Source organism: Pseudomonas sp. R1-7 (genome assembly GCF_051132105.1).
Taxonomy (GTDB): domain Bacteria; phylum Pseudomonadota; class Gammaproteobacteria; order Pseudomonadales; family Pseudomonadaceae; genus Aquipseudomonas.
Genome location: NZ_CP071661.1, coordinates 57,672 through 288,357 on the forward strand (window position 1 = coordinate 57,672; position 230,686 = coordinate 288,357).

Consider the following 230,686-nt stretch of genomic DNA (forward strand, 5'->3'; position numbering starts at 1 on the left):
GCTCGGGCCGAGCCAGGGGCGTGAACACAGACATGGTTAAAACTGCCAGTACGGGCGCCCTTCAGCGGGCGCCGGTTGAAGTCGAGAGCGGTATTACCACTCAAAGATTTTCCACGAAGGGATCAGCATATCCGGCTGGTCCGAACGGATGAAGTTTGCATCGGTGCCGTCGGCACGTACCAGGAAATAAGGCTTGCCGTTTTTGGGCGTGACCTTGATCGCGTACAAAAAGCCGTTTTGCCGATATTCCTGGATCGTTTTATCCCCTTCAGTGCGAATGGTGACATCCGGGTCCGCCGAGGGGGCGTCGTCCGCCGCCATGACGGCTATCGGAGTGAATGCAAACAAGCCAGCCAGTAACAGGCGATTTAGTGTACGCATGATAACCTTGTCCCTTTGTCGTCAACGGTCCCGCTATTCTAGCCCCGGACCCGCCGAAAAGGTTGATCCTGCTCATGAGCCAAGCCCCCCTCGTCCTGGTGGACGGTTCTTCTTATCTGTACCGCGCCTTTCACGCGCTGCCACCGCTGACCACGTCCAAAGGCCTGCCGACCGGTGCGGTCAAGGGCGTATTGAACATGCTCAAGAGCTTGCGCAAGCAGTATCCGGACAGTCCGTTCGCCGTGGTTTTCGACGCCAAGGGCGGGACGTTTCGCGATGCGCTGTACGCTGAATACAAGGCCAACCGCCCAAGCATGCCGGACGACATGCGCGTGCAGATCGAACCGTTGCATGCCAGCGTCAAGGCCCTGGGTTTCCCGCTGCTGTGCGTGGACAACGTCGAAGCCGATGACGTAATTGGCACCCTGGCCCGCAGCAGCGCCGCGGCCGACCGTCCGGTGGTGATCTCCACTGGCGACAAGGACATGGCGCAGTTGGTCGACGGGCACATTACCTTGGTCAACACCATGACCGGTAGTTCGCTGGATGTGGCTGGCGTGAAGGAGAAGTTTGGCGTCGCTCCGGAGCAGATCATCGATTACCTGGCCTTGATGGGCGATTCGTCCGACAACATCCCGGGCGTGCCGGGCATTGGACCGAAGACCGCTTCCGGCCTGCTGGTGGGCGTCAACGGCGGCCTGACCGAGCTGTACGCGCAACTGGACATCGTCGCCACTTTGCCGATCCGTGGCGCCAAGACCCTGGCCGCCAAGCTCGAAGAGCACAAGGAGATGGCGTTCCTCTCCTATGAACTGGCGACCATCAAGACCGACGTGCCGTTGGATGTCGGTCTCGACGACCTGCAAATGGGTACGCCCGATCACGAGAAACTGGCCGAGCTGTACACGCTGCTGGAGTTCAAGAGCTGGTTCGAAGAGAACCAGCGGGACGCCAAGCGTGCCGGCCAGGAGATTGTCGAAGTCGCTGAGGAGCAGCCTGGCGCTGCCGAGGCCAAGTACGAGGTCATCCTCGATCAGGTGCGCTTCGACGCGTGGCTGGCGAAATTGGACCAGGCACCGCTCTTCTCCTTCGTCACCGAAACCAACGGCAGCGACGCCCAACATTCGCAACTGGTGGGACTTTCCTTCGCCGTCGCTCCTTTCGAGGCGGCCTACATTCCGTTGACCCACTCCTACATGGGCGTGCCGGAGCAGTTGGATCGCGACACGGTACTCAAGACGCTCAAGCCCTTGTTGGAAAACCCGGACAAGCTCAAGGTCGGCCAGCACGCCAAGTTCGAAACCAACATCCTGGCCAACTGCGCCATCGGTGGCGACCAAAACAACGGCATCATGGTCCAGGGCATTGCCTTCGACACCATGCTCGAATCCTACGTGCTGGATTCCACCGCGACCCGCCACGACATGGACAGCCTGGCGCTCAAGTACCTGGGCCAAAGCAAGACCGATTTCCAAGACATCGCCGGCAAAGGGGTCAAGCAACTGACCTTCGACCAGATCTCCCTGGAACTGGCCGGCCCTTATGCCGCCGAAGACGCCGACGTGACCTTCCGCCTGCACCGGGCCTTGCAGGAAAAGCTGGCCGCCACGCCGAGCCTGGGCACGGTGCTCAACGACATTGAAATGCCATTGATGCCCGTCCTGGCGCGTATCGAGCGCCAAGGTGCGCTGGTCGATGCCAACCTGCTGGGCGTACAAAGTGTTGAGTTGGGCGAGAAACTGGTAGCGCTGGAGCGAGAGGCGTTTGCCATTGCCGGGGAAGAATTCAACCTCGGCTCGCCGAAGCAATTGGGCGTGATCCTGTACGAAAAGCTCGGCTTGCCGGTGCTCAGCAAAACCGCCAAGGGCCAGGCATCCACCGCCGAAGCGGTGCTCGCCGAACTGGCAGAGCAGGATTACCCGCTGCCCAAGGTATTGATGCAGTACCGCTCGTTGAGCAAGCTCAAGAGCACCTACACCGATCGCCTGCCGGAACAGATCAACAGCCGCACCGGCCGCGTCCATACCAATTACCAGCAAGCCGTCGCTGCGACCGGGCGCCTGTCGTCCATCGATCCGAACCTGCAGAACATTCCGATTCGCACGGCCGAAGGCCGACGCATCCGCCAGGCCTTCGTCGCGCCGAAAGGCTACAAGTTGCTGGCGGCGGACTACTCGCAAATCGAGTTGCGGATCATGGCGCACCTGGCCAAGGACGAAGGGCTGCTCCATGCCTTCCGCAACGACCTGGATGTGCACCGGGCCACGGCGGCGGAGGTGTTCGGCGTTGATCTGGACGCCGTAACCAACGACCAGCGCCGCAGCGCCAAGGCGATCAACTTCGGCTTGATCTACGGCATGAGCGCGTTCGGCCTGGCCAAGCAGATCGGTGTCGATCGCAAGCAGTCCCAGGCATACATCGACCGTTACTTCGCCCGTTATCCCGGTGTGCTGGAATACATGGAGCGCACCCGCGCCCAGGCGGCCGAGCAAGGTTACGTCGAAACCATTTTCGGTCGCCGGTTGTACCTGCCAGACATCAACGCGAAGAACCCGGCCCTGCGCAAAGGCGCCGAGCGCACCGCCATCAACGCGCCGATGCAAGGCACAGCGGCCGACATTATCAAGAAAGCCATGGTTGCCGTGGACCGCTGGCTGACCACGTCAGGGCTGGATGCGAAAGTCATCCTGCAAGTTCATGACGAACTGGTGCTGGAAGTGCGTGAAGATCTGGTCGAGCAGGTGAGTGCGGAAATCCGCCAGCATATGAGCGCGGCCGCCACGCTGGACGTGCCGCTGCTGGTGGAAGTGGGCGTAGGTAATAACTGGGACGAAGCGCACTGATCACGAATCCCTTAGGTCGCTTGTGGCGAGGGAGCAAGGAAGTCACCGCAATGCCGGCGATGGCTTCGTTAGCTCAGAAGATTCCTACAGTTATTTCCAAAAATAATCTGAACTAAACCCGTGAATTGCTACTCAGAGATTCTGAATGGCTGGTGAAGCCCTTCAATGCTCCTATGTTGTGTTAAGTGTTGGCAGATATCTGGACCCCGCCCTAGCGGTCCGGAACTTGGACCCCGAACTTCCCCCTCCCCATACGAAGTCCGGGGTTTTTTTTGCCTGGGATTTGGCTATTCAGCCGCCTCGCTGCCCTTGTCTGCCAGTTCCATCCAGTCGGCCAATACCGTGTAGGCCTCTTCCAGCCCCATGCGCTTGGGGGCCGAGAACAGCTGGATGGTGATCGTGTCTCCCCAACCCTTGCGGATCTCGGACTGCACTTTGAGCAGGGTATTTTTCGCTGCGCCGTAGGTGAGCTTGTCGGCCTTGGTCAGCAGGATATGCATCGGCATGCCACTGGCGACCGCCCAATCAAGCATCAACAGATCGAAGTCAGTCATCGGATGGCGAATATCCATCATCAGGATCAGCCCCTTCAAACTCTCGCGGCTGCCCAGGTAGGCTTCCAGATGGCGCTGCCAGTGTTGCTTGAGCGGGATCGGCACCTTGGCATAGCCGTAGCCGGGCAGGTCGACCAAACGCCGTTCATCGTCTAGCTTGAAGAAGTTCAAGAGCTGCGTGCGACCTGGCGTTTTCGATGTGCGCGCCAGGCTTGCATGGGTCAATGTGTTGAGCGCGCTGGATTTACCGGCGTTGGAACGCCCGGCAAAGGCCACTTCGAAACCTTCGTCGTCTGGGCATTGATCGACTTTGGCAGCGCTGAGCATGAAGGTGGACTGTTGGCACAGGCCGAGGATGGGGTTCTTCAGTTGCATGGGATTTCCGATGTGGGCGGCGTCGGGAATGGACGCGGCAAGCTGTGTCGTTTCCGTTTCAGTGACGCCAGTATATAATGCCGCAGATTTTGTGTGCGCTTTGTCCCAGCGTAGGATGAAGTTCACGGGAGCGACCGACCGAAATTGCGCATTAGAACGCAGCTCGTTCCCAACCCTGAAAAGGTCGTTTTATGACGAAATGGCTGCTAGCTGCCGGTGTCTTGATGCCGCTTTACAGCGCTCAGGCTACACAGGATCCGGAAGCTGTGTACAACCGTGTTTGTGGCGCCTGTCATTCCGGCCAACTCCCCATGGCGCCCCGCAAGGGCGATCAGGAAGCTTGGACGCCGAGGTTGGCGAAAGGTATGGAGACGCTGGTGCAACACGTGACCCAGGGTTTCAAGGCGATGCCGCCGCGTGGTTTGTGCATGGACTGCAGTGCCGAGGATTACCGAGCCATCATCCAGTGGATGAGCGAGTAAACCCGGTCCATAACTCTTTAACCCTTAGCCGTAGTTGGATTAGCTGATGAACAAACTGATCGTGAGTCTGCTGTTGACCTTGGGGATATCCGGCGTAGCCCACGCCGCTGGCGACGCCGCTGCCGGTCAGGCGAAAGCGGCCGTATGCGGGGCCTGCCACGGCCCGGATGGCAATAGCATGGCGCCCAACTTTCCGAAACTGGCGGGCCAGGGCGAGCGTTATCTGGTCAAGCAGTTGAAGGAAATCAAGGACGGCAAGCGTGTCGTGCTGGAAATGACTGGCCTGCTGACCAACCTGAACGATCAGGACCTGGCGGACATCGCGGCCTATTTCGCCAGCCAGAAAGGCAGCGTCGGCGCCGCCGATCCGAAACTCGTGGCTCGCGGTGAAGCGCTGTTCCGCGGCGGCAACCTGGAAAAAGGCTTGCCTGCCTGCACTGGCTGCCACTCGCCTGACGGCAAGGGTAACGCCGCCGCAGGCTTCCCACACCTGGGCGGCCAGCATGCCCAGTACATCACCAAGCAGCTGACCGATTTCCGCAAGGAAGAAGGCGGTCGCGCCAACGATGGCGATGCGATGACCATGCGCACCATCGCACGCAAGCTGAGCGACGAAGATATCGCGGCCGTTTCCAGCTACATCCAGGGCCTGCACTAAGGCCGTTGCAGGGGGGCGCCTCTTGCAACGTTAACGCTCGATTAATCTGTCGATGCGAGCATCAAAAGGGTGGCTTTGGCCGCCCTTTTTTGTGGCCGCTGCCGTTACACTAGAGAACTTGAACCCGCGACGGTCTGTCTTAGAAGCAAGTCTCGCGAGGCCCCCTCATTGTCCAGGAGTAAAGCATGCGTAATCTGATCATCAGCGCCGCGCTCGTCGCCGCCAGCCTGTTCGGCATGACTGCCCAAGCGGCTGAAAAGCCCGCCGCACCTTATGCCGAGCTGTCCAACCCCGTTCCGGTGGCCGTGCCTGGCAAGATCGAAGTCGTGGAGCTGTTCTGGTACGGCTGCCCGCATTGCTACGCATTCGAACCGGTGATCAATCCATGGGTTGAAAAGCTGCCATCGGACGTGAATTTCGTGCGCATTCCCGCTATGTTCGGCGGTCCTTGGGACGCCCACGGCCAGATGTTCCTGACGCTGGAATCCATGGGCGTCGAGCACAAGGTTCACGCAGCGGTGTTCAATGCGATCCAGAAAGAAAAGAAACGCCTGACCGATCCTGAAGAGATGGCTGAGTTCCTCGCCACCCAAGGCGTCGACAAGGACAAGTTCCTGGCCACTTTCAATTCTTTCGCCATCAAGGGTCAGATCGTCAAGGCCAAGGAGTTGGCAAAGAAATACGAAATCACCGGCGTACCGACCATGGTTGTCAATGGCAAGTACCGTTTTGACATCGGCTCCGCCGGCGGCGCGAATGAAGCGCTGCAACTGGCCGACCAACTGGTTGCCAAAGAGCGAGCGGCCACCAAGGCCGCTGCCAACTAAGCGGGCTCACGGCCATGGCCCGCTGGAGTACCGAGCGCATCGTTGGCCTGCATGAACCGCGGGTCAACGAGCATCATGTCGCCTCCACGGGCCTGCCGGCGGACAGTCGCCTGCGGTTGCTCAGTTTCAACATCCAGGTCGGCATCAGCACCGAGCGCTACCGGCACTACCTGACCCGAGGCTGGCAGCATCTGCTGCCCCATACAGGGCGAGCCGGAAACCTGCAAAAGATCGGCGACCTGCTCAAAGACTTCGATCTGGTTGCCTTGCAAGAAGCCGACGGCGGAAGCCTGCGTTCCGGCTACGTCAATCAGGTCGAACATCTCGCCCAGCTGGGCGCCTTTCCTTATTGGTATCAACAGCTCAATCGCAACCTCGGTCGCCTTGGCCAGCACAGCAACGGCGTGCTGAGTCGCCTGCGGCCCTGGGCGATCGAAGATCATCCGCTACCCGGTCCCAAGGGGCGTGGCGCTATCCTGGCGCGTTTCGGCGAAGGCCCGGACGCGCTGGTCGTGGTGATGATGCACCTGGCCCTCGGCGCTCGCACCCGAACGATGCAGCTGGCGTATATCCGTGAGCTGATCGGTGGCTACAAGCACCAGGTTCTGATGGGCGACATGAACACCCACGCCAATGACCTGCTTCAAACCTCGCCATTGCGCGACCTTGGCCTTCTCGCTCCGCAGCTCGAAGCCACGTTTCCCAGTTGGCGCCCCCAGCGCTGCCTGGACCATATCCTGTTGAGCCCGACCTTGACCCTCGAACGCGTAGAGGTATTGGCCCAGCCTATTTCCGATCACCTGCCGGTCGCGGTCGAAATACGTCTGCCGGGTTCGCTCACGGCCGACGCATTCCCCGCGCTGAGTCCTGCCCCTTGCGGATCCGATGAATGAGCGACGACGCCGAACGCTGGAGAGAGAAATACCTCAAGAGCATCGAAAAGCAGGAAAAGCTTGAGCGTCGCTGGGACGCTCGGCTCGACTTGCTGCGTCGGGGGCTGGTGCGCAGCACGCTTGCCGCCGAGGGCACCGACCGGGCGGTAGACCAGTGCATGAAAGAGATGCGCGAAGTGGTGCGCACCGACGACATGGACGCTGCCCTCGCCGCCCTGCTGCCGCGCCTGGAGAAAGCCGTACTCGATTCCGAGCAGCGTCGCGAGACGCGGGTCGAGCAAATGAGCGCCGCGTTGACGGCCTTGGTTGCCCAGCTGCAATCCTTGCCGCTGCCCAAGGACGTCAGCCGGCCCTTGAAGAAGTTCTCCAAGCAATTGGAAGCCCGGGTCGGCCAGGCGCGGGAAATCCCCTTGTTGCTCAGCGAATTGAGTGGTTTGCAGGGCAAGGCGCTGAGCGCGCTGGATACGCCGGATGAGCCGAGCCGCCCCGGCCTGCTGCAGCGGTTGTTCGGTGGTCACGGTCACGATGAGGCGGCACCCCAGCCTCCCCCATCGTCGGAGCCAGTCCAGCCGAGTCCGACGCCTGGAACAGATGCAACTGCGCTGACGCCGGCGCCGCCCGCAGCCGAGACGGTTTCCATCCCGCCCGCACCCGCACCCGCACCCGCACCCGCACCGAAAGCAGAGCGAGACCACGCGCCCGACATATCTGAAGCCGAGCCGGTCGAGCCCACTGAGCCAGCAGACGAACCAAAAGACGAACCTGCGCCGGAGCCCGTGACGCCGCCGGTCGCAGCCGTGGTTCAGTCGCCCGTCGAACCGCCGCCCCCGCTCCTTGATGAGCGCGCAGAACCAACAACCGCGTTCGAGAACCCGGACGAGCTAGTGCCTGAGGCACCCATCCCGGTCCTCGACGAGCTGCCGCTTGCTGCCGCCGAATCCAGCGAACCCGCCGAGCTCCTCGCAGCCGATTCCGATGTGGCTCACTATGCCCTGCCCGACTCACCAGAGCCTTCCTACAGTTCGGTCGCCAGGCATATCGAAGACACGCTGCTGGGCTTGCTTGGCGACCTGACGCTGCCCGAGCGTCATCGGCCCCAGGCGGAAGCCATGCGCGAACGTCTGCGCAACGGTTTGAACTGGTACGAATTGCTGCCCATCCTCGACGATCTGGCAGTACTGATGTTGGCAATCACCGACAGCGGCCAGCATGAGTTCGAAGCTTATCTGCAGCGGCTCAATGATCGCCTGGAGTCATTCCAAAGCACGTTGCAAGCGGCCAGTGATGACCATGCCGACAATCTGTCGGCCTCCAGGGAGATGGACTCCCAGATACGCGAACAAGTGGACGGCCTGCAGAGCAGCGTGCAGCAAGCCGATGATCTGGAAGGCCTCAAGCAAGTGCTGGAGAACCATCTGGAGGGTCTGCTTGGCACGATGGATGAGCATCGCAAGCAGCGTGATCAGCGCGAGAAAGAAGTCTCGGTTCGTCTCAAGAGCCTGGCCGAGCGCGTTGCGTTGATGGAGCAGGACGCGCTGATAGTGCGTGAGAATCTGGAAGAACAGCGTCAGAAAGCCTTGATTGATCCTTTGACAGGCCTGCCGAACCGCGCTGCCTGGACCGAGCGCCTCGAACAGGAACTTGAGCAATGGCAGCGGCATGGCAACAGCTTGTTGATCGCCATGCTCGACCTGGATCACTTTAAGCGGATCAATGACAACTACGGGCACCTCGCCGGCGACCGCGTGCTGAAGCTCATTGCCTCCGTGCTGCGCAAGCGGATCCGTGGCAGTGACTTCATCGCCCGCTTTGGTGGCGAAGAGTTCGTCTTGCTGGTTCCTGATACGCCTCTTGCGGCCGGCGCGAAACTGGCCGAAGCCCTGCGCGCGGCCATCGAAGCGTGTCCGTTCCATTTCAAGGGCGAGCCGGTGACGGTAACGGTGTCGATGGGCATGACGGCCTTCAAACCGGGGGAGCGCAGCGAATTGGTGCTCAAAAGGGCCGATGAGGCGCTTTATCGAGCCAAAGATGCGGGCCGTAACCGAGTGGAGTTCGGCTGAACAATTGTTCCATTTTGTTTAACGGCATCGGATCATTTCCGGGTGATACGTTACACTGTTGCATTATTTTCCTGTGTGCCTGTTCTTCACCATGAAATTTCTCCCGCTCGTTGTTTCGTTGTTGGTCCTGGCCGGTTGCGCGAGCGGCCCCCGGCTGGATACCAGCCATCCGTCGGTCAACCACGACAGCCGTGTCCAGTTCGTCGTGGTGCACTACACCTCGGCTTCCCTCGAGCGCTCCCTGTCGTTACTGACCCATGGCGAAGTCAGCGCTCATTACCTGATAGGCGACGATAAGGCCGCGACCATTTATAAGCTGGTGGACGAAAACCGGCGCGCCTGGCACGCCGGCGAAAGTGAATGGCAAGGCCGGACCTGGCTCAATTCCAGCTCCATCGGGATCGAGATCGTCAATCCGGGCTATGTAGATACGCCCACCGGCCGCCTCTGGTACCCCTACAGCGAAGCCCAGGTGCAAGCTTTGATTGCCTTGCTCAAGGACATCACCCGACGTAACGCGATCAACCCGGCCAACATCATCGGCCATAGCGACATCGCACCCAATCGCAAGCTGGATCCCGGCCCGTTGTTTCCCTGGAAGCGACTGGCGCAGGCAGGCCTTGGTGTCTGGCCGGACGAACGCGCGGTCGCGCTACAGCAGGTTGCCTACGCCGCTCAGTTGCCGAGCGCCAGTTGGTTCCAGGCAGAGCTGGCCCGCCTCGGCTACCCGACGCCTCGCACTGGCGAATGGGACGTAGCCACCCACCAGGTGCTCGCTGCCTTCCAGATGCGTTATCGGCCGACCCGGTTCGACGGCGCGCCAGACGCGCAAAGCGCGGCGATTTTGCGGGTGCTTAATCAGACAAAATAATGACGCTCGTCTGACTAATAGCGCCAAATCCAAAACAGAAGCTATAACTCATTGGTAACTTTCGGATTACTGATGATGACGGCTGCCCGCGAAACGCTGCAGAGTTGGCTGCATCGCCCTATTTTCCTGGCGATGACGGCGGCTGCCCTCAGTACTGTGTTGTTGCTGGCGGGCAGTCTGTTTGTGGTGATGCAACAAATCCAGCAGCGTGAAAGCGAGCAGATGAACGCCCAAGGCGAGCGCTTCCTGCTACGCCTGGAACAACTGTTTGGACAACTGCGCGAGAGCCTCGATGATTTGCAGGCTCAACCGCTGCGTGGTTGTAGCGATGACATGATCGCCACCTTGCAGCAGGTGAGCTTCAATTACCGCTTCGTCTACGAGGCGGCTTATATCGACAGCACCGGCATGTGCTCCAACCGTCCGCGCCAGAGCGGCTTGTCCTTGGCGCGAGTGCCTGACTTGCGGGGGCCGGCCTACAGCTACTGGCTCAACACCACCACGGAGCCCGATGAAAATCGCGCCGCGTTGATGTTGGGGCGCGGAAATTTTCGGGTGGCAACGTCTCGCGGCCATCTGACCGATGTGGTCGACTTGCCGCCGGGCAGCAGCTTGCTGGTGGTCCTCGATGACGGTGAGCGGGCGATTCCGGTTCTTGGCACTGAGCAACGCTGGCCACCGGCCGAGCCCTGGCCGCCGAAAAGCCGAAACGCTTTGCAGGTCACGAAAAATCGGCTGATCTACCGGATGCCAACCGACAGTCCTGAATACCAACTGGTGCTGATCGCACCTCGCAGCGACCTGCGAATTCCGGCCAATGCCTGGTGGATGCTGCCCATCAGCCTGATGCTCGGGCTGGGCATCGGCTTTCAGGTCTTTCTTCTCGCGCGCCAGCGCCAATCGATGGATGCCGAGTTGCACGGTGCCATCCGACGCGGTGAGCTACAGGTGCTCTATCAACCGATTTTCGACTTGCACAGCCGCAACTGCGTGGGCGCCGAAGCCCTGCTGCGCTGGCGCCGGCCGGACGGCACGCTGACCAGCCCGGATCTGTTCATTCCGATGGCGGAAGACACCGGGCAGATCCGTCAGATCACCGATTTTGTGCTGCAGCGATTGTTCGATCAGTTGGGTCAGCTATTGCGCGCCAATCCACACCTCTATATTTCCGTGAACCTGGCGGCATGCGACGTGATGGTGCCGCGCATTGGCGATGTGATTGCCCGGCTGTTGGCGATGCATCGCGTATCGGCACACCAGATCGCTTTCGAAGTCACCGAGCGTGGCTTGGTCGACGTGCTGGTGGCTCGCGATAACCTGCAATCGTTGCGCGATGTGGGGCACCAGGTGCTGATCGATGACTTCGGCACCGGCTATTGCAGCCTGGCTTACCTGCAAACGCTGCCGGTGGATTGCCTGAAAATCGACAAGGCCTTCATCGACGCGCTGGGGCACGACGCCGCCAGCAGCGGCGTGGCCCCGCATATCATCCGCATGGCCCACGCCCTTGAACTCAAGGTCATTGCTGAAGGTATCGAGCATGAGGCCCAGGCGTCTTACCTGAGCAGCGAGGGCGTGAAGTTCGGTCAGGGGTGGCTGTTTGCCCACGCGCTCAGTGCGGTGCAGCTCATCGAATTGATCACCCGCGGGCGACGTCTGGTCGGACGACGCGTTGATGACGAGGCGTGACGGGCACTTACACCGTCAAGGCCATGTAGAACTGAGTGCCCTGCCCTGGCCTGGAATACACACCCATGCGCCCACCGTGGAGCTGGACGATCTCTTTGCACAGCGCCAGGCCAAGGCCGGCGCCGCCCTTTTTGCGGCCGACCTGGACGAAGGGCTCGAAAATCCGCCCCTGCTGGCCGTAGGCAATCCCCTCGCCGTTGTCTTCGACGCTGATGATCACCCGCTCGCCGTGGCGTCGAGCCTGCAAGCGGATCTGGCCATCATCGTTGGTGTGACGCATCGCATTATCGATGAGGTTGTCCAACACCCGATCCAGCTGCGCGGCATCGGCGTGAAGGCGCGGCAACGGACCCTGGAGCTCGACGAGTAATTCGATACCTTTCGCTTGCGCCTGGCCGGCAAAGCGCATCCTCGCGGCCTCCAACAATTCTTCGATGGAGCAAGGTGCCAAAGTGAGTTTCTGCAGGCCGTTCTGGTAACGGGAGAAGTTGAGCAAGTCATTGATGAGCTGCATCAACCGCTGCATTTCTTCATTGACGGTATTGAGCAGGTCCGCCTCACGGGACTCCTCGGGAAAGTGCATGCGCTCCTGGAGCAGGCCGAAGGCCATGTGCATGCCCGTCACAGGGGTGCGCAACTCATGAGACGCCCGCAGGACGAATTCACTGCGCACCCGTTCGAAGGCGCGTTGCTCGGTGACGTCATGCAGCACCATCACCGCGCCGAGAATCTGGCCTTGGGTGTGGATGACCGGCGTCAGGCTGTAGGTGAGCACGCGTGACTCGCCATCCACCTCGATGCTCAAGTCGTCTGGCGCTCGCTCCTGTGTGCCGCCGCGCAGGACCAATTGCAACTCGTCGTCCAGCTCGATACGTCCAAGCGCCTCGCCGAGCCCCTGCCCCAAGCGCTCCTGATCCCAGCCCAGCTGACGTTGGGCCACGGGATTGAGGTGCTCGAGCCGACCTTGGCGATCAATCATAAGCAAGCCATCGTCGATGCTGTCGAGTACCGCTTGCAGGCGTTGCTGGCCGGCGAGCAGCTCATCGACATTGGTCGCCTGATGTTCGCGCAACGCCTGGGCCATGATGCCGAAACGGCGGGTCAGCAGGTTCAGTTCCGCCGCCGAGGAGATCGGCAGGGTCACCTCGAAATTGCCTTGGCCGATATCGTCCGCCGCCGCTGCCAACGCCTCGATCGGCGCGCCGAAGCGCCGGGCTATGCCGTGGGCCGTGACGAAGCCGATGATCAGCACCGCCAGCCCCACCAGCCCCAGCAGGCCGGAAATGAGTAGGGCACGCTCGCGGGCACGGTCCTGGGTGTCGCTGATTTTGTTCAGGGCATGGCGATAGCCCTCGATCAGTCCACTGCGCAATACATTGAATTTTTCAGTGAGCGCCTGGATACCCGCCAGCTGTTTGGGTTGCTGGCGAGAATCGTCAAAGGCCTCGAGGAAGCTGATGTAATCGGATTTGGCACGGCTGAAGCTGGTGGTGGATGGGTCATCCAACGCCTGTTCATGAGCGATACCTTCATCCAGCAACTCGAAATACTGGCGTTTTGATTCTTCCAGCGCCGCCAGGTTGGGGTTTTCATCCAGCATGATCATCAACTGGTCGCCCAGTGTCTGACGTAGCTTGAGGCCTAGGTCCAACAGCACGAAGTTGTCGCGAACGGATTGTTCCTGGGTGTTGGCCATTTGCATCACGCTGACCAACCCCAGCAGAAGCCCTAGCAGCGCCACCGTGATCAGCGCGGAAATGCTGAGGAACAACCGTGTGCGCAGCTTCATCGCCAGTTTCATAAGGTACCGCTCACAGGTTGTATTGCTTGCGTTTGCGATACAGCGTGGACGCGTCGATGCCCAGGGTCTTGGCGGCTTGGTCGAGGGTGTCGGCAGTGGCCAGCACTGCGCCGATATGCGCTTTCTCCAACTCGTCGAGACTCAGCGCGGCACCGATTCGCGGAGCGTTGTTGACCGGTTGCTCGGCCATGCCCAGATGGCTGATTTCGACCTTCTCCTGGGGACAGATGATGCTGGCGCGCTCGATCACGTTGCGCAGCTCGCGAATGTTGCCCGGCCAGCGGTAGCCTAGCAGCGCTTCGCGGGCCTCATCGCTGAATCCCCGTGCCGGACGGGCGTACTCCTTGACGAAGCGCGCCAGGAACCGGTCGGCCAGGGTCAGGATGTCCTCGGCGCGTTCGCGCAAGGGCGGCAGGTGCAGGGTAATGACGTTCAGACGGTACAACAGGTCTTCACGGAAACGTCCGTCGCGCACCATGTCCTCAAGATTGAGGTTGGTCGCCGCGAGAATCCGGACATCGGCGCGACGCGTGACGGGGTCGCCGACGCGCTCGTATTCCTTGTCCTGGATAAAGCGCAGCAATTTTGGCTGCAGTGCGAGGGGAAAATCGCCGATCTCGTCGAGAAACAACGTTCCGCCATCCGCTTGGTTGACTCGCCCCAAGGTACTTTCGCTGGCGCCGGTAAACGCACCGCGGCTGTGACCGAACAACTCGCTTTCCATTAGTTCGGTAGTCAACGACGGGCAGTTAATGGTGACGCAGGATTTTTTCGCGCGTTTGCTCCAGCCATGGATCGCCCGCGCCAGTTCGCCCTTGCCGGTGCCGGACTCGCCCAGAATCAGGATGTTGGCGTCGGTGCTGGCGACCTGCCGAGCTGTTTCAAGCACCACTTTCATCGCCGGGCTGTGGGAGTCGAGGCCGTCCTTCGGCTTGCGCATCTCGCCTTCCAAGGCTTCGAGCCTGGCGGACAGTTGGCGTACCTCCAGTTGCTTGGCGGTCGCGAGGCGCAGTTGGTCGGGGCTGCACGGCTTGACCAGATAATCAGCCGCGCCGGCCTGGATCGCATCGACGGCCGTATCCACGGCGGAGTGGGCAGTCACGATGACCACTCGCATCCAGGGTGCCTGGATTCGCATCTGTCCCAAGACGTCGAGACCGTTGTCCTCGCCCAGGCGCAGGTCCAGGAAACACAAGTCGAATACCTGGCGTTGCAGCAAGGCTTCGGCCTGTGCAGCACTGTTGGCGGTGGCGACGCTATAGCCTTCGTCTTCGAGGCAGTAACGGAAGGTACGCAGGATGGCGGACTCATCGTCTACCAGCAGAATGCGGCCTTGATGCTCGGTGGCGGATTCCATCTTTCCTACGCTCCTTAATGAATGATGATGATTAGTGTCAGAAAAATCGGGCAAGTTGCATGGTCCATTCTGATCGAATATTACCCACCGAATCGGAATCTGTGGACCTCGATCGTCTAAAAGACTGATTTCCAGTCATTTTTTCAGCTCCTCCGGTTCCAGCGGTTCGGCTCGCTCATTCCGACAGCCATTTGCGACTCGCAATTCAAAAAAGAAATCGACCGAGCGACCCTCTTCCAATTCGTGCATTACGCACGACGCGCGTCTGGCCCATCGTGCAGGATGCGCTCCGCGGCTTCTTCGGCAAGCTCATAACATGCTGATTTTAAAGGGTTTTATAGGTCCTGTATTTCTGGCATGCCGGCTGCAATGTTCTGGGCAACGTGGCGTTTAAGGCGCCTCAACCAGATCACCGCTAGGGTGGGGAGGAGTTTCAGGATGAACCGTCAATGTGCCGCCCAATTTCGCATTTCCCGTTTGCATATCCAGCAGGGGCTGTGGGCTTTTGTCGCACTGCTGATCACGCTTGTAGCAGGTCAGCAATTGATGCTCTGGCATGAAAGCCAGAAACCGGAAGCGCCACTGGTCTCTACCTACCGTGCCCCGCAAACCCATTTCAGTGCCGCCAGCACGTTGGCGCAGGAATCCGCTTCGATGCGAATGATGGAAGTCGACCAGGCGCAGCCCCTCTCCGAGATGCCTCGGGAAGAGCGCTGGGTGTTCTGACCGGTCGTCCGTTGCGCCGGAACCATCATTGCCAGACCCCTAACTAAATAGAAAAGCGTAAGGAGAATCACCATGTTGAGCTGGGCTATTACCTTCCTGATCATTGCCATCATTGCTGCGGTATTGGGCTTCGGTGGTATCGCAGGCACCGCCACGGGCATCGCCAAGATTCTCTTTGTCGTGTTCCTGGTGATGTTTATCGCATCGTTCTTCTTTGGCCGTCGCGGCCGAGGTTGATCATGAGCGTGACACTTAAAGGACTGGCCGCCGCCCTGCTGTTGGGCGGCAGTGCCATGGCAATGGCTGCCAATGACGGTCAAATGCGGGTCAACCAATTGCTGCAGTCAGACCCTCAATATCGCGAGACCTGGCAGCAGGTCGTCAAGAAAGAAGAGCGTCTTCCCGAGTGGGTGATGAACCTGACGGGCGAGGCAGAACAAATGAACGCGGTCGAGGAGGACGGCGACCAGTATCTGGTCGGGCCGCTGTGCGAGACCCAGGCGACCTGCAAGAGCAAACGCCTGTTCGTGGCTTTCAGCTTCGACAAAGACGAAGCCTACGCCCTGTTGGTGGAAGTCCCTGCCGGGCTGCCGTCCGACAAATCGCCGACCCGTCACGCGGACTACCGCTTTCTCGGCAACCCCGATGAAGGTATGCAAGAACTGTTAATGGAACAGCTCAAGAAAGATCCTAACTGGTACTGATTTCTTGAAGCGGGAAAAGCAACGCTGCTTTTCTCCCTGCGAAGCCCGAGGAGGGCGTAAGCATGACCAGGGGGCTGGGACGTTCTGACCATCAAGCGTCGGAGTGACCTACGGGCAAAAGGGTTGCCTGCGAAAGGGCCGGGTCAGGTAAAAGCTGCGACGCAAGTTCGCAAAGTCGTGAAGGCTTGGCGAACTTGCGTAGAGCTTATCCCCAGGCTAGAGCGGTTTGCTGTTTCTTTTGCCTGAACCCAACAGGCGCTGCGGCATATTGTCCCGTTCCCCAAGCAATGCTGTTCGAATGCCGACCGTATATCGGAGAATAGGCGCACGGTTTCGCTTTTAATCGATGCGCTTCAACTCGATCCTTTCATCGCCTCCCAAGCTATCCAGATAACGCCCGGCTACGCTGAAATGGCCGGTTGACGGCGTTTATGCCTGATGAAGTGTCGCTTTTGAACCGATTGGGACGTCCGTTTCACATCGTTGATCTCATGCCGATTCGGCATAGGGTAGGCGTTTACGGCATTAGACGATCCCCCCTTGCATCGCAATAGTTGCGCCTTTTTTCGCCTGCCAGTGAGCTGCCTTGGGCGCCCGGGTGACCTTATACGGGGGCAGCAGCGTGAATCCGAATCGCCTTTGGCGGTCCGTTGATGCTGCTGTCCGAGTCAAACTGAAGTAAGGGTAATGATATGAAGAAGGCAAGACTAAGCCTCGCCTGGCAGATCCTCATCGGTCTGGTGCTCGGGATTGCAATCGGCGCGCTGCTCAACCATTTCAGTGCCGAGAAGGCCTGGTGGATCAGTAACGTGCTGCAACCGGCAGGCGATATCTTTATCCGTCTGATCAAGATGATCGTGATTCCTATCGTGATCTCCTCGCTGATCGTGGGCATTGCCGGCGTGGGCGATGCCAAGAAGCTGGGGCGAATCGGCTTCAAGACCATCGTCTATTTCGAAATCGTCACCACCATTGCCATCGTCGTCGGCCTGCTGCTGGCCAATTTCTTCCAGCCGGGCAGCGGCATCGATATGAGCACCCTGGGTACCGTGGATATTTCCAAGTACCAGGCCACGGCGGCCGAGGTCCAGCATGAGCATGCGTTCATCCAGACGATCCTCAACCTGATCCCGTCGAACATTTTCGCAGCCGTCGCTCGCGGCGAGATGCTGCCGATCATCTTCTTCTCCGTGCTGTTCGGGCTTGGTTTGTCCAGCCTGCAATCGGACCTGCGCGATCCCCTGGTCAAGATGTTCCAGGGCGTGTCGGAAAGCATGTTCAAAGTCACCCACATGATCATGAACTACGCCCCTATTGGTGTGTTCGCCCTGATCGCTGTGACGGTCGCCAACTTCGGTTTCGCTTCGCTGCTGCCGCTGGCGAAGCTGGTGATCCTGGTTTACGTCGCCATCGCCTTCTTCGCTTTCGTGGTGCTGGGCCTGATCGCGCGCCTGTTCGGCTTCTCGGTGATCAAGCTGATGCGCATCTTCAAGGATGAGCTGGTGCTGGCCTACTCCACCGCGAGCTCCGAAACGGTGTTGCCGCGCGTTATCGAAAAGATGGAAGCGTACGGGGCGCCGAAGGCCATTTGCAGTTTCGTCGTGCCTACCGGGTACTCGTTCAACCTTGATGGTTCGACGCTGTACCAGAGCATCGCGGCAATTTTCATCGCGCAGCTCTATGGCATCGACCTGTCCATCGGCCAACAACTGATGCTGGTACTGACCTTGATGGTGACCTCCAAGGGCATCGCCGGCGTGCCGGGCGTCTCCTTCGTGGTGTTGCTGGCGACCTTGGGCAGCGTTGGCATTCCTTTGGAAGGGCTGGCGTTCATTGCCGGTGTCGACCGCATCATGGACATGGCCCGTACCGCGCTCAATGTCATCGGTAATGCCCTGGCCGTACTGGTCATCTCCCGTTGGGAAGGCATGTACGACGATGCCAAGGGCCAGCGCTACTGGAACTCCCTGCCGCACTGGCGCAGCAAGGAGCCGCTGCCGGCAGGGGAAACTTCCAGCCGTTGATCTTCTTGGCAATGCCAACCAAACCCCGGAGAAATCCGGGGTTTGTCGTTTTGGCCAGCCCCGCTATCATTCGCCGCATCTTCCGGGGGACTTAACCGATGCTCAATGGCCTGTGGCTTGGCTTCTTTATCGTGGCAGCCGTGTCGGCGCTGGCGCAGTGGCTGGTCGGCGGCAACGCCGGGATCTTCGCGGCCATGGTGGAAAGCATTTTTGCCATGGCCAAGCTGTCCGTCGAAGTCATGGTCCTGCTGTTCGGCACCCTGACCCTTTGGCTGGGTTTCCTGCGCATCGCCGAAAAAGCCGGCATCGTCGATTGGCTCGCCAAGGCCCTTGGCCCGCTGTTCCTGCGCTTGATGCCGGAAGTCCCGGCCGGTCACCCGGCGATTGGCCTGATCACCCTCAACTTCGCGGCCAACGGCCTGGGCCTGGACAACGCCGCCACGCCCATCGGTCTCAAGGCCATGCGCGCCCTGCAGGACTTGAATCCCAGCCCGACCATCGCCAGCAACGCGCAGATTCTGTTCCTGGTGCTCAATGCGTCGTCGCTGACCCTGCTGCCGGTGACCATCTTCATGTACCGCGCCCAGCAAGGCGCGCCGGACCCGACCCTGGTGTTCCTGCCGATTCTGCTTGCCACCAGTGCTTCGACGTTGATGGGGCTGTTGTCCGTGGCATTCATGCAGCGTCTGCGGCTGTGGGATCCGGTGGTGCTGGCTTATCTGGTGCCGGGCGCACTGGCGCTGGGCGGCTTCATGGCGCTGTTGGCCACGCTCTCGGCGACGGCGCTGGCGGGGCTGTCGTCGATCCTCGGCAACCTGACCCTGTTTGGCCTGATCATCCTGTTCCTGGTGGTGGGCGCGCTGCGCAAGGTCAAGGTCTATGAAACCTTCGTCGAAGGCGCCAAGGAAGGGTTCGACGTTGCCAAGAACCTGCTGCCATACCTGGTAGCGATGTTGTGTGCCGTCGGGGTACTGCGGGCTTCCGGAGCGCTCGATTTCGGCCTGGACGGCATTCGGCACGTGGCGCAGTGGGCCGGCTGGGACACTCGCTTCGTCGATGCGTTGCCCACCGCCATGGTCAAGCCGTTCTCCGGCAGCGCCGCCCGGGCGATGCTCATCGAAACCATGAAGACCTCGGGCGTAGACAGTTTTCCAGCCCTGGTGGCTGCGACGGTCCAGGGCAGCACCGAAACCACGTTCTATGTGCTGGCGGTCTATTTCGGCGCGGTGGGCATCCAGCGCGCGCGCCATGCGGTGGGCTGCGCCCTGCTGGCCGAGCTGGCCGGTGTGGTGGCGGCGATCGGGGTTTGCTACTGGTTCTTTGGCTGATCTGCTCGCGACAGAGTCTGGCGACCCTTATTCCGTCACCTTGAACCGCAGCACTCCGATCATCTGGCCGTTCTCGGTCAGGACCCGCACTTGCCATTTGCCCGTCGGGTCGGCTGGGAAGTTCTGCTTGTGAGTCCAGGCGCGATAGCCTTCCTTGCGCCCGCCATGAATGTCCAGGGCGATGCGGTCCACTTCTTTGCCGTTGAATTGCCAGACGTGATAGATCCGCTCATCCAGGCCACGCGGCGCATTGATGGCGGTGTAGGCGTACAGGCCATTGCCGCGAATCTGGGCGGCGCTGACTTCCTTGAGGCTGGCCCCCGGTGTGCGATCTTCCACTTGGGTGCTGATTGCCACCTCAGTCATCCAGAGCGTGGCGGGGGGCACCCAGGAGCGCAGCACCCAACCGGTAGCGCCTATGCCCAGGGTGATGCACAAAATGGCGAGTGCGTTGCGTACGGTACGGATCGGAAAGATCGAGGCCAGGCTCGGGAATGACAACAGCATGGCGATGCCCAGTGCCAACTTGAAGCTCTGGTCGGTGGTCAGGTGCAGTATCACCGGCAGTGCGGTCAGCAAGGCGGCGAACAGCGTCAGCGTGTGCAGCGCCAGAAAGGCCCAGCGCCGCGGCGCCAGCCATTTGTAGTACAGCGGATCGGTGATCGAGACCAGGGCCGCCGCCGCGAGCAGGCCTGTGAAAATAAACTGGCTGCTATTCCAAGTGGTAGTGATGAAGAAAAACGGCAGGACAAAAAACAGGCTTTCCTGGTGAATCATCTGCGTGGCGTAGCGCAACAGCGGCTGGGGAATTTCCCGTTTGAAAATCCGCGTGAACAACCGGGTCAGACTGTTCTCCAGCATCAGCCAGAGCCAGCTCACCAGCATCATGATGGCGATCCAGGTCGCCAGGCCTTGCTGGCGATCCACCAGAATGAAACTGCCGACCCCGGAAATGAAACCGCCGAGTGCGATAACCCCTGGGTAGCGCTTCATCAGTTCAAGGATGCGCTGGATAAAATGAGTCAGGTTCGGCATTCGGCAGTTTCACACTAAGACGTAGGAAATATCCCCGACAGAGTACCACTGTGGGTTCATTCCGGGTCCCGCCGAGACCGACGACGCGCCAGCCATATCAACAGCACCAGCAGCAACGCCACTGACCCGCCGAGGGTCCAGACCAGTTCGTCGTCACCGAGCAGCGGCTTCTCGATGCGCAAATAACCGGGGTCCTTCAGCAGCTCGCGCAAAGCCTGGTTGGCCTGCTCCAGGCTCACTGCCTGCAGGCGTGCGGCCGGGTTGGCGAAGCGGCCATCCTCGTAATCGCCCAGGGCGCCCCAGTAATAGTCGGCCAGTGCGCTGTTGCCTTGGACGGCCCAGGACTGGTGGGCGATGGCGGCGCGCTTTATCCGCACGAAACTTTCAGGATCCAGGCCGTCCCTGAGCAAGGTGTTGCGCAGCCTCTCCAGCGCCTCCTCCGCTTGGGGCAGGTCCTCGCGGGCCAGGTCGGCGTTGAGGCTCAGGAAACCGACGCCGCCGAAGACTTCTCGCTCCACCCACGGGCCGTAGGACAGCCCGTCAGCCAGGCGTAGTTGCCGGTAGAGTGCCCAATCGAGGTAGTCCTTGAGCAGATCGAAGGTTTCATCGTGTTGTTCCTCCAGCACAGGCTCCGGAAACAGCCAGTGAAGCTTGGCGCTGTTGCCGACCAGTCCACGAATCAGGTTGCGCTTGGTGACCGCGCTGTAGCGAATTTGCGCCAGCGGCTCGTGGACGCTGGGTTCGACCGGTTCGAGCTCGCCATAGGCACGTTCCAGATAGGCCGGCAGCAGCCGATCGAGTTCGCCGACGACGATCAGGGTCATGTTGTTGGGGGCATACCAGGCCTTGCGCACCTGTTCCAACTGGGCGACGGTAAAGCGCTCGACCTCGGCCCGCTCCGCACAACGCAAGCCCAGCTCCACGGCCAATTGGTTGCTGGCCTTGTGGCCGAGGTCCTGGCGGTCGAGCCAGCGTTGCAGATGGGTATAGTGGCCACCGTCCTCGCGCTCGACGACCCGTTTGGCCGCTTCCAGGTTCTTTTCGTCGATGCGGGTACGGGTCAATAACGCCAGTAACAGATCGAGGATCTTGCGTTGATTGCGCGCTGGCGCCTCGATGACGAACGTCGTGTCGGCGTTGCTGGTGAAGGCGTTCCATTCGCCACCCAGCGCTTGCATGCGCTCTTCCAGGCCGCCTTCGCCCGTACTGTCGACCCCGCTGAACAGCACGTGCTCGAGCAGGTGCGGCAGTTCCTTGTCGGCGCAGCTGAAGTCGTCAAGGCCCACGCCGACCACCAGCCGAATCGCCACGTGTCCACGTTCAGTGCCGGGCTTGAGCAACACCTGCATGCCATTGGGCAACAGGTAGCCTTCGACTTGGAAACGGTCCTGGGCAAAGAGGGGTAGGGAACCGAACAAAAGCAGGGCGAGTAGCAGACAACGCATGGCGGGCTTCCTGGCGGCTTATGAGATCCATGGTCCGGGCCAATCTTGTTGACTGGCCAAGACGCCAGTCGTTCAAGGCGAGTGGGTGATGTCTGAAATTTCGTCAGCGGCCAGCGCGCCGATCTCAGCCGTTTCCAGCACCACGTAGGCGCTGCCGCAAAACAACGAATTCAAGCGCCGCATGTCGGCGATAAGCTCCAGGTGCAGGGAGCTGGTCTCCAGGCTCTGCACGACTTTGCGCTGCAGGCGGCTGACATGGGCATGGGCCATCCGCCGCTCCTGCGCGCGGAAACGCCGTTTCTCGCGCAGCAACTGGCGGGCGCTTTCCCGGTCGGCGCTGAGGAAGACCGACAACCCCAAGCGAAGGTTGGCGGTCAGGTGGCTGTGCAGCCCCGCCAGTTCTTCCAGGCCCACGTCAGAGAACGAGCGGCGTTGCGAGGTTTTCTGCTGCTGGACCTTGCGCAACATGCGCTCGATGAGATCACTGGCCAGCTTGAGGTTGATCGCCAGCTCGATGATCTCCGCCCAGCGACGACTGTCCTGTTCGCTGAGGTCTTCACGGGGCATTTGCGCCATGTAGAGCTTGATGGCGCTGCACAGCGCTTCGACGTCGTCACTCATGCTGCGCACCTGCTGGGTAATCGCCGTTTGCTCGCCCCGCAGCACGCCGAGCATGGCTTCGAGCATGTTTTCGATCAGGTCGCCGATGCGCAGGGTTTCCCGGGCGGCGTTCGCCAGCGCCAGGCTTGGGGTGGCGAGGGCGGCAGGGTCCAGGTGCCGGGGCGTGGCCGTCCCGTTGGTTTCCGGACGCTCCGGCAGCAACCATGCACAAAGCCTGGCCATGGGGCCGACGCTGGGCAACAGCACCAGGCAGCGCACCGTGTTGTAGAGCAAATGAAAGCCGATGACGGTTTCCTGTGGGCTGAAATCCAGGCTGTCCAGCCAGCCCACCAGTGGATCGAGCACCGGGATGATCAGCAGCAGGCCGATCAGCTTGTACAGCAGGCTGCCCAGCGCCACCTGGCGTCCGGCGGCGTTCTGCATGCTGGTACTGAGGAACGCGAGCACACCGCTGCCGATGTTGGCGCCGATCACCAGGCCGATGGCCACGGGCAAGCTGATCACCGCAGCGCCGGCGAGTGTCGCGGTCAACAACACGGCCGCCAGGCTGGAATAGGAAATCATCGCGAACAGCGCACCCACCAACGCATCGAGCAGGATGTCGCCGGTCAGCGAGGCGAAAATCACCTTCACGCCCTGGGCCTGGGTGATCGGCGCAGCGGCCTCGACGATCAATTGCAATGCCAGGATGATCAGGCCCAGGCCAATGGCGACCCGGCCCATCTGGCCGAGGCGGGTCTGTTTGCGCGAGAGGAAAAAGATCACCCCGAGGAAAATCAGCAGCGGCGACAGCCACGACAGGTCCAGGGTCAGCACCCGGGCCATCAGCGCGGTGCCAACGTCGGCGCCCAGCATGGTCGCCAGGGCCGGGGTCAGCGCCATCAGGCCCTGGCCGACGAAGGAGGTGACGAGCATGGCCGTGGCGTTGCTGCTCTGGACCATGGCCGTGACCATGATGCCGGCGATGAACGCCAGCCAGCGCTTGGACATATTCTGGCCGATGACATGGCGCAGGTTGGTGCCGTAGACCCGCAGGATGCCGGTTCGGACGATATGCGTGCCCCAGATCAGCAAGGCCACGGCGGAGAGTAGATTCAGCAGGGTCAGCATGAGAAGCCCCCTGTTAGCGTCCCAAAGGGACAAATTGACGGTGCCACATCGTTTTACTTCTTGTACTTAAGCTGTAGTTGGCGAACGGTTCGGGCGCCAGCATTGCACAGCTAAAGAAGCGATTGAAACAAAACTGTCATGAAAAAAATTCCTCGAAAGCACCCAAACCCCTGTGGGAGCGAGCTTGCTCGCGATAGCGGCCTTACAGCCAAAAAAGATGTTGCATGTCATGGCCTCATCGCGAGCAAGCTCGCTCCCACAGGTATTGCATCCGGCCGGTTTTCTGCGGGCATGAAAAAGGGGCTCCCAAGAGCCCCTTCGTTCATTGCCCTACATCATTACTGACCCGGCATGTCCCGGCGCAGTTTCACCGGATCCTGCTGTTTGCGCTTGCGTGCGATCGCGGTGCGCATCTTGATATTGATCGCTTCCACCGCCAGCGAGAACGCCATGGCGAAGTAGACGTAGCCTTTTGGCACGTGTACGTCGAACGACTCGGCGATCAGCACGGTACCAACCACCAACAGGAACGACAGCGCCAGCATCTTCAGCGACGGGTGCTTGTCGATGAACGTGCTGATGGTGCCCGAGGCCAGCATCATCACCAGTACGGCGACGATGATTGCCGCGACCATGACCGGTACATGGGAGACCATGCCGACAGCGGTGATGACCGAGTCCAGGGAGAACACGATGTCGATGATCGCGATCTGGATGATGGTGTAGATGAAATTGCCGCCCTTGCCCGAAGGCGCGTCGTTGCTTTCATCTTCGCCTTCCAGCGCGTGGTACATCTCCTGGGAGCTTTTCCACAGCAGGAACAGGCCACCGAAGAACAGGATCAAGTCACGACCGGAAATGCCCTGGCCGAACACTTCGAACAAATCGGCGGTCAGTCGCATGACCCAGGTGATGGACAGCAGCAACAGGATCCGCGTGATCATCGCCAGCGCCAGGCCGAAAATCCGGGTGCGCGCCTGCATATGCTTGGGCATGCGGCTGACCAGGATCGAGATCATGATGATGTTATCGATGCCCAGGACAATTTCCAGGGCGGTCAAGGTAAAGAAGGCAACCCATATTTCCGGGTTGGTCAGCCATTCCATGTGAGTTCCTTTGAGCGAGTGTTAGGCCGCGCCGCGCCTCCGGTTACCCGAGAGGGGCGACGCAGCGGGCGTTGCTTTTATAGAGTGCTGAACAGCGGAAAAATCCCCATCAGCAAGGCGGCGAACATTATGCACAGGCAAACCAGTACTGCCCACTTCAAGGTGAAGCGCTGGTGGTCGCCGAAGTCGATTCCGGCCAGGGCTACCAGCAGGTAAGTCGACGGAACCAGCGGACTCAGCAGGTGGACGGGCTGGCCGACGATCGAAGCACGGGCCATTTCAACGCCGGTGATGCCGTAGTGGCTAGCCGCTTCGGCCAGAACTGGTAACACCCCGTAATAAAATGCATCGTTCGACATGAAGAAAGTGAATGGCATGCTCACCAGCGCGGTGATGACCGCCAGGTAAGGACCGAGGAAGTCCGGGATCACTGCCAACAGGCTCTTGGACATGGCGTCTACCATGCCGGTGCCGGACAGGATGCCGGTGAAGATCCCCGCCGCGAAAATCAGCCCGACCACCGCCAGAACGCTGCCGGCGTGGGCCGCGACGCGGTCCTTTTGCTGTTGCAGGCACGGGTAGTTGACGATCATCGCGATACTGAACGCCACCATGAACAGCACCGGCATCGGCAACAGGCCGGCGATCAGGGTGCACATCAGGGCCAGGGTCAGCGCGCCGTTAAACCAGATCAGCTTCGGACGGCGGGCGTCCGGAAACTGGGAAACGCTGATTTCGCTGTGGTCCATCTCATCACCGGCCAAATGCAATTCACCCAGGCGCGCACGCTCACGTTTGCCGTACATGTAGGCAATCGCCAGGATCGCCACGACGCCGGCCAACATGGCGGGAATCATCGGCACGAAGATGTCGGACGGATCCACATGCAGCGCGCTGGCCGCCCGGGCGGTTGGCCCGCCCCAGGGGGTCATGTTCATCACGCCGCCGGCGAGGATGATCAGACCGGCCATGATCCGTGGGCTCATGCCGATGCGGCTGTAGAGCGGGAGCATCGCGGCCACGCAGATCATATAAGTGGTCGCGCCGTCACCATCAAGGGAAACGACGAGCGCCAGGACGGCGGTACCGACCGAAACTTTCAAGGGATCGCCCTTGACCAGCTTGAGGATCTTGCGCACGGCCGGGTCGAACAGGCCGGAGTCGATCATCAAGGCAAAATACAGAATCGCAAACATCAGCATCACCCCGGTCGGGGCGAGCTTGGTGATGCCTTCGAGCATCATCGGGCCGATCTTCGGCGCAAAACCACCGAACAGGGCGAACAGGATCGGGATGATGATCAAGGCGATCAGCGCGGACAGGCGCTTGGTCATGATCAGGAACATGAACGTGATAACCATGGCGAAGCCAAGGAAAGTCAGCATGGGAAATACTCCAGGCGTGGCGCGGCTATGAAAGGCGAACCGGACAGGTCAGCGCGAGATGCAGAGCACGGGACGGACGAATGGAGAGGGCGCAACGGGGTGCAGAGCAGCGGACATCAGAATCACCATTGTTGTTGTTAAAAAGGCCGCACGAGCATCAGGAAGGCTCGTGGTAGGCCACCGGTCTGTTGCCGGTAGGTGGGGCGATCCTAATCGCGCAAGCTTTCAGCAGCCTTTCGCTGCCGCAATGGCTGATGATTGGCCAAGCTCCCTCGCCACAAAAGCAGTCAGGTTTTTGCTCTGAACCCCGAAAGATCCAACGGCCGCACCGCGCCCATCCAGATCGCATGGTCGGTGTGGTCCGCCAGGTCATCCCCGGTGTCGGGATGAAGAAAAATCACCAGCCCTTTGCGGTTCAGGGCCAGCCACGGCAAGACCACGCCGATGTACTGCGGGTCGAATGCCAGTTGGCAGCTCCAGTCCGGGTGTGGACCGACCGGGCGTTCATGCATCCGCCCCATTTTCAGCGCAAACAATTGCGCTGCCTGCTCACATAACGCCCGAGCCTGGTCGAGGGTATCGGCATCGAAATAGACGTGGGCGTGATAGCCCTTGATCCGTTGCATTGGTCACTCCTGGAAAGATCAGCGAACCCTCTCGGTTTACCGTGTGTCAGAGCCTTTACACGCGGGAAAAAAGGAAAGCCAGCCATGAAAAACGCCGAAACCCCGGTTATCAAAGTGGTGCTCTATGGTGCCATGAGCAGCCTCGGCAGTGCGTTGATGGCTGAACTGCTGCGGCGCCAGCATGAAATCATCGCCATTCTGGATGATCTTACGGCCCTCGCGCCGCGCCCGGGCTTGCGGGCCAAGACCGGCGATCTCTTCGATCCGGAACGGGTCAAGCAGAGCGTCGCGGGCGCCAGCGCCGTGGTGTGTCTGTTGAACGCACCGGGCTTGCCGATGAACAGCGAGCAAGTGGAGCGCACGCTGATCCCCGGCCCGGTGGAACAGGTCCTGGCGGTGGATGCGCTGATTGCCGGCATGCAGGCGGTGAACATTTCCCGGCTGTTCCTGGTGGGCAATTTCGCTGTGCTGGAAGAGGAGACGGACGATGATTTGCAGCGCCACGCCGCCGAAGAAATCCTCGATGCCCTGAAAAACAGCGCCTTGCAATGGACGCTCATCAATGCGCCCTATGCCGTACAGGGGCTGGGCATCGAGCATTTCAGCCATGTCAGCACCAGCCTGGAGCCGGGCATGGCCGAATCATTGGAGCGCTTGAGTCGCGTGGCGGTCGGCATCGCTGATGAGCTGCGCCTGAACCTGCACGTGGGCCAACACGTGAATTTCGTGCCCGCCGTTTAGTGCCCCCCGTGGCGAGGGAGCTTGCTCCCGCTGGGCCGCAGAGCGGCCCCAGACTCAAACAGCAATCGACGGCAGCGGCAATCCAGTCAGCGACTCCGCACTATTGGCCTGTTCCTCCATCAACCAATCCACGAACAATTTGATCAACACCCCACGACGTTTACGCTGGGGCAACACCACGTAATACCCCAGCCGCGACAGCACTGTTTCGGCGATCGGACGACACAACAATCCCTGCGCCAATAAGTTATCCACAAGGTGCCGCCAACCGATGGCAACGCCTTGGCCGCCGATTGCCGCCTGGATAAGCAGGGTGTAGTTGTCGAAACGCAATTGCCCTGGCGCCGGCGGCGACGTGATGCCCAGTTCACGGAACACGCCGCTCCAGTCGAACCAGGCGCTGCTATTGCCGCCGCGCAAATGCAGCAAGGGAAATTCCGCAAGGTCATGGGCGGGCAAGGGCAGGGTACGTTCGCCGAGCAACAGCGGGCTACAGACCGGAAACACTTCTTCGCTGAAAAGCCAACGACTTTCGCCCTGCTTGAAGCGACCGTCGCCAAACAAGACTGCAACGTCAATATCGGTGCGCAGCATGTTGTGGTTGCGTTCGCTGGTCACCAGGCTCACGTCCACCTGCGGATTGGCGGCATGAAACCGATGCAGGCGAGGCATCAGCCAATAGGCGGCAAAGGCGAAGTCCGTCGCCACTTGCAGCACCTCGTGCTGGTGCTGGGCGGTGATCGCAGTCAGGCCAGCATCGATGCTCTGTAAACCAGCCTGGACTTGCTCGAAAAGGATGGCGCCGGCCTCGGTCAATTCGATGCCGCGATAGATACGGTCAAACAACCGCGTGCCCAGCTGTTCTTCCAACCGTTTGATCTGCTGGCTGATGGCCGGTTGCGTGGTGCCCAGCTCAATCGCGGCCGCCGTAAAGCTCTGCTGGCGAGCCGCTGATTCGAAGGCGCGGAACAGGTCCAGCGACAAATCACCCAAGGCGTCATACATAAGCTGTGCTTATCCTAGTCATTGTTTCGCATGGGCTTTACCCCGAAAGGCATGGACTACATGCTCAATCGCAGCACTATCGCATAACTGCCCACTATGGAATGCCGCGAATACATGAAGCGCAAGAACATTCTTTTCATCATGGCCGATCAAATGGCCGCGCCAATGTTGCCGATCTATGGTCCGTCGCCCATCAAGTTGCCGAACCTGTCACGCCTGGCCGACCAGGGCGTGGTGTTCGATGCCGCGTATTGCAACAGCCCGCTCTGCGCGCCGTCACGCTTCACGCTGGTGAGTGGTCAGCTGCCGAGCAAGATCGGCGCCTACGACAACGCGGCGGATTTCCCTGGGGACGTTCCGACCTATGCCCACTATCTGCGCCGCCTCGGCTACCGTACGGCGCTGTCCGGCAAGATGCATTTTTGCGGGCCCGACCAGCTGCACGGCTACGAAGAACGCCTGACCAGTGATATTTATCCGGCGGACTACGGCTGGGCCGTGAACTGGGACGAGCCGGATGTGCGGCCGAGCTGGTATCACAACATGTCGTCGGTGTTGCAGGCCGGACCGTGCGTGCGCACCAACCAGCTGGACTTCGATGAAGAGGTGGTGTTCAAGGCCCAGCAATACCTGTTCGACCACATCCGCGAGGACGGCGACCAGCCGTTTTGCCTGACGGTGTCGATGACGCACCCACACGATCCGTACACGATTCCCAAGGCGTTCTGGGATTTGTACGACGACAACGACATCCCGTTGCCACAGACACCGGCGCAAACCGAACTCGATCCACATTCCCAACGGCTGCTCAAAGTCTATGATCTCTGGGACAAGCCGCTGCCTGTGGATAAGATTCGCGACGCCCGCCGCGCGTACTTCGGGGCATGCAGCTACATCGACAGCAACGTCGGCAAGTTGCTGCAGACCTTGGAGGACACTGGGTTGATCGATGACACCATCATTGTTTTCTCCGGCGATCATGGAGACATGCTCGGCGAAAAGGGGCTCTGGTACAAAATGCATTGGTTCGAAATGGCTGCGCGGGTGCCGCTGCTGATCAGCGCACCGGGGCAGTTCGCCAGCGCCCGTGTTGGCGCGGCCGTGTCCACCGCCGACCTGTTGCCGACCCTGGTCGAGCTGGCCGGAGGCACGCTGGAGCCAGGTTTGCCACTGGATGGCCGTTCGCTGGTGCCGCACCTGCAAGGGCAGGGCGGGCATGACGAAGTCTTTGGCGAGTACATGGCCGAAGGCACCATCAGCCCGTTGATGATGATTCGTCGCGGCCAGTGGAAATTCATCTACAGCGAGGATGATCCTTGTCTGTTGTTCGATGTGCGCAACGATCCCAAGGAAATGGAAAACCTCAGCCAGTCTCCCGAGCACCAAGCGCTGCTAGCCGACTTCCTCGCCGAAGCGCGTGCCAAATGGGACATTCCAACCATTCATCAACAGGTGCTCGCCAGCCAGCGCCGGCGCCGTTTTGTTGCCCAAGCGCTGACCCTGGGCAAGCTCAAGAGCTGGGATCACCAGCCGTTCGTAGACGCCAGCCAGCAATACATGCGCAACCACATCGACCTGGACGATCTGGAGCGCAAGGCCCGTTATCCACAACCCTGCCAATAAACCAATAACGTAAGGGGAAGCACATGCAAAAGTTATCCACAGCACTGGCCGCCGGGCTGTTGGCGTTGAGCAGTGTGTCGGCGTGGGCCGAACAAAGTTGCGAGACGGTGAAGATGGCTGATCCGGGCTGGAGCGATATTGCCGCCACCAACGCCATCACAGGTTTCCTGCTGGAAGGCATGGGCTACAAGGCCAAGGTCGACACCCTCGCGGTGCCGATCACCTTCGGTGGCCTCAAGGATGGCCAAGTGGATGTGTTCCTGGGTAACTGGATGCCGGCGCAGCAAGGTTTCTATGACAAGTTCGTGGCCAATGGCGACGTCACGCAACTGGCCAAGAACCTGGACGGCACCGAATTCACCCTGGCCGTTCCCGACTATGTCTGGGATGCGGGTGTGCATAACTTCGCCGACCTGAACAAATTCGCGGACAAGTTCGACAAGAAAATCTACGGCATCGGGTCCGGCGCGCCGGCCAACCTCTCTCTGAAGGAAATCATCAAGACCAATGATTTCGGCATGGGCGAGTGGAAGCTGGTGGAGTCCAGCGAGCAGGCGATGTTGGCGGAGGTCTCCCGTGCGGTGAAAAAACAGAAGTTCGTGACCTTCCTCGGCTGGACCCCGCACCCGATGAACGTGCAGCTCAAGATGCATTACCTCAAGGGCGGCGAGAAATATTTCGGTGATACCGGCAGCGTGTACACCCTGACGCGCAAAGGTTATGCACAGGCCTGCCCGAACGTTGGCAAGCTGCTGACCAACCTGAGCTTCACCCAGGAAATGGAAAACAGCATCATGGCGGAGGTGGTGAACAAAAAAGTCAGCAACGCCGAAGCGGCCAAGGCCTGGATCAAGGCCAACCCGGCGGTGCTGGATAAATGGCTGGACGGCGTGAAGACGCTGGATGGCAAGGATGCGTTGGCGGCGGTGAAGGCCAAGCTCTGACAATCATGCTGGCTCCCGTGCTCTCCCAGAGTGACGCGGAGCCATTGTGGCGAGGGGATAAATCCCCTCGCCACAGGGAGAACGGAGCCTTGTCCTGATACCCTTGCTCGCAAACCCCATCCCTTGAGGCCCCATGGCAATTCCCATGCGCCATTCACTCTTTCCCTTCCTGAGCTGGCTGCCCCGACAGACACGCGCCAGTGTTGGTCGTGACCTGATCGTTGGCCTCAGCGGTGCGATCCTGGCGCTGCCGCAGTCCATTGCCTACGCGCTGATTGCCGGACTTCCGCCCGAGTACGGACTGTACGCGGCGATCGTGCCGGTGTTGATCGCTTGCCTATGGGGTTCGTCGTGGCATTTGATCTGCGGTCCTACGGCGGCGATCTCCATCGTCCTGTATGCCACTGTCAGTCCCCTTGCCGTGCCTGCCACCCAGGACTACATCACGCTGATCCTGTTGCTGACAGTCTTGGCCGGTATTTTCCAGTGGCTGCTTGGATTGCTGCGGTTCGGTGCGCTGGTCAATTTCGTTTCACACTCGGTGGTGCTGGGTTTCACCCTGGGCGCGGCGGTGGTCATCGCCCTGGGGCAGTTGCCAAATCTGCTGGGCCTCGACCTGCCGAACGAAGCCACGGCGTTGAAGAGTCTGCTGATGCTCGCCGGTCATATCGAGGCTGTGGATAAACCTTCGCTGCTGCTGGGTTTGGGGACGCTGGTTGTGGGCATCGTGCTCAAACGCTTGCTGCCGCGCTGGCCAAGCCTGTTGATAACTTTGGGCATCAGCAGTCTGGTGGCCTGGGCCTGGCCCGCGATGTTCGGGCATGTGGCGCTGGTCAGCGCCTTTGTCGGGCGCCTGCCGCCATTCACACCGCTGCCGCTGGATTTGGAATTGATCCTGCGTCTGCTGCCCGGTGCCGTTGCGGTGGGCATGCTGGGGCTGGTGACCAGCCTGTCCATTGCCCGCTCGCTGTCGGTCCGCTCCGGGCAATTGCTTGATGCAAATCAGGAAGTCAGGGCGCAAGGGCTTTCGAATATCGTTGGAGGATTTTTCGCCGGCTCATTGTCAGCCGGTTCCTTCACCCGTTCCGGTCTCAGCTATGAGGCCGGGGCTTGCTCGCCCCTGGCCGGGGTCTTCTCGGCGCTGTGGGTGGCACTGTTTGCCGTGGCCGGCGCGAAACTCATCGCGCACATTCCGATTCCGGCCATGGCCGGCAGTATCCTGCTGATCGCCTGGGGCCTGGTGGACCATCGGGGCATTCGGGCGCTGTACCGGGTAAGTCGCTCCGAATTCCTGGTCATGGGCCTGACCTGCCTGGCCACGCTGCTGCTGGAACTGCAAACCGCGATCTACGCCGGCGTACTCGCTTCGCTGTTTTTCTACCTCAAGCGCACCTCCCAGCCGCGGGTGCACCATAGTCGCGAAGGCGAGGCGGACATCCTGCGGGTGGGCGGCTCGATCTTTTTCGGCGCCAGTCATTACTTGCAGGTGCGTTTGCAGCGGATGCAGGCGCAGCGGGTGGTGATCGACGCCCAGCAGATCAACTTCATCGATTATTCCGGCGTGGAAATGCTTCACCAGGAAGCCCGGCGGTTGCGCAGCCAGGGGCGTAGCCTGACCTTGCGCGGGGCAAGGCCGCAGGTGGTGGAGGAGTTGTTGAAGCTGGAAGGATCGCACAAATGCCCGATCCGGTTTGAAGCCTAGAGCGCGAGCTGGCGGCGCAACTCCGCAAGGACTGGCGCCGTATCCGGGCGTACCCCACGCCACAGGTAGAACGCTTCGCCGGCTTGTTCGGCCAGCATGCCCAGGCCATCCATCGCTACCGCCGCGCCGTGTTCCTTGGCCCAACGGCAAAACGACGTGGGTTCCTTGCTGTACATCATGTCGTAGCAAACCGTCTTGCCGGGCTCGATCAAACTGGCAGCAATCGGTGGCACATCCCCTGAAAGGCTCGCGGACGTGGCGTTGATGATCAGGTCCACCGGCTCCTGCAACCAATCGAAACCACTGGCCGAAACCGGGCCCAGGTCGGCGAACAACTCCGCCAGCAGCTCGGCCTTTTCCACCGTTCGATTGGCGATGATCACCGAAGCCGGCGCCTCGGCGAGCAGGGGTTCCAAGGCGCCACGCACCGCGCCGCCGGCCCCCAGCAAGAGGATGCGCTTGCCCTTGAGGCTGAACCCGGCGTTGACGGTCAGGTCCCGCACCAGCCCGGCGCCGTCGGTGTTGTCACCCAGGAGGCGGCCGTCGGCCAGCTTGCTCAAGGTGTTCACCGCGCCGGCCCGCTGCGCCCGCTCTGTCAGCTGATCAGCCAGGCGGAAAGCATCTTCTTTAAACGGCACGGTGACGTTCGCCCCACGGCCCTCGCGGAAAAATGCCTGCGCGCAACCGGCAAAATCATCCAAAGGGGCGAGCAGCGTGCCGTAGTCCAATGCCTGGCCGGTCTGCTCGGCAAACAGGCGATGGATCAACGGCGACTTGCTGTGGCCGATCGGGTTACCCATTACAACGTAGCGGTCCATGGATAATCCCCGTTCAGGCTGTAGCCAGCCAATCGCGATCCTGCAGGAAATACTCGGTCAACCTCGCCTCTTCGCTGCCCGGCTCGGCTTTCCAGTCATAGCTCCAGCGCACTTGGGGCGGCAGGGACATCAGGATCGATTCGGTACGCCCGCCTGATTGCAGGCCGAACAGCGTGCCGCGGTCATAGACCAGGTTGAATTCCACGTAGCGCCCACGGCGGAACTCCTGGAATTCCCGTTGCTTGGCCGTGAACGGGTCGTGCTTGCGACGCCGCACGATAGGCAGGTAGGCATCGATGTAGGCGTCGCCGATCGCGCGCATGAAGGCGAAGCTGGTGTCGAAATCCCACGCGTTCAGGTCGTCGAAAAACAGCCCGCCGATGCCTCGGGGCTCGTTGCGATGCTTGATGTGGAAATAGCTGTCGCACCAGGCCTTGTAGCGAGAATAGACATCCGGGCCGAACGGCTCGCAGGCTTGCTGGGCGATGCGGTGCCAATGCACGCAGTCTTCTTCCACGCCGTAATAAGGCGTCAGGTCGAAGCCGCCGCCAAACCACCAGACCGGCTCTTCGCCTTCTTTTTCGGCAATGAAAAAGCGCACGTTGGCGTGGGACGTCGGCACGTGGGGATTGTGCGGGTGGATCACCAGCGACACGCCCAAGGCTTCAAAGCCGCGCCCGGCCAGTTCCGGCCGATGGGCGCTGGCCGAAGGTGGGAGACCGCTGCCGAAGACGTGGGAAAAGTTGACGCCGCCCTTTTCGATCACCGTGCCGTTTTCGATCACTCGCGTGCGACCGCCACCGCCGGCGGGCCGGGTCCAGGCGTCCTCGACGAAGCGAGTGCCGCCGTCCTCGGCTTCCAGGGCTGCGCAAATGCGGTCTTGCAGGTCCAGCAGATAGGCTTTCACGGCCTCGGTGCGAGTAGTCATGACATCACCTTGATCAGGGCTACGCTGCGCGGCGTACACAGGCCGCCGGCAAAATGGGCGCACAGGATAACACCGCATCCGCCCACACCACAGTTGACGAAGATCAAGCATAGGAGTCCGATAGCAGGCTTGGTAAAAGTCCCACGATAAGGAGAAAGTGAAGATGGCCAAACGCATCCAGTTCAGCGCCCACGGTGGACCCGAAGTGCTCGAGTACGTGGAATACCAACCAGCCGAGCCCGGTCCGCAACAGGTCCGCGTCAGCAACAAGGCGATCGGCCTGAACTTCATCGACACCTATTACCGCAGTGGTCTTTATCCGCCACCGGCCCTGCCGTCGGGGCTTGGTGCCGAAGGCGCGGGTGTGGTCGAAGCCGTTGGTTCGCAGGTAACGCGCTTCAAGGTCGGTGACCGCGTGGCCTATGGCAGTGGCCCGCTAGGGGCCTACAGCGATGTGCACGTGCTGCCCGAAGCCAACCTGGTTCACTTGCCCGAAGCCATCAGCTTCGAACAGGCAGCCGGGGTAATGCTCAAGGGCCTGACCGTGCAATACCTGCTGCGCCAGACCTACGAGCTCAAGGGCGGCGAAACCATCCTGTTCCATGCCGCCGCCGGTGGCGTGGGCTCGTTGGCCTGCCAGTGGGCCAAGGCCTTGGGCGTAAAGCTGATCGGCACCGTCAGCTCGGCGGAAAAAGCCGCCATCGCCAAATCCCACGGCGCCTGGGAAGTCATCGACTACAGCAAGGAAAACGTCGCACAGCGCGTGTTGGAATTGACTGACGGCAAGAAAGTCCCGGTGGTGTACGACGGCGTCGGCAAGGACACCTGGCTGACGTCTTTGGATTGCGCGGCACCCCGTGGCCTGGTGGTGAGCTTCGGCAATGCCTCCGGTGCGGTGGATGGCGTAAACCTGGGCATTCTTTCGGCCAAGGGCTCGCTGTACGTCACCCGCCCGACGCTGGCGACCTACGCCAACAACGCCGAGAACCTGCAGCGCATGGCCGATGAACTGTTCGGAATGATCGCCAGCGGCAAGCTCACGGTGGACATCAACCAGCGATTCGCGCTGTCGGATGCAGCCAAGGCGCATACCGAGTTGTCGGCGCGGCGGACGACCGGGTCGACCATTCTCCTGCCTTGATCCAGAGGTCGCTAAAGAATCTGTGGGAGCGAGCTTGCTCGCGATAGCGGTGGATCAGCCAACATCAATGTCAGCTGACCTGACGCTATCGCGAGCAAGCTCGCTCCCACAGGGGATGGTGTGCTGACAAGAAGTCAATCCGGCCGCACGACCTTGCCGGTAGCCAGATCACGAATCACGCTCGGGTTCTTGCGCCCGCCCAGGTTACCGCCCAGGACCAGATCGAGCTGGCCGCGGAAATACTGTTCGACGCGAATCCGCGTGCGCGCCGCCGGCCGGCCTTGTGGGTTGGCTGAGGTGGACACCAGCGGGCCGACCAACGAGCACAAATCACGAACGATCGGATGATCGCTGACCCGCAGCGCGACAGTGTCATGCACGCCGGTGATCCATTCGGGCAGCAGGTCCTGGTGCGGCACCAGCCAGGTGTTGGGCCCCGGCCAGGTGCTGGCCATGCGGTCCATCCAGGTTTCGGGGAAATCCTCGAACAAGAAGTCGAACTGGCGAATGTTGTCAGCCACCAGTATCAAGCCCTTGTCGGGCCGTCGGGACTTGATCGCCAGCAGACGCTCCACCGCGTCTTCGTTCCACGGATCGCAACCCAGGCCCCAGACCGCTTCGGTTGGATAGGCAATCACCGCCCCGGCGCGAATTTCTCGCGCGGCTTCTTGCACACGCCAACTGTTGACCATGAAACATTCTCCGCAACGCAATTAAGGCTGTGGGCAGTTTACCGATCTTCCCCATAAAACCTAGCGTGCGAACCAACGTCCGTTGTCACAAATGGCGCGTCCCTCCATTTCCAGCTCGGTCAGCGCCGCCAGCACTTTGGGCAAACCCCAACCACTGGCGTCGGCCAACGCCTCGCTGCTCAGCGGCGCGGCATGCAGCAGGCGCAGCAGCGGGTGGGTCACAGGCACAGGCTCGGAGGCCAGCGGCAATCGCTGCCAACCCCGCAGCGCTTCGAGGATGTGCTCGACGGTTTCCACCAGCGCCGCGCCGTCACGGATCAGCTGATGACAGCCTCGGGCCCCTGGATGATGGATCGACCCTGGAATGGCATACACCTCGCGGCCCTGTTCCGCCGCCAGCCGCGCGGTGATCAGCGAACCACTGGCGACACTGGCCTCTACCACCAGCACGCCAAGGGACAAGCCACTGATGATTCGGTTGCGACGCGGAAAGTTGCTGGCGTGGGGCGCGGCATCCAGCGGAAATTCCGAGACCACCGCGCTGCCCTGGGCAATCATCGCGTCTGCCAGCCGACGATTGCGCTGTGGATAAAAATTTTCCAGGCCGGTGCCGAGCACGCCGACGGTTTGCCCTCCGACATCCAGCGCGGCTTGATGCGCGGCGGCGTCGATGCCCAACGCCAGGCCACTGGTGATGACAAATCCGGCGCCGGCCAGGCTTCGGGAAAATGCCGCCGCGGTGTCCATGCCCGGTCGCGATGCCCGGCGACTTCCGACCATCGCCAGCTGCGGTTTTTCCAGGATCAAGGGGTCGCCAGCGACAAACAGCAGCGGCGGTGGATCACTGATCTGTGCGAGCAGCGCAGGGTATTCAGGCTGGTCCCACATCAGTAAATGCTGGGCCGGGCCGTCTAGCCAGGCCATTGCGTGGGCGGCGCCGTCGCGTATCTCCGGGGCGCGTCGGGCCTCGGCGCATGTGGCCGGCAACCCCAGCGCTCGCCATGCGCTGGCCGGCGCGCTGATGGCTTTGGAGGCCGAGCCAAAGGCCTCCATCAGGGTCATGAAACGTTTAGGTCCCACGTCTGGCAAGCGATGCAAGCGCAGACGGGCCTCCAGTTCCGCAGGCGGAACCGAAGCAGATTCAGGCATTGGCATGGGATCAATCCTTGATCGTTATAGCCCCGTTGAAACGGGAACAAGCTGTGGATAACTCTGTTGGTAACTTGTGAGACCCGTTACGGATTGCGCACCTTGTCAAGGATCGCCAGCGACCGCGAGGCATACAGCACCAAGCCATAGCTGAGCTTGTCGTAAGTGCGGAACACCATCAGCAGGCCGGCACGTTCATCGGGGATTTTTACCGGCTCGCCGGTGATGCGGTCGCGCACGGTTTCGCCGGTTTTCATCACCGCCAGCACATTGCCTTCCACCAGCCCGTCGCGCCGCCCCTTGTTCAGGGTGACCACGTCCATCGCGCCGATCTGCGTCACGCCACGGGGAACATCGAGGATCAGCCCCTGGATGTCCGTTTTCGGCGCGCTGGGCATGAACGTCGAATTGATGGAACGCTCTTCGCCGCTGAACAGGCGATCACCCAGGCGCACTTCCTGGGTGGTGCGTTGCAGGGCCAGGGTGGTGACGTCGCCCTCGGTGGCGACGATTTCACCGCTGCCGATGTCATCGGCGTTGATACCCAGAAATTCCTTGGTCTCGGGATCGGTGTAGACCTTGCCCTGGCGGAAGATGCCGTAGGCCGGCTGGCTCGTGTCGAAGTTGCCACGGGCGAAGATCGTGTCGCCGGTGCCGCTGAGCACGCGTTCGGCATCGCCTGCCACGACGTAGGGCGCCTTGTTGAAATCTTCTGCCGTGTCGACGATGCGGTTGCTCAGCAAAAAGCTGTTGATGGCTTGCAGCGGAATGCTCGGGATCGCATCGGCTACCGGTGAACTGCGAATGCGCGGCGACAGCTTGATGGTGCCCCGCGAGGCGCCGCGATTGAGGGTCAGGCGTGGCTGGCCGTTGACGTAGACCAGCGACAGCGTGTCGCCCGGATAGATCAGGTTGGGGTTTTCGATCTGCGGATTGGCCTGCCACAGCTCCGGCCATTTCCACGGCTCGCGCAGGTATTTACCGGAAATGTCCCACAGCGTGTCCCCCGTCACCACCGTGTATTGCTGGGGAAAACCTTCCCGAAGTTGCACTTGCCCATGCGCGATACCGGCCGAAGCCAGGAGCAGCAGGGCGAGTAGTGATTTCCTCATGCGGTGAATCCCTTTATTATGTGCGTTCGCGTAAAACGCCAGAGCCCCCGTGGCTCGCTCTGTTCAAGAGCAACGTTTTACAACGGTAGCCTGCATCCCAAGACACGCCAGGCGAGCCACCCGACTTTACTTCACACGTGCATTTATCAAGCTTATGGCCATTTTGAACATTCTCGAATTTCCGGACCCGCGCCTGCGCACTATCGCCAAACCGGTGGCCGTAGTGGACGACGAAGTGCGTCAGCTGGTCGATGACATGTTTGAAACAATGTATGAGGCGCCAGGCATCGGCCTCGCCGCGACCCAGGTCAACGTGCACAAGCGTATCGTCGTCATGGACCTCTCCGAAGACCGCAGCGAGCCCCGGGTGTTCATCAACCCCGAGTTCGAAACCCTCACCGACGAGATGGAGCAGTACCAGGAAGGCTGCCTTTCGGTGCCGGGCTTCTACGAAAACGTCGACCGCCCGCAAAAGGTCAAGATCAAGGCCCTGGACCGTGACGGCCAGCCCTATGAGCTGATCGCCGAAGGTCTGCTGGCGGTGTGCATCCAGCACGAATGCGACCACCTCAACGGCAAGTTGTTCGTCGATTACCTGTCTAATCTCAAGCGTGACCGGATCAAGAAAAAACTGGAAAAGATCCATCGCCAGAACGCTTGATGCCCTTCTTCAAAGGCTTGCCGCGGCAAGCCTTTTTCTTTTTGCGACTGCTTTGTAATTGAGAGTTTTCCATGACTGAGCCACTGCGCATCGTCTTTGCCGGCACTCCCGAATTTGCCGCCGAACACCTCAAGGCCCTGCTGGCCAGCCCCCATGAAATCGTCGCGGTCTACACCCAGCCGGACCGTCCGGCCGGTCGCGGGCAAAAACTGATGCCCAGCCCGGTGAAGCAATTGGCCCTGGAAAACGGCCTGCCAGTCCTGCAGCCACCGACCCTGCGCGACGCCCAGGCCCAGGCCGAACTGGCGGCGCTGAAGCCGGACTTGATGGTGGTGGTCGCCTACGGCCTGATCCTGCCGCAAGTGGTGCTCGATATCCCGCGTCTGGGTTGCATCAACAGCCACGCCTCGCTGCTGCCGCGTTGGCGCGGTGCCGCGCCGATCCAGCGCGCCGTGGAAGCGGGCGATGCCGAGAGCGGCGTGACCGTGATGCGCATGGAAGCCGGCCTGGACACCGGGCCGATGCTGCTCAAGGCCAGCACCCGCATCAGCGCCGACGACACCGGCGGCAGCTTGCACGACCGCCTCGCGCTGATCGGCCCGCCAGCTGTGGTCGAGGCCATCTCCGGCCTGGCCGCCGGCACCCTGCAAGGCGAAGTGCAGGACGACAGCCTCGCCACCTACGCCCACAAACTGAACAAGGACGAAGCCCGCATCGACTGGAGCCGCCCGGCCGTCGAACTGGAGCGCCTGGTGCGGGCCTTCAACCCTTGGCCGATCTGCCACAGCACCTTGAACGGTGAAGCCTTGAAGGTTTTGGCTGCGGACTTGGCCGAAGGGAAGGGCGCACCGGGAGAAATCCTCAGCGCCAGCAAGGACGGCCTCATCGTCGCCTGCGGCGATCAGGCACTCTGTCTGACCCGCATGCAACTGCCCGGCGGCAAGGCGCTGAACTTCAGCGACCTGTTCAACAGCCGCCGTGAGAAATTTGCCGTCGGCACCGTTCTCGGCCAAGCGGCGGACGCCTCATGAACCCGCGTCTGGCCGCCGCCAAGGCACTTGCCGCCGTCCTCAGCGGCAAAGCCTCCCTCAACAGTTCTCTGCCGACTCAACTGGACAAGGTGGAAGACCGTGATCGCGGCTTCACCCAAGACCTGGCGTTCGGCACCGCCCGTTGGCAGCCGCGGCTGTCGGCCCTCGCGGCCAAGCTGCTGCAAAAGCCGTTCAAGGCCGCCGATGCCGACGTCGAGGCGCTGCTGCTGGTGGGGCTCTATCAACTGCTCTACACCCGCGTCCCGGCCCACGCCGCCATCGGCGAAACCGTGGGCTGCGCCGACAAGCTGAAGAAGCCCTGGGCCAAGGCCCTGATCAATGCCGTGTTGCGCCGTGCCCAGCGGGAAAGCGAAACCCTGCTGGCCGAGCTGGAGCACGACCCGGTAGTCCGCACGGCGCACCCGCGCTGGTTGCAGAAATCCCTCAAGGCGTTCTGGCCCGAGCAATGGGAAGCCATCTGCGCCGCCAACAATGCCCACCCGCCGATGATCCTGCGGGTCAATCGCCGTCACCATACCCGCGACGCCTACCTGGCGTTGCTGGGCGAGGCGGGCATCCCGGCCATCCCGTGCCCGTACAGCCGCGACGGCATCGTCCTGGAAACCCCGGGCGATGTGCGTGCCTTGCCGGGCTTCGCCGAGGGCTGGATCAGCGTCCAGGACGAAGCCGCCCAACTGGCCGCCGACCTGCTGGAGCTGGCGCCCGGCCAACGGGTGCTGGACGCCTGCTGCGCCCCGGGTGGCAAAACCTGTCACATTCTTGAGGCCGAGCCGAAACTGGCCGGCGTCGTAGCCGTGGACTTGGAAGCCAAGCGCCTGGTGCGAGTGAAAGAAAACCTCGAACGCCTGGGCCTGGAGGCCGAGCTGATCGCCGCCGATGGCCGCGACACCGCGACCTGGTGGGACGGCAAACCGTTCCAGCGCATCCTCCTCGACGCGCCATGCTCGGCCACTGGCGTGATCCGCCGCCATCCGGACATCAAGCTCACCCGCCAGCCGGACGACATCGCTGCATTGGCCGTGTTGCAAGGCGAACTGCTCGATGCCATGTGGTCGACCCTGGACGTGGGCGGCATGCTGCTCTACGCCACCTGCTCGACCTTGCCGACCGAGAATACCGAAGTGATCGAAGCATTCCTCGCCCGCACCCCGGGCGCCCGGGAGCTGGACATCGCCACCCAGGCCGGCCTCAAGCAGCCCCACGGCCGCCAGTTGCTGGCCCAGGAAGGCGGGCACGATGGGTTCTATTACGCCAAATTGATCAAAATCGCCGCCGCACGCGGTTAAAACCGATTCGATAGGAGTGAATGGATGAAAATCATCATCCTGGGTGCAGGGCAGGTCGGCGGTTCGCTGGCGGAACACCTGGCCAGCGAGGCCAACGACATCACCGTGGTCGACACCGACAGCGAACGCCTGCGCGACCTCGGCGACCGCCTCGACATTCGCACCGTGCAAGGTCGTGGCTCACTGCCAACCGTGCTGCGCCAGGCCGGCGCCGACGACGCCGACATGCTGGTGGCGGTGACCAACAGCGACGAAACCAACATGGTCGCCTGCCAAGTCGCCCACACGCTGTTCCACACCCCGACCAAAATCGCCCGGGTGCGCGAAGCGTCCTACCTGACCCGCGCCGACCTCTTCGACAACGAAGCGATCCCGGTGGACGTGCTGATCAGCCCCGAACAGGTGGTGACCAACTACATCAAGCGCCTGATCGAGCACCCCGGTGCGTTGCAGGTGATCGACTTTGCCGAAAGCAAAGCCCAGCTGGTGGCGGTCAAGGCCTACTACGGCGGCCCGCTGGTGGGCCAGCAACTGCGCCAATTGCGCGAGCACATGCCCAATGTCGAAACCCGCGTCGCCGCGATTTTCCGCCGCGACCGGCCGATCCTGCCCCAGGGCGACACGGTGATCGAAGCCGACGACGAAGTCTTCTTCATCGCCGCCAAGGCAAATATTCGCGCAGTCATGAGCGAAATGCGCCGCCTCGACGAGAACTACAAACGCATCGTCATCGCCGGCGGCGGCCAGATCGGCGAACGCCTGGCCGAAGCCATCGAAAGCCGCTACCAGGTCAAGATCATCGAGATGAACCCGGCACGCTGCCGCTACCTCTCCGACACCCTCGACAGCACCGTGGTGCTGCAAGGCAGCGCCTCCGACCGCGACCTGCTGCTGGAAGAAAACATCGCCGACGCCGACATCTTCCTGGCCCTGACCAACGACGACGAAGCCAACATCATGTCCTCGCTGCTGGCCAAGCGCCTGGGCGCGAAGAAGGTCATGACCATCATCAACAACCCGGCCTACGTGGACCTGATCCAGGGCGGCGACATCGACATCGCCATCAGCCCGCAACTGGCAACCATCGGCACCTTGCTCGCCCACGTACGCCGCGGCGACATCGTCAGCGTCCACTCCCTGCGCCGCGGCGCGGCCGAAGCCATCGAAGCCATTGCCCACGGCGACGCCAAGTCCAGCAAAGTCATCGGCAAAGCCATCCGCGACATCGGCCTGCCGCCCGGCACCACCATCGGCGCGATCATCCGCGACGAAGAAGTGCTCATCGCCCACGACGACACCGTGATCCAGACCGGCGACCATGTGATCCTGTTCCTGGTGGACAAGAAGCACATTCGCGACGTCGAGAAGCTGTTCCATGTGGGGTTGAGTTTCTTCTAACAAAACCTACTCGGTGGATGAACTCCTCCTGACAAAACAATCCCCGTGGCGAGGGAGCTTGCTCCCGCTGGCCTGCGAAGCAGGCCCAACCCTGCAACCGCTACGCGGCCAAGCAGGAGCAAGGTCCCCCGCCACGAATTCATAGGAGTGTTCAAATGCTCGACTCCCTGGAAAAAATGCTCGCCAAGGGCATGGACAACGCCCTTCTCCGCTTCGGCCTCGGCAAAGGCTACCTCGACCTAGGCGAATTCCCCCGCGCCGCCGAACACCTTCAACGCTGCGTCGAATTCGACCCCAAGTACTCAGCAGCCTGGAAACTACTGGGCAAAGCCCACCAAGGCCAAGGCGACACCGCTGCAGCCCGCCAAGCCTGGGAACAAGGGTTGGAGGCCGCCCGAGCCCACGGCGACAAGCAGGCTGAAAAAGAAATGACCGTGTTCCTCAAAAAGCTGGATCGGTAGGAACGGCCACCCTCATTTTTCGTACATCCTTCGACTGGAGACCATCCCCGATCCTGCCGCGATTGCTGCAATCGCAAAGAGCCCGACATCAATGCTTCCAATGAATGGCGGCAACACAAATATCACCAAAAAACCCAAGCAAACCAGGGCTATCCCCAGTCGCACCCTGAGCACGTAGCGTCTCACGCAAACATGCAGCAGCAGGATTCCCAAACCGGCCAGTACATACTGACTATTGAGACTCATAGCTTATGTTCCCTCGGGATTGAATGATGATGGACGAAGTTGAGCGCTGTGGCCCGATACCACCGCTGACTTGAGCATCCAGGCTGACGATTACATCGCCAGTGTGATAGGTCGGTAACAGGTCCTTGGCCCACCTTCGGCCTAAGTAGCCTGCTGCTGGTGCGACAACTTTGCCAATGCCTGGCACTTGACCAGCCACCCCCGTAAAAATCCCAGTGGTAAAGGTGAGAAGATCCATGCGTTGCTCATTGAGCCAATCCCCCTGGCTACGAGTGAGGGGATTGGAAATTCCGACGCTCATGACACAAGGCAGATCCCTGGCGAGCATCTTGTCGTAGAGCTCCACCAGCAATCGGGTGACTTCAAAGTTGGCCGCTTTCGCCTCGCGAAAATACAGCGTTCTGAGCCCGCCTCTGTCTGCGGGCATGACGGTGAAACGGCTTACGCAGAAAGTGATTCCGTGATGGGTGGTGAATTGATATTTATCGAACTCCATTCTTCAGTCCTTGATGAATTCGCAAGGCCTTGAGTTTTATTCAGAAATGGAGATTTACATAATGGCCAATTCCGGTTTGGGCGGGTTGTTTGTCACATAAGGTTTCCGCGAAGGCGTTCGATCCGGTTGTCCTACAGATACTTCTCAAGAGCCTCGCTTTGTGGCGGCGGTATAGAGTTAAATTTGAATCCAATGCGCTCGGTGCGCGTATGTATGCCTATGAAATCCTACCCACCTACCATGCTGGCGACGTACTGGTCTTGTTCATGAGGAGGTTGGTGTAGGGAGGAAAGGGGCTGATTGAACCTGAAATAAATCTGCCCCCCGACTCCTAGTAAAAGTCGTAATAAAGCGCCCACTCCCCAGTTTTGTTGTGCTTCCAGAACATCAGGCTCCCACTGTCGACCACGTTCAGATTGATCTTCGCGTCCGAGGAGATCTGGAACACAAACTCGAAGCCCTCACCCGGATCAACACCCGACTGGCAGAACGAGGGGTAACCGCCGATCTTGTGTTCGTAGGTGTGGGTGACCAAGTCGTAATAGCTCTGGATCTTGCCCGCGCGTTCCAGCGTGAGGATTGCTTGCTCAAGGTCTTCCGGGACACCTCCGCCATCCCACAATGGAAAGTCCTCCGGCACCGCTTGCGCCGTCAGTGGGAAGGGTTTGAGGAATGTACCTGCCACCGGCAGAGACTTGCGCACCAACACATCATCCGGCCCATACTCGCGGATGAGCCAATTATTCCCCATCGGCTCAAGGTGCTCGGGGAACGGGTTTGAAATGAACACCGTCAGCACACGAACCCCTGCTAGCAGAGGGCTGTTGATGGGCAGCGCGGGCAGGTAAAACTGCGCATAGGGGAGCAACGGTTGCCCCGCCTGATTAGTGGGCACCTCTTCATCCGGTTGGAACAGAAAGACATTGCCCAGCCAGCTTTCTTCATCGGTGCCCGCGGGACGAAAGCCGCCGGCAGTGAGCTTCACGGCGGGGCGGGCTAGGCGTTGCTTGATTTCCTGGATTTCCATGGCGATGTAAATCTCCTTTTTTACTACAGGTATTAAGGTCGCAGATGGGCAGTGTATGAGAGTGGATAGCAGTGCTTCTTTGCCCGAGCTAGGCCACGTTAGCGTCGCGGATAGAACGGTGGGCATCCTCCCACTCCGCCGGGCCAATGACTTTCCCGAGGGCTCCTAGCGTACCTGAGCGTCATCGGATACAGGCTCGGCCAGTGGTAAGGAAACGATAGAGCCCGAGGGCAATGCTGCAAAGTCGGCGGATTCTGGTGCAGTTGTAGGCAAAGGCGCGAGGATATGTGGTTGGAGGTGCGGTGGTCAGGTTCTGGCTTGGCCCGCAGCAGGTGGAGAAGTAGGAGCAAGCACCCATTGCGAATGCTATTGAAGGGGCGAATCTGCGGAAAATAAATCGGTCCCCTTTTTCCTGGAAATAAATCGGTCCCCTTATTCCTGCTCAGGTTTACTCGGCACAGCGAGGACTGGGTACCACCAGAGGAAGCTAGACAGATCACCGTGACGTTGCATGAAGTGAGCTACTTTAGTGCCGAAGGGCGCGATCCGGATTTGGCCGAGGACGATTGTGTACTGCATGCAATCGGCACTGTGGAGCCTGATGCCGAGACGGAAAGTTTTTACCTGTCGGATAACATTCCGGCAGATCAGCACTTAGTTGTATGTTTTGCGTCCGGGCTGACATTATGGATTCAGGCGGAGGAAGCCAGGTGTGAGATTAAAAATTTCTAAACGCGCGTGTCGGCCGACTCTCGACTGCCGTCACCGCAGAGAGCGGCCAGCAACCATTCCTTGCGCCAACCAAACGGGCTACGTACGCTCTGATCAGCGCTAACGACCACTGGAGGTGCATATGAAACGCGATGCGGCATTGGAAATCGAGATGGCTGCTTACGATGAGTTTCTGGTTCAGTGGAATCAAGACGCCTTCCCGCAGCAGAGGCTCGGTCAGGCTTTCTACAACTTTTTCAACCTCCATAAGCTTGCGGATCAGACATTGCTGACCGAGCTCTATGAGGCTGATGGTAAAAAAGCTACAGCCTTGATCTCTGGAGTTTTCAAAATCAGGTAGTAGTCGACTAACCTGCCAGTAACGGCCACTAGGATCGGACTGCACCGAAGTTCTGTTCGAGATTATTAACATGCTGGTTGAATGCGGGCTCACCTGTAATCGGACTGTCTGACAATGTCCGTCGCCGTCTCCGTGTCCCGTTTTCGCACTTCGTTATCAAATAGTCCCAAGGTCACCATGTCCGTAAATCTTGATGAGCTACTGAAAACCGTAGACGACGAACAATCATTCATCGGCTTCATCGAAGCTCTAGGTATGGACTACGGCGAGGAACGTTTGCTGGAGAAGACCTCTCCGTCGTCTCCCTATGGGCCGGGGGCGTTGGGATGGGAAAACGGCTCTATTGACACCTTTCTTGATGCTGCCGCAGCGTGGGCGACTGTCAGCTCACGGAGTTCCTCTGTAAGTGCCAGGAGCCCAAACGTATGGCAACGCTGTGCGACCATTTTGCTGGCTGGTAAGTTTTATGAGTGAGACTAGGCATTATCGACTCATGCTGTTTTAAACCGCAGATCCTGAACTGCTCGGCCGCGTTTTCACACGGCCTGGGTAGGAAGCTGTCGCTTGCGGAAGGTGGCTGATGGCCGTTTGCAGCCTATGATCAAAAGGGACAGATTTTTAGCTGGAAATAAATCTGTCCCCTTTTTTCCGGTAATTTGAGGTGGCGTCGAATGGTATTGCGTGAGCAGCCCATCTGCCGAGCGATAGCTCGGATAGACAAACCCTGACGAACAAGAACACTGATTTCCACGTGTTGCTCCTTGGACAGCATGGGCAGCTCGCAAAAGCTGCATTTTGCCCAAGTGGGTCAGTTTTCAACCGGTAGGGTGGGTCAGTTTTGCATCGGTACTGACACATATCGGCCGGTGAAAGCGTTCGACGCAGCGAACTCCACGAATGTGCCGCGCTTATCGTTAACAACGCGGATACCGGGACATCCAAGCAATGTGTACTTGATGATGGGTTTTGGTAGCGACGCCTCCCACATCTGAATCTCTACATCAGAATCATATTGCCAGATTGTCAGCTCCAGTCTGAGTGAGCCTTGCTCAATCAAATATTGATGTGACGTTTCATATTCATCGTGGGAAGGAATGACGCCAAGCACGGCGAAAAGATCATAAGGATCCCATATGAGCTGCGGCATACCGTGTCCTACTCCAGAGATTGTTATCCATCCTACCCATCATTCCTTTCAGAAGCCGCCATTCATGCACGGCGGCTTTTGGGCCGTTTGCTTCCTATCGATAGGAAGGACAGTCGTGGGCTACCCGGAAAAGGAACTGAGAATATTTAGGGCATATTCGTCCGTTTCAACGGGAAGAACCAAAACCCGACGCAAAACGTCGGGTTTTTCGGTGGCGGAAAATGCTACTGCCGCGGCTCCACATTATCCAACACCCGATTCGCCAACAACGAACTCAACTCAATCAACTGCTGAATCCCCAGCGCCACATGACGCCGTGCCCCATCCAGATCAAACGCCAGATCACTCACCATCGCATCAGCCGAAGCCAACGTTTCGCTGAGGTTGGCAAGCAGACATTCGTTATCGAGGCCTTTCACGACGGTGAATAGCTGGCCCGGTTTGGGCTCGTCTTTGGATTTATCCGGTTTCGGTAGCAAGTAGTGATCGAGCACCCGTTTGGTGGTTTCGTCTTGCTGCTTGGCTTTGGATTTTGCGGATTTGGGAGTGGAATCTGCTTCTGGCGGATTCGGGGTAATTTTGAACATAAGCTTCGGTTCCATATGTGGTGCCGACAACCCGAAGCTACTAAACAATGGGGTGGCAGCTGTACGCAGGTTAGTAGACCGGGGAACCGAAGAAGCCGGCGCGCCTAAGCGCCCTGCGTACAGCCACCATCAGAAACAGGGTAGGGCCCTGTTTGAGACGCGCTTGTACAACTTCGATTACCTCGGGCTACTAAACCCGACCACTGATGGACAGTGGCAGGAAGACAATAGAACCCCGGGACAAGGCGCACAAGCGGGCGGATTCTGGCGTAGTTGTAGGCAAAGGCGCAAGGATGCGTGGCTTGATGGACGTTGTAGGCGGGGGCTGTAGGAGAAGAGTGTTTTGGCGATGCAGGCGGGTTGTTTTGCTCAGTCCAGCAGTACGGAATGATTTGAATCCGATCCGCCCGTTGCAGAGAATTGCCTCCTTTACCCCAAAAGGATACGGGCGATGAAGTTCGAAGGGACTTTCCAATACATGGGCAATCACGGGATCGTCTTTAACGTCTCGCAGATCACCCTCACCGACAGCGAACGTGGGCGCTTGCGCGAGCTGCATTTTGGCGAAGCGAAAAGTGCCCACTATGAGGTCAACAGCAAGGTCGTCGAGGTATACGACAAGATGCAGGCCAGGGGCCTGCCTTGCGTGATGATGATCAGCATCTCCAAGCCGCTGACCCGACAACAGGGCGATGCCCTCAATGCCCAGCGCACCACGATCGCCAACCTTGCAACCACGGCCTCGACTGCCGCCGCGAAGGCCGTGACCCCCTATTACGTGGCGGCATCTGTAGGGGCCGGTGTGCGCATGTATGCCAATGAAATCCTGCCCACCTACCATGCGGGCGACGTACTGGTCAGCATCGAGGCGCAGGTCAACGGCGGCATTGGCCCGCAACGCACCCTCTCGACATTGATCATCAAGGCCTGACCGGAGACGTACATGTCCGAAATTACTCAATTGGTCATTGCCTTGGTGGTGTCCTTTCTGCTCGATCGATTCCTCAAGCCCTATCTGCTACGCAAGTGGCTAGGTGTGGCGTTGGTGGCGGCGGGTGCGGTTGGCTGCTTTGTGGCAGGTCAGAACCGCTTGTTGGGGTTTGATCTGGGTTTGCTGTCGGCTTTTGCCGTGGCGATAGGGATGGGGTTGTTCATGAAGCGGCGGCGGTTTGAGGAGGTTGGCTGAGTGGAAAAAGGGGCGGATCTCACAGCAGAAAAGATCCGGGTCGCCTATGGAGTGCTAGCGATGTATAGCTAAAGCTAGCTAGCTCAGCTAGCGCTAGCTATCTTTCTGTAGGTTTTGGTATTTCCGTTCAGAAACCGGGGATAGACCATGATTTGGGCTCATCTGTAATCGGACTGTCTCATAGTCGTGGTCTGTCCCCGTTTTCCCCCTCTTTTTTCCAGAAACCGTCTTGCTTCCAAAATGAATACATGAACTAATTGTCCCGAGTCCCGGGATCTGGGACAGGTGGTTCGAGGTAGACATGAAAGGTCAAGACATAGGCGTACTCCTCAAATTAATTTGTCTGCAACGACACGAATTGCGCGGGAAGGCTATGGCTGCCTGGCCGCATGACTGGAAAGACTGGAAGAGCCTTGAAGAGGATCCTTTGGGAGCAACGGAAGAAGAGTTGGATCCGGATGTCGGAATCATCAGCCTTTCACGCTATACGGCCCGCTCTCTGGAGATGCAGACTGGCATCAGCAAAACTCAGATAAATCGCTCGCTCAAACACTGTATGGACATTGGTCTGGCCAGGAACGACCGCAAGCTAAATGTTCCCAGGGTCAATACTAAAGCGCTGCTGGAGTTCATCGTTTACGGTGTGAAATATGTTTTTCCTGTTCGACCCGGCGAACTGACTCGTGGCATTTCGACCAGCTTTGCCGCCCCTGTGCTGGCCAATCAGCTTCTCAGCGCTGGAGAGCACCCGCTGGTTTGGTCATACGCACGCGGCAACACCATGGGCATGAAGGTTGAACCGCTGTTCAAGACAGCGCCCGACGCGGCGAGAAGGGACCCGGAAATGTACGCGCTACTCGCCTTGGTCGACGCAGTACGCCTCGGCCAGCCACGCGAAAGCAATCTGGCAGCAAAAAACCTGCAAGAGCGCTTGGAGTTTCGATGACCGTATTCAATGTCCTGCGAGAAATGCTTAAAGAGGTTGCCAAGGCCCTTGGGCCCGATATGTGCCAGCAGATGACCTTTGTTGGTGGTTGTACCACCGGTCTGCTGTTGACCGATGACTTCACCCGCGAGCAGGTCCGAAGTACGGAAGATGTCGATCTGATCGTGCATGTTATGGGGGCGATAGGCTTCGTCCGCCTACAAGAACAGCTTTCCCTGCGAGGCTTTCGGCTCAGCCCGAACGACGAGGGGGATGACCTACCGATCTGCGCTATGAAGCTGGGCGAGTTGCGCGTCGATTTCATGCCGGACGACGACACCCTCGGATTCAGCAATCGTTGGTACAAAGATGCCATGGCCACTGCAACGCCATACGAGCTGGATGCGGAAACCACCATCAATCTGGTCAGCCCCGTCTACTTTGTAGCCACCAAACTGGAGGCTTGGAAAGGCCGTGGTCGTGGCGATGCGCTAACCAGCCGAGACATTGAGGACATTCTCCACTTGGTCGACGGGCGCTCCGAGTTGTTGGGCGAAATTCAGAGCGCCAAGGTTGAGGTCAACACTTACATAAGCCACGAAGTCGCCAAGCTGCTGGACGATAACAATTTCGAGTATGCGGTAAGCGCCCAATCTAGAGGCGATTCAGATCGAGAAAATTTGTTGTTCGAACGTCTGGAGTCACTGGCCGGAGTCCGTCCTTGACGCAAATTGACTGGAGCAGCCGCCAAGGATGGCGGACACAAAGCAACAATGATGCCGCCGCTGTCGGCCAAAAAGGTCACTTCCTGCTGGCAATGCTGGTGGATGCAGCCGAGAGAGGTGAGGGTCAGGCCCTGGCGCGACACTGGGCCCAAATCATTGTCAGAAACGCACTTGTCGCCAACGAGCCGCCGAGTACGGCCAGCCTGCTCGATGTGATGCGCGTCGAACAGCATAAGCTGCGCCATCAGCACCTGCATGCCGTCGCCAGCTACTGCTGCGCGCTTATCGACCTGCGGTTGCAGCACCTGTATCTCCTGCACGTGGGAGATTGCCGGGCCGGCATCCGCCAGAGCAGCGGTCATATCGATTGGCTGACCCGTCCGCATGATCTGAGCCAGCAGCCTATTTGGCCTTCCTCATACGTGGAGGCTTCGCAGTACCGCCATATGCTGACCCGCTCTTTGAATGCAAAGCGCTTCTACGTTCCGGAATGCCAGAATATCCCCTTTCCCGCGGATGCCAGTCTGGTCCTTTGCAGCGATGGTTACTGGTACGAACATCAACAATTGGGTGTTGCTCTGCAAAAAGTAGAGGACGACACAAGTATCCTGGCTTTGCAGCCGAACAAACCTGCTCGCGCCCCAACGAACAGCGAAGGGCTTTTCATCATTTCGGTATGAGCGAATCGATTAACCCGACTTGATAGGCATCAGATAATCGCTTTTGGGCCGGTTTTGGCTTCTGGCAACGAGCAGCTTCTGGTCGTCCCCCCCCGAACCACCCCTCAACTCCCTTCACTGTTACAGCTGGCCGCGTGCTTGAGATACGTCAGGGCTTTCCGCTCACCCATCGAATCAAGGTAGGTGATCTGCGCATTCACCAACCCGCAAGTCTGGCTACTGTCTTCAGTCAGCGAGATCACTTTGTCGATGTCCAGGTGCGTGCCGTAGGAATAGCTTTCGCTGGCTACTTTGTCCTGGGCCAAGGCGGGCAATGCGCCGGCGCTCAGGGCAGTGATCAGGCAAGCGGTAGCAATAGTTTTCAGATTCATGGTCGTTTCCCTTCAATGAGTGGATGGCGCTCATTAAAAGCCCGTGAGGTATCTCGGCTATGTCGAAAAACCCCGTGATTGGATGCGTACGTATCTGAGGTGAATTGCGATACAGATCGATACAATCCCCCCTGTTTTCGCTTCGCTCTGGCTTGATTCAAGGCTGGATAAGCTGAACGCACGGTGCGTCGCCAACCGGCAACACGGCATCGTCACACTGCGCAATCGATGCGCGCATTTCGGAGAGCAGGGCATGGAACATGTCGATCACGTATTGATCGTGGATGATGATCGGGAAATCAGGGAGTTGGTCGGCAATTACCTGATCAAGAATGGCCTGCGCACCACCGTGGTCGCGGATGGTCGTCAGATGCGGGCCTTTCTCGAAGCCAATCAGGTGGACTTGATCGTGCTCGACATCATGATGCCGGGGGATGACGGGCTGCTGCTGTGCCGCGAACTGCGCGCCGGCAAGCATAAGGCGACGCCGGTGCTGATGCTGACGGCGCGCAGCGACGAGACCGACCGCATCATTGGCTTGGAAATGGGCGCCGACGATTATCTGGCCAAACCCTTTGCGGCCCGGGAGCTGCTGGCGCGCATCAACGCGGTGCTGCGGCGCACCCGCATGCTGCCGCCGAACTTTGTCGTCAGCGAAAGCGGCCGGATGCTCAAGTTCGGCCGCTGGCGTCTCGACACCACCGCTCGCCATCTGCTCGATGAAGACGACACGCTGGTCTCGCTGAGCGGCGCTGAATACAGGCTGCTGCGGGTCTTTCTTGATCATCCTCAGCGGGTCCTGAGCCGCGACCAGTTGCTCAACCTGACGCAGGGCCGTGACGCGGACATCTTCGACCGCTCCATTGATTTGCTGGTCAGCCGCGTGCGCCAGCGCTTGCTGGACGACGCACGCGAACCGCTCTACTTGAAGACGGTGCGCAATGAAGGCTACGTCTTTACCTTTGCAGTCGAAATGCTTGAGGAGCAGGCATGAAACTCGCGTTGCAATGGCCCCGCACGCTGGCCTCGCGGTTGTGGCTGGTGTTTCTGGTCGGCCTGATACTCGCACAGGCCCTGACGTTCGCAGCCCAGTACTACGAACGCTACGAAAGCACCAAGACGGCCATGTTGGGCAACTTCGAGCACGACACGGCGACGTCCATCGCCATCCTCGACCGTTTGCCTGCCGATGAGCGCCTGGCATGGACCAAGCGCCTGCAGCGTCGCAATTATGATTATTTGCTGCGCGAGCATGATGCTGGCATTCCCCTCACTTCGAACGATCTGGCGGCGACGGCGGCGCAATCCCTGCAAGTCTCGCTGGGCCGCAATTATGACCTGACCTTTGTCGAGATCCCGGGCCCTCGCCAGCATTTCCAAGCCCAGGTGCGACTGGCGGACGGCAGCCCGGTGACCATCGATGTGCGTCCCTCGGTCAAGCCGTTGTCGCCCTGGTTGCCCTTTGTGCTGTTCGGTCAGTTGCTGTTGATGATCGGCTGCACCTGGCTTGCCGTGCGCATCGCGATACGCCCGCTCAGTCGCCTGGCCGAGGCGGTCGAGAACCTCGACCCGAACGCCCATCCCGTCCAGTTGGATGAAACCGGTCCACGGGAAGTGGCTTACGCCGCCCGCGCTTTCAACAGCATGCAGGCGCGCATTGCCGCTTACCTGAAAGAGCGCATGCAATTGCTCGCGGCGATTTCCCATGACTTGCAGACGCCCATCACGCGCATGAAGCTGCGCGCCGAGTTCATGGACGACTCGGTGGAGAAAGACAAACTGGGCAACGACCTCAACGAAATCGAGCACCTGGTGCGCGAGGGTGTTGCTTATGCGCGCAGTGTTCACGGTGCGACGGAGACCAGTTGCCGCATCAGTCTGGATTCCTTTCTCGACAGCCTGGTGTGCGATTACCAGGACACCGGCCGCGAGGTCAGCCTGCGCGGCCAGAACGGCGCGATCATCGAGACAAGGCCCCATGCCCTGCGGCGTATTCTGGTGAATCTGGTGGATAACGCACTGAAGTACGCCGGCACCGCCGAGGTGGAAATCGGTGGCAATGCGAGTACCGGCGTTTCCATCAGTGTGCTTGATCGAGGGCCGGGCATTCCCGAGGAGATCCTGGCCGAGGTGGTCAAGCCGTTCTATCGGGTGGAAAGCTCCCGCAACCGCAGCTCTGGCGGCACCGGCCTGGGCCTTGCCATCGCCCAGCAGTTGACCGTGGCGATTGGTGGAACGCTGAGCCTGCGCAACCGCGACGGCGGCGGGCTTTGCGTGACCCTCGACTTCGGCGGCGATCAGTAGGCCGCTACTGCTGGATCAGTGGCGTGCATTTGTAAGCCACTGTATCCAGCGCATCTACGTACTCAAAAGAACGCATAACGGCCGGGTGTCGAACATTTCCGGTATACATGCCGCTGCAAGAATTCTCCCCATCAAGTCGCCATCGGATCCCCGGTGGCGAGCCATGACCTAAGGAGATCTTGCCATGAATACCCAGTCCTCCCGCTCTCAAGCAGCCAGCTACATCACCACCCAGGACGGCGTACAGCTCTATTACAAGGACTGGGGTCCGAAAGATGGGCCAGTTGTCACCTTCAGCCATGGCTGGCCGCTGAATTCGGATAGCTGGGAATCGCAGATGTTGTTCCTGGCCGAGCAAGGCTATCGGGTGATCGCCCACGACCGCCGCGGCCATGGGCGTTCCAGCCAGCCGTGGGAAGGCAACGACATGGATCACTACGCCGATGACCTGGCCACGGTGATCAATACCCTGGATCTCAACGACGTCACCCTGGTGGGTTTCTCGACCGGGGGTGGGGAAATCACCCGCTACATCGGCCGCCACGGGACTGGCCGGGTGAAGAAGGCCGCACTGATCAGCGCCGTTCCGCCGATGATGCTCCAGACCGAAGACTACCCAGGCGGTCTGCCGATCGAGGTGTTCGACGGCCTGCGCAAGGCCTCGCTGGACAACCGCTCGCAGCTGTATCGCGACATCGCCTCTGGCCCGTTCTTCGGTTTCAACCGCGACGGGGCGAACGTCTCCCAGGGGCTGATCGATTCGTTCTGGGTGCAGGGCATGCAAGCGGGTCACAAAAACACCTATGACTGCATCGCCGCGTTCTCGGCAACGGACTTCCGCGCCGACCTGGCTGCGTTCGATGTGCCGACACTGATCGTGCATGGCGACGACGACCAGATCGTCCCCATCGACGCCTCCGCCCATGCCGCCGCCGAGTTGGTGCAGAACGCCGAGTTGATCGTCTATCCGGGCGCCCCGCACGGCCTGACCGACACCCATAAGGACCGTCTCAACCAGGATCTGTTGGATTTCCTGGCCAAGTAAACCCATCGCTGCAGCGTCACCCCCTAATCAATGAAAAAAGGAATGATCATGTTCACTACCAAATCGCTCTTGGCCGTCACCATCACCGCTGCGCTGGCACTGACTTCCGTTAATAGCGCAACGGCCGCGCAACCCGACGCCGCCAAGCCCACCATCGTGCTGGTGCATGGCGCCTTCGCCGAATCGTCCAGCTGGAATGGCGTTGCCGCCCAGTTGCTGACCCAGGGTTATCCGGTCGTTGCCGCGGCCAATCCGCTGCGCGGCGTGAAGCAGGACGCCGATTATGTCGCCGATATCGTCGAGCAAACCGCTGGTCCGGTGATCCTGGTGGGTCATTCCTACGGCGGTGCCGTGATCACTAACGCCGTGCACAACAACCCCAAGGTCAAGGGACTTGTCTACGTCGCAGCTTTCGCGCCGGACAAAGGCGAAACCGCCATCGAACTGTCCGGTCGCTACCCTGGCGGCACCCTTGGCCCGACCTTGGCGGCTCCGGTGCAACTGGACGACGGCAATAAGGATCTCTACATCCAGCAGGACAAATTCGGCCAACAGTTTGCCGCCGACGTCCCAGCGGCGGACTCCGCCCTGATGGCCGCGACACAACGTCCCATCAGCGAGGCGGCATTGAAGGAAGCGTCTGGCGACCCGGCTTGGAAAAAACTGCCGTCCTGGTTCATCTACGGCTCGGCGGACAAGAACATCCCCGAGGCTGCGTTGAAGTTCATGGCCGAACGCGCTGGCTCGAAGAAGACTGTCACTGTCCAAGGGGCGTCCCATGTGGTGATGACGTCGAATCCGGGGAAGGTTGCAGAGCTGATTGTTGAAGCGGCGCAAGGCAGTTCGAAAGGATGATCAGGTAAAGCGGGGCGTCTAAAAGCCTCAACCGCTTTTCTTCGAGAAAAACTAAAAACCCGGCTCAGGAGGCCGGGTTTTTTCGTTGGGGAAACCAAACCGCTGTCCGAATCTTTTATGGCAACGAGCCATTAGTATGGATAATCCATCTGCGAATCATTAGCATTCACCTAAGTTGGCTTCCCGTTTCCCCGCAGGTACTCACCCCATGCTATTTCCATCTCGCCTTACCTTACTTGCCGCGTGCTGCTCAGTCAGTTTTCTTGCCCAGGCGGCAGCGCCTATTGAATTGGGAGTGACCGACGTTACTGCCGATGCGATCAAAACCAATTCCAACACGCTGCCGGCGCCCTATGCGGGTGGTCAGGTGGCGAGGGGAGGCCAGATGGGCGTGCTGGGCAACCAGGACAACATGGATGTGCCGTTCGTGATGACCAGTTACACCTCGCAGCTGATTGAGGATCAACAAGCTGAAGACGTGGGCGATGTGCTGCTCAATGATCCGTCGGTGCGTCAATCCTATGGGTTTGGTAACCAATCCCAAGTGTTCGTGATTCGAGGCCTGCCGCTTGCCAGTGACGACATTTCCTATAACGGGCTGTACGGCGTTTTACCCCGTCAGATTCTGTCGACGGATGCGATCGAGCGTGTCGAAGTATTCAAAGGCCCCAACGCGTTTATCAACGGTGTCAGTCCGACGGGCTCGGGTCTTGGGGGCGGCGTCAACTTGCAGCCCAAACGCGCAAAGGATGACCCGACTCGTCGTTATACCCAGGACATCAGCACCGATGGCCGCATTGGCGAGCATTTGGATATCGGGCAGCGATTCGGCGAGGACAATCGGTTTGGCGCCCGGTTGAACCTGAGCCAGCGCGAAGGTGAAACAGCGATCGACGACCAGGATCAGCGCACCAAGTTGTTTGTTGCGGGCTTGGATTATCGAGGTGATGACTTCCGTGTTTCCACCGATTTCGGCTATCAGAAACAGCGTATCAACGGCTTGCGTAACTCGGTGAATATCGGCAGCGCCACCCGCATTCCCACGGCTCCGCACGCGAGCCACAATTATGGTCAGGACTGGACTTACTCAGAAACCGAAGACACCTTCGGCATGGTTCGTGGCGATTGGGATTTGAACGAAAACTGGACCGCCTACCTGGCGGGCGGGGTAAAGCACACCCGGGAAACCGGGGTGTACGCCACACCGACACTGGTCGGCAATAACGGCGTTGCGACGATCGGTGGCTCGGAAATTCCTCACAACGAAGACAATACAACGTTCAGTGGCGGGTTGAACGGGCGCTTCAACACGGGGCCTGTTTCCCACCAAGTAGCAATCGGCGGCTCAACGATCTGGACCCAGCAGGAAAACGCCTACACCTTCTATCGTCCCGTTACCGGCAATACTAATATTTACGACACCCCGAAGCTTCCCAAGCCGACCGCAGTGTCCAGCACTGGCGGTGAAATGGGCGATCCCGGGGTGACCGGCAAAACCCGCAACCGCAGTCTGGCGATCTCCGACACGTTGGGTTTGTTCGATGACAAGTTGCTGGTCACTTACGGTATCCGTCGTCAGCAGTTGCGTGTCGAAAACTACCGGTACGACGGCACCACTTCCAACGGTGCCGCCAATCCTGCGAACGATGGCAGCCGCAGCGCGCTCTACGATGAAGCCGTTACCACGCCGGTCTACGGCATCGTCTACAAACCCGTAGAAAGCGTGTCGCTCTACGCCAACCGAATCGAAGGTCTTGCCAAAGGACCGGTGGCGTCTGGCACAGGCATCACCAACCTGGGCGAAGCCTTTCCCCCTGGCCGCACCAAACAGTTGGAAGCGGGCATCAAGCTGGACATGCAGACCTTCGGTGCCAACGTCGGCGTTTTCCGCATCGAGAAACCGTCCGATGGTTACGTCGACAACGTGCAGCGGCTTTATGTGCGTGACGGTGAGCAGGTCAACAAGGGCTTGGAGGTCAGCGTCTTCGGCGAGCCCATCGACGGCCTCCGGTTGATGGCCGGCGGTACCCGCATGACGTCCGAACTGAAAAACACCGCCGGCGGCCTCAACGATGGCAACCACGCCATTGGCGTGCCGACGTTCCAGCTCAACGCCAGCGTGGATTGGGATGTCCCGGGCATCGAAGGCGCCGCCCTCAGCGCCAGGATGCTGCGCACGGGCGGGCAGTATGCCGACCAGGCGAACAACCTGAGCTTGCCGACCTGGAATCGTTTCGACGCTGGCGCGCGTTATAAGATGAAATTCGTAGAGAAGGACCTGACATTGCGCGTCAATGTGGAAAACATTACCGACAAGAACTACTGGGCCTCGGCCAACGGCGGCTACCTTTCGCAGGGTGATCCGCGATTGGTGAAGTTTTCGGGGACTGTTGATTTCTGAATACTTGAGGAAGGCTCGAAATATCGAGCCTGAAGAGGGACACCCAACCCCTGTGGCGAGGGGTACTACCTTGGGGCAGGGATGCTGGTCCCGTCCCGCACCTGCATCAGCGCAAACCCCAGCAGGTTCAAGCCTTTCCACAGATTCGGATTGTTCGCATCCGCGTTGTCCTGTGCGAGCCCTATGCCCCAGATGTTATCAACCGGGCTGGCCTCGACGATCACGCTGGAACCGGTTTGTAGAAGGTATTCGTTCAACTGTGGGTTCTGGGAGAACTTGGCCTGGTTCGCTCGAACGACGATGTCGTACCGGTGTTGCAGCCAAACCTTGTCGTCGAATCCGCGCACGTTGCGGCCAAGTGCTTTGGCGGCATTGGGAGTGGGGGCGTTGAGCACCTGCGCACGAATGTCCTGATCGTCGAACAAGGCCGCTTTCTCGGCCATCATGAAGTGTTCGGCGGTTGGGTAATGTTGCCCCTCGACAACGAACCCGGCCTCGAACCATTGGCTGAAGCACGAAGCCGTGACGACATTTTTACTGCGCTGGTGCCCCCAGAAAAACGTAAAGCTCAAAGGTTCTCCAGCGTTGAAACGGGCGCACAGTTCTTTCAGGTGTTCAGAGTCGTTCAATGAGTTACCCCGCTAATTGAAGATCGACGTTACAGCGACTGTGCTGACCAAGGCAATCACGCATGTAGTGATACGTTTGGTGGTTTCGTCTTGCTGTTTGGGTTTGGATTTTTTTCAGGCAGACCGCGTCGTCCGGTATGGGGCTGCTGCGCAGCCCAACGGGGATGAATCCCCTCGCCACAGGGGCAGGTACAGAGGCTGGCCGTTCAGTTGGAGGCGTTGTTCAGTTGCTGGAGCGCGAGTTGCCTGGCGGCACTGGCTTCGAGGTTTGCACGCTCTTCATCGAGGTATCGATAGATGCTTTTCAAGTTGGCGATCTTCAGTTTGATTTCCGCCATTTTCTTTTCAATCAGCTTGGCGCCGTCAGCACAGTCGATCAGTTCGTTGCGCTGCGCATCCAGGATCTGACCTATTTCCCCCAGGGAAAACCCCATGCTTTGCGCGCGCTGGATAAATTCCAAGTCCTGCAGGGTCTGCGCGGTGTAGACGCGGTAGTTATTCGTTCGCCGCAGCGGTGAGATCAGGCCGATCTGCTCGTAATAACGCAGCGTATGACGACTGGCGCCGCTGCGGGTCTCGAGTTCGCCGATTCTCATGAACAACACCGCTTGACTGTAGAGTTGGGTCGATAGATTACGCTCGATTTTTCACCTTAACCAGGAGCAGGGAAATGAGCGTGGAGTGCTTTGTCACGGGGGGTACCGGCTTCATCGGTCAACATTTGGTGGCGTACCTGAGTGCAAAAGGTCACACCGTTCGGGTGTTGATGCGTCGCCCGGAGCGACTGGCTGCGCTGCGCGAGCAAGTCGACCGTTTGGGAGGGAGCGGGGCCCGGGTATTTGCCGTGGCGGGCGACCTGGAACGGGACAACCTCGGGCTGAGTCGTGCTGACCGAGAGGTGCTGAGGCACGCCAGCGTCATCTTCCACCTGGGCGCTCACTTCGCTTGGGGGCTTTCAATGGAAAACTCTCGCTCGGTGAACGTGGAAGGGGCAAAGCGGGTGGCGCTGTTGGCGGCCGGGCAGAAAAGCCGGTTGGTGATGATCGGCGGCTACATGCTGAAGAATCATGAACATCTGCAGCGCATCGGGATCGATCCTCGTTCTCCGGAGCTGACGAATTGGCCTGCCGTCTACCGGCATGTCGGGGGTTACGAGGGGAGCAAGCTGGAGGCGCATTTCGCGACCCTGGAGGTCATGTCCACCCTGGGCGGGGAGATCACCGTCGTCCACCCGGCGACGGTGTGTGGCCACAGCCGCACGGGGCATATCGTTGACGGTCAGCCGCTGGTGGAGCTGATACGCAACCTGGTGCAGGGAAAGTTGACCGCAGTGCCCGGCACCGCCGAGCATTGGCTACCCCTGGTTACCGTGGATTACCTGGTCGAACTGGTGGCGGTATGTGCGTTTGACCCGGCCATGGCGGGGCAGGAACTGCTGGCGCTTGATGACCAGAGTCCCAACTTGCGAGCACTCCTGGCAGAGGTCGCAAAACCCCTTGGCATAAAATCGCCCAGGCATCACATTCCGCTGCGATTGCTGAAGTGGCTACTGGGTATTCCTCCCGTCGCGCGCTTTTTGAACAGCAAGCCCGAAGCCTTGGACTTTATCCAGACCACTCGTTTTGACACAGCGGCGCTCGAGCAGTTTGCCAACAGGCATGGAATAACCAAGCCGGACATACGCCAGGCGTTGCAGCACACCGCAACGTTCGTCAATTCCTATTGCCTGGCGCAGGGCACGGCCCGCTGACTTTTAGGCGACCCGGTCTGGGGTCTTCTTGTGCGGTTTGTCCTGCGCTGGAACCGTGTCGTTTTTTTCATCGCGAGCAAGCTCGCTCCCACAATGGGTGGCGTTGGGCGGGATATTTGGTTCGACACTAACCCCTGTGGCGAGGGAGCTTGCTCCCGCTGGCCTGCGCAGCAGGCCCCTGCATTTCCTCAGGCAAACCGCATCGTTCGGTTTTGCGGTCGCTGCGCAACCGAGCGGGAGCAAGCTCCCTCGCCACGGGGAGAAGCATTATCAGCAAGCAAGTGGCCTCGCTTTGGCCTCATTTCCGCTTGAGCATTTCCGGCAACTGCGCCACCAGTTTCTGGTTATTCAACGGCGCACGAATAAACCCGCGTTGCTTGCCGTCCGGGCCAATCACGGCGAGGTTGCCGCTGTGATCAACCGTGTAGTTAGGTTTGCTGGTGTCCGCCGGGATGAACGGGATGCTCACCGCGTTGGCGAGTTTTTGCAGGTCTTCCACCGATGAAGCGGTGAGGCCTTTGAATTGCGGATCGAAGTAGCCCAGGTACTGCTTGAGTTGCTTGGGCGTGTCGCGGTTCGGGTCGACGCTCACCAGCACGATCTGCAACTTATCCACAGCCTCGGGCGGCAGTTCGCTCTTGATCTGGCGCAGTTGGGCCAGGGTAGTCGGGCAGATGTCGGGGCAGAAGGTGTAGCCGAAGAACAGCAGGCTCCACTTGTCTTTCAACCCGTCCATCGCTAGGGGTTGGCCGTCCTGGTCGGTCATTTTCACGTCCGGCAGGTTGCGGCTCTGGGGCAGCAGGATGATGCCGGCATCGATCAATGCAGTCGGGTCGCCCTGGCCTTTGCTGGACAGCACCTTGTTGATGGTCAGGCCGAGGATCACTGCGATCACGGCCGCGAGGATGAAGACGGTTTTCTGGGTTCGGGTCATAGGCTCAACAGTAAGTAGTGATCAACGAGCAGGGCGATGAACAGCAGGAACAGGTACCAGATAGAGTACTTGAAGGTGTTGATCGCCGCGTGCGGCCGGCTGCCACGGTACAACACCACGGCCCATTGCAGGAACCTTGCGCCCAGCACGAGTGCGCAAACCAGATAGATCAACCCACTCATCTGGATCACGAACGGCATCAGACTCACCGCCAGCAGCACCAAGGTGTACAGCAGGATATGGATCTTGGTGTAGTGCTCGCCGTGGGTCACCGGCAGCATCGGGATGTCGGCCTTGGCGTATTCTTCTTTGCGGTGAATCGCCAGGGCCCAGAAGTGTGGCGGGGTCCAGGCGAAGATGATCAGCACCAGCAGCAACGGTTCGGCGCTGACATGCCCGGTGGCGGCGACCCAGCCCAGCAGTGGCGGTGCGGCGCCGGCGAGGCCACCGATGACGATGTTCTGGGGTGTGGCGCGCTTGAGGAAGCCGGTGTAGATGACGGCATAACCGAGCAGCGACGCCAGCGTCAGCCAGGCGGTGAGCGGATTGGTAAACACCAGCAGCATGGCTTGGCCGGCGACGGCCAGTGCCAGGGCGAAGGTCAGTGCGGCGGCTGGCGAGACCCTACCCTCGGCCAAAGGCCGTTTGTGGGTGCGGGCCATGACCGCGTCGATGCGCCGGTCCACCACATGGTTGACCGCCGCCGCGCCGCCGGCACACAAGGCAATGCCCAGATTGCCGAACACCAGGACCGTCCACGGCACGCCGGCTCGGGTGGCGAGGAACATGCCGACCAGCGAGGTGATCAGCATCAGCACCACCACTTTGGGCTTGGTCAGCTCCAGGTAATCGCGCCAGATCGCCTGGCTGTGGCGTTCACCGGTCAAGGTTGCCATGGCATCTCTCCTTTAATCGTGATGGGGGCGACCCCGTGTTCAGGCGAATTGAAGCGCCAGCGCAGCGGGACGTGGTGCCGTACCCGGACCAGGCTGGTCCGGGCGTGATAATTGACCAGAACCAGGGTCAGCAGCAGGGCGGCTCCCCCGGCGTTATGGGCCACGGCCACCGGCAGCGGCAGATGAAACACGACGTTGCTGATACCTAAGGTAATTTGCGCGGCCAGGGCGGCGAGGACCAGCCCCGCCAGTCGGGTCATGCCCACCCGCTTCAATTGCCAGGCCAACCCCAACAGCACCAGGGTCACCAGCAACGCGCCGATGCGGTGGGTCACATGGATGGCGGTCCGAGCATCGCTGTCCAGTTGCCCGCCCAGGTAGTTCGGGCCGATGTGCTGGGTCAGGTGAAAACCATTGGCGAAATCGGCGGGCGGCATCCATTCGCCGTGGCAGGTGGGGAAATCGATGCAGGCCACTGCGGCGTAGTTGGAACTGACCCAGCCGCCCAAGGCGATCTGGCCGATCACCAGCAGCAGCCCAGCCGTGGCCCAGTGTTGCAGGCGCTTGGGTACGGTCAGCGCGGGTAATACGCCAGACAATCTCAGCGTCAGCAGGAACAGCAGGCTCAACGTCGCGAACCCGCCCAGCAAATGCCCGGTGACCACTTGCGGCCAGAGCTTCAAAGTCACGGTCCACATGCCGAACGCTGCTTGGGCAAATACCACCGCCAGCAGGAACAGCGGCAATTTCAAAGGTTGGCCGGGGCGGCGGCGGTTCGTCCAGGCCCGGGCGGCCAGCGCGGCAATCATCAGCGCCAAGGCACCGGCGAAATAGCGATGGACCATCTCGTTCCAGCCTTTATGCGCCTCCACCGGGGTGTCGGGGAAATGCAATTCGGCATGGGCCAGTTGAGCTTCGCCCTTGGGCACGCTGATGAAACCGTAGCAACCGGGCCAGTCGGGGCAACCGAGGCCGGCGTGGGTCAGGCGGGTGTAGGCGCCCAACAGTACGACAATCAATGCCAGCAGCGTGGCAAACAGCGCGAGGCGAAATCCAGGCTTGGCCATGTCGATGCCCTCATCCGATGTTCGACAGTTTCAGCAGGTGGCGCAGGTCGTTGAGCAAGTCCTTGCCCTTGACCCGGGCGTCGTAGCGCAGCACCAGGTTGCTGTGGGGGTCGATGATCCACAGTTGGGCGCCGCCAGAACCCTGGGCGCCTTTTTGATAAGCCGGCAGGTCCAGCGGGTAGCGTTGCAACTGCGGGTATTCACGCTGCAGTTGGGCGTCGTACTCGCTGTCCAGCGGCTGCGCGATGGCCAGGGCATGGCTGGCGCGGCCGGCATCGCGACCCAGGCCGATCTGCACCTGACGGGCCAGATAGACCAACTGGCGGCAGTCCACCGAGCATTCTTGAGGCGCGGTGACCAGGATCTGCCAGCGCTGCTCGTCGGCCTGGACACCGATGTCGGCGCGGGACTGGCCGTTGCCGATCAGCTCGCCGTGGTAGCTACGGCTGTCCGGAACCCAGAACTGGAATTTATACATGCCGGTGGCGAGGATCATCGGGCCAATCACGCCCAGCACGATCAACAGCAATTGCACGCGCCCCTTGCGACGGCTGCGGGCGTCGGGCGCTTCAGACGTGTTGGTTGGATTCATGGTGTTCCCCATGGTGTCTCCCTGCGTTGTGCCATCCGAGATAAAGGAAAAGGCCGAACAGCGCCGCCGCCATGGCGAACCACTGCACGGCATAGCCGATGTGTTTTTCCGGCCCCATCGCCACCACCGGCCAATCGGTCCGGTAGGCGCCGGGGCCGCTTTGTTGCCTTAACTCGTAGGCGAAACCGCCACGGTCCAGTTCGGCCCAGAGTTTCTGCGGCTCGATGGCAGTGACCAGCCTGGGCCACGGTGCGCTGGCCGGGTCGGCGTGAAGTTGGAACGTGGCGCCGGGCGCGACGTAGACCCAGGCTTGCAGGTCGACAGTCTGCTCAGGTGTGCTGAAGACTGGCGGGGTGCGGCGATCAGGCCACGGCAGCCAGCCGCGATTGACCAGCAGCCACAGCCCGCTGGCGTGGTCGAGAAACGGTTGCAGCAGCTCGACGCCCACCTTGCCGTCGTGCTGGCGGTTGTCCAGGAGGAGGCTGTGCTCGGCGTCGAATTGCCCACGCAGGCGGACCGGACGAAAGGCTGGATCCGCCGTTTGCGAAAGCTCCGCGCTGTCCATCGGCTTGGCCACGCGGCGTTCGGCGTAAGCGTCCATGAGCACACGCTTGTGTTCGCCCCGGCTCAATTGCCAGAACCCCAGGCACACCATCACCGGCACCAGCACGGCGACCACCAATGACGGCACGAGGCCCGGCCGGAAGCCTTTCATGGCGCCGCCCTAAGGCTATTGAACGGGATAGCTATACTCACGTGCATCGCGTCCCCCCGGAGTGTTCCTGATGCTCAAAGCAGCCATCGCCCTGATGCTGATCGCCACCGTTGCCAGCCTGTTCAGCGGCTTGTTTTTTCTGGTCAAGGACGAAAGCAATTCCAATCGCCTGGTCATCGCCCTGGCGATTCGCGTGGCCTTGGCCGCTGTCACCGTCGGCTTGATCGCCTGGGGCTTTTTCAGCGGCCAGTTGGTGTCGCATGCTCCTTGGTAAAGAGCCGCCCTGATAACGGCTGCCTCAGAGGATGTAGACGAAGAAGAACAAGCCGATCCACACCACATCGACAAAGTGCCAATACCAGCTCGCGGCCTCGAAGCCGAACTGGTGCTCGTTGTCGAAATGCCCGCGCATGATGCGCATCAGCATCACGAACAAAATGATCGTGCCGATGGTGACGTGGGCGCCGTGGAAACCGGTGAGCATGAAGAACGTCGCGCCGTAGATCCCCGAGCCCAACGTCAGGCCCAGCTCTTTATAGGCGTGGATGTATTCCTCGGCCTGGAAGCCCAGGAAAGCGCAACCCAGCAGCACGGTGATCGCCAACCAGATCTTCAGCGCGCCGCGATGACCCTTCTTCAAGGCATGGTGGGCGATGGTCACGGTGACGCTGGAACTGACCAGCAGGATGGTGTTGAGCAGCGGCAAGCCCCACGGGCTGATCACGTCCTTGGGCGGTGGGAAGAGTTTGGGATCGGGGTTGTTCAACAACGGCCAGACGTATTCGAAGTTCGGCCAGAGCATCTCCGATAAACCCTTGCTGCCTTCACCGGCCAGGCCTGGCGCCGAGACCATGCGCACATAGAACAGCGCACCGAAGAACGCGACGAAGAACATCACCTCGGAAAAGATGAACCAGCTCATGCCCCAGCGAAACGAGCGGTCGAGCTGGGCGCTGTACAGCCCGGCGCGGCTTTCCTTGATGACCGCGCCGAACCAGCCGAACAACATGTAGGCCAGCAACAGGCCGCCGACGAAAAAGATCAGCGGGCCGTGGGAATCCGGGCGGTCGGCTTTCAGGTCGTTGAACCAGGTGGCCAGACCGTACACCGTGACGAACATCCCGACCGTGGCGATGATCGGCCATTTGCTCTGGGCCGGAACGTAATAGTGCTCATGAGTTGCCATTTATTGTTCTCCTTATCGGGCACGCTATCGGTCAGTGTTTACAGCCACCGGTGGATGACGAGCGGTGATATCGAACAGCGTGTAGGACAGCGTCAGGTGCTTCACTTCCTTGGGCATGTCCCGGTCGACGATGAAGCGCATGGGCATTTCGATGCGTTCGCCGGGTTGCAGCACTTGCTGGGTAAAACAAAAACATTCGGTCTTGTGGAAATACGCCGCCGCGTTGCTCGGCGAGATGCTCGGGACCGCTTGGGCGCTCATCGGCCGGTCGGTGGGGTTGTGGGCGACGAACACCATCTCGTTGACCGCGCCGGGCTTGACCACCAGCTCATCGCCCTTGGGAAAGAAGTCCCAGACCATGTCCACCGAATTAGTCGACAGGAATTGCACGCGTACCTGGCGTGATTCATCGACGACCTGCTCGCCTTGGTACTGCCCGCCGGTCTTGCCGTTGATACCAAACGCCTTGCACATCACGTCGTAGATCGGCACCAGGGCAAACCCGAAGATGAACATGACCACCACCACCAGCAGCAGGCGGGTGACCAGTTTTTTCAGCGAGATCGAGTCAGCCATGGCTTCCAGTCCTCACCGGGAACCCTGTGGGAGCGAGCTTGCTCGCGATAGCGACGACTCGGTGTGTCAGGCACACCGCTATCGCGAGCAAGCTCGCTCCCACACTGGTCCCATGTGTCATCTATTTCACTTCCGGCGGCGTAGTAAACGTGTGATACGGCGCCGGCGACGGCACGCTCCACTCCAGCCCTTCGGCCCCATCCCACGGCTTGGCCGGTGCCGGCTCGCCGCCACGGATGGTCTTGATCACGATGAACAGGAAGAAGATCTGCGTGGTGCCGAACATGAACGCGCCGATCGACGAGACCATGTTGAAGTCGGCGAACTGCAGGTTGTAGTCGGGAATCCGCCGCGGCATGCCCGCCAGGCCCACGAAGTGCATCGGGAAGAACGCCAGGTTCATGCCGATGAACGAGAGCCAGAAGTGCAGCTTGCCGAGGGTTTCGTCGTACATGTGGCCGGTCCATTTCGGCAGCCAGTAGTAAGCCGAGGCGAAGATCCCGAAGATCGCGCCGGGCACCAGCACGTAGTGGAAGTGCGCGACCACGAAGTAGGTGTCCTGGTACTGGAAGTCCGCCGGGGCGATGGCCAGCATCAACCCGGAGAAACCACCGATGGAAAACAGGATCACGAACGCCACGGCGAACAACATCGGCGTCTCGAAAGTCAGCGAGCCCTGCCACATTGTGCTCGCCCAGTTGAACACCTTCACCCCGGTGGGCACGGCGATCAGCAGGGTCGCGTACATGAAGAACAGCTCGCCCACCAGCGGGATGCCGACCACGAACATGTGGTGCGCCCAGACGATGAACGACAGGAACGCAATCGCCGCCGTGGCGTAGACCATCGAGGTGTAGCCGAACAACGGCTTGCGCGAGAACGCCGGGATGATCGAGCTGACCGCGCCGAAGGCCGGCAGGATCATGATGTACACCTCGGGGTGGCCGAAGAACCAGAACACATGCTGGAACAGCACCGGGTCACCGCCGCCCGCGGCACTGAAGAAGCTGGTGCCGAAGTGAATATCCATTAGCATCATCGTCACGCAGCCGGCCAGTACCGGCATCACCGCGATCAGCAGGAACGCGGTGATCAGCCAGGTCCAGACGAACAGCGGCATTTTCATCAGGGTCATGCCGGGGGCGCGCAGGTTGAGGATGGTGGCGACCACGTTGATCGCGCCCATGATCGAGCTGATGCCCATCAGGTGGATGGCAAAGATGAAGAACGTCACGCTTTCCGGCGCATAGGTGGTGGACAGCGGCGCGTAGAAAGTCCAGCCGAAATTCGGCCCGCCCCCCGGCGTGAACAGCGTCGAGACCAACATCAGGAACGCCGCCGGCAACAGCCAGAAGCTGAAGTTGTTCATGCGCGGCAGGGCCATGTCCGGCGCGCCGATCATCAGCGGGACCATCCAGTTGGCAAGGCCGACGAACGCCGGCATCACCGCGCCGAAGACCATCACCAGGCCATGCATGGTGGTCATCTGGTTGAAGAATTCCGGCTGGACGATCTGCAGGCCGGGCTGGAACAGCTCGGCGCGGATCACCATGGCGAACGAGCCGCCCAGCAGGAACATCGAGAAGGCGAACCACAGGTACAGCGTGCCGATGTCCTTGTGGTTGGTGGTCAGCACCCAGCGCATCAGGCCCTTGGCGGGGCCGTGGGCGTGGTCGGCATGACCGTGGTCATCGATCACAGCACTCATGTCCTTTCTCCTTCGAACCAATGGGCTGGACGGCGCGGGGCAACGCGCCCCGACCGGTTGCGGGAACAAGCGTCGGGCCGGCTCATTGGCTTTCCGCCTGTTTGAGTTCCAGCACTTCTTTAGGCGTCACCATGTCGCCCTTGTTGTTGCCCCAGGCGTTGCGTTCATAGGTCACGACCGCGGCGATATCGACTTCCGACAATTGTTTGCCGAACGCGGCCATGGAGGTGCCGGGCTTGCCGTGGAAGACGATATTCAAGTGATCCTTGATCGGCCCGGTGGCGATTTTCGAGCCTTTGAGCGCCGGGAACATCGGCGGCAGGCCTTGGCCTTCGGCCTGGTGACAGGCCACGCACGTGGTGTGGTAGACCTTGTCGCCACGCTCGACGAGTTCTTCGCGCGTCCATTCCTTGCTGGTCAGTTCCTTGAGCTGCGCGGCTTCGGCCTTGCGTTCACCCAGCCACTTCTCGTAGTCGGGCTTGCTCTTGACCTCCACCACGATCGGCATGAAGCCATGGTCCTTGCCACACAGCTCGGCGCATTGACCGCGGTAGATGCCGGGCTTGTCGACGCGGGTCCAGGCTTCGTTGACGAACCCCGGAATGGCGTCGCGCTTGACCGCGAAGGCCGGCACCCACCAGGAGTGAATCACGTCGGCGGAGGTCACCAAAAAGCGCACCTTGGCATCGACAGGCAGCACCAGCGGCTTGTCGACCTCCAGCAGGTAATGCTCGCCCTTGGCGCTCTGGTTGTTGATCTGTTCGGCGGGGGTCGCCAGGTTGCTGAAGAACTCGACGTCCTGGCCCAGGTACTTGTAGTGCCACTTCCACTGGTAGCCGGTGACCTGGATGTCGATCTCCGACTCGCTGGAGTCGTACATCTTGATCAGGGTGGCAGTGGCAGGAATCGCCATCAGCACCAGGATCAGGAAGGGCACGATGGTCCAGAGGATTTCGACGCGGGTGTTTTCGTGGAAGTGCGCGGCATTCTGGCCGGTTGAGCGGCGGTGCATCATCATCGACCAGAACATGGCGCCGAAGACGATGATGCCGATGACCACACAGATCCAGAAGATGGTCATGTGCAGGTCAAACACTGCGTTGCTGATCTGTGTCGCTCCAGGCGCCATATTCACAGTCCAGGCCGCTTGCGCCTGGCTGAAAATCGACCACAACAGGAGGCCCATCCATACGTGTGGATGTCGCGTCATTGCGGGTTCCCCTTATCGTTCTTGTTATCCCGTAGGCGTAAAGCCTGCGGCAAGGGATCGGCTCTTCAGACTGCTTAATTGACTCGCCGCGCCTTGCTGCACATGCAATCGGGTGTCATCAGCTAACTCCATTCCAACCCGAGTATAGACAGCACCTGCAACCTCGCAACGCGACGGCGTAAATCGTTTGAAACAGCCGGGGCTTGCGCTAGAGCCCAGGAATGGAGAAGGATGCGAACCTGAGTGATGGCAAACCGATATAACGGCGACGTAGCAAGGAAGAGGCGGTTATGAAAAATAGGTCTTAGGAGTCTTTTTGCGCCAGCTAAGTTATGTCATTCCTATTTCATTGCCTGTTGTTTACTGGAGTTGTCATGAACACCGCCGCATTGCGCGAGCAGATCCAAAAAGCCCAACAACACGAGGCCGAGACCGGCCTGTTGAGCCGTCAGCTGACGGCCCAGTTACCAATGCTGCACCCTGCCATCCAGCTACCGGATGCCAATGCCAATGACGTCCTGGCGCGGTTTGTCGCTGCCTACATCAACGAAGTGCCTGACTTGCTGGATGCGGCCAATGACGTCGCCAAGGAGGCGGGTATCGAGTCGCAGATCAAGCCCGTACTGAAGATTGCCGAGCAATACTTTCTCCAGCCTCCGACGATCATGGCCGGGCATGTCGGGCTCAACAGCCTGCTCGACGAAGCCTACCTGGCGCACCGGTTCGTCGAAGAGGTGAACGACCTCTACATCAAGCATTTCGGCCAGCCACTGATCCCCTTGGACATGACGGTCGCCAACCTGATCGCACACCAATTGATCGGTGAAGAGTTTGCCAACCAGCTCGATGAGGTGGTGCATCACGCGTTCGATGAGATGCTGAACGACGAGACGTTTGCATTGGAGTCGGTAGAAACCTACCGCGAGAAACTCAGCAGCCCTGAGACCGGCGCAGCCTGGAAGCGCTGGCCGTGCATGTCCCGACGCTTGGGCGTGGGCCTGGAGTTGGATCAGCCGGCAGCCTGATCCATCAGGCACACATAAACCTCTGTGGGAGCGAGCTTGCTCGCGATTGCATTGGGTCAGCCACATTGCAGTTGACTGACACGCCGCCATCGCGAGCAAGCTCGCTCCCACATCGGATTTGTGGTGTTCATGAACCAGGTGCCCTACACCCACCCCCTGTGGGGGTGAGATATCAGGCAGAGGCTGCGCCAACCCCAACCGTGGTCCGCAACCGCCCTTCCAACCGGCGCTTGAGCCCACGGGATTCAATCAGCAGCTTCGACCCTTTGCTGGCATTCGCCCGGCCCCATTCTTCGAGCAACTCCAGGCAGGAGTGATCGATGTAGCTCAGGTTATTGAGCGGCACATGCACCGTCGCGCCTTCGGGAATGGTGCCCAACACCTGGGTCAGCGCCGGCACCTTGAGGAAGGTTGCCGCGCCCACCAGGCGCAGTTCCATCTCGCCTTCTTGCGGCAAGTCGACCAGGCTGATTTTCAGGCGCGAGGCTTTCCAGGCGAGTTTCACCAGGGTCAGGCCGAAACCGATCAGCACGCCGGTCAGCAGGTCGGTGAAGATGATCGCCAGCGCCGTGGCGGCGTAGGTGAACATCGGCATCCGGCCATAACGGCCCAGGCTTCGAAACGCCTTGAGGTCCACCAGTTTGAAACCGGTGTACACCAGCACACCCGCCAGGCTCGCCACCGGAATGCTTTGCAGCACGCTGGACAGCAACAGTACGAACAGCAGCAACCACAAGCCGTGGAAAATCGTCGACATCCGCGTGGTCGCACCGGCCTGGACGTTGGCCGAACTGCGCACGATCACCCCGGTCATCGGCAGTGCGCCGAGCAAGCCGCAGAGCATGTTACCGATGCCTTGCGCCGAGAGTTCCCGGTCGAAGTCCGCCCGTTCACCGCTGTGCATACGATCCACGGCGGCGGCCGACAGCAAGGTTTCGGCGCTGGCGATGAAGGCGACCGCGAAGGCGGCGATCAGCACGGTCGGATCCGCCAGGTTCAGCAGGTCCGCCGGGCGCAGCCAATCAATGGCTTCGGCCAGGTTTTCCGGGACCTCCACGCGCTTGACCTGCAAGGCCAGCAGCAGGCTGGCGACGGTCGCGAGACCGACACCCAGCAGCGCACCAGGCACGAAGCGCAGGCTGTGGGGACGAAACTTTTCCCATAGCCACATCACCGCGATCGTCGACAGACCCAGCAGGCCGGCCTGCCAGCCGAAGGACGGTAACGCTTGGGCCACCGCCGCCGGGAATGCCGCGAGGTTATCCAGCCCTGAAGGCTTGGGCGCCGCGTCGAGCATCACATGGACCTGGGACAACACAATCAGCACGCCGATACCGGCCAGCATGCCGTACACCACCGCAGGCGCGGTGACCCGGAACCAGCAGCCGAGGCGAAAACGCCCCGCCAGCAATTGCAGCAGGCCGGCCAGCAACAGGATCGGCCCGAGCATCGCCACGCCATGCTGGCGCACCAGCTCGAAGACCAACACCGCCAACCCGGCCGCCGGACCGCTGACTTGCAGCTTCGAGCCGGCCAGGAAACCCACCACCAGACCACCGATGATCCCGGTAATCAGACCTTTGGCCGGTGGCAGGCCCGAGGCAATGGCAATGCCCATGCACAAGGGCAGCGCCACTAGAAACACAACCACCGAAGCCAGGAGCTCCCGTGGCAGAACAGCTTTTAATTGAGCAGCACGCATGGCGACTCTCCCGAAGTTTCTTCAGGCATGGCGAGGCCCTACCGCTCAAATTAGCGGTAAGGCTGAACCATACAAGGATGATTAGGAGTGGTTTTAGAAGCGCGCTTTGGGCGTCGCCACCGGTATCGGATGGCTGCCATCGAGCGGCAGGAAACAGCCCCGGTCCGCGTCAAAGGCTTTGATCTCGCTGGTCTCGATGTTGTACACCCAGCCATGGATGAACAACTGGCCGCTGGCCATGCGAGAAGCCACCGAGGGGTGCGTTCGCAAATGCTGCAACTGCGCGATCACGTTCTCTTCGGTGAGGATAGGCATGGTCTGCTTTTCGTCACCGCACGGGCAGTTGTCATGGACCATGGTCTTGGCGACTTCGGCGTGGCGCAGCCAGGCCTTGACCGTCGGCATTTTTTCCAGGGTATCGGGGTTGAGCACGGCACGCATGGCGCCGCAATCGGAATGGCCGCAGACGATGATGTGCTGCACGCCGAGGGCCAGCACGGCGTATTCGATGGCGGTGGAAACGCCGCCATTCATCTGGCCGTAAGGCGGAACGACGTTGCCGACGTTACGGGTCACGAACAGGTCGCCAGGGGAACTATGGGTGATCAACTCGGGCACGATGCGCGAGTCGGCGCAGGTGATGAACATCGCCCGGGGCTTCTGGGCGGTGGCGAGTTTCTTGAAGAGTTCTTCCTGCTGGGGAAAGATCTCGTGATGGAAATGCAAAAAGCCGTCAACAATGTGCTGCAGCGCTGCATCGGCGGTTTCCGCCTCGGGTTGGGCTGAAGCCGACGCAGCCAACGGCTGTTTATCCTTGTCACTCATGATTCATCCTCTTTGAGACGCCAGTGGCTGGTTAAAAAACATCCAGGCCGAAACGCTCGACCCGTCAGTCACTCGATGAACAAGGTAGCGGCCGAAACTTAACTCAAACTGAAATCGAAGGCTCTAGGACAACGATTACAGGGGTGGCGAAACGCTGGCGCGGATCATGCTCAGCGGCCCTTCCAAGCTCAACTTTAATCAAATCAACGACATCTGTCGGCCTGGCGGACAGAAGGCATCGCAGTCGAGATTGTAACCATGACGTCGTTCCAACCCTAAACGTTTCAGCGCCTTGGCGAATCGCTGGGCCAGCAAATCCGCGAAGGGCCCTTCACCGCGCATCCGCACCCCGAACCGGCTGTCGTACAGCTCACCTCCACGGCTCTGGCGCACCAGGCTCAGCACATGGGCGGCGCGCTGCGGGTAGTGCGCCTGTAGCCACTCTTCGAACAGCGGCGCCACTTCCAAGGGCAGGCGCAGCATGACGTAGGCGGCATTCTGCGCACCGGCGGCATGGGCTTCGGCCAGCAGGCTCTCGATTTCGCTGTCGTTGATCATCGGGATCATCGGTGCACAGAGCACGCCCACCTGGATGCCAGCCTCGCGCATCACTTTTATCGCCCGCAACCGCGCCTTGGGCGCCGCCGCCCGGGGTTCGAGAATGCGCTTGAGCTCATCGTCCAGCGTGGTCAGGCTGATCATTACGTGCACCAGGCGCTGTTGCGCCAGCTCGGTCAGCAGATCCAGGTCCCGGAGGATCAACGACCCCTTGGTGACGATGGTCACGGGATGTCGATAGCGCAGCAACACCTCCAGGATTCGCCGGGTAATGCGCTGTTCGCGTTCGATCGGTTGGTAGGGGTCGGTGTTGGACCCCAGGGCAATCGGCGCGCATTGATAGCCGCGCCGGGACAGTTGTTCCTCCAGCACATCGGCGGCGTTGGTCTTGGCGATCAGCTTGGTTTCGAAATCCAGCCCCGGCGACATGTCCCAGTAAGCATGGCTGGGCCTGGCGTAACAATAAATGCAGCCATGCTCACAGCCCCGGTAGGGATTGATCGAGCGATCGAAAGGGATGTCGGTGGAAGTGTTGCGGGTGATGATGGTCTTGGCCGTTTCGATGCGTACTTCGGTGCCCTGGGTGGGCGGCACTTCCTGATACCAGCCATCGTCCTCGGCCACCGAGCGACTCGGGGCGAAGCGGTTGTGCGGGTTGGTCGCGGTGCCGCGGCCGCGCGGTGGAAGGGAGGCGGACATGGAGATACTCCGTTGCTGTATGTGCATACAGTATTCGCTGCGTTCGATTAAGGCCAGTGCCATTCGGCAGCGAAACGACCGATCACCTTTCACAACTCGTTGACGCGCTGCTCACAGGCTTTTAACCGGAGCGAGCCGACACTGCGCCTCTCGTATCCCCTCGCTCTCGGTCGTGCGTGCATGCTCAAGCTCTGTTCCCGTTCGCTGCTTTGCCTGGCGCTGCTCGTAGCGCTGGCCGAGGCGCCCGCCCAGGCGGCCGAATCCACGCAGGCGAGGCCCGCTGAATGGGCCCAGCCAGTGGAAAAGGACTACAACCTCTACCAGATGTCTCCGACGCTCTACCGCAGCTCCCTGCCGGACGGCGGAGCGCTGCCCTTGCTGAACAAACTCGGGATCGGCACGGTCATCAATTTCCTGCCGGAGTCGGACCAGCGCTGGCTGTCCACGCCCGGCATCGAGCAGGTGCAATTGCCCTATCGCACCAACCACGTCGACGACAGCGACATCCTCAGTGCCTTGCGCGCCGTCCAGGCGGGCGAAGCCAAGGGGCCGGTGCTGATGCACTGCAAACACGGCTCGGACCGCACCGGGCTGGTGGCGGCCATGTACCGGGTGGTTGTGCAGGGCTGGAGCAAAGAGGACGCGCTGAACGAAATGACCGAGGGTGGCTTCGGTGACAGTCATCACTTCAAGGATGGGGTGCGCTACATGATGCAGGCCGATGTCGACAAACTCCGCGAGGCATTGGCGAACGGCGATTGCAGCACCAGCGTCTTTGCCCTTTGCTCCCTCGGGAGTTGGGTCAACTCGACCACGACGGCCCATCCCATGGAATCTCAGGTCCTTGCTCCCGCACGGTGATCGGTCGCCTGCATGAAGGCGGCGATGGATTCGGACAACGGTCGTGAATCGCCCGCCTCGTATATCGCTTGGCGCAACGCCCTCCCGGTGCTCCTATCGAACAATCCGTTGCGCTTGAAACGCTCGAATACTCGCTCGGCCAAATCCTGTGACCAGAGGTAGGCATAGAGGCCGGCGCCATAACCGGTGACCATGTAATCCAGCCCGTTTGGCCAGCGTTCGTTGGCGGAGGCTGGCAGATGCCCAACCTGTGCGCTGATCTGGTCGAACACTTGCTGGGCTGTGCGCCCGTCGCCCTGGCTGCGGTGCAACTCCATGTCAAATAGCGCGTCGCGTAACGACTTGGCCCTCCCCCAGCTGGTTTGAGTGGTGAGGTACGTCAACAGCTGATCGGCAATATGCTCCGGCAGCAAAGCCCCGGTCTGGTGATGCCTGGCTATGCGGAGCAGGCATTGCTTGGAGAAACACCAGCGCTCCAGCAGGTTTCCGGCAAACTCGGCGGCGTCGCGGGACAGCTCGGAAATGCCCGAGATGTCGCGATAGTCCGCCTTGCTCAGGACATGGTGCAGGCAATGGCCGAACTCATGGAACAGGACGCTCAGGTGTCGGTAGTCCAGCAACACCGGTTCCGAGCCGGAGCCGCGTGGCAACCAGGCATGCAACGTCGCGACGGGGTAACGCGGCCGACCCTCGGCCGTGATGCGGCGGTTTCGCAGGGGGGAGGTGTGGGGGTAACCGTTCAGCCTTCCGTTTTCAAAGGGATCGAAATAGATAAAACCGAGGGTATCGCCCCGCTCGTGGACCTCGAACACACGCACCTGCGCATGCCAGGTGGACAGATCCTGGCGCTCGGTGAACTCGATACCGAACAGATCGTGTGCAATCAGCTGCAATTGGTAAAAGGTTGATCTCAGCTCAAACCAGGCGCTGGCCGTCTGTTCTGAAACCCCTGTCGTTTGCCGACGAATTTTTTCCGCCAAGTACTGGTAATCCCAAGGCTGGAGTTCGCCGAAGCCTTGCTGCGCAGCGAAGGCCTGCATCTGTTTAGCGTCCTGCTTGAACCGTTCTTGTTGTCGCCCGAGTTTTTCCATCAGGAACGCCATGACCTGCTCTGGCGACTGCGCTTGCTCCGGCTCGATCGCCAGTTGGGCATAATTCGAATAGCCCAGCAGAAGGGCGGTTTGATGACGGTCCCTGAGCAATTGCTGCAGTACCTCGCCATTATCGAAGAGGCCTGCATTTGGCCCTTGATCCGACGCCCGAATGCTATAGGCCGTATAGATTTGCTCGCGCAGAACGCGGTCATCAGCATAACGACTGACAATGCGAAACGATTCGTCCGTCAGCCTCAACAACCACCCCGTGCGACCCTTTTCACGGGCGTGCTCGGCCATTTGCTGTTTGAAACTCGCGGGTAAGCCCTGCAAACGGGCCTCATCGATGAACGTTTGGCTCCAAGCCTTGTTGGCCTCTTCCAAATGCTCCATGAACAACATTTCGGCGCCACGGATACGCAGTTTCAGATCGACCAAAGCCGCTTGTAAGTCGGGTGCAAGTGAGTGCTGGCGAAGCCGCCGCAGGATCTTCGCCAGCGTTCTTTTTCTCGCGGGTGAGAAATGCGCGGCTATCTGACTGTCAGCCAGGCGCTGATAAAGCTGGAACAGCTCGGGGTTTTGCTTGAGAGAGCGGCGAAAATCATTCAGTCGTTCGCGGCACTCATTTGCAATCTGCTCCCAGGCGTCTCCCGTCCAGGTTGAGGCCAGGCGTTCCAGCACATAGCCAAAACTTCTCAGCCGCGCATGGATTTCATCCATGGCCAGCACTAGGTCATCCCAGGTCGGATAGGGCGCCTGAGTCTTGATGGTCTCGGCAACTTTGGCTTGGCTTTCGACAATGATCTGGTCGAGGGCGGGGGGAAAGTGTTCGGCTTGAATCTTTGAGAACGGCGGCAGGACATAGGGCTGCAGCAGTGGATTATCAGCGTGGCGCATGGAGACTTCCTGTCAGACTGGACGTGTCACGGCAGTCTGGAGAGGAAGGGGTTTGGCGCTGCGGTACATATCTATCGCTTCCGGGCCGGGCGGCCCGGAAGGTGATGCCGAAAATGTCAGTCGGTTTTTTTCTTCAACTTGGGGTTGGGAAAAAACTGCACCGCCTGGACCTTCGCGTCCGGCGTCTTGAGCGCGGCCGTATTGACCCGGGTGCCCAATTCCTTGGGCACCGACAGGCCTTGCTCGTTGAGCGTGTCGGAATAACCGCAGGCCACGCATTCGCGATGGGGCACGCCGTCTTCGTTCCACATCATCAACTTGTCCGGCTCACTGCACGCCGGGCAGACCGCCCCGGCGATGAAGCGTCGTTTGGTAATCACTGGCCCCTCACTCATGCTGCCGCGTCCTCGCTCAGGCCGCTATGGCGCAAGAGTGCGTCAATCGACGGCTCGCGGCCACGGAAGTCGACGAACAGCACCATCGGCTCCTGGGAACCGCCACGGGCCAGGATCGCCTCGCGGAAGGCGCGACCGGTGTCGGCGTTGAGCACACCGTCCTCTTCAAACTTGGAGAACGCATCGGCCGAGAGCACTTCCGCCCACTTATAGCTGTAATAGCCCGCTGCGTAGCCGCCGGCAAAGATGTGGGCAAAGCTGTTCGGGAAGCGGTTGTAAGCCGGTGGACGCATCACCGACACCTCGTCGCGCACGCCTTCGAGCACCTCCAATACGCTGCGGCCGTCGCCGTGGGTGGCGTGCAGCTCGAAGTCGAACAGCGAGAACTCCAATTGGCGAACCATCATCAGGCCGGACTGGAAATTTTTCGCCGCGAGCATTTTTTCCAGCAGGTCCTGGGGCAGCGGCTCACCGGTTTCGTAGTGACCGGAAATCAGCGCCAGGCCTTCAGGCTCCCAGCACCAGTTTTCCATGAACTGGCTCGGCAGCTCGACGGCATCCCAAGCCACGCCGTTGATGCCCGACACGCCGGCATGCTCGACGCGGGTCAGCAGGTGATGCAGACCATGGCCAAACTCGTGGAACAGGGTGGTGACTTCGTCATGGGTCAGCAGCGCTGGCTTGCCGCTGTCGGCTGGAGTGAAGTTGCACACCAGGTTGGCAACCGGGCTTTGCAGTTCGCCGTCGAAGGTGCGACGACGATCACGGGCGCCGTCCATCCACGCGCCGCCACGCTTGTTGGCGCGGGCATAAAGGTCGAAGAAGAAGCGGCCGACGTGCTGGCCGTTTTCCTTGATCTCGAACAGACGCACGTCCGGGTGCCAGCTGTCGAAACCTTTCAGTTCAGCGATCTCGATGCCGTACAGACGTTGCACGATGGTGAACAGGCCGCTCAGCACCTTGTCGATCGGGAAGTACGCGCGCAGGGCTTCCTGGGCAACGCTGTAACGTTGCTGGCGGAGTTTTTCACCGTAGAAACCGCTGTCCCAGCTTTGCAGGTCGGGGCAGCCTTGTTCGGCGGCGAAGGCCTTGAGCTGTTCCAGATCCTGGGCGGCGAACGGTTTGCTGCGCTTGGCCAGGTCACGCAGGAAGCTGAGCACCTGGTCGCCGGATTCGGCCATCTTGGTCGCCAGGCTCAACTCCGCGAAATTGGCGAAGCCCAGCAGGTGAGCCAGCTCCTGGCGCAGGTCGAGGATCTGCTCCATCACCGGGCCGTTGTCGTTCTGGCCGGCGTTCGGCCCTTGATCCGAGGCGCGGGTGCAGTAGGCCGCGTAGACTTCTTCGCGCAGGGCGCGGTCTTCGGCGTAGGTCATCACCGCGTAGTAGCTGGGGAATTCCAGATTGATCAGCCAGCCGTCCAATTCCTTGGCTTGGGCCGCAGCGGCCATTTGCGCCTTGGCCGAATCGGTCAGGCCAGAGAGGGCGGCTTCATCGGTGACGTGCTTGGTCCAGGCTTGGGTCGCGTCGAGCAACTGGTTGGAAAAGCGGCTGCCCAACTCGGACAACTTGCTTTGCACTTCGGCGTAGCGCTTCTGCTGCTCGGGCGGCAGGTCGATGCCCGACAGGCGGAAATCGCGCAGGGAATGTTCCAGAATGGTTTTCTGCGCCACGTCGAAACCGGCCGCCTCGGGGCTGTTCGCCAGGGCTTCGAACGCCTGGAACAACTCACGGTTCTGGCCCAGCTCGGTGGAGTAGGCACTCAGCGCCGGCAGGCACGCCTCATAGGCTTCGCGCAGTTCCGGGCTGTTGCGCACGGCGTTCAAGTGGCTGACCGGGCTCCAGGCCGCACCGAGGCGATCATTGAGCTCGTCCATCGCCAGCACCAGGCCGGCCCAGGTAGGCTGTTTGACTTGAGTCTTGAGGATTTCGGCGATGGCGGCACGGTTGTCAGCCAGGATCTGCTCGATGGCCGGTTGCACGTGCTCGGCACGGATCGCCGAGAATGGCGGCAGGTCGTAGGGCTGCAAAAGAGGGTTGTTCACGCTCACGGTTGACACCTTCGCTGGAAGAAACATGGGCCCATCTTAATTACAATCGACCTTCACCGCAGCTAGCAGCGCCTATCAGCCGATAAGAGAGAGCCTATCGTGACCCTTCGCACGTACCAGAACCACAGCCCGAAGCTTGCCCGTGGGGCTTTTGTCGACAGCACCGCGGTGGTGATCGGCGACGTCGAAATCGGCGAAGACAGCTCCGTCTGGCCGCTGACGGTCATTCGCGGCGACATGCACCGCATTCGCATCGGCGCGCGCACCAGCATCCAGGATGGCTGCGTGCTGCACATCACCCACGCCGGCCCGTTCAACCCCGACGGCTTCCCGCTGCTGATTGGCGATGACGTGACGGTCGCCCACAAAGTCATGCTCCACGGTTGCGCCGTCGGCAGCCGGATCCTGATCGGCATGGGCAGCATCGTCATGGACGGCGCGGTGGTCGAAGACGACGTCATCATCGGCGCCGGCAGCCTCGTACCGCCGGGCAAGCGCCTGGAGAGCGGCTTTTTGTATGTGGGCAGCCCGGTTAAACAGGTCCGTCCGCTGACCGACAAGGAACGTGCGTTCTTCACCTACAGTGCCGCGAACTACGCAAAACTCAAGGACCTGCACCTGGCCGAAGGCTACGACCAACTCTGAAGCGCCGAGTGAACCACTGTGGCGAGGAGATAAATCCCCTCGCCACAATTTCATTCATGCCTGTTGAGTGAACTGCACGATCACCTAGGACCCACCATGCACTACCAAACCGTACTCTTCGACCTCGACGGCACCCTCACCGACCCACGGGAAGGCATCACCCGTTCGATCCAATTCGCCCTGGGCAAGCTGGGCATCGACGAACCCGACCTCACCCGCCTCGAACACTTCATCGGCCCGCCGCTGTTGCAGGCCTTCATGCAGTTCTATGACTTCGACGAAGCGAAAGCCTGGGAAGCGGTGAACTTCTATCGCGAACGCTTCAAAGTCACCGGCCTCTACGAAAACCGCGTATTCGACGGCGTCATGCCCCTGCTGGAAACCCTCGGCGGCCAAGGCCGGCAGCTCTACATCGCCACCTCAAAACCCTGGGTCTTCGCCCGGGAAATCGCCCGCCACTTCGACTTCGCCCGGCATTTCAAAGTGATCTACGGCAGCGAACTGGACGGCACCCGCACCAACAAAGTCGAGCTCATCGCCCACCTCCTGGCCGAAGAAAGCCTCGACCCGGCCAACACCCTGATGATCGGCGACCGCAAGCACGACCTGATCGGCGCCCGCGACAACGGCCTTGACGCCGCAGCGGTGGGGTATGGGTTCGGCAGTTTCGAAGAACTGAACGCAGAAAACCCGGTGCACCACTTCCAGACACTGGATGAGTTGCACCGGGCTTTCCTGCGGGGTTGAAAACTAAAGCCCCTCGCCACAGAGGCTTGCGGTGCGGCGGCTAGCGGGGATCGACGTTATCCAACACGCGATTCGCCAACAACGAACTCAGCTCGATCAGTTGCTGAATGCCCAGTAGGACTTGGCGGTTCGAGCCCTCCATATCAAAAGCCAATTCATTGACCATCGCATCGGCTGAAGCCAGGGTTTCGCTGAGGTTTGCCAGCAGGCATTCGTTATCGAGGCCTTTTACAACGGTGAATACCTGGCCGGGTTGGATGTTTTCTTCAGCTCTGGTGGATTTGGGCTTTAGATAAAAGTCCAAAGCGCGTGTGGCGGCTTCTTCGAGTTGCTTGGCGTTTAGACCGCCCAGGTAAGGAGAGTTTGGATCTGCTTCTGGAGGGTTTGGCGTTATTTTGAACATCGGGACTTTACCTCTATTAGGGCCGCCACGATCTCGCTACTAAACGAAAGGAGGCAGCTGTGCGCAAGTTAGTAGACCGGTAAAGTCACCAAACCCGGCGCGCCCGAAGGCGCCTTGCGCACAGCCACCATCAAGTGCAGGCAACGCCTGACTGGATGACTCTCATGCAACCGAAGATGACTAACCGGACTACTAAACCCGACCACTGATGGGCAGTGGCAGAGAAACGATAGAGCCCAGGAGAAAGGCGCACAAGCCGGCGGATTCTGGCGTAGTTGTAGGTAACGGCGCAAGGATACGTAGCCCGACGGACTCATAGTGATCAGCAATTAAACAGTTTCGCAAAACTTGTAGTGATTTTATGCCTGACGTGGCTTGTCTTTGTTTCCAAACAATAGTAGCGAGCCGCTTCTTCGGAAAATTTTATAGCGCTCTGTTGTTAATTACATTCTTGTTTACGGAAATATCCTACATTTTTACCGTACAAAACTTGGCATTCTTCGCGCCGGTCGGAAGGCCGTGGGCGGTGAACACATCTCGCCATAGGCTGCCATTTAACGTGCTGAAATTTCCTACAGGTTGCGCTGAACTTTATATCGCTGTCTGTCCATAAATTCATCAAGCCGTTGCGTCTGAATATTTATTAAAGGCTGTAAATGTCTTATTCCGAAAAACTGTCCGCGCATTACCTGGCGCTCGCCAGCGCACCCATCTCCAGCGAAATCTTTTCGGGTGCGGACGTCCGTTTTTCAGATGAATACGAAGCCCTGGAACGCGAGCTCGGCAAAGCTCAGTCAATGCATGACGCCGGTCAGGTCGACTGGCTGAAAATCCACGAACGAAGTGAAGCCCTGCTGCGTACCCGATCGAAAGACATACGCGTAGCGATCTGGCTGACGTGGGCGTTATATCAGCGAGAGTCGTTCCAGGGGCTACTCGCCGGCCTCGGCCTCTTGCGATATCTGTGCGACCACCATTGGCTGGAGCTTCATCCGGCCAAGGTTAGAACCCGTGCCGCCAGTTTCCATTGGCTGGTGTCGCGCCTGGAAGGGGCGTTGAACGATGACGTTGCGATGAAGAACCAGTTGACCTTGTTCGAAAATCTGGCGGAGCAACTCGAAGCCCTCGATGCCATTTGCATCGCTCACTTTAGCGATGAAGCGCCTCTGCTGTTGCCGCTGTGCCGTCGCCTCAGGAGCCTGATCCTGCGTACCACCGACCTCCCGCCGCCCGGCGCTGTCGGGACCGTGGTCGCTCAGGTGAAGCAAGTCGCCAGCCAGCTACTGGCCTGCGGCGCCCCGGTTGAACATGAAAAAGATGCCCACAAAGCGTTGCGGACTCTGCAGGAAGGCGCACGGCCCTTATGTGCCTGGTGGCTCAAGCAAAAAGCCACGGACCCTCGCGCGCTGCGCCTCAACCGCACGCTGCTCTGGCTGGGTATCGAGACCGTGCCCGAGCGTAACACCGAGCAGATCACCCAATTGCGCAGGCTGCCTGCGGACAAACTCAAGGCGTATCAGGAAGGTCTCCAACAGGGCAATTACGCCGATCTGCTGGTGGACATCGAGGCCAGCCTGGCAAAGGCGCCTTTCTGGTTCGACGGCCAAAGGCTCGCATGGGAATGCCTGCAAGGGCTGGGGGCCGATTTGGCCATGCGTGAACTGGAGATTCATTTCGCCTTGTTCCTCCAGCGCATGCCGAGCGTCCTCGAGCTGCGCTGGCATGACGGCGAGCCGTTCGCCGATCCGTCCACTCGGGCCTGGATCGCTGCCCAAGTCATGCCTCGTCTGGACACATCGAGCGCTACGCCCAGCACGGATGCCATCGACCCCTCTGCGCCTTGGGACAGAGCACTGGAAGAGGCCCTGCTCATCGTGGGCACGGACGGCCTGAAATCTGCCGTCCAGTTTTTCAAGCGAGAAATGCACAGCATCGACGGCGAGCGCGCACGTTTCCTTTGGCGGTTCGCGATGGCGCGTTTGTGCTTCTCGGCCAAGAAATACGAGCTCGCCAAAGTCCAGCTCGAGGCGCTTGACCAGACGCTGCAAGACCCGAGGTTGCACGCATGGGAGCCCGATCTCGCATTGCAGATCTTGCACCTGTTACATCGCTGCTGTGAGTTGTTGCCTCAGAACCACCTCGTGCGCGAGCGCAAGGATGAAACGTACCGCAGGTTGTGTCACCTCGACCTGGAGCGGGTCGTTGAATAGGCCCGCGGGTCTCAATTGTAAGGAAGGAAATCATGGCCAAAGAAGGCTCTGTCGCTCCAAAGGAACGCATCAATGTCACTTTCAAGCCTGCTACCGGCGGTGCCCAGGAAGAGATTGAACTCCCGCTCAAGCTGATGGCGATCGGTGATTACACCCATCGCAAGGATGAGCGCAAGGTCGAGGATCGCAAGCCGATCAGCATCGACAAAATGACTTTCGACGAAGTGCTGGCGAAGCAGGAATTGAACCTGGTCCTGAGCGTGCCAAACCGGCTTCTGGAAGAGGGCGACACCGAGGAGCTGGCTGTGCAACTGCGGGTGAACGCGATGAAGGATTTCAATCCCGCGAGCCTGGTAGAGCAGGTTCCTGAGCTAAAGAAGTTGATGGAGCTGCGTGAGGCGCTGGTCGCGCTTAAAGGGCCATTAGGCAACGCCCCGGCGTTTCGCAGGGCCATCGAAGACGTACTCGCCGACGCCCAATCGCGCGATCGCATATTGGACGAGCTTGGCCTGGCACTCTCAGCCCCGGTCGTTTGATTCTCTTAGCCAAGGAAAGCCGACACATGAATTCCAATGCAGCGCTGCAGCACAGCCAGGAAAACGGCGAGCACAGCATTCTTGAAAGCATCATCGCCCAGACGCGCCTGACACCCGAGGACGACGCTTACGACATTGCCAAGCGTGGGGTGTCGGCATTCATCGAAGAACTTCTCAAGCCCCACAACAGCGGTGAGCCGGTCAAGAAGGCCATGGTCGATCGCATGATCGCGCAAATCGACGCCAAGCTCAGCCACCAGGTCGACGAGATCCTCCACCATGCCGATTTCCAGGCATTGGAATCGGCGTGGCGTGGTTTGCGCTTGTTGGTCGATCGCACCGATTTTCGCGAGAACATCAAGATCGAGATGCTCAACATCTCCAAGGACGACTTGCTGGACGATTTCGAGGATTCGCCGGAAATCATGCAGTCGGGCCTGTACAAGCATATCTACACGGCTGAATACGGCCAGTTCGGTGGACAGCCGGTTGGCGCGATCGTTGCCAACTACTTTTTTTCGCCAAGCTCACCCGATGTGAAGCTGATGCAGTACGTCTCCAGCGTCGCCTGCATGTCCCACGCGCCGTTCGTTGCTGCGGCTGGCCCGCAGTTCTTTGGCTTGGAAAGCTTCGCCGGGCTGCCGGACCTCAAGGACTTGCGTGACCATTTCGAAGGCCCGCAGTTCGCCAAGTGGCAGAGCTTCCGTCAATCGGAAGACGCGCGCTACATCGGCCTGACCGTGCCGCGCTTCCTGTTGCGTAATCCTTATGACCCGCAGGAAAACCCGGTCAGATCGTTCGTCTACAGGGAAACGGTTGCCAACAGCCATGAGCATTATCTGTGGGGCAACACAGCGTTTGCATTCGGCACAAGGCTTACCGACAGCTTTGCCAAGTTTCGCTGGTGCCCGAACATCGTCGGTCCGCAAAGCGGTGGCGCGGTAGACGATCTGCCGTTGCACCATTTCGAAAGCATGGGCGAAATCGAAACCAAGATTCCCACGGAAGTGCTGGTTTCCGACCGTCGCGAGTACGAGCTGGCCGAGGAGGGCTTCATCTCACTGACCATGCGCAAAGGCAGTGATAACGCCGCGTTTTTCTCCGCCAGTTCCGTGCAGAAGCCGAAGTTCTTTGGCTCCGGCGCTGAAGGCAAGGCGGCCGAGTTGAATTACAAGCTCGGCACGCAGTTGCCGTACATGATGATCGTCAATCGCCTGGCCCATTACCTGAAGGTGCTGCAGCGTGAGCAACTCGGCTCGTGGAAGGAACGCACGGATCTGGAGCTCGAACTGAACAAATGGATCCGCCAGTACGTTGCCGACCAGGAAAACCCGAGTGCTGAAGTCCGTGGTCGCAGGCCGCTGCGCGCTGCGCAGGTGCTCGTCAGCGATGTAGAGGGTGAGCCGGGCTGGTATCGCGTGAGCTTGAACGTGCGCCCGCATTTCAAGTACATGGGGGCGGATTTCACCCTGTCGCTGGTTGGCAAGCTGGACAAGGCGTGAGCGGAACCTGGCCCATGACCGGATATGGCAGCCTTTTCGAACGCTTGAATGGCGACTGCGACATTCGTGCAGGCATGAGCCGCGAGGCTTGTGCCGTGGCGTCCGTGGCTGCCCATCTGTCGAAGATGCTCAGCACCCGTGCGGGCAGTGTGCAGGTCGCGCCCGATTACGGATTGCCCGACCTCAACGACATGCGCCTGAGTTTGCACGACGCTCGTTACCGAGCCTGTCGTGCCATCCAGATGTGCATCGAGGCCTATGAGCCACGCCTGAACAATATCCGCGTCACTACGGTGTCGACTCACTCCGACCCGCTTTGCCTGTCCTTGCGCATCGACGCACTGCTGAGGATGGAAGGTCTCAAGCAGCCGGTGAGTTTTGTGGCTGGCTTGGACGGTAGCGGCCAACTCACGGTCAGCCAAGGATAGGTGGCATGTCGTTCAACCACTATTACCAAAGTGAGCTGACTGCACTTCGCCAGTTGGGTCGACGTTTCTCCGAGCGCAACCCTGCGTTGGCCCCTTACCTGGGCCAGGCCGGGAGCGACCCCGATGTGGAGCGATTACTGGAAGGGGTGGCGTTCCTGACCGGTCGTCTTCGCCAGAAGCTCGATGACCAATTGCCGGAGTTGAGCCATTCATTGATGCAATTGCTATGGCCGAATTACATGCGGCCATTGCCTGCGTTCAGCATCTTGCAGTTCGATCCGCTGCAGCGGTCGGGACCCGCGTTGCGGGTAGAGCGTGACACGCCGGTCGAGAGCAAGCCGATCCAAGGGGTGCGTTGTCGTTTTCGCACGTGTTATCCCACCCAAGTGCTGGCTTTGGATTTGACAGGCGTCAGTCACTCGGTAAAAGGCGATGGCTCGGTGCTGAACCTGCGCCTGCAGATGCACTGCGAGGGAAATCTGGGTGAATTGCGGTTGAGCAGCCTGCGCCTGCACCTGGCCGGTGAGCGCTACATCAGCCAGACGCTTTATCTCGATCTGTTACGCAATCTTGAATATATCGAGCTGGTCTTATTGGATGGTGAAGGTCAGCCCGTCAGCGCTACGGACGGCGCTCCCATGACGTTGAGGATTCCCCCTCATCATGTTCAGCCGGTGGGCTTTGCCGAAGAGCACGCATTGGTCCCGTATCCGCTGAATACCTTTCGCGGCTATCGGTACCTGCAAGAGTATTTCGCTTTCCAGGAAAAATTCCTGTTCATCGACGTCAACGGCTTGGAGGTCACCAACGGGTTGCCGCAAGCGCTGCTCAAACAGGTGCGCGGTTTGGACCTGCGCTTCGATATCCGCAACAGCGGTACCCAGCGAATAAAGCCGACGCTGGAGAACGTGAAGCTTTATTGCACCCCTGTCGTCAATCTGTTCAAGCACGATGCCCAGCCGATTCGCCTGGACGGCAAGCAGGAAGATTATCTGTTGTTGCCGGCCCAATACGCCCCCGAGCACTGCGGCGTGTTTTCGGTTGAGAGTGTCACCGGGTGGAGCCCTGGAGGGCTGGGATACCAGGCCTATGTGCCGTTCGAGTCATTCGAACACGACTCCAGTTTCGATGTTCCTGGCAACCGTGCCTACTACAGCATCCGCCACCGCCCATCGCTCCTTCATGGGGGGCTCGATACCTGTTTGAATTTTGACGTGCGGCACCACACCGCCCACGAAACCCTTTCGGTCGAGCTGATGTGCACCAACCGGAACCTGCCCCGCCAGCTCAAGCCTGGCGATATCAACCAGCCCGGTGAAAAAAGTCCTGAGTCGCTCGGTTTCCGCAGTATCGGCCCGGTGACTCCAACGTTCACGCCTCCCCTGGATCGTGATTTCCTGTGGAAGCTCATCAGCAACATGTCGCTTAACTACCTGTCGCTGGCAGACGTCAGCGCGCTGAAGGTGATCCTCCAAACCTACGACTTTCCCCGCTACCACGACGAACAATCGGAGAAAGTCAGCAAGCGTCTGCTGGATGGCCTCAAGTCGATCAAGCATCAGCCTGTCGATCGGCTCCATCGCGGCTTGCCGGTCAGGGGATTATGCACAGAACTGACCATCGACCCTCAGGGGTACATCGGAGAAGGCGACATGTTCGTCTTTGCATCGGTCCTCAATGAGTTCTTCGCGCTTTATGCCAGCCTGAATTCGTATCACGAGTTGCGGGTAAACAGCACACAGGGAGAGGTGTACCGATGGACACCCCGCATGGGCCAGCAGCCGCTTCTATGAGCGCGCTGACACGAGGCATACGTGAGTATTCGTTGTTTCAGGCGGTGCTGCTGGTCATTGACCGGCTGCGCGAAGCCCATCCTCACCTGGATGACGAGCAACTCTATGAGCAGTTGGAATTCCAGGCCAACCCGAGCCTTGGGTTCCCGGCCAGCGATGTCGAATACGTGAAGTTCTTCGAGGAGGATGGGCAATTACGGGCGCGTTTGTGCCTGAATCTGATGGGCCTGGTGGGCGCGGGATCGCCATTGCCGACCTTCTATGGTGAGCGGGCGTTGAGAGGGGGGCGCGACAACCCGACTCGCCAGTTTCTCCATCTGTTCAATGATCGTATCCAGCGCCTGATGTTACCTATCTGGCGTAAATACCGTTATCGGGCGAGCTTTCGCAATGGGGCTCGGGACCCGTTTTCCGAGCAGCTTTTTGCGCTTGTCGGCCTTCGGGGCGAGGCCATTCGCAGGGGGACCCAACTGAACTGGAACCGCCTGCTGCCTTACCTGGGGCTGCTGAGCCTTCGGGCCCATTCGGCGGCTTTGATCGAAGCGGTACTGCGTTATTACTTCAAACACGCCGAATTGAACCTGGAACAGTGCCTCGAACGTCGGGTGGACATTCTGGAGGAGCAGCGCAACCGCTTGGGAAGGGCCAACAGCCTGCTGAGCGAAGAGCTGGTGCTGGGTGAGCGGGTTCGTGATCGCAGCGGCAAGTTCCGCATCCATATTCTTGAGCTGGATTGGCAACGCTTTCATGAGTTCCTGCCGATCGGTGTCGCTTATCAGCCGTTGTGCGCATTGGTGCGATTCACTCTGCGCGACCCCCTTGAATACGACATCCGCCTGGTCTTGCAGCGGGACGAAATACGCCCATTGCGCATCGGCGAACGGAACACCTGCCGATTGGGATGGGCCAGTTGGCTGGGGCACGAGCAGGCCGATGGCGTGGTGACCCTCAGCAGTAAAATTCATCAGGAAGCGACGAAATGATCAACGTGGACCTTCAGCAACTCATTCAGGCGCTGGACGCTGATACTCGCCGCGACCTGGAACGCTCGGCTGAGCGGTGCGTGGATCGGGGCGCAAGCAAGGTCCTGGTGGAAGATCTGTTGCAGAGTTTGCTGGAGCGAGCACAAGGGTTGCTTGTGCGTGCGTTGCAGGATGCCGGGATAAGCGCGAGCGAGCTGGACGCGACCTTGCAGCCACGTGCGGAACACGGCGCTTCGCGTAACCCGGTCTTCGCGCCGGAGTTGATCCAATGGCTCCAGGATGCGCTGCTGTTCGCCAATCTCGAACTGGGCCAGAGCAACGTCACTGAAGGCGCATTGATCCTGGCCTTGTTGCGCAACCCCGGTCGTCATGCCGGCACTCGTTATCAGTCTTTGCTCGCCCGGTTGAACATCGAGCGGCTGAAAGCGTTCGCCTTGTCACAACGGGCTCAACAAGAGACGGGTCACGCCAGGGCTCAAGACGATTCGCTTCTGAAGCGCTTCACCCACAACCTGACCCAGCAGGCCCGTGACGGCAAACTGGATCCCGTGCTCTGCCGGGATGGCGAAATCCGGCAGATGATCGACATCCTGTCTCGTCGGCGCAAAAACAATCCGATCGTGGTGGGTGAGGCAGGCGTGGGCAAGACAGCAATCGTCGAAGGGCTGGCCCTGCGCATCGCTGCCGGGGCAGTACCGTCGGGGCTTGAAGATGTGGAGGTCTTGTCGCTGGACATGGGCCTGCTGCAGGCAGGGGCCAGTATGAAAGGCGAATTTGAGCGGCGGCTCAACGGTGTGATCGAGGGTGTAAAAGCGTCGCCCATCCCCGTCATTCTGTTCATCGACGAAGCCCATACCTTGATTGGCTCAGGTGGAAATGCCGGTGGTTCCGATGCGGCCAACCTGCTCAAGCCGGCCCTGGCTCGTGGTGAGCTGCGCACTATCGCGGCGACGACTTGGACCGAGTACAAAAAATATTTCGAGAAAGATCCAGCCCTTTCCCGTCGTTTCCAACCGGTGCAATTGCACGAGCCGACCATCAGCGAGGCGGTGACCATCCTGCGGGGGCTGGCCCGAGTCTACGAGGCGAGCCATGGCATCTATCTGCGCGATGATGCGGTGGTGGCGGCGGCGCAGTTGTCGGCCCGCTACCTGGCGGGCCGCCAGTTACCGGACAAGGCGGTTGATGTGCTGGATACCGCGTGTGCCCGTGTGCGCATCAGCCTGGCTGCCGCACCGCAGCGCCTTGAGCGCCTGCGCGGCGAACAGGCCGAAGTCGAGCGACAGCGCCAGGCGTTGTGTCGCGATGCAGAGGCCGGCTTGTCAATCGATACCCAGGCATTGGAAGCGCTGCGGGTGAGATTGGAGGCCATTGAAGGTGAGTGCCAGTTGCTGGAAGTCCAGTGGACAGAGCAGAGGATTCTGGCCGAACGTTTGTTATCGCTGCGCCGGCAACTGGCTGGCCTTCGGGAAAACCGGGCGGACAACTGCTTGGAAATCGAAACGCTGGAAGCGGCGTTGCACGAAACCCACATCGCGCTGGTGGATGCTCAGGTTGGGGAACGCCTGGTCAGTTTTGAGGTGTGTCCGCGCTTGGTGGCGGAAGTGATCAGCGCATGGACGGGTGTCCCGCTGTCGCAGCTGGCCAGCGAGCACAACGTGAGGATCGCTCGTTTCGCGGCAGATCTGCGCACGCGTATCAGGGGGCAGGAGCCAGCGGTGCAGGCGCTTGATCGAGCCATGCGTGCAACCGCCTCGGGCTTGAACAAGCCCGACGCTCCAGCGGGTGTATTTTTGCTGGTAGGGCCGAGCGGGGTTGGCAAGACCGAAACGGCATTGGCCTTGGCAGACTTGTTATACGGAGGTGACCGGTTCATCACCACGCTCAACATGGCCGAGTTCCAGGAAAAACATACGGTTTCGAGGCTTATTGGCGCGCCTCCGGGATATGTCGGATTTGGCGAGGGCGGGATGCTCACCGAGGCTGTCCGACAGAAGCCTTACTCGGTGGTGTTGCTCGATGAGGTCGAAAAAGCCGACCCGGACGTGCTGAATCTTTTCTATCAGATATTCGATAAAGGTTTGGCCAACGATGGGGAAGGGCGGGAGATCGACTTTCGCAATACGCTGATTCTGATGACATCGAACCTGGGCAGCGAGCGTATCGGCGAGTTGTGTCAAAACGGGGAGGCGCCGAGTGCCGAGCAACTCGAAGAAGCGATTCGGCCGTTGCTCAGCAAGCATTTCAAGCCGGCGTTACTGGCCCGCATGCGGGTGGTGCCGTATTTCCCTGTAAGCGGCTCAGTGCTACGCGAGTTGGTGGAAATAAAACTGGGTCGTCTGGGCGAGCGGCTGCACCGTCGTCAGTTGGACTTCAGCTATAGCACGCAGCTTGTGGATCATTTGGTCGAGCGCTGCACACGCAGCGACAGCGGGGCGCGGTTCATTGACCATCTGCTCGATCAGCATCTGGTGCCTGGGTTGGCCGACGGCTTGCTCGCGGCCATGGCAAGCGGCGAACAGCCGCGGCAGGTTCACGCCACTCTCAATGAGCAAGCCCGCGTAGCGTGTGAGTTCAGCTGATGAGTGCACTGTTCACCCATCTGCCTCAGCCGTTGGCTTATGCCGAAGCGCTGCTCCAACAGTTTTCCAGCCTTTGGCGGGCGGCGGACGATGCCACCCTGCTCGGCGATTTCATCAAGGGCGCGGCGCGGCTCAGCGGTTGTGAACTGGCGCAGTTATATCTGTTGGATACCGCGCGCTGTCGTCTGGAGTTGGGTATCGAGTGCCTGGAGGGCCTACAGCAGTTCCGTGATCTCGACAATTCACCTTGCGATTATTACGGTGAGCAACTGCTGCAATTCGTCCTGCGCCAAAACCGTACGGTATGCCTTGGTGCGTTGAGCGACAGCCTGCACGATACCTGTTTCCTACCGGTCCGCGCTGCGCCGTGGCAGTCGCTGCTCTGTGTGCCGCTCACCACCGCAGACGGAATCAAGGGGTTGCTGGTTTGCGCCAGCACCCAGCAGATCGACCTGCAGGGATTCGCTGATTCCCTCGGCTCTTTGGGTGCCTTCGCGCTCAACCAGATCCACCTGCGGCAGCGCCGGCGCCGGCCCGCCGGAGGAGACCAGTCCGGCGCCCTTGACCTGCCGAGCGCCAACGGCCTTGGCCTTATCGGCAAGAGCGCGGCGATGCGCCAGACTTGCCAACTCATCAGCAAGGTCGTGAACAGCCCTTATACGGTCTTGCTGTATGGCGAGACGGGTACCGGCAAGGAAGTCGTCGCCCGGGCCATCCATGATCTCGGTCCACGTCGCGCGCAGGCGTTCATCGTCCAGAACTGCGCAGCACTTCCGGAACATCTGCTGGAAAGCGAGCTGTTCGGTTACCGCAAGGGAGCATTTACCGGCGCCGATCGGGACCGCATCGGCTTATTCGATGCGGCTGACAACGGTACATTGTTGCTCGATGAAATCGGTGACATGCCCTTGTCCCTCCAGGCCAAGCTGTTAAGAGTTTTGCAGGAGGGAGAGATTCGTCCGTTGGGTTCTAACCACACCCATAAAATCGATGTTCGGATCATTGCCGCTACCCATCGGGACCTGAAGCTGTTGATGAGTGAAGGCAAGTTTCGCGAAGACCTGTATTACCGCCTCGCACCGTTTCCAATCCAATTGCCAGCGCTGCGTCAGCGTGGTCCCGACATCATCGAACTGGCCAGGCATTTTGCCGACAAGGCCTGTGTCCTACTGCAACGAGACTTGGTGAATTGGTCCGACGCGGCGCTGGCTCACCTGGCTGCCTACGATTTCCCCGGAAACGTACGTGAGCTCAAAGGCATTGTTGAAAGGGCTGTGCTCTTGTGCGAAGGCGGCGAACTACTCGTAGAGCACTTCGCCCTGCACATTGAAAACCCACCCGGTCGAGGTTGCGCAAGCCTGCGAGAACGGATGGGGCAAATCGAACGCAGCCTGGTGATTGATTGCCTGCGCAAGAATTTCGGTAACCAGACGCTGACGGCTCGAGAGCTCGGCTTGCCGCTGCGCACGCTGTTGTATCGGATGAGTCGGCTGAATATTCGCCGCCAGGACGCTGAAGTCTGATCCCGAACTTTTAATTCCTATCCCTTCTTCTGACTCATTTATTTTCAGGACACTTCGAATGCCTGCTCTCCCTTGGCAAATCTTCCTGCTGACCGTTGTCGTGTTGTTCGGCCTCGGTGGCTGCAATGGAAACTACAAATTCAACGACAGCACTTATCGCCCTTTAGGTGACCCGCAAGCGGTAAATCGCGGTAAGTGATCGCAAGGAGGAACATCGGTGGAAGTCATTTTCGAAAGGTTGGATGCCGGGCAATTAGTCAGTCCGAACCCGTGCCGGAAAGTTTTCGGGACGGCGGGCGGTGTAATTGGGCGAGGCGAAGAGTGTGACTGGGCTATCCCGGATAACGAGCGCCTCTTGTCCAAGCGTCATGCACGGGTGAGTTTCCAGGGAGGCATGTTTTTTCTCACCGACATCAGCGGCAATGGCGTATTCCACCGCAAAAACGGTACCCGTTTGCCCAAAGGCGAGCGGGTGCCCATCAGGGATGGAGATATCTACGTCATGGGCGAATGCGAGCTCCTGGCGCGGTTGATGGTGCGTTCGGGTAACGGTACTTCAGAGGCCAGCCGTTCGGTGTCGACCGGCAATTTCATTCCGGACAACGCGTTCGTGGGGCTCGATCCGCTGATAGGCCTCGATCAGCAGGAGCGTGTGTTTTCAGAAATAGATGGGTTGATCGACCCCTCCGGTATGCCCGCTTACGGCTCGGGACGTTCGGACCATGTGCGTATCGATATGGAAAACCTGCGACTTCCGGAGCTGGTCGAAGCGGATAACCAGCCGGAGCCTCTCCTGACGCCCGAACCCTGCGAGTCAGCACGCGAAGATTTCTGGCTACGTTTCGGTAATTCGCTGGGCATGGACCTCGGTGATCTGGACGACGAGGCCCGCGAAGCTTTGGCGGTCAACGTAGCCCTGTTGCTCAAGCAAAGCGTTGATGGCTTGCAACAGAGTCTGCGTACTCGTTCCGAGTTGAAGAACGAGCTGCGCCTGGCCCAGACCTTTTTCCAAGGGCCTCGGAAAAATCCATTGAAGTACACCGATGACGCCCTGCCGGTGTTGTTGCAGCCAGGCGTGCCATTCCAATTGTCGGCCAGCGAGGCCATCGCCCGCTCATTTGATGATCTTCGGGCCCATCAAGTGGCCTTGCTCGCCGCCAGCCGCGCGACGATGCGCGGGGTGCTGGAGCATTTTTCGCCTCGCCAATTGGTGTTGCGGATGGAGCGCGAGCAACGCCCTCTCATCAGGACGTCAGGCGGCCTTTGGCGCGCATTCGGTCGTTATCACCAGGCGCTGTGCGAAAACGATGACTGGGTAGAACGCCTGCTGGCCCGGGATTTCGCCAAGGCATACGAAGAACAGGTCCGCCTGGTTTCCACTCTGCAAAACGACCTTCATGGATGACGTACATGTCTGGCAGCACCCTGTTTCTTTTCAAGACGCTGGCGTTGGCGTTTGCGGTTACGACGTCGATGGCCGGCTGCGCCAGCCTGTCGCCGTTTTCAACGATGACCAAACTCAATCTCACCCTCACAGCCAGTGATCAGCTCAACCCGGACCTCAACGGTCGACCGTCCCCGGTCGTGGTGCGCCTGTTCGAGCTCACGCATCCGGTGGCCTTTGAAAACGCCGATTTCTTCAGCCTCTATGACCGTGCCAGGGAGTCATTGGCGCCTGACTTGGTCACCAGCGAAGAGTTGGAGTTGCGCCCAGGCGAAACGGTCACGCTCAGGCTCGACATCGCAGGGGGCGGTCGTTACGTCGGGGTGCTTGCGGCGTACCGTGACCTGCCCAGGACACAGTGGCGCCATACGCTTCCCGTCGCTGCGGCAGGTGTGACCGAAGCGAACCTGATGCTTGATCAAGACGGCATCGCCATCCATCCCGAAAGCCGTGCCAGGGCGGACGACCAATGAGCCACGATAAGGTCATCTGGCAGGAAGGGATGCTGCTGCGCCCGCAACACCTGCAGCACAACGATCGATACTTCGATCATCAGCTCAAGCTGCGAACACGATTGTCTGGGGGTTATGCCTGGGGCTTCCTCACGCTGGAAATCGATCCGCAATTTCTGAACATGGGCCGGCTGATAGTCAACTGGGCCTCGGGTGTCTTGCCAGACGGCAGCTTCTTCGAATTGGACGGTAATGCCGAACCAATGGTCCTCGAAGTGCCGACTGGCACCCGCAACACGCCGATTTATCTGGCCCTGCCGCTCGTGACCGGCAATCGGGTGGAATCTCGTCGTCCCGAGCAAGCCGACGTGCTGGCGCGCTATATCATCTATGAAACGCAGGTGACTGACTCCAACGCCGCAGACGCTTTCAGCAGCCAGATCAGCTGTGGCCGACCGGATGTACGCCTGTAGCTGGGCGAGCAACAGGGCGATCAGGTTTTCGTCAAATTGAAAGTGTGCGAAGTCCTTGATACCACGCCTGATGGTGCGATCAGGCTCAACGCGGATTTCGTGCCCGCGTTCATCCAGGCCAAGTCATCCGGCTACCTGCTGTCGTGCGTCAAGGAAGTCATTGGCATGCTTGGCCATCGGGGCGAAAGCCTCGCCGAACGCATTCGCTCCAACGGGAAAGCGGGTGCGGTGCAAGTCGGCGATTTCATGATGCTGCAGTTGATCAACCGTACCGAATCGTTGCTGCGTCACGATCTGGACCTGGAGCAGGTGCACCCTGAAACCCTCTATCGAACGCTGCTTTCTCTGCTCGGTGACCTGGCGACCTACTCGACGGACAGCAAGCGCCCTTCGTTCGATCACCGCTACCAACACAGCGATCTTGGCGCGTGCTTTCGTAGCCTGATGCAGGCAATCCGGCAGGCACTGTCGATGGTGCTCGAGCAGCATGCCATTGAGCTGCAGTTGCAGACTCGCCAGTACGGAATCAGCGTTTCGCCAGTGCATGACCTTTCGCTGCTGGACTCGGCTTCGTTCGTACTGGCCGCCAGCGCCCAGTGTGACAGCGAAGAACTGCGTCATCGCTTGCCCTCGCATCTCAAGATCAGTTCGGTGGAACGCATTCGCCAGCTGGTCAATTTGCATTTGCCGGGCATCAAAATCAGGCCCCTGCCCGTGGCGCCAAGGCAAATCGCGTTCCATGCCAACAAAACCTATTTCCTCCTCGAACCCAGTGTCGAGGATCTTGCTCAAGTGAAACGTTCAGCAGGCTTTGCATTTCATGTGTCGGGTGAATTCGCTGAGCTGGAGTTGAATTTTTGGGCTATCAGGAACTGACTGAAATGGATAAGGCAATTCCTCGAGACGATATGACCGTCTTGCTCGATCATCACGGACAGCGCCCGACTTCGGGACCTTTGACCGATGCTGTCGCGCCGCCTCGCATTGAACAGTTGGAAGATCGAATGATTTATGCCGCACGCCAGCCACGGTCCAGAAGGTTCGTGACCAGCCTCAATCCTCTCGTGGCGGCAGCGTCAGGGTTGCTGGCCCAGATGGTGTCGCTCAAACAGGGCCGCGACCGCGCCGACCTGAATGACCTCAAGCAAGAGCTGACTTCAGAGCTGAAGCAGTTCGAAGCTCTGGCATTGGAGGCAAACATCGAGCAAAGCGAGCTGGTCGCCGCGCGCTACGTGTTGTGCACGGTCCTTGATGAAGCCGTCGTCGTCACGTCGTGGGGATACGGGAACGGTTGGTCACAGATCAGCCTGCTCAGCACGTTTCACAATGAAACGTTCGGCGGCGAGAAAGTTTTTCAGTTGCTTGATCGCTGGTCTAAAGACCCTGTGAAGCACTTGCACGTACTGGAGCTGCTGTACCTGTGCCTGTCTTTGGGGTTTGAGGGCAAGTATCGGGTGCAGGCGCGCGGAGGACTTGAACTCGTCGGCATCCGCGACGCGCTGTACCGCTCGATCCGTCGGGTACGCGGCGATGCGCCGCGCCAATTTTCGCCCCATTGGGAAGGTCTCGTTGCCCCGCGTCGCCGTGCGGCGCGCGTTGTTCCTGCCTGGACCGTGGCGTTTTTCACTCTGGTCTGCCTGGGCGTGATGTATGCGGGCTTTGCCTGGGTATTGAATCAACAGCGCGAAAACATCCTGCAACCCTATCAATCATTGGAGCCGATCGTGGCTCAACCGCTGCCGTAAACAGGGACGTGTCATGAAATCGCTTTTCAGAAAAGTGGGGGCCTGTCTTCGCCAGACTTGGGCCTGGACGTTGTTATGCGCGCTTTGCACAGGCGCACTGGTCTGGTTTTTCGGGCCGTTGCTGGCGATCGATGATCACAAGTTCTGGGCATCACCGACGGCACGCCTGTTGACGATCAGCTTACTGTTCCTGGGGTGGGGCCTGGGTATGGTTTTTTTCAACGAGCGGTCCGGGGTGATGGAGAAATCCAGTGAACCCGATGTGAACCCGTCTCGCGGTCTTGCCCAGGCCAAGGTCGACGATGAGCGGCGACAACTTCGCTCGCGCTTCAAGCGGGTGTTGAAAACGTGCTCAGGCTCATATTGGCGTCGCGGCAAAGGCTGTCGCAACGACTTGCCGTGGTATTTGCTGATTGGCCCGGCTGCCAGCGGCAAGACCAGCCTCCTGGATAGCTCGGGCCTGGAGTTTGCGCTCGATGGAACGGAGCGAAAGCCTTTGTTCGATGGCGCAGGCACCCGTGATTGCGACTGGTACTGTTCCGATCAAGCGGTATTGATGGACACCGCCGGACGCTACCTGACCCAGACGGATAAGGACGTGGATGGTAGCGCCTGGCATGTCTTGCTCGAACTCCTGCGTCGAGGTCGACGCGGTCGACCTCTCAATGGTGTGCTGATAACCGTACCTACCGAAATCCTGTTGCGGGGGGCTGAAGAGGAGGTCATCGACCTGGCCGGCCAGATTCGTGGTCGCCTACGGGAGGTTCAACGACAACTGCGCACTAACGTGCCGATCTACTTGGTGCTCAGCAAGGCGGACAGCATCCCTGGCCTCACTGAGTTTTTCGATTCGCTGACCCGCGAGGAAGCCGATCAGGTGTTGGGCGCGAGTTTCAGTGGGGCTCCGCGCGGTTGCGACATGGCCATGTTGCGTGGCGAGTTCGAGGCGCTCTTGCAGAGGCTCAACAGCCAGTTGCTCTTGCGTTTGCATCAGGAGCGCGACAGCGAACGCCGTGGCCTTATCCTGGATTTTCCACAACAACTGGCGCAGCTCGGCCCTCACCTGTGCCTGCTGTTCGAGCTGGCGTTCAAGGGCGAGGCGTGTCCGCTGCGGGGTTTTTATCTGACTTGCGCTGCTGCGCCATCTCGCCTGGCAGGCGAACAGGTTTCGCAGTCACGTAAAGGTGCCAACGGACGGTTCATCCATCAACTGCTCACCAGAGTCATTTTCCCGGAGGCCGATTTGGCGGGCCCCGATCGGCGTGCACGAAACCATCCTATTGGGTGGCGGCATGCTATCTACCTAGGCGCGCTCTCTACCCTTGGGCTGCTCGGATTGTTGTGGGCAAAAGGTTATTCGGCTAATCACGAGCGCCTGGAACACCTGCGAACGTTGGCGCAACGTTGGGACCAGCACCGTTCGGCGCCGGTGGCAAAGGATGATCCCGTCGCCATGCTCGAATCGCTTGATATCCGTTTCAAGGCAACAGAGGTTTTTCCATCCGCCCAAGCGGTGCCGCTGTACGAGCGTATCGGTCTGTACCAAGGGGAGACGGTCAGTCCCGCGGTGCTCGGTGCCTATGAGCGCGAATTGAAGACGCAGCTGCTACCTCGGGTTGCGCAGATGTTGGAAGAGCACATCCACGGTAACTTGGGTGACCGTGAGAATCTGCTCAACAGCCTGCGCGCATACCTGATGCTGGCCCAGCCTGAACATCGCGATCGCCCCTGGCTCATGGACTGGGTCGCTCGCGACTTGTTCCTGCGCTACCCCGGGAATACGGCGATGCAGAGCGGCTTGAGTGCCCATTTCGAACGTTTGTTGGAGCAGCCTTTCATCCTGGAAATCAAGCCGCTGCTGGTGGCCCAGGCGCGGGAAGCGCTGCGCAGTGAATCCTTGGCGACAGCCGTTTATCGGATGCTGCGGGAGCAGGCGAGCCACCTTCCGAAATACAGCTTTGACCAACACGTTGGCCCACAGGGGACCTTATTGACTGGCACCGATCATGTCATTCCAGGTTTTTATACTCGCCAAGGTTTCGAGCAATATTTTTCAGTTCAAGGCACGAGACTGATCAGCGGGTTGCTGCGCGACAATTGGATCCTGGGGGAAGGTGCAAGCCTTAGCGGCAAAGACATGCGCCAGCTCCTGGTCGAGCTCGAGCAATTATATTTTCGTGATTATGCCGACCGCTGGAGCGAAGCGATTGGCCAGGTGACCCTGCAAACAACGCACAACACAGGCGAGATGGCCGATCAGATGGGGGAACTGACTTCAGCTCATTCGCCGGTTCTGCGATTGCTGGTGCAGGTGCGCGAGCACACTCGCATCCAAGGCCTGGTCGAACCCATGGACACGTCAACACAAACGCCTGGGAACAGCGAAAAAGCCGTTACGCAACTTGCTTCGGCCGCCGCAAAAGCCGCCGATTCGTTGGCAATGGCACTGCCGGATACCGGGCAAAAATCCCTGCGACGGCGTTTCGAGCCGTTGCACCGCTTGTTGGAACCTGACAACAGCCCCTCTGCGGATCTGACCTTCGCCCTGCGGGCTCTTGATGACACCCAGGCGCAGTTGGCGACGCTGGCCCGGGCCAGCGATCCGGAGCAGGCCGCATTCGAATTGGCAAAGCGCCGCATGGGTGGCCAGCGAGACGCGCTGGCAAGCCTGCGTAGCGCGTCGACTCGTTTGCCGCGCCCATTCGACGGGTGGTTCAACGGGTTGGCCGACGATAGCTGGCGAATCGTACTCAGCGATTCCTACCGTCACCTCAACCAGCGCTACCAGGGCGATCTGTACGGTTTTTACCGCAAGGCAATCAGCAAGCGATATCCGTTCAACGCACACAGTGCCAGTGACGTGGCGATCAATGATTTTCGCGAGTTCTTCAAGGATCAGGGCATCGTCGACCGATTCTTCGACAGTTATATGCGTCCTTTCGTCAGCGGTACTCCTGGAAACTATCGCCTGCGTAGCATCGATGGCCAGAGCTTGCCCATGTCCAGGACCTACCTGGATCAAATGGCGGCGGCGCATACGATCCGCCAGGGTTTTTTCATCGAGAACCCAGCCGAGCCACAGGTGCAATTCAAGCTTGAGCCCTACACGCTCGACCCGGCCGTGAGTCGATCGGAATTTCGTTTCGGCGACAAGACGCTGGAGTACCGCCACGGGCCGATACAGCCGCTGGCCTTCACTTGGCCAACTGACGCCCAGGGCGGCCGGACTTCCCTGGTATTGGACAGAATGGCCGGTGGGCGGGGCGTCGGTATCGAAAAGAATACCGGGCCGTGGTCGCTGTTTCGGCTGCTCGACTTGATGCAGGCCGAGTACCTGAGCGGCCGTGATGTGCGGGTGCTCAAGGCTGATCTGGGTGGGCTGCGGGCTAACTACCTATTGACGAGCCAGCGCACGCCAAACCCTTTTGATATGAAGGTGCTGCGCACATTCAAAATGCCGGCACAGCTCTGATGCATCACGTCAGCGTCTGGCGCAGTGCCGCGCGAACGGACATTGGCAAGGTTCGTCAACGAAACGAGGATGCTTTCCTGGAATGCCCGAAACGGGGGTTATGGGCAGTGGCTGACGGAATGGGCGGTCACTCGGGTGGCGATATCGCCAGCCAACTGATCGTCGCCAATCTGGCCGATCTACCCCTGTACGGAAACTTTGACGCGCACTTGAACGCCGTGCGCCAGTGCCTGCGTTGGACCAACCGGCGGTTGAGCCAGGAGCTGACCGTCAATGCGGCAAATCCGCTTGGCATCATGGGCAGCACGGTGGTGGCGTTATTGCTGGAAGGTCGTCGCGCCGCTTGTGTCTGGGCGGGCGACAGTCGCTGTTATCTATGGCGTCGTCAGCGGCTGTATCAACTGTCGCGGGACCACTCGCTGCGCCAGCAGTGGGTCGTTGAGGGCCGTCTCAGTCTCGACCAGGCAAATGCTCACCCCGCCGCCAAGGCGCTGACCCGCGCGATAGGTGCTTCGAAAGAATTGAATTTGGAAGTACTCGAGCTGGATGTTCAGCGTGGCGACAAGTTTTTGTTGTGCACCGACGGCCTGTATCAGGATCTCGGCAGCAAAACGCTTGGCGATGCCATGGGCTTGCCGTCCCCGAGCCGGGTGGTGGAATGTCTTTTTGAAGAGGTCCTGAATGGCGCTGCGCGGGATAACCTGACCGCCGTGGTGATTTGCGCTTGAGCCGTCTTGAGCCAACGCTGCAGATTTCTCGTGACGCAAAAGTGCCGAAAATACTTGCGGGTCGCTATTACCTGGAGCGCTTGCTCGGAGCCGGTGGGATGGGCGTCGTTTATCGCGCCCGAGACTTGCTTCATGAACAATTCGGCGATCCGGACCCCTACATTGCGCTGAAGATGCTCGGCGAGGCGTTTGAGGAGTCCCCCGACGCCAGCGTGCTGCTTTACAGCGAATTCGCGTTGACCAGGCGTTTGCTTCATCCAAACGTTCTACGGCCCTACACCTTTGAGGTGGATGCCGCTCACCGGCGTGCGTTCATCACCATGGAGTTGCTGCGCGGCTCGACGCTGGACAAGCTGCTTTGTGAGCGCCCCCTCGGTTTGCCTTGGCCTGAACTGAAAACGATAGCCGTGCCGCTGCTGGACGCCATCGCCTACGCCCATGAACGGGGCGTGTTGCATGGCGATATCAAGCCAAGCAATGTCATGTTGGGCGAAGAGGGTGTGCGCTTGTTTGATTTCGGCCTTGGCCTGGCCGAAAAGGGGGCTTTGAAAGAGTTGGCCTTTCTGAATCGCCAACGCCTCAACGCCTGGACCCCAGGCTACGCCGCCCCCGAATTGCTTGAGGGCGCAACGCTCTCCGCGCCCGCCGATCTCTACAGCCTGGCTTGCGTGCTGTACGAACTCGCGTGCGGCAAACATCCGTACCAACGTTTACCTTCGAACCAGGCCCGCGATACCGGGATGGAGCGCCAGCTCAAGGCACCGAGAAACCTGCCCCGGCGTTGCTGGGTGACGTTGCGCGAGGCGTTGGCCTTCGATCCGAGTCGCCGCAACATCAGTGCCGCGCGGTTGCGGGACGCATGGGCGGGTGGAGCTTTTTGGCGGTGAGGGGCTGTTGGGTTTGTCGTTCAGTTGGATAGGCGTTGTTTGATAGGCCGCTATCGCGAGCAAGCTCGCTCCCACAGGGGGAGCTGCGGTGCTTTGAAGGTTGGCGCGGGCGCTTGCTCGCGATGAGGCCTGTTCAATCGTTCGCGGTTTTGGGGGCAGCCAATGCCTCCAAGGCGGCTTTGCGCTCATCGCCGGGCAACCGGCCGAGCTGTTCAACCGCGCTATAAAACGCCATCCAACTCCCGCCCCCACGCTTGAACAACGCCGCAAACGCCGGCACCCATTGGTCATACAGGCCGAAGGGCAATAGCCGGGCGTTGTTCAGTGGCGCATAGACCCAGGCGTCGTAGCGTTTGTCGCCGTTCCATTGGCTATCGCGCATGCGTTCGTAGTCGGCGCGCAGGCGTTCGAATTCCGCGGCCTTGCGCTGGCGCATCTGCTCGGCCGGCAGAGGCTCGGCGTAGAGGGTTTCCAGGCGTTGGCGGGTGTCGAGGATCAGTTGGATGAACTGGTCGCGCTGGCGCAACCGGTTGCCGTTTTCCGGCGCCAGCCCGCGATGGGCGCGCCATTGGCGGGTGCCTTCCTGTTCGACGAAGGTGGCGAAGGATTCGTTGAATGCCGTGTCGTCCTTCACGTAGACGCGTTGGTGCGCCAGTTCATGAAAGATCAGCGTCGCCAGGCGCTCGTCGCCCCAGTGCAGCATCGAACTCAGGATCGGGTCGTTGAACCAGCCCAGCGTCGAGTAGGCCTCCACGCCGCCAATCGACACATCCATGCCCTGCAACTGCTGCAACGCGGCCTCGCCTCGGGCGGCGCCCTGGCTGTAATAGCCGCGATAGGCCACGCAACCGGCGATGGGAAAGCAATGGGTTTGCGGGGCCAGGGAGAATTCCGGGGTGGCGAAGACGTTCCAGACGACGAAGGGGCGACCTATGTCGGCGTACAGGCGATAGCTTTTGTTATCGGGCAGGTGCAGTTGTTTGCTGGCGAACTCGCGGGCCTTGCGGGCCTGGGCCAGGTGAGCGCGCAGTTTCGGGTCGCGGGTGGGGTCGGCAATGACGCGGTCGATTGGCTCGCGGGCTTGCAGCAGTCGTACTTGTCCGCTGGCGAGCTGGCTGTAGTAGCCAGCGCTTGTGCAACCGTTGAGTAACAAAAGCAGGAGGGCTGGAAACAAAATCCGCAAAACACGGTCGAGTAACCGATGGCTTGAACGCTGCCTGATCAATTTGGAATCACCCTGGGAAGTCTGCCCAAAGACTATCTCGCTTGCCCGGAGCTTCGCTATGCGCGTGTTGATGCTGACAAGTGGCCTATTGCTGCTGACTGGCTGTGCCGGTTTGCCTGATCCTGATCCCTCCCAGGCGTGGGTTGACCTGGGAAACCATCAGGACACGGCTTTGCAAGCGCTGGAAGTCGATGACAAGGAATCCATCGACCGACGTTATTTCGAGGTTCAACCGGGTAGCCATGAGCTGACGGTGCGTTATCAGTTTGCCGTGGAGCCGGGCAACATCGGCCCGGATGCCGAGCCGCTGTGGCGTGATTGCCGGTTGAACGTGAAATTCAAGGATTTCAACGCGGGCCAGCGCTACCAATTGCAGGCTGGCAGCATCGGATTCCGCCCTTGGGCGAAGCTTTACAACCAGCAGCGCAAGGTGGTGGGCCAAGGCACACCAGCCGGCTGCCAGCAAAGCTGATAAGCGCTATGCTCAGGACCTGACTCCAGGATATTCACCATGCGCAAATACATATTGTTGCTGGGCCTTGTTGCCATGAGCGGTTGTGCTTCGAGCCCGTTACCGCAAGTCGATCCGAACATGGCGTGGATCGATCTGGCCACGCCGATGCCGGGTGGCAAGCTGCTGATGGCCGAAAGCCTGGATGGTCAAAAATCCTCTGACGGACGATTCTTCCAGGTTTCACCGGGCAGCCATGAACTGAAGGTGCGCTTCGATTTTGAGGTTTTTGCCGGCGGTGGGCTGGGCATGCAGGGTGCTCCTCAGGAACGACTGTGCTACATGCTCGTACGTTACGACCATTTCGAAGCCGGCCAGCGTTATCGCTTGGAAGGGCGCAATCTGGCGTTTTCCGCCAGCGCCCGGCTCTATAACGCCAAGCGTGAAATCGTCGCAGAAGATCGACAAGTCAATTGCGTTCCGTAGCGCTGCCTAGCGGTCGTTCTTCTGATAGATGATTTTCTTGGTGCCGTACTCGCAACTGCCCACCACCATGTTCTGGTCATGGACTTCGTCATTGGTGACGATTTCCAAGGTATAGGACGCCACGTTATTAGCCTGGATCTTCGCTTCGATTTCGGCTTTCAGTTCTTCGCAGGGCTTGGGTGCTGCGAGGGCCGTTGTGGTCAATGCGCAACCGATGACTGCCAGGGTCAAACGTTTCATGCTCGGATTCCTCAATACAGCGCGCACGCCTGTGCGCTGAAACTGCAGACCTGCATTCGATCATAATTGCTTTCGGGTAAATAGCTCGCGGCTCAAGAAGATCGCAGCCTTTGAGGGGCTGCGATCTTCTCGGTTGGTCAACTCACCAGGGTCGCGTCCAGGGTGATCTTGGCGTTGAGCACCTTGGAAACCGGGCAACCTTCCTTGGCCTTGTTGCTCAGCTCTTCGAATTGCTCCTGGCTGGCGCCGGGAATCTTGGCTTTGAGGATCAGCTTGATTGCGGTGATCGCGAAGCCGCCATCGACCTGGTCCAGGGTCACTTCGGCGTTGGTGTCGATGCTGTCTGCCTTGAGCCCGGCGTCGCCGAGGATCATCGAAAACGCCATGGAGAAGCAGCCCGCATGGGCCGCACCGATCAATTCTTCAGGGTTGGTGCCCTTGCCGCCTTCGAAACGTGCCTTGAAACCATAGGGCGCTTCGCGCAACACGCCGGTTTCCGTGGAGATGGAGCCGATGCCGCTCTTCAGGTCACCTTCCCAGTGAGCCGATGCTTTCTTGACGATAGCCATGTGTGCCTCCTCATGATCCGGCGCGAGGGTTCGCGCCTGGGTATTTTTCAGTGCCAGGATTGTGAGGATAGACCGGTGGATAAAGTTCACCCGGTCGATTAGTCGACCAATTTAGTAGGAAAATTCTTCGCTACTATTGAAACTCGGGTATATGCCCACATTCATAGGACACACCTAGAGAAACGGCAGGCTTTCGCCCACAGGAAAGCTCGTACGCCGTTGGAGATGCCGGCCCATGAAACAGCTGTCCGAAGTTAAATTTTCAACCCTCGACCTTGTGCCTGTCCGCGCCGACGGCAACGCCGCCCAATCCTTGCGCAACTCCCTGGATTTGGCGCAGCACGTGGAAAAGTACGGCTACACCCGATTCTGGGTGGCGGAACACCACAACATGGACGGCATCGCCAGCTCCGCGACGGCGGTATTGCTGGGCTACCTGGCGGGGGGCACGTCGAGCATCCGCGTCGGCTCCGGCGGGGTGATGCTGCCGAACCATGCGCCGTTGGTAATCGCCGAACAGTTCGGCACGCTGGAAAGTCTGTTTCCGGGTCGGATTGACCTTGGGTTGGGGCGAGCGCCTGGTTCCGACCAGATGACGGCCCGTGCATTGCGACGTGAGCGCTCCGGCAGCGCCGATGATTTTCCCGATGACGTGGCCGAACTGATGCGCTATCTCGGGCCGCGTACGCCGGACCAACGCATCATCGCCATGCCGGGCACGGGCACCAACGTACCGGTGTGGCTGTTGGGTTCGAGCCTGTTCAGTGCGCAGTTGGCCGGTGAGCGCGGTTTGCCCTACGCGTTCGCCTCCCATTTCGCACCGCGGTTCATGCACGAGGCGATTCGTGTGTATCGCAACCACTTCCAGCCGTCGGCCGTGCTCGACAAGCCGTATGTGATGCTCGGCGTCCCTTTGGTGGCGGCGGACACGGACGAGCAGGCCGATTACCTGGCGACTTCGGTGTACCAGCGTATCCTGGCGTTGATGCGCGGCCAGAGCCTGGTGCAGCGCCCGCCGGTCGACACCATGAATGGTCTATGGCTGCCCCATGAGAAGGAAGCGGTAGGTGATTTCCTTGGCCTGGCCATGATCGGTGGCCCGCAGAAAATCCGCGCCAAGCTCGAAGTGTTGATCGAGCAGACCCAGGCCGATGAGTTGATTTTCACCAGCGATTTGTACGAGCACGCCGACCGCTTGCGCTCTTATGAACTGCTGGCGCAAGTGATGAAAGGCTGAATCGCGACCAGTAAAAAGCCGACGCGATGCGTCGGCTTTGATCTGAACGCGCTATCAGCCGCGGTTGTAGACGATTTCTTTCGAACCGCCTTCACAGGTGCCGACAACTTCTCCGTCAGCCGCTGCGCCTTTATCGACAATCTCCAGCGAATAACCCGAAGCGCCTTTTGCGTCGATCTTCGCTGCGATTTCGTTTTTCAGCTCCTCGCACGGCTTGCCGGCCGCTAACGCCGTACCCGCAAGGCTCAGCAAACCCAGGGCCACCATCAATTTCTTCATCGCTCGCACTCCTTGGTCGGATCAAATAGGGAGGTTTCGTACAGACGTGATGCGACAGCCATAGCGCATCGCCATTCCCTATGGCACTCCGCCAGCGTGCAAGTTCAAAGCGCTCAGCTATTGGCGATTCGGAATCCGACCTTGATGGTCACCTGAAAGTGCGCGGCCCGGCCATTTTCGATATGGCCGCGGGTTTCCGTGACTTCGAACCATTCCAGGTGCTTGAGGCTTTTGCTGGCCTCGGCCAGGGCGTTGTTGATTGCGTCTTCAATGCTGGTGGGAGACGAGCCGACCAGCTCGACTTTCTTGTACGTGTGGTGATCACTCATGACGTTCTCCTTGGTTGTCTTTAACAGCCTAGCAGCGATTTTTCGCCTTACATGTGGCGCCGTCTACGCTTGGAAAGTTCAGATTTACTGCACTTTCCCAAACGGCCGCAGTCCCAATCCACACACGCTACTCAACCACTGCAGGAGAGAGCCACCATGGCCAGCACTTCGTTACGCAAAGCCTCGTTGCAAAGCATGGAAGCGGAGATCGAGAGTCTGCTCAAGTCGTTGGAAAGCCTGAAGGACGACGCTTCGGACGAGTCGCGTAGAACCCTCAAGTCGCTCAAGGCAAATGCCGAAAATGCACTGAAGCACTCCCGGCATCTGCTCAGCGATGCGTATGAAGAGGTCAAGGTGAAAACCCGTGAAACCGGGATCGCCACGCGCGACTACGCTCAGGAACACCCTTGGACCACGGCCGGCGTCGCCGTTGGCGCGTTGGGTCTGCTGGCCGCTTATTTGTTGTGCAAGCGCGGCGACTAGTCCGAAGGGTTCAGCTCATGCCTGAGCCATTGCGCCAATTGCCGGGCGCGCCCGTCCGCGGCGCGCTTGGGCAGCCATAACGCCAGTCGTGCCGGGGTTTCGCTGAAACCCCACGGCGCGACCAGGCGACCAGCACGCAGGTCCTCGGTCACCAAGGGCTCGGGGGCAATCGCCACACCAAGCCCGGCCACGGCCGCCTCCAGTAAATAATATAAATGCTCGAAGCCTTGCCCGAACTTCAACGCCTGGGGCTCAAGGGCGTTTTGTTGCGCCCAGGTTGGCCAGGCCTGGGGGCGTGAGGTGGTGTGCAACAGCTGTTCGCCCAGCAGCGCGCTGGCGGGGGCATCGCGCAAACGGGTGAAGCCCCCATAACGAGGGCTCATCACCGGCCCGATCCGCTCGCTGGCCAGTTCGTAAACTTGCATGTCGGCCGGCCACGGCGGTTCGGCGAATACCAGCAGGGCATCCAGTCCTGGACGCCTCGGGTCAAGGTCGCCCTCACCAGCGGACAGGTGCAGGCGCAAGTCAGGCAGATCGGCATTGAGCCGGCCCAGGCGCGGAATGAACCAGCGCGCCAACAAACTTCCCGAGCAGCCCAACACGAACGGGGCGTCCGCTGTGCTTTGCGTCAGCTCCGCGCAAACGGTGCGCAGGCGCTCGAACGCGTCGGCGCTGGCGTCGCGCAATCGCAGTCCTGCATCTGTGAGTTTCAAGCCACGCCCGTCCTTGATGAACAGGCTGATTCCCAAGTGATCTTCCAGCACCTTGAGCTGGCGGCTGACGGCGCCATGGGTGACGTGCAGCTGTTCCGCCGCCTGGCTTACGCTGTTCAGGCGAGCAGTGGCCTCGAAGGCACGCAGGGCGTTTAGCGGAGGAAGGTCATGGCGCATGGTATTTGTGAGTTTTCCTGACAGGTTGCGGCGATCTTATCGGTTTTCACGCAGGTATGTCAGGGGTAGAGTGGCCTCATTGTCTTTCTACGCATTCGCCTGGAGCGCCCGATGACCCAGCCTACGACCCCCTTCAACCTGCGCAGCGGTCCCGATGCCAACGGCCTGTTTGGCGCGTTCGGCGGCCGTTATGTCGCGGAAACGCTGATGCCGCTGATCCTCGATCTGGCCCGTGAATACGAAGTGGCGAAGGAAGATCCTGCGTTCATCGAGGAATTGGCCTACTTCCAACGAGACTATGTCGGTCGTCCGAGCCCGCTTTATTTCGCCGAGCGCCTGACGGAGTACTGCGGTGGCGCGAAGATCTACCTCAAGCGTGAAGAGCTGAATCACACCGGCGCGCACAAGATCAACAATTGCATCGGCCAGATCCTGCTGGCGCGGCGCATGGGCAAGAAACGCATCATCGCCGAGACCGGCGCCGGCATGCACGGCGTTGCCACTGCTACCGTGGCCGCTCGGTTCGGCCTGGACTGCGTGATCTACATGGGCACCACCGACATCGAACGCCAGCAGGCCAACGTGTTTCGGATGAAGCTGCTTGGCGCGGAAGTCATTCCGGTGGTCGCCGGTACCGGCACGCTCAAAGATGCGATGAACGAGGCGCTGCGCGATTGGGTCACCAACGTCGACAGCACGTTCTACCTGATCGGCACCGTAGCTGGCCCGCACCCTTATCCAGCGATGGTCCGTGACTTCCAAGCCGTGATCGGCAAGGAAACCCGCGATCAGCTGCAAGTCCAGGAAGGTCGCCTACCGGACAGCCTGGTGGCGTGCATCGGCGGTGGCTCCAATGCCATGGGCCTGTTCCATCCGTTCCTGGATGACAAGAGCGTCGAAATCATCGGCGTTGAAGCGGCGGGTTACGGCATCGAGACCGGCAAGCACGCGGCGAGCTTGAACGGCGGCGTTCCAGGCGTATTGCACGGTAACCGTACGTTCTTGTTGCAGGATGAAGACGGCCAGATCATCGACGCTCATTCGATCTCCGCCGGCCTCGATTACCCTGGCATCGGCCCGGAACACGCCTGGTTGCATGACATTGGCCGCGTGCAATACACCTCGGTCACCGACGCTGAGGCGTTGGAAGCGTTCCATAAGTGCTGCCGCCTGGAAGGGATTATTCCTGCCTTGGAAAGTGCCCATGCCTTGGCCGAAGTGTTCAAGCGTGCGCCAAACCTGCCCAAGGATCACCTGATGGTGGTCAACCTGTCTGGTCGTGGCGATAAAGACATGCAAACCGTGATGCACCACATGGAACAGTCCCAGCAGGAGAAACACTGATGAGCCGCCTGCAAACCCGCTTTGCCGAACTCAAGCAACAGAACCGTGCCGCCCTGGTGACGTTTGTCACTGCCGGTGATCCGGATTACGACACGTCGCTGGCGATTCTCAAGGGCCTGCCTGCCGCCGGCGCCGATGTCATTGAGTTGGGCATGCCGTTCACTGATCCGATGGCCGACGGCCCGGCGATTCAGTTGGCGAACATCCGTGCCTTGGGCGCCCAGCAGAACCTGGCGAAAACCCTGCAGATGGTCCGTGAGTTCCGCAAGGACAATACCGAGACGCCGCTGGTGCTGATGGGGTATTTCAACCCGATCCATCGTTATGGCGTGCAGCGTTTCATTGGCGAAGCGCTGGATAGCGGTGTCGATGGCCTGATCGTGGTGGACATGCCACCTGAGCACAACGGTGAACTGTGCGAGCCGGCCCAGGCTGCCGGACTGGATTTCATCCGCCTGACAACGCCAACCACCGATGATGTGCGTTTGCCGACTGTGCTCAACGGTAGCTCGGGTTTTGTCTACTACGTATCGGTGGCGGGTGTGACCGGTGCCGGTGCCGCGACGCTGGAGCATGTAGAAGAGGCCGTGGCGCGCTTGCGTCGGCATACAGACCTGCCGATCAGCATTGGCTTCGGCATTCGTACGCCGGAGCAGGCTGCCGCCATCGCGCGGTTGGCCGACGGCGTTGTGGTCGGCTCGGCGTTGATCGACCATATCGCCAGCGCCGATACGGCGGAACAGGCGATTGATGGCGTGCTGAGCTTGTGCGCGGCCTTGGCCGATGGCGTACGTAAGGCGCGTCTTGGCTGATCGCTGATTCAGGTCGCAGCAATGCAAAAGGGGTTCGGAACCAGGTTCCGAACCCCTTTTTGTTGTTGCTTGAAAAATGCCGTCAGGGCAATTCCAATCCGGCTCCGGCCTTATGCAGCTCGCGCAGATGTTCGCCGATTTGCTTCACATTGGCCTCGCTCGCCGCAATTTCAGCGGCGCGGCTCGGTTCAAGCAATGCCCTGACTTCCTTATCCAACTCGCCGGTCAGCGTTTGAAGCTGTTTCTGGCGCAGGCTGCTTTCCGATTCCAGTCGCTGCCATTCGCTGGGTTGTGGCAATCCGTAGCCGCTGCTGCCCAGCAGTTCGGCAGGACGGCTCAGGAAGCCGCTGTTGGCGAGGATCTGTTGCAACGTCGCGTTAGCTCGCTCCATGCCGCCGTTCTGAAGCTCACGGGCGCCAAGATACCGCTGCTTGACTTCATCCTGGGCCAGTAGCAACTGCCTGCGGAAACTGGCTTGTTCCAACAGCAGCAGTGCCGCACTGGTGCGCAGGTCGGCCTGTCCAAACCAGGCGCGGCGTTCGGCGGCGTCCAGCGCCAGCCAGTCTTCAACGGTTTGTTGCTGGATCGGCAGGCGCTTTTTCAGCACGTCGAACATGGCCTGGTAGCGTTCGCGGAATGAGTCGAAGCGGTAACCCAGGCGCAGGGCCTCCTTGGGATCGTCCAGCACGCTGGTGTCGGCCAGGCCACGGCCCTTGAGCACTTCCAGCAAGCCATTGGGCAATATGCTGTCCAGGCCCTTGAGCTGTTCGTTGTTACTGCCGCTGCGCAACAGCTTCAAGCTTTCCACCGCGCAATTATTGGACAGGAAGTAATAGTTGCCGTCATAGCTCCAATGCATTTCGGCGGCATGTTCAACGGTTTCTTCGATCTCGGTGCGCGACAGGTTCAGCGGTACGGACGCCAGGCTGCGCAGTTCGGTCTTGGTGTATTCGTCGATGACCTGGGCGAGCGGCAGCACAAACAGGCGGGACGGGTATTTGCCTACAAGACCGTCCCAGCTCGATAGCTGTACGTCGCCGACGAAGGCGCGGTACGACAGCACCAGATGCTGGTCCAGATCCAGTCGGCAGTCGGGTCCACGTGGCCGGCCCGGTGCACAGATCACCAGGCGAAGCATGCTATGACCCCAACGGCTTACCCAGTTCTGGTTGGCTTCGGCCAACAGGTAATCGATGGCGTATACGCGTTCCGGATCGACCTTGCCCAGTGGCGTCTTGGCAAAGTCGTTGCCGGCATTGAGGAAGGCGAACGAGGTGGCGCAAGTGTCTTTGACGGCGGGCGCCCAGCCGAAGTGCTCACGGTAATAGCGATACAGCGCGGGCCGGCGACAGGCGTAGCTCGGGTCCAGGAGGAAATACTCCATGTTGACCGCGACGAACTCCTTGGGGCTGCTCGTCTCGTAGAGGTCCGGGCTGCGGGCAACCTGGCGATTGTGCTGCTCTCGTTCACCGCGACGGCCAACGTATTGCGGCCAGCCGGCGAGGTCGAGCAGGCGCGGATCATCACTGAGCGTGAAACGACGATCGTTCTGGCCCCGGCAATCATCTGGGAGGCCGATCAACCCGGCGCTGCTGTTACGTCGAGTACAGCGTTGGATCAGCGCACGTTCGGCATTTGGCCAGAGGCGCGAGCGGTCATAGATATGGGTCAGTTCGTGTAGGACGGTGGCGAGCATTTCGCGCCGCACGGTACCGTGGGGGCGCGAGGTCTTTTGCTTGGCGGCGCTGCCATCGGTGAGGCTGTCCAGCAGGTTCCGGTTGAGATCCAGCTGTGAGACCAATGAGGCCTGGCCGTAAGCGTTGGCAGGCATCTGGTCGGTCCAGCCGACATCGATGCGCCGGTCGAGTCGCTCGATGAAGCGTGGTGGCAAAGCCTGCATGGCTTCATCGAGCAATGCCTGGCTGGCCTGCTGTTGTGCCGGGCTCAAGCCGTCGCTATTGAGATGTAGCTGGAGGCCGGCCTGGGCGGTGCCGCTCAGGAGCAGCACGACCCCGGCTGTCAGCCAGGCGGCGAGCCGTCTCACAATGCGAGGATAGCTTCGGCGAGAACCTGGTCACTGGCGTCGCGGGCTTCCGGTACGCGGGTACGCAATGTCTCGAAGGCCGCTTCGAGATGAGCGCCACGAATCTCGCCATTGCTGGCGACGAAGCTGGCAGCGTCATCGTGGGCTTCGCGGACAATTTTTGAGTCACGGATGGATGTGGTGGTATCGGACGTGAAATCAATCGAACGCTGGGAGGCGCGAACGATGATGTTACTGGTGGCTACCAGGGTATGTGCCTGGGCCACATCGGCCAATACCAACAGGCCAAGGGCGGCAGCAATCAGCGGGCTACGCATGGAACGACTCCGGAAAATTAAAGATAGCTATTGGACGAGAATTGCCTGTGCCAGTTCAAGGTCGCTGGCGTGAAGTTTCGGCTGGCTCCGGCGCAGGTAGTCCAAGGCCGACTCCAACTGTGCCCCTCGCAATTGTCCATCACTGGCAATGAATGCGGCAGCGTCATCACGAGCGGCTGCGACCCGTTTATTGTCAAAGGGCGCGGAAGTCACCAGGCTCGTGGCGTAGCCGCTGGCTACCACCTGCTGGGTGGACACATCGAAGGCATGGGCCGGAACAGACCAGCAAGCAATTGCGAGGAAAAAGGCACTGTAGAGTTTTAAGTAATAACGCATGGGACTCGACGATGGTTGGCGAGCTTGAAGGCTAGCGCAAACCTGCGGGCCAGAGCCAGTGCTGAAACATCGGTACACCCTTGGGTGCCCGATGTTTCATGTTGCATCAGATTACCAGGATGGCCTGGGCCAACTGCGCATCGGTGGCGTTGAGTTGCGGGGCCTGCTGGCGGATGTAATCCAACGCGCTCTCCAGCTTCACACCACGGATGGCGCCTTCGCTGGCTACGAAGCTGGCGGCGTCGTCACGTGCGGCTTGGACGATTTTATTGTCACGCAGTGATGAGGTCGCGTCGGAGGTTACGTCGGACGTGGCCTTGAGTGCGCCGACGATGGAATCGGTGGTCACGATAAAGCTGCTGGCGTTCGAATGGGCGGCCACGGCGAACAGTGCAACGGCGCTGAGCAGGCGAAGACGGGACATGATGGAACTCCTTGGATGATGTGATGGCGGTGCGTGTAGCTGGAAGAGGAGACGCATGCTCGACTCGCTTCGCCACGTTTGCATCAATAGTAGGACAGAACGGATTTGCTTACAGCTCCGCAGTGGCAGTGATAAGCGTTCATTATGAACTGTACTGGTAAAATTTAGATTGGTGCATAACTGTTATTGTTCGGCGAATCTGATGAATCGAGCCCGGAAACGACAAGACCCGTCGCGGTTTCCCGCGACGGGTCTTGTTTTTTCAATTCGGTGCTGGCGGTGGACCCGGTGGGTCAGGGCCAGCGACGCTGAGTTAGCGCCAGAACGGCTTGCTCAGCTCTTCGTAGCGCTGTGCTTCGCTGATACCGGCGTCTGCCAGCAGGCGCGAATCCAGACGAGCCAGTTGATGGCGGCTGGCGATGCGGCGCTGCCACAGCATCAGGTTAGCGATAACGCGAAGAGGCAGGGAAGCCTGGTTTTTTTCAGCTTTGTCTTCGAAAAACAGCTCGGAACTGAGTGTACGTTCCATGGTTGACATCCTTCCGCTTGTGGCGGGATTAGGTAGTGGTTTAACTGGTGCCCATGATCCTCCCGTTTGGCCAGACTCAGTAGATACAGTTCATCTGTATTGTGAGAGACCAGTTAACTGTTAAAGAGTGGTGTACTGGTCGATATCGATGCAACTGTACCTATTGGCACTCATTTGGTGCATTTATTAAGGTGTCGGTACGTTTTGTGGGAAAAGGGTGTAGGAAATCACCAGTACAGCAGTACAGTTTTTGTTGGTTCTTGAGCTTGGCGCCTGGCTTCTCAAAACTGTATTTGCTGCAACGGTGATCCAGCTGTGTCAAACCGCGAGCATGCGCCCGGTTGCTTCCAGGTTAATGTGCCAGCTGAGTGCGTCGCGCAGGATATGCGGCGTATGCCCGCCCAAGGCACACGCCGCTTCGAAGTAGTCGCTCAGCGCTTGGCGATAGGACGGATGCACGCAGTTGTCGATGACGGCTCGCGCCCGCTCCCGTGGCGCCAGGCCCCGCAAATCAGCCAGGCCAATCTCGGTCACCAGAATGTCGACATCATGCTCGGTATGGTCCACGTGGCTGACCATCGGCACGACGCTGGAAATCGCGCCGCCCTTGGCGATGGATTTGGTCACGAAAATAGCCAGGTGTGCGTTCCGGGCGAAATCCCCCGAACCACCGATGCCATTCATCATCCGCGTGCCACATACATGGGTCGAGTTGACATTGCCGTACAGGTCGAACTCCAGCGCCGTGTTGATGCCGATGATGCCCAGGCGTCGCACCACCTCGGGATGGTTGGATATTTCCTGCGGACGCAGGACCAATTTGTCCTTGTATTTCGCCAGATTCCCAAAGACATCACTGTTGCGCCGAGCCGACAAGGTTATGGAGCTTCCGGAAGCGAAACTTAGCTTGCCGGCGTCGATGAGGTCGAAGGTGGAATCCTGCAACACCTCGGAATACATGGTCAGCTCTTCGAACGGGGAATCGATCAATCCGCACATCACCGCGTTGGCAATGTTGCCGATGCCGGCCTGCAGGGGGCCAAGCTTGTTGGTCATGCGCCCAGCGGCGACTTCTTGCTTGAAGAAGCTGATCAGATGGTCGGCAATGGCCTGGGTGTCTTCGTCGGGCGGCAAGACCGTGGAAGGGGAGTCTGCCTGTTGGGTGATGACAATGGCGGCGATCTTTTCCGGCGGGATCGGGATGGCCGTGCTGCCGATTCGGTCGTCAACCTTCACTAAGGGGATCGGCAGGCGAGTCGGGCGGTAGCTCGGTATATAAATGTCGTGCAAGCCTTCCAGGTCCGGGTTGTGGGCAAGGTTGATCTCGACAATCACCTGCTTGGCAAAAATTGCAAAGCTGGCGGAGTTACCCACCGACGTGGTCGGCACGATATGACCTTGCTCGGTGATCGCTACCGCTTCGATCACGGCAATATCCGGTAGCTTGAGCTGGGCGTTACGCATCTGTTCGACGGTTTCCGAAAGATGCTGGTCGATGAACATCACTTCGCCTGCGTTAATAGCCTTGCGCAGGGTGCTGTCGACTTGGAAGGGCATGCGTCGTGCCAGTACGCCGGCTTCCGTAAGTTGTTTGTCCAAATCGTTGCCCAGGCTTGCTCCGGTCATGAGGCTGATTTTCAGCGGCGTGACCTTGGCGCGCTCGGCCAGAGCGTGCGGCACTGCCTTGGCTTCTCCGGCACGGGTGAAACCGCTCATGCCGACGGTCATGCCGTCTTCAATCAACAAGGCTGCTTCGGCAGCGCTCATCACTTTGTTCAACAACGAAGGCAGGCGGATGCGATCACGGTACATGGATGGTTATCTCGGGCTGGAAGCTGGATGCGCAGTCTAGAGAATTCGCGCTGAGCCCGACCCGCTACAAAAGTCGCATTTAAGGCGTCTATTACGGGCGTTTCAGGCAAAACATTGTTACCGGATCGGTAACTTTTTGCCTTGATACAAATCAAAACGCCCCGACAAGTCGGGGCGTTTTGATGAATCGCTGGAGCTTATTCCACGGCTTTGACCATGTCTTCGATGACTTTCTTGGCGTCGCCGAACACCATCATGGTCTTGTCGAGATAGAACAGCTCGTTGTCCAGGCCGGCATAACCGCTGGCCATCGAGCGCTTGTTGACGATGATCGTCTTGGCCTTGAAGGCTTCGAGAATCGGCATGCCGGCAATCGGCGACTTCGGATCGTTCTTCGCCGCCGGGTTGACCACGTCGTTAGCGCCGAGCACCAATACCACGTCGGCTTGGCCGAACTCGGAGTTGATGTCTTCCATCTCGAACACTTGGTCGTAAGGCACTTCGGCCTCGGCCAGCAGTACGTTCATGTGTCCGGGCATTCGACCGGCCACGGGATGGATGGCGTATTTGACGGTCACGCCGTGGTGGGTCAGCTTCTCGGTCAGTTCTTTCAGCGCATGCTGCGCCCGGGCTACCGCCAGGCCGTAGCCTGGAACGATGATCACCGTGTCGGCGTTGGTCAGCAGGAAGGTCGCGTCGTCGGCCGAACCAGACTTCACCGGACGGGCTTCTTTCGAGCCTGCCGGGCCAGCCGCATCCGGGGCATTGCCGAAGCCGCCGAGCAGCACGTTGAAGAACGAACGGTTCATCGCCTTGCACATGATGTACGAGAGGATCGCACCGCTCGAACCCACCAACGAACCGGCAATGATCAGCATCGAGTTGTTCAGCGAGAAGCCGATGCCCGCGGCGGCCCAACCGGAATAGCTGTTGAGCATCGAGACCACCACCGGCATGTCCGCGCCGCCGATCGGGATGATGATCAGCACACCCAGGACAAAGGCCAGGGCCAGCATCAAGGCGAACGCGCCGAGGTTGCCGGTGAACATGAAGGTCAGGCCCAGGCCCAGCGTTGCCAGGCCCAGGATCAGGTTGAGCTTGTGCTGGCCGCCAAACTGTACCGGTGCGCCTTGGAACAGGCGGAACTTGTACTTGCCCGAGAGTTTGCCGAAGGCGATCACCGAGCCGGAGAAGGTGATTGCACCAATGGCTGCGCCGAGGAACAGCTCCAGGCGGTTACCGGCCGGAATCGAGTCACCAAGTTGTTTGACGATGCCCAGGGACTGAGGCTCGACGACCGCTGCGATAGCAATGAACACCGCCGCCAGGCCGATCATGCTGTGCATGAACGCCACCAGCTCCGGCATCTTGGTCATCTCGACGCGCTTGGCCATGATCGAGCCTGCGGTGCCGCCAACCAGCAGGCCGACGATCACATAGCCGATGCCAGCTGTCGCTAACTCAGCGCCGAGCTTATAGATGAGGCCCACGGTGGTGAGCACCGCCAGCGCCATGCCGAGCATGCCGAACAGGTTGCCTCGGCGGGAGGTGGTGGGGTGCGACAGGCCTTTGAGGGCCTGGATGAAGCAGACGGACGCGATCAGGTAGAGCGTCGTTACCAGGTTCATGCTCATTACTTGGGCGCCTCTTCTTTTACGGCTTTCGGGGCTTTTTTCTTGAACATCTCAAGCATGCGGCGCGTCACCAGGAAGCCACCGAACACGTTCACCGCGGCCAGAGCCACGGCGAGGGTGCCCATGGTCTTGCCCAGCGGCGTTACGGTCAGGGCGGCGGCGAGCATGGCGCCGACAATCACGATTGCCGAGATGGCGTTGGTCACCGCCATCAACGGCGTGTGCAAAGCAGGTGTAACGTTCCAGACCACGTGGTAACCGACGTAAATCGCCAGTACAAAGATGATCAGGTTGTAGATACCGGGGGAGATAAGCTCTTCCATTGTCTGAATCCCTGCTTAGGCGTTTTTGCGGATGACTTGGCCGTCGCGGCACATCAGGCACGCGGCGACGATGTCGTCTTCCAGGTTCACGTCGAACTGACCTTCCTTGGTGAAGACCAGCTTCAGGAAGTCCAGCAGGTTACGGGCGTACAGCGCCGAAGCGTCGGCTGCGACTTCGCCGGCCAGGTTGGTCGGGCCGACGATGGTCACGCCGTTCTCGACCACCACCTGATCAGCCACGGTCAGTGGGCAGTTGCCGCCCTGGGCTGCCGCGAGGTCGATGACCACTGAGCCGGGTTTCATCTGCGCGACGGTTTCGGCGCTTAGCAGCGTCGGTGCCTTGCGACCCGGGATCAACGCCGTGGTGATGACAATGTCAGCCTGTTTGGCGCGTTCGTGCACGGCCTGGGCCTGGCGCTGCATCCAGCTGGCGGGCATAGGCCGCGCGTAACCACCGACGCCGACCGCGCATTCACGTTCTTCGTCGGTCTCGTAAGGCACGTCGACGAACTTGGCCCCGAGGGATTCGATTTGTTCCTTCACCGCCGGGCGCACATCCGAAGCCTCGATCACGGCGCCCAGGCGCTTGGCCGTGGCAATCGCCTGAAGTCCGGCCACGCCGGCGCCGAGAATCAACACGCGCGCCGCTTTCACGGTGCCCGCAGCGGTCATCAGCATCGGCATGAAGCGCGGATAGTAATGCGCGGCCAGCAGCACGGCTTTGTAGCCGGCAATGTTCGCTTGAGACGACAGCACATCCAGGCTCTGGGCTCGGGAAGTACGTGGCGCAGCCTCAAGGGCGAAAGCGGTAATACCGCGTTCGGCCAGCTTGGCGATGGTCTCGTTGTTGAACGGATTGAGCATGCCCACCAGAACGGTGCCGCTCTTGATCAGCGACAGTTCGCTGTCGCTAGGGGCCACCACCTTGAGAATCAACTCAGCCCCGAACGCATCATTGGCATCGCCAATGGTTGCGCCGGCCGCTGCATAAGCACTATCGATCACGCTGGCCTTGATGCCAGCGCCGCTCTGGACAGTGACTTTATGGCCTTGGCCGATGAGCTTCTTGATGGTTTCCGGGGTAGCAGCAACCCGTGTTTCACCCGGTTGGGTTTCGAGGGGAACACCAATGTGCACGTCAAATCTCCTGCGTGATCTTATTGAGTAAACCCAGGCACTTCGGATGGTGCGGCTGGGGCGGCCGATCAGCACGATCCCGCCAAACCAGGCGGGGCGCGGCATTTTGCAGGCGAAAATTCAGCCCTTCAAGGGATTATGACGTGTGACGAAAAATTAACTACAAGTCACCCTGTGACCGAATGTCGCAACCTCTGGGCAAAACCGCCCGTGGAGCCTTGTTTTTCAAGCGATACGCGCGGAAATATCATACTTTTCCATTGCTCCTGTGAATGAATAGTCATCCGCTGGGAAATATGGCTCAAGGCCACGTATCTAGGCGGTTGTGGGACGATTGTACCGACTCCATAACAGTTTAATTTTATGCGACATAAAGTTATATCTGTAGCGCTAGTTGCGTGTTGACTACGTGGTCAGGATTAGGATTTTGCCTGCCTATTCAAGGAGATAACCTTCAGCTTGATTGACCAGCCAGTCGCGGAATGCTCGGAGCGATGCAGATTCCACTTTTCGCTCTGGGATCATCAGGTAATAGGCCTTGATACTCGATAAGGCATTGCGGTTTGCGATTACCAAGCGGCGCTCTGCCAATTCGCGCTGGATCAGGAAAGGCGGGATCAATGCGATTCCCATGTCATGCATGGCTGCTTGGGCCAGCATGGAGAATAGTTCATAGCGCGGGCCTGTCAGGTCTCGTGCGACGTTTAGATGTTGAGAGCTGAACCACTGGCGCCACGCGTAAGGGCGGGTGGTCTGCTGAAGCAACGGCAATTCAGCGATGGCGTCCGGTGTCAGTGCGTTCCGGCTGCCCAGCAATGCGGGGCTGCACACTGGCATCGGATTTTCGCCCATCAATTTGTGGGATTCGGTACCGGACCAATCGGCATCGCCGAAATAGATGGCCGCATCAAAGTCGGTGTCGGCAAAGAGGAAGGGGCGTGTTCGGTTGGTAAGGTTGACCGTGACTTCAGGGTGCTGCTTCTGGAAGTCCTTCAAGCGTGGCAACAACCACTGGGTACCGAATGTCGGAACCACTGCCAGCTCGATCACGTTTGCGCCGGTATGGCCCATGACTGAAAGGGTGTCGCGCTCGACCGCGTCCAACTGCGTGGCAATCCTGCGACTGTAAGAAAGGCCTGCTTCGGTCAGCTTTACACCACGTCTTGAGCGTCGAAACAGTTCCACACTCAAGAATTCTTCCAGGCTCGCGATCTGGCGGCAGATCGCTCCCTGGGTAAGCGAAAGCTCCTGCGCGGCCTTGGTAAAGCTTTCATGGCGGGCCGCGGCCTCGAAACTGACCAGGGCGGCGGTGCTGGGAATCTTGCGGCGCATGTACGGCGACCTCACACATAAGGGGCGTAAACGGCCTTAATGACGTTTACGGAGTGAGAAATTAGCACAACAACATGCGGAATTCTCGTTTGCTCTCGTGGGAAACCGCGCCTAGGATCAATCCACGAATTTTCATCTCATTGGCGAGGTTACTCATGGCCGGTAAAGCGAGCTTCAATTGGATCGACCCACTGTTGCTGGACCAGCAGCTCACTGAAGAGGAGCGCATGATTCGCGACACTGCCGAACAGTTCGCTCAGCAGAAGCTTGCGCCTCGAGTCCTGGAGGCGTTCCGCCATGAAAAGACCGATCCGGCGATTTTCCGGGAAATGGGCGACGTGGGTCTCCTGGGGGCGACCATTCCCGAACAATATGGCGGCAGCGGATTGAACTACGTCAGCTACGGCCTGATTGCCAGGGAAGTAGAGCGCGTCGATTCCGGCTACCGCTCGATGATGAGTGTGCAGTCCTCACTGGTCATGGTGCCCATCAATGAATTCGGGACTGAGGCACAAAAACAGAAATATCTACCGAAGCTGGCTTCGGGCGAGTGGATCGGCTGTTTTGGTTTGACTGAACCAAACCACGGTTCTGACCCGGGCGCGATGATTACTCGTGCGCGCAAAGTGGAAGGCGGCTACAGCCTGACGGGCAGCAAGATGTGGATCACCAACAGCCCAATCGCTGACGTGTTTGTCGTTTGGGGGAAAGACGACGCTGGCGATATTCGTGGCTTCGTCCTGGAAAAAGGTTGGAAGGGCCTGAGTGCGCCGGCCATTCATGGCAAGGTCGGCCTGCGTGCGTCGATCACGGGCGAAATCGTCATGGACAACGTGTTCGTTCCAGAAGAAAACATTTTCCCAGACGTGCGCGGGCTGAAGGGGCCGTTTACTTGCCTGAATTCGGCACGCTATGGCATCTCCTGGGGCGCGTTGGGGGCTGCTGAGTTTTGCTGGCACACAGCTCGCCAATACACGCTGGATCGGCAGCAGTTCGGACGCCCGTTGGCGGCGAATCAATTGATCCAGAAGAAGCTGGCCGACATGCAGACTGAAATCACTCTCGCGCTGCAAGGCTGCTTGCGCCTGGGACGCATGAAGGATGAAGGCTCGGCGGCGGTGGAAATTACCTCGATCATGAAGCGCAATTCCTGCGGCAAGTCCCTGGATATCGCGCGTATGGCGCGTGACATGTTGGGCGGCAATGGTATTTCCGACGAGTTCGGCATTGCTCGTCACCTGGTGAACCTGGAGGTGGTCAACACCTACGAAGGCACCCATGACGTTCATGCGCTGATCCTGGGGCGCGCGCAAACCGGTATTCAGGCGTTCTATTAATAGGAGAACGGCGATGGGCGCGCTTTCGCATCTGCGGGTATTGGATTTATCCAGGGTTCTGGCTGGGCCTTGGGCTGGACAGATCCTGGCGGACCTGGGGGCGGATGTCATCAAGGTCGAGCGTCCCGGCAACGGTGACGATACGCGTGCGTGGGGGCCGCCCTTCCTGAAAGATGCCTATGGCGAGAACACGACCGAGGCGGCTTATTACCTGTCGGCCAATCGCAACAAGCAGTCGGTCACTATCGATTTCACTCGCCCCGAGGGGCAGAAGCTGATTCGGGAGCTGGCGGCGAAGTCCGACATCCTGATCGAAAACTTCAAGGTGGGTGGGCTCGCTGCATACGGTCTGGATTACGACTCCCTGAAGGCTATCAACCCGCAGTTGATCTATTGCTCGATCACCGGTTTCGGGCAAACGGGGCCATACGCCAAGCGCGCAGGGTATGACTTTATGATCCAGGGGCTGGGAGGCTTGATGAGCCTTACCGGCCGGCCGGAGGGAGAAGAGGGCGCAGGGCCGGTGAAAGTCGGTGTTGCGCTGACCGATATCCTGACCGGCCTGTATTCAACCGCCGCCATCCTCGCGGCGTTGGCTCATCGCGATCATGCCGGCGGCGGGCAGCATATCGATATGGCTTTGCTGGATGTCCAGGTGGCTTGTCTGGCCAACCAGGCGATGAACTATTTGACCACTGGCAGCGCGCCGAAGCGTTTGGGAAATGCGCATCCGAATATCGTGCCCTATCAGGATTTTCCTACTGCTGATGGTGACTTCATTCTAACGGTGGGCAACGATGGTCAGTTCCGAAAATTCGCCGAGGTGGCCGGTCAACCGCAATGGGCCGATGATCCTCGATTCGCGACAAACAAAATGCGGGTTGCAAATCGGGCGGCCTTGATCCCATTGATACGTCAGGCGACGGTATTCAAGACGACTGCCGAATGGGTGATTCTGCTGGAGCAGGCCGGAGTGCCGTGCGGCCCTATCAATGATTTAGCCCAGATGTTTGCGGATCCTCAGGTTCAGGCTCGTGGATTGGCAATCGAGTTGCCCCACGCGTTGGCCGGTACGGTGCCCCAGGTAGCCAGTCCTATTCGCTTGTCCAATACGCCGATCGAATACAGAAATGCACCTCCTTTATTAGGGGAGCACACAATGGACGTGCTGCAGCGGGTGTTAGGGTTGGACAGTGCGGCGGTGGCGACCCTGCGTGATTCTGGCGTCCTATAGGTTCCCTTCTATATAGGAGGCGCGATTTGCGCTCGTTTGGTATCTGATTGATAGAAAACGAAATAAAGGGTTGACGGCAGATTCTGGATGTCTATAATTCGCCCCACTTCCGGCGCAGTCGAAACGGAAAACTCCTTGAGTTTCAATGAGTTAGAAGGTTTCGGCAGGTCAGGTGCTTCAGGTCATCGAAGTGCTGAAGGCGTTGATAGGGCGGTGTTGTTTGGCTCTATCGGCGATTCGATCCTCTCGATCGAAAGCGGTAAAAAAGAGGTGTTGACAGCAGCGAGTAACGCTGTAGAATTCGCCTCCCGCTAACGAGAGATCGGAAGCGCAAGTGGTTGAAGTTGTTAAGGATTTCCAAGCGAAACTTTGAAAACTTCTTAAAATAACCGCTTGACAGATACACGGGGCGCTGTAGAATGCGCGCCTCGGTTGAGACGAAAGGCTCAACCCACCGCTCTTTAACAACTGAATCAAGCAATTCGTGTGGGTGCTTGTGGAGTCAGACTGCTAGTCAACAGATTATCAGCATCACAAGTTACTCCGCGAGAAATCAAAGATGTAACCAACGATTGCTGAGCCAAGTTTAGGGTTTTCTCAAAACCCAAAGATGTTTGAACTGAAGAGTTTGATCATGGCTCAGATTGAACGCTGGCGGCAGGCCTAACACATGCAAGTCGAGCGGCAGCACGGGTACTTGTACCTGGTGGCGAGCGGCGGACGGGTGAGTAATGCCTAGGAATCTGCCTGGTAGTGGGGGATAACGCTCGGAAACGGACGCTAATACCGCATACGTCCTACGGGAGAAAGCAGGGGACCTTCGGGCCTTGCGCTATCAGATGAGCCTAGGTCGGATTAGCTAGTTGGTGAGGTAATGGCTCACCAAGGCGACGATCCGTAACTGGTCTGAGAGGATGATCAGTCACACTGGAACTGAGACACGGTCCAGACTCCTACGGGAGGCAGCAGTGGGGAATATTGGACAATGGGCGAAAGCCTGATCCAGCCATGCCGCGTGTGTGAAGAAGGTCTTCGGATTGTAAAGCACTTTAAGTTGGGAGGAAGGGCATTAACCTAATACGTTAGTGTTTTGACGTTACCGACAGAATAAGCACCGGCTAACTCTGTGCCAGCAGCCGCGGTAATACAGAGGGTGCAAGCGTTAATCGGAATTACTGGGCGTAAAGCGCGCGTAGGTGGTTCGTTAAGTTGGATGTGAAATCCCCGGGCTCAACCTGGGAACTGCATTCAAAACTGTCGAGCTAGAGTATGGTAGAGGGTGGTGGAATTTCCTGTGTAGCGGTGAAATGCGTAGATATAGGAAGGAACACCAGTGGCGAAGGCGACCACCTGGACTGATACTGACACTGAGGTGCGAAAGCGTGGGGAGCAAACAGGATTAGATACCCTGGTAGTCCACGCCGTAAACGATGTCAACTAGCCGTTGGGAGCCTTGAGCTCTTAGTGGCGCAGCTAACGCATTAAGTTGACCGCCTGGGGAGTACGGCCGCAAGGTTAAAACTCAAATGAATTGACGGGGGCCCGCACAAGCGGTGGAGCATGTGGTTTAATTCGAAGCAACGCGAAGAACCTTACCAGGCCTTGACATCCAATGAACTTTCCAGAGATGGATTGGTGCCTTCGGGAACATTGAGACAGGTGCTGCATGGCTGTCGTCAGCTCGTGTCGTGAGATGTTGGGTTAAGTCCCGTAACGAGCGCAACCCTTGTCCTTAGTTACCAGCACGTTATGGTGGGCACTCTAAGGAGACTGCCGGTGACAAACCGGAGGAAGGTGGGGATGACGTCAAGTCATCATGGCCCTTACGGCCTGGGCTACACACGTGCTACAATGGTCGGTACAGAGGGTTGCCAAGCCGCGAGGTGGAGCTAATCCCACAAAACCGATCGTAGTCCGGATCGCAGTCTGCAACTCGACTGCGTGAAGTCGGAATCGCTAGTAATCGCGAATCAGAATGTCGCGGTGAATACGTTCCCGGGCCTTGTACACACCGCCCGTCACACCATGGGAGTGGGTTGCACCAGAAGTAGCTAGTCTAACCTTCGGGGGGACGGTTACCACGGTGTGATTCATGACTGGGGTGAAGTCGTAACAAGGTAGCCGTAGGGGAACCTGCGGCTGGATCACCTCCTTAATCGACGACCGCAGCTGCTCCATGAGCTCCCACACGAATTGCTTGATTCATTGAAGAAGACGATTGGGTCTGTAGCTCAGTTGGTTAGAGCGCACCCCTGATAAGGGTGAGGTCGGCAGTTCGAATCTGCCCAGACCCACCAATTTCATGGTGTCCCCTGTAGCGATACGGGGCCATAGCTCAGCTGGGAGAGCGCCTGCCTTGCACGCAGGAGGTCAGCGGTTCGATCCCGCTTGGCTCCACCATTACAGATTGGTTCCAACGTTTAAAGCTTAGAAATGAGCATTCCACCAACAGGGTGATGAATGTTGATTTCTAGTCTTTTGATTAGATCGTTCTTTAAAAATTTGGGTATGTGATAGAAAGATAGACTGAACGTTACTTTCACTGGTAACGGATCAGGCTAAGGTAAAATTTGTGATTGGCTCTTTGGAGTCAAATCGAATTTTCGGCGAATGTCGTCTTCACAGTATAACCAGATTGCTTGGGGTTATATGGTCAAGTGAAGAAGCGCATACGGTGGATGCCTTGGCAGTCAGAGGCGATGAAAGACGTGGTAGCCTGCGAAAAGCTTCGGGGAGTCGGCAAACAGACTTTGATCCGGAGATGTCTGAATGGGGGAACCCAGCCATCATAAGATGGTTATCTTGTACTGAATACATAGGTGCAAGAGGCGAACCAGGGGAACTGAAACATCTAAGTACCCTGAGGAAAAGAAATCAACCGAGATTCCCTTAGTAGTGGCGAGCGAACGGGGACTAGCCCTTAAGCTTCTTTGATTTTAGCGGAACGCTCTGGAAAGTGCGGCCATAGTGGGTGATAGCCCTGTACGCGAAAGGATCTTAGAAGTGAAATCGAGTAGGACGGAGCACGAGAAACTTTGTCTGAATATGGGGGGACCATCCTCCAAGGCTAAATACTACTGACTGACCGATAGTGAACTAGTACCGTGAGGGAAAGGCGAAAAGAACCCCGGAGAGGGGAGTGAAATAGATCCTGAAACCGTATGCGTACAAGCAGTGGGAGCCCACTTTGTTGGGTGACTGCGTACCTTTTGTATAATGGGTCAGCGACTTATTTTCAGTGGCGAGCTTAACCGAATAGGGGAGGCGTAGCGAAAGCGAGTCTTAATAGGGCGTCTAGTCGCTGGGAATAGACCCGAAACCGGGCGATCTATCCATGGGCAGGTTGAAGGTTAGGTAACACTGACTGGAGGACCGAACCGACTACCGTTGAAAAGTTAGCGGATGACCTGTGGATCGGAGTGAAAGGCTAATCAAGCTCGGAGATAGCTGGTTCTCCTCGAAAGCTATTTAGGTAGCGCCTCATGTATCACTGTAGGGGGTAGAGCACTGTTTCGGCTAGGGGGTCATCCCGACTTACCAAACCGATGCAAACTCCGAATACCTACAAGTGCCGAGCATGGGAGACACACGGCGGGTGCTAACGTCCGTCGTGAAAAGGGAAACAACCCAGACCGTCAGCTAAGGTCCCAAAGTTATGGTTAAGTGGGAAACGATGTGGGAAGGCTTAGACAGCTAGGAGGTTGGCTTAGAAGCAGCCACCCTTTAAAGAAAGCGTAATAGCTCACTAGTCGAGTCGGCCTGCGCGGAAGATGTAACGGGGCTCAAACCATACACCGAAGCTACGGGTATCACGTAAGTGATGCGGTAGAGGAGCGTTCTGTAAGCCTGTGAAGGTGAGTTGAGAAGCTTGCTGGAGGTATCAGAAGTGCGAATGCTGACATGAGTAACGACAATGGGTGTGAAAAACACCCACGCCGAAAGACCAAGGTTTCCTGCGCAACGTTAATCGACGCAGGGTTAGTCGGTCCCTAAGGCGAGGCTGAAAAGCGTAGTCGATGGAAAACAGGTTAATATTCCTGTACTTCTGGTTATTGCGATGGAGGGACGGAGAAGGCTAGGCCAGCTTGGCGTTGGTTGTCCAAGTTTAAGGTGGTAGGCTGAAATCTTAGGTAAATCCGGGATTTCAAGGCCGAGAGCTGATGACGAGTTACCCTTTGGGTGACGAAGTGGTTGATGCCATGCTTCCAAGAAAAGCTTCTAAGCTTCAGGTAACCAGGAACCGTACCCCAAACCGACACAGGTGGTTGGGTAGAGAATACCAAGGCGCTTGAGAGAACTCGGGTGAAGGAACTAGGCAAAATGGCACCGTAACTTCGGGAGAAGGTGCGCCGGTGAGGGTGAAGCACTTGCTGCGTAAGCCCACGCCGGTCGAAGATACCAGGCCGCTGCGACTGTTTATTAAAAACACAGCACTCTGCAAACACGAAAGTGGACGTATAGGGTGTGACGCCTGCCCGGTGCCGGAAGGTTAATTGATGGGGTTAGCTAACGCGAAGCTCTTGATCGAAGCCCCGGTAAACGGCGGCCGTAACTATAACGGTCCTAAGGTAGCGAAATTCCTTGTCGGGTAAGTTCCGACCTGCACGAATGGCGTAACGATGGCGGCGCTGTCTCCACCCGAGACTCAGTGAAATTGAAATCGCTGTGAAGATGCAGTGTATCCGCGGCTAGACGGAAAGACCCCGTGAACCTTTACTATAGCTTTGCACTGGACTTTGAATTTGCTTGTGTAGGATAGGTGGGAGGCTTTGAAGCGTGGACGCCAGTCTGCGTGGAGCCATCCTTGAAATACCACCCTGGCAACTTTGAGGTTCTAACTCAGGTCCGTTATCCGGATCGAGGACAGTGTATGGTGGGTAGTTTGACTGGGGCGGTCTCCTCCTAAAGAGTAACGGAGGAGTACGAAGGTGCGCTCAGACCGGTCGGAAATCGGTCGTAGAGTATAAAGGCAAAAGCGCGCTTGACTGCGAGACAGACACGTCGAGCAGGTACGAAAGTAGGTCTTAGTGATCCGGTGGTTCTGTATGGAAGGGCCATCGCTCAACGGATAAAAGGTACTCCGGGGATAACAGGCTGATACCGCCCAAGAGTTCATATCGACGGCGGTGTTTGGCACCTCGATGTCGGCTCATCACATCCTGGGGCTGAAGCCGGTCCCAAGGGTATGGCTGTTCGCCATTTAAAGTGGTACGCGAGCTGGGTTTAGAACGTCGTGAGACAGTTCGGTCCCTATCTGCCGTGGACGTTTGAGATTTGAGAGGGGCTGCTCCTAGTACGAGAGGACCGGAGTGGACGAACCTCTGGTGTTCCGGTTGTCACGCCAGTGGCATTGCCGGGTAGCTATGTTCGGAAAAGATAACCGCTGAAAGCATCTAAGCGGGAAACTTGCCTCAAGATGAGATCTCACTGGAGCCTTGAGCTCCCTGAAGGGCCGTCGAAGACTACGACGTTGATAGGCAGGGTGTGTAAGCGCTGTGAGGCGTTGAGCTAACCTGTACTAATTGCCCGTGAGGCTTGACCATATAACACCCAAGCAATCTGTAGACTCGAAAGAGGCCAGATTGCGGTGTGTGAAGACGAAATGAACCGAAAGTTCGAGGCTCACAAAACACCGAAAGCTGTCACATACCCAATTTGCTGAAGCGAGGCCATCAGGCCACGACTCAGTACCCGAATTTCTTGACGACCATAGAGCATTGGAACCACCTGATCCCATCCCGAACTCAGCAGTGAAACGATGCATCGCCGATGGTAGTGTGGGGTTTCCCCATGTGAGAGTAGGTCATCGTCAAGATTAAATTCCGAAACCCCTATCTGCTGATGCAGGTAGGGGTTTTGTTTTAGTAGAAGTCTTAAATTTTCACCGACACGTTCTGTCTGGACGGGTTGGACACCGAATTTCTTGACGACCATAGAGCATTGGAACCACCTGATCCCATCCCGAACTCAGCAGTGAAACGATGCATCGCCGATGGTAGTGTGGGGTTTCCCCATGTGAGAGTAGGTCATCGTCAAGATTGAATTCCCAAAACCCCTGTCTGCAATGCAGACAGGGGTTTTGTCGTTTTGGAGCCGGTAATCGGATCAAGGCTTTAATTGCCGCCGCGTTCCGGCAAACCCCCAGGCCGTTGCTATGCTTTGATCGTCGGGTGTTGGTAGCAACGGCCCGCGACGTGACTGGTCATGGGGATTCCAATAATGAAAAACCCTTATGCTCCTGGCTTCTGGTGCGCTATTGCAGCGTTGGTGCTGCTTTCCGCCACCTACTTCTATGGCGTCATGTTGACTCATCAGATCGATAAGGCATTGATTTTCCTAGATAGCGCGTCGGCGCTGATCGGTGTCATATCCATCGGCGTGGTCGCCTGGGCCTCACTGCAAGGCCAACGCATCAAGAAAAAACAGCTCGAGCAAGGCAAGACCCTGGTGTTGATTTGGGATACCAAGGTTGCGCTGCGCAGGGTCGAAACGGTATTTGATCGCTATTTCTGGGGCAGCTATTGGCAACCGGGGCGGACCTTTCAGGAGGTCATGGGAGAGCTCACCGGGACGCCGTTGGAAAAAAGTCTCGAAGCTTTGAAGGTCCAATGCGCGGCGTTGGACGAGCAGGTCGCGCAGGACGACTGGCACTGGCTCAACAATGCGCGCGAACTGTGCGATGTCGCCAATGCCATGGCTCGGGAGCGCTACCAGTTGGATTTCTGTGATGGGCGCGCAGACTCATCGAGCACTGCAGTGATCAATCGTGATTTCGAAGTACTGGTGTACACCTGGACCGCACGGCTCAAGACCTTTGATCATCAACTGGACGAGATCGAAGTCCAATATTCGTAGACCATTTCGCAACAACACGCTTTTTCCCCTTTAAACATTGGGCTTGCTGGCTTGCCTGATGCTAATCTGCCCACCACTTTTGCCGCGTCGAGCCACAGCCCTTTGCGGGTCAAGGAAGACGGCGACTTTTTCAACCATGGAATACGATCGGGTCACTCATGAATAAATCAGCAAGCGTACTTCTCGGAATCGTTGTGGTGATCGGTGCTATCAGTGCAGGTGGCGCCTGGTATACCGGTACGAAGCTTGAAGGAGTGCTGAATACTGCGATTGCCGACAGCAACAAGCAAATTCAAACGGCGTTGGCCGGCTCCAACGGTACCGCGTCGATCGAGCTGGTGTCCTTGGACCGTGGGACATTCAGCAGTACCGCTCATTATCGTCTCAAGGGCGAAGGCGAGATGTTCGGCGGCGAACCCGTAGAGCTGCTGTTCGTTGACAATATCGAACACGGACCGCTGCCGTTTTCCCGTCTGATAACGCTCAAATGGCTGCCGGTCATGGCGACCAGCCACACCGAGCTTGAGCGGACTCCGCTGACCGAGAAGTGGTTTGTCGCCGCCAAGGATAAATCACCGCTCAAAGGCGTGTTCAACCTGGGCTATGACCAGTCCACGAACGGTACATTCGAGCTGCTGCCGCTGGATACCAAACTGGATGAACAATCCCAGCTCATTTTCTCCGGCCTGAAAATCGATGTGGCCGCCAGCGCCCAAGCGCAGAAGATCAAGGCCGACGGCTATATGGACAGTTTCAAGCTGACCACCGTCGCCGAAGATCAGACGCCGGTGCAAGTCGAGTTCGGCGGCTTGACGTTGGCCAGTAACCTGACCAAGAGCACCTACGGCTACTACATGGGTGACAACACCCTGCTGTTGACCAACAGCAAAACCAGTTTCGGCGAACAGAAATCGGTACTGGGCCTGAAGAACTTCGAAATGAAGAACAACAGCTCTGAAAACGGTACCAGCGCTTCGGGGCGCGCCGACTACAAGATCGGTGAGTTGTCGTTCAACGATAAAGTCATCGGTTCTGCCCAGATGGCGGTAAGCCTGAAGAACCTGGACATCCCGGCCACCATGTCGCTGATGCAGGTTTACCAAGCCAAACTGCAGCCATACGAAAAAGCCGCTGCCGAGGCGGCTGAAGCGGGTGAGCCGGCGCCAGAGCTGGAGCTGACCGAGGCGGAAGAGGCGCAGGTCAAGGCAGACCTGGAGAAACTCCTCGCTGGCGCCCCACAGGTCGCCCTGGAGAACCTTTCGTTCAGTACTGCAAACGGTGAAAGCCGCGCGAGCCTGATCGTAGACCTGGCCAAGCCGCAATCCATGGACCTGCCGCCGGATGAACTGGGCCGTCAGTTGCTCGCCCTGCTGGATTTCAAGGTGAAGGTGTCCAAGCCGATGCTGGTGGACCTGCTGACCGTGCAGGCGCAAATGGAAGGCCAGACGGACGCCAAGCTGATCGCTGACCAGGCCACCGCCACCAGCGACATGTTCAGCGCCATGGCTGTGGGTACCGAGCTGGCGAAGCTGGAAGGCAACGACGTGGTCACCAACTTGCACTACGCGAACAATCAAGTCGATTTCAACGGCCAGAAAATGACCGTTGAACAATTCTCGGCGTTTGTAATGAGTAAGTTGGGCGGCGGCGTCGCCGTTCAGTAATACCTCTAAAGCAACATCCAAAAACCGGCCCGTGCCCTGCGCACGGGCCGGTTTTTTTTGCTCGTTAAAAAACTTCGCCGCGCAAATCTGCAGGGATTCTGAAGAATTATGGCGTTCCGGAAAATGACCCATCGCGCAATGCCAGACTAAGCCCGTTAGAGCTTGGCTGGGTTCCTTTGATCCGGCCTCCTGTTTGATGGGCAAGGGGGCACTGCGACCCGGCTGGCCATGTAAGGATGCTGACGAATGCCGCGTACTGTGGGTCCTCTTATTCAATTCGGTTTGCGCCCGTTGTTTCGCGTCGCGCTGTGCAGCCAACTCTGCTGGCCGGTAGCGGCGCTTGCCGATCCTGCCTATGACCAGATGGTGCTTGATGCCCGCTCGGGCCATTACGCGCCCGCGCTGACTGCATTGCGCCAAGTGCCGACCGAGCAAGCCAGTACCGCGCAAATCAGCGATCACCTGCAAATCGCCAGTTGGGCCGGTCTCGATGCCGAAGTGGTAAACGTCTACGAAACCCAAGGTCGTTACCGCGACTTGCCGGTCCAGGCACTGACCGCGGCGGCCCGGGCCTATCGCAACCTGAAGCGTTGGGATCCGGCGATCGAGTTGTATCGCCGGGCCTTGGCCATCGATCCGCGAAATGCCGACCTGCAACTGGGCCTGGCCTTGACCCAGGCTGATGCCGGCAAGCCCGATGAAGCCGTCAGCCGTGCCAAGGCCCTGGTTGCCGCCAAGCCTGATGATCCGATGCGCCGGCTGGCGCTGGGCTATGCCCTGACGCGCGCTGACAGTCCCTACGAAGCGCTGTTCGAATACGATCAAGCCTTCATCCGTGCGGGGAGTAACAAGCCTGAGGTCGCACGCGAATACATCTACGCCTTGCAGCGCGCCAGGTTGCCTGAGCCGGCGTTGCGCATGGCCCGTCTTCAGCCTGGGCTGATCGACCGCGGTGTGCAGCGCCGGCTCGAAGGCGATGTGGCGGCCGAACGGGTGCGCCTGGCGGATATGGCCAGCCGCAGCGAAAAGGACCGTTTTGTCATCGCTGACCGCGCGTTGGCCGATTACGACACGTTGCTCGCCACCTGGACGCCAGTGGCAGAGGCCCATGAGGACGTGCTGCGGTGGCGTATCGATCGCATGGGTGCGCTCAACGCACGCGCTCGTCGGGCAGAGGTGATTGCCGAATACCAGAAGCTGGTCGCTGAAGGGATCAGCATTCCAACGTACGCCCTGCGGTGGGTGGCCTCTTCCTATCTGGAGCAACGTGAACCGGAAATCGCCGTCGAGCTGTACCGCCGCGTACTGACCGCGCCAGATGCCGACGCTGCGGACCGCTTCGAAGACAGTACCGCGCTCTACTACGCCTTGCTGGAAAGCGAAAAATCCGAAGAGGCGCGCGCGCTTGCCGAAGATGTGGCAAAAGCGCAGCCGGCTCGGGTGGAACTCAAGGGCCTGCCAATCGGTAACCCCAACGATGAATGGATGGACGCGCAGATGCTTGCCGCGCAAGCGGGCACTTATGGCGCCGACCTGCCCTCCGCGGAAGGGCGCCTGGAAAGTCTCGTTTACGAGGGGCCCGGTAACATTGGCTTGCGTCTGGCCCAGGCCGACCTGTACCAGGCCCGCGACTGGCCGCGGCGCTCGGAAAACCTGCTCAAGGAAGTCGAGGCCACGACACCGCGCAATCGCGACCTGGAGATTGCCCAGGCCCGGGCGGCGATGGATCTGCAGGAGTGGCGGCAGATGGATGCGCTCACCGATGACGTAGTTGCACGTTATCCGGAGAACGCCCATGTCAAACGCCTGCAACGCCAGCGGGAGGTCCATGACATGGCCGAATTGCGCATCGAAGCCTATACCGGCAAAAGCTACGGCGGTGGCAACGGCGATGCCGGCGCGGTGACGGGCAGTCGGGATTTCGGTATCGAAACGCTGCTATACAGCCCTCCCATCGACGAAGACTGGCGCCTGTTCGGCGGTGCCGGCTACGCCACTGGCGACTTCGAAGAAGGCACCGGCCATCACCGCTGGCAGCGCCTGGGGGTAGAGCGGCGCACCCGAGACATGACCCTGGAGGCGGAAGTCTCCAACCACTCGTACGGTTCCGGTGACAAACAAGGCGCTCGCGTGGCCGTAGCCCGGGACATCAACGATCACTGGCAGTACGGCGGCAGCCTGGATTACCTCTCGGCCAATACGCCGTTGCGGGCCCTCAACAGCGGTATTCGCGCCAATGGGGGGAGCGGTTTCGTTCGCTGGCGCGCCAATGAAAGTCGCGAATGGCGGCTGGCGGTGAGCCCGTCTCATTTCAGCGACGGCAACAATCGCCTCGAGACCTTGCTGACCGGCCGCGAGGGCATCTACAGCGCCCCGAGGCTGCAAGTAGAGCTGGGCCTGGAAGTCGGTGCCAGTCGCAACAGCGGTTCCGATGAAGTGCCGTACTTCAATCCGAAGTCGGACTTCAGCGTCATGCCGACCGTGAGCGCCAACCATGTGCTGTACCGCCGCTATGAAACCACTTGGAGCCAACAATTCCAGGTCGGGGCCGGCACTTATAGCCAGCGTGACTACAGCACCGGTGCCATGGGGCTGGTCGGCTACGGCCAGCGTCTGCTCTGGAACGATGTGCTCGAAGCAGGGGCCGCGCTGAGCTGGCTCAACCGCCCTTACGACGGCGATCGTGAAAGCGATCTGCGCCTGCTTGTCGACCTCACTTACCGCTTCTAGAAGAGTTTGAAAATGCCCGTCATGTCGCGCTTCATCCTTCTGCTGGGAGTCTTGCTGATCAGTGCTTGTGCCCAGCAGGCCCCGGCGTTCGCGCCACCTTCGCAACGGCCCGTGGCGGCCAACGATGCCCCGTGGCCGAAGAACCACGTGCTCGGCATCGCCTACCACGATGTCGAGGACCGCGACCCTGACCAGGCCTTGGTCGCCGTGCGTACGGAACGCCTGGTCGAACAACTGGCCTGGCTGCGGGAGAACAGCTATCAGCCAGTCACGGTCGACCAGATCATCGCGGCCCGCAACGGCGGCCCGGAACTGCCGCCGCGCGCGGTGCTGCTGAGTTTCGATGACGGCTACTCAAGCTTTTATACGCGCGTCATGCCGATCCTGCGCGCCTACAACTGGCCGGCGATCCTCGCCCCGGTTGGCAGTTGGGTCGACACGCCGATGAACCAGACGGTGGATTTCGCCGGCGTGCCACGCAAACGCTCCGAGTTCCTGACCTGGGAGCAGGTTCGCGAGGTTTCGAAATCGGGCCTGGTGGAAATCGCCGCCCATACCGATGCCAATCACAAAGGCGTACTCGCCAACCCGCAAGGCAACCAACAGCCGGCGGCGACCACCCGACGCTACGATCCGGCCACCGGTCGTTATGAGACCGAGGCGGATTTCCAGGCGCGTTTGCGCAAGGATGTGGCGGCCATTTCCGAGAAGATCCGCAGCGTCGCCGGCTACAGCCCGCGCATCTGGGTCTGGCCATACGGGGAGGCGGATGGCACCGCGTTGCAGGTGATCGGCAGCGAGGGCTACCAGATGGCCCTGACCCTGGAGGATGGCCTCGACAGCCTCGACAACTTGATGAGCGGCCCGCGCTTTCTTGTGGCCTCGGATCCGGATGGCGCTCATTTCGCCGAAAGCGTCGTGTCCGTGCAAACCATGGACCCGATGCGAGTGGTCCACGTCGACCTGGATTACGTCTACGACCCTGATCCGGTGCAGCAGGAGGCCAACGTCGGCAAACTGGTCCAGCGCATTTACGACCTGGGCGCCAACACGGTGTTCCTGCAAGCGTTCGCCGACCCGAAAGGTGATGGCCTGGTCCACTCGCTGTACTTTCCTAACCGTCACCTGCCGGTGCGCGCCGATCTGTTCGACCGTGTTGCATGGCAACTGCGTACCCGAGCCAGCGTCAAGGTGTATGCCTGGATGCCGGTGCTCAGTTTTGCCCTGGACCCCAAGTTGCCACGCGTACAGCGTTGGGATCCGGAGACCGGCAAGACCGGCGTAGCCCCGGATCAGTACGTTCGCCTGTCGCCTTTCGACCCGAGCGTGCGCCGGATCATCGGTGAGATCTACGAAGACCTGGCGCGGATGAGCTCGGTGGACGGCGTCCTCTACCATGACGACGCGGTGTTCTCCGACTTCGAGGACGCCAGCCCCGCCGCAATGAAAATCTATGCCGCCAACGGCTTGCCAACCTCCATCGCCGCCCTGCGCGATGACCCGGCGGCCATGCAGCGCTGGACCCGTTTCAAGAGCCGCTACCTGATTGATTTCACCGCCGAACTCACGGCCAAGGTCCGCGCGATTCGAGGCCCGGAAGTCCGCACCGCGCGCAATATCTTTGCCGAGCCGATGCTCAACCCGCAAAGCGAAGCCTGGTTCGCCCAAAATCTCGACGACTTCCTCGGTGCCTACGATTGGACGGCGCCGATGGCTATGCCGCTGATGGAAAAACAGACCCGCGAACAATCGGGCCCCTGGCTCGAACGGCTGGTGGAAACCATCAAGGCTCGCCCTGGTGCGCTCAAGCGCACGGTATTCGAACTGCAGGCCCGCGACTGGCACAGCAAGCCGGTGGCGGACATCGAGGGCGAACAATTGGCCGACTGGATGGGGCGTCTCAAGCGTCAGGGCGTGACCAGTTTCGGCTATTACCCGGACAACTTCATCGAAGACCAGCCCGCCGTGAAAGCCGTGCGGCCTGCGCTCTCCAACAAATGGAATCGTTGACATGCTCGACAGACTGCTCGCCGTGCTGGTGCTGGCGATTGTCCTTGGGGTACCCCTGGGCCTGATCTTCCTGGTCACCGGGCAATTCCTGATGGACTTCGTGTTCTTCTATCCGCTGTTCATGTCCGGCCTTTGGATCGCCGGTGGCCTGTATTTCTGGCTGCACTGGGAACGCCACTGGCCGTGGAAGGACGACACGTTGCCGCCGCCCCTGGCCGGCGAGCCGCTGATCAGCATCCTGATCCCGTGCTTCAACGAAGGCGACAACGTTGCCGACACGATCCACGCCGCGCTGGGCCAGCATTACCCGAACATCGAAGTCATCGCCATCAACGACGGTTCCAAGGACAACACCGCCGAGGTGCTTGATCGCCTGGCCGTTGAAGACCCGCGCTTGCGCGTGCTGCACCTGGCGGAAAACCAGGGCAAGGCCGTGGCCCTGCGCATGGGCGCCATCGCCGCGCGCAGCGAATACCTGGTGTGCATCGACGGTGACGCGCTGCTGGCGCCGAATACCTGTGCCTACCTCGTGGCGCCGATGCTGGACAACGCCCGTCTTGGCGCGGTGACCGGCAACCCGCGCATCCGCACCCGTTCTACGTTGGTGGGCCGGGTCCAGGTCGGCGAGTTTTCCTCGATCATCGGTTTGATCAAGCGCACCCAGCGGGTTTTCGGGCGGATCTTTACCGTGTCCGGCGTGATCGTCGCGTTCCGGCGCACGGCACTGCACCGGGTCGGCTATTGGAGCCCGGACATGATCACCGAAGACATCGACATCAGTTGGAAGCTGCAACTGGACCACTGGAGCATCTTCTACGAGCCCCGCGCCTTGTGCTGGATCCTCATGCCGGAAACCCTGCGCGGCCTCTGGCGGCAACGCTTGCGCTGGGCCCAGGGTGGCGCCGAGGTGCTTTTCAAGAACATCCGTGGCATCTGGCAATACCGCCATCGCTACCTGTGGCCGCTGCTGTTCGAATACTGCCTGTCCACCGGCTGGGCGTTCACCTTCCTGTTGTCGGTGATCTTCTGGGGCGCCGGCAAATTCGTCGAGATGCCAGCGGCTATCGCCGTCGACCATCTCATGCCACCGGCCTTCACCGGCCTGTTGCTGGCCATGGTGTGCCTGATGCAGTTCGCAGTGAGCATCCTGATCGATCGTCGCTACGAAAAAGGCTTGTGGCACACCATGTTCTGGGTGGTCTGGTACCCGCTGGTGTTCTGGCTGATCAGCCTGTTCACCACGCTGGTGAGTTTCCCCAAGGTGCTGTTCGGTCAGCACCAGAAACGTGCGCGCTGGATCAGTCCGGATCGCGGAATCAAACCGTTCGATGACGAAGAAGAGGAAGTGATCCGATGAAAATTATCAGGACCCGCCAGCGGCCTTTTCTGGTGATCATCGATGTGCTCTTTACCGTACTGGCCTGGGTCGGGCTGTTATACCTGCTGGTGAACGGGCTGTGGCCGTTGTTCGACAGCCACGCCGGCCCGCGCCTGGGCGGTTCGTTGTTCGACACCTTGGGTACGCTGCAGATCTACGGCTGGATCGCATTGGTCAACGCAATCATCCTGATCACCTGGGCGCGCTATCAGCAGCGCAAAAGCCGCAGCTTTGCCCAGCGCAGGCTGCCCAGGCCTGCGGTGGACGATCAGGGCCTGAGCGCCAGTTTCAAGTTGACTGACGAACGTCTGGAAACGCTGCGCCAGCCGGGTTCGAAGATCATCCATAACAACCAGGAGGGCGACATCAGTCACGTGGTGCCGCATTTCCATCTGCTGAGCCCGGACTTGCAGCCGCCGCCCTTGGCGCCCCTGGAGCGCCCGCAGGTTATTCATCTGCGGGCTGATCATTCCGTGTAGGAAGATCAGCGTCGGGAAACGCTCTACGATGAAAAATCCCGGACCAACCGCCAAGCCTCGTCCACGGGCAGCGGTTGTTTCATGCGCTGTGCCAGCGCCGCCATTGCCCGGCCTTCATCGCAGGCCACGACCGCCGCGACGAGACCGTCCTTGCCGAGTAACGCGATAAAGGGCGGATGCTCGGGCGTGCCCTTGAATTGCACTTCGTCCCATTCTTCGGCATGGCCCAGATAGTCGTAGCGTTTGCCGAAGTGATACGTCCAGAAAAACGGCACGTCCAGGTAATGCTCTTCACCACCGAGCATGTTCGTCGCGGCGATGCGGGCCTGCTGCTGGGCCAGCCGCCAGTGCTCGATGCGCCGGGGATGACCGTTGAGGGGAAACGTAGCGATGTCGCCCACGGCCCAGACGCCATCGGTCACGCGCATGCCATCGTCGACCCGCAATGACGCATCTTTCTCCCGTGGCAGGTTGACGAAAGGCTCCGTGGCCGGGCGCACCCCGACCCCGACAATGATCAAGTCCGCCGCGAAGCGTTGGCCGTTATCCAGCACCACGGCTTCAACCTTGCCGGCGCCTTCGATTCGCGCCGCTTCGCCTTCGCAGTGATACACCACGCCGTTGGCCCGGTGCCGAGCCAGGATTGCGTTGCCGACACTGTCGCCGAACTGCGCCGCGAACGGCACCGGGTGACGCGCCAGGACGGTAACGCTCAGTTCGCGTTTGCGCAGGGAGGAGGCGACTTCCATGGCAATGAAGCTGTCACCGATGATGACCACTCGTTGTCCGGGTTGGGTGCGGTCGAAGATCTGCCTTGCGTCGGCCAGTGAACGCAGCATCATGACTTGCGGCAAATCGATACCAGGTACATCCAGCGTCTTCGGCTCGCCGCCAGTGGCAATCAGCAAGGCGTCGTAGGCCAATGTTTGATTGTCCGCGAGGCGGATTCGGCGCGCGTCAGCGTCCAGGCCGGTCACTTGGCCATGGCGCCGTTCGATGCGTTGCTGGGTGAAATAATCTTCATCGCGCAGGGACGGGGTTTCGTCCGGCGCCATGTCGCCAGCCAGCACATATTTGCTCAATACAGTACGGTCGTAGCCTGCCTCGGCCTCACGGTCGATCAGCTCGATCCGGCCGCCAAAACCCTTCTCGCGCAACGCTGCCGCGCACGCGATGCCAGCCGCGCCGGCACCGATGATGACGAAAGTGCGCGGGTCATCGGCTGGGGGGATTTTTTCGTCCGGCAGTGGCTGGTCATCGATCCAGACTTCATCGCCTCGCACCTCGACGTGGTAGCGCTCCAGGCTGTCGAGGGCCGGCGGCTCGCACAGGGCACCGTCTTCGGCGCGAAACGCCGCCTTGTGCCAGGGGCAGATCAGCCTGCCGTGGCAAACGGCGCCCTTGGCCAAAGGGGCCCCGGCATGAGGGCATTTACCTTGGAACGCCCGCACCTGTCCTCCAGCACGCAATAGCAGGATCGGCTTGTCGTTGAGGGTGACTTCGAGGCCGCGGTCTTCTCGCATATCAGCGAGGCGGGCGACTTGATGCATGGGCATGGTCGTTCTCCGGCAGGCGTTTCCCGTTGGAGTCGACGGATTGGAATGAGGTTCAGCGTAATTGTCACTGCAACCGGGGCGGCGCTGCGGCTATAGTTCGCAGGCCGTCGTTGGCCTGAATGCATCAAGGTGCCCGGTATGACCCGATTGACTTTCCTTTCCTCCTGGCTCGCGGCCGTCACCCTCGTGCTGTGTGCACAAGGGGCTGTCCAGGCTGAAGAGCGTTTTACCCTGAGCATTCCCGGCGTGTCGGACAACCGCCTCTTTACCGCCGCAGCCGCCAGCGACGCCAACCAATGCGGTGGCAAGAATATTTCCCCGGCATTGAGCTGGAACGCCGGCCCACCAGGCACCCTCAGCTACGCCATCGTCATGCTCGACCCCGACGGCCAGCGTGGGCAGGGCGTCGATCATTGGGTCCATTACGGAATCAAGGCCAGTACCCGGCAGATTCGAGAGGGCGCGGGCACTAAATCCACGCTTGAGGGCATGAGCGGCCTCAACAGCAAGAATACCCATGGTTACATCGGCCCTTGCCCGCCCGTGGGTGACAGCGCCCACCATTACCTGATCCAGATATTCGCCCTGGACCTGCCGCCCGACGCCCTGCCCGCCGGCCTCACGCGCGCCCAGCTGATGGAAAAACTCAAGGGCCATGTACTGCGCAACAGCAGCGTGGTACGCCGCTATCACCGTTGACCGGGTCTCGGCGCCGTGGCGAGGGAGCCTGCTCCCGCGGGGCTGCGCAGCAGCTCCAATCGTCACGTAAGTTGGCATCAAGCGCCAAAAGCGAGCACTATCGGCCCCTGATCACTCATGCCGGAGGATGGCGATGACGCAGAAAACCGATGGCATCGCCCGCCTCAAGAATTGCCCCACCAAGGGTGATGAGATACGCCGGGCCATCGCCCAGAGCCGCAAGGATTTCCTGCCTGCTGACGAGGCCGCAGACGCCGAGCCAGGCCAACCGTCGACACTGCCCGTGGACAAAGATCCCGCTGCCTGAGCCGTCGTCTTCCTACACTTTTTCCAAACATGCCTATGACCGCCACCACCCATTTGCCAGCCGCGCGATTCAGCCGATCCGACTACAAGACCTTGGGCCTCGCTGCCCTCGGCGGTGCGCTGGAAATCTATGATTTCATCATTTTTGTTTTCTTCGCCCTGACCCTCAGCCAGCTGTTCTTCCCACCGGAGATGCCCGAGTGGCTGCGCCTTTTGCAAAGCTTCGGGATTTTCGCCACGGGCTACCTGGCGCGGCCCTTGGGCGGGATTCTCATGGCGCACTTCGCCGATCGCCTGGGGCGCAAGCGGGTGTTCAGCCTGAGCATCCTGATGATGGCGTTGCCTTGCCTGCTCATCGGCGTGATGCCGACCTACGCGCAAATCGGTTATTTCGCCCCGTTGCTGTTGTTGGCGCTGCGTATCCTGCAAGGCGCGGCGGTAGGCGGGGAGGTGCCCAGCGCATGGGTGTTCGTTGCTGAACATGCGCCGCTGCGGCATCGAGGCTATGCCTTGGGCTTTCTCCAGGCGGGCCTGACCTTTGGCTACTTGCTCGGCGCCCTGACCGCCACGGCACTGGCGCGGATCTATACCCCGACGGAAATCCTCGACTATGCGTGGCGCCTGCCGTTCCTGTTGGGCGGGGTATTCGGCGTGATTGGCGTCTGGTTGCGCCGCTGGCTGAGCGAAACGCCGATTTTCGTGGCGCTGCAAGCCAATCGCAAGGGCGCGGCGGAACTGCCGCTGCGCACGGTCCTGCGCGAGCATCGCCACGCCTTGCTGCCCGCTGCGATTCTCACTTGTGTGCTGACTTCCGCCGTGGTCGTATTCGTCGTCATCACCCCAACCGTGATGCAGAAAAGCTTCGGCCTGACCCCCAGCCACACCTTCGCGCTGAGCAGCCTCGGCATTGTGTTCCTGAACATCGGCTGCGTCCTGGCCGGCCTGATCGTCGACCGCATCGGCGCCTGGCGCACCGTCATGCTCTACAGCCTGTTGCTGCCCCTGGGCATCGGCGTGCTCTACGCCAGCCTGATCAGCGGCAGCGCCTGGCTGGGCCTGGCCTACGCTGTCGCCGGCCTGGGTTGTGGCGTGGTCGGCGCAGTGCCGTCGGTGATGGTCAGCCTGTTCCCGCCGAAAATCCGCGTGTCCGGCATCTCGTTTACCTACAACATCGCTTATGCGTTATGGGCCAGCATGACGCCGTTGGTATTGATCGCGCTGGTGCCATGGAGCCCGTGGGTGTGCGTGGGCTATTGCGTGGTGATGGGCGCGGTGGGCGTCGGCGCTGCGGCGTATTTTCCGGGGCGGCACGCGAAGGCTGTCCAGCCCTCGCTGGTGTGCGAATCGTGAGCTTGTGACGGTTTGCCTCTCAAAGACGCTCGCGTAGAAAATCCACAAAAGCACGGGTTCGCGCCGAGCGGCGTCGGTCCTGGCTGAACAAGGCATTGATGGGAAGCGCCGTGGGCCGATAATCGGCAAGCAGGGGTACGACCGTTCCCTGGCGAATGTCCGCGGCGTACAACCATGTTGGTGGGGGAAGTCAATGAAGCGTTTGCCCAGATAGCCGAAGGGTGCGGGGCGGGAAAAACGGTGGTGGAAATTGGCTTTGAGTGAGACGGAACCGCGCTAAATTGGGCCAGACAACTTGAGCGCGGGTTCAAACCCCGTAGAATGCAGCCGCCATTATGCCGCTACCTCTCAAGGACGAATTCAAACATGCGAGTCTTCAGTCTCTTCCTGGCCCTTTGCCTTATGGCAGGCTGCGCTTCCAAGCCCGATTACTACATTTCCCCTGCGCCGGTGGCGATCCCCGAGACCGCCACCTATTGGATCGACACGTACAACGTTGAAGTCGTCGGCAAAAACGAACGCTTTCTGCCCGACGAAAAAGTTCGCGACAAGTTGCACACCGACCTGATCGTCCGCCTGCTCGATGGCAATCGTTATGCCTCCAGCAAGGAAACCGCTGACTATCTGTTGGATATCGATGCCGTCTATGCGCGCCGTATTCAAGATACCCAAGGTGGCTTCATGAGCAATATCGTTGCCGACGGTACGTATCTGGCCAGTGTCGATTTCTCTTATCAGGTCAAGGTGAAGAAGGCCGATGTCGAGGTGTTGCACTTTGCCCAGGCCCGCCAGGGGCTGATGCCGAGAGGGGCGGTTGGGCAACTTGAGGCCATGAGAGGCATTGCGGGTGCCCTGACGAACAGAGGCAACTCTGATGTCGAAGACTATTACACCGGTCATTTGAGCGGATTCATCGACGACGACCTGCGGGGCATTCCGTCCCGCTAGCAATCCCTGCTGTAGCGTGCTGGCGATTGCTCCGATCACGGCATCGGGCTGGCGACTTTTAAGGCGGCCAGCCCTGTCTGCACGGCGCTGCAAAAAAATCTCTGGGTCATTAACCCGAACCGCGTATGACCTGCGTCTGACTCTGTGAACGGATCATTCATTCACGAGGTTCAGCCCATGTCCCGTCCACTTCTTTTTATGCGTCCTGCTGCCCAAGGCTTCGCCGTGACTTTGCTGGTGGCGTTGGCCGGTTGTGGGTTGTCTTCCTCCCGTGAGACGGCCATTCCATCCGAACCGGTGTCCGTGGCGCCGAGCGTCGTACCGCAAGGCGAGATCGCTGAAGTGCGTCAGTCGACGGTCAAGCGCATGCTCATGAAGCCGGCACCAATGCCTGCCCCAAGCGTGGCGAACGATGCGATCGCTGTGGGTTATAGCGCCGAGTCCCGTGAACAATACGAAAAACTGCCAGACAACCCGATCCACAGCGTCGCCGAGACGCCGGTCTCGACCTTTAGCGTGGATGTCGATACCGGCAGCTACGCCAACGTGCGACGTTTCCTCAATCAAGGCAGTCTGCCGCCAGAAGGTGCGGTGCGATTGGAGGAAATGGTCAATTATTTTCCGTATAGCTACGCCCTGCCCACTGCCGGTTCACCCTTCGGCGTGATCACCGAAGTGGCCCCATCGCCGTGGAATCCCCACACCCGCTTGCTGCGCATCGGCATCAAGGCCAGTGACCGCGCCGTGGCGGACCTGGCCCCGGCCAACCTGGTCTTCCTGGTGGACGTTTCCGGTTCCATGGACCGCCGCGAAGGCCTGCCGCTGGTCAAGAGCACACTGAAACTGTTGGTGGATCAATTGCGCGACCAGGATCGGGTCTCCCTGGTGGTTTATGCCGGGGAATCCCGGGTGGTGCTCAAGCCTACCTCGGGCCGTGACAAGGTGAAGATCCGCAACGCCATCGACCAGCTCAACGCCGGTGGTTCCACCGCAGGCGCCTCGGGTATCGAGCTGGCTTATCAGATGGCCCGGGAGAGCTTTATCGATAAAGGCATCAACCGCATCCTCCTGGCGACCGATGGCGACTTCAACGTTGGCATCAGCGATTTCGACAGCCTCAAGCAGATGGCGGTCGACCAGCGTAAAAGCGGCGTCTCCCTGACAACGCTGGGCTTTGGTGTGGACAACTACAACGAACACTTGATGGAGCAATTGGCTGACGCTGGTGATGGTAACTACGCCTACATCGACAACCTGCTCGAAGCGCGCAAGGTCCTGGTGGATCAGCTCAGTTCCACGCTGGCGGTGGTGGCGCGGGACGTGAAGTTGCAGGTGGAATTCAACCCGGCCCAGGTCAGCGAATATCGTTTGCTGGGTTATGAAAACCGCGCGTTGAAACGCGAGGATTTCAACAATGACAAGGTCGATGCGGGCGAAATGGGTGCTGGGCACACGGTGACGGCGTTGTACGAAATCGTCCCGAAGGGCGAGCCGGGCTGGTTGGAACCACTGCGTTATGGCAACGTGCCGAAGCCGGACGGCAAGTCCGGTGAACTGGCGATGTTGCGTGTACGCTACAAGCCGGTCGAGGGCGGCAGTAGTCGCTTGATCGAGCATCCAATCGCCAACGCCCAAAGCGAAAAACACCCCAGCGACGACCTGCGTTTCTCCGCAGCCGTGGCGGCCTTCGCCCAACAGCTCAAGGGCGATGGACGCTACACTGGCGCGATGAGCCTGAAGGACACCGCACAGCTGGCGCGCTCGGCCCGCGGTGATGATCCGTTTGGGCTGCGTGCCGAGTTTGTGCAGTTGGTGGAGCTAGCGCAGAGCCTCAAGCCTGCACCCTGATCAGCGAAAGGAGTTCGACACGGACATGTCCGCAGCGCTTGATTCTTCCAGCGACGAAGCGTTGCTGGCTCGCTACCGCAACGGCGACGGGGCTTGTTTCGAAGCCCTGTATGCACGGCATCGACAGGGCCTTTATCGTTTTCTTGTGTCCTTGAGCAACAAGGCCGAACTGGCCGAGGAAATTTTCCAGGAAACCTGGCTCAGCCTGATCCGCAGCACCACCCAGCCACAAGGCCGGGCGAGTTTTCGTACCTGGTTGTTCCAGATTGCCCGCAATCGCTTGATCGACCATTGGCGCAAACACGGTGTCCACAACCCATTGCACGACAGCTACGACGAGCAACTCCACGTCCAGCCCGACGACACCAGCAGCCCCGAGCAACAGTTGAGCCTGAGCCGTGACCAGGCGCGTCTCGATGCTGCGCTGCAAGCCTTGCCCGAGGATCAGCGGGAGGTTTTCCTGCTGCGCCTGCATGGCGACTTGGAGTTGCCTCAGATTGCCGCGCTCACCGGCGCCCCGCTGGAGACGGTGAAAAGCCGCTTGCGTTACGCCCAGCAGAAGCTGCATCGACTGCTGGCCGAGGAGGTACCCGCATGAACGACCGCAAACACACATCGGATGCCGACGACCGGATGTTGATCGAGCATTTCCGCCAGCACGCCAGCGGCGAACCGCCGGCCTCCCTGGACGCCTTTATCCTCGCCGCCGCTCGCCGTGAAGCCCCGACGCCTGCGCCGAGCCTGTGGCAGCGCTGGTTGCACGCCTGTCAGCGACCGCGTTGGCAAATGGCATTTGCCACGGTCGCCGGTGTAGCACTGATGATTGGCCTGGTGCTGCGCTCGCCTGTGCCCCATGACGAGTTGGCCTCGCCCGCGTCGATGGAATTTTCCGCCGACCAACAAGAGCCCGCGGTTGCCGCTGCACCGCCACCGGCCATGCCCGCCCCCGCGCCGATCACCCGCATGGCGCCCCAGGGCGAACTGGCCCGGGCGCCGGTAAGCCCCGTGCAATCGTTGGCGGAAAAGCCCGCGGCGAAGATGAGCAAATCCGCACCGACTGCATTGCCGTCGCTGGAGCAAGGCTTGATGGAAATCCTGCGTTTGCGGCAGGCGGGGGATACCAAGGCCGCAGATGAAAAACTGCTGGCGCTGCACAAACGTTTTCCCAAGGAAGACTTGCCGGCGCGGTTGGAGGCGTTGCGCAAGCGTTGAAGTTGGCAACGTCCGTGGCGAGGGAGCTTGCTCCCGCTGGGCTGCGCAGCAGCCCCAAAACCATTCAACAGGGGAGCATCAGGAAACGGCTGTCAGGTTTTTACGACTGCTGCGCAGCCGAGCGGGAGCAAGCTCCCTCGCCACAAGGCAGCAAAAACAAGAAAACCCGCACAGGGCGGGTTTTTTGAAGCGCGTAGACTGTCCGGGACAGGTCTAGCTTTTGATATGGTGCACCAGGCGGGATTCGAACCCACGACCCCTGCCTTCGGAGGGCAGTACTCTATCCAGCTGAGCTACTGGTGCAACGCGGGCGCCATGATACTCATAAGCATGGCAGGCGTCCATGCTGCTGATTTGCCGTTTGTTTCTGCCTCACTCGGCGGCTGTTGGCTACGCTGATCAGAAAAAACAGGCAAATCAGGCTTTTTCGTTCTTTTTTTCGAACAGGCTATTGTCCTCGGACCCCATCGGCCCTAGGATTCGTTTGAGATTTCAAACGCTCTTGTCTGGGTGCTGAACCGCACGTCTGTGCTTATGTGCGTTATTTCTGTGCTTCAGCCCGGTGGATGATTTCCCTGACGGCAGCCCATAAGGCGCCTTTCTACAACTCTAATTCGCTCCGCGTGCGCGCGGTGCTGTTAAGGAAAGCCGACATGCAGCTTAAAGACACCCAGTTGTTCCGCCAGCAAGCCTTTATCGATGGCGCTTGGGTCGATGCGGACAATGGTCAGACGATCAAGGTCACCAACCCGGCAACGGGCGAAGTACTGGGCACGGTGCCGAAAATGGGCGCTGCCGAAACCCGTCGCGCGATTGAGGCCGCCGACAAGGCGTTGCCGGCCTGGCGTGCACTGACCGCCAAGGAGCGCGCCAACAAGCTGCGCCGCTGGTATGAATTGCTGATTGAAAACCAGGACGATCTTGGTCGCCTGATGACCCTCGAGCAGGGCAAGCCGCTGGCCGAAGCCAAGGGCGAAATCGCTTATGCCGCCTCCTTTATCGAATGGTTCGCCGAAGAAGCCAAGCGCATCTACGGTGACGTGATTCCGGGTCACCAGCCCGACAAGCGCCTGATCGTGATCAAGCAGCCGATCGGCGTGACCGCGGCCATTACTCCGTGGAATTTCCCAGCAGCGATGATCACCCGCAAGGCCGGCCCGGCCCTGGCCGCCGGTTGCACCATGGTCATCAAGCCTGCTTCGCAAACCCCATTCTCGGCCCTGGCCCTGGTTGAACTGGCGCATCGTGCCGGCATTCCCCAAGGTGTGCTGAGCGTGGTCACCGGCAGCGCCGGCGACATCGGCGGCGAGCTGACCAGCAACCCGATCGTACGCAAGCTGTCCTTCACCGGCTCGACCGAGATCGGTCGCCAGCTGATGGCCGAATGTGCCAAGGACATCAAGAAGGTTTCCCTGGAACTGGGCGGCAATGCGCCGTTCATCGTGTTCGATGACGCGGACCTGGATAAGGCTGTCGAAGGCGCGATCATTTCCAAATACCGCAACAACGGCCAGACCTGCGTCTGCGCCAACCGCCTGTACATCCAGGATTCGGTGTACGACGCCTTCGCCGAAAAACTCAAGGCCGCAGTGGCCAAGCTCAAGATCGGCAACGGCCTGGAAGACGGCACCACCACTGGCCCGCTGATCGACGAAAAAGCCGTTGCCAAGGTCCAGGAACATATCGCCGATGCCGTCGGCAAAGGCGCAACCGTGCTGGCGGGCGGCAAGGCGATGGAGGGCAATTTCTTCGAGCCAACCATCCTGACCAACGTACCGAAAAACGCCGCCGTGGCGAAGGAAGAAACCTTCGGCCCGCTGGCCCCGCTGTTCCGCTTCAAAGACGAAGCCGAAGTGATCGCGATGTCCAACGACACCGAGTTCGGCCTGGCCTCGTACTTCTATGCCCGCGACCTGGGCCGTGTGTTCCGTGTGGCCGAAGCCCTGGAATACGGCATGGTCGGCGTCAACACCGGGTTGATCTCCAACGAGGTCGCGCCGTTCGGCGGCATCAAGGCGTCGGGCCTGGGCCGTGAAGGCTCCAAGTACGGCATCGAGGACTACCTGGAAATCAAATACCTCTGCTTGGGTATCTGATCCCGCTTCAAGCGCAAAGGGCACGAGAGCGCTGTCCCTTTGCGCGTTTCACCCGTTCTGTTTCTTGTGGCCGGAACGCTGCGGCAGTCGATCATCGCATGCTGTCGCAGCTGCCTCCCCGCCATCTATTCCTTGAGCCACGCCGACCGATGAGCGGCGAATGAGGACTGTAATGAGCAAGACTAACGCTGACTTGATGGCCCGCCGTACCGCCGCTGTTCCCCGTGGCGTCGGCCAGATTCACCCGATCTTCGCCGAATCGGCAAAAAACGCCACGGTAACCGACGTCGAAGGCCGTGAATTCATCGACTTCGCCGGCGGCATCGCCGTGCTGAACACCGGTCACGTGCACCCGAAGATCATCGCCGCCGTCACCGAACAGCTGAACAAGCTGACTCACACCTGCTTCCAGGTCCTGGCCTACGAGCCGTACGTGGAACTGTGCGAAAAAATCAACGCCAAGGTCCCAGGTGATTTCGCCAAGAAAACCCTGCTGGTGACCACCGGTTCGGAAGCGGTGGAAAACGCCGTGAAAATCGCCCGCGCCGCCACTGGCCGTGCCGGCGTGATCGCGTTCACCGGCGCTTATCACGGTCGCACCATGATGACCTTGGGCCTCACCGGTAAAGTCGTGCCGTACTCGGCCGGCATGGGCCTGATGCCTGGCGGTATCTTCCGCGCCCTGTACCCGAACGAATTGCATGGCGTGAGCATCGACGACTCCATCGCCAGCATCGAACGCATCTTCAAGAACGACGCCGAGCCACGCGATATCGCCGCCATCATCATCGAGCCGGTCCAGGGCGAGGGTGGTTTCTATGTGGCACCGAAAGAATTCATGAAGCGCTTGCGCGCCTTGTGCGACCAGCACGGCATCTTGCTGATTGCTGACGAAGTGCAGACCGGTGCCGGTCGTACCGGTACTTTCTTCGCCATGGAACAGATGGGCGTTGCCGCCGACCTGACCACGTTCGCCAAGTCCATCGCCGGCGGCTTCCCGTTGGCCGGTGTCTGCGGCAAGGCCGAATACATGGACGCCATCGCGCCGGGTGGCCTGGGCGGTACCTATGCGGGTAGCCCGATCGCTTGCGCCGCAGCGCTGGCGGTGATGGAAGTGTTCGAAGAAGAACACCTGCTGGATCGCTGCAAGGCCGTGGGCGAACGCCTGGTGACTGGCCTCAAGGCTATCCAGAAGAAATACCCGGTGATTGGTGAAGTGCGTGCCCTGGGCGCGATGATCGCCGTGGAACTGTTCGAAGATGGCGACAGCCACAAGCCGAACGCCGCCGCTGTGGCGCAAATCGTTGCCAAGGCGCGTGACAAGGGCTTGATCCTGCTGTCCTGCGGCACCTACGGCAACGTCCTGCGAGTGCTGGTTCCGCTGACCTCGCCGGACGAGCAACTGGATAAGGGCTTGGCAATCATCGAAGAATGTTTCTCTGAGCTCTGATATCTACGTGCGTTGAACTGTGCGTTGCACCACAAAAAACCCGCTTCGGCGGGTTTTTTCATATTCGGGAACAGAGTCCCGATGTGGTTGAGCTGTCTGGAACGACCGCTATTGTCTAAGGTGCATGTATTGCAAGGGAGCGATGCGGCATGACTGCTGTTGATTTACCTGCTGGACCGCGTGTATTGATTGCCGAGTCTGATCCGGCGTCCAGGGAGCTGCTGGAGCAGGCGTTGTCGGCGGTGCGTTGCGACGCCCGGGTGGACACCTGTGGCGAAGGAAAGCAGGCTCTGGAATTACTGGCCCAACACCCATACGACTTGGTCATCGCCGACTGGGAGCTGCCGGGCGTCGATGGCTTGAGCATCTTGCGCGGCTTGCGTCAGCAGCGTCGCTCGCCCGCGTTGCCATTTATCCTGGTGAGCCAGCGCAACGACAGCGCCAGCGTGCGCGAGGTGTTGCCGCTGGCGCCGACGGCATATCTGACCAAGCCGTTGAACCGGGGGAACCTGACCCAGCGCCTGCAAGGGCTGCTCTTGAATGGTGAAGACACTTCCAATGCCGCGCCCATCCCGGGGCCAGGTCTGACGTTGGTGACTTTCCTCGAGCGTCGACGGGATTTGGCCGAAGGCGCGCCGTTGATGGCCGATGTGCAAGTGGCGGTGAAGCGTTGCCTCAATCCCGGTGGCCTGGATTTGAAGCTGCTGGAAGACGAGTTTCGCGCCGACCCGCAGATTACCGCCGTGCTGATTGCCGCCGCCAACAGCGCCGCGCAGCATCAGGGCGGCGGGCCGGTCCAGACGCTGGCCCAGGCGCTGCACCAGCTCGGTACCGGGCAGAGCATGAATCTGATCCTGGGCTTGACGCTCAAGCGCTGTGCCCGGCTGAGTGTTCCTTGCCTGGCAGACTATGCCGAACGCTACTGGGAATTGTCGCTGCACACCGCCGAGTATGCCCGGACGATGGCACGCTTGCTCGATCTGGAGCAGGAACGTTGCTACTGCGCCGGCCTGTTGCATCGCTTGGGCGATCTGGCGCTGCTGCGTTGCCTGGAAGAATGGAAGCAGGCCGGGGGCGAGCTGGATGAGCCCGAGGAAGTCGGGGACTCGCTCGAAGCGTTCGGCGCTGGCTTCGGCTCGGCACTGCGCGCCCGCTGGCGCCTGCCGCTGGAACTGCGAGAGTTGATCGCGGCAGTGTACGGCCTCGGCGGCGGGGTTTATTCCCGCGAGGCGCTGGTGATGAACATGGCCGCGCAACTGGCCCATCTGCCATCCCATGAAGGCCTTGAAGAACTGGCCAGGGGACGCACGGCGCGTTTGCTGAAGATCGGGCTACCGGAATTGATGCGATTGCGCCGCCAATAGGAACGCAAACCCCTAATGTAGGGGTGTGGCTCAATCAGGCGGCAATGATGCGGTTCTTGCCCTGGCGCTTGGCCTCGTACATGGCCGCATCGGCGCGGGAGAACAGGCTATCGAGCGTCAGGTCTTCGGCAGTGATCCCGGTCAAGCCCTGGCTGACAGTGATGCCGAAGTTCTGTTCGCCGCAGCGGAACGCCAAGCGCTGGATTTCCCGTTGCAAGCGTTCGGCGACCTGCAATGCCATATCCGGTGCGCAACCTGGAAACACAGCGGCGAACTCCTCACCGCCGATCCGCCCGAACAAGTCACCGCGCCTGAGCACGCTCCGTCCGCTCTCGGCGATCTTCTGCAACACGGTATCGCCTTCCTGATGGCCGTAAGTGTCGTTGATCAATTTGAAATCATCGATGTCCAGCAACAGGAATGCCATGGGAGTGCCTTGCAACCGAGCCTGCTCGAATTCGCGATGGGCGCATTCGAAGAAGTGGCGGCGGTTGCTGCTCTGGGTCAGCACGTCGGTGGTCGCCAAGCGCTGCAGCTCGCTTTCGAGCAGCTTTTTTTCTGTGATGTCCTCGGCGATGCCGACGACGATCACCGGTTGCCCGGGGTCGGCCTGCCGATTGATGAAGCATTTGTCGCTTAGCCAACGAATCTGGCCATCGGCGGCGATAATCCGGTACTCACGGTCTTCGACCGCGCCTTTGACCAGCACTTCAGCCAGGCTGCGCTCGGCGTAGTCCAGATCGTCCGGGTAGATGGCGTCACGCCATTCGTTGTAGTCCGCCAGTACCAGCCCCGCGGGCCGGCCGAAAATCCGCTCGTAAGCCGGGCTGACATACAGCACTTGCCGGGTCTCCCAATTGAACGCCCACAGCACCGCATTGACGCTGACCAACAGCGAACTGAACAACTGCTCCCGCTCGCTCAGGCGCGCAACTTCGCCCTGGGCATGCATCAGCGCCATGAGCGTCTGCGCCGCTTCGGGCCAATGCGGCTGGGATGAATCCTGTAGGTTCTTATCGACCATTGGCACAAATCTCAAGGAACGTGCATTGCTATGGATTTGCACGCGCTCACTCCAAAGCCCGCCAGGATGGCGAAGTGCTCTTTGAGATAGGGGATTGTGGGCGAAGTTCCTTTTCAGGCGACGAAGGGCGGGGGATGACGACGCTGAACCTGTGGCGAGGGGATAAATCCCCCTCCCCTCGCCACAACAACCCCCGCCGCCGCGCCCTTCGGCGTCAGGCCGTGGCTGGCCGCAACGAATAAGTCTTCAACTGGTCAGCAAAGTCGCGCAGGGACTGGATGCCACTGGCTTCGGCCTCGTGGACCCATTCCTTGATCGCAGCGAGCATGTCGTGGCCGTTGTTGCTGGTCTTGACCCAGATCTGCTGCAAGGCCAGGCGTTTTTCGTAGATCACCTTCAGCGCCTGGCTGTGCTCCAGCATGTTCTGGATGCGCACATGGTGACGGTCGTCCAGCAGGCTGGTTTCCCGGGACAGCAGCCGTTTGGCCCGATGAAACTGGTGGCGGACAGAGTGATCCACCTTCTCGAGTTCCTGCTTGACCAGCGGCGCAATGACCAGCCGGCGGTACTGGGCCATGATCTGGAAACGGTTGTTGAGAATTGCCATGGCCGTATCCATGTCCAGGTGGCCCTTGCCTTCGACCCGGTGGGCGATCGGCGCGACCCGCTGGACCTTGGCCAGGCGCAGGAAGCTGAACACCTTGATCCAGGCCCAGCCCAGGTCGAATTCCCATTTGCGCACCGACAGCTTGGCGGAATTGGGGTAGGTGTGGTGGTTATTGTGCAGTTCTTCGCCACCGATCAGGATGCCCCACGGCACCAGGTTGGTCGCCGCGTCGCGGCATTCGAAGTTGCGATAGCCCACGGCATGCCCCAGGCCATTGACCACGCCGGCGGCCCATACGGGAATCCACATCATCTGGATGGCCCAGATGGTGATGCCGATGGTGCCGAACAGCAGCAGGTCGATGACGCCCATGATCGCCACGCCCAGCAGCGGGTAACGGCTGTAGAGGTTGCGTTCGATCCAGTCCTCTGGGCAGTTCTTGCCATAGATGCGCAGGGTTTCCGGGTTTTCCGCTTCGGCGCGGTACAGCTCGGCGCCTTTGCGCAGCACGGTGGAGAGGCCCTTGATGACCGGACTGTGGGGGTCATCCTCGGTTTCGCATTTAGCGTGGTGCTTGCGGTGGATGGCGGTCCACTCGCGGGTGTTCTGCGCTGTGGTCAGCCACAGCCAGAAGCGGAAGAAATGTTTGAGGCCGGCGTTCAGTTCCAGGGAACGGTGAGCCGAATAACGGTGCAGATAGACCGTGACGCTGATGATCGTCACGTGGGTCATCAGCAGGGTGACTGCCACCAGCGACCAGGGCGACAAGCCAAGAAAACCTTCGTACCACATAGGCTGTAGGGCCCTCGATAAAAATAGAAACTGCCGTTGCATTATCACCAGCCCGAGGGAGAAAACCAGTCGGCCTTTCAGATAAGAGTGGCAGGATGTTTCTTCCACTATAATCCCTTCAAATTTCAGGGACATGGACGACCGCATGACCATCTCGCACCGCACTGCCATGCGTGGGGCATTGTTTTACCTCGTGGTATCGATCGCCTGGCTGCAGCTGGTTGGTTATTTATTGAGCAGTTTCTTCGATCATTCCGCCGACCAGCTTCGCTGGCAACTGATCAACGGTTATGCCTGGGTGCTGGTCAGCGCCGGGTTGATTTTCATGGCTCGGGTGCGGGTCGTGCGTTGCTTCGCGCAGGGCGAGGGCAGCCTCGACCGTGAACGATTGCGCCAGGCCGCCGCCGTGTTCGATTGCACCCGCGAAGGCGTCCTGGTCACGGACCGCCAAGGCTTGATCGTGCATGTCAATCGGGCGTTCATGGCGATCACCGGTTATGCCCGCGACGAAGTATTGGGACGCCAACCCAATCTGTTCAAATCCGGCCGTCACGGACCGGCCTTCTACCGGGATATGTTTGCCTCCCTGTCCAGCCGCGGGGAATGGAGCGGCGAAATCTGGAACCGCCGCAAGAGCGGCGAAATCTATCCGCAATGGCAGACCATCCGTGCCGTTGTCGATGACAACGGTGAAGTCAGCCAATACGTCGCGGTGTTTTCCGACATCAGCGCGATCAAGGATTCGGAGCATGAGCTGGCGCACCTGGCCCATCACGATCCGCTGACCGGCCTGCCCAATCGCCTGCTGTTTTCCGATCGCACCGAGCAGGCCGTGGCGTCGGCGCAGCTTCACAAGCGTGGGTGTGCGCTGCTGCTGTTGGACCTGGACCATTTCAAGAACATCAACGACAGCCTCGGCCACACCGTGGGTGATGAGTTGCTCAAAGGCGTAGCCAAGCGCTTTCTCGGCCTGTTTGCGCCGGGCATCACCCTGGCTCGGTTGGGCGGCGACGAATTCGCGGTGCTGGTGGAAAACTGTTCGCAGCCTGGGCAGGCGGCGGCGTTGGCCCGGCGCATCCTCGATGCGTTGAAAGAGCCGTTGCAGTTCGGCGAGCAATCCTTGTTTATCAACGCCAGCATCGGTATCAGCCTGTTTCCCGGCGACGCCCTCAGCGCCGGCCAATTGTTGCGTAACGCCGATTCGGCCCTGTTCAAGGCCAAGAGCAGCGGGCGGGATGGCTACGCCCTGTACACCGAAGAACTCACCGCTCACGCCCAGCAACGGGTCGAGGTCGCTTTCGAACTTCGGCGTGCCCTGCAGCAACAGGAATTGCGCGTGCATTACCAACCCGTGCACGACCTGGCGACCAGCCGTCTGGTTGGCGTCGAGGCGCTCGTACGCTGGGAGCACCCCACCCGTGGGCTGGTTTCGCCGGCCGAGTTCATCCCTATCGCCGAGCGTACGGGGCTGATCGCCCAGATCGATGCCTGGGTCATGGAACAGGCCTGTCGGCAGATGTGCCAGTGGCAGCAGGCGGGCGTGGTCCTGTCGTTCGTCGCGGTCAATGTGTCCAGCCGCTTGTTCGCCCGTCGCGAATTGTACGAGCAAGTCGCCCGCGTACTGCACGAGACCGGCCTCGATCCGGCCTTCCTCGAATTGGAAGTCACCGAAAGCGCAGTCATGGAAGACCCGGAAGTCGCGCTTGAACAAATGCACCGCTTGCGCGAATTGGGCGTGCGCCTGGCCATCGATGACTTCGGCACGGGTTATTCATCGCTGCTGCGGCTCAAGCGCCTACCGGTGCAGAAACTGAAGATCGACCAGGGCTTTGTCGCCGGGCTGCCCTGGGACGAAGACGACGTGGCGATCGTCCGCGTAATCATCGCCCTGGCTCACAGCATGGGCATGCAGGTGCATGCCGAGGGTATCGAGCAGCGCGAGCAAGCGGCGTTTCTGCTGGGCCAGGCTTGTGAGTTGGGGCAGGGGTACTGGTTTGGGCGACCGGTGGCGGCGGCGCAGTTGGATTGGGAGCGGGCGCCGGTGATTGCGTGATCCCCAAGGGTATTGATATTGACTGACATGCCGCTTTCGCGAGCAAGCCCGCTCCCACAGTTGACCTGTTTCTCCTGACACAAATCGGTCCATTGTGGGAGCGGGCTTGCTCGCGAAGGCGTCGGCTCGGCTGACATCAATGCCGAAATGACACAGCGCTAACCCTTGGCTGCAGGCGCCGCCATCCCCTGCGTTTCCAGATGATCCAACGCTCGTTCAACCAACAATTGAACCCCATCGGCCATGCGACTGATCGCCAGGGCGACGCAGCGGCGTGATTCGTCGATGTCGTCGGCCAGGTCGGCGGCGATGGTGCTGATGGAGAGCAGGTCTTCGGAGGCGTTGGCGAGCAGGGTTTCGGTGTCGATGTGGGGGGAGACGATGAAGAGCTGGTCTTTGTCCGGTTCCGGCGGTGAGGCGGGTTTGGGCTTGAGGTAGTAGTCGAGGGCGCGGTTGGTGGCGTCTTCGAGGCGTTGTTCTTCGAGTTTTTCGACCCGGGATTTATGGCCGTCTTTCGGCGGATTTGGCGTAGGTTTGAACATGGGTAGGTTTCCTATAGAGAACCGCCCTGGATCGCTTGCACGCAATGAAGGGTGGCAGCTGTGTGCGAGTGTGCAAGACCGAGCAACCCTACCCAAAAACTCGGCAGATCCTAAGATCTCCCGAACACAGCCGCCATAAAACACGGGCGCGAATGCGCCATGAATGGCTAGAAGCATCAAGGGTTGGTGTTTTACCCGGACTTGCACGTCCGTGTCACCGTTTTTTGCGATGACAAGCCAAGGTTAGCGGTGCAAAACCAAGGTGCCTAGTTCACCAACGGCACCACGGTTTGAAGGAAATCTCTGACGATATGGCAGGGCAAAAGACCCGCAATCAGACCCGCCGTAGGACTCTCATTTTGGATTGTAATTTTGGTTATATAAAAATTCTTAAATAGTCTTTTTAAGAATATCTGCGGTTATCTAGTATTGCTCCCACGCCGCTAGCAGTGCCGCCCACTGCCAGGCATTCAACTCAAGGAGCAGCAGCATGAGCGCATCTCTACGTAGCGTTGACGGACAGGACGAAGCCACCATTTTGCGCGAGATCCAAAGCGCCTTGCGCGATCTACGCTTCGGCGCGGTGGAGATCACCGTGCACAACGCGCAGGTGGTGCAGATCGAGCGCAAGGAAAAATTCCGCCTGCAGCAACCGAGTCAGAAACCGAGTTAAAGGATCGCCGCCTGCAAGCCAGCCCATTCCAGAAGCCATAAAAACCAGAATTCCAGGAGCTTTCACCATGCCGTCGATTCGCCGTTATGCCTTGGCCGCCCTGGCCAGCGCTGTTTTTGCAGGTTCCGCGGTTGCCAAGGATTACGAGTTGCTCAACGTGTCCTACGACCCGACCCGCGAGCTGTATCAGGAATACAACGCCGAATTCGCCAGCTTCTGGAAGAAAGCGCATCCGGACGACACGGTGAAAATCCAGCAGTCCCATGGCGGCTCGGGCAAGCAAGGCCGTGCGGTGATCGATGGCCTGCGGGCCGATGTGGTGACCCTGGCCCTGGCCGGCGACATCGACGAAATCGCCAAGCTGGGCAAATCCTTGCCGGCGGACTGGCAGACACGCCTGCCGGACGCCAGCACACCCTACACCTCGACCATCGTGTTCCTGGTGCGCAAGGGCAATCCCAAGGGCATCAAGGACTGGGGCGACCTGATCAAGGATGACGTGTCGGTCATCACGCCGAACCCGAAGACCTCCGGCGGTGCCCGCTGGAATTTCCTCGCGGCCTGGGCCTACGGCCTGAAAGCCAATGGTGGCGACGAAGCCAAGGCCAAGGAATATGTGCAAGCGCTGTTCAAGCACGTGCCGATCCTCGACACCGGCGCCCGTGGCTCGACCATCACGTTCGTCAACAACGGTCAGGGTGACGTGTTGTTGGCCTGGGAAAACGAAGCGTTCCTGGCGCTGAAAGAGGACGGTGGTGCCGACAAGTTCGACATCGTCGTGCCGTCACTGTCGATCCTCGCCGAGCCGCCGGTGGCGGTGGTGGACAAGAATGCCGAAAAAAAGGGTAATGCCGAGATCGCCGAAGCGTACCTCAAGCACCTGTACAGCCCGGCCGGGCAGGAAATCGCCGCGAAGAACTACTATCGCCCGCGTGACAAGGACGTGGCCGCCAAGTATTCCCGGCAGTTCCCAAAGGTGGAACTGGTGACCATCGACAAGGACTTCGGCGGCTGGAAGACCGCCCAGCCGAAATTCTTCAACGATGGCGGCGTGTTCGACCAGATCTATCAGGCGCAGTAAGCTGAAATAGAGCGCAATTCCTGTGGGAGCAAGCTCGCTCCCACAGGTTACGCACCCTGCGAGTTCTAAACCAAGGACCTTTATGTCGCGTCGCATATCCCCCGTCATACCCGGCTTCGGGCTGACGCTGGGCTACACCCTGGTGTACCTCAGTCTGATTGTGCTCATACCGCTGGCGGCGATGTTCGTGCACGCCGCCCAACTCACCTGGGAACAGTTCTGGGCGATCATTTCGGCGCCGCGGGTGTGGGCTGCCCTGAAGCTCAGTTTCGGCACCGCGCTGTACGCCGCGATCATCAACGGCGTGATCGGTACGCTGCTGGCCTGGGTGCTGGTGCGCTACACGTTCCCTGGCCGCAAGATCATCGACGCGATGATCGACCTGCCGTTCGCCTTGCCCACCGCCGTGGCCGGTATCGCGCTGACGGCGTTGTACGCGCCGACCGGCCTGGTTGGCCAGTTTGCCACCGACCTGGGTTTCAAGATCGCCTACACCCCGCTGGGTATCACCCTGGCGCTGACCTTCGTGACGCTGCCGTTCGTGGTGCGCACGGTGCAGCCGGTGCTGGCCGACATTCCCCGTGAAGTCGAAGAAGCCGCCGCTTGCCTGGGCGCGAAACCGTGGCAGGTGTTCCGCCATATCCTGATGCCGGCATTGTTGCCCGCCTGGTTGACCGGCTTCGCCCTGGCCTTTGCCCGAGGCGTGGGCGAGTACGGTTCGGTGATTTTCATCGCCGGCAACATGCCGATGAAAACCGAGATCCTGCCGCTGCTGATCATGGTCAAGCTCGACCAATACGACTACACCGGCGCCACCTCCATCGGCGTGCTGATGCTGGTGGTTTCCTTCGTCCTGTTGCTGCTGATCAACTTGTTGCAGCGGCGCATCGAAACCCCATAAGGAGGCGCGAACCATGTCCCAATCGTCTATTTCCGCAGCCTCCACCAACGCCGCCCGTCGCGGCAGCGCGACGTCGCGGCGCGTGCTGATCGGCCTCGGCTGGTTGATTTTTGCGCTGTTTTTACTGCTGCCGTTGTTCATTGTGGTGTCCCAGGGCTTGAAGTCCGGCCTTGGGACTTTCTTCGCGGCAATCTTCGAGCCTGACGCATTGTCGGCGCTCAAGCTCACCGTGTTTGCGGTATTGATTTCGGTGCCCCTGAACCTGGTGTTCGGCGTCAGTGCCGCGTGGTGCGTGAGCAAGTATTCATTCCGCGGCAAGAGCATGCTGGTGACGCTGATCGACCTGCCGTTCTCGGTGTCGCCGGTGATCGCGGGCCTGGTCTACGTGCTGATGTTCGGCGCCCAGGGCCTGTTCGGGCCGTGGCTGCAGGATCACGATATCCAGATCGTGTTCGCGCTGCCGGGCATCGTCCTGGCGACCATCTTCGTCACCGTGCCGTTCGTGGCCCGCGAGCTGATCCCGCTGATGCAGGAACAAGGCACCCAGGAAGAAGAGGCCGCGCGCCTGCTGGGCGCCAATGGTTGGCAGATGTTCTGGCATGTCACGGTGCCGAACATCAAGTGGGGCCTGATCTATGGCGTGGTGTTGTGTACCGCCCGGGCCATGGGCGAGTTCGGTGCGGTGTCGGTGGTCTCCGGGCACATTCGCGGGGTGACCAACACCCTGCCGCTGCACGTCGAGATCCTCTACAACGAATACAACCACGTGGCCGCGTTCGCCGTGGCGAGCCTGTTGCTGATCCTGGCGCTCTTCATCCTGCTGCTCAAGCAGTGGAGCGAAAACCGAATCAACCGCCTGCGCGCCAGCGCCGCGGAGGAATAAGTCATGTCGATCGAAGTCCGTAACGTCAGCAAGAATTTCAACGCCTTCAAAGCCCTGGACGACATCAGCCTGGACATCCAGAGCGGCGAGTTGGTGGCGCTGCTCGGGCCATCGGGTTGCGGCAAGACCACGTTGCTGCGGATCATTGCCGGCCTCGAGACGCCGGATCAGGGCAATATCGTCTTCCACGGCGAGGACGTCTCCGGCCACGACGTGCGTGATCGCAACGTCGGTTTCGTGTTCCAGCACTACGCCTTGTTCCGCCACATGACGGTGTTCGACAACGTCGCCTTCGGCCTGCGCATGAAACCCAAGGGCCAGCGCCCGAACGAAAGCCAGATCGCGGCCAAGGTCCACGAACTGCTGAACATGGTCCAACTGGACTGGCTCGCCGACCGCTACCCCGAGCAGTTGTCAGGTGGCCAGCGCCAGCGTATCGCCCTGGCGCGTGCCCTGGCGGTCGAGCCCAAGGTATTGCTGCTGGACGAACCGTTCGGCGCCCTCGATGCCAAGGTCCGCAAGGAACTGCGCCGCTGGCTGGCGCGGCTGCACGAGGACATCAACCTGACCTCCGTATTCGTGACCCACGACCAGGAAGAGGCCATGGAAGTCGCCGACCGGATCGTGGTGATGAACAAGGGCGTGATCGAGCAGATTGGCTCACCAGGAGACGTCTACGAAAACCCGGCCAGCGACTTTGTTTACCACTTCCTCGGTGATTCGAACCGCCTGCATTTGGGGGAGGACCGGCATGTGCTGTTCCGTCCTCATGAAGTGTCATTGTCGCGTTCGGAGTTGGAAGACCATCACGCCGCTGAGGTGCGGGACATTCGTCCGCTCGGCGCGACCACTCGGGTGACGTTGAAGGTGGAAGGCCAGAGCGAACTGATCGAGGCCGAAGTGGTGAAGGACCACGACAGCCTGGTGGGGTTGGCGAAGGGCGAGACGTTGTTCTTCAAGCCGAAGGTCTGGCAGAAGGTCTCAAACCTTTAAAAGCTTCGCTGGAACGCTCGCGAAGGCGGCCTCAGGCAGCCGCTCGCTTCGGATTGATTCTTACCGGCCCCGCCTGCGCCTCGATCTGCTGTTTGAGATCATGGCGCATGCCCAGCAGGAATCCGGCCTCGACCACCACGAACAACGGCCCGACGATCAGCCCGGTGAGGTCGTCGACGAACGCTGGCTTGCGGCCTTCGTAATAGTGGCCGACGAACTGGATCACCCAGCCCACCACGAACATGCCCAGGCCGCTGGACAACCAGATCGCTGTGCTCTGCGCCGCGAGCATCTGGCCCAGCCAGACGGCGAGCCCCAGCAGCACGGTCATCAGCACGCCCAGGCGCAGTTCCAGGCGCAGATAGAACCAGGCACTCGCGACCGCCACTAGCAACGCCGGGGAAACCAGGATCGCGCCAACCGCCCATCCCGGCCGTGACAACAACACCGCGACGGCGACGAAGATCAGTGGGATGCCGATGAAATGGCTGGCGATGTTGCGCGGGTCGCGGTGGTAGGCCGCGTATTGACTGAGGTGATCGACGAGGCTTTTCATTGTTGTTCCTCCTGGGGTGATGCCTGCATGATGACCGGGTTTCACCAGGCGCTCTGTCAGCTATCCGACACTTGTCCGGAGTTTTCATGAATTCGCACCGCTGGCACACGCATTTGCTGACCGGACATTGGTACAGCCATTTGCCCGCTGAGTTACAGAATAGTCTGCTGGAGATGTCGCGGGTGCGCCGTTTACCGCCGGGGCAGCGGTTGTTCAAGCGCGGCGACGCACCGTGCGGTTTGTACGCAGTGCTCGAAGGGGCGGTGCGCATCGGCGCGGTCAGCGAGCAGGGCAAGGAAGCGCTGCTGAGTGTGGTGGAGGCGCCTCATTGGTTCGGTGAAATCTGCCTGTTCGATGGGCAGCCTCGAACCCACGATGCCGTGAGCGTCGGGCAATGTTCGTTGCTGCATCTGCCGCAGGCTGCGCTATTGGCTTTTCTGGAAGACCAACCCGTTTATTGGCGCCACCTTGCCTTATTGATGAGCCACAAATTGCGCCTGACGTTCATCAATCTCGAACACCTGAGCCTGATGCCCGCCCCGGCCCGCTTGGCCCACCGTCTGCTGATGATCGCCGAAGGCTACGGCGAAATCGAACCGGCGCGACGGGTCTTGCAACTGCCCCAGGAGCAACTGGCGTTGATGCTTTCCCTGTCTCGCCAGACCACCAACCAGATCCTCAAGGATTTGCAGGGGCAGGGCATTGTTCGCCTCAGTTATGGTGAGATCGAAATCCTCGATATTGAACGGTTGCGAGCGTTGACCACGATCTGAAATCCGACGCGACATCCGTGGCGAGGGAGCTTGCTCTCGCTGGCCTGCGCAGCGGGCCCAGCGATCTACAGGCGGATCGCGTTGGCTGGTTTTGCGGCTGCTGCGCCCGAAGCGTCGGACCGGCCGAGCGGGAGCAAGCTCCCTCGCCACGGGCTTGGGTTTTCTCACATGTTTATGCGCTACACTTCACGGAAGTTTGAATTAAATACAGTGCATATCGTTAAATTTAATCAATATGCACTATATACGATGCGGAAAATGCGATGAAAAACCTCGGCGAACTGATCAGGCGACTTCGAAAAGAACACCGCCTCTCCCAGCAGGCGTTGGCCGCACAGTACGGCATGAGCCGTGCCACGATTTCCGGCATCGAAAACAACACGATTGCGGAAGTCGGGATCCGCAAGGTCGAAGCGATCCTCAACGGTTTTGGCTACGAGCTGACAGCTGTCGCTCGCCCTGCGAAACGTCCCACGCTCGGCTCACTGAGAAAGGATGCTTTCCATGGCTGACGAGCACGGGCTGGACAGGTTGCAGGTCACCGTCAGTGAAACGGCGGTTGGCGTTCTTGGGCGGGGTCAGCAGCGCAGTGAATCTGTGTTTGCCTATTCCTCGGGGGCACAGGAGGAGCAGTCGGTTTCGCTGACCATGCCGGTGCGTCTTGAAAGCTACGCCTGGGAACCCGGCGTGCCACCCATTTTTGAGATGAACCTGCCGGAAGGTGCCTTGCGTGATGAGTTGGTTCGTCGCTTCAGCAAAGCGGTACGAGGCTTTGACGACTTCGCCATGCTTGCCATCGTGGGGCCTCATCAATTGGGTCGGGTGGGCATTGGTCGTTTGGAGATTCCGGCCGGGCCGCCTGAAACCAGTCTGGCTGACTTGCTTGTACACGACGGGGCCGAGGGGTTGTTCGACGATCTGCTGCACACCTACGGGCAGTATTCGGGCGTGTCCGGCGTACAACCCAAGGTGCTCATTCGCGATAGCGCAACGACAGTTGATCGCTTGACCCACCGGGGTGCCACTCACCTGATCAAGGCTTTTCGCTCCGAAGAATTTCCCGAGTTGGCAGCCAACGAATTTTTCTGCATGCGAGCCGCGTTGCATGCGGGGCTTGAGGTACCGGAATTCGAGCTCAGCGAACGCGGTAAATTTCTCATCGTGAAGCGTTTTGATTTGCCACGCACTGGCGAATGCCTGGGCTTTGAGGACTTCTGTGTGCTCAATGGCTCGCCTGCCAAAACCAAATACGACGGGTCCTATGAGGGCGCGGCCCGGCAGATCAAGGCGTACGTTTCACCTCATAAGCTCAACCAGGCGCTGGAGTCTCTGTTTAAGATCGTGGCGCTTTCGGCTGGTTTGAAAAATGGTGATGCGCACCTGAAAAATTTCGGGGTGCTTTATGACCACTGTGGCGCCGATGCGTCTATCAGGCTCGCCCCCGCCTACGACCTGGTCAGCACGGCGGTCTACATTCGCAATGACAACATGGCGCTCTTGTTGGGCGGGTCCAAAGCCTGGCCGAAATACAAAATGCTGATGGGGTTTGGGCGCTCGGCCTGCAACTTGACAGAGAAGCGCTGCAAGGAACTGTTGGAGCAGGTGATCCATGGAATGGATGTCGCCTTGGTCGAAATGCGTCGGTACATGAATAGTCATCAGCTATTCCGAGCGACAGGGGAAGCAATGGTCGACGCTTGGACATCGGGCCTTGCGCGCAGCCTTAAACCCAACGCCGACTGAGCCACCCGGCAGCTGTGGCGAGGGAGCTGCGTTGCTCGTTGCATGCAGGCCCTACCGCAACCCATCCCGGAACTGCCCCGGCGTCATGCCCGTCCAGCGCTTGAAGGCGCGGCTGAAGCTGCTGGTGTCGGCGAAGCCCAGCAGGTAGCTGACCTCACTCAGGGAGCATTGCGGATCGCGCAGATGCAGCAGCGCCAGATTCTCCCGGCATTCGTTGAGCAGCGCGTCGAAGCGGCAGCCTTCGTCGGCCAAGTGTCGCTGCAGGCTGCGCAGGCTCAGGTGCATGGCCTGGGCGATGCGTTCGGCGCTGGGTTCGCCTTCGGGTAGCTGGGCTTCGATGGCAGCGCGGACCTTGCGCTCCCAGGTCAGTGGCTGAAGCTGGGCGAGGGTGCGCTTGAGCACGGTTTCGTTGTGTTCGGCCAGTTCCGGGTTCGCGTCGTCCAGGTGGCTGTCGAAATCCACGAGGTTGAATTCCAGGCAATCCTGGCCAGCATCGAAATGCACGGGAGAGCGAAACACCTTGTGCCATGGGTTCGGGTCGAGCGGCTCCGGGCGGCGCAGGTAGACCGCCAGCGGTGCGTAGTCGCGGCCCAGCCGGTTGCGGCAGGTGCGCACGTAGATCGCGGCAAACGCGTCGATGGCTTCGAAGGCGGGAGCGGGGCGTCCCGCTGGTACATCGAGGCTGAAGCGATAGCGGTCTTCGCCGCGGCTCAGTTGCAAGGTCAGCGCATCGCTGACCACCGGGTGATACCGCACGATCCGCTCGAACACTTCACGCAAACTGCCGCTCGCCACCAGGGCGTAGCCCAGCGCATGGAACGTGGTGGGGCTGACGAAGCGCGACACGCGCAGGCCGATCGCCGGGTCGCCGCTGGCCTGCACCGCCAATGCCCATAGGCGCGTGGTGGCCGAGAGCGGGTAGCGGGCGTTCGGGTCGTCCATCAACACCGGGTCCAGGCCCGCCTCCACGCATAAGGCTTGGCTGTCCAGGCCCAGCGCATCGAGCTGTTTGCGCAGAGCGCGGGTCCAGCTGGCGAGGGAGGTGGGTTCGGTCATGGCAATTGGCGCTTGCGGTCAACAGGTTGGCGTTTACGGCTACCACCCGATGGGACAACGCCCGGCAGGATGAGCACATCGTTAACAGAGGATGTAAGCCATGCACGGCACTTGCGCAAGCCCCGAGCGATTGAATGCACAACAGCGAGCGGTCCACATTCGCCAGGTTGTCCTGGCCCGAGGCGAAGAACTGCGCCGGCGCTACCCGATCCTGCGGCACCAGGACGCGTTGGGCGCGGGCATCCTGGCGTTCGCCCTGGCGGGGATGATCGGCTCGGCGCTGCTCTACATCAACGGTTATCTGGCCGGTTGGGCCTGCCTTTTGCTCAACGCCTTTTTCGCTTCCCTGACCCACGAGCTGGAGCATGACCTGATCCACAGCATGTACTTTCGCAAGCAGCGCGTGCCCCACAACCTGATGATGGGCCTGGTGTGGCTGGCGCGGCCGAGCACCATCAACCCGTGGATCCGCCGCCACCTGCACCTCAATCATCACAAGGTTTCCGGCAGCGAAGCGGACATGGAAGAACGCGCCATCACCAACGGCGAACCGTGGGGATTGGCGCGCTTGCTGATGGTGGGTGACAACGTGATGTCGGCATTCATCCGCCTGCTGCGAGCCAAGACCTGGGCGCACAAACGCAGCATTATCAAGCGCACCTTGAAGGTGTACTTCCCGCTGGCGCTACTGCACTGGGGCGCCTGGTATGTGTTCCTCGGTTTCCATGGCGCCAACGCCGTGGCCGGGTTGCTTGGCAGCCCCATCGACTGGTCGGCGAATACCTTGGCGACGATGCACGTGATCGACATCGCGGCAGTGGTGATCATCGGCCCGAATGTGCTGCGCACCTTTTGCCTGCACTTCATCAGTTCGAACATGCACTACTACGGCGACATCGAGCCCGGCAATGTCATCCAGCAGACCCAGGTGTTGAACCCTTGGTGGTTGTGGCCGCTGCAGGCGTTTTGCTTCAACTTCGGCAGCAGCCATGGCATCCACCATTTCGTGGTGAAGGAGCCGTTCTACATCCGGCAGATGACGGTGCCGGTGGCGCATGAGGTGATGCGGGAGATGGGCGTGCGGTTCAATGATTTCGGTACGTTTGGGCGGGCGAATCGCTTTGCGGGCGAGGACGGCGATGCGAGGGTAAAGGCCGATGCAGTCCAGGTCTGATCGCTCCCTTATGAGCGAAGGTAAACCCGTGGCGAGTGAGCAAGCTCCCTCGCCACGGGGATGAGTCAAAACAGGGATAAAGTCAGAACTGATAACTCACGGTCGCCGCTACGTTGCGCTCTTCACCCATGTAGCAAAAGCTCAGGCTGGCGCACGAGGCGATGTAGGTTTCGTTGGTCAGGTTATTGGCGTTCAAGCGCACATCGACGCCCTTCAAGCCGACCTTGCCCAGGTCATACCCCACCGATGCATCGAACAACGTGTACGACGGCACCTTCATGGTGTTCTCCGCGTCGACCCAACTGGCCCCCACATAACGCACGCCGCCGCCCAGTCGCAGGCCATCGAGCGTGCCGCTGTCGAACTTGTAGTCGGCCCACACCGAGGCCATATGGCGTGGGGCCTGGGTCGGTGAGTTGCCTTTGTTTTCGATGATGTCGGTGGGCGTGCTCAACGTGCTGATCATCGACTTCGAGTATTCGATATCGGTGAAGGTGTAGCTGCCCAGCACCTTGAACTGCTCGGTCAACTGCACGTGCGCTTCCAGTTCCAGGCCTTGGGAGCGAACGGCGCCGACGGCGCGGTAGAAGTTTTCCTGGGGCAGCTTGGTCGCGAGATTTTCCTGGTCGATGCGGAACAGCGAGGCGGTGTACAAATCATCCGTGCCGGGCGGCTGGTACTTCAATCCCAGTTCCCATTGCTTGCCGTCGGTGGGCGCCAGCGGGTTGCCGGCGCTGTCGGCGTAGGAGTTGGGGTTGAACGACTCCGAATAGCTGATGTACGGCGCCAGACCGTTATCGAACAGGTACAGCGCCCCGGCGCGACCGGTGAGCTTGGTGCGTTTGTCATTGATCTCGGTGCCTTCAGGGCGATTGAATTCGGCGATGCGGTTTTCATCCGAGGTTTCGACCCAATCCTGGCGCAGGCCCAGGGAGAAGCGCCACTTGTCCATTTCGATGAGGTCTTGCAGATAGACGCCGGTCTGCTCCAGGCGCCGCACATAGCTCGTCGGGCTGAAGTAAGTGATGGCCGAGTTGCCATAGACCGGGTCGAAGGCGTTGATCGGGGCGAGGCTGCCGCTGGTCCAATCGACCACGGTCTTGCGCCGCTGGTAGTCCGCGCCCATCAGTACCGTGTGCTTGGTGGCACCGGTGAAAAATTCGGCCTGCAGCATGTTGTCGACGATGAATGAATGCAGCTTTTCTTCGGCACCCGTGTAATAGCGATTCAGCTCGTTGCTGGTCGGCGTGGTCCAGTCATAGGCGTAGACCTGATTGTTGGTGACGTCGGAGTCCAGGTAGCGGAAGTTCTGCCGGGCGGTGAAGACATCGTTGAAGCGATGTTCGAATTGATAACCGAACGATTGCTGGTCACGTTCGTAAACGTCGACGCCGGGCTCGCCTTCGAAGAAGTTTTCCGAGATCCGTCGTCCGTTGCGCTTGTGCAACGCGCCATCGGCCGGCACGCCGCCGTGGTAGCCGCCGTCGGGTTCGTGCTGCAGGTAGGCTTGCAGGGTCAGCGAGGTGTCCTCGGTGAAGTCGATGCTGACGGTGGGCGCCAGGGTGAAGCGCTTTTCCTTGTTGTGATCGAACTGGGTGTCGGAGGTGTCCGCCAGGCCGATCAGGCGATAGGCGATGCGTTTTTCATCGTCCACCGGCCCGCTGAAGTCGAAGCCCACGCCGCGCTGGCCCTGGGTGCCGACGGTGGCCTGGACCTGATGGTAAGCCTCGTAAAGCGGCTTCTTGCTGGTGAGCGCCACCAGGCCACCCGGAGAACTGCGGCCATACAGCACCGAGGACGGGCCTTTGAGGATATCCACCCGCTCAAGGAAATACGGATCGATTTGCATGGAGCTGTACGTGCCGCTGTCGCCCATGGACTTGAGGCCGTCGAGGTAGATGTTGTCCACCGAGCCGTCGTTGAAGCCGCGCATGGCCACGTAGTCGTAGCGATGGGTCGCGCCGTAAGGGTTGGTCAGCACGCCAGGGGTGTAGCGCATCGCCTGGGACACGGTTTGCGCGCCCTGGTCGTCCATTTGTTCGCGCGTCACCACCGATACGCTTTGCGACGTCTCGCGCAGGGCGGTACTGGTTTTCGTTGCGACTTGGCTGTGGGTGGCGTTGTAGCCGGCCATGCTGCCCAAGGCGTTACCCAGGGCGAAGCCCTTGACGTCGGTGGTCGGCAGCGCCAGCGTGCTGTCCGCGGCTTGGGCTTGTAACACGTAGCCACTGCCCTCCTGGCCGACCGCAATCAAGCCCGAGCCGTTGAGCAATTGGTCCAAGGCCTGGTCTGCCGAATACTCACCTTTGAGCCCCGGCGACTGGCGGCCAGCGGTTTGCTCTGGGGTGCTCGCCAGGGTGATCCCGGCCTGGCGCGCGAACTGGTTCAGCACCTCGCTCAAGGGGCCCGCGGCAATGTTATAGCTCTGGCGGCTGGCGGTGACGCCGTCCTGCGCGGCGATGGCCAGCATCGGCACGGTACTGACGCCCAGCGCGGTGCTCAGCAGCGCGGCGCGGACGGCCTGGCGCAGGAGGCTGGTTTGCGAGGAACAGCCGAAGGAGGTCTTGAGGGTTAAGCGCTCAGTCATTATGGGTTTCCGTTGGAGTCGCTGAAGGCAGATAAGCGTTGCTTACAGTCCTAGCCGGACGCCTTCGCAAAACCCGCCAAAAAAAATCAGGCCGGACGTTCCACCGTGACCCACCAGCGGGTTCGATAACGCAGCTGCACGGGCAGCGTGCGGGGAAGCACGGCCAGCATCTTGTCGATGTCGTCCAGGCGGAAGACCCCTGACAAGCGCAGGTCGGCGACCGAGGCGGCGCATTTCAAGTAGCCCCGACGGTAGCGGCCGACCTCGTTGAGGAAGTCTTCGAGGCGCATGTTGCGCGTGACGATCAAGCCGTCCGCCCAGGCGCCGGCGTCCATGTCCAGGGGCGGCGCCAAGGTCGCTGTCGTTGCGCTGACGAGGTAGCTTTGCCCTGCCTCCACTTGGATCGGCGCGCCATCGCTGCCGCGATGCGAGCCAATGGCGACCCGGCCGCTGGTGACAGTCAGGCGCGTGCAGCCATTGTCCTGGCGCACGACGAAGCGTCCCGCCAGCCCTTCGAACAGACCTTCTTGGCTTTTCACCAGCAGCGGGCGTCCCGGATCGCGACCGCAGGTGACCATGATTTCGCCGCGCGCCAGTGTGATCAGGCGTTGGCTGGCGGTGTAGTCGAGGTCGGCGGCGCTGTGGGTGTTGAGTTCAAGGCGAGTGCCGTCCGGCAGTTGGAAGCCGCGTCGTTCGCCCGTGGCAGTGGCGAAGTCGGCATTCCATGGCTGCCAGTCCAGGTCCTTGCCCAACCACGCGGCGGCGCCCACCACCGCAACGCCGGACAACAGCTTCAGGGCCTGGCGCCGACCGAGGCGCTGGGTGCTGGTTTCCAGGGTGTCGAGAGCAATTTGGGCGCCGGGCACGGCGCGCAGGTTGGAACTGAGCTCGCTGTGCAGCGACTGCACCCGTTGCCAGGCCAACTCGTGATCGTGATGGGCGATGCGCCAAGCGTCGCACTGTTGGCGCAGGACCGGGTTGGCGGCATGGTTGCGCAGACGCAGCAGCCAATGGATCGCTTGCTTGACCACCTGCTGCGACGGGCTGCGACCGCGCGATGGTTGTTCCATCGGCTCAATCTTCATAGCGCAGCACGTAGCAGTGGTACAGCGCATCGGCGACGTAGCGCTCCACCGACCGCAGCGAGATCCCCATCTGCTCGGCGATCTGCCTGTAGGTCATGCCTTCACACTGGGCAAGCAGGAACGCCCTGCGGACTTTCGGCTTGAGCCCTTCGAGCATGCGGGAAATAGCCTCCAGCAGTTCCACGATCAACGCCTGGGCTTCGGCACTGGGGGTCTGGGCCTGCGGCAGATGCGCGATAGTCTCGAGGTAAGCGCGTTCGATTTCTTCGCGACGCCAATGATCGATCACCAGGCCCTGGGCGATGGTGCGCAGGAAGGCGCGGGGTGCCTTGAGTTCCAGGCGTTCGGTGCGTTGCAGCAGGCGCACGAAAGTGTCTTGGGCGAGGTCGGCCGCATCGGCGGCGTTGCCCAATCGGTTGCGCAGCCATGTGTGGAGCCAGCCGTGGTGGCTGCTATAGAGCGCCTGTACTGCAAACTCGGGAGAAGACATGAACGCGACAGCCTGGGTCACAAATGATAATAGGTCGCATTGTCATCAGCGCCCGGAAAATTTGCAACCACCGTTCGCCGTGGACTCCTGCCGATTCAGTGATCATCTCGTCGGACAATTGTACAACCGGCTAATCTTTTCCAGGCGCTGGCCGACAGCAAGGTATGCGTGCACCAAAATGGAGCGGATCCAATCTGTCCCCCATCAGAACATGGAAGTTTTCAACCGGAATGCACCCCCTAATCCTGCATAAGAAGCCCCATCCATGAATCTCAAGTTCAGCCACAAAATCCTCCTGGCCGCCTCTGGTGTGGTGGTCCTGGCTTTTGCCCTGTTCACGCTCTACAACGATTATTTGCAACGCAACACCATCGGTCGCAGCCTCGAGTCCTCCATCGAACAGTCCGGCGACCTGACGGCCAGCAGCGTCCAGAACTGGATGAGTGGGCGCGTGCTGGTGCTGGAAAACCTCGCGCAAAACATCGCTCATCAAGGCGCTTCCGCCGATTTGCCAGGATTGGTGGACCAGCCGGCGCTGACCTCGAACTTCCAATTCACCTACGTGGGCCAGAACAACGGCGTGTTCACCCAACGGCCCGACGCGAAGATGCCCGACGGGTACGACCCGCGTCAGCGTCCCTGGTACAAGCAGGCCGTCGCCGCCGATAAAACCATGCTGACCCCGCCCTACCTGGCAGCGGTTGGCGGCCTGGTGGTGACCATTGCGCTGCCGGTCAAGCACAACGGTGAGCTGTTGGGCGTAGTCGGCGGCGACCTGAGCCTGGAAACCCTGGTGAAGATCATCAACTCTGTGGATTTCGGCGGCATCGGCCATGCGTTCCTGGTCAGCGGCGATGGCCAGGTCATCGTCAGCCCGGACAAAGACCACGTGATGAAAAACCTCAAGGACATCTACCCCGGCTCCCCGGTGCGCATCGGCAAGGGCATCCAGGAAGTCGAGCTGAACGGTGAAGACCGCATCCTTTCGTTCACCCCGGTGACCGGTTTGCCGGGCGCCGAGTGGTACATCGGCCTGTCGATCGACAAGAGCAAGGCCTACGCACCGCTGAGCCATTTCCGTACGTCTGCGTTGATTGCGATGTTCGTCGCGGTGGCGGCGATTGCGTTGTTGCTGAGTCTGTTGATCCAGGTGTTGATGCGTCCGTTGACCACCATGGGCCGCGCCATGCAGGACATCGCCCAGGGTGAAGGCGACCTGACCCGGCGCCTGGTCGTGCAGGGCAAGGATGAGTTCGCGGTGCTGGGTAGTTCGTTCAACCAGTTCGTGGAACGCATCCACGCCTCGATCGCCGAAGTGTCTTCCGCCACGCGTCAGGTGCATGACCTGTCGCAACGGGTGATGACCTCTTCCAACGCCTCGCTCGTTGGCTCCGATGAGCAGAGCGCGCGCACCAACAGCGTTGCTGCGGCGATCAATCAGTTGGGCGCCGCGACCCAGGAAATCGCTCGTAACGCCGCCGACGCTTCGCAACACGCCAGTGGCGCCAGTGAACAGGCGGACGACGGTCGCCAAGTGGTGGAAAAAACCATCCAGGCGATGACCGAGCTGTCGCAGAAAATCAGCCTGTCGTGCACCCAGATCGAAACCCTGAACGCGAGCACCGACAACATCGGGCACATCCTCGACGTGATCAAGGGCATCTCCCAGCAAACCAACCTGCTGGCGTTGAACGCGGCCATCGAAGCGGCCCGTGCCGGTGAGGCCGGACGTGGTTTTGCGGTGGTGGCCGATGAGGTGCGCAACCTCGCGCACCGTACTCAGGAGTCGGCGGAAGAGATCCACAAGATGATCACGTCGCTGCAAGTCGGCTCTCGTGAAGCGGTATCGACGATGAACGCCAGCCAGACCTCCAGCGAAGAAAGCGTGGAGGTGGCCAACCAGGCCGGCCTGCGCCTGGTCAGCGTGACCCAGCGTATCGGGGAAATCGACGGCATGAACCAGTCCGTGGCCGCCGCGACCGAGGAACAGACTGCCGTGGTGGAGACCCTCAACATGGACGTCAGCCACATCAACCTGTTGAACCAGCAAAGCGTCGCCAACCTCAACGAAACCCTGAAGGATTGCGATGCTTTGTCACAGCAGGCCAATCGGTTGAAGCAACTGGTGGACAGCTTCAAGATCTGATCCAGGCGCGCCAGTTCCTAGTCGAGCAAACCCGGTTACCCTTAGCGAGGGAGCTTGCTCCCTCGCTAAGGGTTTGCGGTTGTCTTGATTAGCCTCTTTCAAGGAACTGCTTGCGGACATTCTCCATCGCCTCATCGGCGAACCCTTGCAGGAAGTCCCTGAACCCCTCCGGTGTATGCGCGTCGGTGTGGTCGGCAATAATCGTCCAGGTGGCGCGGCAACGGTTATCTCCCAGGGGCTCCACGCACATCGCCGCCCAAAGGTTGTCGATACCCAGGGTGTTGTAGATCAGCGTCCAGGTCATGTGCATGGCGTGGTCGTCACGGCTGTTGAGCTGTTCCACCACCAGGTTTTGTCCATCGCGGAAGAATTTCTTGCGCAGGGATCGCACGCCCTCGCCGGTCATTTCGATGGATTCAAGGGCTGGGATAAAGCGGTTGAACCCGCCGAAATCGCCCACCATTTCCCAGACGTGCGCGGCGTCGGCGGGTACTTCCACCGAGGTTTCGACTCGGCAGGCGTGGGGATTCTTGATCAGGGTGTCGGGTTGAAAGGCACTCATGGTCTTGCTCCTTGCGTTGGGTTGGATTGCTTCAGATGAAATCGATGGCCTTGAGGTAATCAGCGCCGCGGCGCAGCAGGGCCGGGGATTTTTCCGGGTAACGGGCGCCCATCTGCCGTACGCCGGAACGGGCGTTGTCATGGCGGATGAGCGAGATGTCGCCGATGTCTTCCTCAAAGCCGTTGAGGTAGAAACCCAGCACGCCGAACAGCGCGTTGTCGGTGTCGACCCGCGCCAGCTGCTGTTGCCAATCAGCGACACTGACCAACGAGAACTCACGGCCACTGTCGCGGAACGACGCCACATACGCGTCCCAGCTCAAGGGCTCGGGATTGTGCAGGTTGAACACGGCTTGGTTGGGTTGGTAACGGCTCGCGTGGAAGGCGATGAAACGGGCGAGGAAGTCCACTGGCATCAGGTCGAAATTGAGCGACAGATCCGGTACCTGGCCGAGTTGGATAGAACCCTTGAGCATCAGCATCAAGCGGTTCTTGTGAGGCTGGCAAACCCCGGTCTGGCTGTTGAAGCTGATGTTGCCGGGGCGGAACAGATTGACCCGGACGCCAAGGTCGCGGGCCCGTTGCAGGATCCGCTCGCCGACCCATTTGGACAGGTTGTAGCCGTTCTTGATGTAGATCGGTGGCGTCCTGGCCGCGGGCTGCTCCAGCACTTGCCCGTTGGCGTCCAGGGTGCTGGAGGCCGACAGCGTCGAGACGAAGTTGAAGATCTTTTTGCTGCGTCCTTCGCACAGGCGCAGGCATTCGAAGATCGGCTCGACGTTGTCCCGCGCCAGGGACTCGTAGTCGAGCACATGATTGACGTGGGCGGCGTTGTGCACCAACGCGCCGAACGTGCTGTCGATGCGCTGGTAGGTGTCGTCCGGCAAGCCTAATTGCGGCTGGGTGATGTCGGCGGCGTAGACGCTGACACGGCTCAGGTCCAGATGCTCCAGGTGATTTTCCCGCAGGGCCTGGGCGAAGCGCTGAGCCGCGCTTTGCCCGCCGGATTCACGCACCAGACACGCCACTTCCGTGGCGCCCCACGCCAGCAGCGCTTCGACGATGTGCACGCCGAGAAAGCTGTTGGCGCCGGTCACGATCACTTTATGCACATCACCGCACTGGCTGATGGGCAGCGGATCGAGGTTGAGTTCGGCTTCGGCGTCGATGAAGGCCTGGGGGCTCAGGGTCGATGGATCGCTCTGTTCGGGGCCGTCGAGCAACTTTGCCAAGGTGATCAACGTGGGTGCTTCGATGAAGCGGTTGATCGACAGGCTGCGGCCAAACGACTGGCGGATACTGAGCAGCAATTGCGAGAGCAGGATCGAATGCCCGCCCAGGTTGAAAAAGCTCTCGTCGGTGGCGATGTCCTCGGCTGGCAACTCCAGCAGCTCGGCCCATAGCTGTTGGAGCTGCGTCTCCAAGTCATTTTGCGGCTGGCGCCCTTGCTGACCCGCCTGGACCGATCCCGCAGACTCCAGCAATGCCCGGCGATCGACCTTTCCATTGCTGGTGTAAGGCAGGCTGGGCAGCTCGATATAGGCCGCCGGGTGCATGTAGCTGGGCAGCGAATCCTGCACATGCTGGCGCAGGACGTTGAGCGCCGCGCCGGGTCGATCGTCCACGGGGTTCGCCAGGAATGCCAGGATCCGCCGTCGCTCGTCGACACCCACCGCCACTTGGCGGAACACCTGGCTGTCGCGCAGGCAATGTTCGATCTCCTCGGGCTCGACCCGAAAGCCGCGGATCTTCACCTGGTTATCGCGGCGGCCGCACAGCTCGATTCCGTCGTCGGTCCACTGGCCGATATCACCGGTGCGATAGACGCGCAGTGTTTGCCTGGCGGGCAGCGTCAGGTCCAGGTAACGGCTGGCGGTCAGCGCCGGATCGTTCAGGTATCCCAGGCCGACCCCGGGCCCGGCGATGTACAACTCGCCAGGCGTGCCTTGTGGCACCGGTTGCAGTTGTTCGTCCAGGATCAGCACGCGGCCGTTGGCGATGGGAGTGCCGAGGTTGCGGTTGTTGTCACCCACGGCGAATTGCCGCGTGGTCGCCAGCACCGTGGTTTCCGTCGGGCCATAGATGTTGTGGAAGCGGCACTGCGGCGCCAGTCGCTCGATCACGTACGGCTCGCAGACGTCGCCGCCGGTGATCAGGTGCGCCAGCCCCAGGGGCGCTTCCAGCGGCATCACGCTCAACAGCGCAGGCGGCAGGAAGGCGTGGCTGACGCGCTCTTCGCGAATCAGCGCCTCCAGTCGCTGCGGGTCGCGACGCTGGTCCTCGCTGGGCACCACCAGCAGCCCACCTTGGATGAAGGTCGGCAGGATATCCAACAACGATGCGTCGAAGTTGATGGTGGAAAACTGCAACGCGCGGCTGTCACGCCGCAGCCCGACATGATCACCGTACCAGGCGCAGAAATGGCTGAGGTTGCGATGGCTGAGCAAGACTCCCTTGGGCTGGCCGGTGGTGCCGGACGTGTAGATCGCCACGGCCGGGTCGTCGGCATCCACCACGCGGCGGATCGTCGAAGCCGGGAGACCGGGCTTGGACGGAGGCAGCCGATGGACGTTCAGCATCGGCGTCGGGCACTCGCCCAGGTCGCTGTCGCCGTCGTGCAGCAACAGGTCGGCCTTGGCGTTGTCGAGGATGAAGCGTCGGCGTTGCGCGGGGTGCTGCGGGTCCAGCGGCAAGTACACCGCCCCGAGTCCCAGCACCGCCAGGATCGCCGCATACAGTCGCGCGGATTTTGCCAGGCACACGCCAATCACCCATGGGCGACCGGTTGCTCCTCGCATGCTTGCCGTCATGGCCTCCTGCAGTTGCAGCACTGAATCGCGCAGAGTCCTGTAGTCGATGAGCTGGCCCTCGACACACAGGGCAGGTTGCGACGCGTCGTCGAGCATCCGCTGCTCGATATTGTGCATCACCGGCACCTTCGCGGCTGCCAGCAGCCACGCTACCGCAGGCCGGTTGAGACGGTGCTCGAAGGCCAGCGGCTCCAGCGCATCGAGCCCATGCTCGGGCTGGCCGGTAGGCTCGTGGGGTGCCGTCCGCCATTGATCGAAGCCGTGCTCATCACGCGACAGATGGCTGACCAGCCGCGCGCCATGCTCGACCACTGCGGTTGTAGCGTGCTGGCGTAGCGACTGGCCGTTGCCGTCGCTCGGTTCGGTGATCGCTTCGCGGATCAGCAACCGCTGCGCCCCGTCACGGAAAAACACCACCGGTTGCGGCAATGCCTGGCCGGGCACTGCTTGGAGTGCCACGCGCAGCTGAAGCTGAAAACCAGCCGCGATGGAACATGGCGCCGTGCCGTCGTCGATCGCCAGGTCGATCGCGCCATGGCTGGCAGGTGATTGCAAATCCACGACACCATGGCCGTGTTGTTCAAGTTCCCGGGCCAGTTCGGCCAGGGCCTGGCTGTGGCCAGACACTGCGATTTCGAGGCGTCTCATCGGAAGGTCCTCATGGGGTCAGGTAGTCGGCCAGGGCATCGCGCACGCAGGTTGACGCCAGCATCGAGCTGCCGCGAAAAAAACGCGTGATATTGCCTACCAAGGGGTGAAAGCGGTTGATGGGGTAAGCCAGCGCCCGGGCGTCTTCGCGCAGCGACTGGCGTGCCGATTCGTCGATGGGCAGGTGGTTGATCAACTCGAAGTCGAACGTTTGCTGCAGGTCGCTCGCCAGGTAATCGGCGATGAAGCCGGGCATCAGCCGCGCAATCGTCTCGCGGTCCTCTTCGGGCGCGGTGCGCCAGTAAATCTGTACCAGCCGCGTCCAGAAACCTGAGTGCCGTCCTTCGTCCAGCAGATGGTCGGCCATGAGCCCCTTGATCGAGGCCTTGACCGAATCGTCCCGGGCAAAGGCTGCCACCTCGTTGGTCACGGTGTTCTCGGCGATGGCGATGCAGATCAATTCCACGGCGCTGAGCAGATGCTCCGGCGTTCGCGCCAGTGTCGCCGGGATCGCGCGGCTGAGCTCGATCTGCTGGGGCAACGGGATCGGTGAAATGCCGGTCATCTCGATGGTTTGCTGCATGAAGTCCATCGCCACCAGGGCGTGGTAATCCTCGTCCACCACTACGGTCATCGCGTCGTAGCGACAGGCGAACGGAAACTCGATGCCAAAGCGGTTCTTGGCGATGCGTCGGGCGGTGTGATCCACCAGCTCGGTTTCGAAAATCACCACGTCATTGATGAACTTGTAGAGACTTTGCACCAAGACAAAATCACGCAGTTGCGGGCAATGGGTCAGAAAGGTCTGGCTGTGCACCATGGGTTGGCGACTCATGGGAAAGATCAGCTTGTCGTCATCCTCGACCCGGCGCCGTGGCCGGGTGCGGATCGTTGCACGGCTTTCCCAGGCGTCGGCGAAGGATTGGTATTGGACGGCATTCATGGCGTCACCTGCGCAACCGGCTGGGTCATGCTCAGGCGCAGGCCATCCCACAATGCTGTGCGGCTGTGGACGGCGGCCAGAGCGGCGGCGAGGACTTCGCGCTCGCGCTGCGGGTCGCCATCGATCAGCCGCGCCAGCAGTTTCTCCGCTGCCGGGCCATGGTCTTCGGAGTCCACCTCGATATGGCGCTGCAGGTAGTAACGAAACGTCGGCGCCTGATCCAGGCCAATGCCCCAAGCGTCCAGCATGCGTTGGAACATCTGCGGAATGACGCTTTCGCGACCGTGCACGAATGCGGCGGCCACGCTGTGGGCCGGGGCGTGCAGGGCGGTGTGCAACGTCTGGCGCACGAAGCGCGCCGCGGCCGGTTCCACCTCGACACTGTCCAGCGCGGTTTCGGGGCTGACGCCTTCTTGCTGCAGTGCGATGAATTGTTCAATCGGTCGCGTGTCTGCACCGACCTCGCGCATGGCGTCCAGGTACAGTTCGAAGTGGCTGCAATAGCCGGCGCCGGGACGGTCGTCGGATTCCTCGCCCAGGACGATTTCGTTGATCAGGCGCGCAGCATGGGGATCGGCGGGAGGCAGCCATGGCAGTTGAATACAGGTCAGTTCCCGTTGCAGGCGCTTGGTCAGGGACATGAAGTCCCACACGGCAAAAACGTGGCTTTCCATAAAGCGGCGCAACAGGTCGATTGATGTTATTTCAGAAAAAACCGGGTGTTCGCCAAGTTCGTGCTTTTTCAGAGATAGTTGTTCTTTGGTTGACTGCATTGGAACGTCCTCATCAATGTTATTTATCCGGAAGTTGCTCGCCTGTTTTTGTCAGGGCGAGCGAGTGCCTGAACCGGAATTCATGTTCTCTTGGAACTTCGATCTGATACCTGCTTATGGCTATGTGGCTTGATGCCTGTGCCTTTCGTGCTGCTCGTAGGTGGTCGAAGGCAACGCGGCGATTAAAAAATTAGTACATGTATCAAACGCTTCGCAAGTTATATTTTTATTATTTAAAGTTGCTCTTTTATTGGGCGCGAAGAGGCTGGATAAAACTTTGCGTGTAAGTTTTATTGGCGCGAAGTTGCCCCTTCCGATTTATGAATATCAGAATCGAATGGTTCGAGTGAATGCCTCACTCGGAGCACTTCAGGGATTGGGGGAATAGGAATTCAGTGTTTTATGGGCGGATTCCCGGTCGGACCTCCAGGTCTTTCCGCCAGTTGTGCGGCGCTCCTTGCATGGTGGTTTCGATTCGCCTGGGCTACAGCCGGGGCGCTGACTTCTTCAGGTCTGTTTTTGAACCGATAAACGCAAGAGTGAGCCCAAATCGATAGCAGTTCCATTGAACTGACGCAGGGGCGAATCGCGGCCGCGGCCGGGCCGTGTCCAGCGGGCAATCTGGTGGCGTATAGGTATGTAAGAAAGTACTACGCCGGCCAAGTGGCCGGCGCAGGAGCTGGGGGGCGGTTAGCGTTCGAGGTGACGACGCATGGTGACGGACGCTTTTTCCAGATGCTCTTCGAGAAGATGCACCGCTTGACCTACATCTTTGGCTGACGCGGCGGCGAGCATTGCGCGATGGTCATCCTGGGTGAGCTTGCCCAGGCCCATGGATGACAGGTGAAAGCGCAGGAAGCGTTCTTCTTCGTTGAGTTCGCGCTCGACCAGGTCAAGCAGCTTGGCATTGGGCGCCTTGTGGTAAAGCGACATGTGGAAGAGGCGGTTGAGCCTGGCGATCTCGGCGTAATTGGTCTGCCCTTCGAGCTGCTCGATGTATTGGGCAGCCAGGGCCAGGTCGTTGTCGTCAAGCAGCGGAATGGAGAGGCGCAGGGCGAAGCCTTCCAGGACCGAACGCAGGGCGTAGGTTTCGACCGCATTGCTAGTGATCAGCGGCGCTACCACGGCCCCTTTGTGCTGAACCACGTCGAGCAACGACTGTGCTTCGAGTTGGCGCAACGCTTCGCGTACCGGCATGCGGCTGACCCCGAACAGGTCGGCCAGTTCCTGCTGGCGCAACGCAGTGCCACTGGGCAGGCGCCCGTCGAGAATCGCTTCGCGCAACGAGCTTTCAATGATTGCGCGGGCCTGGGCAGCGGGGATGGGCCCGTTGACCTGGATGGTGCTTAACGGTTTGGGCTTCTGTGTCACGACAACACCTGACTGGTAGTAACGAATAATTGGATCCAAGCCAACATTAGTTACAGATTGCCAAGCCGTCAAAATTCGCGGCGCCGGTTCCTGAACTAAAGTTTAGTCTGCTTGCGGTGATTGCAACCTGCCATTGTCTTTTGCCGGTCCAGGCTTCACCATCCAACGAATTTTCCAACGGCCCTTTTCGGACGTATTCCCTTGGCTGCACCTTCTCCGGTCCTCAGGTCCTTGCGCTGGCTGTGTTCGGCATTGCTGCTGGCCGGCCTGATGCTGGGCGGGCTACGGGCCGACTGGGACTTTGCGCAGATCAGCCGGCGGGCGCAAGCGTTATATGGGCCGCTGGGCGAAGGACAGCAACGAATCGATGCGTGGCAGCAATTGCTGGCGACCCAGAAGCAGATCCCGGAGCTGGCACAGCTCAAGGTGGTGAACCTGTTCTTCAACAAACAGGTGCGCTATGTGGAAGACATCGACTTGTGGCGTGAGGTCGACTACTGGGAAACCCCGATCCAGGCCCTGTGGAAGGGCGCCGGCGATTGTGAAGACTACGCCATCGCCAAGTATTTCAGCCTGCGTCATCTCGGGGTGTCCAGTGACAAGCTGCGCATCACCTACGTCAAGGCCCTGCGGCAGAACCGTGCACACATGGTGCTGACGTATTACGCCACCCCCGATGCCATGCCACTGGTCCTCGACAGCCTGATCGACGGCATCCAGCCGGCCAGCCAGCGAACCGACTTGCTGCCGGTCTACTCTTTCAATGCCGAAGGACTTTGGCTGTCAGGCAAGGGCAACAAGAAAGTGGGCGACACCAAGCGCCTGTCCCGGTGGCAGGATGTGTTGAAGAAAATGCAGGCCGAAGGTTTTCCGGTCGAGACGACTAACTAGGAGCGCGCGCTCAGATGTCCTTGTTCAAACAGCTGTTGATCGCTATCTGTCTGTTCCTGGTGGTTGCCTTCAGCGGCAGCTTCATGGTCAGCCTGGAGAGCTCGCGGACCCAATACGTCAATCAGCTGCGTTCCCATGCCCAAGACGCGGCCACGGCGCTGGCGCTGTCGTTGACGCCTAACATCGACGACCCGGCGATGGTCGAGTTGATGGTCAGCTCGATCTTCGACAGCGGCTACTACGCAAGCATCCGCGTGGTCGATGTGACGACCGATAAAACCCTGGTCGAACGCACCGGTACTCCGGATGCGGGCAATGTACCGCAGTGGTTCATCAAGCTCATCGGCCTGGAGCCTGCCGGCGGCGATGCGATCGTCAGCCGCGGTTGGGAGCAGGCGGCGCGGGTCGAAGTGGTCAGTCACCCGATGTTTGCCCTGGCCAAGCTGTGGCAGAGCGCGTTGGGCAGCCTGGGCTGGCTGTTGCTGTGCGGCGCCGTGAGCGCGGTGCTGGGGGCCCTGTTGCTGCGTCGCCAACTCAAGCCCCTGGATTACATGGTGCATCAGTCCCATGCCATCGCCCGACGTGAGTTCCTGAGTCTGCCGGAGTTGCCACGCACGCCTGAACTGCGGCGCGTGGTGCAGGCGATGAACCAGATGGTCGAGAAGCTCAAGGCGCTGTTCCAGGAGCAGGCTGAGCGCAGCGAGAGATTGCGGGTGGAATCCTATCAGGACAACCTTACGGGGCTGGCCAATCGGCGCTATTTCGAGATGCAGTTGCATGCCCGGGTGAGCAATCCTGAGCAAGCCAGTTCCGGTTACCTGCTGTTGCTGCGGGTCAGGGACCTCGCCGGTCTGAACCAGCGGCTGGGCGGGCAGCGCACCGACCAGTTGCTCAAGGCCGTGGGCGAACAGTTGTTGCGTGAGTGCGCTCGATACCCTGAAACCCACAATCTGGTGACGCGTATTCGCGGTGGTGAGTTTGCCGTGCTGGCGCCCGGGCTGGTGCGCGAGGAAGCGCTGCAATTAGCACAGAATCTGGAAAGCGCGTTGGCCAGTTTGCACGCCACTGGCGCGACCGATGTGGCATCGGTGGCGTCCATCGGGCTTGCTCCGTTCGTGCATGGCGACTCGCCGCAAGCGGTGCTCCAGCTCGGCGACCAGGCGCTGGCCCAGGCCGAAAGCCAGGGCGAACCGGGCTGGGCCTGCCTGGAACACAGCGCGTCAGCCAGCGTGGGGGATGATCATCATGCCTGGCACAACCTGCTCGACCGGGCCCTGAGCGATCAACGCTTCGAACTGTACTTCCAGCCGGTGGTGGCCGCCCAGGACACCCAAGTCGTGCTGCACTACAAAGTGCTTTCGCGGTTGCTTGACGAGCAGGGCCAGACCATTCCCGCCGGCCGATTCCTGCCGTGGCTTGAGCGCTTCGGCTGGACGGCGCGCCTGGACCGCTTGATGCTCGAACAGGTGCTCAAGCAGATGGCAGGGCATGACCAGTCCCTGGCGCTTAACCTTTCATCCGCAACCCTGGCTGATCCTCAGGCGTTGAACAAGGTATTTGAAATCCTGCGGGCCCACTCCAACCTCGGGTCGCGCCTGACGTTGGAGATCGGTGAAGAGCAACTGCCCGAGCAAGCGGTGCTGGAGCAACTGACCCGGCAGTTGCGCGACCTTGGCTTCTCCCTGAGCCTGCAGCGTTTTGGCGGGCGATTCAGCATGATTGGCAACTTGTCGCGGCTGGGGTTGGCTTACCTGAAGATCGACGGCAGTTACATCCGGGCTATTGATCAGGAGAGCGATAAGCGGCTGTTCATCGAGGCGATCCAGCGTGCTGCTCACAGTATCGACCTGCCGTTGATTGCCGAGCGGGTGGAGACGGAAGGGGAATTGGCGGTGATTCGTGAGATGGGGTTGTTTGGGGTGCAGGGGCAGTTGGTTGGGGAGCCTCGGCGTTGGGGGTGACGGCGGCTGGTGAGGCGGGTTGTATCCCTCTGACCGCGTACATATCCGTTGCTGCGGTAACGGCGGCTTAGGGTTTCGCCCTTACGGCGACTCACTTTTTTTCAGACGCCAAAAAAGTAAGCAAAAAAAGGCTTGGGTATGACTCACCCACATGGGTTACAAACCAGTTCACTCACATAGGTAACGGTTTTAACTGGTAGGGTCGTTCCTACAGTTGTTCCGGGTACATATCCGTTGCTGCGGTAACGGCGGCTTAGGGTTTCGCCCTTACGGCGACTCACTTTTTTTCAAACGCCAAAAAAAGTAAGCAAAAAAGGCTTGCCCCACCACTCGGTGCCTCGCCTAGGCTCGGCATGCCCGCACTCCGGCATTGCTCCGTGGGCCGCCGCGAAGGGCCATCCATGGCCCAGCGCGGCTATCCCGGCATCCATGCCGGGATGCCCACTCCACAATGCCTGCGTTCGGCCATCGTGGTTAACGGGGCCTGGCAGATCAAAAGCAAAAGCAAAGGCGAGGCGGCCTGATGGCCGACCTGGGTTTGGTGGGAACCGCGTTTCTCCTGTGGGAGCCGGCTTGCTCGCGAAAGCATTCTCACAGTCGATGAAGATGTTGAATGTGCCGGCCTCTTCGCGAGCAAGCCCGCTCCCACAGGTTTTTGGGTTGTGTGCAGATGTCGTGAATACCTGCAAACCATGTGGGAGATGGGGTTGTTTGGGGTGCAGGGGCAGTTGGTTGGGGAGCCTCGGCGTTGGGGGTGACGGTTGTTGGTTAGGTTTTTGAGCGAGTACATATCCGTTTCTGCGGTAACGGCGGCTTAGGGTTTCGCCCTTACGGCGACTCACTTTTTTTCAGACGCCAAAAAAAGTAAGCAAAAAAGGCTTGGGTATGACTCACCCACATAGGTTACAAATCAGTTCACGCACATAGGTAACAGTTTTTAACTGGCAGGGTCGGTTTTCGAGGATCTGACCATGCCATGGCGAGAGCTGAAATCTATGGACCTGAAACTGCTATTCATCGCGGACTACATCAAAGGCCCGCCCAGCTTCAGTGCGCTTTGCCAGGCTTACGAGATCAGTCGCAAGACTGGCTATAAATGGGTCGAGCGGTATGAGAAGGAAGGGCCGGCGGGACTGGAAGAACATAGCCGTCGTCGGCTTACCCAGGAATGGGTGGTGCCCCTGGCTGTTCGCGAAGCGATCATTGAATTACGCGGTCGGGGTGAGACAGAGCCTGGCCCCAAGAAAATTCAGGCGGCTTTGCTTGAGCGTTTCCCTGACCAGGCGCCGCCATCAAAGACGTCGATCTACAACATTCTAAAGAAAGCTGAGCTGGTCAAACCACGCCGACTGCGTCAACGGGTGGCGGTTTATCCTAAACCACTGCAGAAAGCAGAGGCCCCCAACCAGTTATTCAGCGCCGATTACAAAGGCCAATTCCTGACAGGTGCGGGCGTCTGGTGCTATCCATTGACGATCATGGACCATGCCAGTCGTTTCTTGCTCGCTTGCCACAGCATGGCTAACACTAACTTCCAGGAAACACAGGCGGTGTTTACTCAGGTGTTTCGTGAGCATGGTCTGCCGGAGCGCATTCGTACCGACAATGGTGTTCCGTTTGCGAGTAAAGGGCGTGCGGGCCTTTCCCAGTTATCCATCTGGTGGTTGCGTCTAGGGATCATTCCTGAGCGGATCGCACCCGGCAGGCCGGAGCAAAATGGTCGACATGAACGTATGCATCGGACGTTGAAAAGTACTCTTCCGTCACCACCAGCAGTAGCGTGGGAGGCTAAACAACGGCACTTTGATCGTTTCAGGCAACATTACAACTACGAGCGTTTGCACGAGGCTCTGAAGCAGAAGACACCCGCGTCCTGCTATGAGCCTTCGCCCCGTCAATACCCTGAGAAGCTTCCCGAAATGACCTACCCGAGCCATATCGATAGCCTCCAAGCGGACTGCTCGGGCATCGTCAATCGCCATGGTCTACGGGTCTACGTCGGCTATGTGCTCAAGCACCAGACCATTGGACTGGAGCAAGTAGGGGACGGGATATGGGATGTTATCTTCGGTCCAATTATTCTTGGGCGGATTGATGTAAGAGATGCCATTGATGGCTACGTGACACTCCGGGTGTTACCTATGTGAGTGCACTTTTTTGTAACCCATGTGGGTGATCCGTATACTTGCCCCACCACTCGGTGCCTCGCCTAGGCTCGGCATGCCCGAACGAAGGCATTGCTCCGTGGGCCCGCCGCGATGGGCCATCCATGGCCCTGCGCGGCTATCCCGGCATCCATGCCGGGATGCCCACTCCACAATGCCTGCGTTCGGCCATCGTGGTTAACGGGGCCTGGTAGATCAAAAGCAAAAGCAAAGCGGCGGTATGGCCGACCTGATTCTCCCGGCTGTACCCCGGTCCAGTTGTGGGAGCGAGCCTGCTCGCGAAAGCGGAGGGTCAGTTTACAGTGAGGTTGGATGAGCTGGTCTCATCGCGAGCAGCCAGGGGCACCACCCATTCCTGGGTAAGCCGACGACGGCTATGTTCTTCCAGTCCCGCCGGCCCTTCCTTCTCATACCGCTCGACCCATTTATAGCCAGTCTTGCGACTGATCTCGTAAGCCTGGCAAAGCGCACTGAAGCTGGGCGGGCCTTTGATGTAGTCCGCGATGAATAGCAGTTTCAGGTCCATAGATTTCAGCTCTCGCCATGGCATGGTCAGATCCTCGAAAACCGACCCTGCCAGTTAAAAACTGTTACCTATGTGCGTGAACTGATTTGTAACCTATGTGGGTGAGTCATACCGGAAAGCGTTTTTGGTTACTTTTTTGGCGTTTGAAAAAAGTGACCCGCTGTAAGAGCGGAACCGCCGGTAGCCGTTACCGCAGAAACGGATATACCCCCTTTTCTGAAAGCAAAATCCTAGGAGATTTCCTTCAAGTTGTAGCGAACTTGGTGAACTTGTCCGGCGTCTGTCTCGTGGCTAGTCTGGGGTTGTCACCGAAAAAAACGGTGACACGGACGTGCAAGTCCGAAAAACTGTTTAGGATGCGACGCTACATCGCTCAGGGGCTTTCTTCTGCCCGCTGGCTTTATGGCGGCTGCACGCGGGAGATCCTTGGATCTGCTGGGTGTCCTAAACAGGCCCGGTCTTGCACACCTGCGTACGGCCGCCACCCTCATTCGCGTGCAAGCGAACGGTGACGGTTTCCATTTAACTGTTTAGGAAATCTCAAATGTTCAAAGTAACTCCAAATCCGCCAGGAGACCCTGGCAAGACCCCCAGCAAATCCTCGAAACCCAAAAAACTCGACGAAGCCGCCGAACGCGCCCTCGATTACTACCTCAATCCCAAACCCACCGATAAAGCCTCGGGAAAACCCCAAACCGCCCAACTGTTCATGGTCGCCCCGGACATCGACACCGAAACCCTACTGGCCAACGCCTGCGAAGACCTACTGTCCATCAGCGCCATCGCGGCCGACCTGGCAGATGACGTCGACGGCTCGCGCCGTAGCGTGATCTTGGCGCTCAGTCGAATGGCGGATGGGGTGCATTTGTTGGTGGAGCGGGCGATGGATCGGCTAGAAGTTCAAGCGTCAGTCTGAAAAAACTGTAGGGAATTGAAGATCGCCTTCGCGAGCAGGCTCGCGAAGGCGGCAGCCCAGACACCACAAAGTGTATGGCGAGGGAGCTGCCTGGAACGACGAGGCAGCCTAGATCAACCCCTTCTCATCATCATCGATCAACCGGCTCAACCCACCCAAGGCTTCACGAGCCTGGTTGCGGTCCATCAGTTTGGCCTGGGCCGCCGGCGGCAGGTCGGTGACGCGGATGACGCCTTTGCTGGTCAGCACCTGGATCAAGTCATCGAGTACCCGGATCATCTCGAGGTCGCTCTGCTTGAGCTGCTTGAGGCTGTTTTCCACCGCCTGGTTGGCGAACCAGTCCTGGATCTCGTGGTTGTCGGCCGGCAAGGTTTCGGTGGCCTCGGCGTAAGCAGTGGCTTCTACGCGCACCAGCAGGCCTTGTGCATCGCGTTGCACATAAAACATTGGGCATCCCTCATGTATGAAGCGGCGTCATGCTGGGCAGCATAGCCAACTTAGGGGGAGTATGAACACTTATCCCGTGGCGAGGGAGCAGCTCCCTCGCCACGGATCGAGTGTCAGCTTCAGCTGTTGTTGTGGTCGACCTTGATGGTCGGGTCGCTGCCGGCGATCAACGAGTTCAGGTTGACGTTCGACCAGTTGTTGCCCTCAAGCTTGATCGTCACATCCGGCGTCGCCGCCGCACCGTTGGCCGCGTTGAACTGGCCGGAGGTGCTGACTTGCAGGGAGGACACGCCATCGACCGTGCTGATTTTCAGGAAGTGGTCGATGGTGCTGCCGGTTTCGCCCTGCAACAGGTCCCGCAGGTCGATCCGGTCACCGTCGCCGGCCTTGAAGTCCTTGATCACATCATTGCCGGTGTCGCCGGACTTCCAGACAAACGTATCGCCGCCCAGGCCTCCGATCAGGGTGTCGTTGCCCTTGCCGCCAATCAGGGTGTCGCTGCCGCTGCCGCCGAGCAGGATGTCATTGCCCTTGCCACCGTCCAGCCAGTCGTTACCGCCCTGGCCGAAGAGGATGTCATTGCCGGCGCCGCCCAGCAGGGTGTCGTTGCCGTCATGGGCGCCGGACACATCGAACGCGGTGTAGTGCTCGGTGATGTACTGGTGCACGTTGGCGGTGGTGACCTTGCTCGCGTCCACGCCACTTTGTTGGGCGACAAACGACTGGATGGCCTGGTAACCCTCGCCGGCGATGCCGTTGAAGCTCACCAGGTCGCCGAACAGGATGTCGTTGCCGTCGCCGCCATTGACCGTGTCGGCACCTGGCATCGTCGCTTCGGTGTGGCCGATGATCGAGTTGGCCAGGTCCTTGGGGTCGATGTTGGTTTGCGGTTTGCCGTCCGAGTCGTAGGGGGCGAGATCGGACAGGGTGACGCCGTTGTTCAGGCCGATGGCTTCAACGTTGCTCAGGCCTTTGAGCAGCGTGAAGCTGGCCGTTGAGCCGTCCGCCGCCGAGGAGTCGCCCCACCAGCCGCCGGCCAGGTTGGAGAACTCGAACGTACCGTTGCCCTCGGCATGCACCGTGCCGACGTAACTCTCATTCCAGTTGTTCTTGCCGCTCTTGGTCGACAGGTACATGTCCCCATTTTCTTCGATGATGAATTTGTGTGTGCTGTCGATCGTCTGGGTGTAGTACTTGCCAACGGTGTAGTTGGCCGCGCTCAGGACGTCGTCGAGCTTGACGGTGCCGTACAACACTGGGTTTGTCTCTTCGCCGGACTGGTAGCGCGTTGGCTCACCGTCGGTGATGAAGTACGTCAGGTTCTTCGCGCCGGTATTACTCAGGGCCTGGGTGCTGTTGAAGAAGTTTGCGGTGGTCTTGAACACGTCTTCATAGTTGGTATTGCCGCCGGACACCATCGAGTCGAGCACGCTCTTGAGCAGTGTCAGCGCGTTCGGGTCGTTGAGGTTGACCGCAACGTTCTTGTTTACCTGGTTATCGAAGTCCGCCAGGAAGATGTTTACCGTCCCGGAATTGCTGCCCAGGCTCTGCTTGAGCGTGTTGAACACCTGAGTCAGCGAGTTCTTCGCGGCGGTAACGGACGACGAACTCATGCTGCCGGAGCTGTCGACCATGAAGGCGATGTTGTAGTTGACGCCCGGCACCACGGTCAGGCCGCCGATGTCGGCGACCACGATGTCGTTGCCGTCGGTACCGGTGACATTGTCGCTGCCGGAGGTGGCGGTGACTGCGTTATAGGTCGCCGGGTAGACGGTGACCGGGATGTGGGCTGTGGTTACTGCCGACCCGCCGAGGGCTTCGGTGGAAGTCGAGGTCACGGTCAGGTTGATCTGGCCGTTGAAGTAGGTCGGTGGCGTCAGGTTGAGGCTGCCCAGGTTCCAGCCAGTGACCGAGGCTTCGCCGTTGGCGCCCACGGTCACGGTGTGACCTGCGCCGTCGCTCAACACGCTGCCTTCCGGCATGCCGCCGATCTTCACGCTCAGGCTTTCGGAGCCGTCGGTGTCGGTCAGGGCGGTGGTGATCTTCGACAGGTTCACGCTGCCGCCTTCGGCGCCTTCGTTGAGCTTGAAGCCGTCGTAGTAGCCTTCGCCGTTGGTGCCGTGCAGGTCGGAAACGGACACGCCGGCATTCACCAGGTCTGCGACACCGGTATAGAGCGGCACACCGGCATTGCTCAGGTCCACAGGCGTGCTGCCGTTGACCGACAGGTTCACGTCGTAGCTGCCTGGGCCGGTCTGGTTGTGGTGGTAGATGTCCAGGGTGTAGTAGCCGCTGGTGGTCGGTGTGAACGAACCGTTCAACTGACCGCCCGCACCCCACGTGGTCGCCGCGGCGGTCTTGCCACCGATGGTCACCAACAGGCTGTCATCGCCCGTGCCGCTGAAGGTGTAGGTCTTGCCGGCTTCGAGGAAAATCAGGCCCGAGGTTTTCGACGCGGTGCCCGGATTGACGTTGCCGTCGTTCTGCACGTTGCTCACGTTGGTGCTGCTGTTCGGCGTGCCGGCAGCATCGATCACCGACTTAAGCGTGCCGGACGGCGCGCCGCTGCCATCGGTGCCCAGGCCTGACAGGCCGGTCCAGACTTCCTTGATCAAACCGGTGGAGGTCACGTTGTTGCCAGCCACGTTGAGGCTCGGTGCGTCGGCGACCGGCGTGATGTCGATCTTCACGGTGCTGGTATTGCCCAGCGTCTGGCCGTCGGTTGGCTGGAAGCTGATCTGCGCGTAATCGGCCTTCTGGTTGCCCACGCCGGCCGGGTTGCCGTTGGCACCGGATTCATTGGCGTCGGGTGTAAAGCGCAGCTTGCCAGCGTCGATGTCAGCCTTGGTGAAGGTCTGGTTGTTGGCCACGTCCTTCCAGGTTGCGCCGTCCAGGTACTGCAACTTGCCGTCACCTGGCAGACCGGTGATTTTCACGCCCTGGCTGGCGGCGGCGCTGTCTACGTCGCTGATGCCGAACGTCGACCAGCCGAGGACCAGCGAAGTGTCTTCGGTACCCGTCACGGCGCCACCGGTGGCTACTGGCGCGTCGTTGACCCCGACCACGTTCACGGTGGTGGTCGCCGTGTTGGAATAACTCGTGCCGTCGGTCACCGTCACGGTGATGACGCGCGGTACGGTGCTTGGATCTTCGCTGTTGTTGATGAAGCTGATGTTTTTGATCTGCTGCATGTAGTCGGCCAGCGTCGCATTGCCTGTCAGCGTCAGGACGACTTTGCCGTCGGTGCTATTGGCGTTGATGCTGATGCCGTTGACGCTATTGCCCAGGTTCAGATGATCGCCAGGCTGACGGTTGGTCAGCACGATGGTGGCGCCGGTCAGCATGGTGCTGTCCGGGTCGGTGATCTTCAGGTCGGTGTCGCCGATGGACACGCCCGGGCCGGTGGTGCCTTCGGTGAAGGTCACCTGGTAATCGGCACCGGTCTTACCGCTGGAGTTGTTGGCGTCCAGGTCGAGGACTGGCGGCGCGTCGTTGTCGATGATCGAGGTGCTGACGCTGCCGTTGGTCCCGCTGACCGCCAGGTGCTCGAAGTTACCACCGGTGGCCGAGTCGATATTGACCACGAAGTTTTCGGTGCCTTCGGTGATTTTGTCGTCCAGGGTGGCCACGTTGAAGTTGGCGCTGGTGGCGTTGGCCGGAATCTTCACGGTGTAGACGCCGGTGAAGTCCGTGCCGTCAGCGGCGGTGCCGCTGTAGACGATCTTCACCGTCACCTCGGTTTGCGCCGGGTTCGTCAGGCTGACGGTGTACGTAGCCGCCTGGCCTTCGGTGACCGATGAGCTGCCAGTGATGCTGACCGTGGTGTTGTCAGGGGTGTCGGTGACTGAAGTTACCGCTGGCGTGGTGCTCGGTACCAGATGCTCGAAATTGCCGCCGGTGGCCGTCTTGATCGTTGCCTCGACGCTGCCGGAATCCTTGTAGACGTCATCTTTTGGCGCATCGACGGTCACGGTGCCGGTCTTGGCGCCTGCGGCGATGTTGATGACGGCGCCGTTGCTCAGCGTCACGGTGACAGGCGAACCGGCAGCGTTGGTCAGGGTCGCGGTGTAGGTGATCTGGCCACCCTCGGCGACCGAACCGGTGGCGCTCAGGCTCAGGTCGGTGGTGTCTTGGACATCGGTGACAGTGGTGCCAGCAGGCTTGCCGTCGATTTCCAGGTTTTCGTAATTGCCACCTTTCGCGTCGTCGATCTTGACGCTGAGGTTGCTGCCGCCCGCGAGGGCATCGTTAGGCGCAGTGAAGTTCACCGAGCCGGAGCTTTCGCCGACTGGGATGGTGATGCTTTGACCGTTCGACAGGGTCACGACGAGCGGAGCGCCCGTTACCGGAGCATTCACCGAAGCGGTGTAAACCACGGTGCCGCCTTCACCCACGGAAGGAGAAGCCGTCAGGCTGACAGTCGAAGTGTCGAGCGTATCGGTAACGTCAGTGACAGCAGGCGTGGTGCTCGGCACCAGGTTTTCGAAGTTGCCACCGGTGGCTTTATCGATGCTGACTTCGACCTTGCCCGAGTCTTTGTAGACGTCGTCCTTCGGCGCGTCGACGGTTACGGTACCGGTCTTGGCGCCGGCGGCGATGTTGATGACTGCGCCGTTGCTCAGGGTAACGGTGACCGGTGAACCCGCAGCGTTGGTCAGGGTGGCGGTGTAAACGATGGAGCCGCCTTCAGCCACAGTATCGGTAGCCGAGAGGGTCAGGCCAGTCGCGTCTTCAACGTCAGTAACGGTCGTGTCGGCAGGTTTGCCATCGATTTCCAGATTTTCGTAGTTGCCACCTTTCGCGTCGTCGATCTTGACGCTGAGGTTGCTGCCGCCCGCGAGGGCGTCATTCGGCGCAGTGAAGTTCACCGAGCCAGAGCTTTCGCCGACGGGGATAGTGATGGATTGGCCGTTGCTCAACGTCACGACGAGCGGAGCGCCGGTTACCGGAGCGTTAACCGACGCGGTGTAGACCACGGTGCCGCCTTCGCCTACGGAAGGAGAAGCCGTCAGGCTGACAGTCGAAGTGTCGAGCGTATCGGTAACGTCAGTGACAGCAGGCGTGGTGCTCGGCACCAGGTTCTCGAAGTTGCCACCGGTGGCTTTATCGATGCTGACTTCGACTTTGCCCGAGTCTTTGTAGACATCGTCCTTCGGTGCATCGACGGTCACGGTACCGGTCTTGGCGCCAGCGGCGATGTTGATGACTGCGCCGTTGCTCAAGGTGATGGTGACAGGCGAACCGGCGGCGTTGGTCAGGGTCGCGGTGTAGACGATGGATCCGCCTTCAGCGACGGTATCCGTTGCCGAGAGGGTCAGGCCAGTCGCGTCTTCAACGTCAGTAACGGTCGTGTCGGCAGGCTTGCCATCGATTTCCAGATTTTCGTAGTTGCCACCTTTCGCGTCGTCGATCTTGACGCTCAGGTTGCTGCCGCCAGCGAGGGCATCGTTAGGCGCAGTGAAGTTCACCGAGCCGGAGCTTTCGCCGACTGGGATAGTGATGCTTTGACCGTTCGACAGGGTGACGACGAGCGGAGCGCCGGTTACCGGAGCATTGACCGAAGCGGTGTAGACCACGACACCACCTTCACCCACGGAAGGTGTGGCTGTGAGGCTGACAGTCGAAGTGTTGAGGGTGTCAGTGACGTCAGTGACCGCAGGGGCAGTGCTCGGCACCAGGTTTTCGAAGTTACCACCGGTGGCTTTGTCGATGGTGACTTCGACTTTGCCGGAGTCTTTGTAGACATCATCCTTCGGCGCATCAACGGTCACGGTGCCAGTCTTGGCGCCGGCGGCGATGTTGATGACGGCGCCGTTGCTCAGCGTAATCGTGACAGGCGAGCCGGCGGCATTCGTCAGGGTCGCGGTGTAAACAATCGAGCCACCCTCCGCAACGGTATCGGTCGCGGACAAGGTCAGGCCAGTCGTGTCCTGCGTATCGGTGACTGCGGTATCCGCAGGCTTGCCGTCGATTTCCAGATTTTCGTAGTTGCCGCCTTTCGCGTCGTCGATCTTGACGCTGAGGTTGCTGCCGCCCGACACCGCGTCATTAGGTGCGGTGAAGTTCACCGAGCCGGAGCTTTCGCCGACGGGGATGGTGATGCTTTGACCGTTCGACAGGGTGACAACCAGTGGCGCGCCGGTTACCGGAGCGTTTACCGATGCGGTGTAGACCACGACACCACCTTCACCCACGGAAGGTGTGGCTGTGAGGCTGACAGTCGAGGTGTTGAGGGTGTCAGTGACGTCAGTGACCGCAGGCGCCGTGCTCGGCACCAGGTTCTCGAAGTTGCCACCGGTGGCTTTATCGATGCTGACTTCGACTTTGCCCGAGTCTTTGTAGACATCGTCCTTCGGTGCATCGACGGTCACGGTACCGGTCTTGGCGCCAGCGGCGATGTTGATGACTGCGCCGTTGCTCAGGGTAACGGTGACCGGTGAACCCGCAGCGTTGGTCAGGGTGGCGGTGTAAACGATGGAGCCGCCTTCAGCCACAGTATCGGTAGCCGAGAGGGTCAAGCCAGTCGCGTCTTCAACGTCAGTAACGGTCGTGTCGGCAGGCTTGCCATCGATTTCCAGATTTTCGTAGTTGCCACCTTTCGCGTCGTCGATCTTGACGCTCAGGTTGCTGCCGCCAGCGAGGGCATCGTTAGGCGCAGTGAAGTTCACCGAGCCGGAGCTTTCGCCGACTGGGATGGTGATGGACTGGCCGTTCGAAAGGGTGACGACGAGCGGAGCGCCGGTTACTGGAGCATTGACCGAAGCGGTGTAAACCACGGTGCCGCCTTCACCCACGGAAGGAGAAGCCGTCAGGCTGACAGTCGAAGTATCGAGGGTATCAGTCACATCGGTAACGGCAGGCGCAGTGCTCGGCACCAGGTTCTCGAAGTTGCCGCCAGTGGCTTTATCGATGCTGACTTCGACTTTGCCGGAATCCTTGTAGACGTCATCTTTTGGCGCATCGACGGTCACGGTGCCGGTCTTGGCGCCTGCGGCGATGTTGATCACCGCGCCGTTGCTCAAGGTGATGGTGACAGGCGAACCGGCGGCGTTGGTCAGGGTCGCGGTGTAGACGATGGATCCGCCTTCAGCGACGGTATCGGTAGCCGAGAGGGTCAGGCCAGTCGCGTCTTCAACGTCAGTAACGGTCGTGTCGGCAGGCTTGCCATCGATTTCCAGGTTTTCGTAGTTGCCGCCCTTGGCGTCGTCGATCTTGACGCTGAGGTTGCTGCCGCCCGCGAGGGCATCGTTAGGCGCAGTGAAGTTCACCGAGCCAGAGCTTTCGCCGACGGGGATAGTGATGGATTGGCCGTTGCTCAACGTCACGACGAGCGGAGCGCCGGTTACCGGAGCGTTAACCGACGCGGTGTAGACCACGGTGCCGCCTTCGCCTACGGAAGGAGAAGCCGTCAGGCTGACAGTCGAAGTGTCGAGCGTATCGGTAACGTCAGTGACAGCAGGCGTGGTGCTCGGCACCAGGTTCTCGAAGTTGCCGCCAGTAGCTTTATCGATGCTGACTTCAACTTTGCCGGAATCTTTGTAGACGTCGTCCTTCGGTGCATCGACGGTCACAGTGCCAGTCTTGGCGCCGGCGGCGATATTGATCACTGCGCCGTTGCTCAAGGTGACGGTGACAGGCGAACCCGCAGCGTTGGTCAGGGTGGCGGTGTAGACGATGGAGCCGCCTTCAGCCACAGTATCGGTAGCCGAGAGGGTCAGGCCAGTCGCGTCTTCAACGTCAGTAACGGTCGTGTCGGCAGGCTTGCCATCGATTTCCAGATTTTCGTAGTTGCCACCTTTCGCGTCGTCGATCTTGACGCTGAGGTTGCTGCCGCCCGCGAGGGCATCGTTCGGTGCGGTGAAGTTCACCGAGCCGGAGCTTTCGCCGACGGGGATGGTGATGGACTGGCCGTTGCTCAGGGTCACGACGAGCGGAGCGCCGGTTACCGGAGCATTGACCGAAGCGGTGTAGACCACGGTGCCGCCCTCGCCAACTGTCGAAGTGGCGGTGAGCGAAACGGTGCTGGTGTCCAGGGTGTCGGTGACATCAGTAACGGCTGGTGCCGTGCTCGGCACCAGGTTCTCGAAGTTGCCACCGGTGGCTTTATCGATGCTGACTTCGACTTTGCCCGAGTCTTTGTAGACATCGTCCTTCGGTGCATCGACGGTCACGGTACCAGTCTTGGCGCCGGGGGCGATATTGATCACTGCGCCGTTGCTCAAGGTGATGGTGACAGGCGAACCGGCGGCGTTGGTCAGGGTGGCGGTGTAAACGATGGAGCCGCCTTCAGCCACAGTATCGGTAGCCGAGAGGGTCAGGCCAGTCGCGTCTTCAACGTCAGTAACGGTCGTGTCGGCAGGCTTGCCATCGATTTCCAGATTTTCGTAGTTGCCACCTTTCGCGTCGTCGATCTTGACGCTGAGGTTGCTGCCGCCCGCGAGGGCATCGTTCGGTGCGGTGAAGTTCACCGAGCCGGAGCTTTCGCCGACGGGGATGGTGATGGACTGGCCGTTGCTCAGGGTCACGACGAGCGGAGCGCCGGTTACCGGAGCATTGACCGAAGCGGTGTAGACCACGGTGCCGCCCTCGCCAACTGTCGAAGTGGCGGTGAGCGAAACGGTGCTGGTGTCCAGGGTGTCGGTGACGTCGGTAACAGCGGGTGCAGTGCTCGGCACCAGGTTTTCGAAGTTGCCGCCAGTAGCTTTATCGATGCTGACCTCAACCTTGCCCGAGTCTTTGTAGACGTCGTCCTTCGGTGCGTCGACGGTTACGGTACCGGTCTTGGCGCCCGCGGCGATGTTGATGACGGCGCCGTTGCTCAGCGTCACGGTGACAGGCGAACCGGCAGCGTTGGTCAGGGTCGCGGTGTAAACGATGGAGCCGCCCTCGGCGACGGTATCGGTCGCGGACAAGGTCAGACCAGTCGTGTCCTGAGTATCGGTGACTGCGGTATCCGCAGGCTTGCCGTCGATTTCCAGGTTCTCGTAATTGCCACCTTTCGCGTCGTCGATCTTGACGCTCAGGTTGCTGCCGCCAGCGAGGGCATCGTTAGGCGCAGTGAAGTTCACCGAGCCGGAGCTTTCGCCCACAGGGATAGTGATGGATTGGCCGTTGCTCAACGTCACGACGAGCGGAGCGCCGGTTACCGGAGCGTTAACCGACGCGGTGTAGACCACGGTGCCGCCTTCGCCTACGGAAGGAGAAGCCGTCAGGCTGACAGTCGAAGTGTCGAGCGTATCGGTAACGTCAGTGACAGCAGGCGTGGTGCTCGGCACCAGGTTCTCGAAGTTGCCGCCAGTAGCTTTATCGATGCTGACTTCAACTTTGCCGGAATCTTTGTAGACGTCGTCCTTCGGTGCATCGACGGTCACAGTGCCAGTCTTGGCGCCGGCGGCGATATTGATCACTGCGCCGTTGCTCAAGGTGACGGTGACAGGCGAACCCGCAGCGTTGGTCAGGGTGGCGGTGTAAACGATGGAGCCGCCTTCAGCCACAGTATCGGTAGCCGAGAGGGTCAGGCCAGTCGCGTCTTCAACGTCAGTAACGGTCGTGTCGGCAGGCTTGCCATCGATTTCCAGATTTTCGTAGTTGCCACCTTTCGCGTCGTCGATCTTGACGCTGAGGTTGCTGCCGCCCGCGAGGGCATCGTTCGGTGCGGTGAAGTTCACCGAGCCGGAGCTTTCGCCGACGGGGATGGTGATGGACTGGCCGTTGCTCAGGGTCACGACGAGCGGAGCGCCGGTTACCGGAGCATTGACCGAAGCGGTGTAGACCACGGTGCCGCCCTCGCCAACTGTCGAAGTGGCGGTGAGCGAAACGGTGCTGGTGTCCAGGGTGTCGGTGACATCAGTAACGGCTGGTGCCGTGCTCGGCACCAGGTTCTCGAAGTTGCCACCGGTGGCTTTATCGATGCTGACTTCGACTTTGCCCGAGTCTTTGTAGACATCGTCCTTCGGTGCATCGACGGTCACGGTACCAGTCTTGGCGCCGGGGGCGATATTGATCACTGCGCCGTTGCTCAAGGTGATGGTGACAGGCGAACCGGCGGCGTTGGTCAGGGTGGCGGTGTAAACGATGGAGCCGCCTTCAGCCACAGTGTCCGTCGCGGAGAGCGTCAGGTCCGTAGTGTCAGCCGAATCATTGATGGTGGTGACGGCTGGCGTGGTGCTTGGGACCAGGTTCTCAAAATTGCCGCCCGAGGTGCCGGCGATGGTGGTGCTGACGGTGCTGCCGTTGTTGTAGACATCATTCGCCGGGGTATCGACAGCGACGGTGCCAGTGGTTGCGCCAGCGGCGATGTTGATGATCGCGCCGTTGCTCAACGTCACGGTGACGGGCGTTTGTGCCGGGTTGCTCAACGTGGCGGTGTAGGTGATCTGGCCGCCTTCGGTGATGGTTTCGCTGGCGGTCAGGGTCAGGTCGGTGGTGTCGGCCGAATCATTGATCGTGGTGACGGCTGGCGTGGTGCTCGGAACCAGGTTCTCGAAGTTGCCACCGGAGGTGCCAGCAATGGTGGTGCTGACGGTGCTGCCGTTGTTGTAGACATCGTTCGCCGGGGTATCGACAGCCACAGTGCCAGTGGTCTGGCCTGCGGCGATATTGATCACGGCGCCGTTGCTCAGGGTCACGGTTACCGGAGTTTGGGCCGGGTTGGTCAGCGTGGCGGTGTAGGTGATCTGGCCGCCTTCGGTCACTTCGGGGGACGCGGACAGGGTCAGGCCAGTGGTGTCAGCCGAATCATTGATGGTGGTGACTGCAGGCGTGGTGCTAGGGACCAGGTTCTCGAAGTTGCCACCGGTTGCGCCCGTAATCGTGGTGCTGACGGTGCTGCTGTTGTTATAGACGTCGTTCGCCGGGGTATCGACCGCGACGGTGCCAGTGGTCTGGCCGGCGGCGATGGTGATGACCGAGCCGTTGCTCAAGGTCACGGTAACGGGGGTCTGTGCGGGGTTGGTCAGCGTGGCGGTGTAAGTGATCTGGCCGCCTTCGGTGATGGTTTCGCTGGCGGTCAGCGTCAGGTCGGTTGTATCGGCCGAATCAGTGATCGTAGTAACGGCCGGTGTGGTGCTTGGGACCAGGTTCTCGAAATTGCCACCGGTTGCGCCGGTGATGGTGGTGCTGACGGTGCTGCCATTGTTGTAGACATCATTCGCCGCGGTATCGACCGCGACGGTGCCGGTGGTCTGGCCGGCTGCAATGGTAATGACCGAGCCGTTGCTCAACGTCACGGTGACCGGGGTTTGTGCCGGGTTGGTCAACGTGGCGGTATAGGTGATCTGGCCGCCTTCGGTAACGGTGTTGCCTGCGCTCAAGGTGACGGTCGTGGTGTCGACGGTGTCGGTGATTTGAGTCACGGCGGGGGTGGTGGGCACGGTCACGGCGATGCCGTTGCCACCGGTGGTGCCGGTGACGGTCACGCTGATCTGGCTTGGGTCGTTATAGACCGTGTCGTTTGGTGCAAGCGGTACGTTGACGGTACCGGTCAGTTGCCCGGCCGGGATGACGATGACGGCGCCGTTGGACAAGGTCACGCTCAGGTTGGTCTGCGGGGCCTGGGTCACGGTTGCGGTGTAGACCAGCACGCCACCGGCCTCGGTCAGGGTCGGCGTGGCGCTCAAGGTCATGGTCGCATTGAGCACGGCGTTGGCGGTTGTATCGGGCGTGGTGTCGCCACCCAGGATGTTGTCATCCGTGGCGGCAGCCGCCGCGAGGCCTTCCGTCGGGAAGCCGATGGTAGGGTCGACACTGCCAGCCGTGGCGTCCAGCACCACAACGCTGTGGCCACCCCCGGCGGCACCGCCAGTACCGGCAGCGGTTGGGCCGGCGGCGGTGGCTTCCAGGGCGGTCGTCGGGTCGACGCCCGCGGCGATGGCTTGTTGCAGTTCATCTACAGAGGGCGCGGCTTGGGCGGCGGCCTGTTCAAGATCCGTGGAAGAGTCCGGCGCATTGGCGCTCCACTGAGTGTCGCGGCCCAGGTCGAGCGTGCGGCCATCGGCCAGTTCCAGTGTGACGGCGCCAGCAGGGCCGGTGTCCAACTGGTCGCCCACGTTAAGGCGATCGCCTTCAATGAGTACACGCCGAATGCCCTCGGGGGATACGACGAAAACCTGACCAACAATGCTTTTGACAACGGCAATAACACTGCTCATTGAAGACTCTCCGGGTACCACGTTCAGTAGACTTCCATGGACCCGACAGCCTCGTTGGCTATAGCGGTCTGGACGTTCATGCTCACTAAGGGAAAATGTTTTGACGCTTTCAGTTTGACAATTTATTGACGGCCAACCTGGATGATTTTAGTTGCTGCCAAACTATTGACCTTCTGCCGGCCATCCTAAACAATCGCTTCCGTAATGTCACATTGATATTTAAGCGGCAACCTGTTCTTTCGGTGCGAGTTCCAGCTCCTTTTTGAACTTTCCGACATACGGTCATTCCGGTTGCCATCATCCGATGCAGCGCCACGTTTCGCTGTGATCCAAGACAAGTGTTTTCGGGATTTAACCAACCATGCGTTCGCACCTGTTCAAGGCTTTACCCTTCGCCCTCGCCGCCAGTTTCGTACAAGCACAAACCTTGCCGCAGGCCATGCAACAAGCATTGGATGTTCATCCGGAAATCCAGGCTGGCGTGAACAGTCGCCTGGCCGCGGACTATCAGCTCAAGGCCGCCAAAGGCGGCTACCTGCCTAGAGTGGACCTCGCAGCCGGATACGGCCGCGAAGGCACCGACAGCGTGAGCACTCGCTCGGGCAGCAACAATCATTGGGAAACGTTGAACCGCAGTGAGTCGAGCCTGCGTCTGACGCAGATGGTCTTTGACGGTTTTGCGACGTCCAGCGAAGTCGGGCGTCAACAAGCCAACGTCAGTGCCCGTGCCTATTCCTTGCTCGACGCCTCCGAGCGCACCGGGTTGACGGTGGCCCAGGTGTACCTGGACGTGCTGACGCGTCGCGAGTTCGTGCGCCTGGCCGAGGACAACCTCAAGAGCCATGAGCGGATTTTCGATCAGATCAAGCTGCGCACCTCCCGGGGCGTAGGCAGTGGTGCCGACCTGGACCAGGCCGAAGCGCGCATGGCCCAGGCCCGCAACAACCTGATCACCGAACAGACCAATCTGGCCGACGCCGAGACCAACTTCCTCAGCGCCGTCGGTCAACTGCCGGACCAGTTGGAGCGTCCCGCCGATTTTATGGCGCTGCTGCCGGCCAACCTGGCCGAAGCCCGCGCCCAGATGCTGGAAAACAGCCCGGTGTTGCGTTCGGCCGAAGCCGACATCGCCGCTGCCGAAAAGCAGTACGAAGCCGCCAAGTCGAGCTTCTACCCACGCTTCGACGCCGAGCTGGGTCGCACCGCCGACAACGACCTGGACGGCGAGAACGGCCACAACAATGAATGGCAGGCCATGCTGCGCATGCGCTTCAACCTGTACGCCGGTGGCAGCAACAAGGCCGACCTGGAATCCAAGTCGTACCTGTCCAACCAGGCCCTGGACATCCGCAACAACGCGCTGCGCCAGTTGAACGAAGAACTGGGCCTGGCCTGGAACGCCCTGAACAACGCCAACGCCCAGGTGCCGATCGCCCAGCAATACGTTGATCGCAGCGCCAACGTGCGCACCGCCTACCAGAAGCAATTCAGCCTCGGCGAACGTACGCTGCTCGACTTGCTCGACAGTGAAAACGAGCTGTTCAGCGCTTCCCGTCGCCTGGCGGAAATCAAGAACGTGCAGCTGTTCACCCAGTACCGGATCAAGGCAACCATGGGCCAACTGCTGAAAAGCCAGGGCGTGGTCGCGCCGTTGGCATCGGTTGTGCAGAACGACGTGAAACCCAAGGTCCAGTTGCCTGGGATGAATTGAGTCCTACCACCGTTTTAATCAGTCAGAGTGCCGAGCGTGGAATCAGAAGTCAGTCCAGTCGAACTAGTTCATGACCCGCGCACGCTGCACGACGACCCGCTGTTGGATGGTTTGCTGGCGCTCTGCATGCTGCATCAGAAGCCTGCCAGTGCGGCGATGCTCACCACCGGCCTGCCGTTGCCCAAGCAACGGCTGAGCGTCGAATTATTGTCGCGCGCGGCGGCCCGTGCCGGTCTGCAAGGCCGGGTGCTGCAACGTAAGCTCGAACAAATCCCCGCCATCGCGATGCCGGCTCTGCTGCTGCTTAAAGAAGGTCGCAGCGCCGTGCTGCTGGGCTGGGCCGATAACGACCAGGCGCGGCTGCTGCTCAGCGAAAGCGATGGCGGTGAGGTGACCGTCAGCCGCGAGTTGCTGGCTGACGACTACAGCGGCAAGGTGTTCTTCGCCCAACCGCAGCATAAATTTGACGTCAACCACGGCACGCTGATCCCACGGGCGCGTTCGTGGTTTCGCGACACCCTCAAACGCTCCCGCTGGCTTTACGCCGATGCCATTGCCGCCAGCCTGTTAATCAACATCATTGCGATGGCCGCGCCATTGTTCGTGATGAACGTCTACGACCGCGTGGTGCCGAACCAGGCCGAATCGACTTTGTGGGTATTGGCGGTCGGCATTACCGGCGCCTACATTTTCGACCTGATCCTGAAGATGCTGCGCAGTCTGTGCCTGGATCTTGCGGGCAAGAAAACCGACCTGATCATTTCGGCGACGCTGTTCGAGCGCATCGTCGGCATGGCCATGAAATACCGCCCGGCGCGGGTCGGCAGCTTTGCCCAGAACATCCATGAATTCCAGAGCCTGCGGGATTTCCTCGCCTCGCTGACCCTCACCAGCCTGATCGACCTGCCGTTCACCCTGCTGATCTTCATGGTCATCGCGATCCTCGGCGGGCACCTGGTGTGGATCCCGGTGCTGGCGTTCCCGATTGCCTTGCTGATCGGCTATGCGTTGCAGAAGCCATTGGTCGCCACCATGGAGCGGACAATGGCCCTGGGCGCCGAGCGCCAGTCCAGCCTGATCGAAACCCTTGCTGGCCTGGACGCGGTGAAGGTCAACAACGCCGAGAGCGAGCGTCAATATCAGTGGGAGCAGACCATCGGCACCCTGAGCCGCCTCGAGCTGCGCGTGAAAATGCTGTCCGGCCTGGCGATGAATATCACGCTGCTGATCCAGCAATTGGCCGGTGTGATCATGATCGTCTTCGGCGTCTACCAGATCATCGCCGGCAACCTGAGCATGGGCGGGCTGATCGCCTGCTACATGCTCAGCGGTCGTGCCCTGAGCCCATTGGCCTCGTTGTCGGGCTTGCTGACGCGCTATCAGCAGGCGCGGGTGACCATGACGTCGGTCGACCAGATGATGGAGCTGCCACAGGAGCGCAATTTCGACGAGCGCCCGCTGAGCCGCAACGTCCTGCAGGGCGCTATCGAATGCCGCCAGTTGAATTTCACCTACCCGAACCAGCAGAACGCTGCGCTGAAGAACATCAACCTGGTGATCAAGCCGGGCGAAAAGATCGGCATCATCGGTCGCAGTGGCTCGGGCAAAAGCTCCCTGGCCAAGTTGCTGGTGGGCCTGTATCAGCCGGACGACGGCGCGTTGTTGGTGGATGGCGTGGATATTCGCCAGATCGACGTCAGCGAGCTGCGCTATAACGTTGGCTACGTGCCCCAGGACATCCAGTTGCTGGCCGGCACCCTGCGGGACAACCTGACCTCCGGGGCCCGTTACGTCGAAGACGAACTGGTGCTCCAGGCCGCCGAGCTGGCGGGCGTGCATGAATTCGCCCGCCTGCATCCGCAGGGCTATGAGCTGCAAGTCGGTGAGCGCGGTCAGAACCTGTCCGGCGGCCAGCGCCAGAACGTCGCCCTGGCTCGCGCGCTGCTCCTCAATCCGCCCATTCTGTTGCTGGACGAGCCCACCAGCGCCATGGACAACACCGGTGAAGAGCGCTTGAAACAGCGCCTGGCCGCCGTGGTGGAAAACAAGACGGTGCTGTTGGTGACGCACCGGGCATCCTTGCTGTCGTTGGTGGATCGCCTGTTGGTGGTCGACCGTGGGCAGATCCTCGCCGACGGCCCGAAAGCCGCCGTGATGGAAGCGTTGAAGAAGGGGCAGATCAGTGTTGCTTAAATCAGGTTTCAGAGACGCTGTGGGCCGCTATTTCAAGGGCTCCGACTCGCTGCACGGCCAACCGCTGCCCGAGGTCAACAAGGCACTGATCGAGGACGCCCCGCGGGTGGTGCGCTTGACGATCTGGGGCATCATCGGCTTCTTCGTTTTCCTGTTGCTGTGGGCCAACTTCGCCGTGGTCGACGAAGTGACCAAGGGCGACGGCAAGGCGATCCCCTCGTCGAAGATCCAGAAAATCCAGAACCTGGAAGGCGGTATCGTCGCTGAGCTGTTCATCAAGGAGGGGCAAATCGTCGAAGCTGGCGCGCCATTGATTCGCCTGGACGATACGCGGTTTGTCTCCAACGTCGGCGAAACCGAGGCGGATCGCCTGTCGATGCTGTTGCGGGTCGAGCGCCTGAGCGCCGAGGTCGATGACCGCCCGCTGAATTTCCCGGCCGATGTGCTCAAGGCCGTACCGGGCCAGGCTGCCAGCGAAGAGTCGCTGTACATCAGCCGCCGCCAGCAACTGCACGATGAAATCGGCGGCTTGCAGGAGCAATTGATCCAACGTCAGCAGGAGCTGCGCGAGTTCGTTTCCAAGCAGGCGCAGTACCGCTCCGGCCTGGCGCTGCAACGCCAGGAAATCAACATGTCCGAGCCGCTGGTCGCCCAAGGCGCGGTGTCGCCGGTGGAAGTGCTGCGGCTCAAGCGCGCCGAAGTCGAGACCCGTGGGCAATTGGACGCCACGACGCTGGCGATTCCTCGCGCCGAATCGGCGATCAAGGAAGTGCAGCGCAAGATCGACGAGACTCGCGGCAAATTCCGCAGCGAAGCCCTGACCCAGCTCAATGAGGCGCGTACCGACCTGAACAAGGCCCAGGCCACCGGCAAGGCCCTGGAAGACCGCGTGAGCCGTACCTTGGTCACCTCGCCGGTGCGTGGCATTGTCAACAAAATGCTGGTGAACACCATCGGCGGCGTGATCCAGCCGGGTAGCGACCTGGTGGAAATCGTGCCGCTGGACGACACCCTCCTCGTGGAAGCGAAAATCCGTCCCCAGGACATCGCCTTCCTGCACCCCGGCCAGGACGCCACGGTGAAATTCACCGCCTACGACTACACCATTTACGGCGGGATGAAAGCCAAGCTGGAACAGATCGGCGCCGACACGATCACCGATGAAGACAAGAAAACCACTTATTACATCATCAAGTTGCGCACCGAACGCAGCCACCTGGGCACGCCTGAAAAGCCCTTGCTGATCATCCCCGGGATGGTGGCGTCGGTGGATATCATCACCGGCAAGAAAACCGTGTTGAGTTACCTGCTCAAGCCGATCATCAAGGCCCGGTCCGAGGCGTTGCACGAGCGGTAAGGGCTGTTCTGTGGCTGCATAGCTTTTTGTGGCGGGGGCTTGCTCCCGCTTGAGTGCGCAGCAGCGCTCATCACGATTTTTGGGGCCGCTGCGCGACCCAGCGGGAGCAAGCTCCCTCGCCACATTAAGTTTTGCAGTCTGAATAAACGCCATATCGTTATTCGCTAACGGTATTTAAATAAATGTTCTTATACCTTTAAAGTCATCCCTCTGCGTACCTGCCGACCAATCGGCGCGCCGCACGACACAAACCCACACGGTGACCCCGTGAGTTTTGATCGAATGCGCGCCTGTTGAAGCGCGCCGTGCGTGGGAGTGATGTATGCCAGCCGTCTCTTTTTCTCCAAATTCAACGACTGCGGACGTTGCGTCGCAGTCTTTTGAAGTCCGTCCATTCAGCGATGCGGTCGGCGCCGAGATCGTCGGCCTGGACTTGTCCCGGCCCATCAACGACCAGGATTTTTCCCGCATCCACCGTGCCCACCTCGACCATCACGTGGTGGTGTTCCGTGACCAACGTATCAGCCCTGAACAGCACATCGCTTTCAGTCGTCGTTTTGGCGTGCTGCAGATCCATGTGCTCAAGCAGTTCCTGCTGGCCGGGCATCCGGAAATTCTCATCGTGTCCAACATCATCGAAAACGGCCAATCCATCGGCCTCGGCGATGCCGGCAAGTTCTGGCATTCGGACCTTTCCTATAAAGAGCTGCCCAGCCTAGGCTCGATGCTCCACGCCCAAGAGCTGCCGAGCGAAGGCGGCGACACGTTGTTTGGCGACATGCATAAGGCCTTGGACGGCTTGCCCGACGCATTGCGTAAAGCGGTCGAAGGCCGTTCGGCGGCGCACTCCTACACGGCGCGCTACAGCGAGACCAAATTCGAAGGCAACTGGCGCCCGACGCTCACACCTGAACAACTGGCCCAGGTCGCTGAGGTCGTGCACCCGATCGTCCGCACGCACCCGGAAACCGGGCGCAAGGCGTTGTTCGTCAGCGAAGGTTTCACCACCCGCATCGTTGGCCTGCCTGAGGATGAAAGCCGCGCCATCCTGGCCGAGCTGTATGCCCACAGCGTGCGGCCCGAGAACATCTACCGCCATCAATGGCAGCCCCACGACCTGGTGTTCTGGGACAACCGCTCGCTGATCCACTTGGCTGCCGGTTGCCCGAGCCATCTGCGCCGCAAGCTGTACCGCACGACCATCCAGGGCGACGCCCCTTTCTGATCGGCTGCGCCTCGCGCAAAGAGCCCGGAGAAACACTATGTCCAAACGCATTGCTCTTGCACCGTTGGCCGCCGCCTTCGGCCTTGGGTTCAGTTTGCTGACCGGCAGCCTGGTCGCGCCCCCCAGCGCCCACGCCGAGGGCGAGATTCGCATCGCCGAGCAGTTCGGCATCGTTTACCTGTTGTTGAACGTGGTGCGCGACCAGCAACTGATCGAGAAGCACGGCAAGGAGGAGGGCATCGACATCAAGGTCGATTGGACTCAACTGTCCGGCGGTGCGGCGGTCAACGATGCGTTGCTGTCGGGCTCCATCGACATTGCCGGGGCTGGCGTCGGGCCGTTGTTGACGGTCTGGGATCGCACCCGCGGCAAGCAGAACGTCAAGGCCGTGGCCTCGCTGGGCAACTTTCCCTATTACCTGTTGAGCAACAACCCGAACGTCAAGACCATCGCCGACTTTACCGAGAAGGACCGTATCGCGGTGCCGGCGGTGGGTGTTTCCGTGCAGTCGCGTTTCCTGCAATACGCCGCCGCCAAGCAGTGGGGCGACAAGGACTTCAATCGCCTCGACAAATACACCCTGGCCGTCCCGCACCCGGACGCCACCGCTGCGTTGATTGCCGGCGGCACCGAGTTGACCGGGCATTTTTCCAACCCGCCGTTCCAGGACCAGGCCCTGCAAAACCCCAATGTCCATGTGGTGCTGAATTCTTACGATGTGCTCGGGCCGAACTCGCCCACCGTGCTGTTCGCCACCGAAAAATTCCGCGATGAAAACCCAAAGACCTACAAGGCGTTCGTCGAGGCGCTGACCGAAGCGGCGGAGTTCGCCCAAAAGGATAAACGCGCGGCGGCGGATACCTACCTGCGGGTGACCAAGGCCAAGATCGACCGGGCAACCTTGCTGAAAATCATCGACAACCCACAGATCGAATTCACCGTCACGCCGAAAAACACCTACCCGCTGGCGGAGTTCCTCTACCGCGTCGGCGCGATCAAGAACAAGCCGGCCTCTTGGGAAGACTATTTCTTCCAGGACGCCAAACCGTTGCAGGGGAGCTGATTGTCATGAACGCGCCATTGCAAGGCCACGCGGCCAGCAACGCCACCCGCACCGACACTGCGTTGTTGTCTGTGGATAACGTCAGCCTCGAATATCGCACCCCCCAGCGGGTGGTGCGGGCCACCGATCAAGTGAGTTTCGAGGTCGATCCAGCGGATCGTTTTGTGCTGCTCGGCCCTTCGGGTTGCGGCAAGTCCACGCTGCTCAAGGCCATCGGCGGTTTCATCGCGCCATGCGAAGGCGAGATTCGCTTGCAAGGCCAAACCGTCAACGCGCCGGGGCCGGACCGGATCGTGGTGTTCCAGGAATTCGACCAACTGCCGCCGTGGAAAACCGTCAAGCAGAACGTGATGTTCGCGCTGCTGGCGTCGGGCACGCTGAAGCGTCGCGAGGCCGAGGAGCGCGCACGGCACTATCTCGACAAAGTCGGCCTGGCGGCGTTTGCCGATGCCTATCCCCACACCTTGTCCGGCGGCATGAAAGCCCGCGTTGCGATTGCCCGGGCGTTGGCGATGCAGCCGAAAATTCTCTTAATGGACGAGCCCTTCGCCGCCCTCGATGCCCTGACCCGACGCAAGATGCAGGAGGAATTGCTGTTGCTCTGGGAGGAGGTGCGTTTCACCTTGCTGTTCGTCACCCACTCCATCGAAGAAGCGCTGGTGGTGGGCAATCGCATCCTGCTGTTGTCGCCACACCCGGGACGGGTCCGGGCGGAAATCCATAGCCATCAATACGATCTGCACAGCCTAGGCGGCGTGGGATTCCAGCACACGGCGCGGCGTATTCATTCCTTGCTGTTCGAACAAGGCCAGGTGCCGGACGCGGGGCGTGAGCTGGGTTTTGCCGATATCCGTATCGCGTATTAAGGGGAGCATTTGATGAGCCAGTTATCGCATGTGCGCGAAGAATACGAAGTCGACCTGCAACCCCTGACTCACGTGCCGCTGGAGCGGGAGTTGCCTCTGGGCCAGCGCCTCTGGCAACAGGGTTGGCTGCGTAAAACCCTGATCCTGATTGTGCTGGCGGTGCTGTGGGAAGGCGTGGCCCGCTATCAGAATAATGACCTGCTTCTGCCGAGTTTCCTTCAGACGGCAAATGCGTTGTACGACGGTTTGCTCAGTGGCGAGCTGTTGGGCAAGGTGTGGATTTCCCTGGTGGTGCTGCTCAAGGGCTATTTGCTGGGAATCCTGCTGGCGTTTGGCCTGACCACCCTGGCGGTCTCGACCCAGTTGGGCCGTGACCTGCTCAGCACCCTGACGTCGATGTTCAACCCGTTGCCGGCTATCGCCCTGTTGCCGTTGGCGCTGCTGTGGTTCGGCCTGGGGCAGAACAGTCTGATTTTCGTGCTGGTGCATTCGGTGCTGTGGGCGCTGGCGTTAAACATGTATGCGGGGTTTCTCGGTGTGTCGGAAACGCTGCGCATGGCCGGGCGCAACTACGGGCTCAAGGGCCTGCGCTTTGTGCTGTTCATCCTGATCCCGGCAGCGCTGCCGTCGATCCTCGCCGGGCTGAAGATCGGCTGGGCCTTCGCCTGGCGCACGCTGATTGCCGCCGAACTGGTGTTTGGCGCCACCAGTGGCAAGGGCGGCTTGGGCTGGTACATCTTCCAGAACCGCAACGAGCTTTACACCGACAAGGTCTTTGCCGGGTTGGCGGTGGTGATCCTGATTGGCTTGCTGGTGGAGAACCTGGTGTTCGACAGCCTGGAGCGGGTGACGGTGAAGCGTTGGGGGATGCAGCGTTGAGCCGTTCTTGAGATCCCTTGGAACCCGTGGCGAGGGAGCTTGCTCCCGCTGGCCTGCGAAGCAGGTCTCGTTGTTGAATTTAATTAGCGCTGCCAACCCATCCGCCAAGTAAAGCCTTTACCTTTTCCTTTAGACTTGCGGCCCTCAGCAAGCCTTCAGGACACGGAATGCCAGTCCCTCCCAGCCCCCTTCGCAAAGCCTTGGTCGCCTGGTTGTACGCGGCGGCCGTGATGCATCTGTTCGCCGGCCTCACGCTGGCCTGGGCTGGTTATTCCGGCTTGCTCGATGACTACTTGAACACCATCGAACTGGCTTTCTGGGGTGCCGATTCGGTGCCCGCTACGGCCCGCGCACAACAGGTCTGGTGGCTGGCGCTGTTCGGCGCCACGTTGCAAAGCTACGCGCTGTACATGCTCGCCCTCGTCCACATCGGCAATCGTTTGAAAAGCGCCATGCCCTGGGGCTGGCTCATCGTCGGTATCCTGCTGTGGGCGCCCCAGGACATGTGGATTTCCGCCCAGGCACGGGTCTGGTCGCACCTGTGGTTCGACAGCGTTGCCTTGCTGGTTTTACTGCCGCCCCTGTTCTGGCTCTGTCGCCACGACCGCGGCCCCTCCCTGACCGACAACGTGTCGAGTGAATCCAACCATGGCTGATTTTTCATTGCTGGACTGGGCCATCGCCCTGCTGATCGCCCAGGCAATCCTCGGTGCGCTGGACACTCTGTATCACCACGAACTCACCGTCGCCTTGCCCTATCGCCACAGTGCGCGGCTGGAGCTGTCGATTCACTCCCTGCGTTCGTGCTTCTACGGCATCTTGTTCCTGGGCATTGCGCATCTGGCCTTCGAGGGGACTTGGGCGATTGTCGTCGCGCTGCTGTTCGCCCTGGAGATCTGCCTGACGCTCTGGGACTTCGTGGTCGAGGACCGCAGCCGCAAACTGCCGCCCATCGAGCGGATCATGCACACGGTGCTGGCGGTCAACGGCGGGGCCTTCTTCGCGCTGTACGGCGTGCAACTGGCGCAGTGGGCGAGTTTGCCCGCCGGCCTCAGCGCGATCGATCTGGGCTGGCGCGGCTGGCTGCTGACCTTATTCGCCATCGGCGTCACGGCCTCGGGGATTCGCGACGGCTTGGCCGCATTGCGCATGCAGCGACAAGGCACGCCGGCCAATCCGTTTGCCGGCGGTGCCTACAAGCGTGTGCTGGTCACCGGCGGCACTGGATTCATCGGCGAAACACTGGTCAATCAACTCCTCGACGCCGGGCACACGGTCAGCGTGCTGGCGCGCGATCCGTTGAAAGCGGCTTATCTGTTCGATGGTCGCGCTCGATGCCTGCGTTCGCTGGGCAGGCTGGGCCATGACGAAACCTTCGATGTGGTAATCAACCTGGCGGGCGCTCCGGTGGCCGGGCCGCGTTGGAGCCCCAAGCGCCAGGCGCAACTCATTGCCAGCCGGGTCGATACCACCGAAGCATTGATGACCTGGTTGAAGAACGCCCGGCACAAGCCTGCGTTGTGGATACAGGCCTCGGCCGTGGGTTTTTACGGTGTGCGTGACGCCAGCGAAAGCCTCGATGAAAGTGCCAGCCGGGGCGAGGGTTTCATGGCTGAACTCTGTGTGCGTTGGGAGGCCTCCGCGCGGCCCGCCACGGAACTGGGCGTGCGGCAGGTGGTGATGCGCCTGGGCGTGGTGTTCGGCCCGGGCGGTGCGTTGCTGCCGTTGCTGATTCCGTTTCGCCTGGGGTTCGGCGGGCGGATGGGCGATGGTCGGCAAATCATGAGTTGGGTGCACCGCGACGATGTCATCCAAGTGATTGCCCGGGCCTTCGAAGACGAAAGCCTGAGCGGCACCTACAACCTGGTGGCGCCAGAGACGGTCAGCCAGGGACTGTTCGCCGAAAGCGTCGCAAAGGTGCTCAAGCGACCGGTGTGGTTCCACATTCCTGCCGCGCCGGTGCGTGCCCTGGCCGGGGAAATGGCCCAGCTGTTTTTCGACGGCCAGCGCGTGGTGCCCAATCGTCTCGTCGAGGCCGGCTATACGTTCCGTTATCCGACCCTCGACGCTGCACTGCGCGACCTGGCCTGAGGACCGTCCATGAGCAAACCCCGGATGTACCTGCTGGCCGGCAACGGTAGCGCCGCTGATTGGTGGGACGACGCCTTGCTACACTTCCAACACTACGATGTGCTGCCCTTGGAATTGCCCGGCTTTGGCAACAACCCCCAGGCGCCTTGCGAAGACCTTGCGGCCTACGCCCAAGCGTTGCTGGCGGCGACGGTCCGGGGCAGTGCGATCATGGCCGTCGGGGTCAACGCCTTACTGGTGCTGCATGCCTTGCAACGCCAACCAGGGCACTTTTGCCGCAGCGTATTGCTGGCGCCGGTGGGCGCGTTTTTGTGGCAGCGGCGGCTGCCGGCATTGATGTCGCCACTGCCGATTCGCAAGACCATTCACTGGCTACTGGCGAACAAGCCGACGTTGTTCGCCCGCAAGTTCTCCAGCCAGTCCTGGACGCCCGCGCAGTATCAGCGCATGGGCGCCGGCTATGCTCGCTGCCGGGCCTTTGTGCCGCATTGGGACCTGGTGCGCGCCGACACGGCGTTGCCGTTGTTGGAATGGATCAACGACCCGGTTGAATTGGTCTGGGGCGATCAGGACAAAGTGCTGGGCGTCGCCCAAGCGGCGGCCTGGTCGGCCATTCTGGCCCGCGCCGACCTGACCATCTGCCTGAAGCCTGGCTGGGGCCATTACCCGTGGATTGATGCTCCGGCAGAATTTGCCGCGTGGCTGGAGTCTGGCGAGCGTGGTTTTGTCGCGCATACCAAGGGCGGCCGTTTGCGTCTGGCGACACTGGCCGGGCAGCCGGTACCGCCGGCGCTGTCGCTTAACCATCGTGATGATCCACGTCTGGCCGGTTTCCTGCACGGCCAGCCGGAGACTACCTGGGCGGTGCGCTCCTCCAGTTACGGTGAAGATCAGGCCGACGCGGCGAATGCGGGCTTGAGCACCACATTTCTGCGCGAACTGACCCACAACGTACCGGCGCGCATTGCCGAGTTGAGCGCGGCGGGTGTCGAGGAAGTGGTGGTGCAGCGCTTCATCACGCCACGGCTGTCCGGGATCGCATTCGTGCGTCACCTGTCCGTCGAATTGGAATGGGTGGAAGGGCATCTGGAGTCATTGGCCGATGGCAAGGTGAGCCCCGAGCGCGCGGTTATTTCCCGGCTCGGCGAGGCATGGAACAGTGGCACGTTCAAGCCCGCCCACGGCCTGACCGCCGAAGCGCTGTGGCGTTTTCTGCAAGGCGTGCTGCGTGTCTTTCACTACGTGCCCGGCGATGTCGAATGGGCCTGGGACGGCACCCAACTGTGGCTGCTGCAGTACCGACCGATCAGCGATTACGGTTGGCGCCGCCACCTGACCGCCGCCAACATCGCCGAGATCCTGCCACCGCGACCCAGCGTGTTGGTGGAGTACGCCCAGCGCCGCGCGGCGGCAAGCATTCCAGCGATCATGGCGCGTTGGGATCCGCGGGTATTACAAGATAACGAGCCTTTCACAGCAGTGTTTGGCGGCGCTTCGTATATCAACAACGACCTGTTTCTCGCCCGATTGGCCGATTGGGGTATCAGCGCCAGCAGCTACGCCGGCGAGGTCGGTGGCGCAACACCGCACTTGCCTTGGCGGCCACTGCGCCTGCTACGATCGCTGCCGTTGTTCCTGCGCATGCAACGCATCGCCCGGGGGCATTTGTCGGCGCTGGAAAACGGCTTGCGACGTTTTGATCGAGAGCTGCACGAACTGACCGGCCAAGGTGCCGGCGGCCAGCAACTGGCCGACTGGTTTACCCGCTTCTACGTGTTCGTGGTGCAGGGCAACCTGTGCATCGCCAGCGCCTTGGCCAGCAGCGGCGGCGACTGGTTGGGGCGACCGCCGACTGCCTATGACAATCTGGAACACAGCCCTCATCGGTTGCCGTGGGAGACCGATCCCGCCACGCCCCGCCCGGCGTCCACCGCGCTGCCATTGCAGGCATTCCCACAATGGCCCCTGGCGATTCGCCTAGCCCATGGCGCCGGCCTGCCGGGGTTGCGCGGTTACTACTTACAGGTGCGCGAGTGGTATCGCGACAACCTGATGCGGATCTTTTTCCGCCTGCACCACGCCATGCCCGCCGCTGATCAGGCGCATTGGTTCGCCCCGCATTCGGACATCCGCAGCCGCGACGGCAGCTTCTGGCAGGACGGTCGTGAAGGCACCGAGCAGGCGAGCGGTTTCCTGATCTATCCGGGGCAGGCCCAGGGCATTTTGGGCAAAGACATCCTGCTGGAAGACACCCTGGACCCTGGCCGCCACGCCCACTATCAAAGCGCCCGGGCGGTGATTGCGCGCATGGGTGGGCGCCTGTCCCATGGCTCGACGTTGCTGCGCGAATTGCGCAAACCTTCGGCGGTGTTGCCTCATGTGAATGTGGGGTGGCTGGGGTGTGAGGTGGTGTATTGCGATGGGGTGTTGAGGTTGGTGGAGTAGAGGTTAGGTATTGCTACCAATAATCCGGCTTGATGGCAGGGGCTTTGTGGGTGGGTACTCGGTCGGGGAATTGGTGAGATTGCAGCTCGTCGCAAGTGATAACGCGGCGCATCCAGTGGGCGTGCTGCTTTAAAGAACCTGGAGATGGGCGATTCAATTCGGCTCGATGGGGAAGAATGACACCAACAGTTATCTCTGGAAAATCTTCCCGCACGGCTCTTAAAGCGGGAGTCATATCGGTGTCGCTGGATACAAGGACCAGTTGCTCCACCCGTTCATGATTTTTCAGCTTTGCTTGCTTGGCAGCGGTTCGGTACATGCTGATTGCTATGTGGACATCTGTTTCTTTCTCCTCCAGCTTCCAGATGTCGATTTTGTCCACGCGGGAAGCTTTCGTCTTTCTATCAACGAAGCGAGGTGCTTTGGCAGGTTCAAGTTGATGATGCCCGTAATGGACACGGATACGGGTGGTCTTCAGGGCCCTGATATAAGTGTCTTGTGCTTCTTTTGATACTCGACCCCGGGTCGCTAGTGCAGGTTTGACCGAGGAGGTGAAGTAGTCAACTGAGGCAGTTGTGCTGCGTGGGTCTTCGATATGCGCGATGTGTGTCAACAGACTGCGAAGATCCAGCCATTTTTAAGGTGTGTCGGCGAGCAGTCCGTAGAACAGGTTGTAGCCATCAATAAAAAATGCAGTACGCAAACTCAACCCCCAAAAACGAAAAAACCGGCCTAAGCCGGTTTTTTCACCCCAACAGCCAGAGAATTTAACCTCTGCGTACGGGGTTGAGTAAGGTCATCCTAAGTTGAGCGTGTCATGACGTCAACCGCTGTCTGGATGAGCCTCCATTACCGGCGAGCCAGTGTCGAGCGCATGCAGTGTAGAAGGTCAAACTCATTCTTCGCTCCAGCTATCAATTTTTGTTGCGAGATAAGACTTCTCTGTACACGTCCAAAAAATCTATCCTACAACACCGTTGTGAATGAGTGGAGGCTCTTAATCTGTTGTAAGAATTTTTACTAATTAATATCGGAAAATAATCAGGCGCATCCTTGATGCCTATTCCGCGATTTTGAAACAAGAGATTTCCCTTCGTCTCCGTGATCCCCTTGACGCCCCACACCGCTGTCGTAGACTCCGCCCATCCGTCAGGGAGTAGCGGTCATGCGGCGTTTGAGTAGTTGGGTTGTGGGATTGGCCTTTATAACGTGCGGGGTTCAGGCGCAGACGCCGGCTTCCGATGATCCGTTGCTGGGGAATGATATTTCGGCCAATGCGTCGGGCAGCGAGGCGCGTGGCGTGCTTCGGGCGCGGGACCAGGCGGTGTTGGCCAGTGAGTTGGCCGGGCGGATTGTCGAGTTGCCGTTCAGCGAGGGCGAGTCGTTCAAGAAGGGCGACACCCTGGCGCGCTTCGATTGCTCGGCCTATCAGGCCCAGCTCAATGCGGCCCAGGCGGCGAGTCGAGGCGCCAGTGAAGAACTGGCCCACAATCGCCAGCTCGCAGCGTTGAAGTCCGTTGGGCGTTTCGAGGTGTCGCGGGCCGAGGCCCGGCTCAGCGAGGCCCAGGCGCAGTCCCAGGTCTATCAAGTGCAGGTCAAGCGTTGCAGCGTCATCGCGCCGTTCGACGGACAGGTGGTGGCGCGCAAGGTCCAGCGTTATGAAAGCGTCGCGGCCGGCGCGCCGTTGCTGGACGTCGTGGACAACCGCACGCTGGAAATTCATTTATTGGTCCCCTCGCGTTGGATGGGCAAGCTCAAGCCCGGCCAGCCCTTTACCTTCGTTCCCGATGAAACCGGCCAGCCGCTGCAAGCGACGGTCAAGCGCCTGGGCGCGCGCATCGATGAGGGCAGCCAGACCCTGCTGCTGGTGGCGGCCTTGCCTGACGCCAACGGCCTGCTGTCCGGCATGAGCGGCACGGCGCGTTTCTCGGAGTCGAAGTGAACGCACCCGCGACGGGAAGCGCCGAGCAGGTGTTTGCCCGTTTCCTCGATCTCGAACGCCAGACGAGGGCCGCACGAACGCCAGAGCAACTGAGCTACAGCCTGGTCAACGATGGTCAGGCCCTGTTCGGCTTTCGCCACGCCGCGTTGTTGATCGCCGGTAAAGTGCAGGCCGTGACCGGGGTCAGCGCCGTTGAGCCGAACGCGCCGTTCGTGGCGTTTGTCGAGCAAGCGGTGGCGCAGTTGTTCAAGAAGGGATCTCTGGACAACGCGCGGGTCATTTCCCCTGATGAGGTCAGCGCATCGGTCCAGGCGGATTGGCGAAGCCTGTCGGCCGGGCAAGTGTTCTGGCTGCCATTGATCGATCATCAAGGTCAGGTGTTCGGCGGCTTGTGGATTGCCCGCGACCTGCCTTGGACGCCGCCGGAGCAGGTGCTGCTGTCACAGCTCGGCGATACCTACAGCCATGCCTGGCTGGCACTGCAACCGCGCAAGCCGTGGCGCCTGCGCTGGACGCGCAAGCGCCAGGTCGCCCTGGTGGCGGTGTTGCTGTTGGGGTTGCTGATTCCGGTGCGCCAGTCTGTGTTGGCCCCGGCCGAAGTGGTGCCGCTGGGCGGGCAGGTGGTGGCGGCGCCGTTGGATGGCGTGATTGCCGAATTCCAGGTCAAGCCTAACCAGGCCGTCAAGAGCGGCGACCTGTTGCTGCGCTTCGAAAGCACCACCCTCAAGGCCCAGGCCGATGTGGCCGAGCGGGCCTTGGGCGTAGCCGAGGCGGAACTCAAGGCCAATTCCCAGCGCTCGTTTGCCGACGCCGAGTCAAGTTCGAAGATTGACCTGCTCGCCGCCCGCGTGGAACAGAAGCGTGCCGAACGCGACTATGCACTTGAACTGCTCAAGCGCAGCGAAGTGCGCGCCGAGCGCGACGGCATCGCGGTGTTTGCCGATGCCGAGCGCTGGCTCGGCAAGCCCGTGCAGACCGGTGAGCGACTGATGGAAATCGCCGATCCGAACCAGGCCGAATTGCGCATCGAATTGGCCGTGGGCGACGCGATTGCCCTGGAACCCGGTGCGCAAGTGGCGTTGTTTCTCGACAGCGATCCGTTGCAGCGGCACTTGGCCCGGCTTGAGCGCTCGGCCTACGAAGCGCAGCCCACCGCCGCCGGCCAATTGGCCTATCGACTGGATGCGCGTTTCGATGCCACGGCGCCGCGCATCGGCCTGCGGGGTACGGCGAAGGTCTTCGGCGACCGTGCGCCGCTGGCCCTGTACTTGTTGCGTCGGCCATTGGCCGGCCTGCGCCAGAGCGTAGGTTTGTAGCATGAGCCTGCCGAGCCTGCGGCCGGATCTGCAATTGTCCGCGGCGGCCCCCGACCCGGATGGCTCACCGCAATGGACGCTCGCCGATCCGGTGCGCGGACGCTATTTCAAACTGGGCGCGGCGGCGATGCGCATGTTGCGGCACTGGTCCCTGGGCGATCCGCAACAGGTGCTGGCGGCTGCGAACCGCGAGCCGGGCCTGCCGCTCAATGGTGAGTCGCTGGAGCAACTGCTGGGCTTTTTGCGTGGGCATGACTTGATCAGCGCGATGGACCCGCAACAACGCGACAGCTATCAATACAAAACGGCTTCCCAGCGCCAGAGCCTATGGCAGATCCTGTTGCATCAATACCTGTTTTTTCGCATTCCGCTGTGGCGCCCGGACGCCTTTCTCAATCGGGCATGGCCCTGGTTGGCGCGGTTTGGCCCCGGGATCCTGCGTTATGGCTTGCCGCTGACCCTGGGCCTCGGCATTTTCCTGGTGTCGCGGGACTGGCAGCGATTCGTTGCGACGTTTCCGCACCTGTTCAGCCTGGGCGGTGCGCTGGCGTTCGGGGTGGCCTTGCTTTTCGCCAAGCTGTGCCACGAATTCGGCCATGCCTTCATGGCCAAGCGTGCCGGCTGCCGGGTGCAAAGCATGGGCGTGGCGTTCATGGTGCTGTTGCCGATGTTCTATACCGATGTCAGCGACGCCTGGCGGATCAAGGATCGCCGTGCGAGGTTGCTGATTGGTGCCGGTGGAGTCCTGGCCGAGCTGCTGTTGGCGTCCTTCGCGCTATTGGCCTGGTCGCTGTTGCCCGACGGACCGGCCCGCACCGCGGCGTTCATGTTGGCAAGCGCCACCTGGATCACCACGTTGATCATCAACCTGAACCCCTTCATGCGTTTCGACGGGTACTTCCTGCTCAGTGATTTCTGGGCGGTGGATAACCTTCAGGGGCGTGCGTTCGCCCTGTGTCGCTGGCGCCTGCGCGAAGCCCTGTTCGGCTATGGCGCAGCAGCGCCGGAGCCCTGGTCGCCGAAGATGCGTCGTCGTTTGCTGGTCTGGGGGTATGGTGCCTGGCTGTGGCGGGCATTGTTGTTTTTCGGGATTGCCCTGGCGGTCTATCACTTGTTCTTCAAGGTGTTGGGCATTTTTCTGATGATGGTGGAACTGGTGTGGTTCATTTTCATGCCCATCGTGAATGAGTGGCGGCAATGGTGGAATCGCCGTGAGCAAGCCCGCGGCGGGCGGATGTTCTTGAGCGGCCTGGTTGTGCTGGCGTTGCTATTGGCGTTGCTGCTGCCCTGGCGCAGTGCGGTGGAAGTGCCGGCCATGCTCGAGGCCGGGCGTGCCAGTGCCTTGCATGCGCCGGTGGCGGCGCGGGTCAAGCAGGTGAATGTGCGTGACGGCCAGGCCGTGGCCGAGGGCGATGTGTTGATTGAGCTGGAGTCTCCGGACATGGCGTCGCGCCTGGCCATCGTGCGCCGGGAAATCCAGATCCAGCAGTTGCAGATGCGCCGTCAGGCCGGGCGCAGTGAAACCGCCGCCGATGCCGGCATCATCGAACAGCAACTGGCCGAAGCGGTGGCCGAATACCGAGGCCTGGTCGCGCAGCGCGAACGCCTGTTGTTGCGTGCACCCCATGCCGGCCAGGTACGCGATTTGTTGCCGCAGCTGTCGGCAGGGCGCTGGTTGTCACCGACGCAGGCACTGGCGCGGGTTGTGCAGACCGACTCGCGGCTGCGCGGCTATCTCACCGAAGCCGAGCTTTGGCGGGTCGAGCCGGGTGCCACCGGACGCTTCATCGCTGACGATCCGATGCACCCTTCGATTGCGGTGCAGTTGAATGAAATCGACACCAACGGCGTAGCCTGGGTCGAACAGCAAGCGTTGACGTCCGACCATCACGGGTCGATTGCAGTGCGCCGCGATTCACAGCAACGCGCCGAGCCGGTGCAGGCGCAATACGGCGTGCGCTTGAGTGCGGTGGACGATACGTCCGCCCCGGCGCAGCCGTTGCGTGGCGTGGCGGTGTTGCAGGGCAAGGGCGAGTCGGTGTTGGGCGCGGCCTGGCGTCGGTTGGCGGCGCTGGGGGTCAGAGAAAGCGGATTTTAAGGAAAAAGCATGGATTCAGTGGCGGCAGAAGGATTGGTGGTGCGTCCCTCGCGAGTCAGCGATGGCCCTTTCTTGCAGGGCCTGTACCAGGCGGCGCGGCCGGACTTGCAATGGATCGACGGCGATCCCGAGCAGGTGCAGCAGGTGATTGCCCAGCAGTTCCAGGTGCAGGAGCAAGGGTTGGGCGAAAACTTTCCCAACGCCATGCATTACGTCGTGGAAAAACTCGGCACCGCCATCGGCGCCTTGAGCACGGATTTTGGCCCTAACGAAATCCGCGTCCTCTACCTGGCTTTCGTCCCCCAGGCCCGTGGGCAAGGCTACGGTCGGGCAGTGTTGCAAGGGGTGCAGAAAGCCGCACAACAGATCCGCTGCCCGGTAGCGACCGTGGTCTGGGCCAGTAATCCTCACGCCCGCCAGCACTATCTGGCGCTGGGTTTTGAAGTGCAAGAGCGCAACCCCGCGGCGGAGCGGTTGGTGTGGTATCCGAAAGGAAACTGAGCAAATCTTGCAGGCACTATAAATCCCTGTAGGAGCCTGCTCGCGAAGGCGGTGTACCCATGATACTCGCGCCGCTGAACCCCGCTTTCCGAGCCAACCCGCGATGGAGCGCTCCGAAGCGTAGGAAGAATCGGTTTTTTGCCTAGGACGTTTCCTAATCGTCCCAAATCCATACCCTTTGGGATTGCGTCTTGCCCGTAATGCAACGTTTTATCCATGGCTCTGAAATTCGTTCGGCTTGGCAGAGGACAAGCGAACGACTACCCCTGAGTAGGAGCCTTGAAAATGCACGCATCCTTGCAACTCGGCTATACCAACGAAGTATCCGCTGAATATCTAAGTCACATGGACGACTGCTATTTCAAGGAGCAACAACCGTCGTCGTTCATCGATGAACAACGGGCATACGTCAAAGCCCATCCGCCCACTGCCATTTACCGCGTCGCCACCGAGGGTAGCCAGACTCGCGACGGGGGTGTGGTCCAACAAGGGACTCTGCGGATGGTATTCACGCTCGATAGCGGTCAACAAGTATGCGCGGCGCGCAAGGGCGACCTCGTGGTTTATGCCGATGGACGAACGGCGCAAATCGTAACCACCGCAGGGGAAGCCAACAGTCACATTGCCCTGGTTGGCAGTCGCCTCAGCAATGGCGATGAAATCATCAACACGCCCCAAGAGGGCTTCTTGCTCTTCACCCGTGAAGGTGTGCCGATGGCGGAGGATTTCTTACCCGTCCTCACGCTTGCGGAGGTTCAGCCCCCGTCCTCGGATGTGGCGATGGAGAACGTGCGATGAAGGAGGGTTATTTCATAGGCCTGGGCGACAAGACCACCTGTGGCGGGAAGGTGCTGGACGGCAATAGCGGGGTCAATATGTTTGGCCTGCTGCATGCCCGTGAGGGTGATCACGTTTCCTGTGGCCGGGACGGGAAAACCTATCAGATCAGGGGCGGTATCGCGCACATGGTCAGCCACGGCAAGCATCTGGCTGGCACGTTGGACAGTCACAGTACCTGTCCTTGCAAAGCGCAGTTGATTCCCTCGGTGCACTGGGCTACCTACCGAAAATCGGACGTCGCACCGCAGGCCAGTCGCGCCGCTCAACCGGCTTCTCAACACGCCGTGGACGCGTCGATTGCACCGCGGCATTCGAGCTTCACCCCCTCAAGCCAACTGCCGTTCGGAGCATCCACCCGCCTGGAACCTCAGGAACCGGGCTTCTACGTCGTCCCTAAAAGCGTGAGCCGTGAAGCCTTGGAAGCCACGTTATTCCCCGCGCCCGACCCGCAGGTGATGCGCAAATTCCGAGCGTTGAACCCTCACCGCGATGTTGTAAAAGCCGGTTCGATGATCGTGCTGAGCGACCCGAACAATCTGCAATGTACCCGCGAAGAAGCTCAGGTGATGGCGGCAGCGGAAACAGTCAATGCCGCACTCGAAGACCTGACGGTCGAACAAGCCGATTTCATGCACCGCCACGCAGCCGAGATCGCCAGCTTCACCGGTCAGACCTCGACTTGGCTGGGTGTCAGCGCCGTGGTGATGGAAAAACACCTGACCAGCCTGCGCGACACCCTGCAAGCCATGGAGCGCTTGCATCAGGACAGCTATCGCCAGCACGGCCACCTCAAATCAGCGCAATTCTTTGCCGAACGCAAACTCCTGCTCGCCCAGTTGGATGCGCACTTGCTGAACTCCACCCGCCTGCGCGGCCATACGATACTGGGCGACCATCCCAAGTTGAAAACCGCTCTTGGCATTTCGAATCGCAGTCTGGTTCATCACTGGAACAAGGCTGGCGCGCCTGGGCAGATACCGGGGTATGCCACGCATGTGGAGGCGACCAGTCGTGCTGCGAAATATATGCAGATGGGTGGGTATGTCGGGATTGGGATTGGTGGGGTTTCTTCGGTGCTGGCGGTTCAGACTGTGTGCAATGGGGGGGCAGAGGAGACTTGTGAGCGGGTCAGGTTTACTGAAGGGGGTAAATTCGGCGTGTCGGTGGCTGGTGGTTGGGCAGGTGGAGAGATAGGCAAGTTAGCAAGCGGTCCAATTTGTTTGGCGCTTGGCGTTTCAACGGGAATTGGAGGTGTTGTCTGCGTAGCAGTAGTAATAGGAACTGGTGCGTGGGTAGGTACAACAATTGGTGGTAAAGGGGGTGAAATAGGAGGTGAAATACTGTATGAAAAGACCTTGCCATGATTGCCGCTGAGTTCTGGAAGTCTTGGCTAGCATTCTGGATTATGGTGGGTCCAGCCTTGCTAACGGTTATTGGTTTTGTATTTAGCTTGTACCTAAGTCACCGGCATCTGGATGCAATGATGGAGGCCCTGAAAAACAGCCGATACATATATCTTTGGGGCCCCGCATGGCGAGGTCGAGGCTGGTTTGGAGGCTGCGTATTGATCATTTCAATTGCAGGCATGGTGGTGTGGCCAAGGGCATATATCCGTATGGGTGATGTGAGCCCTGCTGATATCGAGAATTTCCCGCCCTCCTTGAAGCGTCTTTTGATTATCAAGGTGACGATGACGGTCATTTCCTTCACCGGAATGATAGTTGCAGCTCTGCTGGTCAAGTTCAGATAAATCGATGAGCAAGGTACAGAAGGCCTGCTTCGCAGGCCAGCGGGAGCAAGCTCCCTCGCCACGGGGGCGGGTGGGACGGGTGCCATCGCGAGCAAAGACACTCCCACAAACTCAGCAGAATCCCATCAGTTAAACGCGATGTAGAAATATCCCAGCGCCGGATCCCGCCCCATCGGCGGTACCCGCGACACGAACACCCCTTCGAGCCTACCCAGCTCCGGTACCTCCATCGCGCAGAGACCATCGACGAAGTCGGTGCTTTGCAGGCTGTTGAGCTCCACATTGAACGGAGTCCGCTCGGCGTTCGGCATCTTGGCCCTTGGTGTTTCTCCCAGGTGTTCGAATCGCACCGGCAGGCTGCTGCCGTCAGGCAGGGTCAGGGTTCGGGTCTGGCCCAGCAGCGATTGAAAGTGGCTGCTATGAACGCGCTGAAGCATATCGACACTCCACAAAGGCCAGAGGGCTTTCGCCCTCCAGCGGGTGATTAATTGCGGGAGGGGAAGAGGCCTTCGAGGGCGATGCTGAAGTTGATCGCCAGGAAAGGGTTCATGATCGCCATCGGCATGTTGCCACCGGTAGGGGAAACCGTTCCGCTGACCGTGGTTGTCACGCCTTGCAGTGGCACCGGCGAAGCGCCCGCTTGATCGGAATAAATTGCCGCCGAACCTGGCCCGGTGCCCGAGGTGCCAATGAACGAGTTGGTGGGCGTCGGCGTATTCACCGGGTTGCTGGCCGGGTTCGCCAGTTGCAGCGTGGTCGAGGCGCTGACGCCGACGAGGGCGTGGGTGTGATTGGGCAGGTTGTTGATGGTCGCGGTGACGTTTTCGGTGCCGGCGACCTCGCCAATGGTTCGCTGGCTCAGGCCCAGGCCGGTGCCCATGCCCATTGGCAGGCGACTCTGCAGGTTGGGGAGCGCGAAGGTGTTCTGGCCGTCACCCCCATAGGTGACGCCCAGCAGGGAGAACAGCGCCGAATTTTGAGCGATGCTGATGGTTTGCCCGTTGCACAGCGCCCAACCCCTGGGTGCAAAGTTAAAGGCGAACGATTGGATGGTGCCCATGAATACTTCCATAAATTCCTCGTCCTTCAGGTTTATAGGTCTCGCAATGCCCGGCGTTTGAAAGACAAGAGAGCGATCAGCCTGACTCCTTGATTCCCTGGCCTGGTCACGCACGGCTGAGCGTAGACGTGGATATTTGATTTTGCCGAACGAGATGGGCGGAAAAATGGCGGGACACGGCTTAATCGATTCAGGTTCCCCGAGCATCGCTACCGTCCATCTTTTTTACAGCATTCGGCCAATTTGATATCAAAGTACTACTAGGCGAAGATTGTTTCCTCGGCTACGCTTGGCGATACAAAGGGACTACAAACAAGGTGAAGGGATTGCCGCAGTTTCACTTTATTTCCGGTTTGCCGCGCTCAGGCTCGACCCTGCTTTCTGCCATTCTGCTGCAGAACCCGCGCTTCCATGCCGGCATGACCAGTCCCGTCGGCACGCTGTTCAGCAGCGTCCTGCAGCAATGCAGTGCCGGCAGCGAATTCGGTTCGGTGATCGATACCGACCTGCGCCGTCGCCTGCTGCGCGGCCTCTTCGATTCCTACTACGCCGACAAGGCCGACAAGCCAGTCATCTTCGACACCAACCGCCAATGGTGCGCGCGCCTGCCTGCCCTGCAGGACCTGTTTCCCCAGGCCAAGACCATCGCTTGCGTGCGCAACGTCGCCTGGATCCTCGACAGCCTGGAGCGGCTCTACCGCGCCAACCCGTTCGAAAATACCAAGCTGTTCAACGACGATGATGAGCGCAACACCGTCTACAGCCGTTGCGAAACCCTGGCCCAGCGCAATCGCCTGGTGGGCTTCGCCTGGACCGCGCTGAAAGAGGCCTACTACGGCGAGAACGCCGAGTCGCTGTTGATCGTTGATTACGACCTGTTGAGCCAGGCGCCCGAGCGCGTCATGCGGCTGGTGTACGAATTCATCGGCGAACCCTGGTTCGAGCATGATTTCAATCATTTGACCTATGACGCGCCAGCCTTCGACCAGGCGTTAGGCGTCGCCGGCCTGCACAAGGTCAAGCCCAGGGTCGCGCCGCAAGCCCGGCGGACCTTGTTGCCACCGGATCTGTTCGAAAAGTATGCCGAGTTGTCGTTCTGGCGCGATGGCGCTGCCAGCGCGGCCAATGTCATTCGTATGAAAACCGACGCCGCGGTCAGCTGATCGCGGTTTTTTTCATTGGCGTGTTGAAGAAGTTCGAGTCCAGGTGATCGTCATGTGGTGGAGCAAACGCAAATCGCGGGTAACCGAGGGCGCGCAAGCCCTGGCATCACCAATGATCATGTCCCTGGAGCCGCGAATGCTCTTCGACGGCGCGGTGGCGGCCACCGTGGCCGATGCGGCGCAACCGGAGGCGCAACCGACTGCCGAGGCGGCCAAGACGCCCGCGGCGGATCAGCCGGCCGACACGCATGCGCCCCAAGGCCAGGCCGACGCCACCGAGGCTGCCGTGCCGGGCAAATCCGTGGTGTTTGTCGATTCCCGGGTCAAGGACGCTGGCAGCCTGCTGCAAGGCGTCGCCCCCGGAACCGAGGTGGTGCATCTGGACGCCACCAAGGATGGCCTGCAGCAGATCGCCGATTACCTGGACAGCCACCAGGGCGTCAGCTCGGTACAGATCATCGCCCACGGCAACGCCGGTGATTTGTGGTTGGGCAACAGTTATCTGTCGGCGGATAACGTTCAGGCCCGCAGCGAGGTGCTGGCGCAGATCGGCCAGGACATGAACGCCGGGGGCGATATCCTGATCTACGGCTGCTATACCGCCGAAGGCGACCGCGGCTTGAGCCTGGTCAACTCGTTGGCGCAGCTCACCGGCCGCGACGTGGCGGCGTCCGACGACCGCACCGGCCTGGGCGGCGACTGGGATCTGGAAATCGCCACTGGCAACATCGAAAGCGCCAACGTGCTGTCGACCAATGCCATGAGCGAGTACCAATGGGGCCTCGCCACCTGGACCGCCACCAACAACCTCAATAGCGGCGTGGGTTCCCTGCGTGCAGCCCTGTTGTCCGCGCAGAACGGCGACATCGTCACGTTCAATAACACCATGACCGTCGCCCTGACCCAGGTGCTGGTGGTCGACAAGAACATCACCATCGATGGCGACCTCAATAACGACAACGTCGCCGACGTGACCCTCGACGGCCAGTACCGCACGCAGATCATGCAAGTGACGTCCGGCACCACGGCCACCCTCGATGGCCTGGTGATTACCCGGGGCATGGTGGCAGGCAACGGTGGTAACGGCGGCGACGATGCGCTGGTGTCTCAGGGCGGCGGCATCTATAACGCCGGCACCTTGACCCTGCGCAACGTCACGGTGACCGCGAACGCCGCGTCGGGCGGTGGTGGCGGCGGCGGTGTGACACCGCAGTACGCCGGTGGCGGCGGCGGTGGCGGCGGCGCGATCACCGGCGGCACCGGTGGCAAGGGCGGCGACACGCTCAACTCCACGGGCTCCAACGGCACGCCCGGACAGGGCGGCGCGGGCGGCGGATTCTTCAACATTGGCGGGCGTGGTGGTTCCACCACGGGTGGCGCGGGTGGTGCGGCGTATCCGGGCTACAGCACCGGTTCGGCCGGTGGCACGGCCTCCAGCGGTGGCTTATCCATTGGCGGTGGTGGCGGTGGCGACGGCTATAACGAAATCGGCGGCGCCGGTGGCGGTGCGGTCGGTGGTATCTACAACGATACCGGCGCGACCCTGCGGATCATCGGCAACTCGACCATTTCCAACAACGTCGGGGCCGGCGGTGGTGGTGGCGGCGGCGGGGCTGGCGGTAGCTATCTCCATGCGGGTGGTGCGGGCGGCGTCGGTGTTGGCGCGATTTGGAACAAAGGCTCGATCCTGATCACCGCCGCCAACTTCGCTGCCCTGGCCGGTAACGTCGGCGGCAGCGGCGTCGGTGGGACGAGTGCGGGCAGCGCCGGTGTTTCGCCAGCGTCGGTGGCCAACGTCTACGGCGATGGCGGCACCATCAATACCAACTATGTGCCGGACGAGACGCCGCCCACTGCGACGGTCGTGGTAGCCAACACCAACCTGAACTCCGGCGGCACGTCGACGGTGACCATCACCTTCTCCGAAGCCGTGACCGGCCTGACCGCGGCGGACCTGACGGTGCAGAACGGCAGCGTCGGCACCTTGACCAGTGGCGACGGCGGCATCACCTGGACCGGTACGCTGACGGCAGCCAGCAACATCGCCGACACCACCAACATCATCACCCTGAACAACACTGGCGTTGCTGACCTGGCCGGCAACGCTGGCGTCGGCACCACCGACTCGAACAACTACATCGTCAACGACACCGTGGCGCCCACGGCCTCGATCGTAGTGAGCGACACCGCCCTCAGGATTGGCGAGACCTCGACAGTCACCATTACTTTCTCCGAGGCCGTCAGCGGTTTCACAGCCGCCGACCTGACCGTCGCCAATGGCACGCTCAGCGGCCTGAGCACCAGCGACGGCGGTATCACCTGGACGGCCACGCTGACGCCGGACGCGCCAGTCACCGATACGTCCAATCTCATTGTCCTGAATAACACGGGCGTGGCGGACCTCAATGGCAACGCCGGCGTGGGCACGACCAACTCCAACAACTACGCCATCGACACGCAACGCCCGACCGCCACCATCGTGGTGGCCGACACCGCGTTGCGTGCTGGGGAAACCTCCGTGGTGACCATCACCTTCAGCGAGGCCGTGAGTGGTTTTACCACCGCCGACCTGACGGTCGCCAATGGCACGGTCACCGGCCTGAGCAGCAGTGACGGCGGCATCACCTGGACCGGGACGCTGACCCCGAGCGCCAGCATCACTGACACCAGCAACCTGATCACCCTGGATAACACCGGCATTGCCGACCTGGCCGGCAACGTGGGCAGCGGCACCTCCGACTCGAACAATTACGCCGTCGACACCCAGCGCCCGACCGCCACCATCGTGGTGGCCGATACCGCGCTGAACATCGGCGAAACCTCGCTGGTGACGATCACTTTCAGCGAGGCCGTCACCGGCTTTACCCTGGCCGACCTGACCGTGGCCAACGGCTCCTTGAGCGGGCTGAGCAGCAGCGACGGCGGCATCACCTGGACCGCGACGCTCACCCCGAGCGCCAGCGTCACCGACGCCACCAACCTGATCATCCTGGCCAATACCGGTGTGGCCGATGCGGCAGGGAACAATGGCAGCGGCACGACCAGCTCCAACAACTACGCGGTCGACACGCAGCGGCCCACCGCTAGCATCGTTGTAGCCGACACCTCCCTGAGCGTCGGCGAAACCTCCCTGGTGACCATCACCTTCAACGAAGCGGTGACTGGCTTTACCGCCGCCGACCTGACGGTCGCCAACGGCACGGTCACCGGCCTGAGCAGCGGCGACGGCGGCATTACCTGGACCGGTACGCTCACGCCAAGCGCCAGCACCAGCGACACCAGCAACCTCATCACCCTGGATAACACCGGCGTGGCTGACGCGGCCGGGAACGCTGGCAGCGGCACCACCGATTCCAACAACTACGCCATCGACACCGCGCGTCCGACCGCCACCGTCGTGGTCGCCGATCCGACCGTCGGTGCCGGCGAAACCTCGGTGGTGACCATTACCTTCAGCGAGGCGGTGACCGGCTTCACCCTGGCCGACATGACTGTCGCCAACGGCAGCCTGAGTGGCCTGAGCACCAGCGACAACATCACTTACACGGCGACGTTCACGCCGAGTGCGGGCGTCAGCGATGCCACCAACCTGATCACGCTCAATAACACGGGCGTGGTGGACGGCGCGGGCAATACCGGCAGCGGTACCACCGACTCCAACAACTACGCCGTCGACACCCAGCGTCCGACCGCCACCATTGTGGTGGCTGATACGGCGCTGAGCGTCGGCGAAACCTCGCTAGTGACCATCACCTTCTCCGAGGCGGTCAGCGGCTTCGACAATTCGGACCTGAGCATCGCCAACGGCACGCTGAGTGCGGTCAGCAGCAGTGATGGCGGCATCACCTGGACGGCCACCTTCACTCCAGCCCTCGGGGTCAGCGATACGTCCAACGTCATCGTCCTGAACAACATCGGCGTCAGCGACGCGGCAGGCAACACCGGTACCGGCACCACCAACTCCAACAACTACCAGGTCGACACCAACGTGCCGACGGCGACCATCGTGATTGCCGACACCACCTTGAGCATCGGCGAGACGTCGTTGGTCACCGTGACGTTCAACTCGGCGGTCAGTGGTTTCGATAACGCGGACCTGACCGTCAGCAACGGTACGCTCAGCACCATGAGCAGTACCGACGGCGGCGTCACCTGGACGGCCACGTTTACACCGAGCACCAGCATCTCCGACACCAGCAACGTGATCACCCTGGACAATACCGGCTTGATCAACGTTGCGGGCAACGCGGGAGTTGGCACTACTGATTCCAACAACTACGTGGTGGATACGGTGCGTCCAACGGCGACCATCGTAGTGGCCGACACGGCTATCGGCGCAGGTGAGACCTCGCTGGTGACCATCACCTTCAGCGAGGCGGTGATCGCGTTCACCACGGGAGACCTGACGGTTGCCAACGGCGTGGTCTCGGGGCTGAGCAGCAGCGACGGCGGCATCACCTGGACCGCGACCTTCACGCCGACCAACGGGATCAACGACAGCAGTAACGTGATCTCGCTCAACAGCGGCGGCATCATCGATCTGGCGGGCAACGGCAACGTTGGAACGACTGAATCCAACAATTACGCGCTCGATACCCAGCGTCCAACCGCCACCGTGGCGCTGAGCGATTCATCGCTGAGACCGGGCGAAACCGCCCAGGTGACCATTACCTTCAGCGAGGCCGTGACAGGCTTCAGCAACGATGACCTGAGCGTTGCCAACGGCACCTTGAGCGCCGTGAGCAGCAGCGACGGCGGCCTGACCTGGACCGCCACGTTTACTCCGGACTTGGGCGTGACCGACGCCACCAACCTGATCATTCTCGACAACACGGGTGTGAGCGATGCGGCCGGCAACACCGGTACCGGCACCACCGATTCGGCCAATTACGTGGTCGAGACTCGCGTGCCGACCGCCACTGTCGTGGTGGCCGACCCGTCGTTGAGCGTGGGGGAAACCTCATTGGTTACCATCACCTTCTCTGAAGCGGTCAGCGGTTTCGACAACAACGACCTGACCGTCAGCAACGGGACATTGAGCAATGTGTCCTCGACAGATGGCGGCGTCACCTGGACGGCAACGTTTACCCCGGCAAGCAATATCACCGACACCAGTAACCTGATCAGCCTGGACACCACTGGCGTCTCCAATGTTTCCGGCAACGCCGGTGTCGGCGTCGTCGACTCCAACAATTATGCGATCGACACCGTGCGCCCGGGTGCCACCATCGTGGTAGGCGACACCACCCTGGGCATCGGTCAGACCACGACCGTGACCATCAGCTTCACCGAGGCGGTGTCCGGTTTCGACCTGTCGGACCTCAGTGTCGCCAATGGCGTGCTGTCCAACCTTGCCAGTAGCGACGGAGGCCTGACCTGGACCGCGACCCTGACGCCGACCGCGGGGGTCAACGATGCCACCAACCTGATCCTGCTCGACGCCAGCAATGTGCAAGATAGCGCCGGCAACGCTGGCGTGGGCATCGCCATCTCCGCCAACTATGCCCTCGACGCTACCCGGCCTACCGCGACCATCGTCGTCGCCAATCCCAACCTGGGCGTGGGCCAGGCCACCCTGGTGACTTTCACGTTCACCGAGGCGGTGACGGATTTCGACCTGTCGGACCTGAGCGTCACCAACGGCGATTTGAGCAACCTGACCAGCAGCGACGGCGGCAGGACCTGGACCGCGACCTTCACCCCTGCGGCGAATCTCACCGACCCGAGCAATTTCATTGCCCTGGATAGCAGCAACGTCAGTGACTTGTCGGGCAACGCCGGGTCAGGCGTGGCGGTGTCCAACAATTACGCGATCGATACCGTTGTGCCCAACGATGTGAAGCCGCCGCCGGAGTTCCTGACATCGGACCCCGTGACGGTCATCCCGCCGTCCGAGGTGCCGCTGCAACCGATCGTTTTCACGCCGCCCACGGGCAATCTGGGTTCGCCCCTTGGCTTCCCGCCGCTGTTCGAGCAGCGGGATGTGGGGGGGCTTGACCCCATCGGCAGCATTTTCATCAACCGTGGCGAGTTGGCACCCAGCTATATCGCCCAGGTGTTCAGCAGCGACGCCGCCGGGGACGGCTCGGGACAGGGGTTCCTGGGCTTTGGCGGTGGCGACGGCGGCGTGTTCGGCAGCAGCACGATTTCCGGTTTGTTCAACCAGGGCGCGGGTTCGGAAGGCGAATCGCTGGACGCCTTCGACAACCAGTCGATCAAGGGCGGCGACGCGTCCCAAGGTGTGCGCGGGGTATTTGGCGCACCGACCCTGGGCCAGCAGCTGCAGCAACTCAAGGACACAGAACAACGCCAGGTGGATAGCTTGGCAATGGCTTTGAAACAGGCCGGCACCAGCCAAGCGCTGGCCTGAGTACTCCATAAAAAATACGGCAGCCAGGGGCAATCCAGGGATGAATAGAAGTCAGAAGTTATTCGGTATGAGTTTGCTGGCGTTGGTGGTCAGCGGTTGTGCGGTCACCAGCGAGCCGATCGATCGAAGCACCAGCGAACAGCGCGCCAGGACCGACCTGCAAAACATGTACAAGGACCAGGAGCCCCTCAGTGGTCCGCTGACGTTGCACCAGGCCATGGCCCGGGCGGTGAAGTACAACCTTGAAGGCCGCCTGAAAATCATGGAGGAGGCCTTGGCCAAGCGTCAGCTGGACTTGGCCAGCTTCGACATGCTGCCGCGCATGGCCCTCGATGCCGGTTATGTGGGGCGCAACAACGTCAGCGCCTCGAGCAGCCAGAGCGTGGAGACCGGTACCCAGTCCCTGGAGCCGTCGACTTCCCAGGACCGCGATCGTGAAGTGGCGGACCTGACGATGGTCTGGAACGTGCTCGATTTCGGCGTCAGCTACATCAGCGCCAAGCAGGCCGGCGACCAGCGGCTGATCGTGCAAGAGCGTCGGCGCAAGGTGATCAACACCATCGTCCAGGACGTCCGTTCAGCGTACTGGCGAGCCATGGCCGCCGAGCGTTTGCTCAAGCAGATCGACAGCCTCATGGCCCGGGTCGAGGCGGCGCGCCGAAACAGCCAGAGCATGAGCGAGCAGCGCATCGGTGATCCGGTGCAGGCCTTGGGTTATCAGCGTTCGCTGATCCAGGCCACCCGTCAGTTGGAAGAGCAGCGTCGGGCCTTGTCCCTGGCCAAGACCGAGCTGGCAACCCTGATCAACCTGCCCTTGGGTACCGAACTGACCCTGGCGACCCAGGACGAATATGCCATCCCGGAGCTCAAGGTCGACCTGGCTCGCCTCGAACAGGAAGCCCTGGCCAGCCGGCCGGAACTGCGCGAGCAGGATTACCAGACCCGCATCACCGCCGCCGAAACCCGCAAGGCAATGTTGCGCCTGTTGCCGGGGCTGGAGTTTTCCGCTGGCGGGCACTACGACAGCAACTCGTTCCTGGTGGAGCAGGGCTGGGCCGATTATGGGGTCAAAGTCACCTGGAATCTGTTCAATGTCATCTCCGCCCCGGCGGCCATCGACGTGGCCAAGGCCGGTGAAGAAGTCGC

Annotated in this window: 192 protein-coding genes, 3 tRNA genes, 4 rRNA genes and 6 pseudogenes (2 of these 205 only partly in view); 126 read left to right on the forward strand and 79 right to left on the reverse strand. The window is 60.3% G+C overall.

Annotated features, from left to right (window positions below; all coding sequences use genetic code 11):
• A protein-coding gene (locus J3P79_RS00280; protein WP_434607240.1) for a homoserine kinase crosses the window boundary here: on the reverse strand, positions 1-34 show its 5' end (the start). It extends 917 nt beyond the left edge of the window; 34 of the gene's 951 nt are visible here — the first part of the coding sequence; it begins with the start codon at positions 32-34; its stop codon lies off the left edge, out of view.
• Between the two features lie 59 nt (positions 35-93).
• Positions 94-381, reverse strand: coding sequence for a DUF2782 domain-containing protein (locus J3P79_RS00285; protein WP_030138994.1), 288 nt, complete (start codon positions 379-381; stop codon positions 94-96).
• A gap of 74 nt (positions 382-455) precedes the next feature.
• Between J3P79_RS00285 and polA the strand changes: the two genes are divergently transcribed.
• Complete coding sequence (gene polA / locus J3P79_RS00290; RefSeq protein WP_434607243.1) at positions 456-3,224, forward strand: DNA polymerase I; 2,769 nt, start codon at positions 456-458, stop codon at positions 3,222-3,224.
• Between the two features lie 287 nt (positions 3,225-3,511).
• Here the strand turns inward: polA and yihA are convergent, their stop codons facing one another.
• On the reverse strand, positions 3,512-4,153 hold the full coding sequence (gene yihA / locus J3P79_RS00295; RefSeq protein ID WP_025211089.1) for a ribosome biogenesis GTP-binding protein YihA/YsxC: 642 nt from the start codon (positions 4,151-4,153) through the stop codon (positions 3,512-3,514).
• 191 nt (positions 4,154-4,344) lie between these two features.
• Here yihA and J3P79_RS00300 point away from each other — a divergent pair, with 191 nt between their 5' ends.
• The 7 genes from J3P79_RS00300 (at position 4,345) to J3P79_RS00330 (ending at position 11,633) form a co-directional block, all read left to right on the forward strand.
• Complete coding sequence (locus J3P79_RS00300; RefSeq protein WP_003196231.1) at positions 4,345-4,635, forward strand: c-type cytochrome; 291 nt, start codon at positions 4,345-4,347, stop codon at positions 4,633-4,635.
• 46 nt (positions 4,636-4,681) lie between these two features.
• Positions 4,682-5,293 carry a c-type cytochrome gene (locus tag J3P79_RS00305; RefSeq protein ID WP_039593461.1) on the forward strand — a complete coding sequence of 204 codons (612 nt, stop codon included), beginning with the start codon at positions 4,682-4,684 and terminating at the stop codon, positions 5,291-5,293.
• A 185-nt stretch (positions 5,294-5,478) separates the two neighbouring features.
• Positions 5,479-6,120: a thiol:disulfide interchange protein DsbA/DsbL gene (locus J3P79_RS00310; protein ID WP_434607245.1), complete on the forward strand. Its 642-nt coding sequence runs from the start codon at positions 5,479-5,481 to the stop codon at positions 6,118-6,120.
• A gap of 14 nt (positions 6,121-6,134) precedes the next feature.
• The gene (locus tag J3P79_RS00315; RefSeq protein ID WP_434607247.1) at positions 6,135-7,013 is read left to right on the forward strand and encodes an endonuclease/exonuclease/phosphatase family protein; all 879 of its coding nucleotides are present in this window, start codon (positions 6,135-6,137) and stop codon (positions 7,011-7,013) included.
• Positions 7,010-9,073 carry a diguanylate cyclase gene (locus J3P79_RS00320; RefSeq protein ID WP_434607248.1) on the forward strand — a complete coding sequence of 688 codons (2,064 nt, stop codon included), beginning with the start codon at positions 7,010-7,012 and terminating at the stop codon, positions 9,071-9,073. The genes J3P79_RS00315 and J3P79_RS00320 overlap by 4 nt, the downstream gene beginning before the upstream one ends.
• A 91-nt stretch (positions 9,074-9,164) precedes the next feature.
• Entirely contained in the window at positions 9,165-9,944 is a 780-nt protein-coding gene (locus J3P79_RS00325; protein ID WP_434607251.1) for an N-acetylmuramoyl-L-alanine amidase, read from the forward strand.
• 75 nt (positions 9,945-10,019) lie between these two features.
• Positions 10,020-11,633 (forward strand): EAL domain-containing protein, encoded by a 1,614-nt coding sequence (locus tag J3P79_RS00330; protein WP_434611625.1) that lies wholly within the window; start codon positions 10,020-10,022, stop codon positions 11,631-11,633.
• 7 nt (positions 11,634-11,640) lie between these two features.
• Here J3P79_RS00330 and J3P79_RS00335 read toward each other — a convergent pair whose 3' ends face one another.
• Together J3P79_RS00335 and algB are read right to left on the reverse strand one after the other, a co-directional pair.
• Positions 11,641-13,434 (reverse strand): ATP-binding protein, encoded by a 1,794-nt coding sequence (locus J3P79_RS00335; RefSeq protein ID WP_434607253.1) that lies wholly within the window; start codon positions 13,432-13,434, stop codon positions 11,641-11,643.
• Positions 13,435-13,444: 10 nt separating this feature from the next.
• The gene (algB, locus tag J3P79_RS00340; RefSeq protein ID WP_434607256.1) at positions 13,445-14,791 is read right to left on the reverse strand and encodes a sigma-54-dependent response regulator transcription factor AlgB; all 1,347 of its coding nucleotides are present in this window, start codon (positions 14,789-14,791) and stop codon (positions 13,445-13,447) included.
• A 438-nt stretch (positions 14,792-15,229) separates the two neighbouring features.
• Here algB and J3P79_RS00345 point away from each other — a divergent pair, with 438 nt between their 5' ends.
• The 5 genes from J3P79_RS00345 (at position 15,230) to J3P79_RS00365 (ending at position 19,573) form a co-directional block, all read left to right on the forward strand.
• Positions 15,230-15,517 (forward strand): hypothetical protein, encoded by a 288-nt coding sequence (locus tag J3P79_RS00345; RefSeq protein ID WP_434607258.1) that lies wholly within the window; start codon positions 15,230-15,232, stop codon positions 15,515-15,517.
• A gap of 72 nt (positions 15,518-15,589) precedes the next feature.
• The gene (locus tag J3P79_RS00350; RefSeq protein WP_003177151.1) at positions 15,590-15,754 is read left to right on the forward strand and encodes a DUF1328 domain-containing protein; all 165 of its coding nucleotides are present in this window, start codon (positions 15,590-15,592) and stop codon (positions 15,752-15,754) included.
• A 2-nt stretch (positions 15,755-15,756) separates the two neighbouring features.
• Positions 15,757-16,221, forward strand: coding sequence for an inhibitor of vertebrate lysozyme family protein (locus tag J3P79_RS00355; protein WP_434607260.1), 465 nt, complete (start codon positions 15,757-15,759; stop codon positions 16,219-16,221).
• A 692-nt stretch (positions 16,222-16,913) separates the two neighbouring features.
• On the forward strand, positions 16,914-18,245 hold the full coding sequence (gene gltP, locus J3P79_RS00360; RefSeq protein WP_045154666.1) for a glutamate/aspartate:proton symporter GltP: 1,332 nt from the start codon (positions 16,914-16,916) through the stop codon (positions 18,243-18,245).
• Positions 18,246-18,343: 98 nt separating this feature from the next.
• A complete protein-coding gene (locus J3P79_RS00365; protein WP_434607262.1) occupies positions 18,344-19,573 on the forward strand; it encodes a nucleoside recognition domain-containing protein in 1,230 nt (409 codons plus the stop codon).
• A 27-nt stretch (positions 19,574-19,600) separates the two neighbouring features.
• Here the strand turns inward: J3P79_RS00365 and J3P79_RS00370 are convergent, their stop codons facing one another.
• The 6 genes from J3P79_RS00370 to J3P79_RS00395 all read right to left on the reverse strand — a co-directional run bounded on the left by J3P79_RS00370 (position 19,601) and on the right by J3P79_RS00395 (position 26,901).
• Positions 19,601-20,608: a DUF5924 family protein gene (locus tag J3P79_RS00370; protein WP_434607263.1), complete on the reverse strand. Its 1,008-nt coding sequence runs from the start codon at positions 20,606-20,608 to the stop codon at positions 19,601-19,603.
• Between the two features lie 56 nt (positions 20,609-20,664).
• Positions 20,665-22,053 carry a M16 family metallopeptidase gene (locus J3P79_RS00375; RefSeq protein ID WP_434607265.1) on the reverse strand — a complete coding sequence of 463 codons (1,389 nt, stop codon included), beginning with the start codon at positions 22,051-22,053 and terminating at the stop codon, positions 20,665-20,667.
• A gap of 72 nt (positions 22,054-22,125) precedes the next feature.
• The gene (locus J3P79_RS00380; protein ID WP_434607267.1) at positions 22,126-23,784 is read right to left on the reverse strand and encodes a Na/Pi cotransporter family protein; all 1,659 of its coding nucleotides are present in this window, start codon (positions 23,782-23,784) and stop codon (positions 22,126-22,128) included.
• Between the two features lie 338 nt (positions 23,785-24,122).
• The gene (locus J3P79_RS00385; protein ID WP_434607270.1) at positions 24,123-24,890 is read right to left on the reverse strand and encodes a TerC family protein; all 768 of its coding nucleotides are present in this window, start codon (positions 24,888-24,890) and stop codon (positions 24,123-24,125) included.
• Between the two features lie 77 nt (positions 24,891-24,967).
• Positions 24,968-26,275 (reverse strand): CitMHS family transporter, encoded by a 1,308-nt coding sequence (locus J3P79_RS00390; RefSeq protein ID WP_434607272.1) that lies wholly within the window; start codon positions 26,273-26,275, stop codon positions 24,968-24,970.
• 287 nt (positions 26,276-26,562) lie between these two features.
• Positions 26,563-26,901 (reverse strand): DOPA 4,5-dioxygenase family protein, encoded by a 339-nt coding sequence (locus J3P79_RS00395; RefSeq protein ID WP_434607274.1) that lies wholly within the window; start codon positions 26,899-26,901, stop codon positions 26,563-26,565.
• A gap of 84 nt (positions 26,902-26,985) precedes the next feature.
• On the opposite strand from J3P79_RS00395, the gene J3P79_RS00400 reads away from it, so the two are divergent.
• Positions 26,986-27,642, forward strand: a complete 657-nt coding sequence (locus tag J3P79_RS00400; protein WP_434607277.1) for an NAD(P)-dependent oxidoreductase — start codon at positions 26,986-26,988, stop codon at positions 27,640-27,642.
• A 54-nt stretch (positions 27,643-27,696) separates the two neighbouring features.
• Here J3P79_RS00400 and J3P79_RS00405 read toward each other — a convergent pair whose 3' ends face one another.
• On the reverse strand, positions 27,697-28,647 hold the full coding sequence (locus J3P79_RS00405) for a choline sulfate utilization transcriptional regulator (protein ID WP_434607280.1): 951 nt from the start codon (positions 28,645-28,647) through the stop codon (positions 27,697-27,699).
• A gap of 114 nt (positions 28,648-28,761) precedes the next feature.
• On the opposite strand from J3P79_RS00405, the gene betC reads away from it, so the two are divergent.
• From betC to J3P79_RS00420, 3 genes are all read left to right on the forward strand, one after another.
• The gene (betC, locus tag J3P79_RS00410) at positions 28,762-30,270 is read left to right on the forward strand and encodes a choline-sulfatase (protein WP_434607283.1); all 1,509 of its coding nucleotides are present in this window, start codon (positions 28,762-28,764) and stop codon (positions 30,268-30,270) included.
• A 23-nt stretch (positions 30,271-30,293) separates the two neighbouring features.
• On the forward strand, positions 30,294-31,214 hold the full coding sequence (gene choX / locus J3P79_RS00415) for a choline ABC transporter substrate-binding protein (RefSeq protein WP_039593437.1): 921 nt from the start codon (positions 30,294-30,296) through the stop codon (positions 31,212-31,214).
• 133 nt (positions 31,215-31,347) lie between these two features.
• Complete coding sequence (locus J3P79_RS00420; RefSeq protein ID WP_434607285.1) at positions 31,348-32,916, forward strand: SulP family inorganic anion transporter; 1,569 nt, start codon at positions 31,348-31,350, stop codon at positions 32,914-32,916.
• Here J3P79_RS00420 and aroE read toward each other — a convergent pair.
• Entirely contained in the window at positions 32,913-33,734 is an 822-nt protein-coding gene (gene aroE / locus J3P79_RS00425) for a shikimate dehydrogenase (protein WP_434607286.1), read from the reverse strand. The genes J3P79_RS00420 and aroE overlap by 4 nt on opposite strands.
• Before the next feature lie 13 nt (positions 33,735-33,747).
• On the reverse strand, positions 33,748-34,662 hold the full coding sequence (hemF, locus tag J3P79_RS00430) for an oxygen-dependent coproporphyrinogen oxidase (RefSeq protein ID WP_434607288.1): 915 nt from the start codon (positions 34,660-34,662) through the stop codon (positions 33,748-33,750).
• A gap of 163 nt (positions 34,663-34,825) precedes the next feature.
• On the opposite strand from hemF, the gene J3P79_RS00435 reads away from it, so the two are divergent.
• Positions 34,826-35,803 carry an NADPH:quinone reductase gene (locus J3P79_RS00435; protein ID WP_434607290.1) on the forward strand — a complete coding sequence of 326 codons (978 nt, stop codon included), beginning with the start codon at positions 34,826-34,828 and terminating at the stop codon, positions 35,801-35,803.
• Positions 35,804-35,937: 134 nt separating this feature from the next.
• On the opposite strand, the gene J3P79_RS00440 is transcribed toward J3P79_RS00435, so the two are convergent.
• From J3P79_RS00440 to J3P79_RS00450, 3 genes are all read right to left on the reverse strand, one after another.
• Positions 35,938-36,495: an L-threonylcarbamoyladenylate synthase gene (locus J3P79_RS00440; protein WP_434607291.1), complete on the reverse strand. Its 558-nt coding sequence runs from the start codon at positions 36,493-36,495 to the stop codon at positions 35,938-35,940.
• Between the two features lie 60 nt (positions 36,496-36,555).
• Positions 36,556-37,650: a DNA-processing protein DprA gene (dprA, locus tag J3P79_RS00445; protein ID WP_434607293.1), complete on the reverse strand. Its 1,095-nt coding sequence runs from the start codon at positions 37,648-37,650 to the stop codon at positions 36,556-36,558.
• Between the two features lie 80 nt (positions 37,651-37,730).
• On the reverse strand, positions 37,731-38,756 hold the full coding sequence (locus J3P79_RS00450) for a LysM peptidoglycan-binding domain-containing protein (RefSeq protein WP_434607294.1): 1,026 nt from the start codon (positions 38,754-38,756) through the stop codon (positions 37,731-37,733).
• A gap of 154 nt (positions 38,757-38,910) precedes the next feature.
• Here J3P79_RS00450 and def point away from each other — a divergent pair, with 154 nt between their 5' ends.
• The 5 genes from def to J3P79_RS00475 all read left to right on the forward strand — a co-directional run bounded on the left by def (position 38,911) and on the right by J3P79_RS00475 (position 43,614).
• Positions 38,911-39,417, forward strand: a complete 507-nt coding sequence (gene def / locus J3P79_RS00455) for a peptide deformylase (RefSeq protein WP_053126951.1) — start codon at positions 38,911-38,913, stop codon at positions 39,415-39,417.
• A 71-nt stretch (positions 39,418-39,488) separates the two neighbouring features.
• Positions 39,489-40,448: a methionyl-tRNA formyltransferase gene (gene fmt, locus J3P79_RS00460; protein ID WP_434607296.1), complete on the forward strand. Its 960-nt coding sequence runs from the start codon at positions 39,489-39,491 to the stop codon at positions 40,446-40,448.
• Complete coding sequence (gene rsmB / locus J3P79_RS00465; RefSeq protein ID WP_434607298.1) at positions 40,445-41,755, forward strand: 16S rRNA (cytosine(967)-C(5))-methyltransferase RsmB; 1,311 nt, start codon at positions 40,445-40,447, stop codon at positions 41,753-41,755. The genes fmt and rsmB overlap by 4 nt, the downstream gene beginning before the upstream one ends.
• A gap of 24 nt (positions 41,756-41,779) precedes the next feature.
• The gene (gene trkA, locus J3P79_RS00470) at positions 41,780-43,153 is read left to right on the forward strand and encodes a Trk system potassium transporter TrkA (RefSeq protein WP_434607301.1); all 1,374 of its coding nucleotides are present in this window, start codon (positions 41,780-41,782) and stop codon (positions 43,151-43,153) included.
• Between the two features lie 155 nt (positions 43,154-43,308).
• Positions 43,309-43,614, forward strand: a complete 306-nt coding sequence (locus J3P79_RS00475; protein ID WP_434607303.1) for a tetratricopeptide repeat protein — start codon at positions 43,309-43,311, stop codon at positions 43,612-43,614.
• Between the two features lie 232 nt (positions 43,615-43,846).
• Here the strand turns inward: J3P79_RS00475 and J3P79_RS00480 are convergent, their stop codons facing one another.
• Together J3P79_RS00480 and J3P79_RS00485 are read right to left on the reverse strand one after the other, a co-directional pair.
• A complete protein-coding gene (locus J3P79_RS00480) occupies positions 43,847-44,356 on the reverse strand; it encodes a hypothetical protein (protein ID WP_434607306.1) in 510 nt (169 codons plus the stop codon).
• 331 nt (positions 44,357-44,687) lie between these two features.
• A complete protein-coding gene (locus tag J3P79_RS00485; protein WP_434607308.1) occupies positions 44,688-45,383 on the reverse strand; it encodes a DUF1963 domain-containing protein in 696 nt (231 codons plus the stop codon).
• 501 nt (positions 45,384-45,884) lie between these two features.
• Here J3P79_RS00485 and J3P79_RS00490 point away from each other — a divergent pair.
• From J3P79_RS00490 to J3P79_RS00500, 3 genes are all read left to right on the forward strand, one after another.
• Positions 45,885-46,115: a hypothetical protein gene (locus tag J3P79_RS00490; protein WP_434607311.1), complete on the forward strand. Its 231-nt coding sequence runs from the start codon at positions 45,885-45,887 to the stop codon at positions 46,113-46,115.
• A gap of 121 nt (positions 46,116-46,236) precedes the next feature.
• Positions 46,237-46,455 (forward strand): hypothetical protein, encoded by a 219-nt coding sequence (locus tag J3P79_RS00495; protein WP_434607313.1) that lies wholly within the window; start codon positions 46,237-46,239, stop codon positions 46,453-46,455.
• 114 nt (positions 46,456-46,569) lie between these two features.
• A complete protein-coding gene (locus J3P79_RS00500) occupies positions 46,570-46,929 on the forward strand; it encodes a DUF7660 family protein (protein ID WP_434607315.1) in 360 nt (119 codons plus the stop codon).
• Positions 46,930-47,104: 175 nt separating this feature from the next.
• Here J3P79_RS00500 and J3P79_RS00505 read toward each other — a convergent pair.
• The 3 genes and pseudogenes from J3P79_RS00505 to J3P79_RS00515 all read right to left on the reverse strand — a co-directional run.
• Positions 47,105-47,227 (reverse strand): annotated as a pseudogene (locus J3P79_RS00505) (helix-turn-helix domain-containing protein); the annotation flags it as partial.
• Between the two features lie 60 nt (positions 47,228-47,287).
• Positions 47,288-47,602 carry a hypothetical protein gene (locus J3P79_RS00510; RefSeq protein WP_434607318.1) on the reverse strand — a complete coding sequence of 105 codons (315 nt, stop codon included), beginning with the start codon at positions 47,600-47,602 and terminating at the stop codon, positions 47,288-47,290.
• 224 nt (positions 47,603-47,826) lie between these two features.
• Positions 47,827-48,189 carry a DUF6124 family protein gene (locus J3P79_RS00515; protein ID WP_434607319.1) on the reverse strand — a complete coding sequence of 121 codons (363 nt, stop codon included), beginning with the start codon at positions 48,187-48,189 and terminating at the stop codon, positions 47,827-47,829.
• Between the two features lie 451 nt (positions 48,190-48,640).
• On the opposite strand from J3P79_RS00515, the gene J3P79_RS00520 reads away from it, so the two are divergent.
• The 5 genes from J3P79_RS00520 (at position 48,641) to J3P79_RS00540 (ending at position 51,705) form a co-directional block, all read left to right on the forward strand.
• Positions 48,641-49,120, forward strand: coding sequence for a hypothetical protein (locus J3P79_RS00520; RefSeq protein ID WP_434607321.1), 480 nt, complete (start codon positions 48,641-48,643; stop codon positions 49,118-49,120).
• A gap of 12 nt (positions 49,121-49,132) precedes the next feature.
• Entirely contained in the window at positions 49,133-49,375 is a 243-nt protein-coding gene (locus tag J3P79_RS00525; RefSeq protein WP_434607322.1) for a hypothetical protein, read from the forward strand.
• Between the two features lie 301 nt (positions 49,376-49,676).
• Complete coding sequence (locus tag J3P79_RS00530; RefSeq protein WP_434607325.1) at positions 49,677-50,321, forward strand: hypothetical protein; 645 nt, start codon at positions 49,677-49,679, stop codon at positions 50,319-50,321.
• On the forward strand, positions 50,318-51,025 hold the full coding sequence (locus J3P79_RS00535; RefSeq protein ID WP_434607327.1) for a hypothetical protein: 708 nt from the start codon (positions 50,318-50,320) through the stop codon (positions 51,023-51,025). Before J3P79_RS00530 ends, J3P79_RS00535 begins: the two co-directional genes overlap by 4 nt.
• A complete protein-coding gene (locus J3P79_RS00540; RefSeq protein ID WP_434607329.1) occupies positions 51,022-51,705 on the forward strand; it encodes a hypothetical protein in 684 nt (227 codons plus the stop codon). The genes J3P79_RS00535 and J3P79_RS00540 overlap by 4 nt, the downstream gene beginning before the upstream one ends.
• Before the next feature lie 104 nt (positions 51,706-51,809).
• Here J3P79_RS00540 and J3P79_RS00545 read toward each other — a convergent pair whose 3' ends face one another.
• Positions 51,810-52,076, reverse strand: coding sequence for a DUF2790 domain-containing protein (locus tag J3P79_RS00545; protein ID WP_434607331.1), 267 nt, complete (start codon positions 52,074-52,076; stop codon positions 51,810-51,812).
• Between the two features lie 253 nt (positions 52,077-52,329).
• Here J3P79_RS00545 and J3P79_RS00550 point away from each other — a divergent pair, with 253 nt between their 5' ends.
• From J3P79_RS00550 to J3P79_RS00570, 5 genes are all read left to right on the forward strand, one after another.
• On the forward strand, positions 52,330-53,070 hold the full coding sequence (locus J3P79_RS00550) for a response regulator (RefSeq protein WP_030138951.1): 741 nt from the start codon (positions 52,330-52,332) through the stop codon (positions 53,068-53,070).
• Positions 53,067-54,380 carry an ATP-binding protein gene (locus J3P79_RS00555; RefSeq protein ID WP_434607333.1) on the forward strand — a complete coding sequence of 438 codons (1,314 nt, stop codon included), beginning with the start codon at positions 53,067-53,069 and terminating at the stop codon, positions 54,378-54,380. Before J3P79_RS00550 ends, J3P79_RS00555 begins: the two co-directional genes overlap by 4 nt.
• Positions 54,381-54,564: 184 nt before the next feature.
• Positions 54,565-55,425 (forward strand): alpha/beta fold hydrolase, encoded by an 861-nt coding sequence (locus J3P79_RS00560; RefSeq protein WP_434607334.1) that lies wholly within the window; start codon positions 54,565-54,567, stop codon positions 55,423-55,425.
• A 42-nt stretch (positions 55,426-55,467) separates the two neighbouring features.
• On the forward strand, positions 55,468-56,280 hold the full coding sequence (locus J3P79_RS00565; RefSeq protein WP_434607336.1) for an alpha/beta fold hydrolase: 813 nt from the start codon (positions 55,468-55,470) through the stop codon (positions 56,278-56,280).
• A 208-nt stretch (positions 56,281-56,488) separates the two neighbouring features.
• The gene (locus J3P79_RS00570) at positions 56,489-58,681 is read left to right on the forward strand and encodes a TonB-dependent receptor (protein WP_434607337.1); all 2,193 of its coding nucleotides are present in this window, start codon (positions 56,489-56,491) and stop codon (positions 58,679-58,681) included.
• A gap of 65 nt (positions 58,682-58,746) precedes the next feature.
• Here the strand turns inward: J3P79_RS00570 and J3P79_RS00575 are convergent, their stop codons facing one another.
• Complete coding sequence (locus J3P79_RS00575; RefSeq protein WP_434607339.1) at positions 58,747-59,310, reverse strand: NADAR family protein; 564 nt, start codon at positions 59,308-59,310, stop codon at positions 58,747-58,749.
• Between the two features lie 206 nt (positions 59,311-59,516).
• Entirely contained in the window at positions 59,517-59,906 is a 390-nt protein-coding gene (locus J3P79_RS00580; RefSeq protein WP_434607340.1) for a MerR family transcriptional regulator, read from the reverse strand.
• Between the two features lie 74 nt (positions 59,907-59,980).
• Here J3P79_RS00580 and J3P79_RS00585 point away from each other — a divergent pair, with 74 nt between their 5' ends.
• The gene (locus J3P79_RS00585) at positions 59,981-61,060 is read left to right on the forward strand and encodes an SDR family oxidoreductase (protein WP_434607341.1); all 1,080 of its coding nucleotides are present in this window, start codon (positions 59,981-59,983) and stop codon (positions 61,058-61,060) included.
• 298 nt (positions 61,061-61,358) lie between these two features.
• On the opposite strand, the gene J3P79_RS00590 is transcribed toward J3P79_RS00585, so the two are convergent.
• The 5 genes from J3P79_RS00590 to J3P79_RS00610 are packed head-to-tail and all read right to left on the reverse strand — an operon-like array spanning position 61,359 to position 65,264.
• Positions 61,359-61,994: an SCO family protein gene (locus tag J3P79_RS00590; RefSeq protein WP_434607343.1), complete on the reverse strand. Its 636-nt coding sequence runs from the start codon at positions 61,992-61,994 to the stop codon at positions 61,359-61,361.
• Positions 61,991-62,890 (reverse strand): heme o synthase, encoded by a 900-nt coding sequence (gene cyoE / locus J3P79_RS00595; protein WP_030139141.1) that lies wholly within the window; start codon positions 62,888-62,890, stop codon positions 61,991-61,993. The genes J3P79_RS00590 and cyoE overlap by 4 nt, the downstream gene beginning before the upstream one ends.
• Positions 62,878-63,957, reverse strand: coding sequence for a COX15/CtaA family protein (locus J3P79_RS00600; RefSeq protein ID WP_434607345.1), 1,080 nt, complete (start codon positions 63,955-63,957; stop codon positions 62,878-62,880). Before J3P79_RS00600 ends, cyoE begins: the two co-directional genes overlap by 13 nt.
• A gap of 10 nt (positions 63,958-63,967) precedes the next feature.
• The gene (locus J3P79_RS00605) at positions 63,968-64,561 is read right to left on the reverse strand and encodes a hypothetical protein (RefSeq protein ID WP_434607347.1); all 594 of its coding nucleotides are present in this window, start codon (positions 64,559-64,561) and stop codon (positions 63,968-63,970) included.
• Complete coding sequence (locus J3P79_RS00610) at positions 64,527-65,264, reverse strand: SURF1 family protein (protein ID WP_434607349.1); 738 nt, start codon at positions 65,262-65,264, stop codon at positions 64,527-64,529. The genes J3P79_RS00605 and J3P79_RS00610 overlap by 35 nt, the downstream gene beginning before the upstream one ends.
• A gap of 70 nt (positions 65,265-65,334) precedes the next feature.
• Between J3P79_RS00610 and J3P79_RS00615 the strand changes: the two genes are divergently transcribed.
• A complete protein-coding gene (locus J3P79_RS00615) occupies positions 65,335-65,538 on the forward strand; it encodes a twin transmembrane helix small protein (RefSeq protein ID WP_030139145.1) in 204 nt (67 codons plus the stop codon).
• A 24-nt stretch (positions 65,539-65,562) separates the two neighbouring features.
• Here the strand turns inward: J3P79_RS00615 and J3P79_RS00620 are convergent, their stop codons facing one another.
• From J3P79_RS00620 to coxB, 4 genes are all read right to left on the reverse strand, one after another.
• Positions 65,563-66,450: a cytochrome c oxidase subunit 3 gene (locus tag J3P79_RS00620; RefSeq protein WP_434607352.1), complete on the reverse strand. Its 888-nt coding sequence runs from the start codon at positions 66,448-66,450 to the stop codon at positions 65,563-65,565.
• A 24-nt stretch (positions 66,451-66,474) separates the two neighbouring features.
• Positions 66,475-67,026: a cytochrome c oxidase assembly protein gene (locus J3P79_RS00625; protein ID WP_434607353.1), complete on the reverse strand. Its 552-nt coding sequence runs from the start codon at positions 67,024-67,026 to the stop codon at positions 66,475-66,477.
• A 121-nt stretch (positions 67,027-67,147) separates the two neighbouring features.
• Positions 67,148-68,734, reverse strand: a complete 1,587-nt coding sequence (gene ctaD, locus J3P79_RS00630; RefSeq protein ID WP_039593405.1) for a cytochrome c oxidase subunit I — start codon at positions 68,732-68,734, stop codon at positions 67,148-67,150.
• Positions 68,735-68,816: 82 nt separating this feature from the next.
• Positions 68,817-69,944, reverse strand: coding sequence for a cytochrome c oxidase subunit II (coxB, locus tag J3P79_RS00635; RefSeq protein ID WP_039593404.1), 1,128 nt, complete (start codon positions 69,942-69,944; stop codon positions 68,817-68,819).
• A gap of 374 nt (positions 69,945-70,318) precedes the next feature.
• Between coxB and J3P79_RS00640 the strand changes: the two genes are divergently transcribed.
• Positions 70,319-70,969, forward strand: a complete 651-nt coding sequence (locus J3P79_RS00640; RefSeq protein WP_434607354.1) for a hypothetical protein — start codon at positions 70,319-70,321, stop codon at positions 70,967-70,969.
• Between the two features lie 172 nt (positions 70,970-71,141).
• Here J3P79_RS00640 and J3P79_RS00645 read toward each other — a convergent pair whose 3' ends face one another.
• From J3P79_RS00645 to J3P79_RS00655, 3 genes are all read right to left on the reverse strand, one after another.
• Complete coding sequence (locus J3P79_RS00645; protein ID WP_434607355.1) at positions 71,142-72,671, reverse strand: SulP family inorganic anion transporter; 1,530 nt, start codon at positions 72,669-72,671, stop codon at positions 71,142-71,144.
• 93 nt (positions 72,672-72,764) lie between these two features.
• Positions 72,765-73,496 (reverse strand): carbonic anhydrase, encoded by a 732-nt coding sequence (locus tag J3P79_RS00650; protein WP_039593401.1) that lies wholly within the window; start codon positions 73,494-73,496, stop codon positions 72,765-72,767.
• 198 nt (positions 73,497-73,694) lie between these two features.
• Entirely contained in the window at positions 73,695-74,753 is a 1,059-nt protein-coding gene (locus J3P79_RS00655; protein ID WP_434607357.1) for a PA0069 family radical SAM protein, read from the reverse strand.
• Between the two features lie 180 nt (positions 74,754-74,933).
• Between J3P79_RS00655 and J3P79_RS00660 the strand changes: the two genes are divergently transcribed.
• A complete protein-coding gene (locus J3P79_RS00660; RefSeq protein WP_434607359.1) occupies positions 74,934-75,614 on the forward strand; it encodes a dual specificity protein phosphatase family protein in 681 nt (226 codons plus the stop codon).
• Here the strand turns inward: J3P79_RS00660 and J3P79_RS00665 are convergent.
• From J3P79_RS00665 to prlC, 3 genes are all read right to left on the reverse strand, one after another.
• Positions 75,590-77,605, reverse strand: coding sequence for a M3 family metallopeptidase (locus J3P79_RS00665; RefSeq protein WP_434607361.1), 2,016 nt, complete (start codon positions 77,603-77,605; stop codon positions 75,590-75,592). The genes J3P79_RS00660 and J3P79_RS00665 overlap by 25 nt on opposite strands.
• 116 nt (positions 77,606-77,721) lie before the next feature.
• Positions 77,722-78,000, reverse strand: coding sequence for a YheV family putative zinc ribbon protein (locus J3P79_RS00670; RefSeq protein ID WP_434607363.1), 279 nt, complete (start codon positions 77,998-78,000; stop codon positions 77,722-77,724).
• Positions 77,997-80,048 (reverse strand): oligopeptidase A, encoded by a 2,052-nt coding sequence (gene prlC, locus J3P79_RS00675; protein WP_434607365.1) that lies wholly within the window; start codon positions 80,046-80,048, stop codon positions 77,997-77,999. The genes J3P79_RS00670 and prlC overlap by 4 nt, the downstream gene beginning before the upstream one ends.
• A 99-nt stretch (positions 80,049-80,147) precedes the next feature.
• On the opposite strand from prlC, the gene J3P79_RS00680 reads away from it, so the two are divergent.
• Together J3P79_RS00680 and J3P79_RS00685 are read left to right on the forward strand one after the other, a co-directional pair.
• Positions 80,148-80,693: a gamma carbonic anhydrase family protein gene (locus J3P79_RS00680; protein WP_434607367.1), complete on the forward strand. Its 546-nt coding sequence runs from the start codon at positions 80,148-80,150 to the stop codon at positions 80,691-80,693.
• A gap of 96 nt (positions 80,694-80,789) precedes the next feature.
• Positions 80,790-81,440: an HAD family hydrolase gene (locus J3P79_RS00685; RefSeq protein WP_434607369.1), complete on the forward strand. Its 651-nt coding sequence runs from the start codon at positions 80,790-80,792 to the stop codon at positions 81,438-81,440.
• A 40-nt stretch (positions 81,441-81,480) separates the two neighbouring features.
• Here J3P79_RS00685 and J3P79_RS00690 read toward each other — a convergent pair whose 3' ends face one another.
• Positions 81,481-81,843 carry a DUF6124 family protein gene (locus J3P79_RS00690; RefSeq protein WP_434607371.1) on the reverse strand — a complete coding sequence of 121 codons (363 nt, stop codon included), beginning with the start codon at positions 81,841-81,843 and terminating at the stop codon, positions 81,481-81,483.
• A 656-nt stretch (positions 81,844-82,499) separates the two neighbouring features.
• Between J3P79_RS00690 and tssA the strand changes: the two genes are divergently transcribed.
• The 16 genes and pseudogenes from tssA to J3P79_RS00770 all read left to right on the forward strand — a co-directional run bounded on the left by tssA (position 82,500) and on the right by J3P79_RS00770 (position 102,601).
• Entirely contained in the window at positions 82,500-84,053 is a 1,554-nt protein-coding gene (gene tssA / locus J3P79_RS00695) for a type VI secretion system protein TssA (RefSeq protein WP_434607372.1), read from the forward strand.
• Between the two features lie 32 nt (positions 84,054-84,085).
• Positions 84,086-84,589, forward strand: coding sequence for a type VI secretion system contractile sheath small subunit (gene tssB, locus J3P79_RS00700; protein ID WP_434607374.1), 504 nt, complete (start codon positions 84,086-84,088; stop codon positions 84,587-84,589).
• A 26-nt stretch (positions 84,590-84,615) separates the two neighbouring features.
• Positions 84,616-86,091 carry a type VI secretion system contractile sheath large subunit gene (tssC, locus tag J3P79_RS00705; RefSeq protein WP_434607376.1) on the forward strand — a complete coding sequence of 492 codons (1,476 nt, stop codon included), beginning with the start codon at positions 84,616-84,618 and terminating at the stop codon, positions 86,089-86,091.
• A gap of 14 nt (positions 86,092-86,105) precedes the next feature.
• Positions 86,106-86,519: a type VI secretion system baseplate subunit TssE gene (tssE, locus tag J3P79_RS00710; protein WP_434607378.1), complete on the forward strand. Its 414-nt coding sequence runs from the start codon at positions 86,106-86,108 to the stop codon at positions 86,517-86,519.
• A 5-nt stretch (positions 86,520-86,524) separates the two neighbouring features.
• A complete protein-coding gene (gene tssF / locus J3P79_RS00715) occupies positions 86,525-88,312 on the forward strand; it encodes a type VI secretion system baseplate subunit TssF (RefSeq protein WP_434607380.1) in 1,788 nt (595 codons plus the stop codon).
• Entirely contained in the window at positions 88,276-89,295 is a 1,020-nt protein-coding gene (gene tssG, locus J3P79_RS00720; protein ID WP_434607383.1) for a type VI secretion system baseplate subunit TssG, read from the forward strand. The genes tssF and tssG overlap by 37 nt, the downstream gene beginning before the upstream one ends.
• Positions 89,292-91,877 (forward strand): type VI secretion system ATPase TssH, encoded by a 2,586-nt coding sequence (gene tssH, locus J3P79_RS00725; RefSeq protein ID WP_434607384.1) that lies wholly within the window; start codon positions 89,292-89,294, stop codon positions 91,875-91,877. The genes tssG and tssH overlap by 4 nt, the downstream gene beginning before the upstream one ends.
• 8 nt (positions 91,878-91,885) lie before the next feature.
• On the forward strand, positions 91,886-93,400 hold the full coding sequence (locus J3P79_RS00730; RefSeq protein ID WP_434611628.1) for a sigma-54 interaction domain-containing protein: 1,515 nt from the start codon (positions 91,886-91,888) through the stop codon (positions 93,398-93,400).
• 58 nt (positions 93,401-93,458) lie between these two features.
• A complete protein-coding gene (locus J3P79_RS00735; RefSeq protein WP_434607386.1) occupies positions 93,459-93,599 on the forward strand; it encodes a type VI secretion protein in 141 nt (46 codons plus the stop codon).
• 18 nt (positions 93,600-93,617) lie between these two features.
• On the forward strand, positions 93,618-94,805 hold the full coding sequence (gene tagH, locus J3P79_RS00740) for a type VI secretion system-associated FHA domain protein TagH (RefSeq protein ID WP_434607387.1): 1,188 nt from the start codon (positions 93,618-93,620) through the stop codon (positions 94,803-94,805).
• 5 nt (positions 94,806-94,810) lie between these two features.
• Positions 94,811-95,317, forward strand: a complete 507-nt coding sequence (tssJ, locus tag J3P79_RS00745) for a type VI secretion system lipoprotein TssJ (protein WP_434607389.1) — start codon at positions 94,811-94,813, stop codon at positions 95,315-95,317.
• Positions 95,314-96,645, forward strand: a pseudogene (tssK, locus tag J3P79_RS00750) (type VI secretion system baseplate subunit TssK). Before tssJ ends, tssK begins: the two are co-directional and overlap by 4 nt.
• Positions 96,646-96,650: 5 nt before the next feature.
• Positions 96,651-97,514, forward strand: a complete 864-nt coding sequence (gene icmH, locus J3P79_RS00755) for a type IVB secretion system protein IcmH/DotU (protein ID WP_434611630.1) — start codon at positions 96,651-96,653, stop codon at positions 97,512-97,514.
• Positions 97,515-97,527: 13 nt separating this feature from the next.
• Positions 97,528-100,986 carry a type VI secretion system membrane subunit TssM gene (tssM, locus tag J3P79_RS00760; RefSeq protein ID WP_434607390.1) on the forward strand — a complete coding sequence of 1,153 codons (3,459 nt, stop codon included), beginning with the start codon at positions 97,528-97,530 and terminating at the stop codon, positions 100,984-100,986.
• The gene (locus tag J3P79_RS00765) at positions 100,986-101,714 is read left to right on the forward strand and encodes a PP2C family protein-serine/threonine phosphatase (protein ID WP_434607392.1); all 729 of its coding nucleotides are present in this window, start codon (positions 100,986-100,988) and stop codon (positions 101,712-101,714) included. The genes tssM and J3P79_RS00765 overlap by 1 nt, the downstream gene beginning before the upstream one ends.
• Positions 101,711-102,601 carry a serine/threonine-protein kinase gene (locus tag J3P79_RS00770; protein WP_434607393.1) on the forward strand — a complete coding sequence of 297 codons (891 nt, stop codon included), beginning with the start codon at positions 101,711-101,713 and terminating at the stop codon, positions 102,599-102,601. The genes J3P79_RS00765 and J3P79_RS00770 overlap by 4 nt, the downstream gene beginning before the upstream one ends.
• Positions 102,602-102,734: 133 nt before the next feature.
• Here J3P79_RS00770 and J3P79_RS00775 read toward each other — a convergent pair whose 3' ends face one another.
• Positions 102,735-103,826 carry an aminopeptidase gene (locus J3P79_RS00775; RefSeq protein ID WP_434607395.1) on the reverse strand — a complete coding sequence of 364 codons (1,092 nt, stop codon included), beginning with the start codon at positions 103,824-103,826 and terminating at the stop codon, positions 102,735-102,737.
• Positions 103,827-103,884: 58 nt separating this feature from the next.
• Between J3P79_RS00775 and J3P79_RS00780 the strand changes: the two genes are divergently transcribed.
• A complete protein-coding gene (locus J3P79_RS00780) occupies positions 103,885-104,298 on the forward strand; it encodes a hypothetical protein (protein WP_434607397.1) in 414 nt (137 codons plus the stop codon).
• A gap of 39 nt (positions 104,299-104,337) precedes the next feature.
• A complete protein-coding gene (locus tag J3P79_RS00785) occupies positions 104,338-104,763 on the forward strand; it encodes a hypothetical protein (RefSeq protein WP_434607399.1) in 426 nt (141 codons plus the stop codon).
• A gap of 6 nt (positions 104,764-104,769) precedes the next feature.
• Here J3P79_RS00785 and J3P79_RS00790 read toward each other — a convergent pair whose 3' ends face one another.
• Together J3P79_RS00790 and J3P79_RS00795 are read right to left on the reverse strand one after the other, a co-directional pair.
• Positions 104,770-105,003 carry a DUF1161 domain-containing protein gene (locus tag J3P79_RS00790; protein ID WP_434607400.1) on the reverse strand — a complete coding sequence of 78 codons (234 nt, stop codon included), beginning with the start codon at positions 105,001-105,003 and terminating at the stop codon, positions 104,770-104,772.
• 137 nt (positions 105,004-105,140) lie between these two features.
• Positions 105,141-105,572: an OsmC family protein gene (locus tag J3P79_RS00795; RefSeq protein ID WP_434607402.1), complete on the reverse strand. Its 432-nt coding sequence runs from the start codon at positions 105,570-105,572 to the stop codon at positions 105,141-105,143.
• 235 nt (positions 105,573-105,807) lie between these two features.
• On the opposite strand from J3P79_RS00795, the gene J3P79_RS00800 reads away from it, so the two are divergent.
• Positions 105,808-106,809, forward strand: coding sequence for an LLM class flavin-dependent oxidoreductase (locus J3P79_RS00800; RefSeq protein ID WP_434607404.1), 1,002 nt, complete (start codon positions 105,808-105,810; stop codon positions 106,807-106,809).
• 54 nt (positions 106,810-106,863) lie between these two features.
• Here J3P79_RS00800 and J3P79_RS00805 read toward each other — a convergent pair whose 3' ends face one another.
• Together J3P79_RS00805 and J3P79_RS00810 are read right to left on the reverse strand one after the other, a co-directional pair.
• The gene (locus J3P79_RS00805; protein WP_434607406.1) at positions 106,864-107,088 is read right to left on the reverse strand and encodes a DUF1161 domain-containing protein; all 225 of its coding nucleotides are present in this window, start codon (positions 107,086-107,088) and stop codon (positions 106,864-106,866) included.
• Positions 107,089-107,201: 113 nt separating this feature from the next.
• Positions 107,202-107,417, reverse strand: coding sequence for a dodecin (locus J3P79_RS00810; protein WP_003177209.1), 216 nt, complete (start codon positions 107,415-107,417; stop codon positions 107,202-107,204).
• A gap of 156 nt (positions 107,418-107,573) precedes the next feature.
• Between J3P79_RS00810 and J3P79_RS00815 the strand changes: the two genes are divergently transcribed.
• Entirely contained in the window at positions 107,574-107,900 is a 327-nt protein-coding gene (locus J3P79_RS00815) for a DUF883 family protein (protein WP_030139182.1), read from the forward strand.
• Here the strand turns inward: J3P79_RS00815 and J3P79_RS00820 are convergent.
• A complete protein-coding gene (locus tag J3P79_RS00820; protein ID WP_434607408.1) occupies positions 107,897-108,790 on the reverse strand; it encodes a LysR family transcriptional regulator in 894 nt (297 codons plus the stop codon). The two genes, J3P79_RS00815 and J3P79_RS00820, sit on opposite strands and share 4 nt — an antisense overlap.
• A 111-nt stretch (positions 108,791-108,901) precedes the next feature.
• On the opposite strand from J3P79_RS00820, the gene trpB reads away from it, so the two are divergent.
• Both trpB and trpA read left to right on the forward strand, forming a co-directional pair.
• Positions 108,902-110,134, forward strand: a complete 1,233-nt coding sequence (gene trpB, locus J3P79_RS00825; protein ID WP_434607410.1) for a tryptophan synthase subunit beta — start codon at positions 108,902-108,904, stop codon at positions 110,132-110,134.
• Complete coding sequence (trpA, locus tag J3P79_RS00830) at positions 110,134-110,946, forward strand: tryptophan synthase subunit alpha (protein WP_434607411.1); 813 nt, start codon at positions 110,134-110,136, stop codon at positions 110,944-110,946. Before trpB ends, trpA begins: the two co-directional genes overlap by 1 nt.
• Before the next feature lie 82 nt (positions 110,947-111,028).
• Here the strand turns inward: trpA and J3P79_RS00835 are convergent, their stop codons facing one another.
• The 10 genes from J3P79_RS00835 to J3P79_RS00880 form a co-directional block, all read right to left on the reverse strand.
• Complete coding sequence (locus J3P79_RS00835) at positions 111,029-112,990, reverse strand: DUF4105 domain-containing protein (RefSeq protein ID WP_434607412.1); 1,962 nt, start codon at positions 112,988-112,990, stop codon at positions 111,029-111,031.
• The gene (locus J3P79_RS00840) at positions 112,987-113,307 is read right to left on the reverse strand and encodes a DUF2388 domain-containing protein (RefSeq protein WP_039593376.1); all 321 of its coding nucleotides are present in this window, start codon (positions 113,305-113,307) and stop codon (positions 112,987-112,989) included. The genes J3P79_RS00835 and J3P79_RS00840 overlap by 4 nt, the downstream gene beginning before the upstream one ends.
• A 27-nt stretch (positions 113,308-113,334) precedes the next feature.
• The gene (locus J3P79_RS00845) at positions 113,335-113,643 is read right to left on the reverse strand and encodes a DUF2388 domain-containing protein (protein WP_434607414.1); all 309 of its coding nucleotides are present in this window, start codon (positions 113,641-113,643) and stop codon (positions 113,335-113,337) included.
• A gap of 106 nt (positions 113,644-113,749) precedes the next feature.
• On the reverse strand, positions 113,750-114,067 hold the full coding sequence (locus J3P79_RS00850) for a DUF2388 domain-containing protein (protein WP_039593374.1): 318 nt from the start codon (positions 114,065-114,067) through the stop codon (positions 113,750-113,752).
• A gap of 313 nt (positions 114,068-114,380) precedes the next feature.
• Entirely contained in the window at positions 114,381-114,596 is a 216-nt protein-coding gene (locus J3P79_RS00855) for a DUF1127 domain-containing protein (protein ID WP_003187014.1), read from the reverse strand.
• A gap of 318 nt (positions 114,597-114,914) precedes the next feature.
• Complete coding sequence (locus J3P79_RS00860) at positions 114,915-116,408, reverse strand: acetyl-CoA hydrolase/transferase family protein (RefSeq protein WP_434607415.1); 1,494 nt, start codon at positions 116,406-116,408, stop codon at positions 114,915-114,917.
• Between the two features lie 197 nt (positions 116,409-116,605).
• Positions 116,606-118,042 (reverse strand): NAD(P)(+) transhydrogenase (Re/Si-specific) subunit beta, encoded by a 1,437-nt coding sequence (locus J3P79_RS00865; RefSeq protein ID WP_434607417.1) that lies wholly within the window; start codon positions 118,040-118,042, stop codon positions 116,606-116,608.
• Positions 118,042-118,365 (reverse strand): NAD(P) transhydrogenase subunit alpha, encoded by a 324-nt coding sequence (locus tag J3P79_RS00870; RefSeq protein WP_003187010.1) that lies wholly within the window; start codon positions 118,363-118,365, stop codon positions 118,042-118,044. The genes J3P79_RS00865 and J3P79_RS00870 overlap by 1 nt, the downstream gene beginning before the upstream one ends.
• A 15-nt stretch (positions 118,366-118,380) precedes the next feature.
• Positions 118,381-119,502: a Re/Si-specific NAD(P)(+) transhydrogenase subunit alpha gene (locus tag J3P79_RS00875; RefSeq protein ID WP_434607418.1), complete on the reverse strand. Its 1,122-nt coding sequence runs from the start codon at positions 119,500-119,502 to the stop codon at positions 118,381-118,383.
• Positions 119,503-119,937: 435 nt separating this feature from the next.
• On the reverse strand, positions 119,938-120,834 hold the full coding sequence (locus tag J3P79_RS00880; RefSeq protein ID WP_434607419.1) for a LysR family transcriptional regulator: 897 nt from the start codon (positions 120,832-120,834) through the stop codon (positions 119,938-119,940).
• A 155-nt stretch (positions 120,835-120,989) separates the two neighbouring features.
• Between J3P79_RS00880 and J3P79_RS00885 the strand changes: the two genes are divergently transcribed.
• The 15 genes from J3P79_RS00885 to pgaD all read left to right on the forward strand — a co-directional run bounded on the left by J3P79_RS00885 (position 120,990) and on the right by pgaD (position 138,521).
• Positions 120,990-122,171 carry an acyl-CoA dehydrogenase gene (locus tag J3P79_RS00885; protein WP_434607420.1) on the forward strand — a complete coding sequence of 394 codons (1,182 nt, stop codon included), beginning with the start codon at positions 120,990-120,992 and terminating at the stop codon, positions 122,169-122,171.
• 13 nt (positions 122,172-122,184) lie between these two features.
• Entirely contained in the window at positions 122,185-123,405 is a 1,221-nt protein-coding gene (locus J3P79_RS00890) for a CaiB/BaiF CoA transferase family protein (RefSeq protein WP_434607422.1), read from the forward strand.
• 135 nt (positions 123,406-123,540) lie between these two features.
• Positions 123,541-123,720 (forward strand): hypothetical protein, encoded by a 180-nt coding sequence (locus J3P79_RS00895; RefSeq protein WP_434607425.1) that lies wholly within the window; start codon positions 123,541-123,543, stop codon positions 123,718-123,720.
• A gap of 301 nt (positions 123,721-124,021) precedes the next feature.
• A 16S ribosomal RNA gene (locus tag J3P79_RS00900) occupies positions 124,022-125,560 on the forward strand.
• A 65-nt stretch (positions 125,561-125,625) separates the two neighbouring features.
• Positions 125,626-125,702: transfer RNA gene (locus tag J3P79_RS00905), tRNA-Ile, on the forward strand.
• 27 nt (positions 125,703-125,729) lie between these two features.
• Positions 125,730-125,805 (forward strand) — tRNA-Ala (locus tag J3P79_RS00910).
• A gap of 251 nt (positions 125,806-126,056) precedes the next feature.
• Positions 126,057-128,948, forward strand: a 23S ribosomal RNA gene (locus tag J3P79_RS00915).
• A gap of 156 nt (positions 128,949-129,104) precedes the next feature.
• Positions 129,105-129,220, forward strand: a 5S ribosomal RNA gene (gene rrf / locus J3P79_RS00920).
• 107 nt (positions 129,221-129,327) lie between these two features.
• Positions 129,328-129,443 (forward strand): 5S ribosomal RNA (rrf, locus tag J3P79_RS00925).
• Together the 16S, 23S and 5S rRNA genes with 2 tRNA genes alongside form the textbook arrangement of a ribosomal RNA operon.
• A 181-nt stretch (positions 129,444-129,624) precedes the next feature.
• Positions 129,625-130,260: a hypothetical protein gene (locus tag J3P79_RS00930; protein ID WP_039594226.1), complete on the forward strand. Its 636-nt coding sequence runs from the start codon at positions 129,625-129,627 to the stop codon at positions 130,258-130,260.
• Between the two features lie 158 nt (positions 130,261-130,418).
• Positions 130,419-131,924 (forward strand): YdgA family protein, encoded by a 1,506-nt coding sequence (locus J3P79_RS00935; RefSeq protein WP_434607427.1) that lies wholly within the window; start codon positions 130,419-130,421, stop codon positions 131,922-131,924.
• Between the two features lie 246 nt (positions 131,925-132,170).
• Entirely contained in the window at positions 132,171-134,654 is a 2,484-nt protein-coding gene (pgaA, locus tag J3P79_RS00940; RefSeq protein ID WP_434607429.1) for a poly-beta-1,6 N-acetyl-D-glucosamine export porin PgaA, read from the forward strand.
• A gap of 12 nt (positions 134,655-134,666) precedes the next feature.
• On the forward strand, positions 134,667-136,664 hold the full coding sequence (pgaB, locus tag J3P79_RS00945) for a poly-beta-1,6-N-acetyl-D-glucosamine N-deacetylase PgaB (RefSeq protein WP_434607431.1): 1,998 nt from the start codon (positions 134,667-134,669) through the stop codon (positions 136,662-136,664).
• Between the two features lies 1 nt (position 136,665).
• Entirely contained in the window at positions 136,666-138,021 is a 1,356-nt protein-coding gene (pgaC, locus tag J3P79_RS00950; protein ID WP_434607433.1) for a poly-beta-1,6-N-acetyl-D-glucosamine synthase, read from the forward strand.
• Positions 138,018-138,521, forward strand: a complete 504-nt coding sequence (gene pgaD, locus J3P79_RS00955; RefSeq protein ID WP_434607435.1) for a poly-beta-1,6-N-acetyl-D-glucosamine biosynthesis protein PgaD — start codon at positions 138,018-138,020, stop codon at positions 138,519-138,521. Before pgaC ends, pgaD begins: the two co-directional genes overlap by 4 nt.
• Before the next feature lie 23 nt (positions 138,522-138,544).
• Here the strand turns inward: pgaD and J3P79_RS00960 are convergent, their stop codons facing one another.
• Positions 138,545-140,077, reverse strand: a complete 1,533-nt coding sequence (locus J3P79_RS00960) for an FAD-dependent oxidoreductase (RefSeq protein WP_434607437.1) — start codon at positions 140,075-140,077, stop codon at positions 138,545-138,547.
• Positions 140,078-140,215: 138 nt separating this feature from the next.
• On the opposite strand from J3P79_RS00960, the gene J3P79_RS00965 reads away from it, so the two are divergent.
• The 3 genes from J3P79_RS00965 to J3P79_RS00975 all read left to right on the forward strand — a co-directional run bounded on the left by J3P79_RS00965 (position 140,216) and on the right by J3P79_RS00975 (position 142,432).
• Positions 140,216-140,776: a YbhB/YbcL family Raf kinase inhibitor-like protein gene (locus tag J3P79_RS00965; RefSeq protein ID WP_434607439.1), complete on the forward strand. Its 561-nt coding sequence runs from the start codon at positions 140,216-140,218 to the stop codon at positions 140,774-140,776.
• Between the two features lie 133 nt (positions 140,777-140,909).
• Positions 140,910-141,083 carry a hypothetical protein gene (locus J3P79_RS00970; protein WP_434607441.1) on the forward strand — a complete coding sequence of 58 codons (174 nt, stop codon included), beginning with the start codon at positions 140,910-140,912 and terminating at the stop codon, positions 141,081-141,083.
• Between the two features lie 35 nt (positions 141,084-141,118).
• Positions 141,119-142,432, forward strand: coding sequence for an MFS transporter (locus J3P79_RS00975; protein WP_434607443.1), 1,314 nt, complete (start codon positions 141,119-141,121; stop codon positions 142,430-142,432).
• A gap of 19 nt (positions 142,433-142,451) precedes the next feature.
• Here the strand turns inward: J3P79_RS00975 and J3P79_RS00980 are convergent.
• Positions 142,452-142,613: pseudogene (locus J3P79_RS00980) on the reverse strand (LysR substrate-binding domain-containing protein); the annotation flags it as partial.
• Between the two features lie 185 nt (positions 142,614-142,798).
• On the opposite strand from J3P79_RS00980, the gene J3P79_RS00985 reads away from it, so the two are divergent.
• From J3P79_RS00985 to J3P79_RS01000, 4 genes are all read left to right on the forward strand, one after another.
• On the forward strand, positions 142,799-143,380 hold the full coding sequence (locus J3P79_RS00985) for a hypothetical protein (RefSeq protein WP_434607444.1): 582 nt from the start codon (positions 142,799-142,801) through the stop codon (positions 143,378-143,380).
• A gap of 177 nt (positions 143,381-143,557) precedes the next feature.
• Complete coding sequence (locus tag J3P79_RS00990; protein ID WP_434607445.1) at positions 143,558-145,228, forward strand: vWA domain-containing protein; 1,671 nt, start codon at positions 143,558-143,560, stop codon at positions 145,226-145,228.
• A gap of 25 nt (positions 145,229-145,253) precedes the next feature.
• Positions 145,254-145,826, forward strand: coding sequence for an RNA polymerase sigma factor (locus J3P79_RS00995; RefSeq protein WP_434607446.1), 573 nt, complete (start codon positions 145,254-145,256; stop codon positions 145,824-145,826).
• Complete coding sequence (locus J3P79_RS01000) at positions 145,823-146,440, forward strand: hypothetical protein (RefSeq protein WP_434607447.1); 618 nt, start codon at positions 145,823-145,825, stop codon at positions 146,438-146,440. Before J3P79_RS00995 ends, J3P79_RS01000 begins: the two co-directional genes overlap by 4 nt.
• 226 nt (positions 146,441-146,666) lie before the next feature.
• On the opposite strand, the gene J3P79_RS01005 is transcribed toward J3P79_RS01000, so the two are convergent.
• Positions 146,667-146,743 (reverse strand) — tRNA-Arg (locus tag J3P79_RS01005).
• A 350-nt stretch (positions 146,744-147,093) separates the two neighbouring features.
• Between J3P79_RS01005 and gabD the strand changes: the two genes are divergently transcribed.
• The 3 genes from gabD to J3P79_RS01020 all read left to right on the forward strand — a co-directional run bounded on the left by gabD (position 147,094) and on the right by J3P79_RS01020 (position 151,350).
• Positions 147,094-148,536 carry an NADP-dependent succinate-semialdehyde dehydrogenase gene (gabD, locus tag J3P79_RS01010; protein ID WP_039594213.1) on the forward strand — a complete coding sequence of 481 codons (1,443 nt, stop codon included), beginning with the start codon at positions 147,094-147,096 and terminating at the stop codon, positions 148,534-148,536.
• A gap of 172 nt (positions 148,537-148,708) precedes the next feature.
• Positions 148,709-149,986: a 4-aminobutyrate--2-oxoglutarate transaminase gene (gabT, locus tag J3P79_RS01015; protein WP_434607448.1), complete on the forward strand. Its 1,278-nt coding sequence runs from the start codon at positions 148,709-148,711 to the stop codon at positions 149,984-149,986.
• Positions 149,987-150,135: 149 nt separating this feature from the next.
• Positions 150,136-151,350, forward strand: coding sequence for an HDOD domain-containing protein (locus tag J3P79_RS01020; RefSeq protein WP_434607449.1), 1,215 nt, complete (start codon positions 150,136-150,138; stop codon positions 151,348-151,350).
• Between the two features lie 34 nt (positions 151,351-151,384).
• On the opposite strand, the gene J3P79_RS01025 is transcribed toward J3P79_RS01020, so the two are convergent.
• Entirely contained in the window at positions 151,385-152,374 is a 990-nt protein-coding gene (locus tag J3P79_RS01025) for a GGDEF domain-containing protein (protein ID WP_434607451.1), read from the reverse strand.
• A 214-nt stretch (positions 152,375-152,588) separates the two neighbouring features.
• Entirely contained in the window at positions 152,589-153,773 is a 1,185-nt protein-coding gene (gene desA / locus J3P79_RS01030) for a delta-9 fatty acid desaturase DesA (RefSeq protein ID WP_434607453.1), read from the reverse strand.
• A gap of 145 nt (positions 153,774-153,918) precedes the next feature.
• On the opposite strand from desA, the gene dibA reads away from it, so the two are divergent.
• The gene (gene dibA, locus J3P79_RS01035) at positions 153,919-155,826 is read left to right on the forward strand and encodes a phosphodiesterase DibA (RefSeq protein ID WP_434607455.1); all 1,908 of its coding nucleotides are present in this window, start codon (positions 153,919-153,921) and stop codon (positions 155,824-155,826) included.
• 158 nt (positions 155,827-155,984) lie between these two features.
• Here the strand turns inward: dibA and J3P79_RS01040 are convergent, their stop codons facing one another.
• Positions 155,985-156,368, reverse strand: a complete 384-nt coding sequence (locus J3P79_RS01040) for a DUF6124 family protein (RefSeq protein ID WP_434607458.1) — start codon at positions 156,366-156,368, stop codon at positions 155,985-155,987.
• A gap of 490 nt (positions 156,369-156,858) precedes the next feature.
• Between J3P79_RS01040 and oscA the strand changes: the two genes are divergently transcribed.
• From oscA to J3P79_RS01065, 5 genes are all read left to right on the forward strand, one after another.
• A complete protein-coding gene (gene oscA, locus J3P79_RS01045; protein WP_030138496.1) occupies positions 156,859-157,041 on the forward strand; it encodes a sulfur starvation response protein OscA in 183 nt (60 codons plus the stop codon).
• A gap of 67 nt (positions 157,042-157,108) precedes the next feature.
• Positions 157,109-158,122, forward strand: a complete 1,014-nt coding sequence (locus J3P79_RS01050) for a sulfate ABC transporter substrate-binding protein (RefSeq protein WP_434607459.1) — start codon at positions 157,109-157,111, stop codon at positions 158,120-158,122.
• A gap of 82 nt (positions 158,123-158,204) precedes the next feature.
• Complete coding sequence (gene cysT / locus J3P79_RS01055; protein ID WP_434607461.1) at positions 158,205-159,023, forward strand: sulfate ABC transporter permease subunit CysT; 819 nt, start codon at positions 158,205-158,207, stop codon at positions 159,021-159,023.
• Positions 159,024-159,036: 13 nt separating this feature from the next.
• The gene (gene cysW / locus J3P79_RS01060) at positions 159,037-159,906 is read left to right on the forward strand and encodes a sulfate ABC transporter permease subunit CysW (protein ID WP_434607462.1); all 870 of its coding nucleotides are present in this window, start codon (positions 159,037-159,039) and stop codon (positions 159,904-159,906) included.
• A 3-nt stretch (positions 159,907-159,909) separates the two neighbouring features.
• Positions 159,910-160,899, forward strand: coding sequence for a sulfate/molybdate ABC transporter ATP-binding protein (locus J3P79_RS01065; RefSeq protein ID WP_434607465.1), 990 nt, complete (start codon positions 159,910-159,912; stop codon positions 160,897-160,899).
• A gap of 31 nt (positions 160,900-160,930) precedes the next feature.
• On the opposite strand, the gene J3P79_RS01070 is transcribed toward J3P79_RS01065, so the two are convergent.
• Entirely contained in the window at positions 160,931-161,455 is a 525-nt protein-coding gene (locus J3P79_RS01070) for a DUF962 domain-containing protein (protein WP_434607467.1), read from the reverse strand.
• 86 nt (positions 161,456-161,541) lie between these two features.
• On the opposite strand from J3P79_RS01070, the gene J3P79_RS01075 reads away from it, so the two are divergent.
• From J3P79_RS01075 to J3P79_RS01085, 3 genes are all read left to right on the forward strand, one after another.
• On the forward strand, positions 161,542-162,228 hold the full coding sequence (locus tag J3P79_RS01075; RefSeq protein WP_434607470.1) for a Crp/Fnr family transcriptional regulator: 687 nt from the start codon (positions 161,542-161,544) through the stop codon (positions 162,226-162,228).
• 263 nt (positions 162,229-162,491) lie between these two features.
• Positions 162,492-162,740, forward strand: coding sequence for a helix-turn-helix domain-containing protein (locus tag J3P79_RS01080; protein ID WP_434607473.1), 249 nt, complete (start codon positions 162,492-162,494; stop codon positions 162,738-162,740).
• Entirely contained in the window at positions 162,733-163,971 is a 1,239-nt protein-coding gene (locus J3P79_RS01085) for a type II toxin-antitoxin system HipA family toxin (protein WP_434607475.1), read from the forward strand. The genes J3P79_RS01080 and J3P79_RS01085 overlap by 8 nt, the downstream gene beginning before the upstream one ends.
• A gap of 51 nt (positions 163,972-164,022) precedes the next feature.
• Here the strand turns inward: J3P79_RS01085 and J3P79_RS01090 are convergent, their stop codons facing one another.
• Complete coding sequence (locus J3P79_RS01090; RefSeq protein ID WP_434607479.1) at positions 164,023-165,027, reverse strand: AraC family transcriptional regulator; 1,005 nt, start codon at positions 165,025-165,027, stop codon at positions 164,023-164,025.
• A 100-nt stretch (positions 165,028-165,127) separates the two neighbouring features.
• Here J3P79_RS01090 and J3P79_RS01095 point away from each other — a divergent pair, with 100 nt between their 5' ends.
• The gene (locus J3P79_RS01095) at positions 165,128-166,201 is read left to right on the forward strand and encodes a fatty acid desaturase (protein ID WP_434607481.1); all 1,074 of its coding nucleotides are present in this window, start codon (positions 165,128-165,130) and stop codon (positions 166,199-166,201) included.
• A gap of 82 nt (positions 166,202-166,283) precedes the next feature.
• Here the strand turns inward: J3P79_RS01095 and J3P79_RS01100 are convergent, their stop codons facing one another.
• The 3 genes from J3P79_RS01100 to J3P79_RS01110 form a co-directional block, all read right to left on the reverse strand.
• Positions 166,284-168,788, reverse strand: a complete 2,505-nt coding sequence (locus J3P79_RS01100) for a TonB-dependent siderophore receptor (protein ID WP_434607484.1) — start codon at positions 168,786-168,788, stop codon at positions 166,284-166,286.
• A gap of 86 nt (positions 168,789-168,874) precedes the next feature.
• Positions 168,875-169,858 (reverse strand): FecR domain-containing protein, encoded by a 984-nt coding sequence (locus tag J3P79_RS01105; RefSeq protein WP_434607487.1) that lies wholly within the window; start codon positions 169,856-169,858, stop codon positions 168,875-168,877.
• Between the two features lie 4 nt (positions 169,859-169,862).
• Complete coding sequence (locus tag J3P79_RS01110; RefSeq protein ID WP_434607490.1) at positions 169,863-170,363, reverse strand: sigma-70 family RNA polymerase sigma factor; 501 nt, start codon at positions 170,361-170,363, stop codon at positions 169,863-169,865.
• Between the two features lie 265 nt (positions 170,364-170,628).
• Between J3P79_RS01110 and J3P79_RS01115 the strand changes: the two are divergent.
• Positions 170,629-171,606: pseudogene (locus tag J3P79_RS01115) on the forward strand (cache domain-containing protein); the annotation flags it as partial.
• A gap of 117 nt (positions 171,607-171,723) precedes the next feature.
• The gene (locus J3P79_RS01120; protein WP_411829956.1) at positions 171,724-172,509 is read left to right on the forward strand and encodes a methyl-accepting chemotaxis protein; all 786 of its coding nucleotides are present in this window, start codon (positions 171,724-171,726) and stop codon (positions 172,507-172,509) included.
• Between the two features lie 88 nt (positions 172,510-172,597).
• Here J3P79_RS01120 and J3P79_RS01125 read toward each other — a convergent pair whose 3' ends face one another.
• The 5 genes from J3P79_RS01125 to J3P79_RS01145 form a co-directional block, all read right to left on the reverse strand.
• Positions 172,598-173,071: an SRPBCC family protein gene (locus tag J3P79_RS01125; RefSeq protein WP_434607492.1), complete on the reverse strand. Its 474-nt coding sequence runs from the start codon at positions 173,069-173,071 to the stop codon at positions 172,598-172,600.
• A 31-nt stretch (positions 173,072-173,102) separates the two neighbouring features.
• Positions 173,103-176,528 (reverse strand): amino acid adenylation domain-containing protein, encoded by a 3,426-nt coding sequence (locus J3P79_RS01130; RefSeq protein ID WP_434607494.1) that lies wholly within the window; start codon positions 176,526-176,528, stop codon positions 173,103-173,105.
• Between the two features lie 10 nt (positions 176,529-176,538).
• The gene (locus J3P79_RS01135) at positions 176,539-177,471 is read right to left on the reverse strand and encodes a diiron oxygenase (RefSeq protein WP_434607496.1); all 933 of its coding nucleotides are present in this window, start codon (positions 177,469-177,471) and stop codon (positions 176,539-176,541) included.
• Complete coding sequence (locus J3P79_RS01140; protein ID WP_434607499.1) at positions 177,468-178,244, reverse strand: DUF3050 domain-containing protein; 777 nt, start codon at positions 178,242-178,244, stop codon at positions 177,468-177,470. Before J3P79_RS01140 ends, J3P79_RS01135 begins: the two co-directional genes overlap by 4 nt.
• A gap of 690 nt (positions 178,245-178,934) precedes the next feature.
• Positions 178,935-179,615: a GntR family transcriptional regulator gene (locus J3P79_RS01145; RefSeq protein ID WP_434607501.1), complete on the reverse strand. Its 681-nt coding sequence runs from the start codon at positions 179,613-179,615 to the stop codon at positions 178,935-178,937.
• 270 nt (positions 179,616-179,885) lie between these two features.
• Here J3P79_RS01145 and lapG point away from each other — a divergent pair, with 270 nt between their 5' ends.
• The 4 genes from lapG (at position 179,886) to J3P79_RS01165 (ending at position 184,614) form a co-directional block, all read left to right on the forward strand.
• Positions 179,886-180,506, forward strand: coding sequence for a cysteine protease LapG (gene lapG, locus J3P79_RS01150; RefSeq protein ID WP_411829957.1), 621 nt, complete (start codon positions 179,886-179,888; stop codon positions 180,504-180,506).
• 14 nt (positions 180,507-180,520) lie between these two features.
• On the forward strand, positions 180,521-182,467 hold the full coding sequence (gene lapD, locus J3P79_RS01155) for a cyclic di-GMP receptor LapD (protein ID WP_434607503.1): 1,947 nt from the start codon (positions 180,521-180,523) through the stop codon (positions 182,465-182,467).
• A 377-nt stretch (positions 182,468-182,844) separates the two neighbouring features.
• Positions 182,845-182,991 carry a hypothetical protein gene (locus J3P79_RS01160; protein WP_434611639.1) on the forward strand — a complete coding sequence of 49 codons (147 nt, stop codon included), beginning with the start codon at positions 182,845-182,847 and terminating at the stop codon, positions 182,989-182,991.
• A 447-nt stretch (positions 182,992-183,438) separates the two neighbouring features.
• Positions 183,439-184,614 carry an integrase core domain-containing protein gene (locus J3P79_RS01165; RefSeq protein ID WP_434607505.1) on the forward strand — a complete coding sequence of 392 codons (1,176 nt, stop codon included), beginning with the start codon at positions 183,439-183,441 and terminating at the stop codon, positions 184,612-184,614.
• 343 nt (positions 184,615-184,957) lie between these two features.
• On the opposite strand, the pseudogene J3P79_RS01170 reads toward J3P79_RS01165, so the two are convergent.
• A pseudogene (locus tag J3P79_RS01170) lies at positions 184,958-185,182 on the reverse strand (helix-turn-helix domain-containing protein); the annotation flags it as partial.
• Positions 185,183-185,702: 520 nt separating this feature from the next.
• On the opposite strand from J3P79_RS01170, the gene J3P79_RS01175 reads away from it, so the two are divergent.
• Positions 185,703-186,074 (forward strand): DUF6124 family protein, encoded by a 372-nt coding sequence (locus J3P79_RS01175; protein ID WP_434607507.1) that lies wholly within the window; start codon positions 185,703-185,705, stop codon positions 186,072-186,074.
• A 108-nt stretch (positions 186,075-186,182) separates the two neighbouring features.
• Here the strand turns inward: J3P79_RS01175 and J3P79_RS01180 are convergent, their stop codons facing one another.
• On the reverse strand, positions 186,183-186,521 hold the full coding sequence (locus J3P79_RS01180; RefSeq protein WP_014335964.1) for a hypothetical protein: 339 nt from the start codon (positions 186,519-186,521) through the stop codon (positions 186,183-186,185).
• A 119-nt stretch (positions 186,522-186,640) separates the two neighbouring features.
• Positions 186,641-198,670, reverse strand: a complete 12,030-nt coding sequence (locus J3P79_RS01185; protein ID WP_434607509.1) for a retention module-containing protein — start codon at positions 198,668-198,670, stop codon at positions 186,641-186,643.
• A 361-nt stretch (positions 198,671-199,031) separates the two neighbouring features.
• Between J3P79_RS01185 and J3P79_RS01190 the strand changes: the two genes are divergently transcribed.
• From J3P79_RS01190 to J3P79_RS01235, 10 genes are all read left to right on the forward strand, one after another.
• The gene (locus J3P79_RS01190) at positions 199,032-200,381 is read left to right on the forward strand and encodes a TolC family outer membrane protein (protein WP_434607511.1); all 1,350 of its coding nucleotides are present in this window, start codon (positions 199,032-199,034) and stop codon (positions 200,379-200,381) included.
• Positions 200,382-200,417: 36 nt separating this feature from the next.
• Positions 200,418-202,574, forward strand: coding sequence for a type I secretion system permease/ATPase (locus tag J3P79_RS01195; protein ID WP_434607513.1), 2,157 nt, complete (start codon positions 200,418-200,420; stop codon positions 202,572-202,574).
• Entirely contained in the window at positions 202,564-203,931 is a 1,368-nt protein-coding gene (locus tag J3P79_RS01200; protein ID WP_434607515.1) for an HlyD family type I secretion periplasmic adaptor subunit, read from the forward strand. The genes J3P79_RS01195 and J3P79_RS01200 overlap by 11 nt, the downstream gene beginning before the upstream one ends.
• A 322-nt stretch (positions 203,932-204,253) precedes the next feature.
• Positions 204,254-205,156, forward strand: coding sequence for a TauD/TfdA dioxygenase family protein (locus J3P79_RS01205; RefSeq protein WP_434607516.1), 903 nt, complete (start codon positions 204,254-204,256; stop codon positions 205,154-205,156).
• A 37-nt stretch (positions 205,157-205,193) separates the two neighbouring features.
• Positions 205,194-206,219, forward strand: coding sequence for an ABC transporter substrate-binding protein (locus J3P79_RS01210; protein WP_434607518.1), 1,026 nt, complete (start codon positions 205,194-205,196; stop codon positions 206,217-206,219).
• A gap of 5 nt (positions 206,220-206,224) precedes the next feature.
• Positions 206,225-207,085, forward strand: a complete 861-nt coding sequence (locus J3P79_RS01215; protein ID WP_434607520.1) for an ABC transporter ATP-binding protein — start codon at positions 206,225-206,227, stop codon at positions 207,083-207,085.
• A 12-nt stretch (positions 207,086-207,097) separates the two neighbouring features.
• Positions 207,098-207,964, forward strand: a complete 867-nt coding sequence (locus J3P79_RS01220; RefSeq protein WP_434607522.1) for an ABC transporter permease — start codon at positions 207,098-207,100, stop codon at positions 207,962-207,964.
• A 167-nt stretch (positions 207,965-208,131) separates the two neighbouring features.
• Entirely contained in the window at positions 208,132-208,620 is a 489-nt protein-coding gene (locus J3P79_RS01225) for a cell division protein (protein ID WP_434607524.1), read from the forward strand.
• Entirely contained in the window at positions 208,613-210,055 is a 1,443-nt protein-coding gene (locus J3P79_RS01230) for a TIGR01777 family oxidoreductase (protein ID WP_434607526.1), read from the forward strand. The genes J3P79_RS01225 and J3P79_RS01230 overlap by 8 nt, the downstream gene beginning before the upstream one ends.
• Before the next feature lie 9 nt (positions 210,056-210,064).
• Complete coding sequence (locus tag J3P79_RS01235) at positions 210,065-212,500, forward strand: alpha/beta hydrolase (RefSeq protein ID WP_434607528.1); 2,436 nt, start codon at positions 210,065-210,067, stop codon at positions 212,498-212,500.
• 13 nt (positions 212,501-212,513) lie between these two features.
• Here J3P79_RS01235 and J3P79_RS01240 read toward each other — a convergent pair.
• Positions 212,514-213,203: pseudogene (locus J3P79_RS01240) on the reverse strand (NYN domain-containing protein).
• Between the two features lie 462 nt (positions 213,204-213,665).
• Between J3P79_RS01240 and J3P79_RS01245 the strand changes: the two are divergent.
• The 7 genes from J3P79_RS01245 (at position 213,666) to J3P79_RS01275 (ending at position 220,947) form a co-directional block, all read left to right on the forward strand.
• On the forward strand, positions 213,666-214,442 hold the full coding sequence (locus J3P79_RS01245; RefSeq protein WP_434607530.1) for an efflux RND transporter periplasmic adaptor subunit: 777 nt from the start codon (positions 213,666-213,668) through the stop codon (positions 214,440-214,442).
• Positions 214,439-215,758 (forward strand): efflux RND transporter periplasmic adaptor subunit, encoded by a 1,320-nt coding sequence (locus tag J3P79_RS01250; protein WP_434607532.1) that lies wholly within the window; start codon positions 214,439-214,441, stop codon positions 215,756-215,758. Before J3P79_RS01245 ends, J3P79_RS01250 begins: the two co-directional genes overlap by 4 nt.
• 1 nt (position 215,759) lies before the next feature.
• Positions 215,760-217,856, forward strand: coding sequence for a biotin/lipoyl-binding protein (locus J3P79_RS01255; RefSeq protein ID WP_434607534.1), 2,097 nt, complete (start codon positions 215,760-215,762; stop codon positions 217,854-217,856).
• A 9-nt stretch (positions 217,857-217,865) separates the two neighbouring features.
• Positions 217,866-218,357, forward strand: a complete 492-nt coding sequence (locus tag J3P79_RS01260; RefSeq protein WP_434607535.1) for a GNAT family N-acetyltransferase — start codon at positions 217,866-217,868, stop codon at positions 218,355-218,357.
• Positions 218,358-218,642: 285 nt separating this feature from the next.
• Positions 218,643-219,155, forward strand: a complete 513-nt coding sequence (locus J3P79_RS01265; RefSeq protein WP_039594629.1) for a hypothetical protein — start codon at positions 218,643-218,645, stop codon at positions 219,153-219,155.
• Positions 219,152-220,561, forward strand: a complete 1,410-nt coding sequence (locus tag J3P79_RS01270; RefSeq protein WP_434607537.1) for a PAAR domain-containing protein — start codon at positions 219,152-219,154, stop codon at positions 220,559-220,561. Before J3P79_RS01265 ends, J3P79_RS01270 begins: the two co-directional genes overlap by 4 nt.
• A complete protein-coding gene (locus J3P79_RS01275; RefSeq protein ID WP_039592587.1) occupies positions 220,558-220,947 on the forward strand; it encodes a hypothetical protein in 390 nt (129 codons plus the stop codon). Before J3P79_RS01270 ends, J3P79_RS01275 begins: the two co-directional genes overlap by 4 nt.
• A 125-nt stretch (positions 220,948-221,072) precedes the next feature.
• On the opposite strand, the gene J3P79_RS01280 is transcribed toward J3P79_RS01275, so the two are convergent.
• Both J3P79_RS01280 and J3P79_RS01285 read right to left on the reverse strand, forming a co-directional pair.
• The gene (locus J3P79_RS01280) at positions 221,073-221,384 is read right to left on the reverse strand and encodes a DUF6916 family protein (RefSeq protein ID WP_045154777.1); all 312 of its coding nucleotides are present in this window, start codon (positions 221,382-221,384) and stop codon (positions 221,073-221,075) included.
• A gap of 47 nt (positions 221,385-221,431) precedes the next feature.
• Positions 221,432-222,019, reverse strand: a complete 588-nt coding sequence (locus tag J3P79_RS01285; protein WP_434607540.1) for a phage tail protein — start codon at positions 222,017-222,019, stop codon at positions 221,432-221,434.
• A 305-nt stretch (positions 222,020-222,324) separates the two neighbouring features.
• On the opposite strand from J3P79_RS01285, the gene J3P79_RS01290 reads away from it, so the two are divergent.
• The 3 genes in view from J3P79_RS01290 to J3P79_RS01300 are tightly spaced (at most 52 nt apart) and all read left to right on the forward strand, a layout consistent with a single transcriptional unit that may run on beyond the window.
• Positions 222,325-223,170, forward strand: a complete 846-nt coding sequence (locus J3P79_RS01290) for a sulfotransferase family protein (RefSeq protein ID WP_434607542.1) — start codon at positions 222,325-222,327, stop codon at positions 223,168-223,170.
• Positions 223,171-223,222: 52 nt separating this feature from the next.
• Positions 223,223-229,540 carry an Ig-like domain-containing protein gene (locus J3P79_RS01295; protein WP_434607543.1) on the forward strand — a complete coding sequence of 2,106 codons (6,318 nt, stop codon included), beginning with the start codon at positions 223,223-223,225 and terminating at the stop codon, positions 229,538-229,540.
• Between the two features lie 40 nt (positions 229,541-229,580).
• Positions 229,581-230,686: the 5' portion of a TolC family protein gene (locus J3P79_RS01300; RefSeq protein ID WP_434607545.1), read on the forward strand. It continues 406 nt past the right edge of the window; only the first 1,106 of its 1,512 coding nucleotides appear in the window; it begins with the start codon at positions 229,581-229,583; its stop codon lies off the right edge, out of view.

Excerpts from the sequence above, each read along its gene's own strand:
- J3P79_RS00965 (WP_434607439.1), top strand. The coding sequence starts at position 140,216 with ATGACCCGATTGACTTTCCTTTCCTCCTGGCTCGCGGCCGTCACCCTC.
- J3P79_RS00805 (WP_434607406.1), bottom strand. The coding sequence starts at position 107,088 with ATGAAGAAATTGATGGTGGCCCTGGGTTTGCTGAGCCTTGCGGGTACG.
- fmt (WP_434607296.1), top strand. The coding sequence starts at position 39,489 with ATGACTGAGCCACTGCGCATCGTCTTTGCCGGCACTCCCGAATTTGCC.
- J3P79_RS01040 (WP_434607458.1), bottom strand. The coding sequence starts at position 156,368 with ATGTTCAAACCTACGCCAAATCCGCCGAAAGACGGCCATAAATCCCGG.
- J3P79_RS00310 (WP_434607245.1), top strand. The coding sequence starts at position 5,479 with ATGCGTAATCTGATCATCAGCGCCGCGCTCGTCGCCGCCAGCCTGTTC.
- J3P79_RS01295 (WP_434607543.1), top strand. The coding sequence starts at position 223,223 with ATGTGGTGGAGCAAACGCAAATCGCGGGTAACCGAGGGCGCGCAAGCC.
- J3P79_RS01130 (WP_434607494.1), bottom strand. The coding sequence starts at position 176,528 with ATGAGACGCCTCGAAATCGCAGTGTCTGGCCACAGCCAGGCCCTGGCC.
- hemF (WP_434607288.1), bottom strand. The coding sequence starts at position 34,662 with ATGACTACTCGCACCGAGGCCGTGAAAGCCTATCTGCTGGACCTGCAA.
- tssC (WP_434607376.1), top strand. The coding sequence starts at position 84,616 with ATGAATTCCAATGCAGCGCTGCAGCACAGCCAGGAAAACGGCGAGCAC.
- J3P79_RS00845 (WP_434607414.1), bottom strand. The coding sequence starts at position 113,643 with ATGCGTTATTACTTAAAACTCTACAGTGCCTTTTTCCTCGCAATTGCT.
- J3P79_RS00930 (WP_039594226.1), top strand. The coding sequence starts at position 129,625 with ATGAAAAACCCTTATGCTCCTGGCTTCTGGTGCGCTATTGCAGCGTTG.
- J3P79_RS00990 (WP_434607445.1), top strand. The coding sequence starts at position 143,558 with ATGTCCCGTCCACTTCTTTTTATGCGTCCTGCTGCCCAAGGCTTCGCC.
- J3P79_RS00655 (WP_434607357.1), bottom strand. The coding sequence starts at position 74,753 with ATGTCCGCCTCCCTTCCACCGCGCGGCCGCGGCACCGCGACCAACCCG.
- gabT (WP_434607448.1), top strand. The coding sequence starts at position 148,709 with ATGAGCAAGACTAACGCTGACTTGATGGCCCGCCGTACCGCCGCTGTT.
- tssG (WP_434607383.1), top strand. The coding sequence starts at position 88,276 with ATGGACACCCCGCATGGGCCAGCAGCCGCTTCTATGAGCGCGCTGACA.
- tssH (WP_434607384.1), top strand. The coding sequence starts at position 89,292 with ATGATCAACGTGGACCTTCAGCAACTCATTCAGGCGCTGGACGCTGAT.
- J3P79_RS01020 (WP_434607449.1), top strand. The coding sequence starts at position 150,136 with ATGACTGCTGTTGATTTACCTGCTGGACCGCGTGTATTGATTGCCGAG.
- J3P79_RS00320 (WP_434607248.1), top strand. The coding sequence starts at position 7,010 with ATGAGCGACGACGCCGAACGCTGGAGAGAGAAATACCTCAAGAGCATC.
- J3P79_RS00995 (WP_434607446.1), top strand. The coding sequence starts at position 145,254 with ATGTCCGCAGCGCTTGATTCTTCCAGCGACGAAGCGTTGCTGGCTCGC.
- J3P79_RS01000 (WP_434607447.1), top strand. The coding sequence starts at position 145,823 with ATGAACGACCGCAAACACACATCGGATGCCGACGACCGGATGTTGATC.
- J3P79_RS01110 (WP_434607490.1), bottom strand. The coding sequence starts at position 170,363 with ATGTCTTCTCCCGAGTTTGCAGTACAGGCGCTCTATAGCAGCCACCAC.
- J3P79_RS01165 (WP_434607505.1), top strand. The coding sequence starts at position 183,439 with ATGCCATGGCGAGAGCTGAAATCTATGGACCTGAAACTGCTATTCATC.
- J3P79_RS00355 (WP_434607260.1), top strand. The coding sequence starts at position 15,757 with ATGAGCGTGACACTTAAAGGACTGGCCGCCGCCCTGCTGTTGGGCGGC.
- J3P79_RS00305 (WP_039593461.1), top strand. The coding sequence starts at position 4,682 with ATGAACAAACTGATCGTGAGTCTGCTGTTGACCTTGGGGATATCCGGC.
- J3P79_RS00815 (WP_030139182.1), top strand. The coding sequence starts at position 107,574 with ATGGCCAGCACTTCGTTACGCAAAGCCTCGTTGCAAAGCATGGAAGCG.
- J3P79_RS00525 (WP_434607322.1), top strand. The coding sequence starts at position 49,133 with ATGTCCGAAATTACTCAATTGGTCATTGCCTTGGTGGTGTCCTTTCTG.
- J3P79_RS00810 (WP_003177209.1), bottom strand. The coding sequence starts at position 107,417 with ATGAGTGATCACCACACGTACAAGAAAGTCGAGCTGGTCGGCTCGTCT.
- J3P79_RS00435 (WP_434607290.1), top strand. The coding sequence starts at position 34,826 with ATGGCCAAACGCATCCAGTTCAGCGCCCACGGTGGACCCGAAGTGCTC.
- J3P79_RS01185 (WP_434607509.1), bottom strand. The coding sequence starts at position 198,670 with ATGAGCAGTGTTATTGCCGTTGTCAAAAGCATTGTTGGTCAGGTTTTC.
- aroE (WP_434607286.1), bottom strand. The coding sequence starts at position 33,734 with ATGGACCGCTACGTTGTAATGGGTAACCCGATCGGCCACAGCAAGTCG.
- rsmB (WP_434607298.1), top strand. The coding sequence starts at position 40,445 with ATGAACCCGCGTCTGGCCGCCGCCAAGGCACTTGCCGCCGTCCTCAGC.
- yihA (WP_025211089.1), bottom strand. The coding sequence starts at position 4,153 with ATGCAACTGAAGAACCCCATCCTCGGCCTGTGCCAACAGTCCACCTTC.
- J3P79_RS01275 (WP_039592587.1), top strand. The coding sequence starts at position 220,558 with ATGATTGCCGCTGAGTTCTGGAAGTCTTGGCTAGCATTCTGGATTATG.
- J3P79_RS01025 (WP_434607451.1), bottom strand. The coding sequence starts at position 152,374 with ATGGTCGATAAGAACCTACAGGATTCATCCCAGCCGCATTGGCCCGAA.
- gabD (WP_039594213.1), top strand. The coding sequence starts at position 147,094 with ATGCAGCTTAAAGACACCCAGTTGTTCCGCCAGCAAGCCTTTATCGAT.
- J3P79_RS00570 (WP_434607337.1), top strand. The coding sequence starts at position 56,489 with ATGCTATTTCCATCTCGCCTTACCTTACTTGCCGCGTGCTGCTCAGTC.
- ctaD (WP_039593405.1), bottom strand. The coding sequence starts at position 68,734 with ATGAGTGCTGTGATCGATGACCACGGTCATGCCGACCACGCCCACGGC.
- J3P79_RS00560 (WP_434607334.1), top strand. The coding sequence starts at position 54,565 with ATGAATACCCAGTCCTCCCGCTCTCAAGCAGCCAGCTACATCACCACC.
- J3P79_RS00475 (WP_434607303.1), top strand. The coding sequence starts at position 43,309 with ATGCTCGACTCCCTGGAAAAAATGCTCGCCAAGGGCATGGACAACGCC.
- J3P79_RS00665 (WP_434607361.1), bottom strand. The coding sequence starts at position 77,605 with ATGCGCCACGCTGATAATCCACTGCTGCAGCCCTATGTCCTGCCGCCG.
- J3P79_RS00400 (WP_434607277.1), top strand. The coding sequence starts at position 26,986 with ATGAAAAACGCCGAAACCCCGGTTATCAAAGTGGTGCTCTATGGTGCC.
- J3P79_RS00530 (WP_434607325.1), top strand. The coding sequence starts at position 49,677 with ATGAAAGGTCAAGACATAGGCGTACTCCTCAAATTAATTTGTCTGCAA.
- J3P79_RS00440 (WP_434607291.1), bottom strand. The coding sequence starts at position 36,495 with ATGGTCAACAGTTGGCGTGTGCAAGAAGCCGCGCGAGAAATTCGCGCC.
- J3P79_RS00780 (WP_434607397.1), top strand. The coding sequence starts at position 103,885 with ATGCGCGTGTTGATGCTGACAAGTGGCCTATTGCTGCTGACTGGCTGT.
- J3P79_RS00535 (WP_434607327.1), top strand. The coding sequence starts at position 50,318 with ATGACCGTATTCAATGTCCTGCGAGAAATGCTTAAAGAGGTTGCCAAG.
- J3P79_RS00405 (WP_434607280.1), bottom strand. The coding sequence starts at position 28,647 with ATGTATGACGCCTTGGGTGATTTGTCGCTGGACCTGTTCCGCGCCTTC.
- J3P79_RS01255 (WP_434607534.1), top strand. The coding sequence starts at position 215,760 with ATGAGCCTGCCGAGCCTGCGGCCGGATCTGCAATTGTCCGCGGCGGCC.
- J3P79_RS00975 (WP_434607443.1), top strand. The coding sequence starts at position 141,119 with ATGACCGCCACCACCCATTTGCCAGCCGCGCGATTCAGCCGATCCGAC.
- lapG (WP_411829957.1), top strand. The coding sequence starts at position 179,886 with ATGCTGGGCGGGCTACGGGCCGACTGGGACTTTGCGCAGATCAGCCGG.
- J3P79_RS01135 (WP_434607496.1), bottom strand. The coding sequence starts at position 177,471 with ATGAATGCCGTCCAATACCAATCCTTCGCCGACGCCTGGGAAAGCCGT.
- J3P79_RS00785 (WP_434607399.1), top strand. The coding sequence starts at position 104,338 with ATGCGCAAATACATATTGTTGCTGGGCCTTGTTGCCATGAGCGGTTGT.
- J3P79_RS00285 (WP_030138994.1), bottom strand. The coding sequence starts at position 381 with ATGCGTACACTAAATCGCCTGTTACTGGCTGGCTTGTTTGCATTCACT.
- J3P79_RS00795 (WP_434607402.1), bottom strand. The coding sequence starts at position 105,572 with ATGGCTATCGTCAAGAAAGCATCGGCTCACTGGGAAGGTGACCTGAAG.
- J3P79_RS00480 (WP_434607306.1), bottom strand. The coding sequence starts at position 44,356 with ATGGAGTTCGATAAATATCAATTCACCACCCATCACGGAATCACTTTC.
- J3P79_RS01065 (WP_434607465.1), top strand. The coding sequence starts at position 159,910 with ATGTCGATCGAAGTCCGTAACGTCAGCAAGAATTTCAACGCCTTCAAA.
- J3P79_RS00500 (WP_434607315.1), top strand. The coding sequence starts at position 46,570 with ATGTCCGTCGCCGTCTCCGTGTCCCGTTTTCGCACTTCGTTATCAAAT.
- J3P79_RS01140 (WP_434607499.1), bottom strand. The coding sequence starts at position 178,244 with ATGCAGTCAACCAAAGAACAACTATCTCTGAAAAAGCACGAACTTGGC.
- J3P79_RS01270 (WP_434607537.1), top strand. The coding sequence starts at position 219,152 with ATGAAGGAGGGTTATTTCATAGGCCTGGGCGACAAGACCACCTGTGGC.
- J3P79_RS00685 (WP_434607369.1), top strand. The coding sequence starts at position 80,790 with ATGCACTACCAAACCGTACTCTTCGACCTCGACGGCACCCTCACCGAC.
- J3P79_RS00640 (WP_434607354.1), top strand. The coding sequence starts at position 70,319 with ATGAACACCGCCGCATTGCGCGAGCAGATCCAAAAAGCCCAACAACAC.
- J3P79_RS00850 (WP_039593374.1), bottom strand. The coding sequence starts at position 114,067 with ATGTCCCGTCTTCGCCTGCTCAGCGCCGTTGCACTGTTCGCCGTGGCC.
- J3P79_RS00865 (WP_434607417.1), bottom strand. The coding sequence starts at position 118,042 with ATGAGCATGAACCTGGTAACGACGCTCTACCTGATCGCGTCCGTCTGC.
- J3P79_RS00645 (WP_434607355.1), bottom strand. The coding sequence starts at position 72,671 with ATGCGTGCTGCTCAATTAAAAGCTGTTCTGCCACGGGAGCTCCTGGCT.
- J3P79_RS00545 (WP_434607331.1), bottom strand. The coding sequence starts at position 52,076 with ATGAATCTGAAAACTATTGCTACCGCTTGCCTGATCACTGCCCTGAGC.
- pgaD (WP_434607435.1), top strand. The coding sequence starts at position 138,018 with ATGAAAATTATCAGGACCCGCCAGCGGCCTTTTCTGGTGATCATCGAT.
- tssE (WP_434607378.1), top strand. The coding sequence starts at position 86,106 with ATGACCGGATATGGCAGCCTTTTCGAACGCTTGAATGGCGACTGCGAC.
- pgaA (WP_434607429.1), top strand. The coding sequence starts at position 132,171 with ATGCCGCGTACTGTGGGTCCTCTTATTCAATTCGGTTTGCGCCCGTTG.
- J3P79_RS00605 (WP_434607347.1), bottom strand. The coding sequence starts at position 64,561 with ATGGGGAACACCATGAATCCAACCAACACGTCTGAAGCGCCCGACGCC.
- J3P79_RS00670 (WP_434607363.1), bottom strand. The coding sequence starts at position 78,000 with ATGAGTGAGGGGCCAGTGATTACCAAACGACGCTTCATCGCCGGGGCG.
- betC (WP_434607283.1), top strand. The coding sequence starts at position 28,762 with ATGAAGCGCAAGAACATTCTTTTCATCATGGCCGATCAAATGGCCGCG.
- J3P79_RS00585 (WP_434607341.1), top strand. The coding sequence starts at position 59,981 with ATGAGCGTGGAGTGCTTTGTCACGGGGGGTACCGGCTTCATCGGTCAA.
- J3P79_RS01180 (WP_014335964.1), bottom strand. The coding sequence starts at position 186,521 with ATGTTTTATGTGCAACGCGATGCACAAGGCCTGCTGGTGCGCGTAGAA.
- J3P79_RS00450 (WP_434607294.1), bottom strand. The coding sequence starts at position 38,756 with ATGAGGAAATCACTACTCGCCCTGCTGCTCCTGGCTTCGGCCGGTATC.
- J3P79_RS00365 (WP_434607262.1), top strand. The coding sequence starts at position 18,344 with ATGCTCAATGGCCTGTGGCTTGGCTTCTTTATCGTGGCAGCCGTGTCG.
- J3P79_RS00510 (WP_434607318.1), bottom strand. The coding sequence starts at position 47,602 with ATGCCGCAGCTCATATGGGATCCTTATGATCTTTTCGCCGTGCTTGGC.
- J3P79_RS00300 (WP_003196231.1), top strand. The coding sequence starts at position 4,345 with ATGACGAAATGGCTGCTAGCTGCCGGTGTCTTGATGCCGCTTTACAGC.
- J3P79_RS00765 (WP_434607392.1), top strand. The coding sequence starts at position 100,986 with ATGCATCACGTCAGCGTCTGGCGCAGTGCCGCGCGAACGGACATTGGC.
- J3P79_RS00330 (WP_434611625.1), top strand. The coding sequence starts at position 10,020 with ATGACGGCTGCCCGCGAAACGCTGCAGAGTTGGCTGCATCGCCCTATT.
- J3P79_RS00960 (WP_434607437.1), bottom strand. The coding sequence starts at position 140,077 with ATGCCCATGCATCAAGTCGCCCGCCTCGCTGATATGCGAGAAGACCGC.
- cysT (WP_434607461.1), top strand. The coding sequence starts at position 158,205 with ATGTCGCGTCGCATATCCCCCGTCATACCCGGCTTCGGGCTGACGCTG.
- choX (WP_039593437.1), top strand. The coding sequence starts at position 30,294 with ATGCAAAAGTTATCCACAGCACTGGCCGCCGGGCTGTTGGCGTTGAGC.
- J3P79_RS00660 (WP_434607359.1), top strand. The coding sequence starts at position 74,934 with ATGCTCAAGCTCTGTTCCCGTTCGCTGCTTTGCCTGGCGCTGCTCGTA.
- J3P79_RS00515 (WP_434607319.1), bottom strand. The coding sequence starts at position 48,189 with ATGTTCAAAATTACCCCGAATCCGCCAGAAGCAGATTCCACTCCCAAA.
- coxB (WP_039593404.1), bottom strand. The coding sequence starts at position 69,944 with ATGACGCGACATCCACACGTATGGATGGGCCTCCTGTTGTGGTCGATT.
- J3P79_RS00565 (WP_434607336.1), top strand. The coding sequence starts at position 55,468 with ATGATCATGTTCACTACCAAATCGCTCTTGGCCGTCACCATCACCGCT.
- J3P79_RS00625 (WP_434607353.1), bottom strand. The coding sequence starts at position 67,026 with ATGGCTGACTCGATCTCGCTGAAAAAACTGGTCACCCGCCTGCTGCTG.
- J3P79_RS01285 (WP_434607540.1), bottom strand. The coding sequence starts at position 222,019 with ATGGAAGTATTCATGGGCACCATCCAATCGTTCGCCTTTAACTTTGCA.
- trpB (WP_434607410.1), top strand. The coding sequence starts at position 108,902 with ATGACCCAGCCTACGACCCCCTTCAACCTGCGCAGCGGTCCCGATGCC.
- J3P79_RS00555 (WP_434607333.1), top strand. The coding sequence starts at position 53,067 with ATGAAACTCGCGTTGCAATGGCCCCGCACGCTGGCCTCGCGGTTGTGG.
- J3P79_RS00985 (WP_434607444.1), top strand. The coding sequence starts at position 142,799 with ATGCGAGTCTTCAGTCTCTTCCTGGCCCTTTGCCTTATGGCAGGCTGC.
- J3P79_RS00550 (WP_030138951.1), top strand. The coding sequence starts at position 52,330 with ATGGAACATGTCGATCACGTATTGATCGTGGATGATGATCGGGAAATC.
- J3P79_RS00420 (WP_434607285.1), top strand. The coding sequence starts at position 31,348 with ATGGCAATTCCCATGCGCCATTCACTCTTTCCCTTCCTGAGCTGGCTG.
- J3P79_RS01100 (WP_434607484.1), bottom strand. The coding sequence starts at position 168,788 with ATGACTGAGCGCTTAACCCTCAAGACCTCCTTCGGCTGTTCCTCGCAA.
- J3P79_RS00395 (WP_434607274.1), bottom strand. The coding sequence starts at position 26,901 with ATGCAACGGATCAAGGGCTATCACGCCCACGTCTATTTCGATGCCGAT.
- J3P79_RS01085 (WP_434607475.1), top strand. The coding sequence starts at position 162,733 with ATGGCTGACGAGCACGGGCTGGACAGGTTGCAGGTCACCGTCAGTGAA.
- polA (WP_434607243.1), top strand. The coding sequence starts at position 456 with ATGAGCCAAGCCCCCCTCGTCCTGGTGGACGGTTCTTCTTATCTGTAC.
- desA (WP_434607453.1), bottom strand. The coding sequence starts at position 153,773 with ATGTGGTACGAAGGTTTTCTTGGCTTGTCGCCCTGGTCGCTGGTGGCA.
- J3P79_RS00800 (WP_434607404.1), top strand. The coding sequence starts at position 105,808 with ATGAAACAGCTGTCCGAAGTTAAATTTTCAACCCTCGACCTTGTGCCT.
- J3P79_RS01280 (WP_045154777.1), bottom strand. The coding sequence starts at position 221,384 with ATGCTTCAGCGCGTTCATAGCAGCCACTTTCAATCGCTGCTGGGCCAG.
- J3P79_RS00485 (WP_434607308.1), bottom strand. The coding sequence starts at position 45,383 with ATGGAAATCCAGGAAATCAAGCAACGCCTAGCCCGCCCCGCCGTGAAG.
- J3P79_RS00735 (WP_434607386.1), top strand. The coding sequence starts at position 93,459 with ATGCCTGCTCTCCCTTGGCAAATCTTCCTGCTGACCGTTGTCGTGTTG.
- J3P79_RS00390 (WP_434607272.1), bottom strand. The coding sequence starts at position 26,275 with ATGCTGACTTTCCTTGGCTTCGCCATGGTTATCACGTTCATGTTCCTG.
- J3P79_RS01080 (WP_434607473.1), top strand. The coding sequence starts at position 162,492 with ATGAAAAACCTCGGCGAACTGATCAGGCGACTTCGAAAAGAACACCGC.
- J3P79_RS01225 (WP_434607524.1), top strand. The coding sequence starts at position 208,132 with ATGCCAGTCCCTCCCAGCCCCCTTCGCAAAGCCTTGGTCGCCTGGTTG.
- tssM (WP_434607390.1), top strand. The coding sequence starts at position 97,528 with ATGAAATCGCTTTTCAGAAAAGTGGGGGCCTGTCTTCGCCAGACTTGG.
- J3P79_RS01235 (WP_434607528.1), top strand. The coding sequence starts at position 210,065 with ATGAGCAAACCCCGGATGTACCTGCTGGCCGGCAACGGTAGCGCCGCT.
- J3P79_RS01095 (WP_434607481.1), top strand. The coding sequence starts at position 165,128 with ATGCACGGCACTTGCGCAAGCCCCGAGCGATTGAATGCACAACAGCGA.
- J3P79_RS01090 (WP_434607479.1), bottom strand. The coding sequence starts at position 165,027 with ATGACCGAACCCACCTCCCTCGCCAGCTGGACCCGCGCTCTGCGCAAA.
- J3P79_RS00520 (WP_434607321.1), top strand. The coding sequence starts at position 48,641 with ATGAAGTTCGAAGGGACTTTCCAATACATGGGCAATCACGGGATCGTC.
- J3P79_RS00315 (WP_434607247.1), top strand. The coding sequence starts at position 6,135 with ATGGCCCGCTGGAGTACCGAGCGCATCGTTGGCCTGCATGAACCGCGG.
- J3P79_RS01230 (WP_434607526.1), top strand. The coding sequence starts at position 208,613 with ATGGCTGATTTTTCATTGCTGGACTGGGCCATCGCCCTGCTGATCGCC.
- J3P79_RS01125 (WP_434607492.1), bottom strand. The coding sequence starts at position 173,071 with ATGAGTGCCTTTCAACCCGACACCCTGATCAAGAATCCCCACGCCTGC.
- J3P79_RS00600 (WP_434607345.1), bottom strand. The coding sequence starts at position 63,957 with ATGGCCAAGCCTGGATTTCGCCTCGCGCTGTTTGCCACGCTGCTGGCA.
- J3P79_RS01260 (WP_434607535.1), top strand. The coding sequence starts at position 217,866 with ATGGATTCAGTGGCGGCAGAAGGATTGGTGGTGCGTCCCTCGCGAGTC.
- trkA (WP_434607301.1), top strand. The coding sequence starts at position 41,780 with ATGAAAATCATCATCCTGGGTGCAGGGCAGGTCGGCGGTTCGCTGGCG.
- tssA (WP_434607372.1), top strand. The coding sequence starts at position 82,500 with ATGTCTTATTCCGAAAAACTGTCCGCGCATTACCTGGCGCTCGCCAGC.
- J3P79_RS00495 (WP_434607313.1), top strand. The coding sequence starts at position 46,237 with ATGAAACGCGATGCGGCATTGGAAATCGAGATGGCTGCTTACGATGAG.
- dprA (WP_434607293.1), bottom strand. The coding sequence starts at position 37,650 with ATGCCAATGCCTGAATCTGCTTCGGTTCCGCCTGCGGAACTGGAGGCC.
- J3P79_RS00590 (WP_434607343.1), bottom strand. The coding sequence starts at position 61,994 with ATGACCCGAACCCAGAAAACCGTCTTCATCCTCGCGGCCGTGATCGCA.
- J3P79_RS00935 (WP_434607427.1), top strand. The coding sequence starts at position 130,419 with ATGAATAAATCAGCAAGCGTACTTCTCGGAATCGTTGTGGTGATCGGT.
- J3P79_RS01105 (WP_434607487.1), bottom strand. The coding sequence starts at position 169,858 with ATGGAACAACCATCGCGCGGTCGCAGCCCGTCGCAGCAGGTGGTCAAG.
- J3P79_RS00610 (WP_434607349.1), bottom strand. The coding sequence starts at position 65,264 with ATGAAAGGCTTCCGGCCGGGCCTCGTGCCGTCATTGGTGGTCGCCGTG.
- J3P79_RS00345 (WP_434607258.1), top strand. The coding sequence starts at position 15,230 with ATGAACCGTCAATGTGCCGCCCAATTTCGCATTTCCCGTTTGCATATC.
- J3P79_RS00790 (WP_434607400.1), bottom strand. The coding sequence starts at position 105,003 with ATGAAACGTTTGACCCTGGCAGTCATCGGTTGCGCATTGACCACAACG.
- J3P79_RS00880 (WP_434607419.1), bottom strand. The coding sequence starts at position 120,834 with ATGCGCCGCAAGATTCCCAGCACCGCCGCCCTGGTCAGTTTCGAGGCC.
- J3P79_RS01265 (WP_039594629.1), top strand. The coding sequence starts at position 218,643 with ATGCACGCATCCTTGCAACTCGGCTATACCAACGAAGTATCCGCTGAA.
- J3P79_RS00375 (WP_434607265.1), bottom strand. The coding sequence starts at position 22,053 with ATGCGTTGTCTGCTACTCGCCCTGCTTTTGTTCGGTTCCCTACCCCTC.
- J3P79_RS01245 (WP_434607530.1), top strand. The coding sequence starts at position 213,666 with ATGCGGCGTTTGAGTAGTTGGGTTGTGGGATTGGCCTTTATAACGTGC.
- algB (WP_434607256.1), bottom strand. The coding sequence starts at position 14,791 with ATGGAATCCGCCACCGAGCATCAAGGCCGCATTCTGCTGGTAGACGAT.
- tssF (WP_434607380.1), top strand. The coding sequence starts at position 86,525 with ATGTCGTTCAACCACTATTACCAAAGTGAGCTGACTGCACTTCGCCAG.
- J3P79_RS00855 (WP_003187014.1), bottom strand. The coding sequence starts at position 114,596 with ATGGAACGTACACTCAGTTCCGAGCTGTTTTTCGAAGACAAAGCTGAA.
- J3P79_RS00885 (WP_434607420.1), top strand. The coding sequence starts at position 120,990 with ATGGCCGGTAAAGCGAGCTTCAATTGGATCGACCCACTGTTGCTGGAC.
- oscA (WP_030138496.1), top strand. The coding sequence starts at position 156,859 with ATGAGCGCATCTCTACGTAGCGTTGACGGACAGGACGAAGCCACCATT.
- J3P79_RS00840 (WP_039593376.1), bottom strand. The coding sequence starts at position 113,307 with ATGCGTAGCCCGCTGATTGCTGCCGCCCTTGGCCTGTTGGTATTGGCC.
- J3P79_RS00580 (WP_434607340.1), bottom strand. The coding sequence starts at position 59,906 with ATGAGAATCGGCGAACTCGAGACCCGCAGCGGCGCCAGTCGTCATACG.
- J3P79_RS01215 (WP_434607520.1), top strand. The coding sequence starts at position 206,225 with ATGAACGCGCCATTGCAAGGCCACGCGGCCAGCAACGCCACCCGCACC.
- J3P79_RS01210 (WP_434607518.1), top strand. The coding sequence starts at position 205,194 with ATGTCCAAACGCATTGCTCTTGCACCGTTGGCCGCCGCCTTCGGCCTT.
- J3P79_RS00970 (WP_434607441.1), top strand. The coding sequence starts at position 140,910 with ATGACGCAGAAAACCGATGGCATCGCCCGCCTCAAGAATTGCCCCACC.
- J3P79_RS00385 (WP_434607270.1), bottom strand. The coding sequence starts at position 24,890 with ATGGAATGGCTGACCAACCCGGAAATATGGGTTGCCTTCTTTACCTTG.
- J3P79_RS00820 (WP_434607408.1), bottom strand. The coding sequence starts at position 108,790 with ATGCGCCATGACCTTCCTCCGCTAAACGCCCTGCGTGCCTTCGAGGCC.
- trpA (WP_434607411.1), top strand. The coding sequence starts at position 110,134 with ATGAGCCGCCTGCAAACCCGCTTTGCCGAACTCAAGCAACAGAACCGT.
- J3P79_RS01190 (WP_434607511.1), top strand. The coding sequence starts at position 199,032 with ATGCGTTCGCACCTGTTCAAGGCTTTACCCTTCGCCCTCGCCGCCAGT.
- tssJ (WP_434607389.1), top strand. The coding sequence starts at position 94,811 with ATGTCTGGCAGCACCCTGTTTCTTTTCAAGACGCTGGCGTTGGCGTTT.
- J3P79_RS00870 (WP_003187010.1), bottom strand. The coding sequence starts at position 118,365 with ATGGAAGAGCTTATCTCCCCCGGTATCTACAACCTGATCATCTTTGTA.
- J3P79_RS00615 (WP_030139145.1), top strand. The coding sequence starts at position 65,335 with ATGCTCAAAGCAGCCATCGCCCTGATGCTGATCGCCACCGTTGCCAGC.
- cyoE (WP_030139141.1), bottom strand. The coding sequence starts at position 62,890 with ATGGCAACCTTGACCGGTGAACGCCACAGCCAGGCGATCTGGCGCGAT.
- J3P79_RS00890 (WP_434607422.1), top strand. The coding sequence starts at position 122,185 with ATGGGCGCGCTTTCGCATCTGCGGGTATTGGATTTATCCAGGGTTCTG.
- pgaC (WP_434607433.1), top strand. The coding sequence starts at position 136,666 with ATGCTCGACAGACTGCTCGCCGTGCTGGTGCTGGCGATTGTCCTTGGG.
- J3P79_RS01175 (WP_434607507.1), top strand. The coding sequence starts at position 185,703 with ATGTTCAAAGTAACTCCAAATCCGCCAGGAGACCCTGGCAAGACCCCC.
- tssB (WP_434607374.1), top strand. The coding sequence starts at position 84,086 with ATGGCCAAAGAAGGCTCTGTCGCTCCAAAGGAACGCATCAATGTCACT.
- cysW (WP_434607462.1), top strand. The coding sequence starts at position 159,037 with ATGTCCCAATCGTCTATTTCCGCAGCCTCCACCAACGCCGCCCGTCGC.
- J3P79_RS00690 (WP_434607371.1), bottom strand. The coding sequence starts at position 81,843 with ATGTTCAAAATAACGCCAAACCCTCCAGAAGCAGATCCAAACTCTCCT.
- lapD (WP_434607503.1), top strand. The coding sequence starts at position 180,521 with ATGTCCTTGTTCAAACAGCTGTTGATCGCTATCTGTCTGTTCCTGGTG.
- J3P79_RS01205 (WP_434607516.1), top strand. The coding sequence starts at position 204,254 with ATGCCAGCCGTCTCTTTTTCTCCAAATTCAACGACTGCGGACGTTGCG.
- gltP (WP_045154666.1), top strand. The coding sequence starts at position 16,914 with ATGAAGAAGGCAAGACTAAGCCTCGCCTGGCAGATCCTCATCGGTCTG.
- def (WP_053126951.1), top strand. The coding sequence starts at position 38,911 with ATGGCCATTTTGAACATTCTCGAATTTCCGGACCCGCGCCTGCGCACT.
- J3P79_RS00325 (WP_434607251.1), top strand. The coding sequence starts at position 9,165 with ATGAAATTTCTCCCGCTCGTTGTTTCGTTGTTGGTCCTGGCCGGTTGC.
- icmH (WP_434611630.1), top strand. The coding sequence starts at position 96,651 with ATGGATAAGGCAATTCCTCGAGACGATATGACCGTCTTGCTCGATCAT.
- J3P79_RS01050 (WP_434607459.1), top strand. The coding sequence starts at position 157,109 with ATGCCGTCGATTCGCCGTTATGCCTTGGCCGCCCTGGCCAGCGCTGTT.
- J3P79_RS01120 (WP_411829956.1), top strand. The coding sequence starts at position 171,724 with ATGACCTCTTCCAACGCCTCGCTCGTTGGCTCCGATGAGCAGAGCGCG.
- J3P79_RS00620 (WP_434607352.1), bottom strand. The coding sequence starts at position 66,450 with ATGGCAACTCATGAGCACTATTACGTTCCGGCCCAGAGCAAATGGCCG.
- J3P79_RS00650 (WP_039593401.1), bottom strand. The coding sequence starts at position 73,496 with ATGAGTGACAAGGATAAACAGCCGTTGGCTGCGTCGGCTTCAGCCCAA.
- J3P79_RS00860 (WP_434607415.1), bottom strand. The coding sequence starts at position 116,408 with ATGTACCGTGATCGCATCCGCCTGCCTTCGTTGTTGAACAAAGTGATG.
- J3P79_RS01220 (WP_434607522.1), top strand. The coding sequence starts at position 207,098 with ATGAGCCAGTTATCGCATGTGCGCGAAGAATACGAAGTCGACCTGCAA.
- J3P79_RS00350 (WP_003177151.1), top strand. The coding sequence starts at position 15,590 with ATGTTGAGCTGGGCTATTACCTTCCTGATCATTGCCATCATTGCTGCG.
- pgaB (WP_434607431.1), top strand. The coding sequence starts at position 134,667 with ATGCCCGTCATGTCGCGCTTCATCCTTCTGCTGGGAGTCTTGCTGATC.
- J3P79_RS01075 (WP_434607470.1), top strand. The coding sequence starts at position 161,542 with ATGAATTCGCACCGCTGGCACACGCATTTGCTGACCGGACATTGGTAC.
- J3P79_RS00370 (WP_434607263.1), bottom strand. The coding sequence starts at position 20,608 with ATGCCGAACCTGACTCATTTTATCCAGCGCATCCTTGAACTGATGAAG.
- J3P79_RS00335 (WP_434607253.1), bottom strand. The coding sequence starts at position 13,434 with ATGAAACTGGCGATGAAGCTGCGCACACGGTTGTTCCTCAGCATTTCC.
- J3P79_RS00380 (WP_434607267.1), bottom strand. The coding sequence starts at position 23,784 with ATGCTGACCCTGCTGAATCTACTCTCCGCCGTGGCCTTGCTGATCTGG.
- dibA (WP_434607455.1), top strand. The coding sequence starts at position 153,919 with ATGACCATCTCGCACCGCACTGCCATGCGTGGGGCATTGTTTTACCTC.
- J3P79_RS01070 (WP_434607467.1), bottom strand. The coding sequence starts at position 161,455 with ATGAAAAGCCTCGTCGATCACCTCAGTCAATACGCGGCCTACCACCGC.